We start from the raw sequence: 230,686 nt of genomic DNA, 5'->3' as shown, positions 1-230,686 counted from the left end.
ATAAAAGCCGGCATAGTCTTTTTGGCGTTGTTCCTGCAAATTGGTTGAATAGAAAGAACCAAACAGCAGTTGAAGTGCATTTCGTTGCACGCGTTCCAGGGACGAGTCAATTGTATGAGAAGCCGTGGACAAGTTTCGAATGTTCGACTTATTCGCCTGTTCTTGGATGGCAGATGAAGAGAACAGATAACTTCCTAAGCCGACTGCAATAATCGGGATGACGGAGGCGAATAATGATATTTTCATCATCCGGATCAGCATCTTTTTTTCCTTTAGAAAAGGGAAGCTAAAACTCGGTTTCATCGGTAATCGATCCTTTGTGTATGTATTGGTTTCGCTTACATTTCTTTGTATTATCCGTATATTTGATGCTTTTGTAAGATGATAGTTAATTATAAAGCAGTTGATAGGAGAGAGATACATGAATATGTTAAGTCGATGTAAAAGAATATTTATCATCGGATGGGATGGCGCTGGAAATTACCCCCTTATCCGTCCATATTTAAAGTCGTGCGCGAATCGATGCCCGATGCCAAACTGGCAGCATTCAGCTCATGGAATCCGATTAACAGCGGAATTATTGAATCCGATATCGATATGCATAAGGAAACCGCAAATATGCCGGAGACCGCAAGCGATGGGGCAGATCAGGAGGATTTGCATGGTGATGGAAGAGAACCGTACGCCAGGGGCTGATTAAACTGGATACGGTTCTTTTTGCTCAATGGCTGCATAATAAGTTATTCGGTGGGAGAGCCTACGATTCATTCTGGAATTGGATAATATTACGGTTGACGCCGCTTACATTAAGGATGTATTATAAACTTAAATTAAGAGTTATATTAGTTTTTGTAATTAAATTTAATGTATTTTCTTTTTTTTATCTCTTTTAAGTTTATAATATAAACTTAAATATTCTTTTAATATTGTAAGAAGAAAGTAAGGTGACCAACCCTTATGAATGTCAATTTACCAAGCACAATACGGAAAATGAACAAAGAAATTGTGCTGAACATCATCAAAGACCTTGGACCTTTATCGCGGTCTGAAATCGCGAAGCATTCCGGCATTACCAAGGCAACGATATCGGAAATCGTCAAAGAATTGATCGATGAGAATCTCATCTACGACGAAAAGGATGATGCCGATGCAAGCAAACGCGGAACCAATTTGCATTTTTCAAAAAATGCGACTTATGGCATTGCCATCGATTTAGGCGGAACGTCGATTCATCTTGGCATGTTTAACTTAGCGGGCGAATGTTTCTTCGAACAGACGGTTCCGACTTATGATCTGGAGACAAGCCATGAATTCCTGGATCAAATGGCGGCCGATTTGAAACATTTCATCCAACAATCCGGACATCCGATCGAACGGCTTTCGTTTATTAGCATCGCGACTCCCGGCATCGTGGATCAGGCTGCGGGCGTAGTCCTGGAAGGCTCCCCTAACTTGCCCGAATGGAAGGACATTCATTTGGGACAATATTTTAGAGACGTTTTTCAAGTATCGGTCACTATCGAGAATGACGTGCGTGCCGCGCTGGTCGGCGAAATGTATTCCGGTGCTTTCAAAGATCTGAATTCAGCCGTGTTGATCGGAATCGGTACCGGACTCGGATCGGCCATGTTCATTGACGGCAAGGTCATTCGCGGATCGCATAATGCCGCAGGCGAAATCGGCTATATGGTAGTCCATCGCGATCAGATGTATGCGCCTTCAGCAAAAGGGCATTTGGAAATGTCATGCTCCGGCTCGGGGATCGAAGACGCTGCCTTTTCGCTGTATAAGAGAAGGATGTCTGCAAAAGAGGTCTTCCAGCAAGCCAAGCAAGGCGATCTTCAGGCAAAATATCTTGTCGACAAATTCGAAGATCATCTCTCGATGGGGATTCTTAATATGATAGCCCTCATTAACCCGGAAAAAATTTTACTTATGGGTGGCGTCACCAAGTCCATATCACTTGATCAAATCATACGGAAAGTAAAACTACACACGACAGAGGTCACGGATGTATCGATTGAAATTTCCAAACTTCAGCATCACTCGGCCTTACAAGGCATTGCGATTTTAGGACTTAATCAAGCATATCCAACCCTGCAATTCTTGAAAGACAAGCAATTATACTAACCAAACCAGTAAATCATGAAACAACAACTAGAGGAGCGTGGAGCTTATGTCAGGCATTCAACTTCACCCACATGACATTATTGATGAAGGCATGCCACAGATTATTTCTTACATTAAGAAACTGAAAGACGTTCAATACATCTTCCCTGAGGTAAATACCATCTTCGAGCGCAATCCGGTTCCCGTTGGGAACTTACCGCGCAACCCCGTCCATGAAGTCGTTTACGGAACAGGCACCATGCATGCCATTTTGCCTTCTTACGTGGAATCAGGCCTGGATCAACGCCGGGAACCTACGCTCTCTCTGGAGCAGGATCCTCTTATGATTATTAAGGACGCGATGCAAGGGGAAGACTTCGAAGTCATTCCATGGCTGAATATTCTGAACGGCCATTTTGAAGGAAGCAAGCTGCGAAACAATCTGGTCACGGATTATACGGGACAAGTCGTTCCTCATTGGCTCTGTCCGAATGCGCCAGATGTGATCGATTTCTGGGAAAAAGCCTTCGTGGATCTCAATAAACGTTATGGATTCACTTCCTATATGATTGACCGTATTCGCTTTCCGGATTGGGCCGGAGAGGAGATCAATCCGAAGCAACTACTGACCTGCTTCTGTCCGCATTGCCAAGCCAAGATGCAGGAGCGGCACCTAGACGTCCATGCGATCATCGAAGCGATCAACACATGGAGTATGATGTTCAAGGCGAAACAATTCGATGAGGCCGTCGCGTATGCGAACGTCAATGAGCTTATTCAAGCCTGGCTCCAGTTCCGCCAAGACAGCGTCTCTGAATTCGTGGAGCGCCTTATCGCCCGGGTACGTAAGATCAATGAAGACTTTACGATCTGGCTGGACCTGTGGCCGCCAGCCTACGGCTGGTTGCTTGGACAAGATTATGCAAGCCTGACGAAACTTTCTCCCGCGGTGAAGCACTTCCCTTACCACAAGCTTGGAGGAGGCGCTGACGTGCAAGGCTTGATCCATAAACTCGCGGATACGCCTAAGGAGCAGGAAGCAGCTTTCCATGCATTTAAGAAATTTTTCGATCTTCCATATGACCTATCCTATGAGACATTCAAAGCCGAAGGATTCCCGATTGAGTTCGTTGCGGACCAGAACAATATCGTTCGAGCAAAATCCGCGCCGGATACACGCATATTCAGCGGTATCCAAATGTGGAACCTCACGCCGGAAAATTTACTTGAAGCGATTCATGCCGGCGAACGAAGCGCAGCCGATGACTTGCTATATTACTGCTATGGCTGGGCAACCGACGATCTGTTCGAAGCGATTCAAAATCTCCGTGAAAAAGGAGCTCACTGATCATGCAAAAACTACAGCGACCGATTATCTTCTTCTTGATTTTTGCCACGATGTTCGTGCTCGGCGGGATCCAGAATACAAAAGGGATCATTTTGGAGAAGGTCCAGAATGATATCCAGCTTGATATAAGCCAGGTCGGTCTCATGGTATCCATCTTCCAGATCGGATTCCTTCTGGCTAGCTTGGTGGCGGGTATTCTCGCTGACCGTAAAGGTATTAAAATCGTCATGATGTCCGGGACCATACTTATGATGATCGGCTTATTCGGTACCAGTGCCGCATTTTCCGTGACATTTTTCCTGGGATTCTATCTTATCGTCGGCCTTGGAATCGGTACCATGACCGTATCCGTCGCCACGTTGATCCCAACCTTCTTCAAGGAACGCGCAGGTGTAATCTTTAACTTGTCGAATGCACTGTTCGGGGTCGGCATGATCGTGACCCCGCTGATTATCAATATGATTTTTGCGCACAACATCAGCTGGAGAGCATTCTATATCGGCGTCGCCGTCATTATTGCCATCATCTTATTTGCATTAATCTCTTTCAAACAGTCCAAGGATTCTTCGACAAAAGGAGAAAACGAAGTTACGGTCAAATCCGTACTACAGCTCTTCCAGAATCGCCAGATTATACTGGTCATACTATTCATCTTGTTCTATGTCGCCGCGGAAGCCGGGTTCTTGAATTTCTTCCCGATTCTGTACACGTCGCTTGATATTGCAGGAATGGATGCGGCACACAAGGCCGCGACAGCAAGTTATATCATTGCCAGCTTTGCTTTCTTATTCACGATTGGACGGTTTGCCGGAGGCTTCATCATTTACAAGCTTGGTGATCGCCGAACATTAGTAATATTCTCGCTCTTCGCACTCATTTCCCTGATCGCTGGACGCATCTTCATGAAAGACTTCAGCTATCTCATCATGGTGTTCGGATTGGCGATGTCCGTCTTGTTTCCAACTGCCCAAGGTATTGCTTCCAAGTTGACGGAAAAAGCGGGCTCCTTACAAGGCTTGATTTACGTTGCTTCGGGTCTTGGCGGTGCCGTTGTCGGTATCGTGATCGGTCAGGTCTCCAATTCCTTTGGAATTCAGGTCGGATTCAACATACTGATCCTTTTCACGGCAATCATCAGCATTTTAGCCTTCATGATCAAGAAACCGAAAATCGAGGAATAATCATTCTAATTCAACATGACATTGGCGCTCCCAATGTCATAAACAAGAAAAAAGCATCGAATCCTTGGATTCGATGCTTTTTTTTTATAATTGGGTATACGTTGCATCATCGACAGGTTCTAACCATTCCGTTGCTCCCGGCGTCATGGCTAAATGCACGAACCAACTGTCTTTTGTGGCACCGTGCCAATGCTTTACATGCGGCGGTATATTGACCACATCTCCGGCTTTGAGCAATTGGGCCGGTTTTCCTTCTTCCTGATACCAACCTTCACCACCTGTTACTAACAAAACCTGTCCGATTTGATGAGAGTGCCAGTTATTGCGAGCTCCCGGAGCGAAGGTTACATTTCCAATCGCTGCATTAAGCGGCGCGGCATCGGTAAATACCATTTGTAAATAGGCATCTCCGATAAAGTTGGCCTCGACCTTTTTCCCCAATGGAAAGATAGTGCTGTTGCTTAATTCTTCATGTGCCATATCGTTATTCCTGCTTTCTATTCGTTTTTATAGATTTCTTTTGCGATGTTAAATGCTGACCACGCTTTGGGCCATCCTGCATAGAACGAAAGATGAGTAATGATTTCCGCGATTTCATCCTTGGTTATTCCGTTGGCTTTTGCTTTCTGAAGATGCGGAGTGAGCTGCTCGAAGCTTCCGCCTGCGATTAATGCCGATACGGTTATCATGCTGCGATCGCGAGGAGATAGTTCTTTTTCTCTGGACCATACTTCACCGAACAAAACATCATCGTTCAGTTCTGCGAATTTTGGAGCGAATGCTCCGAGTAAATCCCGTCCTGCGGTTTGTTTTTCTGCCATATTGGTCATACCTCCATCCGGTGGTTTATTTGTTCGCGATTCAGTATAGACCTTAAAGTCGACTTTAATGCAAGAGGTAAAATACCAAGAAATGAAGCTGCATCCGAGTATCTTTCCTTGACTTAAAGTTAACTTTAAGTGCTAGAGTCTATACATGAAGGCTAGCGAGGTGAGGAAAATGAATATTACGCACGCGGCAAACCAATTGGGTCTAACCGCTGCCACGCTCCGATATTACGAAAGCGTGGGTTTAATTCCGCCGGTTAAGCGAAATGCAAGTGGTATCCGTAATTACTATGAGGAAGACCTGAAATGGATTGAGTTCATAAAATGCATGCGCAACGCCGGTTTGTCGATTGAGTCGTTGATTGAATATACATCATTGTTTATCGAAGGGGAACGTACCCTAGAGGCACGTAAAAAAATCCTGGCTGACGAAAGAGATCGGCTGATCGAGAGAAGGAAAGAGATCGAAGAGACCATACAAAGATTAGATGGGAAAATCGGGGACTACGATGGAAAATTGCTTGAACGAGAAGCTGAACTCAATAGTAGTCCAATAAGCACTGGTCATATCGAATGAAGCTTCAGTAAAAAGAGGAAAACGATGCGAATATCAAGTCATTTTGTTCAAATACATGTTATAGCATTTGACTTCAAGTGAACTTTAAGTTGTACAGTGTTGCTATATCAATCATCAAGGAGGAAATCAAAATGGCAAATATCGAAGGAAAAGTAGTTATTATAATGGGTGCATCCAGCGGAATTGGTGAGGCAACGACCCGGAAGCTGGCTTATGAAGGAGCCAAAATCGTGATAGCCGCCCGTCGTGAAGATCGCCTGCAAGATCTGGTGGAATCATTGCCGAATGCCAATATTTCGTATGCGGTCGCAGATGTAACCAATACAGAAGAAGTTCAGGCAGTGATTGACTTGGCGGTTCAAAAATATGGCCGCGTAGACGTTCTCTACAATAATGCAGGCGTTATGCCAACAGCTTCACTTTCTGAAACACGGTTTGAAGAGTGGCGTCAAATGCTGGACATCAATATCATGGGGGTATTGAATGGAATCGCAGCGGTTCTGCCGATCATGAAAAGACAGCAATCCGGTCATATTATAGCAACGGACTCCATTGCAGGACATGTGGTGTATCCGGGTTCTGCCGTATATTGCGGGACAAAATTTGCCGTCCGTGCCATCATGGAAGGACTGCGTCAAGAAGAACGCGAAAGTAATATCCGAAGCACGATTATCTCTCCCGGGGCGGTAGATACGGAATTATATCTCACCTCTAAAGACCCTGAAACGCAAGAATGGTTAAAAAGCAATCAAAGCACGGAAGGCTTCGGGTTGAAATCCAGCGATATTGCTGATGCCGTAGCGTATGCCATCAGCACGCCTGAAACGGTTGCGGTAAGCGAAATCATGATTCGTCCAACGAAGCAAGTCGTCTAATCCGAAATCCAAGCACTTCTTGGACTTAAAATGCAAAGGGCCAAATAGATTTCTTCATCCATGCCATGTGATAAGGAACTCTATTTGGCTTTTTCATAACTGAGATCATTCGCTTCAGTCCTCGTTTACGTGTATCCTATGGATAAATGCAAATACTTACATTGAGGTGAGGATAACATGGCTTATACGATTGGTGAATTTGCGGACATCGTTGGTGTAAAACAGAGTACGCTCCGGTACTATGAATCGGAAGGGCTGCTTACGCCTCATCGAAATGAGCATAATTCACGTGAGTATAACGAACAGGATATAGGCTGGTTTCAATTCTTGCTCCATTTGAAAAATACAGGCATGTCACTGACGGAGCTAAAGCAATATACCGACTGGCGGGCCATGGGTGATACGACGATCCCTGATAGGCTTGAATTGCTAGATCAACGCAAGCATTTCGTTGAAATGGAGATTCAAGCTTTACAGCAAAACTTGGATATTTTGAATCGCAAGATTTTATTCTACCACGATCAATTAACGGGGAATAAATACGATTTCATCCTTTATCCTGACAAAGAAGAAAATAAAGACGAATCCAAAAAAGTGATGCCCAAAACCAAATGACATTCATGCTTGAAGACGACACCCTATTCTGAGGAAAGGAAGATAAGAGATGAACGTACTGATCATTGGAGCAAATGGCCAAATTGGCCAACACGTTGTGAGGAAGCTGCAAGAATCAAAGGGGCATACCGCGGTCGCGATGGTTCGAAAGGAAGAGCAGAAGGCTGAATTCGAAAAACAGGGAGTCCAAGCTGTACTTGCTGATCTGGAAGGAAGCATCGATGACATCGCTAATGCGGCAAAGGAAGCGGATGCGATTGTATTTACGGCTGGTTCAGGTGGTCATACGGGTGCCGATAAAACGATGATGATAGATTTGGACGGAGCCATCAAATCCATCGAAGCAGCCAAACAAGCCGGGGTGAAACGTTTCATTATCATCAGCGCAATTGGTGTTCATCACCGGGACCAATGGATGGAGAGTGCGCCTTACTATAGCGCCGCCAAGTATTACGCGGATGTTTGGTTAGAGAAGAGCGGTCTTGATTATACGATTATCCGTCCAGGGCGACTGAGCAACGACGCTGGAACCGGTAAGATTAAAGCCGCTGTTGATCTCGAACGTGGAGAAATACCGCGTGAAGATGTGGCATCCACCGTCGTCGCTTCATTGGAGAATAACCATTCGATTGGTAAAGCTTTTGATCTGATTGGTGGGGAAACGCCCATTCATGAGGCACTCAACACGTTATAAGAAGAAAATACTGAACGACGCTGGATACCTTTTTTTATTATTTGAAAATGAATCGAAAGCGGGGAATCGAAATGGATTACGTAAAACTCGGAAATACAGGTTTGGATGTATCTCGCCTATGTCTGGGCTGCATGGGTTTTGGTGTGGCAGACCGGTGGATTCACCCTTGGGTTCTCGATGAGGAGCGCAGTCGTCCCATTATAAAAAATGCGCTGGAATTAGGCATCAATTTTTTTGATACGGCCAATGTGTATTCTGACGGAACCAGCGAAGAAATTGTGGGAAAAGCACTTAAGGATTACGCCAACCGGGATGAAATTGTCCTTGCGACTAAGGTTCATTTTCGCATGCATCAAGGTCCTAATGGTGCTGGTCTCTCCCGGAAAGCCATTATGAGTGAAATCGATAAAAGCCTGAAGAGACTCGGAACCGATTATGTGGATCTGTATCAGATTCACCGGTGGGATTACAATACGCCCATCGAAGAGACGATGGAAGCCTTGCATGACGTGGTGAAGGCAGGGAAGGCGAGATACATAGGCGCTTCCGCCATGTACGCATGGCAATTCCTGAAGGCGCTCCATGTAGCTGAGAGAAATGGATGGACTCGTTTTGTATCCATGCAAAATCATTTAAACCTCATCTATCGCGAAGAGGAAAGGGAAATGCTGCCTCTGTGCAAAGAAGAAAAGATCGGCGTGATACCCTATAGCCCGCTAGCATCCGGAAGATTGACGCGGGATTGGGTAGAAACGACGCATCGTTCCGAAACCGATCATGTTCAGAAATCCAAATATGATGCGACTGCGAATGCAGACCGGTTGATCGTGGAGCAGGTTGCGGCCATCGCAGAGAAGCGGGGCGTTCCCCGCGTCCAAATTGCGCTAGCCTGGCTGCTTCAGAAAGAACCGGTAACGGCCCCTATTATCGGCGCGACTAAAATATCCCATCTGGAAGATGCGGCAGCTGCACTTTCGATTCAATTGACGCCGGAAGAAGTTGAATCTTTGGAAGCGTCGTATATTCCCCATCGGATCGTCGGGGCCGAGTAAGCAGGAGTGAAATAGGCTCAAAAAGGTAGAGCTGGCATCATTCGATTTATCACTTCGAACAGCAAAATATCACCAGAAGGGCCCTTTCGTGGGGGCTCTTTTTTTGATCCGTAAATCTTCATTTTTCCCGTCATTACAGGCTTCAACAGCCACGTGAACAGAAAAGCCGATCGAGAAAAATCTGCCGATGGACACGTTGTGAACGGTTCCTCTAGAATGAAATTGTGTCCAGGCCGTTCACAAAGTAAAACGCTTACATTATATTTATTAATGACATGAATGATTATGCGGTACCATCAGTAACGTTCATCAAGGGGGCTTACAATGTCACTCAAATGGTTTCGATCGAATTGGGAGCTCTATGCTCTGATTTTGCCCGTCATCGTTTATTTTATCGTTTTTCATTATATCCCGATGTATGGCGTACAAATTGCTTTCAAAGATTTTGTCGCGACCAAAGGGATTCTTGGATCGCCCTGGGTAGGGCTCAAGCATTTTGAGCGTTTTTATCACAGTTATTATTTTTGGCGCCTCATTAAGAATACGCTGGGCATTGGTTTGTTTCAGCTGATCGTCGGATTTCCGGTACCTATTATACTGGCGCTGATGATTAACGAGGTGCGTATCAAGAAGTTCAAAAAGGTCGTCCAGACCGTTACCTATGCTCCACACTTTCTTTCTACGGTTGTCCTTGTAGGTATTCTTGTTATTTTCCTGACGCCCGAAACGGGGATGATTAACCAGATCGTCAAAGCATTTGGGGGTCAGTCGATATCGTTCATGACAGAACCGTCATGGTTCAAATCACTTTATGTTTTTTCAGGTGTGTGGCAGCAGATGGGCTGGAGCTCCATTATCTATTTAGCTGCACTCTCCGGCGTCGATCCGCAGCTGCATGAGGCTGCACGAGTGGATGGCGCGACCCGGTTGCAGCGGATTTGGCATATAAATCTCCCCTGTATATTGCCGACCATCATTATTCTGCTCATTCTCAATACGGGCTCGATTCTGAGTGTAGGATTTGAGAAGGTGTTTCTGATGCAGAACGATATGAACCTGGAAAGCTCGGATGTATTCGCTACCTATGTATACCGCAGCGGGCTTCTGGGTGCCCAGTACAGCTTCTCGGCCGCTGTTGGATTGTTCTCTAACATTGTCAATTTTATCATTATCGTAGCCGTGAATCTCGTTGCAAAACGGGTCGGCTCCACCAGTCTTTGGTAGAAAGGAGGACTCATTCCTATGGGTGAAACACGCGGTGATAAAATCTTCGGGATTGTGAATAATACTCTTCTTTTGGTTATATTGGCGATTGTCTTGTATCCGCTCATTTTCGTAATATCCGCTTCGGTCTCCAACCAATTGGTCGTCTCTAGTGGAGAAATGTGGTTGTTCCCCAAACAATTGACCTTTGTGGGTTACCAGAAGGTATTTCAGAACCACGATATTCTGGTGGGTTACGGCAACACGATTCTGTATGCGGTGGTTGGAACATCCATCAATCTCGTGATGACCATACTGGCAGCCTATCCGCTGTCACGCAGCAAGTTCGCAGGCAAAAACGTCATCATGTTCATTATGGTCTTCACGATGTTCTTTTCCGGCGGCATGATTCCCACCTACCTTATTATCAAGAAGATGGGGATGCTGAATACGATGTGGTCGCTCGTCATTCCGAATGCGGTAGCCGTATACAATATCATCATTATGAGGACGTTCTTCAAGGAAAGCGTGCCGATCGAGGTTCAGGAAGCGGCGATGATCGACGGATGTTCCCATACGGGAATTTTACTTAGGGTGATGATGCCCTTATCGATGCCGATCCTTGCCGTCATGACGCTGTTCTATTGCGTGGATCATTGGAATTCATATTTTTCTGCCCTGATCTACTTAACCGACCGGGCTAAATTTCCACTTCAACTTTTCTTGCGGGAGATTCTGATTCAGAATCAGATGGATAAAATGGCCGGTGGCGCAACGTCGCTCTCTGAACAGATCATGTACGGGCAAGCCGTCAAATATGCAGTAGTTGTTGTAGCAAACTTACCGGTCTTCCTGTTATATCCGTTCCTTCAGCGCTATTTTGTGCAGGGGATGACCATCGGAGCGATCAAAGGTTGAGAATATATGATTTGAAGGAGGAGACTTAATGATAAAGCGTCGCAAAAAATCTATAATAATGCTCAGTTCTCTTGTACTGGCTGCTAGCTCACTATTTGCTGCATGCGGCAGCAATGGTACTTCAGCTCCGCAAGGCGACAATCAAGCTTCCGTCTCAAACGAGGTCAGCACTGAAGGGATGCCAATCGTGCAGAGCCCGATCAACCTGGAGTTTTTCGCTCCTAAACGATTTGCGGCTTCCGATTGGAACAATATCCTGATCTGGCAGGAATATGAGAAGCTGACGAATGTCCATGTGAAATGGAATACGATTGATAGAGACAATCTGGTAGAGAAGAGGAACATTCTTCTCGCGGGCGGCGATTATCCGGATGCATTATACGGAAATGGACTTTCGGCTTCCGATCTGATGATGTACGGTGAACAGGGCGTTTTCCTCAATCTCAACGATTATATCGACAAATATGCTCCAAACTTCAAGAAGCTGCTTGAGGAATACCCCGAGGTCAAAAAAGCGATTACGATGCCAGACGGTAATATCTACTCATTCCCGACGGTCACCGACCCCAATTTCACATCGATGCTGACAGGCGCGTTTATGTGGTATAACCCGGACTGGTTTACGAAAACGGGACTTTCCGAACCGAAAACGACGGATGAATTCTATGATTTCTTGAAAGCCATTAAAGCGAAAGATCCGAAAACGATCCCGCTTGGTGGAGGTCCGGGCTGGGCGTATCTGGGCAATTTCCTTCAGGGTGCTTGGGGACTTGGTAACCACGGGGTCACGCACCCGTATGTGGATACCAATCCAACAACGAATGAACTCCGGTTCATCCCAACCGATCCAAACTATAAAGAGCTGCTTCAGTACACGAACAAGCTGTACAGCGAAGGCTTAATTGACAGAGACTTCTTCACCGCGAACGCAGATCAAATTATTGCTAAAGGCTCCCAGGGTGTGTATGCTGTTATTGCCGACTATAACCCGGAGTCAGTCTATTCCAATCTAAAAGGATATATTGGAGCATCTGCATTAAAAGGGCCGCATGGGGATCAAATGTATTCCTATATCGGATCTTCCGTGGGCAACCCGGGGCAATTTGTCATTACGAACAAAAACAAGAACCCTGAAGCTACGGTACGTTGGGTTGATTATCTTTACAGCGATGAAGGCAGCAAACTATTTTTCATGGGTGTGAAAGACAAAACGTTCGTTGAAAAATCGGACGGAGTGGTTGATTATTCCGATGAGATTAAGCATAACCAGAATGGCTTGACTCAAGACCAAGCGGTATCGCAGTATTTGGTCTGGCCAGGCGTCGGATATCCGGGAATTTTGAAACAGAAATACTTTAAAGGATCCGAAGGGATGCCGGCTTCGGTTGATGCCGCGAAGAAAGTGGAACCTTATCTAATCAAAGAAATTTGGCCTCCGTTTACATACACCAAGGATGAAACGGAACGAATGACGGTTCTGAGAGCAGATATCGAAACTTATGTTAAAGAAATGACCACGAAGTTCATTACGGGAGGCGCTTCTTTTAGCGACTGGGATTCCTATGTGAGCACCCTCAATAAAATGGGCCTGGACGAGTATATGAAGATATACAAAGCCGGCTATGATCGTTATACGAAATAAACTTACACCCATATCAATTCGTAACAACCTGCCAAAGCAGAAACGCTAAAAATGCGTTTTCTCTTTGGCTTTGGCAGTCTTTCGGGGATAGGCGGTTACTTTCTATTGCAAAGGAGGGAAGATGATGCGTGCAAAATGGCTGGGCGGGGCCATGCGGTACCGGTTCTACAAATATTTTCTATCCTATGTTGCAGTGATCGTCGTCCTTCTACTTATTGTTGGCGGTATTGTATACAAAGGCTTTTTCACCACATTAAGTGAAGAAGTTCAGGATCACACTATTGCAAACCTGACGGGAATTAAAGATGCGATGGATACCAAAATCAGCGAAATGAACCGCATGGCGCTGCAAATTTCATCGGATCCCGTACTGACGCCGTTTATGGTCGAAGAGAACGGATATGCGCTGAATCGAACCGTGAAAGAACTGAAAACATTTAAGTCCACGAATATGTTCATTCGTGACTTGTTGATCTATTATCCCTCCCAGCATCCGGACCGTCTGTATGGATCTAGCGGTACCTATAATGCAGACGATTTTTTTGAATACGTTTACAAATTTACGGATTGGGGCAAATCGAACCTGGACGGCATTGTCACCGAAATGAAAGCTCCCATGATGAAACCTATCGAAACGGTTATGGTTAACAAGGTCAATCCAATGCAGCTCTCCGTTTATATCCATCCCCTGTCCATGAATAGAGAGAACCGTTACGGGACGCTACTGTTTCTGATTGAGGAGTCGAGCGTACGTTCAATCGTACAGGCTGCGCTTCAGCATTATGACGGATTTATGTATATCCTGGATGAGCGGAACAATCAGGTATTTCGACTTGCTAATGGCGAACGAGATGAAGCAGAGGCGGCAATTAACCAGCGGATCATGAGCGGACAGTCTGCCAAAACGGTGGATACACTCTCGGTACATGGACGCAATTATTCCATCATAAGGCTGCAATCCAATTATAACCATTGGTCATACATCACGGTCATGCCTACAGATCAATTTATGGGAAAAGTGGAGCGCAGCCGCATGCTCTTTTTGTATACGATATCGGCTGTTTTTGTGATCGGACTTCTCATGGCCTTTGCATTATCTCTGAACAATTACCGGCCGTTGCAACGATTGATAACGAAATTAAAAATCCAATATCCGATTCATGATTCTCCCAGGCAAACGGATGAATACGACCTGATATACCATGCCGTCGGGGAAATCAGCCGTGAAAAAGAAGGTTTGCTGCACAGGCTGAATTCGCAGGGAGCCGCTTTGAAGGAACAGCATTTGCTCTCGCTGCTTTACGGACGCATGAAGCCCGAAGATGTGGAAGACACCTTTGCCCACTCCAATGTTATTCTCGATAAACCGTTTTTCACGGTGCTGATGTTCCTCATCGACGATTGCAGTAAGTTCAAGCGATCCCAGACGGAATCCATGCAGCTGATCGTGAAGTACAGCCTGCTGAAAATGATTGAAGACCTGTCCTTCGAATCCGGCGCGGGCTACGGCATAGAGCTGCCTGATAACCGCGGCTTTGTCCTGCTGCTCAACTTGAATGAGGGCTTCGATGATATGCGGCATCCGGCCGAACTGGCCGCCAAGGCCAAGGACCTGTTCCGGCAGTACGCAAGTCTATCCGTAACAGCTGGCATTGGCGGCATATATGACGATATCGGCAAAACCTATCAATCATTCCTTGAAGCAGGTCAGGCTGCGAGATATCGCTTTATTCAAGGAGGCGATCGGATTATTCTCTATGAAGACATCAGGCATCATGATCAAAAAAGCGTCTTTTGGCATCCCCTTGAACAGGAGTCGGAGATTGTGCGTGCGATCAAGGGTGGCCGCAGTAACGAAGCAGAGGCCGTTATCTGCGATATTATCGGCAATATCGTTCGCCGGGAAATCCCATTACGTGCCGCAGAATTGATATGCTTTGATATTGTTAATACCATCATTAAAACGTTCATTGAGCTGGAGATCCATTCGTCCGAACAGGGAGACGGGCGTCTTGAAGATCTGCTTGCCGCCGAATTTGAAACAATGGAAGAGCTGGAAAACATGCTGATCGGCCTTTGCAGACACCTTTGTTCCTATATCGGCAAAGCTACCGAAGGCAAGCAAACCGGTCTGACCGAGAAAATACTCGCCTATATTACAGATCATTATTGCGACCATTCTCTATCCCTGGACAGCATATCAGGACAGTTCGGACTATCTCCATCGTATGTAACCCGTTTATTCAAAGAGACGGAAGGGCAGTCACTGATGCGGTACATCGATGCCATGCGCATGAATAGGGCTAAGGAGCTGCTCAGATGCTCCGATGCGCCGCTCAAAGATATAATCGCTGAAGTCGGTTATATGGATGCCACGAATTTTATCCGCAAATTCAAGAAAAACGAGGGACTGACCCCCATCCAGTACAGGACCGTCGTTCGAGCGGATCATAACCTGGAAAAGATGAGTCTATAGTCAAAAAAAACCAGTACGGAAAGGTATCAAACAAAATTTGTGATACAAGATTCGATCAATCCATTTTGTGGTAATGAATTGGCGTATTTAATCTTTTAAGGCTATTTCAGGTGCAGTTTTCGGCAATGCAACGGTGTTACCATTTTTAATGGAGGTGTGCATATGTTTCAAGGTCAGGCGCATGGCATTCGTAAAAGGCGGTTCAAATTATTCTCGTCAGCCGTTCTTGCGATTCTTATTTTTGGCATGTCCGTCATACCCGCATTTGCGGCTACTCCCGGGAAAACAGTAAACGCTTCGGCCACACTCGCTTACAATCTCAAAGGACTTCAACACAACCTGGCTGTTCAGAAGGCATATATCGCATCAAAATATCTATACGTAACCCAGCGATCCGGGGGAACAGTCTATCTTTCAAGATTGCTCATGGACGGAAAAGATGCTAACTATGTTGACGAAATGACCATAACCAATTCCGGCCATGGTCAAACGCTGGATATGTACACATACAAGGATATTAATTACTTTTATTTCAGCTCTAAAGCGGATGCTTCAACAACGTATAACTGGTCACTGCAAGTAGCCAGACTTGAGTACTCAGCCGGCAAGACTGTGGATTATACGGATCTTCATCGTTTTACTTATATGAATTACGCCAATAAGACCGGGGCAAGATTAGGTGAGACATACCGTGTTGATGGCGGCGGCAATAGTACCTATACCTTTTTTCGCGTCCAAACCACAGAAGGCACCGTTACTTGGTCCATATATGACACGGTAGCATTGAATAAGCTTCTGGACGGAAATGAACAGGTGCGTATGGATAGTGCGGCGGCAACCAATGCTTGCGTTGCAAGCTTCACACAGACCGGTAGCGGTATCGTCAGACCTAACGGATCTTTCCAAGGGGCTGATATGCTGGGTAAGACGGAGATATATACGTCTGGCGGTGCTGAAGGGGATACTCCGCAGATTGCCATGATGTCTAACACTGGGGCGTATAAGTCCCTCGTGAAAATTACGAATGTCGGAACACATGAAATTGAAGGCGTGCAAACCAAGAACGATAACGTATATTTCACGATTGTTACAGACCCGGTTAATAAGAAAAATACGCAGAAGGTTTATTACGTTCCTGATAGCGTCTTTAAATAATTTGCAGATCATCGAAAACCGACCTGGCATGTCCAGGTTGGTTTTTTTGTTTTTGTAGAAAAACCGGAAACACTTTCAGTTATAATGTAGATAAATAAGCCCGATTAGCGAAGGAGAAGGTACGATTTGAAAGATTCTATTATTAAATACTGTGTAGAAAAGAAGGGAGCGACCGAGGATTATCCCTTTGGACCCGATCCATTGGTGTTCAAAATTGCGGGTAAAATGTTTGCGCTATTGTCTGAGGAAAAAGGAGATTATTCATCCCTGACCCTTAAATGTGACCCTGTGATTGCGGAAAGCTTAAGAGAACAACACGAGGCTGTACTGCCAGGTTACCATATGAACAAAGAACACTGGAACACCATTTTGATGAATGGGTCCTTGCCAGTGTCGGATGTCTTTGACATGATTGATCATTCTTACGATATGGTCGTCAAGAATCTCCCCAAAAGACTCCGTGAATCTATACTCGGAACGAACTAGCAACATTCGGTAATATCAATTCTTGTCTAGAGTGATGAGCTATTTAAGCACGGCTATTTTTCTTGGAATTCAAAAAAAGCCTCGAATATCGAGGCTTTTCTATTATTATTGGAAGCCATACTGCAGATTGGACAATGACAAGGCAGGTCCGCCGATAATGATACGATATGTGCCGTAGGGTAAGTTCGGTATTGTAGCGTTGACTGTTCCTGTCCCGCCATAGGAGCTAAAAATTCTGTCATACACTTCCTGCCCATTTTGATTGGTCACGTAGACTTCAGCGTAAGAACCTAAAAAATTGCCAGTAACGACAAGCTGTCCTTGACCTGTGACTTGAACGGTAGAAGCTGCAGACGCTGAGAGAGGAATAAAAGCAAATAATGTTAAACAGAGAATCATAAATACCGCTACCCTTTTCTTCATAGACACGCTCCCTAACCAAAATGTGGTACACATCAACAAATTAACACAAAAATCATATACTGTAAATATATGTTTTTAAGTGAAAATCTATTATTTTCTGTTGTCAAAGTCCCATTTTTGTCCTATTGTTTGAAAATAATACGTAGATGTCTACGAGTACGATGAAAAGGAGAATCAGTATGAAGACATTGCCGACGATTCAATTAGAAAGACTCACATTACGACCTTTCAGCTTAGATGATGCGCAAGCCGTTCAAGCAATGGCGGGCGATCCATATGTTGCTGAAATGACTATGAACATCCCGCATCCTTATGAGGATGGAATGGCGGAAGGATGGATACAAACACATCTGGATCATTTTAATGAAGAACGGTCGCTGCAATTAGCCATTGTACTTTCTGAGGAACAGCAATTGATCGGTGCGATCGGGATTGCGATCAATAAGAAGTTTGCTCACGGGGAACTTGGGTACTGGATAGGAAAATCATACATAAATCATGGATATTGTACAGAAGCAGCCAGAGGAATCGTAAAATATGCATTCACAGAACTGAATTTGCACCGGGTTTATGCCTGTCATCTGGGAAAGAATCCAGCTTCAGGTAAAGTCATGGAGAAGTTAGGCATGAAATATGAAGGGTTATTAAGACAGCATATTCGAAAATGGGACCAATTTGAGGACCTCGTTCATTATGGTCTGTTAAAGGATGAATTTCTTTTATCCTCCCATGATTGAGAGAATGACAAGTTCATTTGATGAAATGGGCAACCACATGACAGAAGAGATTCGAGGGGGTCCATATGTATGAGAAAATGAGATGTGTTATGATCATATATGGTGATTATGATGAGTAAAAATACGGATAAAACCAATGTCATGAGAATTCTCGACCAAAAGAAGATTGAATACCGTATTCATACCTACGACAATAGCATGCTAAATGCCGTTGAAGTAGCCAATTCTCTTGGACATGAACTTGCGATGGTGTACAAGACTCTGGTTACCGAGGGTCGAACCAAAGAACACTATGTCTTCATGGTTCCAAGTGACAAAGAGCTTGATTTAAAAAAGGCGGCTAAGGCTGCTGGCGAAAAATCATTGGACATGATCGCGCAAAAGGAACTGCTTCCCTTAACAGGTTATATTCACGGAGGTTGTTCGCCTATTGGTATGAAAAAGCAGTTTAGAACCTTCATAGACCGCACCGCAGACAACGTTGAAACGATTTGTTTTTCCGGCGGTCGAGTAGGGTATCAGGTACAACTGCCCCTTAGGGATTTACAGAAGGTAATTCGGGTAACGGTTGCAGATCTGGCAAAAGACATGTGAGCCTGCTGGTTCGATCGAATCTGGGTATGGATTCTTAATGGTCATCACAATCGATTTTGTTAGAGTGGAGAGAACCCGAGTACAAGAAAGCTGGCCATTAGGCCAGCTTTTTTAATATTGTCAGCTAACTGCAATCCCACTGATTTTCAAACCTAGCCAGTCTAAAGTATTAGGTTACAAATCATACCAATGTAACAAGGAAATGTGATGTTGGTTGGATACAAATGGAAGGATTGCGAATGGATAATGAATGGAGCCTGAGAATTTCGTCATATTCTCACGTTTAAAATTATCCGGTTTTCGAAAGGAGTGGGCTAGTGGGTAAATTTTTATCGAAACTGCTGAGTGGTTGCTTGGCCGCTTCCCTGTTGATGTATTTAGGTGTCGGTTTGGGCTCAGCTGCAGCTAATGGGACGCAATCTGTTGTCGAATGGTCCAGGGATTATGGAAGCGATTCCACTGGGAAGAGCGTGATTTCAACTTCTGATGGAGGCTATTTGGCAACAGGGACTGTGAACGAAGCTGACAACATCGGGGACTATCCATTTCAAAAGGCCTATGTTATGAAGGTGAATGCTAAAGGCCGGGTCGAATGGGAGCAAAAGCTCTCTCATAACTATACGAGTAATACGGCATATCTGGCCAAGGAAACGAAAGACGGTGGTTATCTCGTCTTAGGATCATCGAGGTCTGAATTCGAACGGAAAGACGAGCTTTACTTGATTAGATTAGATTCGTCAGGCAAGGTACTATGGGAACAGGTCAAGGAGGACCCTGCAATCGACAGCACCCCGGTATCCGCACTGGAGACAGATGACGGCAGCTTTTTAATTGCCGGGAGAGGGATTGTGAGCTGGGTTGCTTATGAGCAAGCATACATCTTGAAAATCGATGCGGACGGAAACGAGGTATGGTATAACAAATACCCATTCACGGGAAGCGACTTTTTCACTGATCTGATACCCGCAAGCGATGGCGGATTTATCGCTGTTGGCCATACGGGTATGGCCGAGTATGAATCCAAGGATTTCGATGCGATGCTGATTCTGAAGCTCGACGAGCAGGGCAAAGAAGTATGGTCGAAAGAGCGTGTTGATCCGCGCAGCCAGTGGACTGCGTATTCGATTGTATCATCGGATGATGGAGGGTATGCAGTCTTAAGCCGAAAAAACATCAACGATAAAAGATCGGTATTACTCACCAAAATTGACCTTGAAGGACAGGTGCAGTGGGAAAAGACTTACAGGGACGGCGATAATTCCGAAATGTATACCCGTCTGGTCCGCACAAAGGATGGATATGCGATGCTCGGGGAACACATCATCACCAACAGTTTAAATGAGCGAAAATCGCAGTACGGCGTATTACGAGTGAATACGAACGGTGGGCTGATCAGCCGGGAGCTGTTTAAAGGTCCTCCGATCAAGAACGTCGGTAGAGCGGAGGGGACAGCGGATGGCGGATTTATTTTTCCGGGTACGGTCTTGCGGGGAGACAAGTATAAATTCCAGCTTATGAAACTATCTCCTCCCGGGGATCAAACACCTGGCGAACGTGCTCTGTCAGGCATCTCGTTTACGGATATAGCAAAGAAAATAAAAGCTGGCACTAGCGCTTCTACCGTGCTTCAAGCCGTATATGACGACGGAAGTAAAGAAGATTTGTCCAGTGCTGCGATGTATGCCTCGGGTGACGAGGTCATCGCAAGTGTCGACGCATTGGGCCGGATTACGGGGAATCAGCCGGGACAAACGTATGTCGAAGCAATCTATGAAGGGTTCGAAGCAAGAATCAATGTTACAGTTTTACCTGAAAATACGGACGAATTCGAACCAGTGAATGGCTATATTATGCTTGATTCGTCTGAATATTCAGTTTCGGAAGGTTCAATGCTCGATTTGAAGGTCACATTGTATGACTATAAAACGCAAGAGTCAACGGATATTACCAAGCTGACGACATTTACCAGCAATCATCCGGACATCGCCATCGTGGACCAGGAAGGAAACCTGATTGGTCATAAGCTGGGAGTCACGCGAATTTATGCACAATACAAAGGTAGCCGTACTTCTGCTGATGTACAGGTCGTCCGTGCAACTGCTCCACAAGAGAATGCACTGCTGAATATGGAACATTCAGAGTATCAATGACCTGCAGAATAGCGGACTGCCCATTTCGCATTGTCGATGAGAACAAAGAAGCATATGAAAAGCCTGATGATTCAGGCTTTTTTCTTTATTTTGTGGCGAACATCACGGGCATATCAGATCTTACTGGGAAAGGGAATGGGAAGAAGCTACATTCACTAGCACCGCAGACAACTTTGAAATCATTTGTTTTTCCGGCGGGCGAGTGGGGTGAATCATTTGAAATCAAATCGTTGATGTACCGCTAGCGATACGTTTTCACTTATAATGTGCAAAAAACTCTTTTACAAAATGGAGAAAATGAACGGCTGCTTGCGACAAATAGTGCTTCCGGTTCCAAGCGATTCCGAAAGTTCTTATGCAAATCGATTCGATGATTTTGATCTGGACGGTATCCTTATTTAAGGCTCTGGTTCCTAACGATAGGGGAAGCGTCAGCGTGACGCCGAGCCCCATTTCAACCAAGGTTTGAATGGCACTCGTTTCTTCCAGTTCAAAAGCAATGTTCGGCTCGAAGCCTGCCTGGCGGCAATATTCATCCGTAATTTCACGGAAAGTTGAGCTTACAGGTACGGAAATAAAGGGCTCGCCAGCCACTTCGCTCAAATGAACGCTATCCCTTGCGGCCAAAGGATGATTCTTGGGCACGGTTAAGCGCATTTCCTCTTCCACTAAGGTCAACCATTCAATGTCGGGACCGGTGATGGGGTAGGTGGACAAGCAAAAGTCCGTATTCGATTTTTCCAGTTCTTTTTTCATTTCCAGCGTGGTGCTGGGTTGGCGCTGCGATATTCGGACTTGGGGATGTCGAGCCAAAAATTCTTTCAGGAGCGTCGGCAAAATATGAGGCAGCATCATGCAAATCCTTAAATGTCCCCGGTTTAAACCAGCCATTTCTTTGATTTCCGTTTCGCCTTCTTCCAATGCCCTAAAAGCCTCTTTAACTTTATCCAGATATACTGTCCCGAAAGCATTTAATTTAAGGTGTCTACCATGCCGATCAAACAGAGGGACGCCTAATTTTTTTTCCAGCCTTTGTATCGAGTTACTAAGCGAAGGTTGAGAGACATTTAACAGGTTGGATGCTTTCGTCATGTTCTCCTGCTCCGCAACAGCTTGAAAATATTTCAGTTGCAAAAACTCCATCTCCGCCTCCTATATCACGTGAATATTATATATAAATCATATAATTAGTATTATACATGATATACAGTTATTTTGTATAATATTTCACATGCTGTTGATTCGGAAAGGACGGAGTAGAGAGAATGTTAGAAGGAAAGATATGGACCAAAAATTTTGTGATTGTCTGTTTGAGCAGTTTTTTCATGTTCCTGACCTTTTATGTGACGGCCACGGCCTTCCCATTATATGTGGGAGATCAATTAAGCGGTAATGCACAGCAGATGGGGCTGGTGATCACGATTTATGTGATTGGAGGCGTTCTGATCAGGCCGTTATCGGGATTATGGGTAGACCGTTTCGGCATGAAGAAAATGGCGCTGATCGGGCTTGTGATATTCCTGCTTGCTTGCATGAGTTACTTCGGGGCAAATGGAATAACGATATTCCTTATGATTAGGTTTCTTCACGGCATGAGTTATGCCATTGCCTCGACGGCAACGAGTACGATTGCATCTTCCATGATTCCGGGCGCTCGAAAAGGTGAGGGGATGGGTTATTATAGCATGTTTATGAGCATTGCCATGGTTATTGGTCCGGCGTTCGGACTGTTATTGTGGCAGGATAAAAACAGAACGCTGCTATTATCGGCCATTGCTCTGATTGCGTTTCTTTCATTGTTGTTTGCATTACCGATCAATGATCGCGAACCATCCGTTAAACCAACACAAGCTGCCGCGAAAAGTAGATTTAGTCTGCGAGAAATCTTTGAACTGAAAGCTTTGCCCATTTCAATCGTGGGATTCGTGCTGGCTTTTTCTTATAGCCCGATTGCCGGATTCATTGCGCCATTTGCCAATGAGATTCATCAGTCCAAAGTCGCCGGCACATTCTTTATCGTATTTGCCATTATGATTGTCGTGTTCAGGCCGCTGGTCGGGAAAATATTTGACAGATATAACGAGCATGTTTTGTTCTATCCTGGCTTCATACTGTTTGGACTTGGCCTGCTTTTATTGAGTCAGTCCCATTCGGGAGCCATGGTGCTGTTGTCAGGCGCTTTCATGGGAATTGGTTATGGAGCTCTTTTTCCTTGTATCCAAGCTCTGGCTATGAAACTGTCTCCCATCCATCGTACGGGTGCGGCCAACGGTACGTTCTTTTTGTTGTTCGATCTAGGATATGGAGTAGGCTCGTATGTTATGGGATTCATTAGCTCCCATTCCAATTATCGTACGATGTTTGCTGCCGCTGGCATCGTCGCATTGGCATCCATCATCGTTTACTATTTTATTCATCATAAACGGCATACTGTTGTAAAGACATTGAATAATACATCAACCGAGGTCGTGAAGCATTAAAGGTAAACATAAGGTTGAAGCATCGAACCTGTCATCATTATTGATTTTGATATGAGTTAGAGGATCGTGATACAACAAAAGCTGGCCGTATGGCCAGCTTTTATACCATTTATCTGTATTTGCCTCATGTAAAGTTACAACATTAGGGTGACTACTCGATTTTCCCCTCAAAAACAAGTTCATTCAGCGGACGGCGGGTATTCGGCACTTCACGCTGCTGGATTGCTTCCGGCAGGACGGATTTATCTCCTTGGTACCCGAGAGCGATAACGGCATGCAGCTCAAAGTTTTCTGGAATGTTTAGCATTTGCCGGGCTTTATTGCGATCAAACCCTCCAATGGCATGCGTGAACAATCCCAACATCGTTGCTTGAATTGCCATTGAAGCCCAAGCTGCCCCGGCGTCGAAAGCATGGGCACCGTTCGGGTCGCCGTTTGCTCTCAGTTTGTCGGAAGCGACAACGATCAGAACAGGGGCGCTGGATACCCAGGTCAAATTGAATTCGTTGATGAATTGATGGAATACGCTCAGCTGCTCTTCGGTTTTGGCAACAATAAAGCGCCAAGGTTGATCATTGAAAGATGACGGTGCCCAGTGTGCGGCTTCCAGCACGGTATATAGATCCTGATCGCTAATTTTACGGTCCGAAAAGGCGCGCGTTGACCAGCGATTCAAAAAAAGAGGGCTTACCGAATATTCAGAATTGCGTTGGCCTTCCACTTCGGCCGCAATTTTATTGATTGCTTGCAGATTGCTCATATAGGAATATCCCCTTCCACAGATGAATTCATTTTTTATAAGACTTACTTACTTTAAAATAACAACTTACCATTTAAACATAATTAAATATATGTCCAAACTCGGATTTCGTCAAATAGAATAATTTTCGAACGCCAAGCGAACGAACTTAAGCTTGTCCGATTTGTTGAGGTGCCATAACGATAAGTCCAAGAGTGGATTTTTTAGAAACATTACGGCCACGTATATCGTGGCCTGTTACTTTTCATAGACATATTACATGAGTTTTTTAGTTCTACATCAAGATACAAAAGGGTATAATCATTTTTTCTAATTCCTTTAGGAAGAATTACTTAAAACCTTGATCATTTCAAGGAATTGATATGAGTAGAAATCAGTAGAAAAGTGCTTTTTAATATGAGCCTCAGCGTTTTGGGTAAGCCAATTTCGATGATTAATATCAATCATGAGAGACAGCGCTTTTTGAACCGCTTCTTCGATATTTCCCAGCGTATAAAATTTCCCTGTGAGATCGTTATAAATTAACCTCTGAACACCGCCAGAGTTTGTGCTAAGAACCGGACAGCGACAGAGCATACTCTCGGCTACGATATATCCGAATCCCTCATGAATGGAAGTTGAGATCAGGAGTCCTCCGGAATCTCCAATCATGCTCAAATATGCAGCCATATGTTTATGCGGGACACTAGAGTTACGTATAAGCCTTGCAGACAAAAGTGGGGAAGCGGAAAGAAATTGATGAAATGATTGGAGTTCATTGGGGTGGGCTAATGTGTCATCGTCAAAAAACCAAAGGCGCATTTCGGGATTAAGTTGGACTAGCCTCTCTCCAATCTGAAGAAATTCGCGCCAATTTTTATTTTGTTGGATGCGACCTACCCAACCGATAATCGGGGAAGAAGTAGGAGGACATTTTATATAGCCGAAATGCCCGCTATCGAGTGGATCATCAAAACTAAATTGAGGAATATTCGGAAAATATGAGCCAAGTAATTTGGTTAGATAAGGGTTTCTGGGGTAAAGAAGTGCGTCGGCAAGCCTTTCGATATTCAATTTGTAATTCTGAAGTATGAAATCCGTTTCTTCCGGTGTCCCTAGACCTTGCACTTCGTAAATTAGAACCCCCGAGTAACCTATATTTCTCATTCGTTCCAACATTTTAATATCTGTGCAAACAACAATAGCGGTATATTTCTCGCGTTCAATCAGATGACGGATTTTTGACTCATCACTCAGTATGAATGTCGGTATATTCTCAATATTCTTCCGGCCCTGCCCATCAAGGTTATACAGCAGATGACATTCGATCCCTTTTTCCATCAATGCCTTGCTTCGGACTCGGTTTAGTGTCTCCATACCGCCGCTTGGATTAAAAAAAGTAAACAACACTTTCATAACGCATCACCGAGTTTCTCTAAAATATGCATGAACATATCGATCATTGTGGGGGTACGAAATAATTCATTGCTGTGCAAAGGCTCTAACGTCAATTCCGTTCGGAAACCTACTTCCGAATGATCTTCTGTATAATAACTTGACCATAAGCTGGGTACCGCTTGATGCAGTTGATCATATAAGAATTGCAGATCCATGACGTACGTGAATTCAACAGAATCAACCAGCATGGCATAAGGGGTCGAGAGTTCTTGAGCTGCATACAATACTGCCTTTTCTGCTTGGAGACCGGGATACCAATGAAAGCAAGTTGTAGGATGAGGAATTTGCGACAATATGGTTTGAACGTGCATATCATAGGACAGATCAAGGATATGGCAAACATAATTACTGAATGCTTGTTCGTAAAGATTTTCGATCCGGTGGATGACATCATCCGTCACGTTGGAGACCGGGAAGAGAATACTGATTTGTGGTGAAATTCCTCTCCGAGATCTTGCCGAATGTCTGGCCAAATGATAATTATAGCGCCAACTTCTATGGGCATCGGTTGTTTTCAATTGAGCAGATACACTGAAAGTGGAGTCGACACGATAATCCATTAATTCAATGGGAATATATTTAATTTCGCAGTTTTCCGTTATTTTCAACCAATAATCATAATCCTCAACCGGCGGAAGACAGTATCCACCCTGTACCATCTTTGCAAACTGTGCTTTATACATAAACGATACACCAATGATTGACGAATTGAGCAATTGTTCTTTGGGCCGATCTTGATATTTTTTTAGTTCACTCAAAAAAGTCTCATTATACTGAGGGACGTTATGGTTATCTATCGTCTGAAAAGAGCTGTATACGAGTCCCAATTCATTAGGCCCGCTTAGCAGGGAAGAGCGGAGAACTTCAAGAAATTGAGGGTAATATATATTGTCGCTGGAAACCCAGGTCAAAAATTGGATAGCGTTATCTTGGAACAATTCATCGAAACCTGTGTTAAGGGCATGGGAAACGCCTCGGTTTGTTGGATATGAAATGATCATCACCCGCGGATCATCTTTCACGATGGATCGAACCAAGAGTTCCATCTCAGGAGCGCCATCAATCACGATAACGAATCTAAAATGTTCATACGTTTGTTTCAATACGGAATGAAGCGCATATGTCAGAAATTCCGGATTTTGTTTGTATAAAGGCATGACAACTCCCAAATCAGTCAAAATATTCACCACTTTCGATGGGGTTTGTTTTCAGTTTATTGTTTCGATTAGGCTTTGCTTGTGCTAAGGACCATACTTAACAACAAAATAAGAAACCCATAGAAATGCCCCATGTTCACGAACAATGTATATACATACTTTTAACAGAGGGAGCGGTCTAGGCATCTTACGGCTATCAGCTAACGCCCCTCATATTAAACTTCTTCAACTAAATAAAATGAACTAAAGTTTAATCTTGCATCTTCTTGATTCTATCCGGAATACAGGCGAAATACGTTCTCTTCTTTTGTTCAATTTATAGAGCGGAAGAAGTTTTTTTTGTACGTTAAAAAGAGGTTGTAAGCCTTGTTCTTACTGGAAAAATCGAAGGTAACCCAGTTTTTTACATCATTTTTATGCAAATTGGGGATTGAAACCGTTTTATTGATGTAATATAATTTTATCAAGATAATAAATTATTATTCTGATAATACAGATTTGAAACGAGTACAGCATGCCAGGAAGGAGAGAGAGAATATCCATGAATGACAACCGTCAGTTCCTTGAGAAATTTTTCCCGATTGCTTCATTTATCGCAGCCATCATCGGACCCAAATGCGAAGTGGTTGTACATGATATCAGCGACCCGGAACGATCGATTATATTTATTGAAAACGGTCACATCAGTGGGCGAAAGGTTGGAGACGCTTCCACGGATCTGGTCCTTAAATTGTTGAAAGCGGAAGCATACCGGGAAGAACAGTTTATTGCCAACTATAAGGCTTCGGGTAAATTGGGGCAAAGCTTCAGATCGTCTACTTTTTTTATTAAAAATGACGAGCATGAACTGGTGGGACTGATGTGCCTGAACATTGATATTAGCCATATGGAGGTCGCCGCAGAATGGATTCAGCATGTTTTGCAGGGAGGCTCGCTGCTTCCTCCATCTTCGATAGAGCCGCCGCAAGAGGACAAGCAGACGAAGGAATATTTGCAGGGGAACGCGGATGATCTGCTCCAGCATATGATCACGTCCGTACTCAGCAAAATTAAAATTCCGGCTGACCGGTTATCCTCTCAAGAAAAAATCGAACTTGTGCGGGAATTGAACGAGCAGGGCGTATTTTTGCTGAAAGGCGGCGTATCCCAGGTGGCAATCTCCTTATCGATATCGGAGCCCACGGTATACCGTTATTTGCAAAAGCTGAAATAATCTAGAACTTGTATTCGTGCGATCAAAGGAAGGTGACATCATGAAATATCATTTTGACCAGATCATCAGTAGATTCGGAACGAATAGCGCGAAATGGGACGGCATGGCCCAGTCTTTTGGGAGAGATATGATCGCGCTTTCGGTAGCCGACATGGATTTGCCGGCGCCGCCGGCTGTGGTGGAGCGGATAACGGAGATGGCAGGACATGGAATATACGGTTACACAGATCCGTTCCCTCCATATTATGAAGCTGTACAAGATTGGCTCTCCAGAGCCTACCAGTGGCAGGTGCCGCAGGAATGGATCGTATTTTGCCCGCGGATCGTACAGGCCGTATCGGTAATTATTCAGAACCTGACGGAGAGAGGGGACCGGATATTAATCCACACTCCGGCTTATCAACCTGTGGCCAAAGCAGTTACCATCAATGAGAGACAGCTGGTTGAGAGTCCGCTTCAGCTCGTAAACGGGCGGTATGAAATCGATTTTGAGGACATGGAACAGCAGATGAGTAAGGGTGTGAAAATTGTCTTGCTTGTCTCCCCGCATAATCCGACGGGTCGAGTATGGACGATCCATGAACTGGAGCGGATTAGCGAGTTATGCATCAAATATGATGCACTTATCGTATCCGACGATATTCATGCAGATTTCATCCATGCAGGTCATGAACATACTGTGATTGCCAAGCTGTCGGAACAGGTAGCAGATCGTTCGATCATCTGTACTTCTCCAGGAAAAACCTTCAATCTCGCAAGTTTGGAAATTGCCAACATTATCATTCCAAACGGACAGCTGCGGGAACGCTTTAAGGAAGGATTGCAGCAGGCAGGCATTCACAACCCGACTTTTTTCTCCGTGCCTGCCTTGGAAGTGGCCTATACGGCTTGCGATGAGTGGCTGGACGAGCTTCGAGCTTATGTTACGGACAATATCGCCTATACGATGGAATTTATCAAGGCTCAGATGCCTGAACTCAAAGTCATACATCCTGAAGGAACCTATTTATTATGGGTGGATTGCACTGCCTGCAGCATTCATGAAAGCGATTTAGTAGAATGGATACAAGAAAAAAGCAGGGTAAGTGTGAGCTTCGGAACCTCCTTCGGAGCGGATGGTGAAGGCTATATCCGATTGAACGTAGGTACTCCAAGGCCTTTGCTTCGGGAGGCACTGCAACGCTTGGCGGATCACTATCCTATACACCAGAAGTAGTTAACAATTTCATTTTATCCCAGGGGGAATACAACGATGACTGAGCCAAACAAGGGAAAACACATCAAGGAACCGACACTGTTTTTGGCTTTACTTCCAATTATTACGATGGTCGTTCTTCTGTGCTTAGGATACGTGATGTTCGAGCTGCCGCCCGAACCTCTTATTATCGCTTCAACGGTTGTTGCCGCGCTCATTGCGGTCAAACTCGGACACAGCTACGACGATATACTGAATTCTATCGCCCAAAAAATCGCCAAAACGATGCCTGCGATTCTGATATTGATTACTGTGGGATTCATGATCGGTGCATGGATGGTAGGCGGTACGATCCCGATGATGATTTATTACGGGCTCAAAATTATTAATCCTCAGTTTTTGTTAATTACCGCATTTTTGGTGACCTCCGTCGTATCCGTATGTACGGGTACGTCCTGGGGATCAGCGGGCACGATCGGGGTCGCTTTCATGGGCGTCGGTGCCGGACTGGATGCGAACTTGGCGGCCGTTGCGGGCGCAGTCGTAGCAGGCGCGTATTTCGGCGACAAACTCTCGCCACTGTCGGATACGACGAACATCGCGGCGCTGTCCACGGGAGTGAATCTATACGAGCATATCGGACATCTGCTATATACGACTATACCTTCTTTTATTGTAGCTGGGATCGTCTATGTGATTACTGGTCTGAATACGCATACATCCGGGGTTGGAGTTCCGGAAAAAGTGGGAACCATCATGGATACACTGGGTACGATCTACCATTGGAATTTGCTGCTCATTGTTCCGATACTCATCGTGTTATACGGCTCAATCCGTAAAAAGCCAACTTTGCCGGTCATGTTGTTATCTTCAGTTTTTGCGATGGCTAACGCCATGATATTCCAAGGCTTCTCTTTGCATGATGTTGTAACTTCTGTATTAAATGGATTCGACATTGCGATGGTTCACGTAAAAGGATTTGATCCTGCTGCCGTCATTCCGGATGTACCGAAGCTTCTGAACCGCGGCGGAATGAACTCCATGATGGGTACGCTCTTGATCTGTTTCAGCGCCATCACCTTTGCGGGCACGATTTCGCTTACGAAGTCGCTTGAGTTGATCGTGAATAAAATCCTCAAACACGTACATTCAACAGGCTCCATGATCGTGGCCACGATTGTAACCGGTTTAACGATGATTGGGGTCACCAGCAATGGACAAGTATCGATTCTGATGCCGGGTGAAATGCTTCGAGAGGCATATATCCGCCGGGGACTGCATCCGAAGAATCTCGGACGTACGGTCGAAGACTCCGCTGCGATAACCGAGCCGATTCTGCCATGGACAGCAGCAGGGGCATATATGGCAGGTACACTAGGCGTCGCTACGCTCGCATATTTGCCATGGGCGATGCTGTGCTGGACGGGAATTATTTTCGCCACGATCTGGGGCTTCACTGGATTCGGGATTGCCAAGCTCTCACCGGAGCAGCAGAAGGAAATGCTCAAGAGTATGACGGGCCAGGCGAAGACGAAATGAGCCAGAAGCCGGCCGCAGGTACAAAAGCAGCGCAAGCTAATTAAAGCTAACGATTATTGGTCAAGCAGGTTTTTGCAAATATTCGGGTAGCTGACCGGATATTTGCAATGACAATAAATAACTAGAAGCGTTAATCCTAACGCGAAACAAGGAGAGAGACACCATGACACCACAAGAGAGACAAACAATAGCAACAACCGAAGCTCCTGGAGCGATCGGACCTTATTCCCAAGCGGTACAGATCGGAAATATGCTGATCACTTCCGGACAGTTGGGAATGGACCCTGCTGGTGTGTTTCCGGATTCGGTGGAAGAACAGACACAGCGCTCACTGCTCAATGTGAAAGCGATTCTGGAGTCTGCGGGTTTCAGCATGAATCAAATTATTAAAACGACGGTTTTTTTGCAGGATATGAACGATTTCCAGAAGGTGAATGAAGTATACGCAAGCTTTTTTGCGGAGCCTTATCCGGCTCGCAGCGCGGTACAGGTAGCCAAGCTGCCCAAGGGCGGACTTGTGGAGATCGAAGTGATCGCCGTTAAAGCGTAAGAATAAAAGATGACAGACAACCCCTTGGATAGCCAAGGGGTTGTTTGTGGATTAAATAGGAATGAATTCATCAGTCAGTAATCTGAAACGACACCATAGTTCTTCACCGACTTGAGAGAAATGGACGCGGTCAGTCCGCCATAAGATAATCATTCAAAAAGGGGTTCCTAAACTTGCCCTCCGGATCGTAGCGAAGGAGAAGTTTACGGAAATCGGGCAGCCGCTCGTAAAGCGATTGCAGACGGGGGGGCTGCATCGTAAACAGCTTGGCCCAATGCGGGATGGCAGCAAAGGGCGAAAGGCGCTCTTCGATCATCGGCAGCACCTGCTGTACGTCGTGCCAGTAGGGCTTCCACGTGAAATGTATCGCAACCGAATCCTGTTTGTAGCAAGGACTCATCCATAGTTCATCCTCCGCAATCGTTCGAACCTCGGAGACAAAGAGAAGCGGGGAAATATGCTCCCGGAGATGGTCGATTGCGCATAAGGCTTGGTAGGCGAACTGCCGAGGCACGAAATACTCGCTTTGCAGTTCCTCTCCGGCACTTGGGGTGAACTCCATCCTGAAGTGTGGAAGCCGCTCGAACCAAGGACCCGGAATGCCCATCTGTTCACTGCAGTTCTCCGCAGTATAACCAGGTACGGGGTGAACATTCCCCGTTGCTCTCACCGCGCCGAAAAATTCCGGTCCCATCCAGTGGGGGGCGCCGTCCGCCGTACGATGCTTCAGCCAGACTTGGTTAAAGCGGGATTCCTTCCAGTCCGTAAATAAGCTGACGCTGTATGCGGCGGAGGTGATTTCATCGAAATGATCTTCCAGCTTCTTCAAAGGAAGATTTTCATACACGTACTGACTCACCTCAAATGCTGGAATGATATCGAGCGTAATCTTCGTGACAACGCCCAGACCTCCCAGCCCGACAGCCGTCCCGTTGACACCGTCTCCATGATCTCTTGAGAATTGCATAACGTCTCCGTCGGCCCCCACGATCTCTAGGGAATGGACCGCTGTAGCCAAATTACCGTTCCGAACGCCAGAGCCATGCGTTGCGGTTGCGCATGCGCCTGCGACGGTTATATGCGGCAGCGAAGCCAGATTATGAAGCGCATAGCCTTGCTTGTCCAAATAGCGGCACAGATCCCCGTAGCGAATTCCGCCTTCAACCGTTACTCTATGGTTCTCACGATCCAGATTGATCACTCGGTTCAACTTTTCCAATGAGAGCTGAATTTCCGAACAGTCTGCGATCCCATTGAATGAATGCCGGGTGCCTAACACTTTGATCTGACGGCTCCGGGTCACGATCTCACTCACTTGCTCCGTGGTCTCTGGAATATGAAGCTCTGAGGCGCTGTATTTGTAGTTGCCTGCCCAGTTGCGATTCTGTTCCATCTGCTTCGCTCCCCTTCCATTTCAATATCCATATATATACATGCTAGCAGGGACAGAACTAGAGTTGCAACCCTAGTATCGTTAAATATGATTCATTTTCCCGGTAGACTAAGGGACAGGTATTCTTCCCTGTTAGCTTACTCGTTTAAGCATTTATGTCCAATATAAGGGAAGCCGCACGTTTGAATCGAATATCATTACGTTTTTTAAGAAACGATATTTTAAAAATAAGCAATATAGAAGAAGTCAACTAGGTTGTCTTATGGTAAAATAAACTAGCTGATGCCAAATATCTATAGAAATAACGTAAATTAGGAGGGAGAATTACATATGAATACTTCAGGTGCCGCAGCTGCTGCCACATCGATAGACATCAATAACGTGAAAAAGCTGCCCATCTTGATCTCATTGATATTGGGGGCATTTTTCTCGATATTAAATGAGACGCTTCTGAATATCGCTTTTCCTGAGTTAATGATTGAATTGAAAGTGTCTGCTTCAACACTGCAGTGGCTGGCAACAGGCTATATGCTCGTCGTTGGCGTACTGGTTCCCGCATCGGCGCTTCTTGTACAATGGTTTACGACGAGGCAAATGTTCCTGGGTGCCATGATCATCTTCACGCTTGGAACGATCGTATGCGCATTCGCGCCTCAATTCTCCATTTTACTGGTAGGACGTCTGCTCCAGGCCGCGGGAAGCGGGCTAATGCTGCCGGTCATGATGAACACAATCCTCGTTCTCTATCCGCCGGAAAAGCGGGGAGCAGCAATGGGCACCATTGGTCTTGTCATCATGTTCGCCCCGGCGATCGGACCCACACTGTCCGGACTGATTCTGGACTCTTTGGAGTGGAGATGGCTGTTCTATCTCGTATTGCCTTTCGCGATTATTTCCATCGTTGTGGCCTTCATTTATTTGAAAAATGTTTCCCAGCCTACCAAACCCAAAGTGGATGTCCTGTCGATTATTCTGTCAACGATCGGATTCGGCGGCATCGTATACGGCTTCAGCAGCTCGGGTGAGGGAAAATGGTCACATCCTGAAGTATACGGTACGATCCTTGTCGGAGCATTGGCGCTGCTGCTGTTTACAATCCGTCAGCTGAGACTCCGTGATCCGCTCATGGATCTGAAATCGTTTAAATTTCCGATGTTTACATTGACAGCGTTCATGTTGATCATCATGATGATGACGCTGTTCTCCACCATGTCATTGCTTCCGTTCCTCTTCCAAGGGGCTCTGGGGATGACAGTATTTGCATCAGGTCTGCTCATGCTGCCGGGAAGCGTCTTGAACGGGCTGATCTCACCTATTACGGGGAAACTGTTTGACAAGTTTGGACCGCGGGCGCTGATTATACCCGGGACTGCTTTTCTGGTGATCATCATGTGGTTCTTCACACGGATTACCGTCGAGACAACCAAAGTCGAACTGCTGATTTTGCATATTTGCATGATGGTTTCCATTTCGATGATCATGATGCCGGCTCAAACGAACGGGATGAATCAGCTGCCAGCACGTTATTATCCGCATGGTACGGCAATCTTGAATACACTCCAGCAGGTGGCGGGGGCGATCGGTGTAGCCTTCTTCATTAGCGTGATGTCTTCGGGCCAAAGCAGCTTCCTGAAAGGTTCATCCGATCCGGGTTCACCGGGACAGATGGCCCAGGCCATGGTGGCAGGGGTCCACAATGCCTTTACGATTGGATTCTTCTTCTCGATCGCTGCTCTGATTCTCGCTTTATTCTTCAAGCGGATCAAAGGTCCGGCTGCGGAGTAATCGATTTAATAAATTGCATAAATCATAGTTATTAAAATAGTTAATAGAAATGCATTCATAAAAGCAGTAAGTGAAAGCGTGATTGTCGGGGAGCCCGCCAACCACGCTTTTCTTTTTGAATGAATAAGTTATATCGTTATTGAAACGCCGATGCCCATGAAAGAGCAGTTTCGGACAGTAAATTCTGCGGATGCTTTTTTACCAGAACTTCTTCAGAATATTTGATCTTGATAGGCGGCTTTATGGAATGGACATTTTGTAGATTATTTTTGGCAGATTAGATAGATGTCCACTTTTCAGAGTGACTTTCAGCATATGATGACATCATGTGAAATTTGCTCTAAAGGAGGAGGACCGCTTGAAGATACGTAAAGCGATCATTCCGGCTGCAGGTTACGGAACGCGGTTTCTTCCAGCGACCAAAGCAATGCCGAAGGAAATGCTTCCGATTATCGACAAACCCACCATTCAATTTATTATCGAAGAAGCCGCAGGTTCCGGAATCGAGGAAATTTTGATCGTCACCGGCAAAGGGAAGAAGGTCATTGAGGATCATTTTGATTCAGCCTTGGAACTCGAATATTACCTAGAGCAAAAGGGGAAATTCGAGGAGCTTCGCAAGGTTAGAGAATTTACCGGTATGGCAAACATTCATTATATCCGCCAATCCGAGCGCAAAGGACTGGGGCATGCCATTAGCGTCGGCCGGAAATTTATCGGTGAAGAGCCCTTTGCTGTACTGCTGGGAGACACATTTTTCGAAGCAGAGCCTCCAGCATTAAAACAGCTGATCAATGGATATGAGAGGCTTCAAACATCGATTTTGGGGGTGCAAACTGTCGCAGCAGATGCGGTGTCCAGCTATGGAATCGTTGATGCTAAACCATTAATTGATTCGTTCTCATACGTAAATAGGCTCGTCGAGAAACCCTCGGTTGAGTCGTCCCCTTCCCAGCTAGCCATGGTAGGCCGTTATATTTTAACTCCATCCATTTTTGATATTCTGGAGCATCAAACGCCGGGCGTCGGGGGAGAAATCCAGCTTACAGACGCTATAAACCAATTGTTGGCCAAGGAAGCGGTATATACCTGTGAAATTAATGGACGTTGGCATGACGTGGGTGATCCGCTGGGTTATGTAAAGGCGATTCTGGCCATGACGGGACAACGCGAGAATCTAAAACACAACCTTCAAAACGAAGTCGCGGAGATCCTGGAAAATAATAAAGATCGCCCAATTTCAGATTCATAGCCATCCCTGATCCAGCACGGAGCATGACGCATTGCGATCGGTACGGCCGAGTATGGTTTTTGGGATCTGCATCATCCAAACAATTGTAGAGAGGTGATTGACCGAATGATTGAATTGGCATTAGCTTTTAATGATAAGGATGGAAGCTACGCAGAGCACGCCGCCGTAGTTCTGACAACGGCTTTCCGAAACACGAGTTCCCCGATAAACGTCCATATTCTGCATGACGAAACCCTCACCGAAGAAAACAAGAACAGGCTTGCACAGTTGGCAGCAGTCTTTAACCATACGATTAATTTTTATCCGGTTGCCTTGCCTGCTGAAATGGCTGTAGCTTTAACGGGTGTAGCCTCAATCGACAAATGGACGTCGGGGAGTATGTACCGCTTACTGCTTCCTGCCTTAATTCCGTCAAATAAAGTGATCTATCTGGATTGCGATATCCTGGTGAATATGGATTTGACTGAACTTTGGGAGACCGAGCTGAACGGCTGCTATTTGGCAGCGATTCATGATCAAGGCGTTATGGGCGTGGCTGACATCGTCAGGATGCATGGGCTAAATCCGGATACGTATTTTAATTCCGGGGTTATTGTATTCGAGTTGAATAATATCCGCCAACATATAAACTGGATTGAAGAGATGGTGAACTTTCTACGGAGTTTTCCAAGTACAACCATGCCGGATCAGGATATATTAAATCATGTATATGGGGGGAATTGCCTCCTGCTGGATGGGCGCTATAATTCGTTCTACATCAATGGCGCGGATCAAGAATTGAATCAAAAAATAGTCCATTTTGCCGGGGATATCAAATGCTGGGATCCGCTTTCTCCAGGCTTTGCGCTGTACCAGGAAAACCTCAACCTCACCCCTTGGAGGACTCCTCAGGTGAATCCCTTGAAGAACAGGAATGGTAAGAGAAAAATGAGTCGCAAAGGGCGGCTTCTTCTTCTGAAGAGAAGAACCCGGCGTCTTACTCGCAGAGATCCAAGCCTGATAAGAAAAATTAGAAGGTCAAAAATGAAGAAAAGTACGAAAAGACCCCGCTCGCCATGGACGACTAGCACTCACAAAACGCGAAGTAACCCCCTAAAAAATAGTGCTCCGCCCGCCAAGAAGAAGAGATCATCCGTCCAAACAACATTCCGGTTCAAGAGTCAGCGGAATGCTGCTCCATCCATTTTCATAAAATAAAATTCTACCTGCTCAAATGCGGAGCGCTTCATTATATATCCATACCTTTCGATAAGGAAGAGGTGCTTGTCCGGGCTGGATTCTTAATAGAGACGTTCTTCTCCGGTTACCGGGTTTTTGAATGCTGAACGGAAATCACCGCTGCTGAGTTCTTCGGCTAATTCGGTATCTTTTTCTTCCGAACTTTTGACGGTATTGGTTTTTGCAGTCTGATTCCGATCTTTTTCTGGTTGGAATGCGTTCTTTTCCTTCTCCATTTGGCTTAAGCACCTCCTGTTATTTGATCTATTCATGTTTAGAATGCAACTTTCGCCCAGTGTCTATACACAAGGGACCGAGTGATAAGGAAGCAGAATTAGCGCATCAGCGTCGAAACGTTGAACGGGGATTCATGAATGAACAGAGCCCGTGAATGACAACCTAAAGAAGTGGTATACATCTCATTTTCCAGAGGAGGATATCTGTTATGACTCACCAGAAAAGAAGGAAAGAAGCTGCCTGGAAGTCACGAAAGCAGGAACAGCATCCCCATGGTAAAATCAAGTCGCTTAAGGAATTGTCCAGCGAATAGGAAGAGGAGCATACTACTACAGAGAAAGGCTGCCCGGAGAAATGTGCCGGCAGTCTTCTTTCTTTGCAATAATCTTTTACGTTACCTCAAAGGAGGTATCATTAAGTAAAGAAACATCATTTGAAAAGACGTGCAGAATCAATTAATCTATATAAGAAAGATGACGAAGTAATGATGCATGAAGTCATCTCTTCATAACGAGTTCAAGGAACTGCAAGATTAAAATTCGACAAGAAGCAAAACAAGGAGGGGCCATGAAAAACAAGATAGAGACCTTCATATCCTCCAGCAGTACATGTACAGTTCATTGCCGCACGGTGGTTTGTTTTATTGCCGGTATACTGACGTATCGGAATAATTTTGAAGCCGCTGCTTATGAGATTTCCAAAAGATACCGAAATGCCAAAATCTTGATGATCTTTCCCTATGGGATGGCAGACGGGACTCATCGTTCCTCCTTAATCCGTTTTGTGGCGAGGCAGTTTTCCCAAGTAGGCTATGACCTGACACATGAACGATCCCGGCGGGTAACTAACGTGGCGCAATTGATCCGAGAGCAGAGGGCAGATGCGGATCAACTCATCCTTATCGGTCACAGCGCCGGTGGCGTGATTGCCTATCGGGTCGGGCTTAAGATGGAGAAGGAATACGATTTTCGGACAGTTCAGGTATTTGCCGTAGGATGTCCAAAGTTTCATCTGAAAGATATTCCATACAATGATAGATTTACATATATTACCGGCCAAAATCCGGACAGGGTCACGCAAATGGGCAGCTGGCGCAGGCCTGGCTCCAGAGTATACCGTGGAAGGCCGGGACGTGAAATTACAGTGCATTTTAATCCGGCTCATGAGGGTTGGCGATTTCATGCTTCGTATTTTTTGAAATCCGCTTGGACGGATTCGAACCAGGTTTTTCATACTAATGCAGAAGACCTTGTCGCCAAAATCCATGAACTATACCCGGGAAACGGATGAATAGATTCCAGATAACCTGTCATTCTTAATGGAGAGGGATGGTATTCGCCGGGTATAGGCTTTTGTAGAGCATATAAATACAATTTCACTATCAGACTTCTTTCAACGAACGAAAGAAGTCTTTTTGCGCGCAAAATGGAGCAGCGCACAAACTTTTGCAATTCATAATCTCTTAAGTTTGTATAAAAATTATGCCGAATATGTGTATTGCGGATTTGAGTGAATGAAATATACAATAGGAATGAACAAAATGATATTGATAATCATTATCATGATTTAGATTGGATTTCGATTATTCACGCATAGGGGAGAGAAGTACTTTATGGAAATTTCACGAAGATTGACCACTGCATGGAAACGCAAGCAAAGCCGCATCATCCGAAACGACTCGAATCGTTGTCGATGAGTTCGGAGAAGTAGCCATTCCTGTCCATCCGGAGCGCAGCCCCGACCTGATTATCGTGGACGGAGCCGTCGATGCGGCCCAATACGAAATGTATTCCAAAATCGCCCCAACCTATCGGCTGCCGAAGAAAATCCTGTAAGATCCGCCGGAAATCTGAAAACTGTCGCGGCACCGTGATTTGGGTTTAACGCCGCCTTCTCTAGTTCAGCAATTAAAGAGGGGGGAGAGAAAGATAATCCTGACGATGGAAGCACTGGAACAATTGGATGCAGACCATTTGTTCATCGAATTCGACAGACGACACTCCGTCTACGCAGGAGACGAAAGGGCAATTCTTAGCTCCCCGTTATGGCACTCGCTTCGGGCGGTGAAGAGAGGCTGCGTATATGAAGTGGACTTCTATACATGGATGAATTACGGAATCATCTCCCACAGCAAAAAAAATCGAAGATGTGATAAATGTGTTGGCATAGGCAATAGTTAACTTATTTCATAAATTTGTTGATTGCATGCTCATCCCATGCTATATTGATAACGATTCTCATTCTCATTAAAAAAGCATAGGAGTTGATGTTCATGCATAAACGATTCAGGTTTTATGTACTCATGGTTTTAACTCTGGGATTAGCGATGCTAATGGGCGCTTGCGGGCAGAGTGCCAGCCATGCGGGTTATTCCGGAGACGAGCAACTTTCCGAAACTTCGGCAGCTGCCTTCTCGTCCGATACTTCCTCGTCTGCGGAGACCGTCATATTCCATGCAGGAAACGGGGATATCAAGGTTCCTAAACAACCGAAGCGCATCGTCGACTTGACGGATTTCTATACTGGCTATTTCTTGGCCCTTGGTGTACAACCTGTAGGAGTATCAACAGGAGCCATTGAGAATCCGTATCTCAAGGGGAAATTGGATGGCGTGGAAGATATCGGGACAGACCCTTCACCGGAGAAGATCCTGGAGCTGAATCCGGATTTGATTATTACATATAGCGGGACGGAAGGGATCGATAAGCTGGAGCAGATCGCTCCGGTTGTCGCCATCGACTTCGGCAAGAAAAACTACAAAGACCAGATGATCGATTTCGGCAAACTCACCGGAAAAGAAGAAGAGGCAAAAGCTTGGGTAGACCAGTGGAATCAAAAAATCAACGATTTGAAGCCGAAGGTACAAGCAGCTCTTGGAGATAAAACCGTATCGATCCTCAACCCGTATGCCAAAGGATTATTCGTATTTGGCCATAACTATGGACGCGGCGGAGAAATCATCTACGACGAATTCGGCCTGAAAGCGCCGCCTGAAGCACAAAAAGCTGCCATTGACAGCGGTACGGGCTGGGCATCCATTTCTATCGAAAAGCTGCCGGAGTTTTCCGGGGACATCATATTCACTTGTCCGTGGTCGGGCGATACGACTGATCCGAAAATCGTATATGATAGCGCAATATGGAAAGGGCTCCCTGCCGTAAAAAATGGGCATGTATTCCAATTGAATCCCAAAGGTGACACGTATAACGACCCGGTGACGTTAGAAGCCCAACTGAACTTCATTACGGATTCCCTGTTGTCGGTTACATCTTAGGAGGAGAAGTTTCATGTTCAATACCGAACAGTCAGGTCACAAATCATTAACGAATGAGTGGCTCTTTCGAACCCGGTTCAAATTGACAGATGCAGAGGCAATCGAGGAGTGCTCCAATGGTCATCGCTTGTTATTCAGCGCATGCCCTGCATATATGCTGATCGTTTCGGCCAGGCGCCATGGCTATATCGTGATCGACGGCATATTGTACGCTTTATCTCCCGAGAAGATCTTTGCCGTCGAACCTGGGCAAAGGGTCGAAATGGAATGTCCCTCGGCTGAAGAGCAGATGCTGTATCTGCTGCGTTACGACATCTCGATGCCTGAACAAACGAATATCCCAAGTTTCCGCATTGAGATGAAAGGTTGCAGAACTGTGACCTCATCCGAACAATTGTTGACACTTTGCCGGAAGATAATCGATCACTGGACCTCTGACGATCCGGCAGATCGATTCGCGAGCGAGGCCGGATTTCAGGATGTGCTTCATTTGCTCTTCAAACGACGAGATCAGCATGAGAACATTCTTGAACATGTTCGCCAATATATGGAGCTGAATTATCCGGAATCCTTCTCGGTAGACAGCTTAGCAAAAATGGCGGGTATGAGCAGGTATCACTTCATGAGGACGTTTAAGGAAAGATACGGTCAAAGCGCGATGGACTATCTGATGCAAATTCGAATGAACCAAGCCAAGCAACTCATGGAAGACGGTCACGCACTGCGTCAGATCGCGGAAAAGGTTGGTTACAAAGATGCTCAATACTTTAGCAGCCAATTCAGCAAACAATTCGGTATCTCACCCAGCATGTATGTCGCGAACCGTAAAATTAAAATTGCTGCCTACAGCTGGCCGAACATTGGTCATCTGCTGACGCTGCAAATCGTCCCTTATGCGGCTCCTATCGACCAATCATGGACAGATGAATATCGTAAGAAATACCGTTTCGACATCAAGGTACCTTTGAGTCATGACTATGATTTTAACCTGGAAGCTTTATGGCGTGCCAAGCCGGATAAGATCATCGCGTTGGAAGAAATGATTCCGGATGCGGAGAAAGAGAAGCTGCGTCAGATCGCGCCCGTTTTGTTCCTGCCTTGGTACAAGGAAAACTGGAGGGTTCATTTGCAGTTGACGGCACGATTCCTGGATCGGGAAGAGGAAGCGGATCGATGGTTAGCACGTTACGATAAAAAAGCTGCAGCCGAACGAAAGCATGTCCCCTCCGTGTTTAAGCAAGGTTCCCTGCTTATCCTTAATTTTTGCCCGAAAGGAATTATTGTGTGGGGGAAAAGGGCGGGGACGGTTCTTTACGATGACCTGCATATTGCTTGTGCGAAGGGAGTAGAAGAGATTGAGTTCACCGAGATTGTGGAAGCCGAGCGGCTGGAAACATTCGATGCGGACGTCATGCTGATACATGTCATGAAGGACCCACATTCACAGACGTTCTGGCAGCAGCTGCTTGAATCCCAGACGTGGACGAACCTCAAAGCTGTACGCAACCGGCATATTTTCTATACTTCTGGTCCGGATTGGATCGCCGAACCGATATTGGAATACACGGCTAATCGTCATGATCTGTTACTTGAGGAGTTGAAACAGTTATTTAGTGCTCTATAATCCGCAATATTCGGCATTTTTTCGTATTCCTATCCATGTCCAGCGTGATATATAATGACACTGTCGATAATGATAATCAGTATCAATGGTGGAGGGGAAACGATGCATTTCATAAAAAGGCCCGTATACAAAAGTATGAAGGCGAAAAAAGGGCATAGAACATTGAATAGATTCTCTTTGCTGTTGGTATTCATGTTGATTGCCGCATTGGTCAGCGCTTGTGGGAATAAAGCAATTTCGGAAGATACCACGAAGGCGGCAGCCGCTCAAACGAACCAACAGGCTACCGATCCTGAATCGGAAACGGACCCGAAAGCAGCGCAAGCCATCAAGATCAAGCATGGCTTCGGTGAAACGGAAGTTCCTCTTCATCCCAAGCGAGTCGCTGTATTTGGACTTGAAGATATCATGCTATCACTCGAAGCTCCGATGGTGTACGCCTATGATTTCATAGGTTACTATCTGGATGACGAAATACAGAAATTGAACATTCCGGTTTCGGGCAGCGCGGATTTCAAGCCCAATCTGGAAGCTATACTTCAGACGAACCCGGACCTGATTATCGTTCAGCAGTATTCGATCGATCAGAAAGGATACGACGAGTTAAGCAAAATCGCTCCTACAATTGCTTTTGCACCTGACGACTGGAAGTCCTCGATCATAGAAATCGGTAAAGCCTTAGGGCTGGAGGATAAAGCACATTCAGTCATTCAGGCGAATGAAGAAGAACTGAAGAAGGCGAAAGAACAAATCGTTCAGGCGGTGGGAGCAGACAAAACGGTGGCCTACATCCGACCATCAGATAAAGATTTGCAAGTGTTCTTTCCAAGCTTCAATTTGGTATATAAGGAACTCGGATTGCTGCCATATCAAGGAATTGCTGAACTCCAACAGAAGACCAAGGATGACTGGGGAATCAACTTGTCTCTAGAGGATCTGCCTTCGATCACGGCCGATTACATTTTCGCGATTTATGGCGGTTCGATTGATACGGAGGATGCATTCCAAAAAGAGGTGTCGGCTTCCAAAGCGATTGAGGAACTGAAGCTGTGGAAATCCATCCCTGCCGTGAAAGAGGACCACGTATTTAAAGTATCGTCCAGGCATTGGATGTCCTCAGGTCCAATCGCGGAGAGCAGAGAAGTTGACGATGTCGTGAATGCAGTGACAGGAAAGCATTAATCATTGCCTTGAGCGACATAAGCATATCCAGGGCCGCTTCCTTAGAAGCGGCCCTTTATGGCTGAGATAAATTCTGAAATGTAAGGGTGGCATATATGAGTCTAAGCAAGATAGAAGTTAATTTGACTAAGCGCGATAGCGAGGTTAAAACGATCGCGCTCAGTTCTCGTCCATGGGCAGCGACGTTAATCCTCGTCGGCGGCATGATTGCACTGATCTTCGGCATTGCATTATCCGTGTCCTTCGGAGCTGCGGATATCAAGTTCATGACTGTATGGTCGGCCGTATTTCATTACAATCCGGATCTGACGCAGCATCAAATTATCCAAGAGCTGCGCCTGCCGCGTGTTCTTGGAGGGGCGATGGTAGGCGTCTGCTTCGCCGTCGCAGGTGCGATCATGCAAGGAATGACTCGCAATCCGCTTGCGGATTCCGGTCTGCTCGGCCTGAACGCAGGAGCTGGGTTTGCCTTGGCGCTTTGTTTTGCATTCTTTCCGGGTCTGCCGTTTATGTTTTTGATATTGTTTTCTTTTTTGGGAGCAGGTCTTGGCGCCAGTCTTGTTTTTGGAATTGGTTCCATGGCCAGAGGCGGACTGACGCCATTGAGACTGGTTCTGGCTGGCGCAGCCTTATCCGCATTGCTGTCTGCACTTAGCGAAGGCATAGCCCTATACTTCCGTATCGGCCAGGACCTTGCATTCTGGTATGCAGGAGGAGTCGCCGGCACGAGCTGGCTGCAGCTCAAAATCATGTTTCCATGGGTGGCTGCGGCTGTGGCTGGGGCGATTATGCTATCGAGGTCTATTACCATGCTCAGTTTGGGCGATGAAGTGGCGAAAGGACTCGGTCTTCGCAGCGGACCCGTCAAGCTGGCTGGAACTTTAATCGTGCTAATTCTGGCGGGAGCAGCCGTATCGGTTGTTGGAGCCGTGGGCTTCGTAGGGCTGATTATTCCGCATCTGACACGTAAATTGGTAGGCGTTGATTATCGGTGGATCATTCCGTGTTCTGCAATTCTGGGCGCGTTGCTTGTCGTATTCGCGGATCTGGCCGCCAGAATGGTAAATCCCCCTTATGAGACGCCGCTCGGTGCTTTGATCGCGCTCATTGGCGTACCTTTCTTCCTATACATCTCGCGTAAGGAAGGGAGAGAACTGTAATGATGCAATTAAACAAAATGTCACCGGAAGAAAAACAAAAGCAAAAGCAAAATATGATGGTCATGATTACGCTCGGACTTCTTATCGCCATCGCATTTGTAACAAGCATGAATACAGGATTTATTCGCTTGTCGCCGCTAGACACGCTTCGAACCTTGTTCGGTGGCGGAACCGCAAAGGAAGAATTAATCTTATTCGATTTCAGATTACCCCGTATCGTGATTTCGATTCTAATCGGTGCCGGACTAGCGGTTTCCGGCTGCGTGATGCAAGGCATGTCCCGCAACGCGCTCGCTGATCCGGGTATTCTCGGCATCAATGCAGGGGCAGGACTTGTCGTGCTGATGTTCGTGGCATTCTACCCGTCCACCGGTGCAGCACCGGTATTCATGCTTCCCGTTCTTGCGTGGATTGGAGCGGGGTTGACAGCAGCTCTCATTTTTTCATTATCTTACAAGCGTCATAGAGGGTTGATGCCTACGCGTTTGCTGCTGACCGGCGTAGCTGTTGCAGCTGGGATTAGTGCCGCGACGATCGTACTTACGCTTCGGATAAGCCCTGACAAATACCAATTCGTGGCCACCTGGATGGCAGGCAGCATCTGGGGAACCAACTGGAAATTTGTTCTCGCTTTACTGCCCTTCATTGCCATTCTCCTTCCGTTCGTATTCTACAAAGCGAGAACGATGAACGTGCTCAATCTGGGGGAAACAACGGCAACTGGTCTCGGAGCGAGAGTATCGAGAGAACAGATTATCCTGCTTGCGGCCGCGGTTGGGCTTGCGGGCTCCTGCGTCGCGGTAAGCGGAGGCATCGGATTCGTCGGTCTGATCGGACCGCATGTGGCCAGACGGCTCGTTGGTCCGAAGCATCAAGCGCTGCTTCCAGCATCCGCATTGGTCGGTTCGCTTATGGTCATCGTTGCCGATATGCTCGGCCGTTTGATTTTGCAGCCGTCCGAAATCCCTGCAGGAATCATCGTCGCCATTATTGGTGCGCCGTATTTCCTGTATTTGCTCGCCCGCTCGCGGGCTTGAAGCCGATCATGTCCATGGAGAAGGAGTGTGTATGGTGCTGCAAAAGTTTTTTGCTTATTATAAACCCTATAAAACGTTGTTCTTGGTTGATTTTTGCTGTGCCGTTTTCGCAGGGCTATTGGAACTGTGCTTCCCGCTTGTCGTCAACAAGTTTGTCGATAACCTGCTGCCAAGCGGAAATTGGTCACTGATTTTCTGGGCCTGCGTCGGTCTCCTTGCGATATATGGACTGAATAGTTTGCTCCAATATATCGTAACGTATTGGGGGCATCAGCTTGGCATCAACATTGAGACCGATATGCGCGGCAAGCTGTTCACCCATGTACAGAAGCTTTCTTTCCGTTTCTTCGACAATAACAAAACGGGCCATCTGATGGCCCGCATGACAAGCAATTTGATGGAAATCGGAGAAATGGCCCATCACGGACCGGAAGATTTATTCATTGCCGCCATGACGCTGATTGGCGCATTCGTGCTTATGTTGCTGATCAACTGGAAGCTGGCACTGCTGGCAGTCATCATCATTCCTGGGTTGGTTTATCTCTCATTATATTTCAATCGCAAAATGATCTATGCATTTCAGCGCATGTTCAAGGATATCGGGGAATTTAATACTAGGGTGGAGGACAGCATTGGCGGCGTTCGGGTTGTCCAGGCCTTTACGAACGAAAAATACGAATCGGAACGTTTTGCAGAGAATAATGAGCAATACCGTCAGACCAAGTTCATATCCTATAAAATTCAAGCTCAAAATTCGTCCATCAGTTACTTCCTCATGCGTCTCGTCATTCTATTCGTGTTGGTATGCGGAACATGGTTTGTCATTCAGGGAGAAATGACGAGCGGGGAATTCGTCGGATTTTTACTCTTATCCAACGTATTTTTGGGTCCGATCAACAAGATTAATTCCGTCATCGAGAGTTATCCCAAAGGCATGGCCGGATTTAAAAGTTATCTGGAACTGCTGGAAACCGATCCTGACATCGCCGATAGTCCGGATGCCATCGATGCAGGTCATTTGCGCGGTGACATTCAATTCAGCAATGTAACGTTTGGTTATGAAAATGAAGCCAAGGTGCTGCGAAATATCGATCTGCGGATAAGGGCTGGCGAAACCGTCGCTTTCGTCGGCCCCTCCGGTGCAGGCAAGACGACGCTGTGCAGTTTGCTGCCGCGCTTTTACGATGCCGAATCGGGAACGATTACCGTAGATGGCATCGACATCACCAGGATGAAACTGGCTTCTTTGCGGGGACAGATCGGTATCGTACAGCAGGACGTTTTCTTATTTTCAGGCACGATTCGTGAAAATATTGCCTATGGCGATCTGCACGCAGCCGATAAGGACATCTGGGAAGCGGTTAGAAGGGCGCGATTGGATGAGTTTATCCGTGCACAGCCCGAAGGTCTGGCGACGGTCATCGGAGAACGCGGCGTAAAACTGTCCGGCGGACAGAAACAGCGGCTTGCGATCGCGAGAATGTTTCTCAAAAATCCGCCGATCCTTATTCTGGATGAGGCGACTTCCGCCCTGGATACTGAGACGGAAAAAGCGATCCAGCAATCGCTGTCCGAGCTGTCGGCCGGCCGGACTACGCTCGTCATTGCTCACCGGCTGGCCACGATTAAAAATGCCGACCGGATCGTGGTCGTCACGGAACAGGGAATTACCGAGCAAGGCAAGCATCTGGAATTGGTGGCTGCAGGAGGGGTATACAGCAAGCTGCACGAGGCTCAGTTCGGTTCATAAGGAATAACGCAAGTACTCCAAATTTTCTCGAATGTCACTTATTGTTCTGGACGGGGAGCATTCCTACTTTTTCAAAAAAATAGTTTCCACGTTTTTCTGGCAAGTTTCACTTTATAAACGATCAGTTACCGGAGCTTTGTTTGAGGAGGCACATCAATGAATCAACGTTTTCGTATCACACGATCGATGCAAGAAACGAATCCGGAGCCATCGATTTCTTTGGAAGAGTGCAAACATTATTTTTCATCCAAACCCGATTTTACGTATTCACAGGTACTTAACGTGAAAGGACTCGAGAGCACGATGTCTATCGACGGTGAATTTTTCATATGGAAGCACGGGGGCAAAGAATTCCCTTTCCGGCTTTACATGGGAGATTTGTACGTTGCCATTTCGAATGAAGCTATCGTACCCCGAATGATTGAAATTGCAACTGATTTGCGGGCTGATGTCGTTGAAGGATAAATAGGAACGATACTTTCGACGATGAGCATGATTGATCTGGAAGATGTAGGGGATAATAAAAAAACCTCTCCAGATAGGTGGTTGTTATGAAAAAATTGCTGATTTCCTTATTAGCTGTGTTTATTATTTCCACTGTATCCGCGGAAGCTGAGCCTGAATACGCAAAATGGGGTGAGGTTGCGGTAAAAGAAACCCAGAAAAGATACAATGCCGACATCGTTGATTATAAGCACATGGGGCGTGTTGAACTAACACCTAGAAAATCAGAAGAACATTTCAAATTATGGCTTAGAAGCAAAAATGGCAAAGAATTCGGAGTGTATGTGAATATCCAATTTGATCCGACGAACGATTTAATCTATTCGATTCGTTTTTCTGAATCTAATCGTTAAATAGGATTGAATGACCTAATAAAGACATTTGAAGGCAGCCGATCCATATTTGAACCTTCCATCCTATGATATAATGATCTACACATATTGGTTAGTGGGGATGGTGCAGATGTTAGCGCAGCGAGTATACGTCCGGTTCCTGGAGGAGGCGGACGCCAAAGAATTGACAGCAATGTACAATCGCAATCGGGAGTTTTTTGACAAGTTCTCACCAAGCAATTCGGAGGAGTTCTATACGGAGGAGCAACAGCTCCAAAAGATTATGAAGAGCAAGGTCGACAGATCAGAAGACCGGAAATATGACTTCGTGATTTGCCACATGGAGGACGACCGTATTATTGGTACTATCGGGTTGTTCTTTGTGATGCGTGACCCGCTTCAGAGCTGTATGATCGGATATAGCCTAGACCAGGATCATAATGGCAAGGGTTATATGACGGAGGCGGTGAAACAGGTAGTACGCTTTGCCTTCGAGGAGCTGAAGTTTCACCGGATCGTAGGTGAAGTCTCGCCCCGGAATCCCGGATCTATCCGCGTGCTTGAGAATGCAGGGTTCCACAAAGAAGGCATTTCCCGAAGCAATGTGAAGATTAACGGGGTATGGGAGGATCATCAGGTTCTGGCACTTATCAATCCTAACGAGTGAATTTAGATCGATTATATGGAAGAAGAGAACTCCAATAAACATGAAGAAACGACAGCCAGAACAGGCTGTCGTTTTCTGTTTTCTGATCAAACTTGTCTTGATTTTTTCCACCGAATAGCTATAATATGTTTAAACGGTTAAACGAATAAACAGAACGAGGGGATTGTAATGAACAAACAAACCGCACAAATTCTGCAACAATTTAAAGATTGCATCCCTCTGATGGACGTATTGACCGATGAGAACCGTCAAGCCATCATTATGCTGCTGGCTCAGCACAAATCGGGACTGAACGTCAATACAATATCCGACCACATCAATTTGTCCAGGCCAGCCGTCTCCCACCATTTAAAGGTGTTGAAGCAGTCCGGTTACATTCATTCCGAGAAAAAGGGCGTAGAAAATTACTATGTACTGACGATCCGCAAACCGCTTGAACAACTTAAATCATTGATTGCGGCCGTTGAAGCAGAGTGCAGCAGGTCTTAGCGAACGATAGATAGCCATATGGCAGGAATGAAAAACGAAATTTTTTTCGCGTAATTGGTTTAAATGTTTAAACGAATAATCGTATTGGAGTGAATTAGATGAAAGCTATGATAATTGAGAAATACGGGAAGAAAACACCATTATTAATATCGGAGCAGCCCACGCCCGAGATAGGAGCACACGATGTGCTGGTGGAAATTCACGCAGCCAGCTTAAATCCGATCGATTTTAAAATAAAGGAAGGGAAAGTCAAACTCCTGTTAAAATACAACTTTCCTTTGATCTTGGGCAATGATTTCTCAGGCGTTATTGTTAAAGTCGGCAACCGGGTCCAAGCCTTTAAGCCCGGAGACGAGGTCTATGGCAGACCCCGCAAAACCCGGATCGGCACATTGGCCGAGTATATTGCTATCCATGAGGAAGACATTTCGCTGAAGCCGAACAATCTAAGCCTTGAAGAAGCAGCATCCTTACCGCTCGTCGGCCTTACGACGTACCAAGCTTTTACCGACATTTTAAATCTGCAACCAGGTCAGAAGATCCTCATCCATGCCGGATCCGGAGGCGTAGGCACCTTTGCCATCCAATTGGCCAAACTCATGGGAGCTTATGTCGCCACAACGGCAAGCGAAAAGGGATACGAATTGGTCCAATCGCTGGGAGCAGACCAGATTATCAATTACCGAAAAGAGAACTTTGAAGAAATCCTGACGGGATATGACGCGGTGTATGATACCTTGGGCGGAGCGGCCTTGGAAAAATCATTCCAGATCCTGAAACCCCATGGACAAATCGTATCCATTTCCGGCGTTCCCAACGCAGCATTCGGAAGAGAACAACAATTGGGGTGGCTGAAAACGGCAGTCTTGTCCATCGCGAGCCATAAGATCACAACACTTGAGAAGCAGTATCATGCGAGATACCATTACCTATTCATGAAACCGAGTGGAACGCAACTGAATATTTTAAAAGAATATATTGAAGAAGGTCATATTAAGCCGGTGATCGATAAGGTTTTTCCTTTTACGGATGCCGCGCAAGCACTGCATTATCTGGAAGGCGGAAGCGCCAAAGGAAAGGTTGTCGTTCGAATAAAGTAATTCATGTGATAATGGACTTTCTCATAGAGCAGCAGCATCATAAGTGAACTTCTTAGGCCGGTAAAATTAACTTTTACCAGTTTCTACATGCATGAAGAGGGAGAATATTTCGACTTTATGATATACTGTTTATATTATAAACACTTTTTTTTGCGCAGGCTGCGTTCGAACGAATAGGAGGAATACAGATGAGCCATGACGATTTAACGCCAGAGGAAGTTGCTAAAATCTTGCCCCCCGGCGCAGCGCTCGGCTGGGGATTGGCGAAACCGCCGCAGCGCGGACCCAAGCGCGAGATGAGCATCGATCTAATCGTGAAAAAGGCGGTCGAAATCGCGGACAAAGACGGTCTTCCCTCCGTCTCGATGAACCGGATTGCGTCGGCGCTTGGTTTTACGGCCATGTCGCTCTACCGTTACATTCCCAGCAAGGATGACCTGCTGATCCTGATGCAGGATGCGATAAGTGATGTCCCGATACCCGCGGAAAGACCTCCGCAGGAATGGCGGGAAAGCATGCGCGAGTATGTCATGGGCACGGTCGGCATTTTTCGCGAGCATCCGTGGTACGGAGATATTCCGATTCTCGGCATTCCGATAACGCCAAACAATCTGCGCATCGTGGATTGGGCGCTGCAATCGCTGCGAGACATGCCCCTGAACGATTACGAGAAAATGTCCATCGTTCTTCTCTTGAGCGGATATGCCCGTACGTACGGGATGCTTCAGCGGGACATTGATCGAGCCGTTCAAGCGGGTTCAAGCGAGGAAGAGTTCAGCGGGCTCAATTATTCGGCGGCGCTTCGGAATTTAATCAAGCCGGAGCAATATCCGAATTTACATCCAATCGTGATGTCCGGCGCGTATACCGGCGAGAACGAAGATGAGAATACTGTCGGCAATGATTTGGACTTCGGTCTGGAGCGCATTTTGGACGGGATTGAGCAATTTTTGATTCGGAAAACGACATCTGACGCCACTGAGCATCATAAGTAACGGTTATCGAGTACGATAAAAAGGCTACTTCAAGGCAAATGCCAAGAAGTAGCCTTTTTTATGTTTAAGCTTTTGATGACGTGGCGACACCGATGTCCGTTTTCTTATCGCGGAGCATTACGACCGTGATGATCGCAGCCAAAACCAGGATCGCGCTGGCAACGAGACAGGTGGTATGCATGGAGGTCACAAAAGCCTCTCGGGATGCATTCATAACGCGAGAAGCCGCTTCCGCCGGCAAATGACTTGCGGCGCTCGAAGCGCCGGCAATGGTCTGCTCGGCCGCATGAGCCGCTTCCGGCGTTAGCTCCTTGGGCAGAAGAGGGGAGACCGTGTTCCGGTAAACCGCTGCCAGAACGCAGCCCAGAAGAGCGATACCGAACGCGCCACCAAGTTCGCTGGAAGTCTCGATAAGGCCACCGACAGCTCCGGCACGGTCTACGGGAGCGACACCCACGACATAATCCGTAACTAGAGTCATGACGGACACGATACCTGCAGCAATCAATCCGGCTCCGACAAGCACGATGATTAGCGGTGAAAAACCCTCCAAGCGAACCTGGGTCAGCACGACGAATCCAATTGCTGCGAGCAAGATGCCCGCCGTAATAATACGCGGTCTTCCATAAGTTTGCGACATCTTTGCCGCAATCGGTGCCGCGGCACCTACGGCGACAGAAGGCAGTACGCTCCAAAGGGACGCGACGAACGGAGAATATCCAAGCACCGACTGAAGGAACTGGGTATTGACCAGTGAGCTTGCCATGAGCGCAAACATAGCGATGAAATTAACGAGAATCGAACCGCCGATTCGCCGCTCCATCAGCGCGCGAATATCGAGCAGAGGGTTGGAAATGCGGAGCTGCCGACGCACAAACACGACACCCGACAGCATGCCTGCAACAAGCATGACAAGAGGAAGCGCTGCCCATCCATCCTCCGCTAGCGTCTTGACGCCATACGTAAGAGGTAGGACAGAGGTAAGAACGAGGATGGAGCTAAGCACATCGATCGGGCTTTGCGTTTTGCTGCGAGACTCGGGCAGAAGGAACGGAGCGATAATCAGAAGAAGGGCCATCGCCGGGATATTGATGAGGAACACCGATCCCCAGGAAAAAGAATTGAGAAGCAGTCCACCGATGATCGGACCAAGGGTAACACCGCTGGCCATCACCGCGCTCCAAATCGACATAGCTTTCGTTCGCTGCGCGGGATCCTGAAACATGACGCGAATGAGGGCAAGAGATGACGGCATCAAGGTTGAACCCGCAATTCCCAGTATTCCTCGAGCGATGATCAGAGCCTCGGCCGATTGGGCGTATGCGGCGAACAGAGAACTTAAAGCGAACCCGACCGAACCGATGATCAGCAGGCGCTTGCGTCCAATTCGATCGCCAATCGCGCCCATCGTCAACAGCATGCCGGCAAGGATGAAGCCGTAAACGTCGAAAATCCACAATTGTTGTGTGGCATTCGGCTTCAAGTCCGCCGCGATGGCGGGGGCGGCGAAAAACAGGACAGCGACATCCATTGATGCAAACATTAACGGCAGACATAAAATGCTAAGCGCGATCCATTCTTTGCGGCCTGCACGTGTGGCCGTTTGAGGGTTAAGAGTGGTCATTGAATCATCTCCTTACTGTTTATTATGTAAACAGTTATTTTTATAAACAGTATATGACGTATACAGTAATTGGTCAACACTAAATTATTCTTTTTTCAATTGTCCGTTTTTTATCGTATATCCGCTGAATTACGCCTTGTACTGGAACATATTCAACCAAGTCAGTTATAGGATTGTTTTTCGGGCTTGAAATGGTGTGTGGAACATTCCGAAGAATTAGGAATAGATTTTGGGATATGCAATTGAGTAGGGTATATCCGCCCATTCCCTCCACGAATACCCTACATACGATATACCGTATCTTGAATTTTGAATTGCAGGGTAATCATTTGCTCAAAGGGAGTTGTAGTCATTGACATCAAAAACGAAGCTTACCGGTCGTGTCATTTTTAGAGGAGATCCCGGTTATGAAGCGGCACGGAAAAATTGGGACCCTCATACGGACAAATTTCCCAAAGTATTTGTTTTTGCGAAACGGACGCAAGATGTGGCGAATGCAATCAAATGGGCACGCGAAAATAACGTCCCCATTCGTCCAAGAAGCGGAAGACATGCTCTGGAAGTCAATCTGTCGCAAGTCAATGGCGGTATCGTCATCGATGTAAGCGAGATGAAGAAAATCAAGCTGAACAAAAAGAATGGAACGGTTGTCGTTGAAACAGGCAATCAAGTGGGGAGAATTGCTCACAAGCTGGCGCGGCAAGGGTTTATTGCTCCATTCGGCGACAGTCCTACGGTCGGGATCGGTGGTATTACGCTTGGCGGGGGAATCGGTCCGCTCCAACGGACGATTGGACTCATCAGCGATAACCTGCTTGAACTCGAAATGGTTGACGCGAAGGGAAAAGTGATTCGTGCCAACAAAAAATGTAACGCCGATCTCCTGTGGGCTTCCCGTGGTGGCGGTGGCGGCAACTTTGGGGTATGCACCCGATACAAATTCAAAGTGCTGCGCTCTCCAGCTAAGGCAACCGTATTTCGTATCACTTGGCCATGGAATCAGTTCGAAAAGGTATTGAAAGTATGGCAAACATGGGCTCCTTCTGTCGATACCAAACTGGGCAGTGAATTATCGATCGGTCCGAAAAAGGGCGGCAATGTCGTCATGCTGGGGCTGTTCCTCGGATCAAAAACGGAGGCTCTCCGTTTACTCGAACCCATGACGAGTGTCGGTACACCTACGGAGAAAATCATCCGGTTGTTACCTTATCCGAAAGCCGTGAACTTCTTGTTAGCTCCCGATCCAATACTTACCCAAAGATTCAGTAACCAATTCTCCAGCGGTTTCGGTAGAAAACCGTTCCCAGATAAAGCAATTAAGTCGATGCGTGAGTTTTTGGAGAAGGCGGAGCCGAATTCTACCGCGGGATTCTTTTTCCTCAATTGGGGAGGAGCCATAAGTCGCGTAGCGCCGAAAGCAACGGCATTCTATTGGCGTAAAGCGAAATTCTATGTGGAGTGGAACAGTTCATGGATCAAGAAATCCGAAGCCGCCAAAAATATCGCCCTCGTTCGCAATACGCGCCGGAAGCTGCAGCCCTTTATCGTAGGTTCCTATATCAATGTTCCAGACCAAGGGATTCAAAATTCCGGGCCGGTTTACTACGGAAAAAACTTCCCGAGATTGCGGAGAGTCAAAGCTAAATACGACCCGGAAAATGTGTTTAACAATCCACAAAGCATTCCTCCGGCTCGCTGAGCTAAGATAATGTAACGAAAACCCAGTAGCCCGCCTATTCCTGGAGTCACTTCTGCGATCAGTCCGAATTGAGCAGGGGGACATCACTCTAAGAGGAAGGAGCACGGCGGACTATTGGGGGTTTCTTACGGACTTGCGGATATATTTGGGCGTTATTTCTCTGTACTATTATCATTCTCTTTTAAAATGCCGATATGGTTTCAGTACACACATAGATTATTTTCAAAGGATGGGGAAAGAGATGTTGAGAAAGAAGTGGCTTATCATGCCATTGGTTGCGGCGACCGTGTTTTTCGGTCAATCTGCCTATGCGGCAAAAACGTTTTCTGATGTGGAAGGAACAAAATATGAATGGGCTTCCGCATCCATTCATTCGATGGTGGATAAGGGTGTTGTCACCGGCTATACGGATGGGACCTTCAAGCCAGGCAAAACGATAACGAAAGCAGAATTTGTACATATGTTTCACAAGCTTTTTCCGGAAATCAACTATTCATCAGGTAAATCCTCAGAATTTGTGGATGCACGTAAACATTGGGCGAACATGGATTTTGCAGCCATATTCAACGGGGACTACGTTTGGCAATTTACGGAAGGTGTAGGGGGCACATATCCAAACTATCAATTTTATGTCAAGCCTGACAAACCATTGACTCGCTGGGATGTCATGATGATTGCCTCCGTTCGAACTGAGTATACCAATCAGAATCTTCATCCTGAGATAACGGAAGTCATCTCTGCAGCTTCGCAGTATAAAGATGTGAAAGTGCGTCCGGCAAATTACTATGACGATTTCTCGGTCAATTATCCGGTACTGTATATTGACAAGAGTGAAGAAGAGTATTTCTATGATGGGGATTTCCAAGAACAGAAGGCGGAAGCATTCTACACTCTGACCAATATGGGCATCCTTACAGCGAATAAAGGATACCTTCTTCCAAAAGCGCTAGTCACACGTGCCGAGGCTGTGACCATATTACAGCGTTTGTACGAAGCCACGACTCATTGATTATTAAGTCAAGCAATGAATTTGAGCTCAATAGGAACATATATGCACATGAAGTCGCCGAATTGGCGGCTTTTTTTTCAATGATATAAGCTATCCCAGACCCTCTCCGTTAATTTTGACACCATGGTATTTCCCCAAACAGGGAGCCCTTGCAATCTACAATTCATCCATGTATATTTTAGTTAAGTAAACTAAAACATATTCAAGGGGAGTTTGAATTGCACAAAGAGATGGTTTCAAACGAAAAAAAGCAAAAAAGATCCGTTTTTTACAAACTTGGCATAGGGCTATTAATTCTTTCTCTTTTGCTGTGGCTGGTACCGGTGATCACGCCATTCACCCCACTTTCAACAAAAATTAAAGCAAGCATCATAACGGGAAGTATCATCATAGCAGAAATCATGTTTTGGATAGGTGCATTACTTGTTGGAAAAGAAGTGGCTGCAAAATTCAAAAGTGTTTTAAATCCTAAAAATTGGAGGAAACATGAAGTGGAGCAGAAGCATGAAAAATAAAAATCTAGCAGAGCAAATTAACCAAACCATTGAAGACATCTGGATTATACTTGAAAAAAAAGAAAGAGCTTATACGAATTTTAAATTAAATAACCAACAATATGTATTATTAACATTAGTTATTCGGCATCCATTCTCTTCTCCTACAGAATTAGCTGAACAAATGGAGATCACGAAAAGTGCTGTGAGTCAACAGTTAGCAAAACTTGAAAAGGAAGGCTATATCATAAGAAAGCAACATGTAGAAGATAAGCGTGCATATTCCATTGAATTAGGCGAAAAAGGGTTGCTATATAAACATGAAATGAATGCATTTAATCAACAAGTTTCTGAAAAATATCATGCGAATCTATCACCTGAAGAATTGACAAATATGTTGTCAGCCCTTCAAAAGCTACGAGAATTACTTGAATAGCTTGCTTCATTGAAGTGTATGCGCTATAGCGATCCTATCGGCCCCTCGGGACGGTAGGATTTTTTGTGCAAGGGGGGGATAGTTAACGATATGATGAAGGTGCGAGAAATCTGAGTATAGCTACATGAGTCACTTGATATGGGATACAATAAATGAGAACATTATTGCACAAATTAGAGAACAGTATTTCTAAGGAGAGGTAAAAATGGCTCGAGTATTATTTATAAATGGTGGATCAGAGGGACATATCAATCCAACGATTGGCGTTGTGCAGGAACTGATTTCGCGTGGAGAAGAGGTTGTGTACTTTTGTATAGAAGCTTTTCGGGAGCGTATGGAGAAAACGGGAGCAACCGTTCGAACGTTTGACGACCAAAAATTCATTCAAGCCTTTATCTCCGGCGGAAGAAATTATGTACTCGAAAGAATCAACGGTCTTTTACTTACGGCAGATATCATCATACCAAGCGTTCTTGAACAGATCCAAGGAGAACATTTTGATTACATCATCCATGATTCCATGTTCGGTTGTGGACGTTTGCTTGCTCAAATTCTTAAGCTTCCTGCAATCAACTCTTGTACTACTTTTGCGCAATCAAAAGATTCATTCGATGACATGTTGGAACAATCTTTTCTAAACGTACGGACAGAGATCGCTAAACCGATTAACGATAGATTTCAAAGCTTGACGGAAAAGGTGAAAGAACAATATGATGTGACGATCCATTCTCCTTATGAAGTGTTTTGTAATCCTGCACCGCTTACCATCGTGTATACAACAAGAGAGTTTCAACCTTATGGAGAAGCATTCGACGAAACGTATAAATTTGTCGGGCCATCGATTAGTGCACGATTCACTCCAGAAAACTTCGACTTTCCTGCGATCCAGGGGGAAAACTTCATTTACATTTCACTGGGTACAGTCTTTAACCAAGCAACGGATTTCTATAAGCTTTGTTTTGAGGCATTTGGGAACACGGATTATTCGATCATCATGTCTATTGGGGATAAAACACATATTTCTGATTTAGGGGAAATTCCTGCAAACTTCATCGTCAAAAATGTGGTTCCGCAAACGGATGTACTGCAACGCACCCAGTTATTTATTACACACGGTGGAATGAACAGTACCCATGAAGGGCTCTATTACGGAGTTCCGCTAGTTGTAATCCCGCTAAGCGCGGATCAGCCGGTCATTGCGGGGCAAGTCGCCCATATCGGGGCAGGGGTTACATTACCAATGCAAAGCTTGACTGCAAATCAACTACGTGAGGCAGCAGATCATGTGTTAATCCTCCCGTCATTCAAGCAGGCCGTTGCAGAGATTAGGGAATCTTTTCGCAGTTCGGGCGGGTATCATCAAGCTGTCGATGAGATTTTCGCGCATGTACGCTAGACATCAGTTGAATAAAAACAGCAGTTAAACATATTCCAGATAGACAGCATTCAGGCCGCTGTTTCACCTGTATAACTTAACACTGCAATATCTTGCGAAAAGGAACTTCTGCGGTAGAAGTTCCTTTGTTATGTTCATATGGTTATGGCATGAGTGCGTGCGATGAGTACATAAGAGATGGATTCGTCTATTTCAAAACAAAATTTCAATTTTTAGAAGATTTTTTTATACAAAATGAACTTTTATAGCCTCTGCGATCTCTTATCTATGAAAGGGGGAAGAACATGAATGTAAGTCGTCTTGTCAAACAAGCTCAAAAAGGCAACAAAGAAGCTTTATTACAACTAATCCTTGCCGATCAGGACGCTTATTATCGTCTTGCCTACAAATATATGGGGAATGAGCAAGATGCGATGGATGCAATGGAAGACATGATCGTTACGCTTTATGAAAAGTTGGATCAATTGCAAAAGGGTGAGTCTTTCTACAGCTGGAGCAAAACCATTCTCGTCAATCGCTGCAAAACCTTGCTTCGCCATAAGGAGCGGTATCTCCCATGGGAGGATGAGCGGGAAACGTCATTTGTAGCCTTAAACGACGATAATCCATATCGCGATATGGAGTCTGAAATGGACATGCAGGTACTTCTGTCTCATCTGAATGATCGGCAGCGGGAAGCCATTGAACTTCGTTTTGTGCATGATCTTCCTTACCAGACGATCGCGGACATGGCAGGAGTACCGGTAGGCACCATCAAATCAAGAATTTCGCAAGGCCTTCAAAAACTCAAAGCCAAGATTGGAGGTGATCGTTATGAAAACGATCGAGGAGAGATTAAAGGAACACAAGCAAGTCTTGAACATGGAACAGGCTCCGTCCGAACTTGAGGGCAGACTTCGAAATGCGCTTGCTTCGGTTCCTGATAAGAAAAAGAAAAAAAACAGAGCTTTGATATGGGTTGTCTCATCCGCCGCGGCTCTATTGTTAATCGCCGGATCGTATCAGTATCCTGCGTTTGCATATATTGGAAGCAAGCTGCTGAATACAGTCGAGTTGAATTCACTTAGCTTTGCCGAGGTCGCGGATCATGGATACGGTCAGACGATTAACAAAAGCATAACGCTTCCGGATGGTACAGTCATTACGCTTGATGGGGTTATCGCGGACGATAATGCATTGTCAGTGTATTATTCGATTGATCGACAATCAGGCTCTGTGTATGGCGACAATTATTCTACCCGTTATTCCGTGGATAGAATTCAGGGATTCTTAACGGATTCAACGCTAAGAAGCGGAGGCGGTAATCATAACAGTGATCAGACCCACTTCGATGGAGTGGGTAAATTCGAACCGGTGAGTCCTTTCACCAGAACATTAACCGTTACATTCTCTGCGATTCTCGATAACGGAAAACGAGCTATATACCCAATCCGCTTCAAGTATGAAGCCAATAAAGCGATGAAAAGTATCATTAAGCAAGATATCTCAAACTCCGTTCCCGTTGATCAGGGAAGGGTCTATTACGACTCGATCACAGCTTCGCCGACCGCCACCATTGTAAAGGGACATTATGAAATGGATGACGGGGAATACCCGAGATTCCCTGCTGAAACCAAGCTTTACGTAAATGAAACAGAAGTCAAATATTCGGTCATGCGCGGCAGTAACCCCGCGGGTTTTGAGATTGAATACGATGTGCTGCCAACGGACAAGATTGATTCCATAGAACTTGTACTTAAGAGTTTTCCGGGATACCAGAAATTAGATACGCCGATTTCCCTTGCTGCGCCATCAGACAAATCCATCAAGGCGGGAAATGAAAAGTTATGGATACGGAGCGTCAATAAAACCGAAACAGGCTATGACATTGTCATCGCCGGAAAACAATTTACGTTCCTGAAAACGGATAATTTAGCGGTTCAGGCTGGCGGTCAAAAAGTTCCTGTTGCGAAGATTTCCTCATCGAGCCCTTGGGATCTGAAAAATGGTAACATCCTTTGGGAGCAGACGTATTCGTTTAACACTTCAGATAAACCAGAATACCTCCTGCTGGACGGATTCGACTATATTAAAACTTACAACAAGACCATACCGATTCCCGTAGACACCAAAAAATAATACCGAGGGGCCCGGTACCAAGGGAGAATAACAGCGATCGGTATATGGCTGATCCCTAAGCACTCCATGAGCGAGCCATTCGAAAAAAATCCACCGTTAGGTCCAATACCTTCAGGTGGATTTTTTTTACTCAGAGTCACCAGAAAAACGCGGTACCCTCTTGGAGGGGGAGACGCCCGTAACCGCTTTATATTGCTTCGAGAATGTGAAAGGATCCGTATAACCTAGCTGAAAGGAAATCTCCTTAATGGATTGTCCCGAATTCTCCAGCAAATAACGGGCATAATCGATGCGGGCTTTAATCTGATAGGTTTTGATTGGAATTCCATATATTTGTTGAAACAGCTTCGAGCAATATTTAGAGGTCAGACCGGTGAATCCTGCCAACTCTTGAACCGAAAGTCTTTCCGCAGGATGCGTGTCAATATACGCTTTGATATTCTGGATGTCCGGATGACTGAGCGTATCTTGTCGCATGAAATCCAAATCCAGCGAAATTTCGGCCAGGGTCTGGCATATGGCAGCATGACAAAGTACATCCCGTCTGGCAGATGAAGGTAGGGTATGATACCGGTGAATTGTTTCAAATAGAGCGCTGAATTTCGAAGGGTCCCGGGGACGGAAAGCGAAGTGACAAGGGAGCTCCGTCTTAGCAACTTGTTCTTCATCATTTTTATAGCTTGCAATCGTAAATCGAATGGGAATGATGCTTAGCGGTTCTTTAAGATCCCGGTACGCCGAATGAATCGTGCCATCGGTCAGGAACAGCAGACTTCCTGCCGTTAGTTCCAGAGGAGTTTCATGAATTACGTAAGTGAGGCACCCGCTTCGGACGTAAAGTAGATGAATCTCTTCAAGCACGCGTTCTTCGATGCGCCAGGAAGAGGGGACCGTTACATTGAAACAGCTGAAAATACGAAACATGTGCTCGCCAAGCACGGAAGCCAACAATGCATCCAAGAAGTTGGATGCTTCGTGATGCAGTAGACTTTTTGACATGCCGTTCCTCCTTTGTGCTATGTCAATTCCGGCTTTTTACGAATAAAATTATAGCCATCACGACATGTAAATTCAAGGAGGGCTTTATGACCGTGCAACCGAATGTGCTTTTTATTATAGCAGACGATCATCGGTATGATGCCATCGGAGCAGCAGGAGACCGAGTGGTGAAAACGCCGATACTGGACGCTATAGCCAGGACCGGTACCATGATGAACTCAACTCATATTATTGGCGGTGTGGATGGCGCCGTTTGCGTTCCATGCAGAGCTTGCATCCATACGGGAACACATATTTTTCAAGCAACGGAAAGCCAGACGATCGATGATCACGATCGAACATGCGTCATTCGCGCAGGTGCGAATACGATGCCGTCCTGGTTTCGCTCCCATGGCTATTACACCCATGCGGTTGGCAAGTGGCATAATGACCGGACCAGTTTTTCGGATGGTTTTTGCAGCGGCAACGCACTGTTCTTCGGCGGCATGAGCGATCATCGTGAGGTACCTGTGTTCGATTATGGCTCAAACGGATTTTCTCCTCCAAATGAACCACGGGTCGAAAAGCAGTTTTCAACAGAATTATTTACGGATGCGGCTATCAACTTTTTGGAGCAATATTCGGAAGAAGACCCTTTTTTCCTTTACCTGGCATATACTTCACCGCATGATCCGAGGACGGCGCCGGAGCCTTACGCGAGTATGTACAATCCTAAGGATATCCCGCTGCCGCCAAGCTTTATGGAAGAGCATCCGTTCGATAACGGCGAACTGGATGTCCGTGACGAGCATTTGGCTGACTATCCGCGCCGGCAAGAAGAGATAAAGAGCCATATAGCCGATTATTATGCCATGATTACTCATATGGATTACCATATTGGCCGAGTTCTGCAGTCACTTGCCGACTCTGGAAAACTGGAGAATACCATCGTTGTGTATACAGCGGATCACGGTCTTGCCGTAGGCCGGCACGGGCTGCTAGGCAAACAAAATGTGTACGATCACAGCATACGGGTGCCATGGTTGATTCAGGGACCGGGAATTCCTGCAGGTAGACGCATCGATCAGCTGGCCTATCAATTCGATATTTTCCCTACGCTTTGCGAAATGGCCGGAGTTTCCGCACCTGATGGAATAGCCGGACAAAGCGTGGCGGACTTGATTCGGGGTGAAACGAAACAGGGCAGAGAGACGGTATATGCGCTGTACAAGGATATTCAACGGATGGTGAAGGACGAGCGCTGGAAAATGATTCTTTATCGACGTTCGGAACTAACGGGTCAGGGAAGCGATAGGATGCAATTATTTGATCTTAAGAATGATCCCTGGGAGATCCGCAACCTGGCGTCTTCCACGGAATTAAACCCACAGATTGAAAGACTGCAAGGGGAACTTAGGACCTGGATGAATCGCACTGGCGATCCTTATGCCGATTGCTTCTTGTAATGTTGAAACGATCATACAACGCTGCAAAAGATCCATTTTCTCAACAAAAATGAAAGGTTGACGAATCGGGTAATCCTTGCGTTTCATTGACCATTATTGGAAGAACAGATACGATGAGGTCAATATGGTGATAGAGGAGGAATTGGCATGACTAATCCCGATTTGAAGAATATAGCCGAAACTAGCGGACTTCAGGAACGCTTGGTGGAAATCCGCCGCAATCTGCACCAGGAACCTGAACTATCCAACGAAGAGTTCGAAACGACGGGCAAAATCAAAGCATGGCTGAAACAAGCCAACATTGAAATTCTGGACTTACCTACGCTGAAGACGGGAGTCATTGCACAAATCGGGACTGGCAAGGGACCAATCGTGGCCCTTCGCGCGGATATCGACGCGCTGCCAATCGATGAGGAGGCGGACGTTCCGTTTCGTTCCAAAGTGTCAGGAAAAATGCATGCTTGCGGGCATGATTTTCATACGACAGTGGCGCTGGGAGCCGCGTATCTGCTGAAGGAAAAGGAAAACGAGCTTCCAGGCACGGTCAGGGTCGTATTCCAGCCAGCCGAAGAGACCGGTCACGGGGCTAAGGATGTAGTCGATTCCGGAGGTCTGGAAGGCGTCTTAGCTATCTTTGGTCTCCACAATTTGCCGGAGCTTGCAGTAGGAGAACTTGGCACGTGCGAAGGCGCCATTACCGCGGGCGTAGACCGGTTCGAAATCGTCATTAACGGAATTGGTGCGCATGCCGCCACCCCTGAAAAAGGCACCGATGCCATCGTCGCCGCTTCGCAAATCATTCTCGCTCTACAAACCATCAGCAGCCGCCGGGTCAGTGCTCTTGATGCCGTTGTTGTCAGCCTGACCCGTATCTCCGGCGGGAACACTTGGAACGTTCTTCCCGGAACGGTTGATCTCGAAGGGACGGTGAGAACGCTTGATGTGGAGGTGCAGCAGCGCATTCCGGAGATGATTCGCCAGATCATTGACGGGATCGGAGCCTCGGCAGGTGTCTCGGCCGAACTGAAGTGGTATCCAGGACCACTCGCCACGATCAACGATGCTTATTGGGCTCAATTTGCCAGTGATGCGGCCGAAGAATCCGGATATGCCACCAAGGTGCTTGGACCACGCATGGGCGGTGAGGATTTTTCTTACTATCTCCAGCAAATTCCCGGAGCATTTGTATATGTGGGGTCCAGTTCGCCCTATGCGCTGCATCATCCGAAGTTTAATCCCGATGAGACCGCGCTGCAGCAAGCAGCGGAATATTACAGCCATTTGGCCACAAGGTGCTTGAACGAATTAATTACTCGATAAGCCGCGATTTTCGCGGCTTTTTTTATTGGGAAAATACAATTACATATTAAAAACTGCTATAACCGTAACCTGCTATGAGTCTTTGAAACTTCGTGGTTATTGAATTGTTTGAGCCGTAAGAACTTGATAAAGGATGGGTTTCTTGTGATGTTTGATAACAGCTTTGACAGGACACCAAATGGTGGCGTATAATCATATCGACACCAAATGGGGGCCTATAAAAGAATAGGTTAAGCATTTGGAAGGTTTGGAACCTGAATAAGTTTTTACTTAAATGAACTGCTGCATTCACAGGCATTAGCCCATGGGAGACTTAGAGAAGGTTTTGAAATGAATGGCTGTCCATTGGTAATCATACTTAGGAGAGGATGTTGTGAGCGAGAACAACCAGTTCCGGGATGTGTTTGACGCCATTGCAGATCCAACAAGGCGCCGACTGATTCAATTGTTAGCAGAGGCAGACGAGATACCGCTTCATGAATTGACGGCGCAGTTTCAAATGGGGCGCACAGCGGTATCAAAGCATTTGACGATCCTTAAAGATGCCGGGCTGGTAATTGACCGAAAAGTCGGCAGAGAAACGCGTTTTAGGCTAAACGCCTTTCCACTTCGAGAAGTCCAAGACTGGGTGGCTTTCTACAGCAAGTTTTGGAGTGCGAATATGATGCGCTTGAACCAATTACTAGAGGAAGAAGAAGAGTGAGTTCAACATTATCATTGGAGCAAGTCAATACGATCACCTGGACGCTGCAAGAAATAGGGACGGAAAGGTTAATCACCATTTTGAACAGAGCGGAATCACGAATCCTCAAGCACTCGAAGGTGCGAAGTATGATGGACTCATATGTGCGGCGAGCTTGAAAAGTTGCTGCAATAATCGCACAGGTCTAGAATTAACGTTCGTTCCTCGTACAAATCTACCGGACACGACTATAAATTACCACAATCGAAAGGGTGTTAGTTTTGAGCGAATCGAATCAGGAATATATCGTCATCTCGGCCGCGCGGGAAAACAATCTCAAGAACGTCTCCTTGCGCATTCCCAAGCGGAAAATCACAATATTCACCGGTGTATCCGGGTCGGGCAAGTCATCGATCGTCTTCGATACGATTGCCGCTGAATCCACACGTTTGCTGAACGAGAACTTCAGCATGTTCGTGCGTACGTTTTTGCCTAAATATCCGCAGCCGGATGCGGATGCGATCGAGAACCTGAGCATGGCAGTTATCGTCGATCAGAAGCCGCTGGGCGGCGGCTCCCATTCCACGATGGGTACGATAACCGATATTTCTCCCATTCTCAGGATGCTCTTTTCCCGAGTGGGGAAGCCCTATGTCGGGGGAGCAAACATGTTCTCGTTCAACGATCCGCAAGGCATGTGTCCCGAATGCAACGGGATCGGGCGCAGCCTTGGCGTAGACATGAGCAAAGCGGTGGACATGTCCAAATCGCTCCAAGAAGGGGCAGTTATGCTTCCGGGTTATACGGTGGACGGATGGGAATGGAACATGCTCATGCAGTCGGGTTCCTATGATCCCGATAAGAAGCTTAGCGATTACTCGGATGAAGATTTGGATCAGCTGCTGTACGGCAAAGCAAGAAAAGTGAAAATGGATTTTGCCGGGAAGGCAACGAATATTACCGTGGAAGGCGTCATCGAAAAGTTCACGAACAAATACATCAAGCAGGACGTGAAGACAAAGTCCGAACGTACGCAGCAAACCGTTGCACCGTACATTATCGAGGGTCCCTGCCTCAGTTGCCACGGTGCGAGACTCAGTCAAGCCGCACTAGGCTGCAGGATTCATGGTCATAACATAGCGGAGCTGTCTTCCATGGAAGTTGGGCATCTCATCCGTGTCATCCAGGAGATTGACGATGCTGCTGCCGCGCCTATGGTCAAGTCGCTGACAGAGCGTCTTCAGCATCTAGTGGACATCGGACTTGACTACTTGACGCTGGACCGCGAGACGGATACCTTGTCCGGCGGCGAGTCGCAGAGAGTCAAGATGGTGAAGCATCTGAGCGGGAGCCTGGTGGATGTCACTTACATCTTCGATGAACCCAGCGTTGGCCTCCACCCCCGCGATGTACACCGGTTAAATGAACTGCTTCAGAAACTGCGCGACAAAGGCAACACCGTGCTTGTCGTTGAACATGATCCCGATGTCATCATGGTGGCGGATCATATTGTTGACGTGGGGCCTTACGCGGGCAGCCGCGGAGGTAACATCGTGTATGAAGGAAGCTACCCAGGTCTGCTGGAGTCTGGTACATTGACGGGTAACCATCTGAAACGCCATCTTCAGTTAAAGCAGGATTCCAGGCAGCCATCTGGCAAGCTCTCCATTCAGAATGCCAAGCTGCACAACTTGCAGAACGTGAGCATAGATATTCCAACCGGCGTGTTGACCGTTGTTACCGGCGTCGCCGGCTCGGGCAAGAGCACTCTGATTAATGACATATTCTTGAGTCAGCATTCGGATGCGATCGTCATCGACCAATCGGCGGTAGGCGTATCGACACGCTCGAATCCCGCGACTTACACGGGGATACTGGATGATGTTCGCAAGGCGTTTGCTTCCGCGAATAAGGTGAGCCCAAGCTTGTTCAGCTTCAATTCCAAGGGAGCTTGCGAGCATTGCCAAGGACTTGGTGTTGTGTACTTGGACCTTTCATTCTTCGAAAGCGTGAAACTGCCATGCGAAGTATGCGGCGGGAAACGATTCAAGGAAGAGGTACTCGAGTACAAGCTGAACGGCAAGTCTATCGCAGATGTACTGGAGATGACGATAGAGCAGGCACTGGAATTTTTCCAGCTCAAAGAGGTTGTACGCAAACTCCATGCGATGAGCGACGTAGGTTTGAACTATATTACGCTCGGCCAGCCGCTTAGCACGCTTTCGGGCGGCGAATGCCAGCGCATCAAGCTGGCAAGTGAGCTGCACAAGAAGGGCAGCATCTACGTAATGGACGAGCCGACGACGGGCCTGCATATGTCGGATATCGGCCACTTGCTGGAGATCATGAACCGCCTCGTGAATACCGGCAATACAGTGATCGTCATCGAGCATAACCTTGAAGTGATCAGCCAAGCGGACTGGATCATCGATATGGGACCGGACGGAGGCAGCAAAGGCGGCCTGGTGGTGTTCGAGGGTACACCTACTCAGATTATCCATGCGGAACAGTCGATCACGGGCAAATATTTGATGGCTTGATATCAAGAACATATTAAAGTTGAGGGCTGTCGGAAGAATCGGCAGCCTTTCTTTTACTGAAGGGCAGTGACCAGCGATGAACATGGCCCGATAACTCTGAAGGAACTACACTTACAGGGGTCTAACCTATATAGGAAATGGAATACCCGATGGATGTTCGAAGATGATGCCCACGCGGTTATCTGAGGGGAGTCTTTCGATCGATCTTCTTCATTCGAATTTATTCGTGTGGTACTATAGTTTTTAATATTCCGCTTCATTTCCGATGTTCGGGATGTTGCTAAATTCGATTAGGCATTATCCTTTTCAGCGCTGCCGAAGATGAATAAGATTATTTACAACAAACCGACCTCCAACTGTTCCAGCACGCAGCTCCACCACATGTTGTCATCGGCCAAACTATTCGGATCCCGTTGAATGAAAGTCTCCCGCAGCATTTTCAGGTCGGCCTCTCGATTACCGCGGCGTTGAGGCCGGCTCTGAGGAACGATTTCCCCGCGGTGGAAAGCGGCCAGGCGTTCCGCGGCTTCACTCTGCGTCATAAGGGTCATGGTTTCGGGTTCACCGCCGGTGTTGCTGGAAATAAATGAGCGGGTAGAGGACAGAAAGGATAGAAACAGTTGAATATTCGAGTTCATGAAGCCGATCGTCTTCGTATTGGGCTGATAGGAGTATACATGTCCCGAATTTTTGGCTATACCCAAAATTGCTGAACACGGGTCCCATTCGTATCCGATCGGCAGCAGTTCGTAAGCTCCTTCCTGAATAAACCCGATATGCTCAAATGATGTAAAACAGATACCAAGAACAGCCTCCCCGGCGTCTATGCTAGGAAGCCCGTTTTGCAGCAGGTAAATCTCGGTTTCCGCCGGAAAGGACGCTTGCATAACGAGCTCTGGGTCATATTGAACGGTTGAAAGGTTTCTTTTCACGAGGGCACCCCCAAAAAGTTATATATTATGGGACAGTAACATAGACGAGATGGACTCAAGTACTATCGAACATTGTAAGAAAATGTAATCGTGGAGTCAATGAGACGAAAGAGGCGATTTTCAAGCAGAAGCCGGAAAGAGAGATCTCTTTATGAGTCATAACCGGAGTAATTGCGCAAATCCACATTCTTTGGTCTAAAAACGAAATAGGAGCAGAATGCCTAAGCGCATCTCTGCTCCTTAACTGGATCTCTAATGGATGAATCAACGAGATATTACCTGGTTTTATCACGACTACAGAATCTACCCATTATCTTATAAAATTGCGATGGTTAGATATCAAGCTTACGATTCCCGATCCATTTCACCATTTCAGGATCACGATGTGAAAAGAACAGGCTCTGCTTCGTATCTAACGCAGCAATCTTCTCCATATCCTCTTGGCTCAATTCAAAATCAAAGATATCGATGTTTTCGATCATTCTTTCTTTTCGAACAGACTTTGGAATCACAACGACTTCTCGTTGCGTCAACCAACGTAAAACCACCTGAGCAACGGATTTATGAACCTTTTCAGCGATGGATACCAATATCTCATTTTGGAACAAGTTATTTTTCCCTTCCGCAAAAGGTGCCCAAGATTCGATCTGAACATGATTCTCTTTCATGAATTTCGCATGATCGATTTGCTGGTTAAAAGGATGTGTTTCAACCTGGTTTACGGCAGGAACGATTTCATTATGAAGAATCAGATCGATGAGACGATCCTCATGGAAGTTGCTAACGCCAATGGCACGAATCTTTCCTTCCCGGTGCAATTCCTCCATGGCACGCCAAGAGCCATACACATCTCCATATGGCTGATGAATCAAATACAAATCCAGATAATCCAATTGCAATCGTTCCAGTGATTTTTCAAATGCTCGTTTTGTGCGGTCATAACCGGTATCCTGAACCCAAAGTTTTGTCGTGATAAATAAATCCTCTCTCGCCACGCCACTCCGTTTGATCGCTCTGCCAACAGCTTCTTCATTAAGATAAGAGGCAGCTGTGTCAATCAAACGATACCCTGCCATCAAAGCGTCATAGACGCTTCGTTCACACTCATTTTGATCTGCAATCTGATATACGCCAAAACCGAGAATAGGCATCTCAATACCATTGTTCAGAATTACTTTTTGCATGAATAACCCTCCATTTTTTATGATTATTTGTTGATCCCGCGTTGGTCCGCTTTTTCACATCCTTATTATGCACCAGATGACAAGACAACCGTTATTACATTCGTATCAAATGTTTGCCTAATTCTCTCACGGACACTGCTCTAACTGACGAAGAGGGAACATGGTGTGGAAAAAAGCGAAAAATGATCGTGCAACCATACTTGAAAACAAAAACATCCTTAATCTGGAGCAAATGGTATAGTTATTATAGTTATTGCCAGCATACTTTTAGACATCAATGAAATGCCAAAAATGTCTATCTATTATTCCATACATAATCACTATTTGAAGAAAAAAATCATTTCATAACGTTACAAAGGAGGTATCGAAGGCCAATGAGTTTGGCAAATATCCGATACGAACAATACAGTCAAAAAGATTACCCAATCGCCAGAGAATTATTAAGCTATGATGCCGATGGAGGCGAAGAGATTCTTCGAGTGCTTACCAAAGAACCGGATTTGTTTAGGGCGGCGTATATTGAGGACAAGCTTGTTGCACTGGCCCAAGTGAATGAGCCTGGATCTCAGTCCTATTTGAATGTGTTTGTAGCCCCAGAGTACCGCAGGCAAGGGTTCGGTTCGGCAATGGCTAAATATTTTGAAACCGAATTGTTGGAGGGTGGAACCGAGAAAATAAGGAGTTCCTTTCGTGTGGGAAATCAAGCTTCTCTTTCGTTTGCAATCAAGCTTGGTTACGATCCATACTTTTCATCGTCTTTCATGCAGCGAACCAGCGATCCCTTTCCCCTGGAAGACCTTCCGGTACGGCAGTATAAGGACGAAGACTATCTTGTAAGTCAGTCTCTGTATGCCAAAGCTTTTCATGAAATGCGGGTCCGTGTCGGTTGCTTTCCTGATTCTGTGATTGCCCAGCCCAGTGAAAAAGAGAGAACATCCTGGATAAAGGATGCAGAAAACCGTTTTGTCTACGAATTCAATGGGGAAGTCGTCGCGTATAGCCACATTTCCGGCAATGTACTCAGCAGCATATCAGTGCGTCCAGACCTTCAGGGGCTAGGGATCGGTAGAAAGTTTGCTATGTATGTATGCAATGAGATTTATCAGCGTGGCTGCACGAACGTCGGCCTTTGGTGCGTTGTCGGCAATTATGCCAGAAATCTGTATGACAGCCTTGGCTTTAAAGAAAAATATGTTACGCAATACTTGCGGAAAACGCTATGAATTCTACCGTTTGAAATACAGTAAACAGGAAACAAGTTCAAGGGAGAATGTATCGTGTATAGGAGGTCTTTTACATGGAACTTAGGGTCATAAATTATTATTTAACTGTTGCCAGAGAGGGGAGCATCACCAAGGCAGCAGAAGTGCTACATGTGACACAGCCCAATTTAAGCCGCCAACTCAAGCAGTTGGAAGAAGAACTTGGCACCATTTTATTCAAGCGTGGAAACAAAAAAATCACATTAACAAACGATGGAATCCTGTTTCAACAAAGAGCAAACGAAATTGTCTCCTTAATCAGCAAAACAACACATGAATTTGCCCATCAGAAGGACTCGATCGGTGGAACCGTGTCCATTGGCTGCGTAGAATCCATCGCCTCGCGCATGCTTTCAGAGGTGCTTCGGGAGTTCTCCGAACGTTATCCGCTAGTTCGATATGACCTATACAGTGCGGACGGGGATGATATTCGCGAGAAACTTGATAAGGGTATCATTGACATCGGGATTCTGCTAGAACCCATTGAAACCTCAAAGTATAATTACATTCATTTGCCATACACCGAAACATGGGGACTTGTGATGCGCAAGGATGATCCACTAGCGCAAAGAGAGTCCATCGGGCTGCAGGAAGTCAGCACGCTGCCTTTGATTCCTCCCAGAAGAATGATTGTTAAGAACGAAATTTCGAGTTGGTTTGGCGTCACAGAAGACGAACTTCACATATTTGCTACTCATAATCTGCTGACCAATGCATCGTTCTTGGTAGAGCAAAAGTTGGGATATGCGATCTGTGTCGAAGGTGCCCATGAAATTCGCGGCAGTAAAAATACTTGCTTCATTCCATTTTCTCCAACACGCACGACGGGACATGTATTTGCTTGGAGAAAATCACAAATGTTCAATTCCGCAACGGAGATGCTGATTCAATATATAAGAGATAACAAAAAAGCATGACAAAGGATCAATTATAAGTATTAGATATAGTCAAATGATTACTTTACAATAAGGCGTGGGTACAGATCGTTCTGTTAGCTCATGCTGCTTATTGCAACCGAGAAGAACGTATCTGGCCAAACGTCTTCGAATTAAGGGAGTAATGGTTGTGGAGAAATCAATTGCAAACCCCAAGTTTTTTTCAAATAGGGATTTATCCAGATTGTTTATACCTCTTATGGTTGAGCAATGTTTAGAATTATCCGTAGGCCTCATAAGCTCCATGATGGTCGCTTCCGTTAGCGAATCTGCAGTATCCGGCGTATCTTTGGTTGAGTTTGTCATGGCCTTGCTGATCAGTATTTTTGCAGCCCTTGCCACTGGGGGATCGGTGATTGCCGGACAGTACCTTGGAAACCGGAAAGAGAACGAAGCGAGAAAAGTTTCCAATCAATTAGTATGGTTTATCGGCTGTGTGGGACTCGTGGTCATGGCACTGACTTACCTGATGAAAGATGTCATTTTGCACGGGCTGTTTGGTCAGATTACGGAAGACGTATACGCACACGCCAATAGCTATCTTATGATTGTAGCGTTATCCATTCCTTCTCTGGCATTGTATAACGCAGGTGCAGCCATATTTCGAACTATGGGAAACTCAAAGTTACCTATGAAAATTATGCTTTATATGAACATTTTGAATGTGATCGGCAGCGTAGTTTTTATTTTTATTTTTGACATGGGTACTTCAGGTATTGCAATTTCCACGCTAATCTCTAGACTCGGGGCCGCTGGAATGATTATTTTTCTTGCATTCCATCCTAAAAATCTATTATTTCTTGAAAAGACGATGCGACCCCAATTGGATGTTGGGATGATCAAGCAGATTTTAGCGATTGGCGTACCTTACGGTATAGAAAATGGGATGTTTTATTTTGGAAGGCTCCTTGTACTGAGTCTGGTGTCTACCTTCGGAACTGCGGCCATAGCCGCTAATTCGGTCGGTGGCACGATAGTAACGTTCCAAGCGCTTCCGGGCATGGCCATCGGTTTGGGATTAACGGTCATCATTTCCAGATGCGTAGGCGCTGAGGATTACGAGCAAGCCAGATATTACACGAAGAAAATCACACGCATCATCTATATCGCGCAAATCATCAGCTCTCTTATCATATTGTTACTCTTAACAACGATATTGAAGGTCTATAACCTATCCGAGGAAGCAACGATGATGACGACTAAAATCGTCTGGAGTCATGCCATTGCAATGATGCTGATTTGGCCTCTTGGAAATACCTTGCCTGTTGTTTTCCGCGCTGCCGGAGATGCCAAATTCCCGATGATAATCAGCATGTGTACGATGTTTTTCTGCCGTATTGCACTGGCTTATGCATTTGTTTATTTCTTACACATGGATTTACTTGCAACATGGATTGCCATATATTGCGATTGGCTAATAAAAGGAGTCATATTCGTATGGCGATATGTAAACGGTAAATGGACTACATTCCATGCTATAAAATAATGCAGCGCAGTCAAAATTCCGCATAGATAGCGGAATTTTTTCATTTAGAGATCTCTTTCCTTGACCTTACAGCCTCATTTTTGTTTTGTTATAACGGCCCTCACATATTTACGTTTTTTTTCGGCGGAACCCGGAACGGTAGCTTCGCGGCGACATTCGGGAAAACGACTTGAACACCTTCTCAAAATGCGAAAAGTTCTCGAAGCCGGAGAGCTCCGAAATCACGGTGATGCGTTCATCAGTCTCACGGAGCAGCCGCTGGGCTTCTTTGGTTCTCGTGATGCCGATATATTCGATCAAGCCCAATCCGGTATATTTTTTGAAGGTCCGGCTGAGGTGGCTGGGACTGAGATAAAATTGTTCACTCAGGCTTCCCAGGGTAAGCGGTTCCTGATAATGCTCCGAGATGAAGCGAGCAATTTCCGTTATTCTTGCCGCTGCGGGGGAGACGGCCTCCTCTGAAGGCAGGTATTTGGGATTCATGACCTCTCGGGCAGCGAACAACAGCGTCAAAGCAGCCGCATGGCGGACGGCAAGCTCATATCCAGGAGATTGATCCTGAATTTCACGAAGCATATCGTATAACAACTGCTCGATCCGCAACTTGTCGGGCTCGGCCAGATGCAGCACGCGATTGTCGTTGTGAAACGGAGTCAGAAGGAGCTCAGCTTCTTCATCGGCCATCTGATCAAAGTATTCCGTGTTGAAATAGAGCACGATGCGCTCATGATTGGGCACGCCGGTATCCGATGTTTTATGCACCTCATTGCTGGGCACCAAAACCAGGTCGCCCGCACGTACCGGGTAAATGCGATTTTTAATGAAATAATTCCGTTCGCCTCCGAATAAATAGTACAGCTCGTAGTGTCTGTGCATATGATCGGTTGCCATCGAGAAATGCCCCTTGCGTCGGTTGTATTCCAGATGAAAAGGGTGCTGTGCATTGCCATATCGAAGCTCGTGGTTCAGATCCATTCGTTGTTTCTTCCCTCCATAGGCACAATATTTGCGGGATTTAATCCATATTAGCATAAATTGCGGAGATATTATGCCAATATTGCGTTACTCTTTTACTGGAAATCATTGAATGAGGAGAGTTGAAACCATGAACAAGAAAACATATGTACAAGTTGGAGCTGGTGGAAGAGCTGAATTTTTCTATGGTGCCATTGCGAAAAGGTTTCGGGATACCTCTGAGCTGCTGGCGTTTTGCGACGTCAATCAGACAAGGATGGATTATGCCAACAAGCTGCTTACGGACAAATACGATTATCCTGCGGTCCGCACCTATAAAAGCGATGCGTTTGATGAAATGATTCAGGTAGAGAAGCCGGACTTTGTCATCGTCACCAGCGTGGACCGGACACATCACCGTTACATTATACGTGCGCTGGAAATGGGTTGCGATGTCATTACTGAAAAACCGATGACCGTCGACGCGGCCAAATGCCAGGATATTATCGATGCGGTAGAGCGGACCGGAAGAAATGTCCGCGTGACCTTTAATTATCGCTATGCACCGCATCATACCAAGGCGCGCGAATTGATCGCGGACGGCACGATTGGCGACGTTACTTCGGTTCATTTTGAATGGCTGCTGAATACGCAGCATGGCGCCGACTATTTTCGGAGATGGCACCGGGACAAACGAAACAGCGGGGGACTTCTCGTGCATAAGTCGACGCATCATTTCGATCTCGTGAATTTCTGGATCGGTTCCCAGCCGGAAACGGTATTTGCCATGGGCGACCTGCTCTTTTACGGACGGGAGAATGCCGAACAGCGGGGCGTTACCAGATTTTATGATCGCGCGACGGGCAATCCGAATGCCAAGGATGATCCCTTTGCACTGTTTTTGGATAGCAGCGAACATCTGAAGGCGATGTATCTCGATGCAGAAGCGGAGGACGGATACCGCCGCGATCAAAGTGTATTTGGAGACGGTATTTCGATCGAGGATACGATGAGTGTCCTTGTACGATACAAGAATAAGGCGTTTCTGACCTATTCGTTGAATGCATATATGCCATGGGAGGGCTATCGAATCGCATTCAATGGTACTAAAGGTCGGATTGAAATGACGGTCATCGAGAGATCGTATGTCAATTCCGGAGGGGACAAGGCTCTGGAGGGGGCGGTCAAGGGAGTCAACATCCTGGTGTTTCCGATGTTTGGCGATCCATACAAAGCAAACTTCGAAGAGGGCGCTGGAGGTCACGGCGGCGGCGATCCGGTGTTGCTGAACGATATTTTTGGCGTACCCGTCCCGGATCGTTTTCAGCGGGCAGCCAATCACATCGATGGCGCGCGCTCCATATTGACAGGTATCGCAGCGAACCAATCGATAAGTACGGGGCGTGCCGTTAAAGTCGATGAACTGGTACGGTTGTATACCAAGTCATAGTGTTACGGGCTCAACCTTGTGCCTTAATGTAGTTTCTGAAGTCGCAGAGTACCGGCAGCCATGCCGGTGCCCTGCGACTGTTTGGCGCGAGATGGATCGATAAATTTAGTTCATGGACGGATTATATTGAATCAAACGCGCTTCATTGGAGTTGTATGAAGCAGATGCCGCCTTCTGAATGGCTTGGATTGAAGTAGGGTAACCTAATTGCTGGAAATAGAGTGACGGAGGGAAGCGTGCGTGGATTTTTTCAGAGGTCAGGACTCATTGACGGTAATAGAATGGATTATGCGAAGCATAGTTGGATTTGTATTTCTGATCATTGCTGCCAAAATGATGGGTCAGCGTTCCATCTCTGGACTGAGGTTCCTTGATTTCATTATCGCGCTTACGCTCGGCAATATTATTGCCCATCCGCTCTCAGACGAGCATCTTGGGTTAAAAGGCTCGATCATTTCGACCTTTTCGATTGTTTTCCTGTACATAACCGCAATATGGCTCAGTCTAAAGATCCCGCTGCTTAAGCAATTTTTTGACCCACCGGCGATTACCCTTGTACTGGACGGGAAAATTGATTATCGGAACCTATCGAAGGCGAAGTTATCGATTCAATTCTTGTACGCTGAGCTGCGAAAATCGAACGTAGAGGACATTGCGAAAGTCGCCTTTGCAGCATGGGAACCAGGCGGTACACTATCTGTCTTCCTAAATACAGCTTATCAGCCCATCACTCCGACTGACTTAAAGCTCTCCACTCAACCCTTCAATCTAACCAAACCGATCATTACGGACGGTCACATGGAGCATGCGCTATTGAACGAGATCGGAAAGGACGGCGTATGGCTGGAAACAGAAATACAACCCCATGAATTAAACAACGTACTCTTGGCGACGGTAGACAGCAAGCTAACTGTACAAGTGCATATCGTTCGGAAAACTAAATTAGAGGAAAACCATTTGTGATATAATAATGACCAACAAAAATACCAAATGGGAAATTAGGCGGGCATATATATGAAATTGGAAAGATTGATCTCTATGATCTACAAGCTGTTGAACCACGAAGTTGTATCTGCTTCTACCCTGGCCGAAGAGTTTCAAGTTTCCCCAAGAACAATCTATAGGGATATCGATGTGATCTGTGCCGCTGGCTTCCCGGTCATATCGTATCAGGGAAATAAAGGTGGATTTGGCATGATGGACGGATATAAAATGGATAAAAGTTTGCTCGGTTCGTATGATGTCGCTACTTTGATTACTGTGCTGAGCAGCCTTTCTTCCGTTTTTGAAGACGAGCGTGCGCAAGGAACCATTGAACGACTGCAAACGGTCGGAACGGAGCATCAAGCTTCTAGTCTAGCGGTGGATTTGGAGACCCGCCGTACGGATCCCGACGTGCTTCCTCATTTGCGCACAGCCATTATGGAGCGAAATATCGTCCGTTTTGATTACGTTAATGCAAAGAATGAGCGCACAACCCGTGCCATGGAACCGGTAAAGCTTCATTTTAAATATGGCAATTGGTACATATATGGTTATTGTCGAACACGGCGGGACTATCGAGAATTCCGACTAACCCGGATGATGAATGTGTTGCTGACACCGGATACTTTCCAGCCGCATCATGAGTTCACAAGAGAGGTTGGTTTTTCAAACAGTACATGGCAAGATGAGGTAGAGGAAGTAGTGATCCGAGTAGGACCTCAGGCTTTGGCAGAAGCACTGGATCAGTTTCACCAGGTTGATAAACAATTTCATGCCGATGGAAGTATGACCATGCGAATTCCTGTTGATAGGCCATTGCAAGCAAGTTGGCTTCGGTCCATTCTGCTGAGCTTTGGAAGCGGCGCCGAAGTCCTCGAACCTCCTGCATTAAGAGACATCTTAAAAGAACAGCTTCAAAATACACTCAAACTTTATGAAGTAGTATGACAGACTGTTGTCATATTACTTTTTTTAATATTACAACAGTAACAAAAATCAAATTCCTGACAAGTCAAAAGGAGAAGATACGAATGACAAATCATCCAGTACAAATGTTTAACTACAACACATGGGCCAACCAAACGATCCTGCAGAGAATCAAGGAACTTCCGTCCACGGTACTGCAACAAGAAGTTAACACAACGTTCCCCACCATCGGCGAAGCGCTTGCACATATCTATGCGCTCGACAAGTGTTGGTTTCAGGTTCTGAGTGGCACCAGTATGTCCAAGGCGCTGGAAGCGTGTCTTCCACTTCAACAAGAAACCTTTCGTTACTCAGTCGATGAATTCGCGATTGCCTTTAGTGAGTTAGCAGAACAATACAGAGCATGGTTCCGAAGCCAAGAAGATTTGGAGCAAGCCCTTGTCGTTGAGAATCCTTACGCCGGAACGCGCAGCATTCGATTATCGGAGATTGTGCTGCAAGTGGTCAACCATGGCACCTACCATCGGGGGAATATTTCAACCATGCTGCGTCAGTTGGGCCATGCATCCATCATGACCGACTATTCACTATTTTGGTATCAGCAGCCTGTGGAATCCATTTAATTTCTGACGACGCCCAGTTGATGTCGATGATATCCGGTGCCGCTTCCTGGTAAGGGCACCGGGTATCGTTCTTCATAAGGAGATTGTATTTTATCTATGGAAATTAAAAATCTAATTACAGCAAAATCAAGAGAAAATTTAAGGGTTTGGCTGCAGGAATATTGTAAGATTGAAAAATCGTGTTGGGTCGTAGTTTCTATGACGCCAACCCCCGGTACACTGTTATATTTGGACGCCGTCGAAGAAGCATTGTGCTTTGGATGGATCGATGGGGTCAAAAAGAAAATATCTGAAACAGAGCTTGCGCAGAGACTGTCTCCCAGAAGCAAAAAAAGTTCATGGACTGAATTGAATAAAGAACGTGTCCGCCGCCTCGAAAAGTTGGGGTTCATGAGAGAAGAAGGAAGAAAGGTACTTCCTGATATGAATCGCGATTCTTTTAAAATAGATAAGGATATAGAGCAAAAGCTAAAAGGGGAATGGCAAGTATATGAGAATTTCATGGCATTTCCAGATCTTTATCAAAGAGTTCGGATCGATACCATCCAAAGCAATAAAAAGCAGCCAGAATTATTCAAGAGCAGATTAGACAAATTTATAACAAAGACTAGAGAAAATAAAATGTATGGTCAATGGAATGACAATGGACGCCTACAAGATGATTAGGATGCGCTAGACGGGTTGAAATACGGAGAGAGATTCATCCGAAACTCATGCAATATGAATGTAACATCATGGTTTAACCCGCAACATATTGCCTTATAAATGCCAGCATGCTACAATACTGACTGGACGTTCGGTATAGATTATGTATTGGAGTGACGTTATGAACCAGAAACAGCTTCAAAGCGAGCAAACCAAGAAGAAAATTGCGGTAGCGGCACGTGCGCTTTTTGTTCAGAAGGGCTATAAAGCGACTTCGATCGAGGATATTGTGGGAGCCACCGGGAGCAGCAAAGGCAATATCTATTACCACTTCAAAAGCAAGGAGGGCCTGTTTCTTTATCTCATTGAAGAATGGGACCACGAATGGGAATTGAATTGGGAACAAAGTGTGCATTTGTATAGAACAACTACCGAGAAGCTATACGCTGTGGCCGAACAGCTGGCCGCCGATGATTTGAACCATCCGCTCACGAAGGCAGCCGATGAATTTTTCCATAATGAGGAGAAGACGTCTGAGGTCGAATCCAGAATGGCCGAGATGAACGTCAAGCATTTGGCGTTTAATCAAAAGCTTCTGCAAGAAGGAATTGAGAGCGGCGAATTCAAACCGGGTGATGCTGAGCGCCTTGCTGTCGTATTGGAAGCCATCTTCTTCGGTGCAAATCATTTATCGCGAAGCTTGGGGCCCGACATGACAACCATGCTTTATCGCGATGCTGTCACTGTATTTTTAAATGGTATAGCGGAAGAATAAAGAAGCCGGTGATTAATTGAAAAAAATCCGTCTACGCAATTTCCGGGACAAAATATATAACGAATGTTCAGTATAAATGCTGATTTTTATGGAGGCTTTCTTGTATGTCACTGCTGCTTAGAAACCGGGGAGCAATACTGCTTCTCATGCTTAACAACTTCATTATATTTACGGGGATCGGGTTGATCATCCCGATTATGCCAAGTTATATGAACTTGCTTCATATAAATGGGAGCATACTCGGACTGCTGGTTGCGGCCTTTTCGATCACGCAACTTATTTTCTCGCCGATCGCCGGACGGCTTTCCGATTCGATTGGACGCAAAAAGGTCATTCTGACCGGATTGCTGCTCTTTGCCATTTCGGAATGGATGTTTGGCGCCTCCAGCACGCTGCCTTTTTTGTTTTTGGCTAGAATGCTCGGCGGAGTGAGTGCCGCCTTGGTCATGCCTGCCGTTATGGCTTACACGGCCGATGTCACAAGCGAAGAAGAACGGGGCAAAGGGATGGGGTTCATCAATGCAGCCATCACCACGGGCTTTATCATCGGGCCGGGAATCGGTGGCTATCTTGCCGAATATGGCATACGGGTTCCTTTCTACGCTGCCGCTGTCGGAGGTTTGCTTGCGATGGCGGTTTCCGCACTGTTTTTGCGCGAAGTGAAGAAGGAGGGTCAGGCCAAGGAAACTGGTGTAGTACAGCCTGTACAAGCCGGACTGCTGCGTCAGCTTGCTGCCTCTTACCGGGCGCCTTACTTTATCAGCTTAATTGTTGTATTCGTCGCATCCTTTGGACTAGCGAATTTTGAGACGGTGTTTGGGTTGTTTGTCGATCATAAATTCGGTTTTACCCCGAAGGATATCGCATTTATCATAACGTTCGGTTCGATCTGCGGGGCTGTTGTGCAGGTAACGATCTTCGGCTGGATCATTAACCGTTTCGGAGAGAAAAAAATCATTACAATCAGCATTTTAGTGTCTGTTCTTTTTATTATTTTTACGCTGCTGGTGCATACATTTTGGCTCATGGTTGGAGTTACTTTTGTTTTGTTCCTCGCGATGGACATTCTGCGACCGGCCATTGGAACCCAAATGTCCAAGTTCGCCAACGAGCAGCAGGGCTATGTTGCAGGTCTTAATTCCGCCTTTACCAGTCTCGGTAACATTGTGGGGCCAATTATTGCGGGAGCACTGTTTGACTTGAATGTGAACTATCCTTACGTGATGGCAAGTGTCGTATTAATGTTAGGATTCTTCATCTCCTTCAAGTCCAAAGAAACACAGTATGAACTTGAGTCAAGGTCACTTCGATGATCGTGAACATTGCATATGGAACAAGCATGTATAACGAGAGGGTAAACCAATGAATATTATCATTAGGCAAGAAAAAAGGGAAGACGCGAACGAAGTATACCAAATCGTACAAAAAGCATTTGATAAAGCTGATTACTCGGACCATGATGAGCATAATCTGGTAAAAAGGCTTAGAAATTCGACAAAATATATCCCGGAGTTGTCTCTTGTAGCTGAAACCGTGGACAGCATCGTGGGTCATATTCTCTTTACAGAAATAAAAGTCGGTGATCACACGCTGCTTGCCCTTGCACCTGTAGCTGTATTACCGGAAATGCAAAACAAGGGCATCGGGAAGATGCTGATTATGGAAGGTCACAAAATTGCGGCACAGCTTGGTTATAAGGGCTCCGTTGTTTTGGGTCATGATACGTATTATCCGAAGTTTGGTTACAAAAAAGCCAGTCAATATGGTATAAAAGCACCGTTCGAAGTTTCTGACGATAGTTTTATGGCCATTGAGCTTATTGATGATGGTCTTTCAGATGCCAACGGCGTTGTAGAATATGCTAAAGAATTTTTTGAAAAGTAAACGATGAAGAAAATAAGGGGAGTAACTGCTGCGGCAGTTGCTTCCTTTTTTCGTATGGGGGTGGCCCGTAAGCATAAACTCTTCTGTCGGCGGAGGATGTTCCGGGAGACCCGTCGCCATGATTTCAGTCTTAAGAAGGAGGTGAATGATGATACGCTGCGTATAATTAAGTATAGAAAGGAGAGGCGTATCTTTACTAAGAATGGCATCTTTATTAAACAAAATGGAGGTTGAAAGTTTGGGTAGGCACGAAAAAAGCATGAATGCACCAGGCCTGCTTCGCAATCGATTCCTGCAGACGATTTTATTATCAAGCGTGCTTCTGCAGATCGGTATCTGGGTACGTAATTTCGCTATTCTTCTGTATGTTGCGGACAGAACAAACAATGATCCGTACGCCATTTCTCTAATCAGCGTGGCAGAATTCGCACCTATTTTTGTGTTTTCGTTCATCGGAGGTACCTTTGCCGACCGCTGGCGGCCAAAGCGAACGATGATTTGGTGCGATTCATTATCCGCGGTTTCGGTATTCGTAGTGCTTCTGACCATACATTACGGTTCTTGGCAATCCGTCTACCTTGTCGCATTCATCTCGGCTATACTTTCGCAGTTCTCGCAGCCTTCAAGCATGCGATTGTTTAAATATCATGTGCCTGAAGAACAGCTGCAGCAAGGGATGGCTTTATTCCAATCGTTGATGGCCATCTTCATGGTGCTTGGCCCCATGCTTGGCACCTTTGTTTACAGTACGTTTGGCCTTGAAACATCGATCGCTGTAATGGGCGTGGTTTTCCTGCTTTCCGCTCTGGTTCTTATTCGCTTGCCTGAGGATCATATGGAGTCTCAAACGGTCGTTGTAAAAGGGCAGTTCCGCAAAGACTTCATCGAAGGCTTCCGCTATGTTTGGAAAAGCCAAGTGCTGCGCATGCTCGGACTCGCATTTATACTCGCGGGACTCGCGGTTGGCGTGGCCCAAGCTCTTAACCTGTTCATCGTAACGGAGAGGCTGGGCAGAAGCGAGGAGTTCCTGCAATATCTGCTGATGGTGAATGGCGCAGCCATGCTGATCGGCGGTGGGATTGTGGCCGTCTTCGCGAAGCGGGTTCCGCCGCAGCTTCTTCTTGCCATAGGAATGCTGGCAGGCGCGGTCTGCACAGCCATCGTCGGGTATTCGACGAGCGTTCCGGTCACGCTGACTGTACAATTTCTGAATGGGCTTGTTTTCCCTTGCATTCATATCGGGATCAGTACGATGATACTGAAATGGTCGCATGCTTCCATTGTCGGCCGGGTAAATGGGGTTTTGAATCCGATGTTCGTTGGCATGATGGTTATTTCCATGTCTTTTGCTGGCGCATTAAAGGACGCCTTTTCGCTGAGCACGATCTATGGCGGAGCGGGATTATTATTTCTCCTTGGCGCACTGGTCATGGTGCCGATCATGAACCAAAAAGCACCGGAACATGCACATACTGCACAAGAAATATAATAAGTTATCCATAGAATTTTGAAATCTGTGATAATACAGATTGAAGATTGACATGAGAAAAGTCGCCGTTGCATGGCATCGTAAATTCGTGAAACAACACCAAAAAAGCATGAAATTAGTATAGTATTAAACCGGCTTTCATCTGTGAAAGCCGGTTTTTTTATATGGAATAAATCATACATCGATCGCTTGCCAGGATTGTGCCGGATGTTGTTGTGTCCGCTAGATGCCCGGGCGCTCACACTCATGTTTGTTCTATTTTCACCCAGGTTGAGACAGTACAACGAAAAAAAGTCAGGGAGGAAACGACAATTTTCCATCCCTTTTTCACATAAAAATGGTTATGATTAAAAAGCGACTTACAAACATGGTAGAAAATACGGGGGTGGATCATGCAAAAATCCTGGTTTAAACGTCTATTGCTCTCCTATATGCCCATTTTTGTCATAGTGATTACGTTTATATTTTTTGTTTTCTTTCAGCTATTCAGCGAGCAGAGTCGACAGGAGGCACTCAATGCCAATAAAACGCTCTCCTTGCAAGCGATGCGCATGGTAGACACCTCCCTGAAGGTGATCGACAATATGATCGTCCTCGAAAGCATCAACAGCAAGCCTTTGAACGATTTTTTCGTATCATCGCTGACAAGTGATCCCTACATCAATATTCAAGCCGTTCAGAAGCTCAAGGAAATCATTAATTATTATCCCTTGATCGATTCGATTTATCTGGTGAGAAATTCAGACGGCTATGTGCTCAGCGACGCTACGAATGGATACATAAGCTCATACCCGGACCAGAATTTCATCGAGGAATATCAGATATCGAAAACGCCGAAATGGACAGGCGTAAGGACTTTTGAACAATTTAAAATGAAAGGCAGCAAACAGGTCGTCAGCCTGGTTAGAGGGTCGCCTTATATGAAGAATGACCTTGGCATGATTGTAGTCAATGTGGCTGCGGATTCCTTGAACAAACTTACCCGAGATATGTTGGATTCCAAAGTCAGCTTCATCCAGGTCAAGGATGCTTCGGGAGGGCATTTGTTCGGCACCTCCATGGATGTTCAGCCGTCCCAAGTATATTCCCAATATGTCTCAGGCTACACCAATTGGAAATATGACAGCGGTTTGTTGAACAGCAGTTTTGTAAGCGCTGTCTCTTATCTTTATAACCTGTGGTTTATCGTCGGTCTGGTCATGATTGCCATCGGATTCATCTGGATGATTTATGTTTCCAGACGTAATTCCAAGCCGATTGAGGCGATTGCCGCCAGGTTCAGCAGCTACTCGCTTCCGGTGGTCGGCGGAGGTTGGTGGAAGGGGAAACCGGATGAATTTGCTTTCATTGAATCCGCCTTTGACCAGATTTTAGAACAATCCAAGCAGTATCAAGAGAAGTACCGGGAGGATCTCCATGTTCGAACCCGGTATATGTTCCGCCAGTTGATCGAGGGGGACTCGTCTCTGACCGTTTCGGAATGGAAATCGGAAGCCGATCGATTGAACTTGCCGCAACCGCTGGATCAGTTTCGCATCCTCATCATTGAAATCGATAAGTATGGCGACTTCTGTAAAAATTATTCCAAGGTCGATCAGGATTTGTTGAAGTTTACCCTGCGGACCGTCGTGGATGAGATTGCTTCGAAATGGGATTGCCGGCTATGGTCGGAATGGACATCTTCCCCCAACCTGTCGCTCATGCTGTTCGAAGAACGAGATCATGATCGTTTCGAAAACACGATGCTGCTCCGTTTTGCCGAACACATCATCACATGGACCCATCAAAATTTGAAGTTTACGATTACGGTTGGCGCGGGCGGGTCCACGGATCAGCTTGGCGATATTCCGAAGTCGTATAAAGGAGCGATGGAAGCTCTAAAATATAAAATTGTGCTAGGCGAGAACCGATTGATCCAAAGCGAGGATATTTCGAGCCAGGGTATCGCCGAAGTATATACGCATCTGGGAGAAATCCGTTCGATCATACAATCTTTCCGGATGCTTAAGGAGCATTGGAGCGATGATTACGAAAAATGGTTTGAACAGCTAAAGAGTAGCTTTCTGACCAATGACGAAATATTTAGCCTGATGAATTACTTGATCTATTATATAGGCCGCGAAATGTCAGGTATAGGCAAGGAAATTTACAACAGATGGGTGCAGGAAGGTTTGCCGAAGCTGACAGTAAAGGTGGACAATTCTTATTCCTTGGAACAATTGAGACATGAAACCAAGCAGGTGCTTACGGATCAATATGAAATGATGAAGCAGCTTCAGGATGAAAAGCAGTACTCAAGTATCATCAGAGACATATGCAGGCTGATTGAGAGGGATTACGCCAATCCGGATTTGTCGCTCGAGATGCTGGGGGACCGGTTCCATCTCAACGCCAAGTATGTAAGCAAATTATTTAAAGAAAACACCGGCCAAAGGTTTGTTGATTTCTTAATCGATATCCGAATGAAGGAAGCGAAGCGTCTGCTGACAGAAACGAATTATTCCGTGCAGGAGGTTGCAGAACGGGTCGGATACGCTCATGCTATTTCGTTTACGCGCGTATTCAAGAGAACGACAGGGGCTGCCCCGGGCGAATACCGCACGGAACAGAAGGCAAATTAACCGGGTGAAAATGATTCAGCAGTAGAAAATGGTTAAGGCAGCGATCGCGTATCGCTGCTTTTTTAATTGGATCTGACCCTGCGTTCAATACGGTCCCGGCCTACCCGGGCGAGCGCTGATACGTTGATTCTATGGCGCCAAGGCGAAAATGGTTTACCTTATTATTTTTGTTTCTTGTTGTTGGAGGAAGGTGTCGTTTACAATCGGCTTACATTACAAGCACCCGAAAGTTATGAATGAACGGAAGGAGTTAACCAACATGCCAAGACTGATCTCCAAGCTTCAAACCGAGCCAAGCCTGACTCCAAGAAATCCCGTGTCCTCGAAAGCGCCGCCGGACCGGAGTACGGGAAGAACGACAGGAAAAAAAATAAAGCGGCATTGGCAGTTGTATCTTGTTCTGCTGCTGCCCGTCCTTTATTTGATTATTTTCAAATATATACCGATGGCCGGAATTGTAATCGCATTCAAAAATTATAAGGTCATTAAAGGTATCTGGGGCAGCGACTGGGCAGGGCTGAAGTATTTTCACCAGTTCTTCGAGTCGCCGAATTTCTGGCTCTACATCAAAAACACGCTCGGCATCAGTTTTTACGGTTTGATCATAGGCTTTCCTGCCCCTATTTTATTGGCACTGGCGTTGAACGAGATTCGCAATGGTCTTTTCAAAAAGAGCGTGCAGATGGTATCGTATGCCCCTTATTTTATTTCTACGGTCATTATGGTATCGATCATTATCGTCAACCTGACACCAAATGTAGGGATGGTCAGTAAATTTTTCGAGATGATCGGTGTGAGCAATACGAATTTCATGGGCATTCCAGGCCTGTTTAAATCCATCTATGTATGGTCCGACGTTTGGCAGTTTACGGGATATGGTGCGATTATCTACATTGCGGCGCTTTCCGGCGTCAACCCGGAGCTGTATGAATCGGCTAAGGTGGACGGAGCATCCCGCATCCAAAAGATTCTGAATATCGATATTCCAAGCCTCATCCCCGTGTCGGTCATCATGCTGATTCTCAACCTGGGCAACATCATGAAATTAGGCTTCGAAAAAATATATCTGATGCAAAATCCGCTTAATCTAAGCACTTCGGAAGTCATATCCACTTACGTCTATAAGGTTGGTTTGCTCGGGTCCAGCTTCAGCTTCTCGGCGGCGATCGGGCTCTTCAACTCGGTCATCAACCTGATCCTGCTGGTGTCCGTCAATTACATTGCCAGAAAGCTGTCCAGCAATAGCTTGTGGTAGCCATGTCCCGCTTCGCGAACAAATATAAACAAACGAACCTGGAAAGAGAGGAGATCTTATGTCCAAAGGAACCGCTATACGTGAATCGAAAGGCGATCGCCTGTTTGTTTTCTTCATCTATCTGTTTTTGTCACTGGTCCTGGTTATTGTGGCGGTGCCGCTGATTTACATCTTAAGCTCATCCGTCAGTTCGCCCCAAGCCGTCGTATCCGGCAAAGTTTGGCTTTTTCCTGTGGATTTCACGTTGGATGGCTATAAGGCGGTGTTTCATAATCCGCAAATCGGCGTCGGTTATTTGAATTCCCTCTTCTACACCGTCGTCGGCACAGCCGTTAATGTAGCTTTAACGATCATGCTTGCATACCCGCTGTCCAAGAAGACACTTTACGGCCGCCATTTTTTTATGGTTATGCTCGTGATCACCATGATGTTTGACGGGGGGCTGATTCCTTATTATCTCGTCGTTAAAGATCTCCATCTGCTGGATACGCGCTGGGCCATGATTCTGCCGGGAGCGATGGGAGTATTTCAAGTGATCGTTGCAAGAACTTTTTTCCAAACCACGATTCCCGACGAATTGGCGGAAGCCGCGGAGCTGGATGGATGCAGCGATATCCGGTTCATCTTCAGCATCGTCCTGCCGCTTTCCAAACCGATCATTGCGGTCATGACGTTGATGTACGCCGTCGGCCACTGGAACGCTTACTTTGATGCACTGATCTTTTTGCGAAAACCGGACTTGTTCCCGCTTCAAATCATTCTCCGCAATATACTCATTCTGAACACGGTCGATGCATCCATGATGGCGAATGTGAGCCAGGTGCAGGCGCAGCAGGGGCTTAAGGATTTGCTGAAATATTCGCTGATTGTCGTCGCCAGCGCGCCGGTGCTCATCATTTATCCTTTTGTGCAGAAACATTTCGTCAAAGGTGTCATGATCGGTTCGCTGAAAGGCTGACATGAAAAAGCAATAACAGCTTGAAGGAGGTGATGCCGCCCGTTATTCAGATACAATTGAAGTTCGTGGTGGCAAAGGAAAGGGGCTCATCGCCCGGAATTCTGATGATGAATGGGGGAAATGTTCGATGGAAAAAAGCTTTAAGAAAAAAACTTGGCTAGGCACGATCAGCTGTGTGATGATTTGCATGCTGCTTCTGAGCGCCTGCGGAGGAGGCAAATCAGCCGATCCAAATTCTTCCGGTGATCAGGCAAGCAACCAGACTGCTGAAAAGACAGACAACAAGGCTGCAGATGATGATCTGTTTACGCCCGTAGGATCGTATCCGATCGTGTCGAAGCCGATGACCATCAAAATGTTTGCGCCTCAGTTCGCGACGATTGAAAACATGGATACGAACTTATTTACCAAATATCTTGAAGACAAGACGAATATCAAGATCGCTTGGGACCTGGTACCGGATAACGCTTTGAATGACCGGAAGCAATTGATGCTGGCCAGCGGCGATTATCCTGAAGTCATTCTCCACGGAGGCTTGACCAAGGAAGAGCAGATGAAGTATGGGCAGCAGGGCGTTTTTATCCCGCTGAATGATTTGATAGAACAATATGCTCCCAATATTAAGAAAGCCATGCAGGATATCTCTTATATGAAAGCATCGATTACAGCTCCAGACGGTAACATCTACGCTTTGCCGCAGGTCAATGAATGCTATCATTGCGACAATGCGCTCAAAATGTGGATCAATAAAAAATGGCTCGATAAATTAGGTCTGCAAGTTCCAACGACAACCGACGAATTTTATAATGTTCTGAAGGCGTTCAAAGAGAATGATCCGAATGGAAACGGCAAAAAGGATGAAATCCCGCTTACGGGTTCGGACGAAATGTGGGCTGGCAACGTGTCCGCCTTCCTGATGAACTCATTCATCCTTGATGACTACGTGGATAAAGATTCGGGGACGTTCCTCCGCGATGTTGATGGCAAAGTCGACTTTACGGCCAATAAGGAAGAATGGAAACAAGGCCTCATTTATTTGAACAAATTGTACAAAGAGGGATTAATTGATCCGGCAGCCTTCACACAAAATGCCGATGCTGTTCAGCAAATGGCCAACCGTGAACCGGACAACATCATGGGCACGCTTTCGACTGCATTGATCAGTTATGCTTACAGCATGGATGATAAGGCTCCGCGCCATAAGGACTACGTTGCCGTGCCGCCGCTGAAAGGGCCGAATGGCGTGCAGCAAACGCTGAATTTTGCGGGAATCGGAAACTCGCAGTTTGCGATCACGAACAAAGCCACGAAAGAACAGCAGATTGCAGCCATCCGTTTGGCGGATTATCTATATACGGAAGAAGCAATCCTGTTGGAGGAAAACGGTCCCGAAGGCCCAGCGTGGCGGAAGGCCAATCCTGGAGAAATGGATATGAATGGAGAGCAGGCCAAATATACGGCCATTCCCGCAACGGAGAAGAAGCCGACGCATAACGATGGATGGGAGCAGATCGGACCATCACTCAGAACCTATGCTTACCGCGCATCCTGGACATCTCCTCAGGATCCGCTCGCTCCCGATGGATACGGTACCCGCCTGAATCAGGTTTCCAAAGAGTACGAACCGTATCACTCCAAGGAGCAATATCCAAACGGGCTGTTCATTGCGCTTGAAGACGCTGAGATCGCAGCACAAATCAAGACGACGCTTGTTGGCTACGTAAAATCCAATATGGCCCAGTTTATTACGGGCTCCAAAGACATCAATAAAGAATGGGACTCCTATGTGAAAGGGCTGGACGGAATGCAGCTGAGCCAGTACCTGGAAATCTATCAAAAGGCATTGGATGCCAAAAAATAACGAAAATTCCATTCCCCTGCGCAAGAACATTACTTGTGCAGGGGATGATCATTTAACCCCGTGGAAAGCAGGTGTATTTTTCAATGAATGAACTTGCAAAACCATCGCCGCAACAGCTGGCATGGCAGGAAATGGAATTGGGCATGTTTTGCCATTTTGGCATGAACACATATTGCGATCAGGAATGGGGAGAGGGAACGGATTCCCCGGAGCTCTTTCATCCGGAACAGTTTGATGCCCGGCAATGGGCTAGGACGGCGAAACGCGCCGGATTTAAGTATCTGGTATTGACCGCAAAGCATCATGACGGCTTCTGTCTGTGGCCGACGCGAACGACCGATTACTCCGTGATGTCCAGTCCATGGAAAGACGGCAAAGGGGACGTCGTCCGGGAAGTTGCCGATGCCTGCAGGGAGGAAGGGCTTAAGTTCGGATTGTATCTGTCCCCATGGGATCGGCATGAACCTTGCTATCCGAATAAAGAGGCTTACGACGATTTTTACGCCGAGCAGTTAACCGAGCTTCTGACCGGGTATGGACCGCTTGTTGAGATATGGTTCGATGGGGCTGGTTCCCAAGGCAGAGCATATGATTGGCCCCGAATCATCGGCCTGGTGGACAAATATCAGCCGGACGCAATGGTCTTCAATATGGGACGTCCGACGATCCGCTGGGTAGGGAATGAAGACGGCGTTGCTCCTTATCCTTGCTGGAATACGGCAACCACGGCGAGGGAGAGCATGTTCACCAGTGATATGCTGACTTGGATGGAAGGAACTCCAGCCTGGGTACCTGCCGAATGCGATGTTCCGATACGCAAACGTCACTGGTTCTGGCATCCTGACGATGAGGCGAGCTTAAGAAGCCTGGAGGAAGTGGTGGAGCTCTATTACCGTTCGGTTGGACATGGCGCTACGTTGCTCTTGAATGTATCCCCGGACAACCGCGGGCTGCTGCCTGATGTGGATGTGACACGCGTCATCGAACTTGGTGATGAGATCCGCCGCAGATTCGGACATTCTATGGGACAAACGAATGGAGAAGGAAACGAACTGCAGCTGACCTTGGAGCGCATTCAGCCAGTGAATCACGTGGTTATGATGGAGGATATCGCCCAAGGGGAGCGTATTCGCGAGTATGTTCTTGAAGCTTACAGCGAAGGTGATTGGAAAGAGCTTGTACGGGGAAGTGCGATCGGGCATAAAAAAATTGATCGGTTTGAGACTATCGAAACCGATCAATTGCGCGTAACTTTCCTTTCCTCCGTGGAGAAGCCCTTGATCCGCAGTTTGGCTGCATATCTCGTGGAATGAGCATGCCGCCAATAAATGGTATAGCCTATTTTCCTACTAAGGAGAATCTGGGCCGTTCTTCTTTTTTCATGTGTTACAACAAGGGATATCCCAAAGTCATTAAATATCATCGGCAAAGAAACCATTTGGTTTGTCCGAGTTCCTAACGACAGAAAATAAGATGATTTACGAAGACCAAGGATCTAAGCAGCCGATTATTGCTTAGCTCCTTGGTTTTTACGTCCAACGGTGAGTTTCTTGAGACAGATTGACCAATGCAGGGAGCGGGGGAGGGTGATCTGACAACAGAGCTACGATAGCTATGCGAGCTATAGATCGTTATGTTGAACTGGAATAGATGATTGGTTAATAAGAGCTATGATAATGTGAAAATAAGGGTTCCTTCATGTCTGAAGGAGCCCTTATTGTATCTTTCTTGCACACCGAGCGTTCTATATGACCTGTCCGGTTTTATTCCGCCTTCCCTTGAGTTACTCCATGAACGTATGTCTGCCAAGGGGTATCCAGTGCCCCTTGCCCAGGGTTATAGGTGAAGAAATACTCGATGGTATCCCCTTGTTTCACGTTATGGACAGGGTAGGTATAATTACCGTTCGCCGCAGGGGTCATGGCTACGTTCAATTGCACACCGTTATTGACTTTATAATGCAAATCGGCAAAGGTTGCGCCATTGACGTAGAACAACAGATCATCCCCGGTTTTCTTCAATCCCTTTACCTCATCGCCAATGACGATCACGGTGGAAGGAGGAGGTACGACGGTGATCGTGGCGCTGGATGTTTTGTTGCCGTCGGCGGTCGTTGCCGTGACGGTGGTTGTGCCCGGCGTAAGCCCGGTCACGAGGCCACTCTGGCTTACCGAAGCGACTCCGCTATTGGCAGCGGACCATGTTACCTGAGTATTCGTTGCATTGGATGGCGCGACGCTGGCATTCAATTGCGTGGTTTGGCCGACCTCCAGCTGTGCGGCGGCTGGATTCACCGTAACGCCGGTAACCGGTATGTTGCCGGGATTCTGGCCGTTTCCTTCTTTATAGACACGAACATAATCCACTTGCATGGTTGCAGGGATATCGGCCGCATCCGGAGTCCGGCCGCCGTCGAAGTTCCCGCCGACCGCCAGATTCATGATGAGGTAGAACGCCTGGTCGAAAGGCGCGTTCGGATTGTTCGGTGCTGTCGCGGAATACCATTGATCCCGGGTCACTTTAAAGAAGAACTTGCCGTCCACATACCATTTGATGTTGTCCTCTTCCCAGACGACCGAGTATACATGATAGTCGTTTGCGATCGTTTGTCCTTGAGGGAAGTGATACTCGCCCGAAAGATAATGGTTCGCTGGCCAGGTTCCGCCGAAATGAACGGTACCGCTGACCGAGCCAGGCAAACGTCCTCTGGCCTCCATGACGTCGATTTCGCCGGAAGAGGCCCAGACGCCGTATACATTATCTTTCGGCAGCATCCAGAGCGCCGGCCAGATTCCATTGCCTGTAGGCAGCTTGGCACGGAAGTCCACCCGTCCGTATTTGAGCGAAAAATGATCTTTGGTATTGATTTTGCCGGAGGAGTACTGGGCATATCGATTCGGATCTTGCGGGAACGATTTGGGCTCGTTCAAGGCTTTGATATTTAGCTTTCCATCCTGCACAAACACATTTTGCGCATGATCGGTGTAGTACTCGAGTTCCGCATTGCCCCAACCCCATGTATTGGGATCGTCATTAAGATAATATCCTTGTTCATAGCTCCATTTGTTTTGGTCGAGCTGCGTTCCGTTAAATTCATCCTGCCATATGAGATTCATGCCGTTAATGGAAGGATCGCTCGGCGTTCCAAGCGGAATATCCTCCTGGTCGCCGACATCCGGACGGGGAGCATTCGGGTTGCCGATGAAGGTATAAGTGACGAAATTGCTGCCGACATTACCGCCGGCTTGCCCATTCAGCGGATAACCGATGCGGATCTGCATATCCTCTTGAATCGGCTGGAACCACAGCCCATAGATATAATCGGACCAATATCCCCATTGATTGGCGTCGGACATGTTATTGTAGCCGTTCGCCGAATACATGAATCCACTCAGGCCGGAGTTGTCCAAATCCACCCAATTGCCGTTGATCTTAATCTGGTATATGAAATTTCCAAGCTCTGATCCAATCGGCGCACCGCCGTCAATCTTCGGAAGCGGGATGCCGATGGCGCCGCTCTCATTGGCTGTATAAGTCGTTCCATCATAAGGCGTCAGAACATATGAATTTCTTGCGGGCGTATCAAAGTTAATGGTATACACGATGTTGGCCGGAGATGTCTTCGATTGTAGTTTGACGTTGATCGATTCGGTTACGTTAAACCAATAGCCACCGCCGCCATCGGTGAATTGGCCGAAATTTTGATCATAGATCCAGCCGCTTGCCGCATTGTTGTCGATATCGATCCAATTGTTTGTATTAACAGGTTTCACATACACCTTCAAATCATCAGCAACAGCTGCATAGGGGATGGCCGGGTTATTGTTGAAAGTAGGATAGGTGAAGCCGGCACCTCCTGTAAAACTTGCTGTAATTTGTGGACCTTGCGTTGGCGTCATCGCCGTGATGGTTGTTTTGTTGATGTTTTGAAAAACAAGCTGGTATTCCAGTTTGACCCCATTCGTCTTGGAGTACAGCTGAATCTCGGTTGTTGCAGAGAGCGTGAACCAATAGCCTGTAAAACCGCCGTCATTCCAGTGACCCCAGTTCTGGTTATAGACAAAGCTGCCGACGCTGTCGATATCGACCCAGTTGCCGTTTACTTTTACATTGACGCCCAAATCTTGGGCAACATCATTCCAGGTGGCAGAGCCCCCGTTGAAAATAGGCATCACAAACCCGTAACTGGCTTGGCCTACCCCTGATTTCGTGATGACAGGTCCGTCTGCAGCCGAAAAATATGACATCGAGGAGATGGTGGTTCCAGCTGCCGCCTGTACCTTCACAGTTGGCCAGAGGCAGGTACCCGTCAGCATCAAGAGCACCAGCAACAAACTCCATGTCTTTTTCCTAACCAACCTTTTCGTCGTAAAGAATGGCTTCATTTTTTCCCTCCCTGAAAAATATTGGTTCTCCCCAGCTTTAGCAGCATAATAAGAAAGCGCTTACGAAAGGAAGTATCTTCATTCTATCGAATACCTTATTCGGATGAATAGGCGCTATTTTTTGGGTTTTGTCTCATTTTTTCGGATTTATATCAAATGAACTTATGAAAGTAACATTTCTCGGACAACCGTCACAACAATCGGTAGAAGACCAGCGCATGATGGGAATGACTATGATCACATGCCTCGTCAGTCCCCATTTCCGAATGAAATATGGTAAAATTTCGGGGAGAGGTGAAACGCGATGAGCAGAAGATTTATGAAGCCACTAACTTCACCGATTCATTTTCATACCGCAATGCTTGAGGGAACACCGGTAGCTGTTTTTATGGGCCAGGAGATGATCGGAAGTGGAAAGATTGTACAAATTACAAGTTATGTCGTGAAAATCGGCGATGAGTTCTATGTGCGTGAAGCATGCACTTTTAAATATGCGAGCTAAACAGTAGATCAATCGAGTGAACCTGGTGGATTACGCAGAAGACCTGACAAGGTTCAGTTTCAGAGGAATGTACATAGCATGAAGAGAGGAATCTCGGTTCCTAACCAAGGGATCAGCTGGAGAACTTGGAAGGTGCATTTCCTTGGAGCCGGATTATCTGTTCTTTAAGATCGATTTTTTGTGGGAATCCGAGTCTCGTCTAGCGACCGGTTAGAATGAACTTATAGTCATGAATATATTTAACTCAAACAGAGGCAGCCATATAGGACACTTGATGTCCAGGACTGTCTCTGTTTGATGATTCGCTGTCATGGTTTACATTTTTGGCTGATAATTCATCTTAAATCTGTATAGCATTCTTAAGTTCACGTTTCATAAACGGATATCTACAGGTAAAGGTTCATCTTTAAGCGTGATGTATTCTAGGCATGGGCAGCGGTTCTTTGCCAAGTTCGGCCCATACGTATTTGAGCAGCAGCTCCGTCTTTAGCTTTTCATACTCCGGTTCGCTCCAAAGATTGCGGAGTTCGTCAGGGTCGTTGTAAAGATCGAAAATCTCACCATAGGTTTGATTGTAATAGACGGTGATTTTGTAGCGCTTATCCACGTATGTTTTCTGGTGAATGGTCGTCGGTTCATGCCGGAATTCGCATATGACGTGCTGTCTTGCCGCATCTTTGGTACCGAGCCACACCTCCTTTTGATCGACGCCTGTCATGGCGGGCGGAACCGGAATGCCACAGAAGGACAAGAAGGTGGGCGCAAGATCGACCAATGACTGGATGGCATCCGATTGTCTGCCTGCCGGCACCCGCCCCGGATAACGGACAATGAAAGGAAGTTTGATCAGATCCTCGTAGTGAAATCCTCCCTTGGCTTGCAGGCCATGCTGACCGAAGAAGTGACCGTGATCCGTCGTGAAGACGATGATGGTGTCCTCGGCCAGTCCGAGTTCATCGAGTTTGTCGAGGATTCGGCCGATATATTTGTCCATTAGGCTGATCATGCCGTAATAGACGGCGACCAGCTTCTTTTTGTCATGATCCGATAAACGGAATTTGTCGCCATATTCGTAGTAGTGATGGGAACGGTAGCCGTGTATGCCAAACCCAGTCTCCATCAGGTGCGAGAAATCCGGGTTCTCTTCCTGTGTCAGCCCAAAATGAGGGGGATTACGATCATGCTCTCCGGGTACGAGGGATGGAATCGTCAGTTGGTCCGGATCATACATCGTGTCCCATGGCTCCGGAACCAAATACTCTGGATGGGGATCGAAAAAGCTGGCCCATAAAAAGAAATTGTCGCCGGAATTTTTATATTCTTCCAAGCGGGAGTTCGTTCGGTCCGCGATCCAAGCGTTGTAATGATATTTTTCCGGAATGGGCCACTTGTACGTAATCGAAGGGTCCATCGTTCCCGTCGGCGGCAGAAAATAATCCCGCCAATTGTCACAGCCTTGTTTTTCAAGCCATAATGCGTAATGCTGCCCTACATGGGCTTCGTTTGTATGGTTACGCGCAAGTTCGACGTCGTCGAATCCGTAAAAGGGACCTTGGAAATTCCGCCAATATTCCAAATCCTGAAGAATCGGATAGGCTTCGACTGACGGGTACTCCTCGGTGGACTTCAAGGGCTGAAAATGGGCTTTTCCCACCAGCGCAGTCTTATATCCGGCATTCTTAAAGTCCTGGCCCACGGTATGGCGGTCTTCCAAGAGCTGCGTACCCAATGTCCAAGCGCCATGTTGACTTGGATACATGCCCGTAATGATGGAAGCCCGACTCGGCGTACAGGTCGGATTTGGGCAATAAGCCCGGTTGAAAGTTGTCCCCTGATGAACCAGGCGGTCCAGATTCGGGGTAGAAATTTCAGATTGAAAGGCTCCGATCGTATTCCAATGCTGTTGATCGCTCGTAATTAGCAAAATGTTAGGTTTACTCGACAATGTTAATCCCCTCCTTTTATAATACTATTGAATATATAACTATTTTAAAATAGCTTCCTGTTATATATGAGTTGTCATTTTGTTGTGTGTGAATAGAAATAATCGAATAAGCGGAGGGTGAGGAATGCTGCAGGAATATGATTACGAGTTTGCGGATTTTATTTACTATACGCCCGGGGAGCTGGATAAAGAGGGACGCATATGGCCGGTTCGGGGAGGTAGAAGCTTGGCCAAGCCCAACTATAAAGTAGGGCCCAAAAGGATTGAATGTTACAGTCTCCACTTTGTATACGAAGGGATGATCCGGTTTGAATTCGATGGCAAATGGATGGACTTGAAGCAAGGTGATTTATTTTGTCTGTTTCCGGGTCGAACCTATTACTATTACATACTCCCATCGGTTTCACCGCTCCGGATGAGCTGGCTTGCGCTGGATGGCGAAAGGGTCAAGCCCTTATTGGAATTGGCTGGGCTGACTTCGGGCAGTCCGTTTCGGCAAAAAGCAGTTTCCTCCCGTGTCGAGGAATCGGTCGAACATGTGATTGATGCGCTGGCGGGGGAGGAACGATGGAAGCCGGCTGCCACGCTGGAGCTGCAAGGACTTATCTTCAAGCTATTGTCCGGCCTTATCCCCGATACGGCTGTTTCCCCATCGGCAGAACCTTCCGGGTGGATTCATGATTGCTTGGATTTTATGGAGCTTCATGCCACGGAAGGGATATCCGTGCAGCAAGTAGCTGCTTTTGCGGGCGTGCATCGCTCTTATTTCTCCAACATGTTTGCCCATGAGGTAGGAATGCCTCCGCTCAAGTACATTCAGAAAATCCGCATGGACAAGGCCAAAAAACTGCTGCAGGAGACGGACGCAACGGTAACCGAGATCGCACTTTCTCTCGGATATCCCAACTTATATTCGTTCACCAGAGCCTTTAAAATCTATTATCATGTATCTCCGCTGGCCATCCGGAAAGCAAAAAGGGAATAGTTTGTCTAAATCCCATTCTGGGAAGCGTTTGCAAAATCCTATTACGGATGATCGATCAGTAGATTCAAGAAATTCTTATATGAGGAGAACACTCTATGAAACTTATGTTCCTTCGACGCTGGTTCTCACTTCAATGGAGCTTCCAGGGAAAGATTTTTGCCGCATTCGGTCTGATAACGCTTCTATCCATCGTCTCTGTTACCGGCATCGTCTATGTGAATATGCGTGAGACAATCAAGCATAATGCGGTCACTTCAGTATCCGACAGTATAAGGCAGGCGGATGAGTCTTTTAATATTATGCTGGAGGAGATTGACCGATTAAACACGGTGGTCGTGACCAATAAAAATACGGTGATCGATACGATCATGAGCCCGAATGAAGAAATCAGCTATGAGTGGTTCCAGGAACAAAAACGGATTTCGGAATTTCTATCGGGTCTAGTCAACTATAAGCCTTATATTTCACGGATTGCCGTTGTCGGCTTGAACGGGAAAGTATTCTTCACTGGAGGTCCATGGCTGGACCGTACTGTTCTGGGAACACCCATGCTCAATTATATGCTGCTCAATGGATCGCGCCATGCCTATTTCAAACCGGAGGGAACAGCGGATGCCATTACCGTCGGGCGTGAAATTCGTTACAACCGCGAGACTGTTGGCATCGTCATGGTCGATTTGGACTACGATTTCATTAAAAAAACTTACGGGGTAAAACCGACAGCGGATAGCATGTTATATGTTCTTGACGAACAGAACGGGTATGTCTATCAACCCGAATCGACACCCACCTCTTTTACACCCTCCATGGAAACGGTAGTCCAATTGAAACAAAAACTGGCAGGACAAGGCAATGCGGTGGAACAAAAAATCAACGGAAAATCCTACATCGTAGTCAGCCGCCTATCCGACTATACAGGCTGGACCACACTGGCGTTGATTCCGCTTGATTCGCTGCTCAGCGAATCCACCCGAATCCGCAATTTGATGGCTGAGGTGTCGATCATCGTCTTTATCGTCGTTCTGATTGGTTCCCATCAGGTTTCGTCCCGTACCACGCTCAATATTCGGAGGCTCAGATCCATGATGATGCAGGTCAAGGACGGAAATTTATCTTTTCCGAAGCTGGAGATTACGGCCAAGGACGAGATTGGTCAGTTGTATCGCGTCTTTATCAGCATGGTGGAAGAATTGAAGCGGCTGCTCGAAGGGATACGGATTAGCGAGAAGAAGAAAAGGGAGGCGGAGCTAACCGCGCTGCAGGCTCAAATCCGTCCGCATTTTCTATACAATTCGCTCAACACCATCAAATATATGGCTAAGCTGAACGGGGTGCCCAATATCGAAGAGGTGTCGGGCTCATTAATCGAGCTCATGCGGGGCTTACTGGGGAATTCCAACGAATTTATTACGGTGCGGGAAGAACTGGACTACGTGTTCAGCTATATTTCCATCGTGAAATACAAGTATATGGAACCCATTCAAGTACATACGGAAATCGAAGACGACGCCTTGCTGGAATGCAGGGTGTTGAAGCTGATGCTGCAACCCCTCGTCGAGAATGCGATCATGCACGGAATCGGTCCTTCCGGGCATGGGGGCTATGTGCTGATTCGTGTCTATGAGGAGGCTCATGATCTCAGAATCGAAGTAACGGACAACGGCAAGGGCATGACGCGGGAACAAATGGATGCACTGTTGGGGACGGCGGGCACAGAAGAAACTCCTTCACGTTTCTCCAGCATGGGTGTACGCAATACGCATGAACGGATTGTTCGAATGTTTGGCGATCCTAATGGCTTGAAGCTTTACAGTGAGCAGGGACTGTACACGAAGGTAGAGATCCGCTTCCCGAAATTACAAAGGGCGGAAGAATCTGATCAGGAGGTGATCTAATCATGTTTCAGGTATTGCTGGTAGACGACGAACCTTTGATAAGTAATGTGATAAGGACATTATCCAATTGGAAAGAGAATGGCTTCGAGTTATGCGGTGAAGCGTACAACGGCGCGATGGCCTTGGCGATGATTGAACAATCCCCACCCCACATCGCCATTATCGATGTGAATATGCCGGAAATGAACGGCGTGGAGCTCCAGCGAAAGATTCGGGAACGTTTTCCTTCCATGAAGACGATCATGCTTAGCAGCTATGACGATTACGACTATGTGCGCGAGTGCTTGAAGAACGGGGCCGTCGACTATTTGCTGAAGCATCGTTTGGATGAGCCTTCCCTCCTGAACGTCCTGAACAAAGCGGTTCAGGATATGCAGCAGGAGGATCGGATACAGGAAGGTCAGCTCGAGAACAAGCAGATGGCAGAGAAGATGAGGCCCGTACTCATCCGTGAATATATAGCGAACCTGGTGAGGGGGAAGCAGGATACTTCATTTGAGTTTGAAGCGTATGCAAAAGACCACGACTTGTATCCCCATGCGATCAGCTACGCGGCAGCAGCTGTGCAGATCATTCCTTTCCTGTTATTAACGGATTCTTACAGCGATGTACAAACGAACCGGCTGGTACAGCAGGCTGTTGATTTGATGCAGCAGGGTTTGGGAGATATTCAGGAGCGGACAGCCGCTTATGTGGGGAATGGGAGGCTGGTTGTCGTGTTTGCGTTCAAGGAGCGCAGCGAACATGCCGTCGCGAGCGAGGCAAGACGATGGATGAGCAAGCTGCAGCATTCGCTTGAGCTGCTCCTAAACCTGAAATCCAGCTATGCGCTTGGACATCCTTGCGGCAGCTTGTCGCAGCTTGGAGCCAGCTACAGCTCAGCTGAGCAGGCTCTTGATACTTCTCCCTCCGCGGAGCTGTCCGCCCTTAATTCCTACTCCGAACCATCGATCCAAGCCGAAGGGACGCTTCAATCACATGCGCATAATCTACGCGTTTCTCTGACGATCGAGGAGCAGAAGCAGCTGCTCCTCTCTATTGAAAGTTGGGACAAGGAAGGGATACACCATCTGATCGCTTCCGTGTTTATTTCTCTTCGCAATGTTCCGATTCATTCCCATACGGTGAAAATGATCGTCAGCGAGCTCCTGCATACCGGTGATAAGGCCCTGAAGAAATTGATGCCGATGTCTTCGACGGAAACTGCGATGGACGAACTGCCTTCACGCAGCGATTTGGGAAGGATTGGCAACATGCCCGAGCTGGAGCAATGGCTGCAATCCTACTATGCAAGCTTGCTGAAGCTGCTAAAGCAGCAGCATGCTGCCGGCCCTTATTCCCGGCATGTGTCGCAGGCGATTCATTTCATCCTGGAGAAATATCAGGGATATATCACATTGGAGCTGACGGCAGGCGCCATCGGTCTGAATCCCTCATATTTAAGCCGAATCTTCAAAGAAGAAACCGGTTCGACCTTCTCCGAATATGTCAATCGGGTCCGGATCGATGCGGGCAGGAAGCTGCTGGAGAGCGGTCAGTATTCCGTCAAACAAATCAGCAGTCAAGTGGGCTTCGCCACGTACAACTATTTTTTCAAGGTATTCAAGGAAATGAACGGGATGACGCCGCATGCATATATGAGCAGCTTGGGACGAAACACCGGGAATGAAACCGTAAAATAAGTAGAGTAAATAGTCATATTATTAGAATTTACCGTCATGGCAGGTGAATTATAATACTCATTAGCACCTTGGGAAACGCTTACACCGTTGATTCGGTAAATAAAAAAATGGAGGTCATAGATTCATGTTTAAACACTGGGGAAGATATGCGATTAGTACCATGCTCGTTTCCACGATGGTGCTGTCGGGGTGCAGTTCCAATTCGGGTACGGGGAAAGAGGGTACATCAGCCGCAAAGTCCGAAAGCGTCGTCAATGAAAGTGGATTTCCGCTAACCAATGAACCGATCAAGCTTTCGATGTTCACCCGAATTGCCCCCTTAAACGGGCCATTCAAGGATATGCCGGTTTTCCAGGATTACGAGAAGATGAGCAATGTGCAGGTGAAATTCACCGAAGCACCGACCGATGGTTTCCAGGAGAAGAAAAACCTGTTATTCGCGTCCAATGAGCTGCCTGATGCGTTTTACCGTTCGGCAATTACGCCGCTTGAGGCGACCCAATTCGGATCGGTGGGCCAACTGATCCCACTGGAGGAGTTAATCGATAAATACGCTCCTAATTTAAAAAAACTGATGGATGAATATCCGGAAATACGCTCGGCTATCACGACGCCGGAAGGCCATATTTACGCGATTCCGGGAATCGTTACATTGGCTGCGGCGCGCACGGATAAGAAGTGGATCAATCAGGCGTGGCTAAAGAAGCTGAACCTGAAGGAACCGGAGACGACAGACGATTTGTATCAGGTCCTCGTTGCTTTCCGGGATCAGGATCCGAACGGCAACGGGAAAAAGGACGAAATTCCAATGACCGCCCGCACCGTGCTATCGGTTGTCAACATGATGAGCGGATCGTTTGGCCTGGATCAGCAGCTCGGCTATAATATCAATCTTGAAAACGACAAAGTAAAGATTTGGATGGGCAGTGAGCAGAATAAAGAATTGCTGATGTATCTGAACAAGCTCTATAAGGAAAAGCTGCTGGATCCCGAGTTGTTCTCACAGAAGGAAGCGCAATATTTGGCCAAGCAGGGGTCGGGAAATGCAGGGTTCTTCTTCGACCAGACGAACAATAGTTTCTTGACTATTGCGGACCAGTACGAAGGAATTGCACCTCCGGCAGGTCCGAACGGAGATCGATTGCAGGCACAGGCGTCACCGGTACCGCGTGATTTCGGAGCCTTTGCTATTACTTCCGTCAACAAATATCCGGAAATCACCATGCGCTGGATCGATTATTTCTACAGTGACGAAGGTTCAACCTTACTGCGGTTTGGCAGAGAAGGCGAACATTATGAGATCAAGGACGGAATTCCGGTTTATAAGGAAGACTTCCTAAAAACAGATAACCAACCGAAAATCACGCCATATGCCGGAGGCGGCGCACCTCACCTCATTAGCGAAAAGGTTGCCTCTTATATCAACCCGCCTCAAGTACAAGAAGCACAGAAGAAGCTGGATCCATACATGCCTAAGGTCCGCTATGCTTCTCCAATGTTCGACGAAAAGACCGCACAAGAAGTTAACATCTTGCGCAACGATATTGACAAGTATTACGAGGAACAGAGCACGAAATTTATTGCCGGCGCGCTCAGCTTTGATAAATGGGGCGAATTTCAAGACACGCTGAAGAAGATGAACCTCGACAAGCTGGAGCAGTTGTACCAAGAAGCCTATGACAAAATGAAGAAATAACGATCCGTCTTTATTGAAGGAGTAGATTGTGATGAAGAGCGCGCTTATCCAGGCGGCTCCCTCTCCCAAAAGTCATTTGGGGCGGGGGGGCCGCTTATGGAGACAAATGGCCAAACGGTACGACCTGTATCTCATGCTGCTTGTGCCGATTGTCTGGTATTTGATCTTTCACTATGGTCCGCTTTACGGGCTGCAAATTGCATTCAAAAATTTCAATCCGGCAAAGGGAATTGTCGGCAGCAGTTGGGTAGGATTTGACCATTTCGAACGTTTCTTTGATTCGTATTATTTTGGAAGGCTCCTGTGGAATACGTTATCGATCAATCTGTTCTCCCTGTTGATCGCCTTCCCGATACCCATCATACTGTCGCTGATCAGCAATGAAATCGGCAGCAAAAAATTCAGCAAATCGCTGCAAAATATTACGTTCATTCCCCACTTTATTTCTGTAGTCGTCATTGTGGGTATTTTGAACGTATTCCTTTCTCCCACAACAGGACCAATCAATACGCTGATCGAGGCCTTCGGAGGAACGCCGATTCGTTTCCTGGAGGAAGCCGGCTGGTTTAAGACGATATTTATCGGGTCGAATATATGGCAAAACATGGGGTGGCAATCCATCATCTATATTGCGGCGCTCAGCGGGATCAATCCGCAGCTGTATGAGGCAGCCAAGATGGACGGAGCTTCCAGGCTGCGGCGCATTTGGCATATTTCCGTGCCGGGTATCGTTCCCGTCATTGTCATTATGCTGATCCTGGACATCGGACATTTCATGGATATCGGCTTTGAGAAGATTCTGTTGATGCAAAATAATTTGAATCTTGAGTCAAGCGATGTGATTTCCACCTTTGTCTATACGACCGGTATTCTCAAGGGAGAGTATAGCTACACCGCCGCGATCGGCTTGTTCAACTCGGTCATCAATCTGATATTGCTGCTGCTTGTCAACCGGTTTGCGCGCAAAACATCGGAGACGAGCTTATGGTAAAGGGGGAAAACGCGCTATGTTCAAACAAGCTTCCATAAGCAGAACATCGGATGATCGGGTATTTGATGCGATCGTGTACGCGGTAGCTGCGGTAATCATTGTCGTTGTGCTTTACCCGCTGATTTTCGTGGTCAGCGCTTCGTTCAGCGATCCGGCGAAGGTATTGAACGGGGAGGTATGGCTGCTGCCGAAAAACGTATCTTTGGATGCTTATGCAAATATTTTGCACAACGGAAAGATCTGGACGGGATACGGAAATACGATCATCTACACGGTGGTCGGGACGGTCGTGAATATGATTTTGACCATATTGGCGGCATATCCACTATCAAGACCAGATCTTCCGGGGCGAAAAGTGTTGATGGTGATCATCACGCTTACCATGTTTTTCGGCGGGGGGCTCATCCCTACTTATTTGCTCGTCAAAAATTTGGGGATGCTCAATACCATGTGGTCTTTGATTGTTCCGGGAGCGATCTCCACATACAACTTGATCGTCATGAGAACCTATTTCCAATCCAGCATTCCCTGGGAGCTCCAGGAAGCTGCCCATATTGATGGTTGTTCGAATTGGCGGCTGCTTCTCAACATTATACTGCCATTGTCCAAGCCCATCCTGGCGGTTATGGTTCTGTTCTATGCGGTTGGACATTGGAATTCGTTTTTTAATGCACTCATCTATATTCGCGACGAAGGCAAGTATCCACTTCAGCTCGTTCTACGGGAAATTCTGATGATCAGTCAAACCGACGCCGTGGACGGCAATGTTGGACTGGAAAATAAAGTCCTGCTTGCCGAGAGCATCAAGTACGCGGTCATCATCATTTCCAGTTTACCAATATTGATCATGTATCCTTTTGTGCAGCGCCATTTTGTTAAAGGCGTCATGATCGGATCTATCAAAGGTTAGCACTTATTCATAGACATCTTGTATGAAATAACGACTCTTAATTTTTTACCAACGGAGGTTTACTGTGCAGACAAACGCGAAGATTACAATCGACTGCAGCCGGAAAGACGGGCATACCATTAACCCTTACCTATTCGGGCATTTTGTAGAGGACATCCGGGACCATATGGAAGCGATGCTTGCCTATCCTTTGAAGGACATGGATTTCGAGAGCGAAAGGACCGGAATAGAAGAGATATCCGGGAGCTGGGTTTCCTTTACGAACGGTAGAAATACGAAATATGCGCTGGAAGCACCGGCACCAAGGCACTCAGGCCGCGCAGAGCGCATCCGTATTCTGAGCGATGATGAGGCCTATGCGGGTATTGCGCAGAAGGTAGCGCTAAAGGGACCGATAGATTACACGGTCCAAATTGTCGCACGGGCCTCCGTCGAGCTCCGTTATCTGATCGTGGATGCGGTTGATCGGCGTACAGAGGAGCTTCTCGGCCGTGCGCGCATTGATCTGAGCAGCCATAATTGGCAGGAATGCGAAGCGAGCTTGTCTATCTCCCGGGCTTGTTCCGACGCTGAGCTTAGGGTCTATATTCCGGCAGACCATCCTAGGTGGATCGATCATGTATCGACTGGCATGCTTTGGCTTGATCATGTATCCCTGCTCCCAGCAGACAGCATCGGCATGGTGAAGCGTGAGGTCATCGACATGACCCGGAACCTTAATGCGGGAATGATGAGACTCGCGGGTAATTACATCAGCGCCTATCATTGGGAGCATGTTGTTGGTCCGGTTCTTGAAAGACCGGTTATGTACAACGAAGCTTGGGGAGGATGGACCAGCAAGTATTTCGGCACGGACGAATTTATCCGGTTTTGCCGGGAGCTGCAAGTCGAACCACTCATCTGCGTCAACGACGGATCCGGTACACCGGAAGAAGCCGCACGGTGGGTAGAATATTGCAATGGCAGCATCGATACCCCGATGGGAGCACTCCGTGCGGCGAATGGTTATCCTGAGCCGTACAATGTCCGGTACTGGGAGATCGGCAATGAAGTGTGGGGCCAGTGGCAGGTTGGCACCTGCTCCGCAGACCAGTTCGCCGAGCGCTGTAAGTTATTCGCACAGGCGATGAAGGAAGTTGATTCCGCGATCGTGCTTTTGGCCTGCGGACATACCGATCCGGAATGGAACAAGCCGGTACTCGAACGGGCTGGTGAACATATCGATTATTTGACGATGCATTTATATCACGGCTTCAATCGTTTTGGAATGAACCGGGATACGCCCGCAGATGAACGCTATAAAGCAATCGTCTCTTTTCCCGAATGGACCCGCGACGATATTGGGCAAACGGCGGAACTTATTCGCGCGAATCCGAAGCACAGCCATGTGAAATTGGCCGTCACCGAATACAACACCATGTACTACCCGAATACGATCCGAAAGGGACTTCCGGACGAACACACCCTGGGTGCGGCTGTCGCCAATGCCGCCAACCTGAACGAAATGCTTCGCGCAAGCGATATGGTGCACATTGGCAGCTTTTCCGATCTTGTGAACGGCTGGCTCGGAGGATGCATACGGGTAGGCGATTATTATGCCGATCAATATTGCGGCAAAGAGAACGGCTGGAGCGGACTCCCACTCACCGTGTACGGAACTCCGACCTATGAAGTGTTAAAGCTCTACGCCAATCGGGACATCCGGCGAATCCTTCCGGTCGATACGGTGTGCAGCACCTACTCCATACAGTCGCCGAAGCAGACGAGAATCGAACTTGAAGCTCTTCCCGATCTGGACGTTACGGCATGCGCGAACGAGGATGGGAGTATCCTCACCCTATTTATCGTGAACCGCAGCCTGCAGGAGGTGACGGCCGAGCTTGACTTGCATTCGTTAGAGTATACCGGGGACACCCGCTTATACGAGATTACGGGGGATTCCTACGAAGATATCAATTCCGTCTTCGAACCGGATCTGATCACCTGCACGTCACGTACGGTTCCCGTATCGGCATGGCAGCAAGGGTACCCATTACGGGCAACATCCGTATATGCAGTCGAAATCAAAGCACAGCATGGATCAGGAGGCAAAGTATGACAACCAAAGCATATACCAAGGACTATCCCAGACCGCAATTCGTTCGCGAGAATTGGCAGAATTTGAACGGAGAGTGGAGCTTTCGCTTCGATGACCAAAATCGGGGGGAGAGCGAGAATTGGCAGGAGAATTTTGATGGAACACATACGATTACCGTACCTTTTTCTTACGAGACGCAAGCCAGCGGGATCGGAATTGAAGAGTTTCATCCGCATGTCTGGTACCGTAATTCGATTCATATCCCGAAAGAGGCCGAGGGCAAGCGGACGATCTTGCATTTCCAAGCAGTCGATTATGTGGCCAAGGTATGGGTGAATGGAGCAATGGTCGGCTCTCACCAAGGTGGTTACGCGGCTTTTTCTTTCGATATTACCCCTTATCTGGTTTTCGGAGCCGACAATCATATCACGGTAAAAGCGGAAGACAGCAGCAGCTGCACTCAGCCCCGAGGCAAACAGCGCTGGACCAAGGACAATTTCGAATGCTTTTATGTTCAAACAACCGGAATATGGCAAACCGTTTGGCTTGAATACGTGGAGGAGCAGAGCCTTGACTCGGTGAAAATAACACCGGATGTGGACCGCTCCATCGTCCGCTTCGATTATCAGGTGAACGGTGTGGAGGCGGCTGACGATTTGAGGCTTGAAGCCATCGTTACATTGAAGGGAAAGCCGGTAAAGCGGGTCAGCCTGATGATCGACCGCCCGTGTCTGACGGTCGAGGTCGACTTGATCCATGAAGCGAACGGACCGTGGAAGAAATCCCTCTGGTCGCCGCAGAATCCGAATCTATATGACGTGGAATTCGTGCTGTACGCGGATGGGCAGGTGAAGGACAGGGTTTTTTCCTATTTCGGAATGAGAAAAATTTCGATTGAAAAAGGAAAGGTGCTCCTGAATAACGTACCGATTTATCAGAGGCTGATCTTGGATCAGGGATACTGGACGGAAAGTCATTTAACGCCACCGAATGAGGAAGCTCTCATTGAGGATATCGACAAAATTCTGGAGATGGGTTACAACGGCGTACGCAAGCATATGAAAATCGAAGATGCTCGTTTCCTGTATTGGTGCGACGTAAAAGGCCTGCTGGTATGGTCCGAAATGGCTGCAACTTTCGAATTTCATGACCGTGCAGTCGAGGCGTTTACGAAGGAATGGCTGGAAATCGTCCTTCAGCAGTATAACCATCCCAGTATTATCACTTGGGTTCCATTCAATGAGTCATGGGGCATCGCGTCTATCCTTCATGATCAAAGACAGCAGAAGTTTACCGAAGGCATCTATCATTTGACCAAATCGATCGATCCGTATCGGCCGGTGATCACGAATGACGGTTGGGAACATACCGTTTCGGATATTCTGACTTTGCATGATTACGTTGAGACCGGGGAGGGATTTTTGAGGCGCTATGCGAACAAAGAGGCCATCTTAAGTAATGAAACGACTTGCAATCACTGGAAGTACGCTTTTGCCGATGGGTATGGATACCGGGGGCAGCCGATCATGGTGACGGAATTCGGCGGAATCGCATATCAATCGGACACAGGCTGGGGTTACGGCCATCAAGTGGCTTCGGATGAGGATTTCGTGAAGCGGTTCGAAGGTCTTACTCGGGCGATCAAAAGCGTGGATGATATTTGCGGCTACTGCTATACGCAGGTGACCGACGTTCAGCAGGAAATCAACGGCCTTCTGACGGAAGACCGCAAACCGAAAATCCCATTGGACAAAATTAAAGCGATTAATCTAGCATAAGATCACTTCAAACAACAAGAGCCAAGCAGCTTAGTCAGCTATTGGCTCTTGTTGTTTGATCCTCTAATTTTTTGGCATGGCAATACATCATACATGTGTCCTAAGGCATTGATCAAACATTGAAATGAATCAGGAGGGAATGAAAAATGAGAAAACTTCGATGGCTGTTCCTGTTGACGTTTACGTTTTCCCTGATGACATCCGTACCCACGACATCTTCGGCATATCAAAACCCGAGATCCTTGCCTGACGAGTGGGAACAGTATGGACTCGGAGATCCTTACGTGCTGAAATTTAACGGTTATTATTATTTGTACGTGAGTACGAGAGACACGGACGACGGCGTCAAAGTGTGGAGTTCGCGGGACATGGTCAATTGGTCTTACCGCGGACTTGCTGCCAGCGACCCGATTACGCACGGGGCATACGCCCCTGAGGTTATCTATTGGAACGGCATGTTCTATATGTACACATCCCCTGCCGGGAAAGGTCATTATATACTGAGCAGCACAAGTCCTACCGGACCGTTCAATGTCGTGACCGGCAATCTGGGAAAAACCATCGATGGCCATGTGTTTATTGACGATGACGGTTCCCTCAGTTTCTATCATGCCGGACAAGGGCGCATCGATGCAGCCCCTATGAGCAGCCCTACTTCGATCGGAGCCAGCTCGACGACAGGAGTTGGCATGGGAGGATGGACCGAGGGAGCGACCGTCTTCAAACGCAATGGAAAATACTACATGACCTATACCGGCAATCACGTGTTCAGCAAAGGTTACCGGGTAGATTATGCGGTCAGCACGACAGGGCCGCGATCCGGATATGTGGCCGATAGCCTGAACCCTGCATTAATCAGCACGGAGGGTCAGACGGTAGGTCTCGGTCACAATACGGTGGTCCTCGGTCCCAATTTGGATACGCATTATATGATTTATCACAATTTGGAAGGCCCCGGTGTTATCGGACCGCTGCGTCATTTGAACATGGACCGGATCGTATGGAACAACGATAAGATGATCGTACAGGGTCCCACCACGACGCCGCAGCCTGATCCGGAAATGCCCGCTTTTTACGATTATTTCGACCGTACGACCATTGGAAGCCGTTGGGCCAATGTGAACGGTGGCAATTGGGGCATCTACAATCAACAGTTAATGTGGCAGAATACGCTTGGCAGCACGACATGGTATAAACAAGTCACTTCCTTGGCCAGCCAATCCGACTATACGGCTGAATTCAATATGAAAGAGATGCAACGCGGCACTTCCGCAAGTCCGAGATACGGCGCTACCTTCTCGTATACGGATGAGAACAATTACGGTGTAGCGATGCTGAGTTCGAAAAACAACCGCCTAGCGACGTTCTTCCGGATCAATGGAGTGGATCAAGCCTGTCAGACGTTCGACTTGCCCGCAGGTTTTGATTATTCGAAGTGGCATACGATCCGAATTGAAAAAGCTGGATCTACGTTTAAATATTATGTGGATGGGATGCACAAGGGGACGCGAACCGCCAATTTAGGAGCGGGCAAAATCGGTGAGTTGACGGAAGATACGCATGCGGATTTCGGCTTCGTCGCCTTTAGCAATGATGTGAACGGAAGCAGTGCGTGGGAAGCGTATAAACCGATACCTGGCACGATTGAAGCGGTGCATTATATGAAAGGGGGCGAAGGAACCGCCTATCATGACACAACCGCGAACAATATCGGCGGTGCTTACCGTACCGATGCCGCCGATATCCGCCTGAACAGCGAAGGACTGTTTAATTTAGGCTGGAATCAAACCGGCGAATGGTATAAATACAAAGTGAATGTGGAATCAAGCGGCTACTACGACATCGATTTCCGGATGGCGACCACGATGAGCGGAGTCCAAATCCGGGTCTGGGACGGAACGACGGATTTAACGGGAATCATTGACGTTCCGAGCACTGGAGACTGGGATAACTGGCGGATCGTATCGAAGAAAGGAGTCTATCTGAAGGCCGGTCAGCGGGAGCTCAGGGTTGAATTCGTAAATGGAGAAGCCGATTTCTCCAGAATGACGTTCCAGAAGAATGCGGCCGTCACGCCTATGAGCGAACATTTCAACGACGGCAACGATGACGGGTGGACGCGTTTCGAGGGAACTTGGGCGGTGGAGAACGGTGAGTACAGTTCAGGCAGCTCAGGCCCGGCCAAGTCCACGATCGGAGACGCGCGGTGGGCGGATTATACGGTGGAGTCCGACATCAAGATGATCGATTCCGGGGGCGACGGGGGAATGCTTGTTAGAGTATCCAATCCTTCCCACGGCACCGAACGCGGCCAGAACAACTATGATGCTTTTCAGGGATACTACGCCTACTTAACGACAAGCGGGGTAAACCTTGGCAAAATGAGTTATAGCTGGACCTTGCTCAAAGGATCGGCGCAGTCCTATTCTACGAATACGTGGTACCATATGAAAGTCGTGGTTAGTGGCAACAACATTAAAGTATATGTCGATGATATGGCTGCACCAAAAATCGACTACACGGACAACAGCCTGAATCCCTTCACGCATGGCAAAGTGGGCGTCAGGACGGCAAACAAGCACACGCATTTCGATAACTTCTCGGTATCCCCGTAACGAGGGAGAGGGAAAAGAGATTTCCAACATTAAAACACTCAAAGCCCGTAATTTCGAGCTTTGAGTGTTTTTTGTGCAATAAGAAGCATGCTTCGAAAACAGAACCTATGGAACGGAGGATCATGGGTCCCGTTGCATTCGGCGCGGACTTCATTCATTAAGCTGTACGGAAGCGGTTCGATGATGTCGCAAGGAGGCGACCCGGGCGTTCGCATTTTGGAGGAAGATGAGATCAGGGAAGCGGGTCATTCATTCGATAAAGGATTCGCCGGATCGTGAGATCAAGACGCCCCAAGTGTTGATACTTTAAAATTCCCCTGGGAAGTGCGATGCCAGCGCAAGGCACTCGACATGGGCCGGATAAGTTCGTCGTTCTATGAATAAAACACTGCGATCTCCATTGGAGAAGCGTAGTGTTTTATATATAGAAGGTATATTCGCTGATAATCCGGTTTCGCAATGGACCTTTATGATGAAGGAAAAGCTATTCATGTAGAGCTCCGGTTTAGGAAATATCAACAAAAGTATATCGATGTCATGAAAAGCCTCTTCTGGATTATGGGAAATGGCTCTTATGATAGACAGTAATAATTGCCATTTCACTTAACGAAATGAGGTTGAGAACATGAATACTGGGCAACGCTTGAAACCGGGAATCTCTATTTTTGCAGCACTGGTGCTAGTATTCTCGATTGTTTTTTCATCGTATCCGCCAGCAGCTCACGCTTACGCCGAAGAAAGCGTCAATGAATCCTCTCCGCCTTCTATAGAGGAACCGGCAGCCGATGAACAAACGGATTTGCAGCAAACAGTCGTTGACGCCACTTATTCTGAAACCGCTTTATCCGAAGCGGGAAAGGAAAACTATGCTTTGAAAAAGCCTGTCAAGGTCTCCGGCAACGAAGTAGACTACGGATTGTTTCCCGAATATGCCGTAGACGGGAACATGGGCACGCGCTGGTCATCGGCTAAGACGGACGACCAGTGGTTCGTCGTAGATATGGGCGAAACGAAGAATATCGGCCAGGTAGCCATTCACTGGCAAACACCAGCCAAAACGTATAAAATCTACACTTCGGTCGACGGCGAGCATTGGGATAACATCAGGAACGACGATGGTTTGATCGACTGCAGCGGAGGAAAGGACGTGCTTGATTTTCCGAGCAGACCGGCGAGATTCGTAAAATTCCAAGGGGTGGAACGAGCTCCGGTCGAAGGCATTTATTATGGTTATTCCTTTTATGAGTTTCAAGTGTTTGAAGAGGACCCTATCGCGAAAATCATCCAGGGCATCACCGGTCTTGAACCGATTGCCAAAGGACAAACCGAGCTTACGCTGCCCGATGTTTCCTCCGGGTACCGCGTATCCGTCTATGGTAGCGATGCGATGCCTGTGATCGATAAAGATGGCGTCATTCATGCGCCGTTAGTGGATCGCAAGGTCCATGTCATACTGCAGGTGCAGAATGAGACGAAACCGGAAGATAAAGGCATAACGGCCTCTTTCGAAGTGACGGTACCCGGTATCTATTTGCCCGCGGCAGACCGGAATCCGGAGCCAAGGGTCATCCCATCCCTCAGGGAATGGGTAGGGGATACCGGACAGTTCAAGCTAACGCCAACTTCAAACATTGTATTTCGGGATGCTACTTTGCAAACGACCGCAGACATGCTTAAGGAGGATTTGAAGGATGTCAGCGGTTTGGATTTGGAGACCTATCAAGGCTCGCCATCGAACGGGGATATCTATCTAACCCTTGATTCTTCATTGAACTATCTGGGAACCGAAGGATACGTGCTTGATATCAATGATTACGTGTCCATTGCGTCGCCAGCCGAAAAGGGGGTCCTATGGGGAACGCGCTCCGTTCTTCAAATTCTGAAGCAGGATGCCGGGCATGATCAGCTACCGAAAGGGTTATCGCATGATTACCCCAAATACGAGACCCGGGGGCTCATGATCGACGTGGCACGAAAGTTCTATACGATTGATTTTTTGCGCGAATACGTCAAAATGCTGTCCTGGTATAAAATGACGGACTTGCAAATTCATTTGAATGACGATGTGGGAGCGCCTTTATCGGACGGCAAACGTTCCGCCTTCCGTTTGGAGAGTGACCGGTATCCAGGTTTAGCAAGCCAGGATGGTTATTATACGAAGGAGGAGTTCCGCGATTTGCTGCGGCTGGGCCGCAAATACGGTGTCAACATTATTCCCGAGATCGATACGCCGGGTCATTCGCGTGCTTTCACCACCTACGACCCGGCGCTTGGCAAAGACAGCTTCCTCGACATTACGAAGCCGGCCGCAACCGAATTCATCACGAATTTGTTCGACGAATACATCGAAGGATACGGCAGCGACAAGGAGCCTACGTTCCTGGGTCCGGACGTGCATATCGGAACGGATGAATATGCAGGCGGGTCGAACGAGGATTTTCGCAAGTACATGGATACGCTGATTCAGCATATCAACGACAAAGGGAAGCATCCCTACGTTTGGGGAGGGCTCAAGCAGTTTGCCGGCACGACGCCGGTAAGCAACCAAGCGACCATGGCGATTTGGTATGAACCCTATGAAGGCCCGCAGCAGGCGATAGACGAAGGATACGATATCATCAACACGGATACCAACTATATGTATCTTGTGCCGAGGCTCTATCGGGATTACCTGGATACGCCGCTGCTGTATCGGGAATGGGAGCCCGTCAAATGGCTCGGCGTCACCTTGCCGTACGGTCTTCCGCAGCTGAAAGGTGGCATGTTCGCGTTATGGAACGATATTTCTTATGCCTCCGGCATATCGATGGACGATTCCCATGCGAGGATGCTCCCGGCCATGCAGGTACTTTCCGAAAAAATGTGGCAGGGGTCTCGGGATGGAGCCGAATATGAGGCATTCATGAAAGCGGCCTCGACCATCGGGGATGCACCCAATACCGATCTTTCGCACCGAATCGACGTCGATAATCCAGATGGAAACGTCATCAGCTACCCGTTCGAGAACGGACTTCAGGATGCTTCGGGCAATCATATGGATGGAGCAGCGACGAATGTAACGCTGGAAGTAGGCAAATACGGAAAAGGCGCCGCGTTTCACGGCGGCCAGAGCTATATTCAAACGCCGCTGAACCCGCTGTGGTTCGGCTGGACGGTATCGATGTGGATCAAACCGGATGCGGATAACCCGGATGATGCCGTGTTGATGGAATCCCCTAACGGTACGATTAAGCTAAAGCAGGGGAAAACCGGGAAGCTGGGTTTCTCGAAAGAGGGATACGACAGCGTATTTCAATATGAGGTCCCGGAGAACCGCTGGACACATATTCTGTTGACCGGCAATCAAATCGGCGTGTCGCTCTATGTGAACGGTAACGAGTACGCGGAAAAGCTTGGACAGCCGGTACCGCTGATCCAAACGCTGGTGCTGCCCGCCGGAAAAATCGGAAGCGACACGAATGCATTCAAGGGCGTGATCGACAATTTCCAGATTTATAATCGCTACACGCCGCTGCTGGATGTCAATAATTTCGCGCTTCAAGCCACGGCGGAATCATCCCCGCTGGAAGCGGACGTATTGACGCCGGATAAAGCGATCGACGGCAATCTTTCGACCCGCTGGTCCAGTGCGTACGATGACGCTTCCTGGATGATCATCGATCTCGGTCATTCCCGGAAAATCAATAAAATCAATATTGCCTGGGAGACGCAGGCGGAAAAGTTCAAGCTCCTGGTTTCTCAGGATAAGCAAACTTGGACCAACGTGAAACCATACGACGAGATTCTCCGGTCCAATGGGAAACTGGATACGATTGACTTCGATCCGATCGAAGCCAGATACGTGAAATTTCAAGGCGTGGAGCGTCGTCCCGTAGGCGATACCAAATATGGCTATTCGATTTATGAGCTGGAAGTGTACGGCGATGATTTGATGGTGTCGTATAATGAAACGATGCATCTGGCGGAACAATTGCTCGCATCGGGAAAGGGTGATCCTGCCCTCCGGAGTCAGCTGCTTACCATGCTGGACAGATATCCTTATCAATTCGAGGCTGTCACCGAAACGCTGAAAGACCTGGTATCCCGGTTAAAAGCTTCAATCGAGGAAAAACCGACCGATCCTGAAGCACCGAACGGTGGCACGGCCGGTAGCGGCGGAGGAGGAACTTCCGCAAACGTAGACGAAGCCGAAATCTCACTGAACGCCGGTAAGCCCGGCATATTAACGTTAGGCGACCGGGTCACCATCCAGATTCCGGCGGATGCAGTGAAGACACCGGCGCGCTTGCGCATTCGAAAGCTGGAGGATACCGATCCCATTATGAATGACAAAGCCGGAGCCATCAGTCCTGAATACGAACTGACGTTAAATCCAGGCGGCAGTTTTGAAAAAGCAGTCCGCATGTCGATGTCCTTCGACATCCGTAACCTTGGAGCGAATCAGAAGGCATCCATCTTATTCTATGACCCTTCATTCAAGAAGTGGGTCGAAGTCGGTGGGACGGTATCCGCAAGCATTATCCAAGCGGACGTTATGAAGACCGGCATCTATGCGGTTTTTGCGGTAGCGGCTGAGACTGTCCAGCCGAAATCAAGTACGTTCACCGACACGGCCCGCCACTGGGCTGCAGCCGATATTGTAAAAGCCGTTCAGCTTGGGATCGTAACCGGTTATCCGGATGGTACGTTCCGGCCCGGCGGAAAGGTGACGCGGGCGGAATTTGCAGCCATGTTGGCCAGAGTCCTTAAGCTGCAAGGAAGCGGCAGCTCTGTTACCTTTAAGGATGCTGGCGCAATCGGAGATTGGGCACGAGAAGCCATCGCGCAAGCGGTAAAGGCCGAAATCGTTAACGGCTACGAAGACGGAACGTTCAGGCCGAACGCCTTCATACGGCGCGATGAGATGGTTGCGATGGTAGCGCGCGCATTAGATCTGGAATCAGACGAGGGAAGCCAAGCCAAAACGGCATTTGCAGATGACGCATCCATTCCCTCCTGGACAAAAAACGCGATCCAGGCTGTAGCCATGCAAGGGTTGATCCAAGGCCGGAGCGGCAACCTGTCCGTCGCACACGAAACGGCTACCCGAGCGGAAGCGGTGACGATCATGCTAAAAGCCGCTGACTACCATTCACGTTAAAAAACGTCATAAAATGAGAAGGCTGCCGATCTTTCGGCAGTCTTGTTTTGATGGGAATAGGGGCTAAGCATTGCACCGACGCCCAAAGAGGCATCATTGCGTTTGCATTGTTTGAATTATAGCAATGAAAATAAAAAATATCCAAAATATAGATTGATTAGTTGATAGTATCCAGTTTATAATGAAGTTGCAAAATAATGTAAGCGTAATCATTTCACTGAAAACGATTTAGTCAACCATGAATGGCTACATAGATTCGTAAAATGAAACCCGTTCGAAAGAGAGGTGAATTAAGTTCAAGAGACCCGTACTAGTATAGAAAAGCATATTTTTGCCTTATGCAGCCGTGATTTTCTAATCCAAATTTAGGAGGGAACAGGATGCGAAGAAAAGGAAAGATGCTTTGCCTGATAGTGCTGTTCAGTCTTTTGATTGCCATGATGCCTGCTAACATCACAAATGCGGCTCCGACATGGAATTTGGTATGGAGCGATGAATTTAACGGAAACTCTTTGGACAAGTCCAATTGGAAAACGGAAATCGGCACTGGCACCGGCGGATGGGGCAACAACGAGCTGCAGTATTACACGGACCGGCAGGAGAATGTGCAGGTAACGGGTGGAAATCTGGTCATTACCGCTCGCAAAGAAGCCTACGGTGGGATGAATTATACGTCAGCCCGTATTAAAACACAGGGTCTGCATAGCTTTACGTATGGAAAGATCGAAGCACGGATCAAGTTGCCGTCGGGGCAGGGATTATGGCCGGCATTTTGGTTGCTGGGATCGAATATCGATTCCGTGGGATGGCCCAAGAGCGGAGAAACGGACATTATGGAACGGGTCAACAACAATCCTTACGTAAATGGTACTGTACACTGGGATGCCAACGGACAAGCCGATTATGGACAGGTATCCGGAAACATTGATTTTTCCCAATATCATGTGTACAGCGTTGAATGGGATTCCAAGTACATCAAATGGTTCGTTGATGGCCAGCAGTTTAACGCTTTCTACATCGAAAACGGTACAGGTAACACCGAGGAATTCCAGCGGCCGTTTTTCCTGCTGCTGAATCTGGCAGTCGGCGGCAATTGGCCGGGCAGTCCCAATAATTCTACGCAGTTCCCGGCCCAAATGCTCGTCGATTACGTGCGGGTATATCAGAGCTCGGACGCGCCCAATATTGTCAGCGGCGGCATTTACATGATCGCGAACAAGGCAAGTGGCAAAGTCCTGGACGTGGTAGACGCATCGTCCGCCAGCGGAGCGAAGGTCCAGCAGTGGACCAACTTCAGCGCCAATAACCAAAAGTTCAAGGTCGAAAGCACGGGTGACGGCTTTTATAAACTCACGGCCGTACACAGCGGGAAAGTGCTGGACGTGCCGAATTCTTCGACGGCAACCGGCGTGCAGCTGCAGCAATGGAACGACAACGGAACCAATGCGCAGCGGTGGAGCATCGTGGATGTCGGAGGCGGATTTTACAAGCTGGTATCCAAGGTGAGCGGACTGGTCGCAGACGTATCGGGATCTTCCACCGCCGATGGGGCCGTAGTCCAGCAGTGGAGCGACAATGGTACCGATGCCCAGAAATGGTCGTTTACTAAAGTAAATTAAATCCGAAGAGACTCCGGTTGTTCAAAGCCCATCGGGTGATGGGATAAAAGATTCTTATAACAAAAGGCGGCTGCTTCTGTGCAGTCGCCTTTAGCGTTTCTAGCTGGTATGTGTCACTAGTGAGAAATAGAACATATATGATAAACCGTTTTTGAAATGTATTATCCATTATGCAACTCCGAAGATAAGCCGTTTGCGATGTCTACTTACGTTCACTTGTATCTCTCAGGGCAGTCTACAACGATCTACTACTACCTGTTTTGGGCAAATCGCCCCTATTTGTAGCTCGTATTGTTAATTCGAACATGAAATTGGACCTTTCCGGTCCACCGGTAGAACGGGAGGATTTAGCGAATGTATGGTAAACTTCTAATCAGAAGATAAGGCAAGGAGTGAAGCAGTTGTTTGCAGAGCAGCGGCATCAAATCATTATTCAAAAATTGAATCAACACAAATCGATCCGAGCGTCGGAGCTCATGGAGCAGTTCGGAGTTTCGTTCGAGACGATCCGAAGAGACCTCGAATACTTAGAAAGCGAAGGCTACCTGCGGCGGGTGCACGGCGGAGCGATTCTGAAGGAACCGGACTATAGCCAGGAAATTCCGCTGCCGATCCGCGAAGCTATATATTTGGAAGAGAAGAAGGAGTTGGCTCAAATAGCGGTTCGTTATGTGACCGAAGGGATGTCCATCGCGCTTGATCCAAGTACGACCAACACCCAGATTGCCAAGGCGCTGAAGGCCAAGTTCGATCAATTAACGATTATTACGAACTCGCTTCCGATCGTGAACGAATTAATCTCCATGCCAAGGTACACGCTGATTATGACCGGCGGCGTTATTCGTCAAGACGAGCAAAGCATCATCGGCGATTTGGCGGAAGAGTTTACTTCGCGTTTTCATGCGGATATATTTTTTATGAGTATGAGCGGGGTTACATTAGAAGCAGGGATTACGGATACCGGGGTCGGCGAAGTTCAAGTCAAAAAAATAATGCATGCAAACGCTAAGCGTTCCATCGCACTTGCAGATAGCAGCAAGTTCGGACAAAATTCGTTCATCAAAGTATGCAGCGCATCGGAAGTTGAACGGTTTGTAACGGATTCCAACATCGACCGGGATATTGTAGATAAATTTAGCAAGAGCGGGATCGAAATTGTGTACCAATAATATGATCTATCAAAATAACGATTCTTGGTTTCCACGAACCCGGAATCGTTATTTTTATGGAAATTTTCAAGTGCAATATTCAATGATCGAACTTCATCGGTAAGCTGCTTTCCTGGTTTGCAAATTATAGAAATACTTGTGTATTTGATTGTGAATGTGTGTTATTATTTGTGTTAATCGAGGGATCGAGGAAAAATGATTGCTTCTCAAAGGGAGGAGAGACCAATGAAGATCCATTTTCTTGGAACGGCTGCAGCGGAAGGATTTCCAAACCCATTTTGCCGCTGCGAAGCCTGTCGCAAAGCGAGGTCGCTCGGAGAAAAAAACATTCGAACGAGAAGCTCTATTTTGATCGATGACGTAATTAAGGTTGATTATTCCGCTGATTCCCACATGCAGGCGCTTCGTGATCGGATCGACTTGGGAGCGGTTGAGCATCTCTTGTTCACGCATACGCATTACGATCATTTTCAACCATCTGATTTGTATAACCGGATTGAAGGATTTGCGCACGGTATCGATCATCCCTTACATATTTACGGCAACGATGCGGCAATTTGTCAGAGCGGGATGGCGCTGGGCCAAGTTGCTGGTAGCAATAGGTTTGCATTCCACTTACTGCGTCCGTTCGAGACGATCTCATTAGGCAATACAAAAATAACCCCATTACTCGCAAATCATGACCAACTGGAAACCTGTTTGCTGTTTTATATTGAAAAAGGGGGTAAAACGCTATTTTACGGCAATGACACCGGATGGCTGCATGACGATACTTGGGCATGGCTTAAAGGCAAAGTTATTGATATGGCGATTCTTGATTGCACGCATAGCTTTACGAACAATGTTCGAAATCCAAATCATATGGGAATTGAAACCGTACTGGAGGTTCAGCGCATATGGAAGGAAGAAGGTATCTTGGACGGGAACGGTCTAATTTATGTAACTCACTTTACTCATAACTCCGGGTTTTTGCATGATGATTTTGAAAGTGCTTTCAGGCCCTTCGGCATTCAGGTAGCCTATGATGGCCTGATCGTTGACTTATGACAAGCGGCGGAAGTACAAAAGATCAGAGACAGATTGCGATGATCGGCATCGTTACCGCACTTACCCTCTTCGGCGATTCGATGCTGTATATTGTTCTCCCGGTGTATTGGAAGGAAGTTGGATTGGACGCGCTTTGGCAGGTGGGAGTCCTGCTGTCCGTCAACCGTTTCGTAAGGCTTCCCCTTAATCCTGCCATTGGTTGGCTGTACCATCGCATGTCACTTCGAACGGGTCTGTTTCTCTCCGTTGGATTAGCGGCACTTACAACCGTGGGATACGGCGTCTTCAAGGGATTCATTCTGTGGGTAGCGCTTCGGGCGGTATGGGGGATTGCATGGTCCTTAATGCGGATGGGCGGTTATTTGACCGTTATTCGTTATTCCGACAATACGAACCGCGGGCGCTTCATGGGGACGTATAACGGGTTATGGCGTCTTGGCAGTTTGGTAGGCGTGTTGTTCGGAGGAGTGCTCGTACCCATTCTCGGATTGCAATCCGTGTCGATATTGTTTGGTACAATGGCGTTGGCCGGTCTTCCTTTGATTGCGGCATCCATTAAAGCGGGGAAAGCATCCGGAACAGCTCAACCAGACTCACCTCGCGGTAGCGGAAATACGGTGTGGTCATTGCAAGTGAAGAAAATCGTCATAAGCGGATTAACTGTTTCATTGCTGCTCGCCGTATTCGGCGCGACGCTCACTTATCTCATCGATACGAGTTATCCTAAGGGGGTACCGTGGTTCGGGTTGGTCATCGGCAGCACGGCGTTAGGCGGAACATTAACGGCGCTCCGCTGTGCTTGGGAACCGTTCTTGGCAAGGTGGTTCGGACAACGTACGGATGGTCGAAGAGGACGACTTCCTTTGTTTATGCTGTCGTTGGCGAGTGCGGCGGCCGGTTACGCTTTGCTTCCTTGGAAGCTGCCGATCGGTCTCTGGATCTGTATTGTCATTTTCGTTATGGTTACAAGCACCGCGCTTGGCACAATCATGGACGCCATGGCCTCGGATGCCGCGAAGAGCACTTCCGTTATTACGGTCATGACCGCTTATTCCGTATCTACTGATTTGGGGGCGGCGATTGGTCCGACGTTGATTTATTGGGTGGTCGGTTTACGGTATGGCGTGACATCGATGTATTTGGCGTGTGCTGCTGTATTCATTTTGATCGGGCTGTGGTATTGGAAGGAATATGTGACAAAGGAGCGGGTATACCTTGGAAAAGAAGCTGAAGTTTCGTGAAGACGGAACGTTCGTTATCGTACAGTTCTCCGATACAGAGTTTATTGACACGCAGGATCTGGATCCTGAAACGCCGTTGCTCGATTCAATGACGAAGGCGACGATGGAAAGAATTATCGAGCTTGAGCAGCCTGATCTTATTGTTTTTGCGGGCGACCTGATTGCCAGCGCAAGAAGCAAAGATCCGCTTCAATCGTTTCGCAGCGCGATCGCTGTCGCTGAGGAAAACCGCGTTGCATGGGCAGCTGTGTTAGGCAATCATGATTCGGAAGGGAGCTTGCCGCGAAAGAGAATGCATGAGGAGCAGCTCCTTCATGAATATTGCGTAGCCAAACCGGATCCTCCGGGCGTGAGCGGATCGGGAAATTATGTGCTGACGGTTGATGATTCTAAGGGAAATCCGGCAGCTTCATTGTTTTTCCTCGACAGCGGCGATTACTCACAATTGGATGCGGTGGGAGGTTATGACTGGATACGCCGCGATCAAATCGAATGGTACGTATCCGAATCCCGGCAATTGGCCGAGCACAATAGCGGAACGCCTTTGCCTGCACTGGCATTTTTCCATATTCCGTTGCCGGAATACGAAGAGGTGTGGAAGACCCAAGTGTGCGAGGGCCATTGCATCGAATGGATCAGTACGCCACAAGTGAACTCCGGCTTATTCACCGCTATGGTGGAGATGGGGAATGTTATGGGCACGTTCGTAGGCCATGACCACTCCAACGATTACTGCGGGACATTGTATGGTATCCGTCTATGCTACGGGAGATCTACTCGTTACGTTAGCTATGTAGACGGTGTGCGCAACGATATGTTTCCAACGGGAGCTAGAGTCATTCGATTAAAAGCGGGCGAGCGCCAATTCGAGACATGGATCCGCCAAAGCGACGGACTTGTCGCAGAATTGCCTATGCATGAGCCGGACAATCGGTAAGACTGGTATGTTCCTGGAGCCGCAATAACCCGTTTATGTTCAGAAGTTAGTCGGTAAGTCCAAGAACAAGCAAATATTTGAGGCGAAGAACCGGAATATGTCCGGTTCTTTGTCAACGCGATCCCCCGGGCTTGTCCGTCATAAATTTCCTATCGGTTTACCTTTCAACGTTACTTCCCAACCATATTACATCAATAGACCTACCCATAGGGTAGAGGCCTTATTCAATACCCTGTTAAACACCATTTCTCTCTTCACCTGAAAACAGAGTTCCTAAAGCGTGATGATATCCTGCGAATCTACTTCCTAACAAATTGAGCCGTATTCAATCTGCCTCGTTCTTTTACAATGTTGTTTTGGCGCCACATTGCAGCATGAGGGATTGAACGCGGCTTTTTTCTCGCTCTTGTGTATGACGGAATGGAATTTCTCAACAAGACGAGGGTTGCACGTGTAGACCTTTTTTGGATGACTCCGATGGCGTTAACTCCGCCTGGAAGGGGGTGATGAGACAAATTTCTTTTGGCGAGTCAACCATTCGAAGGAAGAAAGGAGACCGATAAATTGCAAACAAAAGCGGCAAGAAAATGGGTATCAAGCATGTTGACAGTCTTTTTCTTATGGGGGGTGATTGGAAGCAATTATTCTCCGACAGCATCGGCTGCTGACGAATATGACGGCTTGCGCACCAAGTGGAAGGAGATGCTGGCGGGGGATTCCGCCTACAATCCCTCCGACCCAGATATCGCGCCACGTATACAAGAAATTACGAATACAGCTAACGAACGTTGGAATACGATGGACACATCTTCCTCACGCACGTTTCTGTGGAGCGACCTGGCCAGCACGACGAACTCCGCGCATGTGTCGGACAATTTCGGTCGGCTGAAGGCAATGGCCGTGGCGTATGCAACAAGAGGCTCATCCTTATACAACAATTCAGCACTTGGAGACGATATCGTGAACGGTCTGGATTGGATATATGCCAATCGGTACAACGAGAACAAGTCGGCATATGGAAACTGGTGGGATTGGGAAATCGGCGCGCCCCAATATCTGACCGACATTCTGATCCTGATGTATGACGACATGGCTCCATCGCAGCTTGCCCAGCAGATCAAGGCTCTGGACAAATTCAACCCGGACCCAACGGTTGGATCGACACTGGGTGTTAAAGGCGTTGCAATGACCGGAGCTAACCGGAGCGATAAAGCACAGGTCGTGGCGCTTCGGGGCATAATTGGCAAATCGTCTGCCAAGATTGCACAGGCACGCGATGCGCTCACACAAATTTTTGGCTATGTAACGAGTGGAGATGGCTTCTATGCCGACGGATCTTTCGTCCAGCATACCGATATTGCCTATACCGGCAGTTACGGAAACGTACTGCTCGGCGGTGTTTCCAAGCTACTCTATCTACTTGGCGGCTCGACCTGGGCTGTTACCAACCCAAACGTTGCCAACGTATACCGATGGGTGAAGGATGCTTATGAACCGCTTGTATATAATGCAACCATGATGGATATGGTCTACGGCAGAGCGATATCCAGAGCCCAGACCGGACCTTTCCGTCCGCCGCTCGCTTCGATTGCGCTGCTGGCGCAGAGTGCATCCCCGGCCGATTCGCAGCATTTCATGAGCATGATCAAATATTGGGTTGAATCCGATCCGTCGTGGAACGAATTGGACGGTCTCTCGATACGGGTTATCGGAATGACCAAATCGATCATGAATGATTCCACCGTACCGTCCAGAGGACCTCTTGCCATGAACCGCATGTTCGCGTCCATGGCACGAGCCGTCCACAATCGTCCCGATTTCGGATTCGGGATCAGCATGTTCTCCAATCGTATTTCGGCGTTTGAATACGGGAACGGAGAAAATTCAAAGGGTTGGTGGACCGGGGTCGGCATGACGTATCTGTATAATGCCGATGTGAACCAGTACGCCGACAACTACTGGGCCACTATAGATATGAAACGGCTGCCGGGAACGACAACTGACGGTTCGGGGAGTGGCACACCGGGGAATTGGGGCTCGTACAGGAATCCGCGCAATTGGGTGGGAGGCTCGAGCGTAGATGGTGCATTGGGTTCGGCAGGCATGGATTTCTCCATGGCCCAGAACACCGGAACATCTCTCCAAGGTAAGAAATCATGGTTCATGTTCGATGATGAAATCGTTGCACTGGGCTCGGGGATCGCAAGCTCGGACAATCGCAAGGCCGAGACGATTATCGATAATCGGAAGTTGAACGAATCCGGCACTAATGCCTTGCAGGTGAATGGCTCTTCCATGCCGACGAATATCGGATGGTCGCAATCGATCAATGGTGTTGATTGGATCCAACTCGCCGGCAATGTACCAGGCGCCGGAATGGGTTATTATTTCCCTGATTCAACGTCAGTTGCCGGATTGCGCGAAACGCGTACAGGTTCTTGGCACGATGTGAATTCCGGAGAAAGTTCGACGAGCTATTCCCGGAATTATTTGAGTCTCGCGATTAATCACGGTAACAATCCATCCGGCGCAAGCTATGCCTACGTAACGTTACCCAACCGGGATGCATCGGCCGTATCGGCTTATGCTTCCCAGCCGGACATTCAAATTCTCGAGAATTCAGCTTCCGCGCATGCAGTCAAAGAGAAAACACTGAACGCGGTCGGCGTCAATTTCTGGAACGACGGCACCAAGACAGTAAGCGTAGACGGACAAAACTTCATCACGAGCAACAAGAAGGCTTCGATGACTACGATCGAGACACCTTCTGACATTAGCATAGGCGTGTCCGACCCTACACAGTCGAATACCGGGACAATCGAAGTAGAAATTAATCGTCAGGCCAGCCAGCCACTCATGCTTGATCCTGGCATTACGGTCAACCAGTTGTCGCCGACGATCAAGCTGACGATCAACGTCAATGGCGCACAGGGCAAAACATTTGCCGCCAAGTTCGCCTTATCAGGCACGACCGGGAATCAGCAAACGTTAAACCCTGAAGCAGATGCCTCGGTTCGTGACGGCATCTATGCAGCCGTTAATTATGGAAGCTCAGCCGTGTTGGATGTTAAGACGGAAACAACCGATTATACCCGGTACGCCTATTTGAAATTCAATTTGTCATCCTTATCAGGGGCGGTTTCCAGTGCTATGCTGCGATTGGTTCCGGTATCGGCAGGTAGTTCCGGCCTTGTCAATCAACTTGAATCCGTCGCGACCAATAGTTGGATCGAATCCGGTCTTACCTGGAACAATAAGCCGGCAGTAGGCTCAATGATCAATTCATGGTCTGTACCGGCTACGAGTACACCAGTCCTGATCGACATCACCGCAGAAGTGAATGCCGCGATATCAGGGAACAAAATATTGTCATTACGAATTTCATCTCCTTCCAATCAAGGATCTCTCGGTTGGGTTCAATATGGTTCCAGGGAACATGGTACGGCTGCGTATCAACCGGGTATCCTCATAAGCCAGAATCAGAGCTCGCAATGATATCCGTAAAACCGATGCTCTTTTAAATCTAAGGATATATGTTCTTGTCTGTTGCTTAGGACAAGAACATATATCCTTTCCCGTATACAGACAAGAATATGTATTCAGTGACGACCAGCAGGGTGTGTTTAAATCGGGTTCGTTGGACACAGAAAGTATGACGGTGGAATATAAACAGAGAGTGGTGGGGCTTCCGGACGAAGCTTAATAGAGTGGCAATCAAGGATTATTGATAGAGAAAAATCAAAAAAACCTAGACAGTTTTGTCAGGTTCTTCGATATTGCATATAAAAAGCCACAATGATATAATCAAACCACTTCTGACTCGATGGTTAAAGGCAAAGTAAACTCATCTTATATTTTAAATATATCACGCCGGTGAAATCCTGTCAAATGGTTATTTTCTCAATTTAATGGTAGGAGAGATGTCGAATGAATTCTTTGGTTCTCGGTTTTCACGAAATAGAAAGAACGCAGCTCTTGCTCGTTGGCGGAAAAGGGTTGAATTTAGGAGAATGTTCCAAAATCCAAGGAATCCAAGTACCGGAAGGATTTTGTGTCACAACGGTGGGATTTCAACAAGCCATCGAACAAAATGAAACGTATCAGGCTTTGCTCCATCGACTAACCATGCTAAAAGCAGAAGATCGTGATCAAATCGGTGAAATCAGCAGGAAGATCCGGCAAATTATCATGGAAGCAGAAATTCCTTCCGATGTTGTGAGAGCAGTAGTTCACTATCTCTCCCGGTTTGGCGAGAACCATGCTTACGCAGTGCGCTCAAGTGCGACTGCTGAAGATCTGCCGCATGCCTCTTTTGCGGGTCAGCAAGACACCTATTTAAATATCATCGGCGTCGATGCCATCTTGCAGCATATCAGCAAATGTTGGGCTTCACTCTTTACGGATCGCGCGGTCATCTACCGTATGCAAAACGGATTCGACCACCGTCAAGTGCACTTATCCGTTATCGTTCAATGGATGGTTTTCCCACAGGCCTCGGGGATTTTGTTTACCGCTGATCCCATGACTTCAAGCCGAAAGTCGCTCTCGATCGATGCCAGTTTTGGACTTGGAGAAGCGCTGGTTTCTGGTTTGGTATCTGCCGATGGCTATAAAGTACGGGAGGGGGAAATCGTCGATAAAAGAATCGCAACCAAAACATTAGCGATTTATGGACGAGAAGAAGGCGGAACAGAGACCCGGCAGATCGACCCTGACCAGCAAAAGAATCAGACGCTTACGGATCAACAAATATTGCAACTGGCGAGCATCGGCAAACGGATTGAAGCTCATTTTGGCTGTCCCCAAGACATCGAATGGTGTTTGGCCCATGATACATTTTATATCGTTCAGAGTCGTCCGATCACGACTTTATACCCGATCCCTGAAGCGAATGATCAAGAGAATCATGTCTATCTATCAGTTGGTCACCAGCAAATGATGACAGATCCCATAAAACCATTGGGATTGTCTTTTTACCTGTTAATTACTGCTGCACCTATGCGTAGAGCCGGCGGGAGGTTGTTTGTTGATGTTGCATCTAGGCTGGCTACACCCGCCGGCCGGGAAGCTTTATTAAATACCATGGCATCCGATCCGCTCATCAAAGGCGCACTCATGACCATCATAGAGCGAGATTTTATCAAATTGTTACCCAATGATCAAACAGCACCGATTCCGAACAGAAGCAATACAGTTATGCCGGCACATTTCGAGAATGACCCGACAATCGTTTCCGATTTGATGAAACTTAGTCAAACATCGATCGAAGAGTTAACACAAAATATCCAAACGAAATCGGGATCGGATTTGCTTGATTTTATTCTGGAAGATATTCAGGAATTAAAGAAGATCTTATTTAATCCCCAAAGTACAAGCGTGTTTATGGCTGCTATGAATGCCTCAGCATGGATCAATGAAAAGATGAAAGAGTGGTTAGGCGAAAACAACGCAGCCGATACGCTTTCTCAATCTGTGCCCAATAATATTACTTCGGAAATGGGCTTGGCCCTATTGGATGTTGCGGACGTGATCCGTCCTTATCCGGAGGTCGTTGATTATTTGCAGCATGCAAAAGAAGAAAACTTTCTGGATGAACTCCCTAAATTTGAGGGCGGGCAGGAAACCCAAGACGCGATCTTGGCTTACCTGGGCAAATACGGCATGCGGTGTGCCGGAGAAATCGACATCACCAGAACGCGTTGGAGCGAAAAACCCATTACGCTTGTCCCATTGATTCTGGGTAATATTAAAAACTTTCAGCCTCAAGAAAGCCATCGGAAATTCGAGCAAGGACGCAAGGAAGCTATGGAAAAAGAACAAGAGTTAATCGATCGATTGAAGCAATTATCGGATGGAGAACAAAAGGCTACAGAAACCAAACGAATGATCGACATCATTCGGAATTTCATCGGGTATAGAGAGTATCCCAAATACGGTTATGTTAGCCGCTACTTCGTTTATAAGCAGGCTTTACTGAAGGAAGCCGAACGACTTGTACAAGCGGGCGTTTTTCATGATAAAGAAGATATTTACTATCTCGCTTTCGAAGAACTTCACGAAGTCGTTCGAACTCATAAACTGGATGACCAAATCATCAGTAATCGAAAAGACGAGTACAAAATCTATGACAGACTGACTCCACCGCGCGTGATCACGTCGGATGGCGAAATCATTGTAGGCGAGTACAAACGGGAAAATCTCCCGGACGAAGCCATAGCTGGTCTGCCGGTTTCTTCCGGAGTTATAGAGGGCCGGGCACGTGTCATTTTAAACATGGAAAATGCCGATCTGGAAGATGGAGATATATTAGTCACGTCCTTTACCGACCCTGGCTGGACACCATTATTCGTATCCATCAAAGGTCTAGTCACCGAAGTTGGCGGACTGATGACCCATGGAGCCGTAATTGCGCGTGAATATGGTTTACCAGCCGTTGTCGGCGTGGAGAATGCTACCAAACGGATCAAAGACGGGCAACGAATTCGCGTGAATGGAACAGAAGGGTACATTGAAATACTGTAATTTTCCATTGCTGCAGCCACTGCTTAAAAGGCACGTTTTCGGTGCCTTTTCAGTGGCTTTTTTCATGTTCGTTCGGAGTTTTACTTACTCAATAAAAAATAACCAAAATTAGGGTATAAACCAATTGACTTCAAAATCACCTCGTGATATATTGTGCATACACAACATACACAATTTGATGAGGAGGTACGGTATGCTGGCATTAGACATTCAAAACTTAAATAAGAAATACCCGAATTTTCAGTTGAAAGATGTATCGTTTCAATTGGAAAAGGGCTATATTATGGGGTTTATCGGTGCTAACGGCGCGGGAAAGACGACCACCATAAAATCGATCTTGAAAATGATTCATATCGATAGCGGCGAAGTACGTATTTTGGGCAAGAACGCCGCCGAACACGAGATCGAATTAAAGCAGGACATCGGATGCGCATTTGGCGGCATCGATTTCTATACTCGCAGCAAGATCAGAACGTTGACCGATGTCATTAAGAAGTTCTACAAGAATTGGGATGATGAAACCTATTACAACTATCTAAAAAGATTTAAATTGGATGAAAACAAAAAAATCGCCGAATTGTCGACAGGGATGAAAGTTAAGTATAATTTGGCCCTTGCTTTATCCCATGGCGCGAAACTGCTCATCCTCGATGAACCGACAAGCGGTCTCGATCCGGTCGCAAGAGACGATCTGTTGGATATTTTTCAAGAACTCGTGGTCGATGGTGAAATCAGCATTCTTTTCTCTACTCACATTACATCCGACTTGGAAAAATGCGCTGATTTTATTACCTATATCGAAAATGGGCAGATCATCGCTAGTTCTGAGAAATTCGAATTTATGGAGTCCTACCGCTTACTGAGTGGTAACGAAAACCAGCTAAACCTGGTGAAAGAACAGCTGATTTCCTATAAAATCAATTCATTCGGATTTACGGGATTGATCCATTCCCAAGACTTTGATTCCTCTATCGATATTAAAGCGATCACGCCGAGCCTCGAGGAAATCATGATTTATTTCGCAAAAAAGGAGGATATGTATGTATAACTTGGTCTTGAAGGATTTGAAGTTAGGAGTAAATCCTATGTTTTTCGTCCTTCCTCTTATCATGGGCGCTTTAATGCTTGTTCCCGGCTGGCTCTATTTTCTCGTACCTCTGTATTTTTGTTGGATCACGATACCGAATATGTTTGGCCAGTATAGAGCACAGAACGATTTATTATTTACATCGATGATGCCCGTAACCAAAAAAGACATGGTAAAAGCAAGGTTGTCCGTTATAGTTATTCTGGAAATCTTGCATCTTGTCATTGCCATGATCTATGGCCTGATTACGATTCGCTTATATCCACATTTGACCTACTATTTCTTCGCACCGCATATGGGTTTTTGGGGACTTTGTTTTGTCATGCTCGGGATCTTCAACTTGTTCTTTATTCCCATGTATTACAAGACAGCTTATAAATTCGGCGGGGCTGCGACCGCATCCATTACAGCCGCTATGCTTTTTGGCGGAGTCGCGCAATGGATTGGAATTCAGAGTTCTTTTGTGTCGAACATTTTCAATGGTACCGGCGCCCACAATACGGCGCTTCAGATATCCATTCTAACGGCAGGAATGGTGATATTTGTTGCATTCACTATGATTTCTTATCGATTGGCGGTCAAACGATTCCTAAAAGTGGAAATCTTATGAACATTTCGATTTCGAGCACATCTGAAAAACCGATTTATCAGCAGCTTTTCGAACAAATCAGTGCCCAAATTCTGAAAGGGGAGCTCGAAAGCGGGTATTGTCTACCGCCCATCCGACAAGCGGCCCTGGAGCTTCGCGTTAGCGTCATCACCGTAAAGAAAGCATGGGAAGAGCTTGAACGAAGCGGTTTGATCAATACCGTAACAGGTAAGGGATGTTTTGTCGCTGAATTCTCGCCCGATGAAATGCTGCGCATACGCAATGAAATGATCCTGAATCAAATGGAAAGCGACGCATCCTACTATAAGTCCTTTGGCCTCACCCTAGACGAAGTTATTGAACTGCTGAAAGAGATTTATTAACAGCGTCTCTGCAGCCATAAAAGGGAGAAAAATTTATGTCACCGTACACATGATAAGGTATCGGACGACAAGAACATATAGACTGTTAAAAGCCGCATGATATGCGGCTTTTTTGTGTGAAGTATACAGGCTTTGGGGCTATAACCCGCGAACGGCACCTTTTAGGGAAATTAGTTTATGTAGAGAAAATAGTTTGTTGTAAGCATTTACATCTGCATATTATACTTGCCGCACATCATATGGGCCTAGTACAGACAAGCTGCTTTAAACGATGCAAGATCACGAAAGGAGGGACATCGTGAATAGTCAGAGTCTTTGGGCAGGTACTCCGCCTGAATTCTAAGAAGGTTTGAAAGATCGTCACCTTAACCATTGATATGAGGAGGGCTTGACTTGAAAAAGTTGATCGTATTCCCGTTAACCCTGGCATTCATGTTGTCGCCAACGATGGCATTAGCTGAGGGCATACCTACGGATGGAAAATCGTATGCACAGATTGCGGATTCACTCGGTAATCTGGCTTATAACAAGACCGTCGTTGTAAGTAATGTAAGTAAGGTGGTTCCAAGGAATAACCTTGCACTCCATAAACCAGTAGTAGCAAGCAATATACAAGGTGAAAAGTATAGCGGTGAGATGGCCGTGGATGGTGATCCCGGTACACGCTGGGCAACGACAGATGCTGAGATGACTCATACATTAGATATTGATTTGGGAAGCGAGACTACTTTTGACAGAGTAGAACTGATGCAATTTCACGACAGGGTTGAGAGTTATAAAATACAGTACTGGAAGGACAGTGCTTGGCATGATGCATATTCAGGCGGAAAAGTGAAAGCAGGCTATACAAATGTAACCGATAAGGATCAATTTCAACCGGAACTTGCAGAATTTTCTCCGGTGACAGGTAGTAAAGTAAGGGTAATCATAAATGCGTTTAAAGCAGAACCGAGTTTCTGGGATATCGGTGTGTATAACACAGCAGACATCCCGGCTGAACCTGAAACAGATCCGTTATATGAAGGCACCAAAGCCGTAGATGCGGACCTGGGATCCTATTGGAAAACGGAGGATACCATCAAGTCTGCGACGCTTGATGTGGATTTTGGTAATCGCATTACGTTGAACAGGGTAGATTTCTCGCAGCCCACCGAAAAGATCGGCAAGTATACCATTCAATATTGGAATGGTTCGAAGTGGAAAGCAGTGTTTCAAGGCACATCATCTTCGACTAAAGAAAAAGTTGAGTTCAAGGCCGTCACCAGCAGTAAATTAAGATTACAATTCGATGTAAGATCCGGCGTTTCCGGAATCGGCCTCTCAGAGCTTGAAGTCTATAACACGAACACAAATCCGGGGTTGTCCCGAGGACAACGGGTGTTGATCGATAAAGGACTGCAGCAGCAAGCATGGATCTCTACGGATCAGACGGGACGTTATTTCCCTACGGTAGAGGAATGGAAGAATATTCACTTTACGGCGCCAACGTACTATGAAGCCCCGATGTACAACCAAACATTTCATGATACGCTCCCCGGGTCCCAATGGTCTTTGGCGAAAGCCCCATTCGCAGAGCATTTAGTTGCAGCACCGACATCGCAAGAGCATTTTCTAAATGAACAGCAAAGGGCAAATCTGTCCAATCTCGTTAGCATGCAATTTGGTGACGAAGAAGATTTTAGCGCATCTGTCGTTAAATCCTTGAAGGGTTGGTTTGATTTAAGCCGTAAATTGTATCCGAATGTAATCGTGCTTTCCAATCAATGGGCAGGTCAATGGAACGCCGAACAATTGAGGGCCTATACCCGAGCTGCAAAACCCGATTTATTGGCCTATGATTATTATTACTTTGATTCCAACGCTCAATATCCGGGCGGAAGCGTCAAGGCGCTGTACGATCATATAAATAGCTACCGTACCATTGCTTTGGAGGGTTATGACGGAACGGGACGTTCCCCGATTGCTTTTGGACAATACACACAAGGCTTTAAGTCCGGAAAAGATTACATTCCTTCCGAGTCTGAGCTCAATATCGTTTCTTTTGCTACCTGGACCATGGGAGGGAAATGGCTTAACTTGTTCCGTTGGGAGAAGGACAATGGTAATACATTTATTTTCCACGACAAAGACGGGAGCTTGTCAAAGACTTACGATCAATTCGCTGAACTCGCGAAACAGGGAAACCAATTCGGGGATTATCTTGTCCGTTTGAACAGTAAGGATGTTCGCATCATTCCGGGGGAACATGCCGAGGGCAATAGTATGGTATTGAATCAAAAACCGGAATCCATTGCACTTTGGGAACCGTCAGCGGACCCGTACATTCAAAATATTGATGTTCGGAATACCGGAGGAGCGAATCTCGGTCACAAAGGAGATGTATTAATTGGTTATTTTGATCCTCTGGAAGGGTTAACGAAGAAAGATTTGAAGGCGTTGCCAGCAAATGCCACAAAATACTTTATGATCATGAATGGATTAACGGCTGGTGGAGATGACGGATCATCGAACCATACCAAGCAAGAGATAACGCTGAGCTTTGATATGAAGGGCAAGAAGGAGTCCCTGTATCGAGTGAACAGCTTGACGGGTCAGGTTGAGAAGGTGAAGATGACTCATGTTAAAGGCCAACAGTATAAGGTTGATATCGCACTGGGCGGAGGTAAAGCAGATTTGTTTTTCTGGAAAAATTGATGCAAGACGGCAAGAACATATATTTAAACGGACAACGATAGCTCAATAAATTCATGAGGGCAGCCTGCCATTCTGATCGGCTGCCCCGATATGTAAATGACAAGAACATTTTATTGTAAGCATGCTATGTAAATCACGGATTAATAAAGGGTAGGCTAGCAATAGGCTAAGCTCAAAATGAACTGGGTTTAACCGGCACTGCTTATGGGAAATATAAGCTTAATCTGTCTTGTAAGCCTTGCAAGACTTCTTCCGGAATCTCCCTGACCTTGATATCCCCGCCCAGGAAGAGCAGCCAATTCGTGAATTCGGATACTTCTTCGGACTTATCGACATGAATAAATGTCCTAAGAATGGCTGTAGTTTGGTAAGGATTCGTATAGGAAATGGAAACTTTTAAAGGATGGTATTTTCTGAACTGGGCAATCGCTTTGGGGCCAAGCTCAAGGACAAGGTTGGTGACTTCTTCCTGCGTACGGAGTTGTTCTAAAATCTTCTTCTTGCTAGCTCTTTTTTTCTCAGGGTAAGGCACTACTTGGGTGAGATCATCGACTGGAAAAATCCTTCTTTTCTCTTCCTTCAAATCAAAGCCTTCGATCAGCCAGACGCTTTTCTCGCGATAAAGATGCAGGAGATACAGGGGATAAGACTTTATTTCCTCCTCTTCTGCGATGGAAACCCATACATAGCTGTCCAACAGAATGATTTGGATGAGTTTCTCCAACATTGGATGGGGGAGGTCCGACAGGTCGAGCAGATCGGGATTATTCGGATTGGTCCCTTCAAAAAGCAACATTTGATTCAACAGAACAAGGTCATCTTGCTGGTTTTCCGAGATGAGCCCCAGTAATTTCTCAGCTAACGACTGACGACTCTTCAGATATGGGAGCTGTTGATTTCTGGTGGCCATAAAGGCAATGAACAGGGCTTTAATTTCGGTATCGGTAAAACGGACCGTGGGCAGAAGTGAGTTGTTCATGACAAAATATCCTCCATCCCTGCCAACTTCGGCAACGAGCGGCATTCCCATGGATTCAATTTCCCGGATGTCTCGAATTGCCGTCGAACGAGAGATGTTAAATTCCCGCATAATTTCAGAAATGGTAAAGTGGGCGCGGTTGTTGATATAACGCATGATGGTGTTAATCCGTTCAACTTTTTTCATAGAGGCCCCCAAACAGTATCATCTTTTGACATGATTTAAGGTTATTATAAACCTATCAAGTGAAAAGACAAATCATTTGATCAAATTTTAAAAAAAGGTAGGTTTTGAATATGGCACAATATACGTTGGAAGAAAAGGACAGCTTTATCGTTTTAGGAATTGGAACGGAGCTTAAGAGCCATTACACAGATTTCGCTGGCATTAACAAGGAAAAGGCAGACTTTTGGTCGGCCGTCGAACAAGATGGAACGCTGGACACGTTAAAATCCGTCGCCAAGAATGACTATATTTTTGCCGTGAACGAAGCGGTCAATAACAAGATGATGTATTATGCTGGTGTCATGACAGAGGCGTCGTTGCCAGAAGCAACGAGAATGATCCAATTCCCTAAGGGGGAATACATCGTTGTTAAAGGAGAAGCGGCATCGTCTGATGAGCTCAGCAATCAGCTTGCCGGCATCGCCTTTGGTCAAGTTTTGCCGGAAGTAAATGAAGTTGCCTATGTCGGCGGGCCGAATACATCGGTTGAGATGGGGCACAGAGACGGCGTCGTGTTCGGTGAAATGTGGATTCCTGTTGTTAGGAAATAATTAAGTGAGTGCTTCAGCTGTCAGTTTTGCTCGAAGATGGCTCTAAAGTTGTAACTCTCCCAAAACTTTTAGGAGGAATAGGAATGTCCTATATCGTTGATTTTAAAAATGTGTCTACGGTTGGTTTGGAATCTTCACCTGTAGCCGAAGCGCTTGCCGGGTTGCGTGCGAATGAAGCCCGATACTTCATGAACAAATACAAGCACGAATTTACGGTCGTACCCGCCAGTGAAAGCCAGGATACCCTTGATTATGTGAACCGAATTTTGAAAGAAGAACGTGACATCGAGTTTGCGGCCAAGCCTTTGGAAACGTCCCGTTTTCAAGTGGAAAATATTCAGTTCACCTATGTTTTTTATGAAGATGGTCTTGGACTCAATGTCATGTATACGGTGGATGACCCGAAGAAGCGGGCTGTTGGTTTAAAGCTTTCGGAGGGAATGGAGGTACCGGCGGAGTTAGAAGGGAAGTTTAAGTTTGCGAGGCAGAAGTCTAAACTGGCCGGAACCATTCGGGGATCATTTTTTGTGGTCAAAGGTGAATATTAATACAAACATAAACGGTTGGTTCCATGTATCCAATACGTAAAAAGAGCAGCGAAGCACGCTGCTCTTTTTCGTCGTTCATCGGACGGGGGTCGAAGTGCCGACAGGAGTTACATTGTCCGTTGAACCAGTAAATAAAGCGCCAAAAATAGCCGAAGAGATTCGTGCCTTCTTCCGGCCCTTGAGGGGGAGTGTTTAACCTATACTTTACACATATTCACTTTTATGCTAGATTACTCAATAATAAATTTGACAAGGGGAGGTGAAAGCAATGTTAACTGTTTTTAGAATTCTGTATGGTAAAAATGTGAAAATCGGTACTGATTTTGCGGTCAAAGGGAGAAGTCTGTCCTTTTTTACGCTAAACATTCCATACATATACAGTTATCGGCGCTTTGCCTCTACGGCGAATAAATGACGAAGCATTGACTCATTTATGATGGAAAGCTCAGCCTCGATAATTCTATCGGTGCTTTTTTTGCGTTTCAACTTAAGGATAGACAACTCCTTCTATTTACTCCTATAAAACTAGAGAGTCTTTTGGAAGGATGAGAAAAATGCAATTAAAACAAATGAATAAGTATACAAGAATAAAAGCATTCTTAAAGGAACATCATTACCCGGATTATAGAATGAAACAAATCTTGAATGCCATTTTTAAAGAAAGAATCGAACAATTCAACGAAATGAATGTACTTCCAAAATCGTTAAGAGAAATGTTAGTTAAGGAATTTGGAGAGTCTATTTTAGATATTGTGCCTTTAAAGGAACAACATTCTGAGCAAGTCACGAAAGTCTTATTTGAAATTTCAGGTAATGAAAAAATAGAAACGGTAAATATGAAGTATAGAGCGGGGTGGGAATCATTTTGTATATCTTCTCAGTGCGGATGCCATTTTGGATGTAAATTTTGTGCAACAGGTGACATTGGATTAAAAAGAAATTTGACTTCAGATGAGATCACGGACCAAATCCTTTATTTTTACTTGCAAGGTCATTCCATGGATAGTATTTCTTTTATGGGAATGGGTGAAGCTCTAGCCAATGTACATGTTTTTGATGCCTTAGATGTACTCACGGATCTTACGCTGTTTGCTTTAAGCCCTCGCAGGATATCGATTTCAACCATCGGTATTATTCCAAGTATCAAAAAAATGACGCTGAGTTATCCGCAAGTCCATTTGACGTTTTCGCTACATTCACCTTTTCACGAACAACGAAGTACGTTGATGCCGATTAACGATCGGTATTCTTTATTAGATGTAATGGACACATTAGATGAGCATATACGAATAACTTCAAGAAAGGTGTATATTGCTTATATCATGTTACCTGGTGTGAATGATTCTATAGAACATGCTAAAGAAGTCGTAAGTCTGTTAAAAGGTCGTTACCTTGAAGGACGTTTATATCATGTGAATTTGATCAAATATAACCCTACTGTCAGTTCTCCATTAAGGTTCGATGAAGTTCATGAGGGTGATACCATGCGTTTTTATAGAATATTAAAATCTTCAGGTATTCATGTGACCATTAGAAGTCAATTTGGAATTGATATCGATGCTGCTTGCGGTCAATTGTATGGAAATTATCAAAAAAGCAACAACCCGGATTTTGAGAGCAGATGATGCCGTTATTGTATTTCATTTAAAAACTTGTTAATATAAAAATACATTTATGAGAGGACTGATGGATGAACAATGATTAACTAATCTATATTTTATTTGAAATGAATAACTTCAAACTACAAAATATAGGGTTAGTCTATCATTTTTTATAAATCAGTTTACATTTCTAATGACCATGATTCTAATGGTGAAATAGAACTTATTTGATCGAAGTGAAAGACTAATCCTTCCAATTACGAATTGGGAGGATTTTTTATTCTCTCATAACTTGATTTGTTAAAAATGTGCCAAAAGGAGAGAGGGAAATGAGCGATTCAGACACGATTGTTACGCATGTAATACTCCGTATAAGTCGCTAATATCCATCAAACTTATACGGAGAATATAGAAACGATGGATGTGCCGACTTTGTATAAAAAGAAACAACCATGAGATATACAAAGGAGGAATCATCATGTCAATGATCCAAGTTCAAGATTTAACTTTTTCTTATCCAGCCAGCTTTGACAATATTTTTGAAAATGTGAACTTTCAAATCGATACGGATTGGAAACTTGGTTTTATCGGTAGAAATGGACGAGGTAAAACCACATTCTTTAATCTATTATTAGGGAATTATGAGTATAGCGGGAAAATCATTTCTTCGGTAGAATTCAATTACTTTCCTTATCCGGTTTCAGATAAAAACAAGTACACATATGAAGTCCTTGAAGAAATTTGCCCCCAGGCGGAAGATTGGGAATTTCTTCGTGAAATATCCTATCTAAATGTTGATGCCGAAGTGATGTACCGACCATTTAAGACACTATCCAATGGAGAACAAACCAAGGTACTGCTTGCAGCGTTATTTTTGAATGAAGGCCAATTTCTATTAATTGACGAGCCAACCAACCATTTAGACACCGGTGCACGCAAGATTGTCTCTAATTATTTAAAGAAGAAAAAGGGATTTATCTTAATTTCACATGACAGAATCTTTTTGGATGGATGCGTTGACCATATCTTATCGATCAATAGATCGGATATTGAAGTTCAAAGTGGGAATTATTCTTCTTGGAAGTTAAATTTTGATAGACAGCAGGAGCACGAAGAGGCAACCAATGAGCGTCTACAAAAAGATATCGGGAGATTAAAACAGTCCTCCAAGCGTTCAGCAGGTTGGTCTAATCAAGTGGAAGCTTCAAAAAATGGGACAACGAATTCAGGTTCTAAGTTGGACAAGGGATTTGTAGGACATAAAGCGGCCAAAATGATGAAGAGAGCAAAGAACATTGAATCAAGGCAGCAAAAAGCGATTGAGGAAAAGTCCAAACTGCTCAAAAATGTAGAAAAAACCGAGTCATTAAAATTAGAACCATTGGAACTTCAGTCAAAAGATTTGGTTGTTATGGCTGATGTGTCTGTTCAGTACGATGGCCAAATCGTGAATAAGCCAGTTAGCTTTACCGTTGAACAAGGTGACCGAATAGTACTGGATGGACAAAATGGAAGCGGAAAAAGCAGTATTCTAAAACTGATCTTAGGAAATCAAATACAACATACAGGCTCAATCCATTTAGGTTCTGGACTTGTCATTTCCTATGTTGAACAGGACACTTCTCATTTGAAGGGAATGTTATCGGACTTTATTGAAGAACATGAAATTGATGAACCATTATTTAAATCGATCCTACGCAAGATGGATTTTGACCGAATTCAGTTTGAGAAAGACATATCTCATTATTCAGGCGGACAAAAGAAAAAGCTGCTTATCGCCAAAAGTTTATGTGAAAGAGCACATTTATATATTTGGGATGAACCGTTAAATTTTATTGATCTTTATTCGCGCATGCAGATTGAAGAGCTCATTCTAACATTTAATCCCACGATGGTTATTGTGGAGCATGATCAGGCATTTCAAGAAACTGTTGCAACCAAAATGATATCGATGTAGATGAATGTGAGTGAATGCACCTCGAGAGAGGTGCATTTTTCTTGCCTTCGGATTCTGGCTGCTTTTATATGCACTCAAGGCAGTAAAGCAAGGAATGATCGGGTGGCAGAAGATAGAGGAACGCCGCGAAGCGTCGCAATTCCTATCTTTCGTTCAGGCAGCGGTGGCTTCAAAGGTATCTCAACGAGTCCACCTGATTCGATCTCGTCTTGTATATAATCCCGAATGACAAATGCAAGGCCAAATCCGCTGCGGGCGAACTGCACCAAAAGATCCACACTCCCCAGCTCGAATTCAGGCTCTAGCAGAATCCCATGCGAAGAGACAAAATCATCAAGATAACGTCTTGTGCTGCTGCCAGGTTCGAGCATCAGGAGAGGATAACGCTTAAGGTTTTCAATGGAAAGCGGGCTGCCTGCCGCAAGATCCCGGTAAGCTCTTCCCCCGACAAGACAATCCCGGATCGGTGTGCTTTCACGATACAATACCTGTTTATCGGATACAGGTAGGCTAACGATGCCGAAGTCGATTTTGCCTTCTTTCAGTAGTGCAATCGTTTCTGGAGTCGTCCGATTGGTGACTTGGATTCGAATTGCGGGATGCAGAACATGAAACTCCTCCAGATAAGGCAATAAGAAGTGCTTGCATAACGTGTCACTGGCTCCGATCGCAATTTCTCCGCTGTTCAAATTGTTCATCTCTGCAATGGCCTGTTCGGCACTGTCAATCATATGGAAAACCTGATCAGTGTATTGGAAAAGCACCTTTCCTTCCTTCGTTAATGTCACTCCTTTTGAAGTCCGGAAGAACAAGGGTCCGCCAAGTGCGCTCTCAAGCTGCTTCACGGTATGGCTGACGGCCGGCTGCGTAATATGAAGGCGTTCAGCGGCCTTGGATAAGCTGCCTGTTCTTGCAATCCAATAAAAAACGCGGTACCACTCCAGATTAACCTGCATATCCATTACCTCTCTTTATATCTATTATTACTAATATCAATTATTATAATATGCTTTATTTCTATTATCATTATTTCTGTAAGCAAATCAAGCGAGGGGGCAAATGGAATGACGGTAACCGCCGTAGTAGGAGCAAATTGGGGAGATGAAGGCAAGGGTAAAATAACTGACGTCATGGCAGCCGAAGCCAAATATGTCGTGAGATATCAGGGAGGAAGTAATGCCGGGCATACGATTATTAATTCACTCGGAAAATTCGCGTTACGAATGCTGCCTTCGGGAGTATTCCACCCGGACGTTGTGAACGTTATCGGGCCTGGTGCAGCCATAGATATGGATGTCGTATTGCAAGAATTAAATTCCTTATCGGAACGGGGGGTTCCGCGTCCACAATTACGAATCTCTGAGCGGGCTCAAGTCGTATTGCCGGTGCATCGGCTGTTCGACGCCCTTAACGAAGAGAGACTGGGGGCTCGCAGCTTCGGTTCAACCAAACGCGGTATTGCTCCTTTTTATGCCGATAAGTATGCGAAGCTCGGAATTCAAATCGCCGATCTATTTGACAAAACGCGTCTTCAGGATCGGCTGGAACAATTGTTGGAGAACAAAAATATCCTGCTTCGGCACCTGTATGGACAGTCTCCAATCAATGCGGAGGAATGGTTATCCGCACTTCAAGAACAGGCGGAGGTCTTGATGCCTTACCTTGACGATACGACGGTGTTGTTGAATAAGGCGTATCGCAGCGGGGAAGGGATCTTGCTCGAAGGACAGCTTGGAGCGCTCCGGGACCCGGATCATGGAATTTATCCGTTCACCACCTCTTCTTCGACTCTCGCCGGCTTTGCTTCTGTAGGAGCTGGTCTTCCGCCGTATGCCATCGAAAAGGTTGTAGCTGTTACGAAGGCGTATTCCAGTTGTGTCGGCGCAGGTCCATTCGTCGTTGAGCTGGGCGACGAAGAGGGCGATGAGCTCAGAAGACGCGGGGGAGATGCGGGTGAATTCGGAGTCGTGACGGGACGGCCAAGAAGGGTCGGATGGTTCGATACCGTAGCGACGAGATACGGCTGCAAAATTCAAGGGGCAACATCTGTAGCTCTCACGAACTTAGATGTTCTGGGATACTTGGATGAGATCCCCGTATGCGTTGGTTACGAGACGGACCAGGGAGTGATCGACGACTTTCCCATCACATCAAAGTTATCCTCAGCCAAGCCGATCTATAAGCTGCTTCCTGGCTGGAAGTGCGATATTTCACAAGCTTCTACAATGGAAGAGCTGCCTGGAGCGGCAAGGAATTATGTCGAATTTATCGAATCGGAGATCGGCGTAGTGATTACGACACTATCCATCGGCCCAGGTCGAGAACAGGTCATTGAGCGATGAGTGCGGGTCACGCCGGACTATGATAATCGATTGTATGGCGCAGATAGTGATTGATAATATTTGACTGGAATAATGCCGGCATATAAACTTAGAACCAAGTTTTTCCTATGAAGAAGAAAGGGTGTATGCATGTATCAAGGGAAATTTCGAAAGATCATCATAACGGTGTTGGGGCTTTATACTTTATTAACCCTTTATTTTATATTCATAGGTTTTCAGAGAGGCTCACTTAGTCAAGATCCGAGCCTGCGATTTAACGTCATACCTGGGGGGATTCCTTTACACCTTCCCATAGGAAGAGATTACCGAATTTGGGTATTTGAATGGAGTAATTTTCTTGCGTTCATCCCTTTCGGTATATTGATCCCACTTCTGTTTCGCTGCACGTTTTTCCGCTTTATCGGCTTCTTTATTCTGTCTATTACGATCCTCGAGACATTGCAAATGATTTCCCGGCTGGGAGCTTTTGATATAGACGATATCATCATTAACACTATAGGGGCTGCGGTGGGATACGCGTCACAGCGGCTCGTCGTTCATCATCGATTTTCAATGAAAGCGATGTGCAGAATCATTCTGACAGCGGTTGTCATCTCGGCGGGCACGATTATCGTCGTTGGCGGCATCAATCAATATGTGGAGCACGGAGAAGGAAAGACGGTCGCGCTGAATGATCTTGCCCTCGCAAAAGGGACTGTGCTGTGGGATGAAAGCCTTACAGGTTTTACAGCAGATCAAACCAAGGTCGAACCTCGAATCAATCTTTACAGTCGAAAAAACGTAAAAAACAACGCGTTTTCTTATCAATTAAAAGGTCAATACGCAAGAATGTCAGGTTATGCTGCGATACCGGATGATGTTAACAACGCAAGCACCGGGAGGACCCAAATCACTTTTACCGCAGATGGAACGGAGATTTACGAATTGGTTTTAGGAGAACATCACCCGGACTCCTTTCATATCCCGTTACACGGAGTAGACAAACTAACCATATCGTTCTATACCGACAATCCGAATCCGGATGTCAATGTCGTCATGTGGGATACGACATTGACAGAGGCAAACACGGGACAAAGGATCATAAAAGGCATCAAATCGCTGTTTTAACAAGTGCTTCATTTAGTTAGTGTTTCCGAATAAGTTATTCCCGCTTTGACTTGGTTTAGCCGGGTGAATGGAATGAGTAATACGTTAAAAGCCGCATCGTTGCGGCTTTTTGTGTTATATGGTGAACCGTAATTGTTGTTATTTCAATGATTTCCAGCCGTATATTTCTCAGAAAATTCACCAAGGTATTTTATTCAACAAACTACCTTGACTGTCATAGTAATGTATTGTAAAGTGTAGCCATGGAGGTAATTGTAATGAGCGATAACAAAATCACATCCGACCTGCTTCGTGGCCATACCGACACGATGATATTGCGACTCTTAACCGAGGCTGACCGCTACGGCTATGAAATTGTCAAGCTGATTGCCGAGCGTTCGGACGGCGAGTATGAATTAAAGGAAGCCACGATGTACTCCAGCGTCCGGCGGCTTGAGGCTGACGGTGATATCGAGTGGTATTGGGGGGATGAATCTCAGGGCGGACGGCGTAAATATTTTAGGATTACCGAGAAAGGCAAGAACACTTACGAACGCAACAAAAGCAACTGGGAGTATGCACAGCGCGTGCTTGAAAACTTATTATAGGGAGGCTTCATGTGATGAATGAGAAACTAACAAGTTATTTGAACGGTCTTTTTGCATCCTACGATGGAGTAAAGAGCGTCGCCGAATTAAAGGCCGACTTGCTCTCCGATTTGCAGGAGCGTTACAGAGAAATCAAAGCCGAGGGCAAGGACGATGAAACAGCCTTTAAGATGACCGTTGAGAGCATCGGCGACATCGAGCAAACGATCCAGGAGGTCGCGAGCCTTTCCCGCGTTCTTGAGCGGCAGGTGGTGACGAACTTTAGCTCAAGCAACTTGACGCAGAGCGATTTTGCGGGCGTTACCGCGCATAAGGGGAAATTCACTTCCAGCGCGCTGCGAGGCTCCGACTTCACGAACGCGGACCTCACCGGCAGCTCGTTTAAGAGCAGCGATGTGCGAGATGCCCGTTTCGACGGGGCAAACCTGACCGAATGCAACCTGTCTACTCTTGACCTTTCGAATGCAAGCTTCAATAAGACGACTCTTGTGCGAACCAATTTCAGCAAGTCGTGGCTGGTCGGAGCAAAGTTCATAAACGCTAAATTGACCGACGTTAACCTGACGATGACCGCTCTCAGTAAAACCGTCTTTGAAAACTGTATTTTCGACGGAGTCGACTTCACCAATTCCAATCTGTCAGGGCTGCGTTTTGAGGGCCAAACCTTCATCGGCGTCAAATTTGACAAAGCGGGTTTGAATAAAGTTTCGTTCAAGGGAGCGACACTCAAGAATGCGTCATTCCAAGGATCATTACTTTCCAAGAAGTATTACCGGGCCATCAAGACCATCTCCTTTGACGGCGCGACGATGGATAAACTGACCTTCGCATCGCTCAAAGGCATGGAGGCAAACTTGTCAAATGTAACGGTTATCTAAGAGGGGGAGAGGCTATGGAAAACAAGTCGATTCACGTCAAAGGGCTGCAAAAATCCTACAAGCAGCAGCAAGTCCTGAAAGGTGTAGATTTTGAGGTGGAAAAGGGCAGTGTTTTTGCCCTTCTCGGCTCCAACGGAGCGGGTAAAACGACGACGGTAAAAATCCTTACCACGCTGCTGAAACCCGACAGCGGAACTGCCACTGTTAATGGATTCGACGTCGCTACAAAGCCGGACCATGTGCGGCAGTCGATCAGTTTGACCGGCCAATTTGCCGCCGTGGACGAAAATTTGACCGGGCAGGAAAATCTCGTCATGATCGCGAAGCTGAGACATCTCGATGCCCCGCGTCAGATCGCACGCGATTTGCTGATGCGCTTCGGATTGACGGATGCCGCAGACCGTAGAGTATCGACTTATTCCGGAGGTATGCGTCGCAGACTCGACCTCGCCATGAGCCTAATAGGAAAACCGCAGATCATTTTTCTTGACGAGCCGACGACCGGCCTTGACCCCGAGGCGCGCATTGAGGTCTGGAAGATCGTCAAGGAACTTGCAGGCAACGGCACGACGGTATTCCTGACCACGCAGTATTTGGAGGAGGCTGAACAGCTTGCCGATCGAATTGCCATTCTGCATGAGGGCAAAATTATCGCGGGCGGCACGCTCGCGGAGCTGAAAAAGCTGTTTCCGCCCGCCAAGGTGGAATATGTTGAAAAACAACCGTCATTAGAGGATATCTTCCTCACGATCGTCGGCAAAAAGGAGGAAAACTAAATGGAAGTGGTCAAGAAACACTACTTCAGCGATATGGGCGTCATGCTCGGACGTTCCATGCGCCATATTTTCCGCAGCTGGGATACCATCATTACGGTCACGATCATGCCGGTCGCATTTATGCTGCTGTTCGTCTATGTGTTTGGAGGCGCCATTCAAACCGGCACGGATAACTATGTTAATTACTTGTTGCCTGGCATTCTGCTTATTGCTATTGCAAGCGGTATTTCTTATACGGCTTACCGTCTATTTATCGATGTGCAGAGGGGTATATTAGAGCGATTCCACTCCATGCCGATTGCACGTTCGACCGTGCTGTGGGGACATGTGATAAGCTCGCTGGTATCCAATGCCATATCGGTTGTCGTCATCATACTCGTCGCGCTCGTTATGGGCTTCCGCTCGTCGGCAGGGCTTCTGCCCTGGCTTGCCGTAGCCGGCATACTCATGCTGTTTACGTTGGCGTTGACTTGGGTCGCGGCGATTGCCGGACTGTCTGCCAAATCCGTGGATGGTGCAAGCGCTTTTTCCTATCCGATTATCTTCCTGCCGTTCATCAGCTCGGCGTTTGTGCCAACCGAGTCGATGCCGTCGGCCGTTCGCGCCTTTGCCGAAAACCAGCCGGTGACCTCGATCGTAGAGGCTATCCGAGCGCTACTCTCAGGTCAGCCGGTGGGTAATGATATATGGGTCGCTCTAGCGTGGTGTGTTGGGATTATGCTCGTAGCGTATTATTTTGCGATGAGGGTGTATAAAAAGCGGGTGTAAAATAATGAATTATTTAAGGAAGCCAATCAATATAGGGAAATAACTCTAAATTGGGAAATAGATTGAAACGGAGCCGTGAGACAAAACCGCGCAGCACCGAGTGAATTGCCGCGCGGTTTCATAATAATTTACCAGCCTACACGGATAATCAGGCCTTTCGGGTCGCCTGCTTCAAGGTAAGAAGATTGGCCGTTGACATCGTCATAGGGGAACCCGTAGGCCAAGCGGTTAATGCTATGATCATGCCAAAATTTTGCATAATAATTGGCCGGAGCAGCTTGATAGTAATTCGACACGTTATTCCAGTCACTTGTCGTATATACATGACGATTAATGGCTGCACAAGTTGACGCATTGGTTAAGGCGCCGTCACACCGAAAAATATCCTGCGTACTGTACGGAGCGTATCCGCCGAAATAGTTGGCATTAGCGCCGCCCTGGGCGAAAGAACCGTGAATCGGAGCGACGATACGGTAAGGTGCTTGAATGGTGCCCAGCGATTTGAATACGGCAGGAACTTCAGCCTGGAATTTGGTAAAGATTCCGCTTCGGGTCTCGGATTCTAGCTCGCCAGTGGTCTGATCGAAGGAACCGGATTTATTGACCAGTCGATGCTGGATAGGGAAACCGAATCCATCAACGCGTGTTGTATTGCCATGATAGCCGGCTGCATCCATCGTGAATTCGACGAAATCGAAATAGATATCTCGGTTCGGATCGGTTGGATTATTCAGATCGGGGCCGGCGAATCCATCGTTATAGGTCTTGATGTAAAGTGGAGTACCGACACTAAGAAACATTCGGCCCGCCGTAATCTTGGGCAAGGTAACCCAAGGAGCATCGCTGATCTTGTGGTATATGTTAGCGTAGTTGATGCCGTTCTTGGTTAGATGGCCCGGTGCATCATTCAAAGCGTTGGAGATGGCAATCAGATTGCCGTTCAAGTCCAGATAGCTCCACTGATTGTTCGCGGGGTTGATGCCGAGAACGCCCCAATATATTTGCTGGTCGTTGTAAGTGCCCTTGGTACCATTCATGATCTTCACCGAAACGGCGCCATTTGGCGGCATGGGGATGGAGGACGGTATGATGTCATAAATAGAGCCAGCAGATGAAGGAGGTATCGTATTGCCCGCCGTGTATGTAAAGTCTCCGGTGTCGTAGGCCGGGTTTCCATTGTTGTAAGTGAAAGAATACGTTATCACGGAACCGCTAGACATGTTCGAGACGGCCTGTTCATAACGGGATTGAACAGCATTGTAAGCCATTCTGAAATTTTGCTGTACGCCGCCGTTCACTTTATAATGGACATCGACCCAACTTGTGTTGACAGCGGATTTGAACCATATGGTGGCTGAGTTTCCGGTTAATTCAATGCCCCGCGTATAGTCCGCAGCTGCGGCTTTCGTAGCGAAGATGGAGCAACAGGCCAACAGTAATGACAGGATTAGCAGGTAAGGCATTCCCTTTCGCATGATCAGAGTTCCTCCTTTTAAATGGGGATAAAAACCAGCTTCGCCATTGGGATTGAAACGGCATCCCCCCTTTATTCTGGATGTATTTGGTTGACTGGATCAAATGTATGCGATTGCAAAATGATTATAAACCTACGCACCATAATATGGTAAGTATTGGAATTTCGGTATAGAGAACAAAATTTCGGTTGAGAAACAATAAAGGGGAGAAAAAGGATATGGCTATGGGAAGTACAACCGTAATGTCATACAATATCCAACATGGCGTAGGTATTGATGACCTTCTAAGCTTGCAGAGGATCGCGAATGTCATCCGTGAATCCGGTGCCGAAATTGTCGGACTTCAGGAGGTCGACCGATTTTACGGGATACGAAGTGATCATAAGGACCAAGCAGCAGAATTGGCAGGCATGCTCGGTTACCACTACATATATGGCGCCAATCTTGATTTGCCGCCTGACGAAGGACGGGCCGACAACCGTCAATATGGGAATGCTATTTTAAGCAAGCATCCTTTTATACGGTATGAGAACATTTTCCTCAGCAGCTCCGAAGACGAACAACGGGGTGTTCTGCATGCGGTTGTAAATATGCGGGGCATTCAAGTCAATGTGTATAATGCGCATCTTGGACTGGATGTCGCGAGCAGAACGGTACAGGCGCAGGAATTGAACGATCTTGCCTCCACCATTCACGGACCGAAGATTTTAATGGGCGATTTCAATACGGAACCGGACAGTTCAGAGCTTCAGATGTTGTTAGATAGCGGTTTATTCGTCAACAGCTTTCAGGGCATCGAAAATGCCTTTACCTTTCCGGCAGACGATCCGTCTGAAAAGATCGATTACATATTAACGTCACCAGGAGTTCAGTATTCGAATCAGCGTGTGATCGCTTCGGAAGCTTCGGACCATCTGCCAATCGCAGTCGATTTGGCATTCGAACGAAAGGAAACGATTGCTGGAGGGGAAATATGATCGAATGAAAAAATGGATCGAGGAGTACAGTCGGGACTACGCGCTGCTATGAGAAGTCGTCGAAGGATTGTCCGATTAGGAGCTGCGTACCTGAGATGGCCAACGGCAGCTGGAGCACACGTTAATGGCTTACTTCCTACAGAGGAAATAGGTCATTTTCTATTTAACGCAACAAAATGATATCCGAAGCGTCTATTCATCGTACATAGAACAGCAACAGAGGTGGAACAGATGAATGTAAAAATGATGACGATATTCGGTGCCGTAATCGGTTCTGTACTCGTATGGACAGGAAGCGCAACTGCTGCGGAAACACGTTTTGTCGATCTGCAGCATTCAAAATGGGCAGAAGACGGAATCACCTATATGGCGAAAAGGGGAACCGTAGCCGGATACGGCAATGGAAAGTTTATGCCAGAGAGAAACGTAACAAGGGCAGAAGCCGTCACTTTTATGGTGCGGGAACTTTATTCGCAGGAGCTGCAACAAGATGCGAAAGGCATGACCTATTCAGATGTGCCATCAAACCATCCTTTTTATCGGGAAATATCCATAGCGGCAAAACATGGGCTGGCCGGCGGATTTCCTGACGGCACTTTTCATCCGGATGCACCGATGAGCCGCGCAGAGACTGCGGCATTCCTAACACGTGCCTATTCACTCGTGGAAGGCAAGCAGCACGTCATTTTCAAGGATACAGAAATGCATTGGGCGGCAGCGCCTATTCTCATCATGAGCTCCAATGGATTGATCGGAGGATATTCGGATAGCAGCTATCGTCCGGATCGATCTGTCACGCGTGCGGAGTTTGCCGTATTTATGACGCGAGTGATTCGATTTGAACGCGAAACAGCCATTCGATCAGAGGACTGGGATAAACTGATGTCATATATGACCGTTAGTGAGCAAGTCGGCCAAATGCTCATGCCTGACATTAGGCAATGGAACGGTCAAGTGACTACGACTGTCAATGAAGGGCTGAAACGAAGCATCCATGATCAAGATTTGGGCGGACTTATTCTTTTCGACAAAAATATAGTCGATGTGCGACAGGTCACGACGCTCACGCATGATCTGCAAATGGAAGCAGGAGACATCCCGTTGTTTCTTGGCATCGATCAAGAAGGGGGCGTTGTGAAGCGGATCCCGGGCGGAACGAATCTGCCGGGTCAAATGGCGCTTGGCGCAACCGGTGACACATCGCTGGCCGAAGCGGCCGGAAAGCTGACAGGGGAAGAGCTGAAGGCACTTGGGCTGCAGGTCAATTTTGCGCCGGTGCTCGACATTAACAGCAATCCAGACAACCCGATCATCGGGATGCGTTCGTTTGGCTCGAAAGCGGATTTGGTATCACGGCTTGGCCTCGGAACAATAAAAGGGCTGCGTCAATCAGGGGTCATCGCGGCCGTCAAGCATTTTCCGGGGCATGGTGACACGACGGTAGACTCCCATCTGGGAATGCCGGTGCTGACACATAACCGCGAACGGCTTGATGCTGTAGAACTGAAGCCGTTTCGGGCAGCAATCGATAACGGGGTGGAAATGATCATGACCGCGCATATTGCTTTCCCGGCAGTAGATAACGAACACGTGATTTCGCTCAAGGACGGAAGCAGCGTGCCGATCCCTGCCACGTTATCCAAGAAGGTGTTGACCGGACTGCTACGAGAAGAGCTGGGTTATAAAGGAATCATCATTTCCGATGCCTTCACCATGAATGCGATTGCGGAGCATTTTGGGGAAAATAAAGCAGTTGAACGTGCAGTTTCCGCAGGTGTTGATATCATTCTTATGCCGCAAGATCCGGCAGCCGCGCATCAGACGCTGGTTAACGCGGTGAACAGCGGAAGGATCCCGATCGAAACCATTCATACGTCGGTAAAACGCATATTGGAGCTTAAATCAAAATATGGTTTGTTTGACCGCAGTGAAAGCCTTACGCATAAGTTGACCGCGCTTAACCATGTCATTGGGTCCGAGGAGCATCGCACAGTGGAGCGGGAAATCGCAGAGCGAGCGGTCACATTATTGGCCGGCCGCGACGGTAAGCATCCGGATCAAATTCATCAAGGCGACCGGGTTGTTATTGCTGCAGCTGAGGTGGAACAGGCGAAACAGCTCGAGAGGCAGCTGAAGCAAGCCGCAAATAACCTATCGCTAAAGACGGAAATTTCCGTTATCGGTCAAGGAAAAACGAATGAGGCGCTGCAGGCGATGGATAAGGCGGATTACGTCATCCTGGCTTCTTACCAGTTCCGTAACGTAGCCAGTCAGTTCGTATGGTCCGATGTTCAATCCTGGATCGATGAGTTGAATAAGCGCAATAAGCGATACGCGCTGTTATCGCTTGGCAATCCGTATGAGACGATCTATTTGAAGAACGTACGCTCAGGCCTTGCACTTTACGGAAAACAGGAGCCTAATACAACCGCCGGGATCAAAGTGCTGCTCGGCCGATTGGAAGCCGGCGGCGTGTTGCCGGTGACAACAGATCAACGAATGGTTAGTGATAATTAACCACGCAGGTATCAGAAAACAAGAATATCTATCTCATCATAAGCCGCGGTAGCGCGGTTTTATTTTTTTGAAACATCACCATGAAAAATGAGTTTGTTGTAGTAAGTACGTTGATCGCCTTCGGGTAATCTTTTTCGGTTCAAAACAGAAGTATATGGTACGCGGATGAAGATAACAAAATGGGTCTTGTTCTCAAGGAGGGAAGACATGGATTACATTACACCAAAAGAAGCGGCGTTAAGGGTAAAACGGCGGCCTAAAGATACCATAGCGGCGGGTCGTCGTCATACTGTTGGCCTTAAATCGGACGGCACGGTGGCGGCTGTGGGCGATAATAAATATGGGCAATGTGATGTAAGCGGCTGGCGCGATATTGTGGCGGTCGCGGCGGGTAATGTTCATATGGCGACGAACACGGGGAATGCTCATACCATCGGCCTTAAATCAGAAGGTACTGTAGTGGCTGTGGGTTGGAATAAGCATGACCAATGCAATGTCGACGACTGGCGCGATATTGTAGCGGTTGCGGCAGGTTGGCGTCATACCGTTGGGCTTAAATCGGACGGCACGGTGGTAGCAGTGGGCCGAAATAATGAAGGTGAATGCAATGTAAGCGGCTGGCATGATATTGTGGCGGTTGCGGCTGGTGACTGGCATACCGTCGGTCTTAAATTGGACAGCACGGTGACGGTCGTGGGTAATAATCAGTATGGTCAATGCAATGTAAGCAGCTGGCATGACATCGTTGCGGCAGATGCGGGTTACCTTCATACCGTCGGTCTTAAATCGGACGGCACGGTGGCAGCTGTAGGTCTGAATAAGCATGACCAATGCAATGTAAGCGAATGGCGTGGTATTGTGGCGATTGCGGCGGGCAGTAAGCATACCGTCGGCCTTAAATCAGACGGTACTGTCGCGGCTGCGGGTTGGAATGAGTATGGCCAATGCAATATAAGTGATTGGCGCGATATTGTGGCGATTGCAGCAGGCTGTACCCATACCGTCGGCCTTAAATCGGACGGCACGGTGGCGGCTGTGGGCGATAATAAATATGGGCAATGTGATGTAAGCGGCTGGCGCGTCATTCAACTGCCCGGCTAAAGTTTCTACACTACTTCCCCTTAAAGAAACGAATGCCAACCTCTCCGGCATGGCCTGTCACTCTAGTCGCACTAATAAATATGAATTCCTTAATTGGAAAATTGATAAAATTAATTATTTGATTAAAATAATTAATTTATTTTCATTTACAAATTGAATACGTTTATTTATAATTCAAATAAAAAAGGAGTGGAGTATGAAATATCCCATCATCACACAGTGTCCTGTATGCGACCATCCACTGTACGCCGTCAAGTTGGAATGTGGACATTGCCGTACGACCATTGAGAACACGTTCGAATTATCAAAGCTGGCTCTGCTCTCGCCCGAACAGCTTCATTTTGTGATTACTTTTCTTGTGAACAGAGGGAACATCAAGGAAGTGGAAAAAGAGCTCGGCATATCTTATCCGACAGTACGCGGCAAGCTGAATGATATCATTATGGCCCTCGGATATGATACGCGCAAGAAACCGGAAGTCGATGAGAAGAAGGTCATTTCCATGCTGGAGAATGGCGAAATCACCGCGGATGAAGCGGTCAGAATGTTGAAGGATGAATGAGGAGGAAGATAGGATGAAAGAAGAAATCAGTAAAGTGCTGTCCATGATGCAGGAAGGAAAAATTGATTCGGATAAAGCTTCAGAGTTGATTAACGCACTGAAGGAGAAGCAAACGGCTCACACATTGCAAACCGTGCAGACGATGGGTAAATCCGACTACTCGAAGAAACTGTCATCGACTTCCGGTGGTTATTTGGACAAAACGCTGAAAATACGGGTTACATCTCAAGAAAAAGATAATATCAACATCAATTTGCCAATTAAACTGGTGAAGGCTGTTCTCGGAGCAGGGCACAGCATCGCGTCCAATATTCCGCAGGCTGCGAAATATGTGAAGGATCTCGATATCGATATGCTGATTGATGCAATCGAAAACGAGCTTGCCGGGCAAATCATTGACATCCGATCCGGTGAAGAGGATACCGTCACCGTCGTGATTGAGTGATGGGCCATGATGATTGTGAAGGTGAAGAGTAAGGAGCACGCTTTTACGATTCCGGTCCCATATACTGTGTTGCGCATGGGGAGTGGTATCCTAACTTCCAATATAGTCCAGCGCACTTTGAAGGATTGGCTGAACAAGCAAGGCGGGCATGCGGCTGGGCACTCAAGCCGGAAGCAAGATTTCGATTCGGACAGCAGCCGGTTCGGAATTGAACTGGTGCTGTCGATTCTCGAAAATCGAAGCACAAAGCAAGCGATCAGGCAGCTCATCAAGGAGTTGCAACATTGCAAGGGTACGGTTCTGGTCGATGTCCAGGCTCAGGACGGCACGGAAGTGTTGATTAAATTGTAAGCAGCTGTCATTCGATCATGTCCCTCTTCCTCGTTTGGGAAGGGGTCATCCCCATGTATTTTTTATAAATCCTCGTGAAATAATTCGGATTCTCACAACCCACACGGGCCGCAATTTCAGTAATCGAATCATTGCTTTCCTTAAGGAGCCGTTTGGCCTCTTTCATCCGTAAGATATTGACATACTCAACAAAAGTTCGCCCGGTTAGGCGTTTGAAGAGCTTACAGAAGTAATAAGGATTCAGACTGACCTCCTTAGCTGCTTGTTCAACAGTCACTTTATCCGCATATCTCGATTCAATCTGCCGGATTAATTGCTTAAAGCGCTCCCGGTTGGGAAAATAAGCTCGTTCACCTTGTTCCGCAAACTGCTGCGGCATAAAGCTGCGCGACATCAAGGTGAAGAAGAGGTGAAGCTTGGATTTGACCACGAGCTGATAAGCAGGAGCTTTTGCAGAGAACTCCTGAATAATCTCATCCAATAGAGAGTAATAAGGTATGCAGGTTTCGTCCTGGTCCGCCGGTTTGACGGGGAATTGAAATCTGCCCTCCAAATAAGGGGCGACATACTGTGCGTGGACCGGATCCGACAGCCAATCGTTAAACAGCGAAGCATTTAGCACAATGCAATCATAATTTACATCCCCGTCACCGAGTGAATATCCGACATGAAGGCTGCCAGCAGGTATGAGGATGATATCACCGGGCTGAACGACATATGGCCGGCTGTCAACGTGGATTACAGCACTTCCTGTCTGCATAACCAGAAATTCAAAATGCTCGTGCCAATGCAGGTACAAGATACAATCCCCGGTTTTGGCGGAAGCACAACGATTCTGAAAGAGTTGAAACGGATATTCCGCATGCTCAAGAACCGTATCCTCCCATAGTTCCTTTGGATAGGTCATCATGTACTCCCCCCTACAAAATCAGACTAGTATTGCACAAGATTGAGTAGAGAAAACGTGAAAAATCCCCATTATAATGGTGGTGTTACGAATACTATAAGCCAATATAGGAGTGATATACAAGATTGGATAACACATTGCGCATTGGGACGCTGGTGGGTGGAAATGATGCCGTAAAGGTCATTCCGCAGATCGTAAAGCATGGATTTGAATCATTTAATCTCACGTTCTGGCAATCTTCAGGCGATACAGACTTGGGGGAATTGGCCCGAAAAGTGCGTGAGCTTGCAGACGAGCATGATTTTGTCATATCCGCAATCAGTGTGTTCGGCAACCCGCTGACTGGCGAAGGGGACAATGCCGATACTCTTTCAACGTGGGAGCGCCTTATCGATCATGCCCACCTGTTCGGGACGAATCTTGTATCCGGTTTCACAGGAAGAATTCCAGACCGCCCGATCGACGAGTCGATCCCCAGATTTAAAGAGGTTTTTGGTGAATTGACGAAGCGTGCGGCAGATAAGGGAGTCCGGATTGCTTTTGAAAACTGTGATATGGGTGGAACTTGGGAGTCCGGTGATTGGAATATTGCACATAATCCGGCGGCCTGGGAGCTGATGTTTAATGCTGTTCCTGAGGATAACATCGGTCTCGAATGGGAGCCCTGTCACCAGATGGTAAGCTTAATCAATCCGATTCCGCAGCTGCGCAAGTGGGTGTCTAAGGTGTTTCATGTACATGGTAAGGACGCCACGATTGCCTGGGATATTGTAAAAGAACATGGTATTCACGGAAACCAGCCATTTGTGTGGCACCGTACACCTGGCTTTGGCGACTCCAATTGGACTGATATTATTACCATCCTAAGGCAGCATGGATATCAGGGAACGATTGATATTGAAGGATGGCATGATCCGGTTTACAGGGGTGAGCTTGAGATGATGGGACAGGTTCATGCCTTGAATTATTTAAAACGCTGCCGGGGCGGTGATTTTGTCCCGAATCCGATCTGAATGACAATGTGGTAGAGGGAGCTGAAGATAATGGCAGTAGAACACCGGATCGTTGTGGCTGGCTGTGGCGGCATGGCGAATACATGGATTGATTATGCCATAGCCAGGGAAGATACGGAAATTGTTGGATTGGTTGATATTAAGGAAGAGATTGCGGCCGCTATGGCGGAACGAAAGGGTCTTTCCTGTCCGGTATTCACAGATATCGAGCAGGCAGTCACGGCAACCAAAGCTAACTTGGTTTTTGATGTGACGATACCGTCGAGCCATCACAAGGTTGGCATAACCGCGCTTGAACTGGGGTGTCATGTTTTTTCCGAAAAACCACTGGCAGAATCGATTCAGGACTGTCTTGATATTGTTCGTCATTCGGAGAAAAACCTTAGGACACATGCTGTGATGCAGAATCGTCGCTATGATCCGCGCATTCGTGCTTACCGCAATCTGATTGCTGAGGGGACGATCGGGCAACCTGGATTCATAAGTGCAGACTTTTTTATAGGTGCCCATTTTGGAGGTTTTCGGGATGCCATGCAAAGCCCGCTGCTGCTGGATATGGCTATCCACACTTTCGATCAGGCGCGGTTCATTATGGATGCGAATCCCGTCTCGGTATACTGCCACGAGTTTAATCCTCCCGGATCGTGGTACTCCGGAAATGCCATGGCGATTTGCATATTTGAAATGTCGGACGGTTCTGTGTTTAATTACCGGGGTTCTTGGTGCGCCGAAGGTGCCCCCACATCCTGGGAGGCATCCTGGCGTGTGACCGGGGAACACGGGACAGCAATTTGGGATGGGCAGGGAGAGCCTTATGCGGAAGTTGTCGCGGCTGGTGATCAGGAGGGCCAGTTTATCCGTCATGTTGATCGTATTCCGGGCAAGCCTGTAGAAATGCTTCATACCTTTCATCAAGGCTGCCTGGACGAAATGTTTGCATCACTGGCTGAGAACCGCAAACCCGAAACCGACTGCAGCGACAATATGTACAGTATGGCAATGGTCCTTGCTTCGCTGGAAAGCGCAAAGTCGGGCAGTAAAGTGCTTATTGCTGATTGGATGAATGCGGCATTACCGATTTAAAAATCCCTGTAATTTACATATATCCCACTTAAAAGTCGCTAAGTTAGCGGCTTTTTTGTTTTTTAAGAGTGAATTCGTGAAAAGGCATTTTCGACAACAAGTGATGTTAAATTTCCAAGTGTATTATCTAAACGAGACTATGAAGCATCTTTGAACAGATTGGTGTATCTCTTGCAAAGAAACAAGAGATAGTGAATTTGGAAAGTTGATTTGGATTGGAGATGCTGAAGGCCGACTGGTCTAGCTTTGAGAGCAAAATTGTTTAATAAATTACTCTCCCTTGAAATCAAGAACCGTGATTTATTATTATAGAAATAATTGAACTTAAGCTTGGAGTGAGAGCTATGAACGTACAATTCACAATTTCGAATATGGTTGACAGCTTAAAACATATCACTGGAATAAGTGCTCTCGTTCTCGGCGGTTCAAGAGCCAAAGGAACTGAAAATCACAACTCTGATATTGATATTGGGATCTACTACGACTCCGAAAAAGGGCTGGACATTACCGAGCTTCGTCGGGTCGCAGCTGCAATGGATGACGATCATAGAGAAAACTTAGTGACAGAAATAGGTGACTGGGGACCCTGGATTAATGGCGGAGGTTGGTTGAAAGTCAATCAAACTCCAGTTGATTTTTTGTATCGTGATCAAAATAAAGTGTCATATGTAATTGAAGAATGCATCAGGGGAGGGATCACCATTGATTACCAACCAGGACATCCCCACGGATTTGTCAACTCGATTTATTTGGCTGAAATCGCATTGTGTAAAGTGTTGTGGGACCCTTCGGGAGTTGTAGGAAAACTGAAAAGCAGAACAACCCCATACCCACCCGTTTTTCATGAAGCTACCATTCAAAAATTTTGTTGGGAGGCAACCTTCGCTCTCGATAATGGATATAAAGGTATTCACAAAAAAGATCTATCTTATATAGCTGGATGTTTTTTCAGGTCAGTATCCTGCTTGAATCAGGTATTGTTTGCGATGAACGAAACGTTTTTGATGAATGAAAAGGGGGCTACAGCCATTGCCGATTCATTTAGCATAGTGCCAGGCAAATACTCCCAGAGAATAAATGAGATTTTTACTCTGCTCATGGAAGATCAAGAGAATGTAAAGAAAGCCTTTAATATGATGCGTGAGCTTATTCAGGAAACTGAAAATCTGATAAAATCCAAATAGTTTTTTGAACAAACGGGAAACGATACTTCATCTTACGAAACAAATGTGAACCCAATGTAATACTTTTACACAAGATAGGGCACATTGTGGAGGACCTTTGTCAATGAGGTGTTCCAACGAAGAACGAGATTGGTTGAAGAAGGATTTTGTTTTTATTCCTTGAATTTCTAATTTAATCGAAAATGAAAGACATTAGAGAATGGAGCGAGTTCATAATGATAAAAGGCGTCGGGGGAATATTTTGGAGGACTAAAAATCTAGAAGCTATAAAAAAATGGTACAGTGAAGTGCTGAAGATCGAAATAGATCATTGGAATGGGACTATGATTAAACCCGATTCAGAAAATGGAACTATCTTTTCTTTCTTTACTGAAGATGACCCTTACTTCCCAACAGAACAACAAGTGATGCTCAATTTCCAAGTACATGATCTAAACGAGATGATGTTGCATCTTGAACAAATGGGTGTACCTCTTGCAAAGGAAAAGGAGAGCAGTGAATTTGGTAAGTTTATTTGGATTCAAGATCCTGATGGTAGACTGATTGAGCTATGGGAGAATTAACGGATGCACGGGCAAAAGAGGGAGTTGAAGTTGCGGCTCCTTTTTCTTATTCACTAACGGGACGCAACACCACAACCCATCAAAAAAAATTGATGGTTGACATCATGCTTTTTATCTCATACAATAAACACATCAAAAATATTTGATCTGAACAAAGAAGGTGAAAACATGATTCAAGCAACCATCGATGAAGCTTTTTTAACTACTTATGAACAGAAGTTTAAAGCATTGTCCGATAAAAATCGGTTGAAAATTATATATGAATTAAATCAAAAGGGGAAGGTCTGCGTATGCGATCTTACAGATTTGCTGGACTTGCCTCAATCGAAATTGTCTTATCATTTAAAGACCCTTCTGGATGCCAATCTGATTCTCATGGAACGCATCGGAAAATGGAACTACTATGAATTGAATGACGAAGAAATAAAAGGGTTATTATCAGAGAAACTGTGCTGCATTTTTTATCCGAATTGTAATTGATATTTTTTTAAATAACGCATCAAAAATATTTGATGGATAATAATCACTGGAGGAAAAAGCGATGAATAATATCGAATTTAAAGTAGTTTCAAACGATTGCTGTACCCCTTCTACTACATGCGGTTCTGAATCTGCAACTCAGGATGGTCAACTCCTAGAAATGAAGAATGATATCAGCGAGCTTCCGGTGGCTATTATCGGGGCTGGACCGGTTGGGCTAGCGGCTGCCGCCGAACTTGCGATTCGTAAACAAAGCTTTATTGTATTCGAGTCAGGCTCCCGTGTTGGCCACAACATTCGCGAATGGGGACACGTTCGCTTGTTCTCGCCATGGCAATATAACATGGATAAAGCAGCACAAAGCCTTTTACATGAGCAGGGTTGGGTTTCTCCATCTCCTGATGAGCTTCCATTGGGTAAGGATATCGTTGATAAATATCTTGAACCGCTTGCCGCTCACCCCAGCATGAACCCTAATATCATGTATAATTCAAAAATCTTGGCAGTAAGCCGGAAAGACACTGACAAAATGAAATCAGCGAATCGGGAGAAGCAGCCTTTTGTCCTTTACGTTGAAACAGAAGGCAAAACGACACGATATGAAGCAAGAGCTGTGATCGACGCCTCCGGAACCTGGGGTCACTCCAATCCTTTGGTTGCCAGCGGCATATGGACCGAAGAAGAACGATCTGTAGAGGAGCAAATTTATTACGGAATCCCGGAGTTAAATTCGGAACACCAGACCCGGTATAAGGGCAAACGTATTGCCGTGGTGGGGAGCGGGCACTCGGCTTTGAACACTTTGCTTGATTTGGTCCAGTTGAAAGAAGCTGATCCGAGTACAGAGCTATATTGGATCATGAGAAAAAGGAAAGTGGAGGAAGCCTACGGCGGAGAGGGGAACGATCAGCTTGAAGCTAGAGGAGAGCTTGGAAGCCGCATTCACCAGTTAGTAAGCACTGGACAAATTCATGTGGTGACTCCTTTTAAAATTGAACAACTGATAAAGGACGGTCATCAGATTCAAATCATGGGAACGATGAATGGAGAAGAGTCAAAGATCAGCCATATCGATGAAATCATAGTCAATACCGGAAGCCGTCCAGACTTTTCCTTCCTGGAAGAGATTAGACTCAGCATTGACCCGGCTACGGAAAGTACGTTGATGCTCGCTCCTCTGATTGATCCGAATGTTCACAGCTGCGGAACCGTACGCCCTCATGGGCAAAAAGAACTTCAGCATCAGGAAAAAGACTTTTATATTGTCGGTATGAAGAGCTACGGACGTGCTCCAACTTTCTTGATGGCCACGGGATATGAACAGGTTAGATCCATTGCTGCATTTCTCGCTGGTGATCTGGAAGGGGCAGCTAATGTTGAGTTAGATTTACCGGAAACGGGAGTGTGCAGCATAAATAACGCTTCAGCAAGCAGTGGGGAAAGCTGTTGCAGTGTGCCGGCGACACAATCGACATCATGCTGCAATTAATTAACCTCTATAATTGAGGGGGTACGGCGCTCGTTGCGCCGCCCCTTTATATATGAAATATAAAGGAGTGGAGTTTATGCATAAAGTGATTATTGTCGGCACTGGTCCTGCCGGGTTAACGGCAGCTATTTATTTGGCTAGAGCTAATTTGAACCCTCTAGTGATCGAAGGTCCGCAACCTGGAGGTCAATTGACTTTAACTACAGAGGTCGAGAATTTTCCGGGTTTTGTTGAAGGAATAACTGGACCGGGGCTCATGGAGAATATGAGAAAACAAGCCGAACGATTTGGTGCCCAGTTCATGAGAGGTTGGGTTTCCGAAATCGATATGTCCAAACGTCCTTTCGTTTTAAAAGTGGAGGGCATAGAAGACTTGGTTGCAGAGTCTCTAATTTTATCCACCGGAGCATCCGCGAATTTACTTGGAGGCATTCCTGGTGAAAAAGACTATATTGGGCGTGGTGTAAGCACCTGTGCGACATGCGATGGATTTTTCTTCCGGAATAAAGAAGTACTTGTCGTAGGCGGTGGAGACTCAGCAATGGAAGAAGCTCATTTTCTCACTAAGTTTGCGTCTAAGGTTACCATCGTGCATCGGCGGGGGGAACTTCGCGCATCCAAAATAATGCAAGACCGAGCTCGCCAAAATGATAAGATCAGCTGGGCGCTCAGCAAAGAACCTACAGAAATTCTAGCGAATGACAGAGGGGTTACTGGACTTCAAGTGAAGAATGTAACTACCGGTGAGTCTGAAATTTTGAGTACCGATGGCATTTTTATTGCCACAGGACACACACCGAATACTAATTTTATGAATGGACAAATCGAAACCGATACAGCAGGATACATCAAGGTAATTCCAGGTACGACCCATACGACAATTCCAGGTGTTTTTGCTTGTGGAGATGTACAGGATCCAAAATATCGTCAAGCTATTACTGCTGCGGCTTCCGGATGTATGGCTGCGCTGGATTGTGAGAAATTTCTGGAAAACAGCATGGTTCATGATTGGAGTATGTCATCTTAATGTGTTTGATATATAATCATATAGTTATATAATGATCTAATGATATGAAGATAACGATGGAGAGACATACAATGCCGAATATCGTATTGGATGAAGCAAACGAAGTGGCTCAAATCCTACGTTCTGAGTACCAAGGGCATAAAAATTTCCTGGGGTTCTTATTCTAAAACAGGCTATTTTGACGGTTCCAACGTTGATGATCACCCTGGCAGGTCTCTACTTATGGTTAGTCATCTTATGATTTTATAATAAAGGGAGCAGATACTTATGGAAAAGAAGTCGATTTATTTTTTGTGTACAGGAAATTCTTGTCGGAGCCAAATGGCTGAAGGATGGGCTAAAAAGGTTTTGGGTGATAAATGGTTGGTAAACAGTGCCGGCATTGAAGCCCACGGTCTTAACCCAAATGCTGTGAAGGCGATGCAGGAGGTAGGAATCAATATCTCCAATCAAACCTCGGATATGATAGATCCAGAGCTGCTGAATCAGGCTGATCTCGTGATCACATTGTGCGGAGATGCTGCGGATCGCTGCCCGATGACACCACCACATGTCCGACGTGAACATTGGGGATTTGATGACCCTGCTAAGGCTCAAGGAACGGAAGATGAGAAGTGGGCCGTATTTCAACGGGTACGAGACCAGATCGGTGAACGTATTGAGCAATTCGCTGCGACGGGTGAGCGTACGTTGTAACCCAAAGCGAATTACACCGCTCAAGCGTATAACCTATTAACAAATATGTTAAACACAAAAAAACTCCCGTGGTTGTACGATTTTGCGGGAGTTTATCTTCAATCTAAACTGCCGGGAACTGAGTCGGGAAGTTTAGTTATTAAAGTAGATTCATAACTTTTTGGTTATTTATAACGTCCATAATGCTTCCCATAAGACAGAATCTTATTATATAAGCTCTTATCTTTTAATGCTTTGAGCGGGTATATTTGCGGCCGCGTGTTCACTTCAAGGATCCAAGTTTTCCCCTTCGAATCGACAGCCACATCCAAACCGAGTTCCTGGAATCCTTTGTAATGGCGGTCAAAGTTTTTGCCAACGGCAACGCCAAGTCTTTTGAGTTCCGACTCCAGCTGTGAGGTGAAGGTAGAACTGAAATCGGCATCTTTCATCGTCTTGCTGAATGTCCCAATGGAGCCGCCTTGATTATAATTGGTGGCTATTTTGTTAGGGTTGCCGACTTTGGTGAATAGGGCGGTGGTGATCCAATCTCCCTTTCTGGTTCTCTGGACCATAACCCGGATATCGAATGGCTTTCCATTGCTTTTGGCTAATCGAATTCCTTTTTGCAGCAGATAAGATCTGCTCCCTGCAAAGCGATTCAGATCACGATACAACTGAGTTGTACTCGAGTACGACGTTTTAGTAGTATTCAGCTGGCTTTGGTAGCCCCTGTCTATTTTGCGGATACGGATAATGTTACTTCCGCCTGATCCATCGGTTGGCTTAAAGAAGACGCTGGGATAGTCGTCCAGCATAGCGGACAGATTCTTTTGGTTAAACGGTAATGTGTGCGGAACGTATTTTCGGAAATAGGAATCCTTAAGCAACCATTCGGTTTTCTTCCATTTACTTTTGATGGTGCTACTTTTATATTTCATTGTGAAGAGACTCACCTCTTGTTTTTGTTTAGCATATGCCGAAAAATAGAGGGAGTCTCCATGATTGCCTTGAACCAAGATATAAGCCCCGAATCATTTTTTATCGAAAAACAATAAGAAGATGATTAGTAATGGAAATCTGCCATATTCAGAAGAGAGGGTTGTACAATACCAGTATGAAAATGATGCAACTTCGGAGGCAGCATTTTGTATTTCAAGCAGATGACGGAGGCGGAGCAGGAGAAGAAAAGCTACACGATTCTTCGTCAATTAGGATTCGTTGAACGCGAAATCATGATTGGTATCCTCCGCAGGCAGCTGCTGGTGTTGAAATGCCTAAGGAATAACAAAATGCAAAAGACCTTGGCACCCGCATAAACAAACGGAGAGCTAAGATCTGTACAGGTATTTCATCGGCACTTGGACGATAATGTTGCTCATCGATGTACTAAATTCTGCTTGTCATGATTAAGCGATCGGATATTATAGTTTTCTTGCCTTGATTACAAACGTTACAGGAAGCATCTTGGCTTTTTTTGCAAAATCGTTGTTATCGTCCCGTCTTTGCATAATTTCTTCATCAGATTGCTCAATCATTTCCTCAATGACAAATCCCGCTTTTGAGAGCGCATTCACATAGGTGGATAGTTTGCGATCCGATAGTGTTAACGTACCTTCATCAAATGATACCGAATACCAGGATTCATCGAAATAACATTTTTTAAAAGCAAGCACGTTATTTTCTTCGACAACACATTTATGTATAGGGTGAGACCAACTGAAAATAAATATACCATCTTTTTTGAGGTAAGAAGCGATCCGGTCAAAAGTACCATCAAGATCGGTGGTCCAGCCTATGGCATAAATCGAATAAACAAAGTCAAAATAATCCTCTGGTATGCCGCATTTTTCTTCCATAGGAGAACAGATCAATGTTGCTGAAAGACCGCACGCCGTCAAATATTGCCTCGTCTTTTCGATTTGGTTCTCTGATATATCCATACCCCATAGTTCAGATGCTTTGCGTTCCCCCTGATATTGCAAAGATTGACCGCTACCACAGCCGATCTCGAGCATCTTTTTTCCTGAAACATCGCCAAAAAGTTGGCATTTTTCTTCTGAGACAAATGCTCCATAATAAGGAAGCGAGGTTGCTCCTAAGATGTCATTTCCTTTGGTGTCCCAAAAGATGCTGTTTGTTTTATGTATAACAGTCTTATCCGTGTCGACCGAGATGACGCTGTCAACCTCGCCACCACCTATAATGCTTGTTCTAAGAGCAGAATTCTTGTCCATGCCGACGACCTCCCAAACATAAATAATATGAGCCTAAACGTGTATCCAGACTTGCACAATATTCCAATAATTCATATGTAGCACAAACACTCTGCGCAAGTGATGCCAAAATAATGTACCATTTTCCTACGAACTAATCTACCTAAAATCTTCCATTAAGTGTTCATCCAAACTTGCCACGTGGATAAATATGACATTGACAATCTTATGTTTTTCTAAAATAATAGAATGTAATTGAATACTGGTACCTTTAATTCAGTCCAGAGAGGCTGGCAAGGGCAGCGGATTTTCGTAATCACGCGTGAAGCAGGGCATATTCCATCAAGGGATGCTCAGCGTCTTCGCGCGGGTTATGATGAACAAAATAGGCTACTTGTCAGTTTGAAACTGACAAGTAGCCTATTTTTCTGCATTTTTGGTATCAGGAACACTTTAAGCTGGAGGTATTCAGATGAGCAAACAAGATCAAGAGTTTTCGTGGCAAGAGGTACCGAAAGCGAAGAGAAACCATTTTGGAAAGACGTTTTCAGTCATGCTGGCGTTCACTTTCTTTTCGGCAAGCATGTTGGCTGGGGGGACGCTCGGAGTCAGCTTGACGTTCATGGAGTTCATGGGAATCGTGCTTGCGGGTAATTTGGTACTCGGTATCTATACGGGGGCACTTGCACATATCGCTGCTAAAACAGGCCTTTCCACGCATTTGCTGGCAAAATATTCGTTCGGTAAGAAAGGCTCATATCTGCCTTCATTCCTGCTCGGCTTCACGCAGGTCGGATGGTTCGGCGTTGGCGTAGCTATGTTCGCGATTCCGGTCGCCAAAGCGATGCATTGGAACGTGTACCTATTGATTTTCTTGTTTGGTCTCGCCATGACAGCATCGGCAATATACGGCATGAAGTCGCTCGTTATTCTGGGCTATATTGCGGTTCCGGCCATCGCTATTCTAGGCAGTTACTCGATGTTTGAAGGAGCAAGCTCGCTCGGCGGTCTGCAAGGGTTGCTGGATTACACACCAACACAGTCGCTCACCACGGCAGCGGCATTGACCATTTGTATTGGGTCATTCATTAGCGGCGGCACACTGACGCCCGATTTTGCCCGGTTTTCCAAGACGTCACGGCAGGCGGTTATCGCAACGGTCATTTCATTCTTCCTTGGAAACTCACTTATGTTCCTGTTCGGTGCCGTCGGCGCAATGGCTTATAACCTGGCAGATATCTCTGAGGTTATGTTCCTGCAAGGTTTGACCATTCCCGCGATCATCGTTCTGGGGTTGAATATCTGGACGACCAACGATAACGCCCTTTACGCTTCCGGGTTGGGCTTTGCCAATATAACTAAAATTTCGAAAAAGTTTTTCGTCATCGTAAACGGCATCGTGGGTACGATATTTGCCATGTGGATGTATAACAATTTCGTCAGTTTCCTGAATGTGCTGGGTGCTGCGATACCGTCCATAGGCGCCATCATCATCGCGGACTATTTCTTTGTGAAGCGAAGAAACTACAAACCGTTTGCCGAGATGACATTCAATAATGTAAACTGGATAGCGATGTTGGCTTGGGCTATCGGCGTTGCCTTTGCCCAGCTGGCTCCAGGAATAACGCCATTGAACGCTCTAATCGGTACGGCGGTAGTCTACATCGTGTTGATGCTGATCATTCCAGCGAAAGAATCGACAGAAAAGGGGAAGACAAATGATTATACAGAACGCAAAATTGCGGGGTAAAGATGGTTTATGGAATATCGTCGTTAAAGACGGGAAGTTTGAGCAAATCACACAGACTCTTAAAGTAACTGCAAATGAAGAAATCGTTGACGTGGGCGGCTCGCTTGTGCTGCCACCGTTCATTGAACCTCATATTCATCTGGATACAACATTAACAGCGGGCGAGCCGGAATGGAATTTGAGCGGTACGCTTTTCGAAGGCATCCAGCGTTGGTCAGAACGCAAGGCATTCCTGACACATGAAGATGTCAAAACGCGCTCCAAAACGGCACTAAAGTGGCAGATCGCACAGGGCATCCAGCATGTACGGACGCATGTGGACGTCACCGATCCAAGCTTGACTGCAGTGAAAGCGATGCTTGAAGTGAAAGAAGAAATGGCACCTTACATTGATATCCAGCTTGTCGCATTTCCGCAGGAAGGCATTCACTCCTACCCGAACGGCGTGGAATTGCTGGAAGAGTCCTTGAAAATGGGTGTCGATGTGGTTGGCGGCATTCCGCACTTCGAATTTACGAGAGAATATGGCGTCGATTCCATGAAGGTTGCGTTTGATCTCGCCGAAAAATACGACCGTCTCATCGACATTCATTGCGACGAAATCGATGATGAGCAATCCCGTTTCCTGGAAGTCGTCGCCAAAGAAGCTTACGAACGCGGGCTGGGCTCTCGGACGACGGCAAGCCACACGACGGCGATGGGATCCTACAATGATGCATATACTTATAAATTGTTTAGATTGCTGAAAATGGCTGACCTGAATTTCGTCTCCAATCCTTTGGTCAACATTCACCTGCAGGGACGATTCGATACGTATCCGAAAAGAAGAGGACTGACTCGCGTCAAAGAGCTTTTGGAAGCTGGTCTTAATGTGTGCTTCGGCCACGATGACATCTTTGATCCATGGTATCCGCTAGGCACAGGCAACATGCTTCAGGTGCTGCATATGGGCATCCATGCTTCGCAATTGCTCGGTTACGATCAAATCGTGAATTCAATCGATCTCATTACGACAAATAGCGCAAGAACGCTACATATCGAGGATGTGTACGGCATTGAAGAAGGTAAGCCAGCCAACTTCATCGTTCTTGAAGCTGAGAATGAATATGAGACCATTCGTAAACAGGCCGGAGTGCTTTATTCCTTCAGAGGCGGCCGCAAAATCGCAGAAACAAAACCGCGGAACACGTCGATCATTCTTGACGGTGGTTCTGAGAAAGTCACTTTCAATAAATAATCGAATAATGCGTGCACTGCATCAAGCAGAGCTTACGCATTAGCCATTATCCCCTCATGGTGGACAGGGAAACAAGAGACCGCGTTATCGTGAACTCTTCCTGTATAAATGAGGGGATTTTTTGTGTGGAAAGGCAGAAAGAATCAGATTGGCGTGAAAGCGGCAGCCAAACGTTAAATTTGAGTAACTTCTACCGAACTCGCCATCTGAAAATTAAAACACCCGAGAAGTAATTACGAAAAATTATACCCACATTCGAGAGCGGTAAATAAAATGGCTGTCAACGTGCTGTTTCACTTCTTTAAAGGGAATTGACGTCATCAGAGATCTTCAAAGACTCTTGTTGCTCTTGTTACCAATTATTACATACCTTATAATTTCATTGTGCGATTATGCGTGCACAGTAAGGAAACTAAATTAAAAAGATGAGGAAAGACCCATGAGAAAATGGCTAGTATGCACGTTAGCTATCATGCTAAGTTTAGCTGCGTTTACCCCCAATATCTACGCTTCAGGAGTCAAAGTATCCGTGGATGGGCGTGAAGTACAATTCCCGGATGAGCACCCATTCGTCGATCAGAGATCCAACCTTACGATGGTTCCCCTTGCTTTTGTATCCGACAAACTTGGAGCTACAACGAAATGGAACGGAAATTTAAAACAAATCACGATCTTGCTTAACCGTGACATCATTATTTTGGGGATTGGCCAAAATCATGCACTGGTGAACGGAACAAGAGTGGACTTTGAAGGATCGGCGGTGCTCAAAAACGGTCGCACGATGGTACCGCTGCGCTTTATTAGTGAAGCTCTGCATGCCGTTGTGGATTGGCAGCCTACGCGAAATCAAGTGAGCATCATGACTTCAGTGGCCCGTGTTCCGAAAGGGACATGGATATGGGACAGTCAATCCCTGAAACAGGATCAGGATAAAATGATAAACTTCGCAAGAATAAACGGTGTAACCTCTATTTATCTTCAAGTGGATAAAGATTTAGATCCAGCAATATATGAGGGTTTCATTCGAAAAGCGAAGAACGAAGGCATTCAAGTGGAGGCACTTGATGGGCGTCCCGAATGGGCATATAAGTCCAAGCAGGCGGACATTCAAAAATTTATAGCATGGGTTAAAGCTTATAATTCCACTGTTGGACCGGAAGCAAGCTTTACAGGATTACATTTCGATATTGAGCCTTATGCGCTAAGCGAATGGACGACCGACAATAGGAAGATTCTCGAAAGCTGGATGGATAATATGAGACTGATCGAGAAAGAAACCAAAGGAAGCGGCTTGAAAATTGCGATTGACGTTCCGTTTTGGCTGAATATGATTCATGTACCCGGGAAGGATTACAGTATGAGCGCATGGATGCTGGAGAAGTTCGATTGCCTGGTCATCATGAATTATCGGAATCAAGCTTTAGGAAGCGATGGAATTGTGGAAAATGCACAAGCCATGCTGAGAGAAGCAGTCACGCTGAAGAAAAAAGTCGTTGTTGCTGTAGAAACGGTCAAAAGCAAAGAGGGTCCGCGCGTCTCATTCTATTCCATGAGCAGCGAAGCGATGGAAAAAGAACTGCAGTCCGCCCATAATCAATTGGCACATTACGAAAGCTATGCCGGCTTCGCCATTCACGATTTTAGAAGCTGGGAGTACATGAAAGAAGAGTAGGCTTGGTACAAGAATCACATAAACAATGGCAGCCGATCGGCTGCCTTTTTTAAGCGAACTGTCAGGCGTGTCTATCATACGATGATTCAACTAGAGTTGTATATACATAATAAATCCTTGAATCGATATTGGAATTTGAAAGTAAGTTGCTCGATAGAATTGTGAACGTAAAGATGTGAAGAAGTTCCAAAAATGATGAGTATCGTCAAAAAAGTTTAAACTCTTACTGAACCTTTTTCCCTACAGGAGCGAATTAAGAGTTGTAACACGTTCAGGAGGGGCCCCCATGAATGATAAAGAGTTACTTCCATGGCTTGAAAAAGCGACGCTCGGAGACGAGTCGGCCTTTCAGCTTGTCTATCAGGCGACTCATCAAGACGTCTATCGGACGGTTGCTTTTCTCGTCTACAACAAACAGGACATTGAGGATATCGTGAATGAAGTTTATATGCGTATGTGGCGTTCGTTTCACAAGTACGACCCGAACCGGCCATTCCGCTTTTGGTTGCACGGGATCACAATACATCTTATCCAGGATTGGAAAAGAAAGGCCTGGCGGCGTATTCGCCTCTTTGAACGAAACCGCCAGATGACTTGTGAACAGTTCGACTGGACGGACAGAACTGTCCTTCAGTTCGAAATGCAGCATGAGCTGTTTCGCCTTATCCGCCAGTTGTCGTATAAACTACGTGTGGTCATCATCCTGCGCTATTTTCACGACTATGCTCTGGAAGAAATTGCAGACATGCTGCAGATTCCCGTTGGCACTGTGAAATCCAGACATCATCTGGCACTGAAAGAACTCCGGAAACGATTCGAAATAAAGGGAGGGGACGAGTATGTCTATTGACAAGGAATTGCGTGAAGAGCTTCGCCATATGGCAGATTCGATGCACTGCCCACCCGATTTGTATGGGCGTGTCCGGCGTTCCTATCAACACTATGTGAATGAAAAGAGAGGTAGATCTCCTATGAAAAAACGCATGCTCGCAGGCATTGTCGCTGCAGTAATCCTGATTCCGTCTGCTGCATTTGCTTCTCCCTATCTAGCTGATGCTATATTCGGTTCATCTGCAGCCATTGAACAGCGCGGTGGTACAAAGGAAGATTATCAAGTGATCGAGGGAATGCTTCAAACAGCAAAAGGCAAGCTCACGGAAGATGAATTCAAGGAGTATATGAAGCTAACCAAGCAGTTGATGCAATTAAAGCTGAAGATCACTGATCAAAATGGGAACAAACATATGGATAAGCTGACCAACGAAGAACAAAAACAGTTTGAACAGCTCGGATCGAAGCTGGCACCGTACTTCGAGAAGATTAACGGAACCGCCAAGCCGTAAGAAATGTTAAAGATTTATTAGAGGAAACTTTATCACAATGAGGGCGAAATTATAAAAACAAGGAATTCACCTGCATCATACAGAATCAACTATAACAGGGCAATTGTTATAGAAAGAGAGGAAGTCGTAATGATAAGATCTCAAAACCTAATGCGTATGAGAATATTCTCGATGCAAAGTTTTAGTATTCGCTCCATGCAAAGTCTACTTGACAAACGAAAGCGGTTATTTGCATGGAGCCGTATTTCCTAACCGAACAAGTTCCGTGAAGTTAGTCGGTTTGTCATATGGGCTTTGCAACCTGACCATCTCTATACAGATGAAGGGGCGAAGCCAAATGAAATATGTATCAGCGAGTGAGATTTTACCCGACTATTTACTCCATGAAATTCAAAAATATGTACACGGCAGTGTGCTCTATGTTCCTTCTCCCGAAGGGCGCAGAAGAAAGTGGGGGCAGATTTCGGGGCAGAGAGAGTATCTGCAGAAGCGAAATCTAGAGATTAAGCAATTATTCCGAATGGGCCATAGTATTGACCAGCTCACGGACTCGTATTGCCTATCTGAAGATAGCATCAGGAAGATCGTGTATAAAAAAGAAAAATAGCGATAGGCTCGTGTTGGGATTAAATCCGATGCGAGCCTTTTGATTTGTAGCGTAAACGGTTATAAGCATTGTTTGCCTATTTTTGAATATCGAGGGTCTGTATACTTTTGGTTATATAATTGCATTAACCAAGCGAAGGAAGTGGCCAGCTATGAAGGTAGAGTTGCAGCTGTGTGATACCGAAGACAAATTTATTATCAACAATATTTATCCACTATATTTGCATGATCTATCCGAAATTTGGGAGCGTCAAACGAATCGTTACGGCGTGTTTGAAGAGGATGATACCCGGACATTAGCCGAACAAAATCGGGTTTTTGATGTATGGTGGGAACACCCGGGCGTTCTGTTCCCCTATCTGATCAAGGTGGATGATCTCCCTGCGGGACTTGCCTTTGTAGCAACTCCGCCCTATACGCCATGTCCGTCCTACATTAATTATTATTTGAACGAGTTCTTTCTTTTGCGTCAGTATCGAGGGAAGGGGGTTGGAGAACAAGCAATGCGGCAGTTAATTGACAAGATGCCAGGTCATTGGGAGTTGCAGACTAATCCCACCAATCGGAATGCGCGTGCGCAAAAGTTTTGGCGTAAGACGCTGGGTGTATGCACGAACGGCGAATATAGCGAAGAATTAGGTCACCACCTCGAAGAGGGGGAGATGCTTGTATTTCGTTTTTTCAGATAATCCCGTTCGGGCCTGGAGAGGTGCATTGCTCCGAGTAGAATGGATAGAGGTTGGCACATAGGAACGGAGGGAAAGCTTGTTTAAGTGGAATAGCGATGTATGGGGTAAGCTGACAGGACCCTACAGTTCTACAGACAACGTACCTGTGTTATTGGAGCAGCTGATGCAGGAATATAGCCAGGAGGTTTTTGACGAACTCTTTCAGGAGTATTTGTTTCAAATATGTAGAGGCAATTGGCAAGCTCAGGACGCTTACAAAGGAAGTTTTCGCCTATGCTGCCCAACATTCCATAGATGAGATAGAGAAGCGTTACATTCTTGTTGCGGATGCTGCTTATCGTGGCTCATATTTAACTGCCAACATGTTGATGACATTTAGTAGCGGTGATGAGTATGTGGCCGTGTGTCCGTCCTGTGAGGAAGAGGTGTTCATATGGCCTAAATGTAGAGGCGCAAGTTTAAGGAGACGGCGAAAAATGAATATGGTTTACGGTGACCAATTGGATTTCAAGGAGCTGTCACGCCGTGACAAGCTCCTTCATATTAGCATGAAAAATTAAACATAAGTCTATTAATCTTTTGGTGAAAACTGCATGTTATTTATGCGACTATAGTGATTCGTTGCGTCCGCGAAGCGAATGGAAGGGTAACGATGATGAAACAATAAGAAATGCTGTTCAGTGTGCAATCACAACTTGCTATTGACCTGAATTGCTCGATCGATGACCTGGACGGCGAAAAGAATAGTCTTATTTTTGTTGAAGCTAAAGAAAATCCCGGATGCAGACCCTTTCCGAGGAAGGCACGTTATTTCGAAATTCTGTCTATGGGGAAATCAATCGTAGTATCAGCTACACCCGAACGGTTGTTAATCGCCAAAACACAGATGTAGGGCATAAATCGGGATAGAAGTATTACCCAAATTTCGTGATTGGCGATGCAATTTCGATGTAAAGCAAACGTCCCTTTAGCACAAAAACCTCTACCACTCCATCGCAATACGAATAACATCCTCTTTTGCCAGATCCGGACCCAACAAAACTTCCATTAGCTCAAGATTAGTAACTGCCTTTATTCCATGCTTGGTGCCAGCCGGAATTTGCAGAACGTCGCCCGCCTGCAGCTTATATTTTTTACCTTCCATTAGAATTTCAGCGCTGCCCGTCACAATCGTCACGCTTTCTTGCCGCTTGAGATGCTGGTGATAGCTCGTATATTTTCCGTGGATGAGCTTCACCTGCTTGAATATAACTTCATTTCCGGTTTCATCTTTCCAGTAATTCAGGACCCGATAGGAGCCCCATCTTTTCTCTTCATACATCGGAATCTGCGGCACATGTTCGAGCCGTTCCTTGATTTGATTGGCTTTTTCCGTGTTAGCGATTAGGATGCCATCGGAACTTGCCGCTACGATGAGATCAGAAACGCCGATCATTTCGATCGGATAGGGAAGTTCGTTAACGAGATGGCTATTAGAGGATTCGTCCGATATTCGCCCTGACCCGATCACTTGATTCTCGAAATGATCACTTAACGCCATCCAACTCCCCAGATCATTCCAATAGCCGTCAAATCCCATGACAACAGCAGACAGTGTGTGTTCCACGACTTCCCGATCGAAACTGACATTTGCAAGATGTTCGTAATTTTCCATCCAATTCTCAACTTGGGTCGGATGCCCCTTGTCCTTCATAAATGTCAGCATGAACTTCAAAGGGAATGCAAATACGCCGCAGTTCCACATCGCATGATGTTCGATTAAGTGACAGGCCGTTTGCTCATCTGGCTTTTCTACGAATTGGCGAATAAAAGAAAAGTTGTCATTTCCTTTGGGAGGAACGGGAACGATATAGCCGAACTGATTGGAAGGATGGGTAGGTTTTGTTCCGAGGAGAGCAAGATCTGCCTTAGAATGCAAAAGAACATCGGGGAATTGAAGGAGCAGGCGAAAAAACGCGGTATCAGCGTAAGTGTCCGCTGGAAGAACACAAATCGTTTCATTCGGATCTGCTTGCAGCTTCTCATGCAGAAAACTTACGGCATAAGCAATGGCTGCGAAGGTTCCTCTTTTATAGGGTTCGGTCAGGATAGGGATCTGTTCGCCAACATAGTTACGGGTAATTTCCACTTGACTGTGATGCGTGACGATACAAGTGGATTGAAGCAGCCCCACCTCATCCAATTGTCGGCATATCCGTTCAATCATCGATTCTCTGGCCCCAGCTTCGGACTTCAAAAGCCTAAGAAACACCTTGGAGCGAATCTCGTTGGATAAAGGCCACAGCCTTTTTCCGGATCCCCCACATAACAGTATAATACGCAAGCTGATTCCTCCTTCCTTGGGGAACATCACCCTCCATTCTTATTTCTTGGATCGAATGACTTCTTCAATCGCATGCTTCATTATTACCCCGGCCCGGTCCCAGGATAAATGGAGCATATCCTTTCTGCCTTGGCGTCCTTTGTGCTTGCAAAGTCCGGGATTTTGGTATGCTTTCCTCATCAGCTTTTTTAAGCTGCCTAGATCCGGTTCTGCCCATCGTTGCCCCTTTTGCGCAAACAGGTTGCTGAACTTTTTCGAGATGGCTCTATTCATGCTGCTTGACGGGCTCCGTAGTTGGTACGGAATCAAGAAGGAGTTGCTATGCGTAAGAAAATCCATTTGCCCGCCCCAACTTGTAGTGATGACCGGTACGCCGCTCGCAAGCGCTTCTAGAAAAGGCAGTCCAACCCCCTCGCCACGAGTCGGGAGGACGAAAACATCACCGAGCGTATATAAACCTTTTAGCCGGCTTTCACTAAGCTGACGGCCGATAATGACAACGGGAGCCGTATCTTTCTGAATTCCCAGTCTTTTTTTGTATTGCGATATTTTTGTCTGGATCCATCTTTCGTTCTCATGTGCCGCATATCCGTTAGTTTTGATCACAAGCACGACGTTATCTTTAGAAGAAAACTCTTCCCAATATGCCCTTAGCAGGCCCTCCGGATTTTTGCGGTGCTGGAAGCCAAATACAGACACGAACGTAAACCTACCTGCCACACCCGGCAAAGACATCCTCTTATTGTTCGGATGAAACTCCTTTGAATTTACGCCATGAGGAACGACAAAAATCGGGACTTTCACGCCGCTGTTTCTTAGCGTTCTTTTATTCTGCTGGGAGGGTACACAAACGGCATCAAATTTGTTCATATGGGGAAGCCAGCCATTGGGGATCTTACTTGTTTCCCAAACGGTATTCAAAATTATAAGATCATATATGCTGCGCTCTTTTTTCCATTGAATGCTATTGGGGATGCGGTGATAAATCAGCACCTTTTTGCTTTTATGCTGATTTGACGCTCCGATACTAACGGCCACACCCTGTCGCTTTAGTGATTGGACATACGCTCTACTGGCACGGCCAAGTCCACTTGCTTTTTGTACAGGTCCCTTCCAGACGACATGATAAGGGATCATTTGGAAGCATCCCTCGATGATTTACCATATTCTTTGCGTTGGTGAAAAGAAATTGATCTGTATTTCTTGGTCAGGGAAGACATCTGGGAAGGCGATATTTGCGAAAAACTCGAATGTAAGCTTTTATTATTCGAAGGCTTCAAGATCATCTTTGAGGGATCAGACGAATACAGAAAATTCCCGTACGTTTCAAATTCCGAAAAAGCGAATTGTTTGGATTTATTCATACTTTTCATAATCGCCGAATACCAGCTGCTGTGATGTCTTGATTCAATGAATTGTTTTAGCTGTTTTACTTTTGATTTATTGAAGAGCATGTAATGTGTTACGAAGGACGATCGGGAGGAGCGGCTTTTGCCCATCAATTTTTTATACGTCTTGAAGTATTCGTTCTGACTCCAGTTTCTGCAGTAAAATACCGATTTGTTGCCCATCTTGAAGACATGCGGGCGAATAAATACTGTATCTGCGTCAATAACCAAATAGTGTTTGGAGGAGCACACTTTATCACCGCCCAGCTTAAGCAGTTGCTGATAAAGCCATCCGGACCGCTCCCATGTTTTGGATCGATAATGGATGTCTTTCTTCGTTATCGGCAGAACCGTATCTTCATGAACGAATCTGCACCCTTTCTTCGCACAAAGATCAAGAATTCTTTGCTTCCGCGGAGCTACAATAATGATTTCATGGATTGGGTGCTTTACATATTTTCTTACTGAATCAATGACATGGGGGAGTGTAGCCAGATCTTTCTCAATCGCTGGAATGAATACATCTATCGGGGTTGTCATTTGCTCATCTCCATATATCTAATATACGGAATATCATATGCCGGAGGGATGAAACGGGATGGGTGTTATGATCGTGAAAAACACACTATTTTTCGAAATTCAATCAAATGTCTATTTTCGTTCATAAAGTTGATGCATAGATTGTTCTTAATGTGAGTGAAGGGAGAACATCGCAATGGCAATGATACAAAATAAACCTCGCAAGTATGTCCTGAGCAAATGGATTAAAACAAAGGTGCTCCTTGGGAACGATCATGTTCGCTATCATATTCTGGATACCCGGAAGTTCTCAAAATCATCCCTTAAAACGATGCTTAAATTATATGGTATGGTTTACGTTAAACCGGAGATTGGAACTTATGGGAATGGAGTTATTCGCGTAGAACAACGGAGGAAAGATAAGTATGCTTATCAGCTCGATATCACAGAAAAGGGATTTGGGGATTACGAAACATTCTACCGTTCCCTTTTACGTACCACCCATAAGAAAAGCTACCTGATACAAAAAGGTATTCATTTAGTGAAATATAAAAAACTGCGTTTTGATATACGGGTTATGGTTCAGTTAAGTCCCAAAGGCGTTTGGGAGACAACAGGTCTAATAGGAAGAGTAGCCCATCCCAAAAAGATTGTGACTAATTATCATAGTGGTGGAAAGCTTATGGATGTAAACCAGCTGTTCGGTTCACATCTCCCATCAAATAAAATAGAAAGAGTTATGAATAAATTAGATAAACTGGGGGTGGCTACAGCAAAGCATCTTCATGCAAAATACCCCGGTATACGACAAATAGGGCTAGACATTGGATTTGATACTTCCTGGATTCCTTGGATTATTGAAGTTAACACCAATCCGGATCCTTATATTTTTAACAAGTTGGCAGATAAGTCTATGTACAGGAAAGTAATGAGATATAGGAGGGCTACATTGAAGTAAGAACATACACGTTCAAAGGTCGCTTAATTGCGACTTTTTTTGTTTTTCGGTACAAGTTCTTGTTCCAGGCAAATCTCCATTTCCAACGTGTCTTTTTGAATTTATCGAAAATATACGCCCGGAAACCGAGCGATCCTGTAGTATAATGAAAACACTTGGAGTTATTGGAGGGATTACATTCTATGTTTGGTGCTGAGATCAGCATAATGGACTATTTTACGGAGCAAAACATCGAACTCTTTTTGGAGCGTTTTCGCTCGTTGGGACCACTGCCCGGCATGCTGCTAACTTTTCTGAAATCTTTTGTTCCGCCACTGCCTACCATCGTGATTGTTGGCGCTAATGCTGCCATCTATGGGTTGTGGCTGGGGTTTTTATATTCGTGGATCGGCCTCGTAACGGGCAGTTTGCTTACGTTCTGGCTGATTCGCAAAGCGTCGGATACACCCTTTATTCGCCGCTGGGCGGCCAAGCCGAAAGTACAGAAGGCCATGGTATGGGCGCAGAGGAACGGGTTTAGCTTCGTTTTTCTCTTAAGCTTGCTCCCGTTAGGACCGTTCGTCGTTATTAACATGGCAGCCGGGTTAACGCGAATGCCGACGGTTTCTTTTGCGGCAGCCGTAGCTCTAGGAAAAGGAGTCATGGTTTTCTGCGTTTCCTATATCGGAACGCATCTGTCCGATTTTATCGATCAGCCTGTCGAACTTCTCGGAGTGGCGTTATTTATTGCGGCTTCCCTATGGTTGAACCGGAGGTTGCAGGCATATTTTACGGCCTCGGCGGCTGTGACACCCGAACCCGCGGACACGATGAAATAAGGCGTAGAGAGAAATTCAAGTTAGAATATTAGCAATAGAATGATGAAGATTGCGCTCCTTGGCTGAACGGCCAGGGCAGTGCTGTCGCTGTGGTGCGGTTAGGGTAAAGACAGGGGAGTTCTCGATGAGATTATTGGGATAATCCCGGGTGAAGACGACAAGAATATACAAGCTTAAGAGCCGCGTAGCTGAGGCTCTTTTTTTGTTTTACGACATTTGTGCTGCCAAAGTGGAATTGGAACTGCAGGGAATAGGGGATTGCCGTATTCATAATGCTTGAGCCATTTCGGTAAAAAGCTACTGTGAAACACAGAAACCAAGTCTTCTTGTTGTGATTAAAGAATGAATGCTCTCAAAAAATGGGGCAGCAGTGTCTTGTAATCCCCGAACTAAAAATCGAGAGCGTAGAGAGTGGTAGGATGTTAGGTGAGTGAAAATTCCGCGGAGGACTAGCTGCATGTGTTAAACGAACGGTAGATTTGTTCAAAAGAAACTAGAAAAGCGCGCCTAAGGCGCGCTAAAGCATTGTTAAGGATCGTTACAATTAAATTTTCACTTTATCTGCGATAGGGAACCATCCTGGAGTGTTGATGATTTTCAGCCATAATGTTTCCGCTATCCCCAAATGTTCTTTATCCTTTAAGGTTAGTTCAGTACGAATTTCGTTTTCCTTACCTAGCGTTATTTTCTCAACCCAATCGGGTTCGATAATCAGTTCTCGTCCAAGTGCAATAAATGGAACTCCCGATTGTAACGCTTTTAGAGCCTCGTCAGGCGTGTGGATCGAACCTACACCGATAACCGGAACTCTTTGATGGGCGAGCTCGTAAATGATTTCCATTCTAGAGCGATTGTCCTCAACACCGCGTCTAGGCTTAGACCAAAAGTCCATTAAAGAGACATGCAAATAATCCAAATTTTTGTTTGCGAGGACGTCCACCAGTTTAAGCGTATCGGCCATTGTAATACCGGGTGTCCATTCTTCTTCTGGCGATAACCGATATCCCACAAGAAACGGCTGTTTGGCACAGTCAGCCACCACTTTTTGCACTTCATCGACAACAGCGAGTGGAAATGCCATACGTTTGTCTATATTTCCTCCCCAACGATCATCGCGCCTATTTGTGTACGGTGAGAAAAATTGTTGAATAAGGAATCGGTTCGCCCCGTGAATCTCAATCCCGTCAAAACCAGCCTCGATTGCCCTCCGTGTGCTAGCGCCAAACGCACGAATGATCTCCACAATTTCCTTCTCTTCGAGTGCTCGAGGGATTACACCCGATCCTTCTTTTGCAACCGCACTCGCACTCACGATCTCATGGTTCGGTACCCGTTCGGTCGAACTTTCGCGACCGCCATGAAAGATTTGCAGAATGGCTTTTGCCCCACTTTTCTTAATTGTTGTTGCCAGGCGTTGCAGACTCGGGATCTTATCATCATGATCAGCCGCCAATTCACCGCCAAATACCCTGCCATTTGGTGTGACTATGGTACTCCCCGTGATAGCCATTCCAACACCATTCGAATGTCTCTCGTAATATGTGTTTAACTCATCCGATATCGTACCGTCTTGCTGAGAATAAGATATCGTCATTGGCGCATGAACAATGCGATTCTTTACTTCCATACCATTCTTGAAATGAAACGACTCCATTAGAGGTTGATATTTAGGGTTCATAGATGACTGCTCCTTTAGTTAGCTTTATTTGTTGGTGCACTGAATTCACTCGTCGAGCTCCATGTACATCTCCTCCTTCATATGGTCGGGATTCTCTCCCTCTCAGAACCTATAATAAAAGTTGGTGTCGAATCCAAGTCAAGGGACAAAAAATAAAAGAGTTGCTCTACGAGGGTTATGGAAGAGTAAGTTTGACTTGGAGTCGGCTCCAAGTTGTATAATACTCAAAAAGGCAGTATGGGGAGGGGACATCATGGAAGAGCAAATGTTTACGATTAAGCAAGCTGCTGAGCAAACCGGAATTTCAGAAGACACGATCCGTTTTTACGAAAAGATCATGCTGCTGCCCCGGGCAGAACGAAAGAAAAACGGACATCGCGTCTATCGAAAAGAGGATATCTATAGGATCAAGCTGATATCCTGCCTCAAAAAAACGGGAATGCCACTCGAGGCGATGCGGCCATTTTTGGCGGCTTCGGCCGACACCGCATCCACGGAATATCCCGAACTGGTGGATCAATTAAAAAGTCACCGTGAAAATATCATGAATCAAGTCTCCTCACTTCAGCAAATCGTTGATTTTATTGACATAAGACTAGCAGAAGGGAGACCCCAGAAAGAATACTCAGACCAAATTCAAGACGAAGTTTTAGAAGAACACAAGGAGAAAGAAATAATAAAGCCTATTTCCGTCGTTGAGCTGAGTTATTTTTCCGCGTATACGAAAATGGACAAGTAACCAACGGGTAAACTGACAGAAGATTAAGCTAAACGGGGAGCGATAGTCAAGAAACGGCAGCCAATCACGGCTGCCGTTTGCTCAGTTAACAGGAGGGAGTTTAAACAGTCAAGAAGTTGTTTCATTAGATATTTTAGGGGGGTTCCCACCTTTCATGACTCGCAGAGTTGTCACATTAAAGCGAGAGGCTCTCAGGCTGGTGATACTTTCTGTAATCGGTAGGCGAAATGCCCTCCAGATTTCTGAAGGTACGGATAAAGGTGTTGCGGTTATTGAAGCCGACCTGCTCCCATATCTTATGAATCGGATCTGAGGAGGCAATTAGCAGTTCCTTGGCTTTGGCAATGCGAAGTTCCTGCAAATATCTATAAAAGGTTGTTCCGAGCTCATTCTTCAACAGACGTGACATATACTTCGGAGATGTGTTATATTTGTCCGCCAGGATGTCCAGCGTAATCTCTTCGGCATAATGTGTGTCCAGATAAGCGCGAAAACGCTGAATGTTAAATGTATCGGGTGACGGGTTGCTTAGCGCAAGCACTCGATCAAAGAAGCCGAACAGAAAACCTGAAATTTCTTCGACAGAGCCGGAGTCCGCAGACAGTAAAAATTCACTTGTCTCAAACGGAGCAAGCTGCTCGAATGAGATGTTTTTTTGCTTCAGCACCTGGATACCAATCAAGTACAAATGAATCAAAAGCTGCTTCATGCTGGTTCCCGAGATGCTCTGATCAATGTTTGCTTTGATTAGCTGCTTGAGCTGCTCCATCAGTTCTTCCCGCTTCCCGGCAACAAGCAGGTTAGTCAATATGTTCTCTTCCGTCTTGTTCAGCATGAAGCGGGGCTCCTCATGATCGAATTCCGAATAATAGACGATCCGTTTGGAGTCGAATGGAGACACGCGCCATAAAGCCTTCATTGCTTCCATATAGGAGATCTGCATGCCCTTGTAGTTCTCATGAACAAGTCCCATTCCGATATGAATTCGCAGGGCAGCCTCGTCCTGACGGAACAAGGTATCGATTAACTCAAAATAGGAGGAGGAATCGATGTCTATAGCCGAAGCCGGATTAATCAGTACCCCGAACAAATTCGTGTCTAGCTCCAGAATATAGGTCGGATGCTTCTTGGGCAGAAGCGCCTGCAATATACGGTGAACCGTATCCGAGGCTTCAGTCTGAAATTTTTCAGAGTACAAATCATAAAACGGCTTACGGAAAGTGCACTGAATCAGGCCGATCTGAAAAAAACGGTTCGGAAAGCGGAAACCCAATTTCATTAAATAATCGTCGATGGTTTTATTATCGTACGGAAAGCTCGTCTTCAACATTTTGCCTAGAAAATGCTGGGTTGCAATGGGCAAAGAATAGGATAAGGTTTCATTTAGCTGGTCCACATCCATTAGAATGCGGCGGATTTCCGTATTCAGAAACTCCAATTCATTGAACGGAAGTTCCTCTTTCTTTTTATGCTCGCTGCGCTGTAAGGTTTGCACAAGAGATCGTATGGGCGCGTAGAACCGTTTGCTGAACAGGATAGAGAGCAGAAGCGAAATGACAAACAAAATTCCGGTCACAGTAAAATTCCAGTTTTTCATTTTGTTCAGGAAGGAAGTGATGTCAGAATGAGGAACGGCAACAATCATAGTTGCGTCTCGAAAGAAAAAGTTGGTTGAATATTTAATCACATGCATTTGCTGATTTTGATAGGTCATATCGAATTTTTCATGCGGATCCGTCAATGTTTCGCTCATAAAGGCATGCAAATCAGAGTCAATGATTTGACTCGCAGCCAGCAGATTGCCCGATGGATCAGAGACCATGATCAGACTATTGGGTGTCAATTTGTAGCTGCGCAGCAGATTACGAACAGCCTCTGCTTTCAAATTGATGATGTACAAATTATTGGAATAACGTCCACCTACCGTCGATTGAACAACAGAAATCGTAGATTCTTTCTGGTTCCGGTCGTTTCCCGATGTCTGTGAGGGTGGGAGGATCGTAAACAGATGATGATTGGCCTTAAAATCGTGCCAGAATGCTGGAGGGTACTGCTTAGTATCAAACAAGTTCTGATAAAACTGTTCTGGCAGATAGGTGCCGTTATCGCTGATGATGATATCTTCTTTCCGTTTATAAATGTAAGCGCTATCAATATAATTGCTGCTGGATTTCACACGGGATAACGAGCGAATCGCTTGTGTATAGTCGGCATATTTGGTCAAATCATCCTCGGCATATTCAGTAGTGAATATTTTCAAAAAATTTGGATCCAGTGCCAGCAAATAATTGGATTGGTAAATACCATCGAATAAATTATTGATGGTGGATGCCAGATTTGACAAGGAATACTCATAATTCGTTTTGATCTGAGACTCAATATGCTTCATTAAAACACTAGTGCTCAGAAACAGGGTGATTTGAATAAACGCGGATAATGAGACGAACAGAATAATGAGACGATAAAAGATGCTTCGGAAACCTAAATGGGTTAACTTATGACGAATATTAATCACAATGATCACCTCTCACTTTGCCGCATTCCTTGCTGATAAATCACCGGAAACATTTGTCACAGGTTGGTTCAAATTATAAAAAAACCATTGGGAAAAAGCAATGCATTCTGGAGCCAGCGGATCAACTAAGTAGAAATATGTGACATCGATCCTAAAAGGCACAGCCGCAGATATCGTCTGGGGCTTTTTTTGTGCGATAAATGGAACAAAGACGAAATCAGGACTGAGGAGAGGGAGACAGGGGTTGAGCAACAATAGGCGAAAAGGATGACAGCGAAAGCAAGGTGGCTATTACCTTCGATGTGCAGGATGTGTTTTGATAAAACCACGGAACATTACACCGTAATATTCACTTGGAAGGAGGATAGAAAATGAATCAAGCATTCGCTTCGTATTTGAAGCGGAACTACCATTATTATTTGTTGCTATTATTACCGATGCTTTACTTTGCGATCTTCCGATATGGGCCGATTTTTGGCAATATGCTTGCCTTTCGGAAGTATGTCCCTGGCGGTCCTGCCTATGGAACGGAATGGGTCGGGCTCCGTTATTTCCGAATGTTTCTGGAGGATCCCAATTTTTGGGTCGCTTTCAAGAACACGATTATTCTCAGCGTGTTTAATTTAAGTATCACGTTTCCGCTTCCTATTATTTTTGCGCTTTTGATTAATGAAATTCTCAGCAGCCGGGTTAAGCGCTTCATTCAAATCGTATCGTACTTTCCCAACTTTATTTCGATTGTTGTCGTCGTCGGACTGATTAAGGAGCTGCTTTCTCCGAGCAATGGGATTATCAATCATCTGCTCGGCATGATGGGCATTGATCCGATTTTCTTTACCAATCAACCGGAATGGTTTCGGACCATCTATATTGGCTCGGATATCTGGCAGTATATGGGGTGGAACGCTGTTATATTTGTCGCCGCACTTGCTTCTGTTGATTCGCAGCTCTATGAAGCCTCCGAACTGGACGGAGCCGGACGTTGGAAACAGACCTTGCATGTGACCATCCCGCAAATATTGCCTACTATTTCTGTCGTATTTATCATTTCGCTTGGCTCATTATTATCACTGGGCTTTGAGAAAGTATTGCTTCTTTATACGGCTAGCAACTCCAGCACAAGCGATATTATCGAAACCTTTGTTTTTCGCATGGGCCTGGAAAATAACAATTACAGCTACGCAACGGCAGCGGGCCTCTTTGGCGGCATCATCGGCTTCACTTTAGTTTCCGTAGCCAATACTATTTCTCGCAAGATCTCAGGCGTTTCGCTTTATTAAGGAGGGTACTGCATGCTTTATCGGAAAACAAGAGGTTTTCGGCTGTTTATGGTTTTCAATTTTTGCATTCTTACCCTGGTGATGCTTGCTATTGGATTCCCCTTTCTTCATTTGCTTGCCGTTTCATTCAGCGAATCGGCGGCCATTTTGGGAGGCAAAGTTACTGTATATCCGATCGGCTTTACTATAGACGCCTATTTACGTATTTTCGACCATCCGAGCATTATGCAGGGCTTTAAAAATTCCTTAATTCAAACCGTATTAGGCACTTCCATCAGTCTTTTCATGACAACCATATGCGCTTATCCGTTATCCAAGAAATTTCTGAAGGGCCGGAAGGCCTTCATACTGATCATCATGTTCACCATGTTTTTCAGCGGAGGACTCATCCCAACCTATCTGGTTGTGAAGAGCATAGGTCTCATTGATACCATATGGGCAGTTGTTCTTCCGTTCTGCATCACACCGTATTATTTGCTGCTGATGATGACTTTTTTTCAAGGAATTCCCGAAAGCCTGGAGGAAGCCGCGATGGTGGACGGATTGAATCCGCTGCAAATTTTATTCAAAATCGTGATTCCGCTATCCAAACCAGTCATGGCCGCTATCACGATGTTCCTTATGGTGTATTATTGGAATAATTGGTTCAACTCGATGATTTATTTGAATTCAAGCAAAATGCATCCGGTCATGATGATCGTGAGAAATATCGTGGCGGGAGCCGATCTGGCATCCATGGGTTCGGGAATCGGCCAGAATGATATCAACACGTTGTCATCGGCATCGCTCAAATCAGCTGTCATCATGGTGACTATGATACCGGTCTTAATCGTGTTCCCCTTTGCTCAAAAGCATTTCGCGAAAGGAGTGATGCTGGGAGCGGTTAAGGGCTGATCGCGTATTTCGCCAATCACGGTCTGTGCAGGACAATAAAAAAAGTGAGGTGTATCCTATGAAAATGCCTTTACGCAAAACCCTTTTGACGATGGCGACGGTGCTGCTTGGCGTATCGCTGCTGGGAGCCTGTTCCAATACATCAAATGATTCAAGCTCAAAGGGTACGGATCATTCGGGAGCGACCGGACCGCTAAAACTTTCGATGATGTACAGCGATTCCTCTGCATATCCATTCAACAAGGATTGGGCGCTCTTCAAAAAACTGCAAGCACAGGCGAATGTGGATCTCGATGTGCAGTCTGTTCCTTCACCTGATTATAACAACAAGCTCAGAATTGTACTCAGCTCAGGCTCGATTCCTGATCTGGTTACGGAGGTCAGACAGGATATCGTATCCGAATTTGCCCAGAATGGAGTGCTGCTTCCACTGAGCGATTATATGGATAAGCTTCCGAATTTGAAGAAGAAGATTGAAGAGTATCAGATTGAGGACGAACTCGAAAACTGGAGGACGAAGGATGGCAAGCTGTATGTCGCGCCGGTTATGAACGAAACAGCCTTGTATAACACGGCTCCTGTCATTCGGATGGATCTGATCAAGAAGTATGGACTGAAAATTCCCGAAACCATGGACGAATTATATGCTGTTCTCAAAACGCTTAAAGAAAAAGATCCTGCATCATTTCCGATGGCGAATCTGGAAAGCGCTGACACTCTGAGGAATTTATCCGGTGCCGCCTGGGGGATAGATCCTTCTTATAACGGCTTTGTCTATAACCAGGACACGAAGTCCTATGCGTATTCTTATACCGGGGATCATTATAAGCAGTATGTGAGCTTCCTGCATAAGTTGATCACCGAGAAGCTGGCAGATCCCGAACTGTTCACTACAAGTCTCGATTCATGGAAACAAAAAATGGTAACAGGAAAAAGCGTATTCACCTACACCTGGATCAGTGAATTAGCCCAACTCAATGCGGATGGCAAGAAGAACGTAAGCCCTGATTTCGAATTGGCGCCGATTGCGCCCATTGCCGGACCTGGTGGCAAGTTGGCTGCCAGTACGCTGCGTATTCCGCATGGAATCGTCATACCGGCGAGTGCTGCCAAAAAGCCTTATTTTGATCAATTGCTTGCATTCCTGGACTATTTGTACAGTGATGAAGGCAGTAACATTGTTACCTGGGGAATTGAGAATGATTCGTATGAAGTTGTGGATGGCAAAAAGCAATTTACAGATAAAATTACAGGCGCGGCAAGCATTCAGCGAGCATTATGGGATAGTGGGGCTTCCAACCAAAACTATACCATGCTGTATACGTACGACTGGTTTATCAAAGTCCTTGACAATCCTTTGGTCAGCACATTGACGGAAGAAGCGATTGCCAACCATTGGTTCCCGCCGATTACGAAGGTGCCGAAGCTGTCGCCGGACGAGAAAGAAGAAGAAAATATGCAGCTCACGACGATCAAGGATGCTTATGCCAAAGCACAAGATGCCTTCGTATTTGGAGGGATGAGCATAGAGACCGATTGGAACAACTATGTGAAAGATATGGAAAATCGTGGTGTGAAAAAGCTGATTGATCTTTATAACAATACGCTGAAGTAAACATGAGAACAGGTGAGACGATATGAAAAATGAAGGAGGGATCATCTCGTGAAACTGGGTATTGATATGCATCACGGATTTTTGCAGGAGGATTTACCTGTGGAAAAAGCTCTGGAAAAGGCAAAGGAATCAGGATACGACGGCGTTTATTACAAACTGCCGATATGTGTTTCCAGGAAGCTTGACCGGAACGAATTAAAGGCGGCGGTTGACTGTGCACGAGATCTCGAGCTTTATATGGATTTCGGAATTGGGCGCGTCAATCCTTTCAACACGAATGAAACTCCGGATGCGTGGGCAATTGGCGGCGGTGATTATAAGCGTGCTGTTGAAAAAATGTTGGAAGCGGCTGCGTTCATGGGAGCGAAGGAATTGATCGGAGTTACGGCCGGATGGAAAGGACATCATACCGGATATCATGTGTACGACCGCTTTCGTACAGATGTGACCTGGGAGGAGCAGCTGCGGGCTACTGCCAACTTTCTGAAGTCTCTGGCACCAGCTCTCCGGGATACAGGCACGCGCATCAATCTTGAAACGCATGAGGAGATTACGTCATTTGAAATTATACGCCTCATCGAAGAAGTTGGCGACGATGTGCTAGGCGTAGCATTCGATACAGCAAATGTAGTATCTCGTGCTGAAGATCCTGTAAGCGTTGCCAGACGCACTGCTCCTTATGTGCATCAGATGCATGCGAAGGACTGCATATTGTATTTCTCGGAAACGGGGCTGGTTCGACAAGTGAAGCCTGCAGGCGAAGGATTTGTGGATTTTCGCGAAATTTTCTCGATCATTGCGCCTTTTCAGCCGGATCTGCATGTTCAAATTGAAGATCACAAAGGTCTGATGAATTTGGACCTGTATGTCAAGGAGTGGAGAGATAGTCATCCTGATCTGACTGTTGAAGAGACGGCCGAACTGATCAGATACGCTTGGCAATGCCAGCAGCGAATCGCGTCAGGGCAATTGCCTGATCCACAGGACTACGAGTTTCCTCCTTATGCAGTGCAGCGTGACCAGCGTCTTCAGCAGTCGACCACCCATTTGACAGCTGTGCTCAGGGAACTGGGATTGAAAGCATGAAATATTGTTTCTTCTGCATTTCGCATCGTCGACTAATTCATTGCAGAGTTGAAGGGGACGGTTGATTTGGATTGGTTTCTTCCATTTATAGCAGCATTATTATTCATGATTCAATCCCTCCTCCTTAAAAAAATCCGTAGCAGGGAACGTGAGGCTCTCGTTATACACGTTTCTTACATGCTGGTCGCAGCATTCGGCTGCGCAGCTGTCTGGATAAGCTCAGGCCATCTGCGCATAGATCCAGTGACGGTAGGAGCGGGCTTATGCTACGGAATCGATTTTGCTTTAACGATGATTGTATATGCCAGAGCGTTGGCTACGGGCCCTCTGACTTATTCTGCCTTCTGCTTCTCAGCAAGTATGTTGATCCCGGTTGCCGCCAGCCATTGGCTTTGGAATGAACGAATAAGTCATGTACAAGTCATCGGTATAACCATGTTTCTGATCTCCTTTTACTGCATTCTCGTTTTGGACGGTAAAAGAAAGACTGAGTTGACGCGACCCGATCGAGTGTGGTACTTGTATGCTTTAGCTGCATTCGTCTGTAATGGATTGCTGTCTGTATTTGCCAAATATCATCAAACGGAGGTCGGTGAAGAGTCTGCGGCATTCCTGGGCATCGGATTTTTGTCGGGGGCAGCTGTAACCATGATAGGGGTACTTATTTTGTCAACTATTGGCTTCAGAAGGGAAAGGTTGAATTCATATACGCTAAGGGGATTAGTGTACAGGCTGCGTACTGTCCTGGACAAAGAGAATCTGCTTATTATTGCAGGCATTGCCAGCGCAACCGGATTCGGAAATGGTCTTGTCGTATGGATGACTTCCAGGTATGCTGGAGCCAATCTGTTCCCGGCTATTAATGGGAGCGTTATTATTGGACTGCTTATGGCGTCCAGATTTCTGTATGGGGAACGGCTATCCTCTGCAGGATGGATCGGCGCTTTTATCGGAGTGGCCGCTAACATTCCGGTCAGCTTTTAATGGGAGGGAGATAACATATGATCCATATAGGAGCGATCGGAAGTTGGAACTTTTTTCATGTAAAAGAATATGCGGCGCTGCTGGCTCCAAGGAATGATGCTCGGCTTGTCTGTGTCAGTGATGATCAAGAAGAATTGGCCCGTGCGACGGCGGAACAATTGGATCTTTGCGCTCGATCGCATGAGGAATTGCTAGCTGATCCGAATATTGATGGAGTTATCGTAGTGGCAGCTCCTGAGCAGGCGGCCTCCCTAATTGAGAAAGCAGTAAAAGCAGGCAAAGCGGTTCTCGCTGACAAACTGATCGCTACCAACGGGAAGGATGCTGTGAATGTTGCGAATATCATCCGTTCCGGAAACGTTCCGTTTGCGCTGGATCTACCGTTTGCGATGAAGCCGATATGTCTTGCCGCCAGGCAAGCAATCGATTCGGGCCGTCTGGGAAGACTTACCGGACTGCGCATTCGCAACGCGCACGGAGGACTGGTGAATGGCGTGTTGCCTCCACATTTTATTCTTGATTCTTCGAGCTTGCTGACCGATATTGGACTGCATGGCATTTATATGACTTGCTTACTGCTCGGAGAGCCGGATAAAGTGATGGTCATCTCGTCGGGGGGCTCAAGCTCGCATACGCCGAGTTCCGCGGTCTGTGTGATGGAGTATGGCAGCCGTTTGCTCGCAACGGTCGAGATGGGGTATATCTCCCCGGTCTCACCGTTCACCATGGAAATTTACGGCTCAGAAGGATCGTTTTTGGGGGGCGGCTATGATGGTTCGGCACGCATCAAGCGGATAGATGATACGATTTGGACGGAAATGCCGCTAATCGTAGAAAACGAGCAGCCTATCACTATGCTTGAGCAGTGGCTTTCTGACATGAAAAATACTGACGTGGAACAGGAACGAATACGGAATTTGGATCATGGCGTCACGATAGGGCGTATGATTGAGGCTATTCATGAATCGCTTGCTTACCAATTACTTAAATAATGGAGGAGATTTCTTATGTCAAACTTGTTGAACGTACTAATCATTGCGGCTCACCCGGATGAGCCTGAGGAATATGCCGGCGGTACAGTGGCCTTGTTTGCCGAGTTGGGACACCGGGTTCAATTTTTGACGCTGACGAACGGCGATATCGGGCACTACGATTACAAAGGACCTGAACTTGCAAAACGCAGACATCAAGAAGCTCTATTAGCCGCAGAGCGGCTTGGCGTTCAGAAGTATACCATATGGAATATTTCTGATGGCTGGCTTGTACCTACCCCAGAAAATCGGGATCGAGTGATTGAGCATATCCGCGAGTGGGAGGCCGACATCGTCATTACCTTCCACGGACATGGCGGTGGTCATTTCGACAATCGCAATGCCGGAAGAATTGTACGTGAAGCCGCAGAATACGTAGCCGGCGGTGCTGCATCCTTCGAGAAGGAGCCGCTGTTTTTGCTGATGCCCGACTTCTCGGCCCGAAAAAACTACAAGGCGGATATTGTCGTCGACATTACTTCCGTGCTGGAAAAGAAGCTGTTGGGATGCGACGCCCATGCAACGCAGTTTTATGAACTAGCTCCATGGCAGCAAGGAATCGATCATCTTGTTCCGGAGGGCTGGGAGCTGCGAAGAGAGTTTATTCTTGAGTACTGGAGTCCATTTTTTCATGTATCTGAAGAGATGATTCCGGCACTGGAACAATGGTATGGCAAAGACAAGAGCGCCGGTATTCAATATGCGGAACCCTTCGAGATTGCAGAGTATAACCGCCGTCAATGGAGTGAGGATGAGATACGGACACTGCTTCCCATGCTTAAAAAGTGATACGAATTTGTCGGATCTTGTCGGCAATGGGGTTAATATTTAATGAGATGAATAATATTACCGGAGAGGTATTTCCTAAACAGGTCAGGACTCCGAGCTGAACTTGAGAGAAATGCTGCAACGAGAGCTTTGATCACAGCTAAACGCTGCCTCGTGACAGGAACATATCTGTTTAAAAGTCGCGTAACTGCGGCTTTTTTTGTTTTAACGATATATGTTCAAGCCAAAAATATATATGGTTTCACGTAAATGAGGACGGTTTTCAAGTAGATTTGATTTCATGCACTCTTGCTTGTTTCAACGTAAACTCATAGTTCAGGGTACGATCTAATTTAAACACTAAAAGCCTCAAACACCTTAATGATTTAGCACTAAATTTTTCTTAAATAAGAATTCATATTCAGCTCGTGCTTAAACCGATGTGTGCTTGTTGGACTTGACGGCTTCCCGCTTACGCAATTACACTGACGATGATTTAAGGCATATATTTTGTAACGATTGGAGTGAAGTGAATGGAGCAGTTAATAAGCATTGTAATGCCAACGTATAATCGGGCGCAGATCATTTCCGGCGCGATCGAGTCCGTCTTCCGCCAGTCTTACGTGAACTGGGAACTGATCGTCGTTGATGACCGAAGCACGGATCATACGGAAGAGGTAATCCGCGAGTGGACACGCAAAGATGCGCGAATCCGTTATGTGTGCAATGAACGGGAAAAAGGACCGGGCGGCGCGCGAAACACGGGAATGCTGGCGGCGCAGGGCGAATATTTGGCGTTTCTTGATTCTGATGACGAATGGTATCCTTGCCATTTGACCGACAGCATGAGGACGCATGCGGTGACGAAAGCGGATATCAGCTTCGCGCTATGGGTGGAACAGCACGGGGATATTACTTCCTACAATTTCGACAATGAGGTTGAGCGGTATTTGTTGCATTCTATGCGAACCAAGTTCGAAACATGGAATGACGGAGATTCGATTATATTCGAAAAAGGATTGTTCGAGGCGTTTTTGTCGCATACGCGCAATTTTTTTCAACTAAACACGATGGTATTCCGTCGGAAGCTGTTGGACGAAGTCGGCTTGATTAACGAACATTTTTATCTGGGGGAAGATACGACCTATCTGCTCCGCTTTTTCGACAATTACAGAATTGCGCTGCAAACCAAACCTCATTCCGTCTACCGGGAGTCGCCCGACAGCCTCTATTTCTTCTGCGACCGCTGGCAGCTTGATCCCGATACAATTCATCTCAACGAGGAAATATATATAAAAATCGAGGGACTTAGCTTCAAATCTATCAAGGTACGCGAGCATATCCGGGATTTGGTCGTCCAGTCCGATTCCGTCAGCAAAAAAGCCAAACAGATCTCTTACATCGACATCGGCATCGCAAGCAAATATTATACGCTCAGCTATTTGAACCGTTACGACCGCAAAAAAGCGCTCCGCTATTGCCGCCAATCCCTGCGTTACAAAGTTACGATTTTTAATCTGTTTTTGTTTGTCAAGCTGCTGTTTTCAAGCAAAAGCGGAAATGCTTTTCTGCATAGAGCTCTCAATTTTTGGTAGGGATGCTCAAAAATAGTAAAAGAATTTCCCCCTCTATTATAGGATTGTCTCCCTATCGCAAGTAAAAGTTTAGTACTACTATAAATGTAGGTTGTAAGAAATTTCCTGTACGAGAGAAAAATATTCATCACGCTTACACGCTTCATCACTTTAACTCATTACCGCCACACCTAATTAAACATCATGATTTTTCCCCCTGCGAAACACTGATCTGCTCGTATGATGAGCTGCTGCGATGCAAAAACCCATTTTTTTATTTCTAACTGACAGAATTCCCAATCAACTTGTACCCGCACAATAGGATTGAGCTGCCTAATTAGCATGACCTCGTCCTAAATCATGAACTTGCGAGTCAACATGAACCCCTCACAATCGAAAGAAATAACCCATTCAGCATGATCCCACACATAAGCATAAACTTGCTTATTCTGTATGAACAGCTACTTTGGCATGAATTTGCCGCAGAATTTCTTTTTTTTTGAACGGTTTAGTACTCTGGATGTTCCTTACAAAGGAATATTAGGTAAATAACGTTCGTTATTAAGGAGTTAGCTATGTTTTATTTTTCTTAACACCACCCCACAAGGAGAGTGTATTTATGTTTAGAGAGATGCATAAGTCCAAAATTCACCAAGCTGTCGTGACGGAAGCCAATTTGAATTATGTAGGAAGCATAACCATCGATCAGGATATTTTGGATGCATCAAACATTCTGGAGAACGAAAAAGTACAAGTTGTCAATATAAATAACGGAGCCAGATTGGAGACGTATGTCATAACCGGCCCAAGAGGCTCAGGGATGGTTTGCTTGAACGGCGCCGCAGCCAGACTGGTGCAGCCGGGAGACCGCGTCATTATTATTTCTTACGCGATGATGGAGGAGTCGGTAGCCCGCACGTATCGTCCGGATGTCGTCATTATGGACGAGCATAATCGCATCGTAACGGGGGATTATCAAGAACTGCATTCCACAACGGTGTGATAAAACACAGAACGGAGGGCTGCACACTATGAGAACCATCCGTAATTTGTCCGGCGTATTGCTGGCGCGCAAGGAAAACGATGCGGGCATTTTATTTTGCGAAAGCAGCCAGGAGCGCTACTTGTCGTACGGCCAATTACTTACATTGGCCGGAAGGGCGCTCCATCTGCTTCGCGAGCGGGGCCTTGGGCCAGGAGACTTTGCCGTCATGCAGACGGAAGATAACGAACGGTTTATCCTTCTGTTCTGGGCTTGCGTGCTCGGCGGCATTGTCCCCGTACCTGTAACTGCAGCGCGTACGGACGAAGGACGCAAGAAGCTGATCCAGGTATGCAAGCAGCTGGAAGCGCCAAGATTGCTCTGCGATGAAGATCTTTGGCCGGGAATTCAAGCCTACGCTTTAAAGCACGGGGAGGAGGAGGCGCTTGCCTGGCTCGAGTCCGGCAGCGTGCCGATTGCGGAAGTGCTTTCGGCGGCTGCGGATGCAGGCCGCCCCGAGGCTGAGCCGTATGATTCAGCCGAGACAGACATCGCATTCATCCAGTTTACATCAGGCTCTACCGGAGATCCGAAAGGTGTCGTGCTGACGCACGGCAATCTTCTGTCGAACATGCGCGCCATTATTCAAGGGGCGCAGTCAACGGAGCGGGATTCTTCGCTAAGCTGGCTGCCGCTGACACATGATATGGGGCTGATCGGCTTTCATCTTTCGCCGCTGTTTTGTGGCATGAATCAGTTGCACTTGCCAACTTCGACGTTTGTACTTCATCCGATGAAATGGCTGGAACTTACGCATAAGCATCAGGTGACATGCCTCTCTTCGCCGAATTTCGGTTATGTGCATTTTCTGCAGCATTGGAAGCCGGAAGGAGCGGCGGAATGGGATTTGTCTTGCGTCAGGCTGATTTTTAACGGGGCCGAACCGATATCGGCCGCACATTGCCGCGATTTTCTGGAGGCGATGAAGCCGTACGGGTTAAAGGGAAATTGCATTTTCCCGGTATACGGACTTGCGGAAGCGAGTCTGGCCGTGACGTTCCCGGGGACGGAAGATCACCTGAATACCGTTCTGCTTGATCGTCAATCGCTCGCTGTCGGACAGCCTGTACGAATGGCCGCGCACGGGGATCATGCCGCCATCGAGATCGTCGAGCTGGGTTTCCCCGTACAAGAGTGCGAGGTGCGCATTTGCGACGAAGCGGGAAAACCTTCGGCAGCAGGCAGCATTGGCTTGGTTCATATTAGAGGCCGCAACGTTACAAGCGGCTACTATAAGCGGCCCGATGTAAACAAGCAAACGATTTCCCAGGACGGCTGGCTGAATACGGGAGATTTGGGTTTCTTGCTGGAAGGGTGTTTATATGTGACAGGCCGCATGAAGGACGTCATTTTCGTCAACGGGCAAAATGTGTATCCGCATGACCTGGAAGCGTTGATCAGCGGATTAAAAGGAGCAGAAATCGGGAAAACGGCGATTGCCGCCGTTCAGGATGCGACGACCAAACGGGATGCGATCGCAGTTTTTATTCAGCATCGCGGCAAGATCGGCGGATTTGTACCGCTGATGGCCGAGGTGAAAAAACTGCTGAACGGATCGGCCGGTCTGGACGTTGCTTTTGTTGTCCCCGTTCGGCGAATTCCGAAAACAACCTCTGGCAAAATTCAACGCTACGTATTGGCGGAAGCGCTGCGCGAAGGCGAGTTTGCCAAAGTGCTTGCCGAGCTGACGGAACTGGAAGCGGCGGCCACGCTTAAGCGGGGTGATGTGGAAGGCGACGATGTCTTGCGCAGGGATGTTGACTTGAAGACGGAGACGGAAGAGCGGATCATGTCCATCTGGCGCGAGGTGTTGAAAAAGGATTATATAGGCAAGAAAGACGGCTTTCTTGAGCAAGGAGGCAATTCGCTCAAGGCGGCTTATGCCGCCGCCAGGCTGCAAGAGTCTTTTGGCGTGGAGCTTACGCTTACCGAACTGTTTTTGCACGATACGGTGAGTTCGCTGGCCGCTTTACTGGAGCAAAAGGTGCAAAAGGGCGAAGGAACTGCCGCCGCTCCTCCACCGGTGGCCAAAGCGGAGGAACGGACAGTTTATCCGGCGACCTCGGCGCAAAAGCGGCTGTTCATTTTGGAAGAGTTGAATCCGGGGCTGCTGAGCTACCATCTGCCGTTCGCGGTCCAGTTGAAGGGCCCGCTCGATATCGAACGATTCCGCGCAGCGTGGCAGGCTCTGATAGAGCGGCATCCGGCACTGCGGACATCCTTTTATATGGATGAAGGCAATGTGATGCAGCGCATCGATCAAGTGGTCGAACCGCCGCTAGTCGTCATTGACGGAAGTGACTGGACCGCGGCTTCACTTGAGCTTCGGAAGCGCAGCTTCCTGAAGCCGTTTCGTATGGATCAAGCGCCGCTGCTGCGCATGGAGCTTGTGCGTCTAGAGCGCGAGACAAGTGTGCTGTTGCTGGATATGCATCATATCATTACGGACGGAACGTCGATGGGCATTTTGATGTCTGATCTTACGAGTTTGTACGGGGGGAATGTACCGGAGCCTTTGTCCATTCATAGTGGGGATATGGCGCTTTGGGAGGAAACGTGTCAAAGCGACGGCTGGCTGGAGCGTCAGAAGCTTTATTGGCGAGAAATTTTTCGGGATGGCGTGCCGTCTCCGGCCCTACCATCACCCCGCCCAAGGCCACAGACGCCAAGCTATCGCGGGGCAATGGAGCGCTTCGAGCTGGAGCCGAAACTTTCCGGATCGCTTCGGGCTTTGGCTAGACGCGAGGGTGTAACTTTATACACCGTCCTGCTTTCGATTTATTATGCACTGCTTGCGAAATATACGGGCGAATCCGACATCGTTGTCGGCACGGCAGCTGCGAGACGGATACGTCCAGAGCTGCAAAACGTAGTCGGGATGTTCGTCAACATGGTTCCGATCCGCTTACGCGGGCAAAGTAGTTTGCGATTCGATCAATGGTTGAAGCAGGTCCATGGGGAGGCGCTCACGGCTATTGGCCACGGGGATGTGCCTTATGAAGAAATAGTCGAGCTATTGAATGTGAAAAGGGACTACGGGCGCAATCCGCTTTTCGATTCGGTATTTACGCTGCAAAATATGGAGCTGCCCGAATGGCGAAGCAATGATGTCGTTTATACTCCCCAATCGATAGACAGCGGCTCGGCCAAGTTTGACCTGACTTGGGAGTGCGCGGATAACGGCGATAGTATCGCATTTATGTTGGAGTATGCACTAGATTTGTACGATGAACAGGCCACCGCGCAGTTGGCAAGGCATTATGTAGCGCTTGCCAGGGCCGTCGCTGCGCAGCCGCATGCGACGCTTGGCGAGCTTGATCCCGTCGATGCAGGGGAGCTGGAACGACTGCTCCGGCTTAGCCGTTCATTTGCCGCGCCACCGCAGGAACTGTCTGTGCACAGGCTGTTTGAACGGCAAGCGGTGGAGACACCGCAGCAGATTGCCGTTGAAATGGGCGAGCAGGCATATACCTACAGCGAGCTGAACGAACGTGCCAATCGGTTCGCGCGCACGCTTGCTCGGCGCGGCGTCGCGCCGGGGTCGAAGGTAGCGCTGCTGCTGCGGCGCTCACCCGATATGATTACGGCGATATTGGCCGTGCTGAAAGCCGGAGCCGTCTATGTGCCGATCGATCCGAAATATCCCGAAGAACGGATTTTATTTATGCTGCAGGATACGGAAGCGCGGACGATTGTGGCTGCGGCTGCGACGGTGGATATTAGCGCCCGGCTTGCCGGTGACAGATTTGATGTCGTCGACATGGATGGACTCGATACGAGATGGGACGGCGAGTCCGACCATGATCTGGACATCGACGGCTCGGCGGACGATCTCGCGTATATCATGTACACGTCCGGCTCGACGGGCAAGCCGAAAGGGATTATGACCACGCATCGCAATGTGTCCCGGGTCGCTGTTCATACCGATTATGTAAGCATTTCGGAAAACGATGCACTTTTGCAGCTTTCCAACTACGCCTTTGACGGTTCAACGTTCGATGTATACGGAGCGCTATTGAACGGCGCGAAGCTGACGCTGGTTGGCGAGGAAGAGGTCGCCGATGTTATGCGGCTAACGGAGCTGATTGAGAGCAGAGGCATTACCGTATTCTTTGTCACGACGGCGCTGTTCAATACGCTGGTCGATCATGGGCTGGAGTCGCTGCACGGCCTGCGCCATATTTTATTTGGCGGAGAGCGGGCTTCCACGCCGCATATCCGCAAAGCGCTTCGCGTGCTTGGACCGGGCGTGCTGCTGCATGTCTACGGCCCTACCGAAACGACGGTGTTCGCTACCTGCTATAGGATCACGGAGACATGGGACGGACAAGAGACGGCCACCGTACCGATCGGGGCGCCGATCGCTCGTTCAGAAACGCTGGTTCTGAACGATGAGGGCCGATTGCAGCCGGACTGGGTGCCGGGCGAGCTGTGGATTGCGGGCGACGGTGTCGCATCCGGATATGTGAATTTGCCGGAGCAGACCGCATCGAAGTTCCGGCCGCATCCGTTCCGGGAAGGCGAAACCGTATACGGAACCGGCGACCTGGTGCGCCGCTTGCCTGACGGAAATTTGGAGTTTCTGGACCGGATCGACAGCCAGGTTAAGATGCGGGGTTACCGGATAGAATTGGGAGAAATCGAAAGCAGGCTGCTGGATTGCGAAGGCGTCAAGGAAGCGTTTGTGGCGCTGATCGAGAATGACGGCGCGCCGTATTTATGCGCTTATATCGTTGCAGAGCAAACCCAAGAACAGGAAAACGTTCGGAGCCAACTGACAGGCAAGCTGCCGGCATTTATGATTCCTTCCGCATTTGTGCTGTTGGAGAAGCTTCCGCTGAACACCAATGGCAAAGTGGACAAAAAAAGTCTGCCTGCGCCGGAGCGCACTGTCCCATATGAAGCGCCCGCAACCAATACGGAGATCATTGTCGCAGGATTGTGGCAAGAAGTGCTTCATGCAGAGCAGGTTGGCGCGCTTGACCACTTCTTTGAGCATGGCGGCCATTCCCTGAAGGCGGCCGCATTGACCTCAGCACTCTACAAGCATTGCCGGGTGCGCATGCCGCTTCATGAAATTTTCAAACTGCCGACAGTCAGAGAACAGGCGGCATGGATCGACAGGGCAGCCAAGGAAACTTACGAACCTGTAGTGGGTGCGCCAACAGCCGAATCCTATCCGCTCAGCCCGTCGCAGCGGCGCATGTTTTTGGCAGAAAGCATGGCTGATATCGGACTAACTTACCATATTCCGCTTGCGCTTAAACTAACGGGTGCGGTGGGTGAGACCAGAATCGAACTAGCACTTCGAAAGTTGATCGAACGACATGAGCCGCTGCGGACCTCCTATCATTGGATCGACGGCGTTCCGGCTCAGATCGTGCACGATTCGGCCGCCTTTGTTCTGCAAACAGCGGAGCTCGCGAAGACGCCGCTGCCGGAATGCTTGAGCGAGTTTTTCCGGCCGCTCGAGCTTGCCGCAGCGCCGCTACTCGCGGCATGTTTTTGCCGACCCGAATCGGAAGGAGCGGAGGCCTATTTACTGCTCAACATCCACCACATTGCCGCAGACGGCATATCCGTCAAGTTGCTGCTGGAGGAGTTGACCGCTTTGATCGACGGCGCGGAACTTGTGTCGCCTGCTCTGCATTACAAGGATTTTGCCATTTGGCAGGAGCGACAGTCCAGCTCGGAGCGGACCAGTGCAAGCAGGGCGTTTTGGACGGAGCAGCTTGCAGAGCCGCCGGCGCCGCTCGATATGCCGCTGGATCGGCCGCGAGGCGACCGTCAGACATTTGCAGGCGATACGTATACATTCCACATTCCGGTGGCGCTCGCCAAACGGCTGAAAGAGACGGCCGCAAGCGTCGGAGCGAGCATGAACAGCCTGCTTTTTGCGGGTTACGCGTTATTGCTCAAGGGAATGACGCATCAGTCGGAATTTGCAATCGGTTCTTTGGCGGCAGGCCGGACGCATCCGGACACGGCCCAGATGATCGGCATGTTCAACCAGTTTCTGCCGATTCGGATGCGGGTGGTGGACGAGCAGTCAATACTGGCATTTGTTGGTGAGACTCATGAGCGTTTGCTTGCCGCATACGAACATGGCGATGTCAGCTTCGAGCACATGATCGAAGCGGCCCGGTATACGCATGATCCCTCGCGCAACCCGCTGTTCGATACGATGCTGATCGTTCACAATCAGTTTGAAGACGTGAAGCTGGCGGCACGCGGCGACGGCTGGAGCATGGAACCTTTGCCCGTCAGCCACGGAACGTCCAAGCTGGACTTTAAACTCGATCTGTACAGCGATGGTGAAGGCGGTCTGAGGGCGGAGCTGGAGTATAATACGGGATTATTCCATAAAAGCACGATGGAGCGATTGGCGGCGCGGCTGCTTTACATTTTGGAGCAAACGGTCGCCAGTCCCGGCCTGATCTGTGGTGACGTTGCAATGGTGACGCCTGCCGAAGAAGCCGCCTTTGCGGTGTGGAATGATACGGGACATCCATACCCGGTGGAGAAGACGATTCACGGATGGTTTGCAGAGTCGGCCCGGCGGTGGCCGGACTCCCCGGCTGTGCGATCGGCCGAAGGCTCGCTGACTTACGGGGAGCTGAATGAACGCGCCGAACGCATGGCTGCCGTGCTAAGAGGCAAGGGGGTTACGGTCGAAACAATCGTGCCGATTGCCGCTCAGCGCTCGTTGTCCATGCTGATTGCGATCATGGCGGTGCTTAAAGCGGGAGGGGCCTATTTGCCAATCGATCCGGAACACCCGCCCGTGAGAATCCGCAGCATTCTGGAGGATAGCGGAGCAAGGCTGCTTCTGGTAGGGGCCAAGTGGATCCATACGCTCCCGGCCTATCAGGGAGAAACGCTCGATCTGGATGCGCTTGCGTCTGCCGCCGCATCGGAACTTCCGAAGGAAGAAGAAACAGATCTATCGCCTCAATCAGGCCCAGAGAATTTAGCATATGTCATTTATACGTCAGGCTCCACCGGCAAACCCAAAGGCGTTATGGTGGAGCACCGCGCGGTGATCAACCGGCTGAACTGGATGCAGACGGCTTATCCGCTGAATGAGCGTGACGTTATTTTGCAAAAAACGCCGATTACGTTCGACGTTTCCGTCTGGGAGCTGTTCTGGTGGAGCTTTGCCGGCGCTTCGCTTTATTTGCTGGAGCCCGGCGGGGAAAAGGAGCTGCCCTCTATGCTGCGCGCGATTGAGGAGCAGGCGGTTACGGTTATGCATTTTGTTCCGTCCATGCTGGGCGTCTTTTTGCCCTATGCAGCGGACAGTGGCAGAGGCGTCGAGCTTGGTTCACTACGATACGTATTTACGAGCGGCGAAGCGCTCAAGCCCGCGCATGTCGCAGGTTTTTACAACCTGATGGAACGCGGCGGCAGCCAATGCCGACTCATAAATCTGTACGGCCCAACGGAAGCGACGGTCGATGTCAGCTATTACGATTGCCTGGACGCTGGGGCGAGTAAGATTCCGATTGGCAAACCAATCGATAACATCCGGCTCTACATTGTGGACGAGCGGATGAGACCACAGCCGATCGGCGTGTCCGGCGAGCTGTGCATCGCGGGTGCCGGTCTTGCGCGCGGATATCGCAACAGGCCGGATTTGACGGAGCAAAGCTTTGTTCCGAATCCGTTTGCCACAGGAGAGAAGCTGTACCTTACCGGCGATCGCGCTAGGTGGTTACCAGACGGCAATATTGAATATATGGGACGCTTTGACCATCAGGTCAAGCTGCGTGGTCTCCGTATTGAATGTGGCGAGATCGAGCACGCGCTGCTCTTGCAGGCGGAAGTTCGGGATGCCGTGGTGACATCGGTGGCGGACCATGCGGGAGAGCCAGCGCTTTGCGCATATCTCGTGACAGCGGATGGGCAGGTGCCGGAGGAATCGAACCTTCGGGCCGCACTTAAGGAACTGCTGCCAGAGTATATGATTCCATCGTATTTTGTTGCAATGGAAGCGTTTCCGCTGAGTCCGAGTGGCAAAGCCGACCGCAGCCGTCTGCCACAGCCCCGGTTCGTTGAACCGGCAGCTTGCGGCGAGGCGCCAGCTACGTCGACGGAGCAGCGGCTGGCCGAGCTCTGGAGGGAGGTACTTGGTCTGGCCGCAAGCCGGCAGGACGAATCGTCGGTGATCGGGAGAGAAGCCCATTTCTTCCAATTGGGCGGGCATTCCTTGCGCGCCGCGCAGCTTGCAGGCTTGATCGAACAGCATTATGGAGCTGCATTTGCAATGAAAGATGTGTTCGACGCTCCCCTGCTGCGGGAAATGGCGGCACGGATCGACAATGCGGCCCCCAAGAGGGCTGAAGTTATTCCCCGGGCGGAAAGCCAGCCATTCTATCCGATGTCGCTCGCGCAGAACAGACTGTTTGTACTGCAGCAGCTTTATCCAGGCAGCACGGCCTACAATCTTCCGTTCGTTCTGAACTTGACGGGCAAGCTTGATCAGGACAGGCTTTACGAGGCGATTCAAGGGCTGATTGACCGCCATGAACCGCTGCGCACCAGCTTTGACTGGGCAGACGGCAAGCCAGTACAGCGTATTCATGAGCGTGTTTCGTTTGGACTAGCCGTGCATCCCTTAATGGACGCAGCCGACTTGAATACATTTGCGCGCGCGGTCGTCCGACCGTTCGATTTGCGAAAGGCTCCGTTAATTCGGGCGTTTCTCGCGACGGACGGCGAAAGCCGACATACGCTGCTGCTGGATATTCATCACATCGTCGCCGACGGCGTTTCCATGAATGTGATGGCACATGATTTCGAGCAACTGTATCGCGGCGCCTCTTTGCAGCCGCTGCCCATTCACTATAAGGATGCCGCCGTTTGGCAGCAGAAGTGGATGACTTCGGATGCGAAAGAGGAGCAAGAACAATATTGGGCATTCCGGCTGGCGGGTACGCTTCCCGTGCTGCAATTGCCAACGGATTATCCGCGTCCTGTCGAACAAAGCTTCGAAGGCGCTAAGCTTGCACTGCCGATTTCGGCGGAGCTTATTGAAGGGATCGAAACGGCGGCGGAACAATGGGGCGTTACTCCATTTCATATCTGGCTTGCCGCATACCATACGTTGTTGCATCTAATGACGGGGCAGAACGATCTGATTGTCGGCACGCCGATCGCCGGCCGCTTCCATCCCGCAACCGAAACTCTGGTCGGCATGTTTGTCAATACGCTGCCGATCCGCAGCTTTCCATCCAGCGAACTATCGTTCAGAGCGTTCGCCGAGCAGATCAAAGAAAATGCGCTTGCGGCGCTGGACAATGGCTTGCTCCCATTTGAGCACATGGTGTCGATGCTGGATGTGCCGCGCGACCTAAGCCGCAATCCGCTGTTTGACACGATGTTTGTCATGCAGCATATGGAGGCTGTACAAGCGGTGGCGGACACCTTGCAATTCGAGGCGCAAATAACGGACAATCGCGTGTCGAAGCTGGACTTGACGTTTGAGATTGCGGATCAGGGTGCAAAAGGTGCAGCCTTGACGATCGAATATGCAACGGCGCTATTTAAAGAAGATAGCATACGTAGAATGGCGGAATGGTATTTCCGTATTGTCTGCCTTGCACTGGCCGAGCCCGAGCGGCCACTCGGAGAGATCGGGCTGCAAGGCGCCGAGGCTGCGTTAAAGCAGAGCGAAGCGTTCAATCGTACAGCTGCGTCGTATGCAAACGGTGATACGGTGGAGGTTTACCTCGAAAGACAAGCGGCGAAAACGCCGAAGGCCGTTGCGGTTGTGTCGGAGGACGGAGCATTGACGTATGCGGAATTGAACCGGAAGTCGAACCAGCTGGCGCAGGTGCTCAGAAAGCAAGGTGTCAAGCGCGATGAGCGCGTGGCCGTGGTGATGGATCGCAGCCTGGAGATGATGATTGCAATCTATGGCGTGCTGAAGGCGGGAGGAGCTTATGTGCCTATTACACCGGGCTTGCCGCCGGAGCGAATCCGCTACATGCTGGACAATTCCGGAGCTAAGCTTGTCTTGACGAAGGGCAAAGCCCCTGAAGGACTGGAGATGTTCCTACCATTTATAGACGTTCTTGAGGCGCTGGCACTGGAGCGAGACGACTTCCCTGTAGAGAAACTACATGATTCACATTCGCTTGCCTATGTGCTGTATACTTCGGGATCGACCGGACATCCGAAAGGCGTCATGATCGAGCATCATTCTGTCGTCAACCGGATCGGATGGATGCAGAAGCAATACGCACTGGACGCAAGCGGAGTCATTATGCAGAAAACCCCGATTACCTTCGACGTATCGGTCTGGGAGCTTTTCTGGTGGAGCTTTGCAGGAGCTAAGCTGGTCCTGCTGCCTCCAGGCGGCGAAAAGGACCCGGCGCTTATGATGGAAACGATAGCGCGGCATGGCGTAACGACGATGCATTTTGTACCGTCCATGCTGCACCTGTTCCTGGAGCATTCTGGATTGCTGCGCGGTGAGGCAAGGCTGGAGAGCCTAAAGTATGTATTCGCCAGCGGCGAAGCGCTGACTTTGGATCAGGTGCAGAGGTTCCGCGAGCGGATCGGAGTTCCATTCGATGCAAGGCTTGTGAATTTGTATGGTCCGACCGAGGCGACAGTTGACGTATCCTATTACGATTGCTCTGACGGCGATATTCCAATCCAGGTGCCGATAGGCAAGCCCATCGACAACATCTCGCTATATATCGTAAGCGAAGCGATGAAGCTCCAGCCTGTTGGTATTGCCGGGGAACTGTGCATATCCGGCGCGGGTCTGGCGCGGGGTTATATCGGCCGACCCGATTTGACGAAAGAAAAGTTCGTGAGTAATCCGTTTGTGGCGGATGGTCTGATGTATCGGACAGGTGACCTTGCCAGATGGCTGCCTGACGGAACGATCGAATATTTGGGCCGAATCGACCACCAGGTAAAAATAAGGGGCCAGCGCATCGAATGCGGGGAAATTGAGCATGTACTGCTCGGTCACCCGGTCGTTTCGGAAGCGGTGGTCATGAAGCGGGACGCCATAAGCGGAAGCGAATATTTATGCGCGTATATCGTTTGCTCCGAACCTGTGGACCATCAGGAACTCCGGGATTTCGCAGCGCTGCGCCTGCCCGATTATATGGTTCCGCAGGTCGTGATGGAACTGACAACCATGCCCCTGTCTTCAAACGGTAAAATCGACCGGAAGGCGCTGCCGGAACCGGATCAAGCGGCGGATAGCAGCACTCCGTTTGTCAAAGCGACAAGCGATATCGAACTGGCGATTACCTCCGTATGGCGCGAAATCCTGCAAAGGGACGACTTCGGCATCCATCATCGTTTCTTCGATGTTGGGGGAGAGTCGCTGCTGCTGGTGCGGGCGCATCAACGGCTGGAAGAGTTGTATCCCGGCGCTCTTGGCGTAACGGATTTGTTCACCTATCCGACGATCGCATCGCTTGCAACTTATCTGGAGTCGAGAAATCGCGAGCTTGCGATCTGGAACTGGAGCGGTTTGCTGGTCGCAGACGACTGCGTCAACACGGGTTATGCCGCAGAGCGTATTGGAAGCATTCAGTTTCAATTGGACCGGGCGGTTGCGGAAGGGCTCGCTGAACTTGCTGCATCCCGCTCGGTGACGGTTGAAGCTGCGGCGTATGCCGTATATCTGTACTTCTGGCGCGGCGAATCCGGCATGGACCGGCTTACTCTTCCGGCAATGACGGTCAGCGGGCTGATTGCTCCGAAGGAAATCGACTTTATGGAGGTGCGCGATTTCGATACGCTGCTGCGGCATGCCGCCAAGCGGGCGAGCGCGGGAGAATGTTATACCGCGCGGCAAATCAGAAAGCAGCCGCAAGCCGAATCCGGATTTGCCTTGTTCCCGTTATTTGCAGGAGCAGCTCAGCACGGGTTCAAGGAACGGGAGGCGTTATTGGAACGATTCGATATAGTGTTGTATATGAATGGCGCTGCCGTACCAAGCGGGGAGGAAGGGCCAGAGCTTAGCGGGGTATGGACGTACAACGCCCGGCACCTCGGCAAGGAGGCGGTGCTGGATTGGGCTTCCGCTTATCTGGAGCTGCTGTCGAGCGTGGTCGAGCAATATCGTGCCGCACAAGGCAGCGCTGTCCCGGGGGCGTAGTATGGACCAAGTAGGCTGCGACCCTACGAGTAACATCTGACAGAAGTAAGAAAGGAGCTTTCCTTTGAAAAAAGTGTTGTCCATGATAGTGAATATCGCGCTTTATCTCGGAGTCTTTTATGCGCTGCTCTATCTGCTTCGCTCTACTTACAACTACGAAGTGACGCTGTCCTTCGCCAAGTTTCTGGATCGCAACCCGGCCATGTTTATGGCCGTTCTATTCACGCTGATAACACTTGTGTACATGCTCATCTTTCGTATCAAAGGATGGATCTGGCCCCAAGCGGAAAAAAATCTGTTCCGCGCGTCGGGCTTCAACCGGCTGAGCGCATCTCGCGTTTTGTTGATGATTGGCCTGGGTCTTGCCGGAAGTTTATTCAGCATCGGTTTGATCGTCATTGACGATATTGCGAGGCAATTCCCGTCCATTCCCGCGCTGGTCGACGATACGATCAGGGGGGATTCGATCTGGTACGTCATTCTGGGCGCCGGTTTGATCGGCCCGGCATTTGAAGAAATATTGTTCAGGGGACTCATTTTCAGAGAGCTTCGCAGCGTTATGCCGGTATATGCAGCCTTGCTGCTGCAAGCCGCAGCTTACGCTTACTTCCAGCCGAGCGCGGCGCTTTCGGTCATCAGCATCGGTTCGGGATTGATTTACGGGTCGCTGTATTTGCGCACCGGGTCGCTGTGGGCGCCTATTCTGGTACAGAATACGGCCATGGGCACCATCTTTCTATTTAAATACATCGGGTTCTACGAATGGTTTGGCAAGCTGGGCGATGTTTCGCTGTATATCATTACAGCGCTCTGTCTGGCTGCGTTGATTGGAGGTTCCGTCTATGTCTGGCGGACCTCCGGCAACGGCGGTATCGGCGTACGCGCCGGTCAAGCGCTGACGGCTGACGCGCCGTCGGCAGCACAAAAGGGGGTCTGACCGCATGAAGGCATGGGGAATGATGCTGGCTCGCGTGGCCGTTGTAATCGGCCTGTATTTTGCATGGTTTCTTACCGCGCAGAAATTATTTTTCAATTATGTGTACCCCAGTAGCACATGGTTTGAACAGAACACGGTAACCGTCATTATTTTGAACGATATGGTGGGTTTGCCGCTCATGCTGCTGGTCTGGAGGTTAATATTCAAAGAAAATCTGTTTAAGGCTGCTAAGTTCCGCGTGATGGGCGGAAAATCGGTAGCGATCGCATTATGGATCGGTCTTGGAGCCGGCCTGTTTACGGTCGCTTTCTCCCGGCTTCCCGCCATTGCATCGGACAAGTACCAATTCCGTGAATTGTTTGATTACCTGAACCGCGCGGAATGGTATGTATTTCTGATTTTCCTGATTCTCGGAAATATTTACAAGGAAACGTTGTTCAGAGGCATTCTAATGAATGCGTTCAGACGCGTGTTCCCGGTTTGGATCGCAATTGTGATTCAGGGCGTGTTGTACGGGGCTTTGTTCTTTCTCGGAGACATTCCGCTGTCGCTGTACGGTTTTCTCGGCGCGGTTATTTTTGCACTATTATATGTCTGGTTTAAATCCATCTGGGCGCCGATTGCCGCGCAAGTCGCCTGTCAGGGGAGCCAGTACCTGCTTTGGCATTACGGGCCGGAGACGACAGACATCACCGTCATGTCCGTCGTGATGGTAGTGGCGGCTGCCATGATTGCGGTTGGCATATTCCTTGCGGTCAAGCATCGCTCTTCGATCTCCACGCCGCTGTCTTCCGAGGCGGTGACGCCTCTGTGAAGGGATTGCGAATAGCGGGAAATAGCGTCTTATACTTGGTCATTTATGCGGCAATTGTAATGCTTGTCAATCAAGCGCTCTACAATTGGGTCGGCGATCCCAAGCTGAAAGACTGGATCGCTGACAATTCCGGCATTGTGCTGATTGTATCCAATATCATCGTGCTTGCCGTCTATCTTCCGCTGCTGCGCTGGCAAAAAATTTCGCTGAAGGATTTGGGGTTTGTTCCTGCGCGCGGCGGATCATTGCTGCTGTCCGCAGGGACGGGTATCTGGCTCGGCTTGTTTATCGCCTCGTTTACCCGTCTTCCGTGGATAAAGGCGACCTTTCCGGCCATTTCTGATTTGGTCGCTTTTGTCGCCGGCGGTAGATTGATCATTTTTATGCTCAGCAGCTTGCTGCTGGGATCTTTGCTGGAGGAATGGCTGTTCAGAGGAATGCTGTTCCATACATTGCGTCAACGTCTCTCGGTTCTGTGGACGGTTCTGCTCCAGGCTGTATTGTTCGGCGCAGTATTTATGAATGTAACGGTTGGCGCATTTGCGGCGCTGGGCGCGATCGTATACGGCACCGTACGCGCCGGCTCGCATTCGCTTTGGGGATCGCTTGCAGCCCATGTGTGCAGCACAGGCACTTTGTATATTGTGCTGCAATGGGCGGGTAATTGGCAGTCAGGTACGCTTGGTTTATTAGCCCTGATCAGCGGACTCGGCATTGCTGCTCATATGTTATTGCTGCTGCGCGGGAGCGGCGGAAGGGCGGAAAAAGAACAGGCCGTCAGCGATTTCATTACTAGCTAGGAGGGAAGGGCGCCATGTTTCAACTGGATATGCTGGATACCAAAAAAAACACAGCCGGCCGGAAGGGGCGGAGCGGGGGTTCCGTCTCCAATGTTTCCCTCAAGGATATTGCGATTGTCGGGATATCCGCCAAGCTGCCGCGCGCGGAATCGCACGAAGCCTTCTGGGAGCTTCTGCGGGACGGCAAGGACCTGGTAGGCGGGTTTCCGGATTCTCGCAAGGTGGAATTGAAGCCGTATTTGCGCCGCATGGAAGCGCAATACGGCTCCGTTTCCTTTTTTGATGGGGCGTATATCGAAGATATTTCAGGTTTTGACTACTCATTTTTCCGGCTTTCGCCCAAGGAAGCCTCGCTGATGAGTCCAGCGCAGCGACTTTTCCTGCAGACGGCCTGGGGTGCGCTTGAGAATGCGGGGTACGGCGGGGATGCGCTGCATGGTTCGCGCACCGGCGTCTTTATCGGCTATAACGGGGACGCTCTGCATGATTACAAGCGAATCATCGAAGCACTGGACCCGGACGCCTTGTCCATGGCGGCGCCAGGCAATCTGAGCTCCATGATACCGAGCCGGATTTCATATTTGCTAAATTTGCGCGGTCCGGCGATCAGCGTGGACACCGCCTGCTCCTCCTCGCTGGTAGCGATCCATCTGGCATGCCAATCGATCCGCAGCGGCGAATGCGAGGCGGCGATTGCCGGCAGCGTCAAAATTAACGTGCTGCCGCTGGATACCGGCATACGGCTTGGCATCGAGTCAAGCGACAACCGGGCCAGAACGTTCGACGACTCGGCCGACGGAACGGGCATCGGCGATGGAGTGGTTGCGCTGCTGCTAAAACCGTTGTCCCGCGCGCAGGAGGACGGCGACCATATTTATGCCGTCATCAAAGGCAGCGCGGTGAATCAGGACGGCAGCTCGGTCGGCATTACCGCCCCGAACGCCCTCGCACAGGAGGATGTTATTGTACGCGCCTGGCAGGATGCGGACATTGATCCCGAAACGATAACGTATATGGAGGCGCACGGCACGGGAACCTCGCTGGGCGACCCGATCGAAATCGACGGGCTGACGCGCGCCTTCCGGAGATATACCGATAAACGGCAATTTTGCGCCATCAGTTCGCTGAAAACAAATATCGGTCATCTCGACCATGCCGCCGGCATTGCAGGGCTGCTTAAGGCGATCCTGTCGCTTGTCCACAAACAGCTTCCGCCAACGCTTCATTACCGCTCGCCGAACCGTAACATTCCGTTTGTGGATTCGCCCGTTTATGTCAATGACGAATTGACGCCGTGGGAGACGGACGGCGGAGCAAGAAGATGCGGAGTGAGCGCGTTCGGCATGAGCGGAACTAATTGCCATGTTGTGCTGGAGGAGGCTCCTGCCGGGATGCCTTCGGATCGTTCGAACAGAGCTGAACTGTTCTGCTTGTCCGCGCACAGCATGGCGGCGCTGGAGCGACTCGTGATACTGATGCGGGACTGGACTCTGCAGCATCGCGGCGATGAAAACCGCAGTCTGGCCGACCTTTGCTACACCTTGGTTGCCGGCCGGGGAGCCCATCAGTATCGCTTAGCGATTGCGGTAAGCGGCTGGGAAGAGCTTGCCCAGACCTTGCATGCCGTAGCCGAAAGTGGCTTTACCGGCCTAGCGCTGCCGAACGGCCGGTTCGGAACGGCCGATGCAGATACGACCGGTAATATGCGGCAGCAATCCATTCCAAATGAACGAGAAGTGGAAGTGCTGGAGCTCGGCCAACGTTACGTAAGCGGATACGAGATCGATTGGAAGGAGATCTATCGTGGACAACGCCGCTATCGGATGCCGCTTCCGACGTATCCGTTCGACTCTCACCGCTGCTGGGTGGAGGAGGCACGCGATGGAGCGGCGCTTCATACCCCATTTGTGGCCTGGGGCGGATATTCGTTCGGCGGAGATATTCCCGAGGAGCTTAGGCAAGAAATGAACGAAACGTTCGCCAGGTGGCAAGCCGCGCTGGAGCTGAGCGGCGGAATGACGAGCCAGCGCCGCCGCGGCGTTGCGTTAACCGGGGAGCGCTCTGGCCTGGAGTGGGAGCAGCATGTCGCAGATGTCTGGGGAGAACTGCTCGGTTATGACGAATTGCCTACGACTGCCGGGTATTATGAGTTGGGCGGAGATTCCATTATTGCGCTCAAAATTGCGAATCGGCTCAGCGAACTTGCGGGCGTACGCATTCAGGCGGCGGATTTGCTGGGGCATGCGGATCTGCCTTCGTTCACTGCACTGATCGAGCGGCGGATCAGGGAAAGCGGTGCGGCAACAGCGCAAATAACGAACGCCCGGCACGATGGACGAGGGGCCGACGTTGGGAGCGGCGGTTATGAGACGAACGGCGGTCATGACGCACAAGCTGCGGACGGCACTCGTGAAGGAGCAGAAACGTCCGGCGGGTATGTCGGGCCGTTGACTGGCCAAGCATCCGGCGCTTTGTCCGGCGATAAGCTGGAGCCGATTCCAAAGGCAGCCCCACAAGAGCATTATCCGGTTTCATCGCCGCAGAAACGCATGTACTTGCAACAGCAAGCGATGCCGGATGATCGCAGCTACAATTTGCCCGAATTGTTGCACTTGGACGGTGTTATCGATGCAGACCGGCTGGAGGCCGTCCTGCAAGCTATCGTGGAGCGTCACGAGACGCTTCGCACCACCTTCCACGTCATTGACGGAGAGATCAGGCAGCGCATTCACGCCGCCATTCCTTTAAGCCTGATTCGCCTCGAGGTCGATGAAGCCGAAGCGGACGGCGTGCTGCAAAGCTTGTTCCGGCCGTTCAGGCTCGATACGGCTCCGCTGCTCCGCGCAGCCTTGCTGACGCTGGGACCGGATCGCCATGTGCTGTTTCTTGATATGCATCATATTGCATCCGACGGCATGTCAGCGGGCATTCTTTTGTCCGACCTGATGACTTTATATCAGGGCGGTTCGTTGCCGTCGCTACCGCTGCAATACAAGGATTATGCGGTATGGCAGGAGAACAGGCCGCTTTCAGGGAACGCCGAACAGTATTGGCGCAAGCAATGCCAGGGAGACTGGCCTCTGCTTGCGCTTCCGACCGATGCCCCGCGCCCGCCCGTCAAAGGCAACCGCGGCGAAACGTTCGACGTGTACGTCGAGGCTGGTTTAACGGCAGCTGTACGAAGCCTCGCGGCAGAATCGGGTGCGACTCCGTTTATGGTGCTGTTATCGGCGTATTACACTTTCCTCGCCCACTATACGGGGGCCGAGGACATTGCCGTCGGCACGCCGATTGCAGGACGGAACAGGCGCGAGCTGGAAGCGATCGCGGGCATGTTCACCGGCACGCTGGCGCTGCGCGCTTATCCGCGCGCAGACAAGCCGTTCAGAGCCTTTTTGTCCGAAGTGAAAGAAATTACGACCGGGGCTTACGCCCACGCCGATTATCCATTCGAGGAAATCGCGCAATGGATGGACAGAAGGGACGCCAGCCGGAGTCCGCTGTTCGACACGATGTTCATCATGCAAAACCTGGGTATTCCAAACGCTTCGCATGCTGGATTGTCGTATCGCCACCAGCGCTTTGAGCATGGCACGGCCAAATACGATTTGATGATTCAGGCAGTGGAGACTGGTTCGGAATTGCGGCTTGTCGTGGAATATAATGCCGATTTGTTTCGCCGTGCGACAGCCGAGCGGTTCATGCGGCATTATGTGCAGCTGCTGCGCAGCGTGACGCTCTGTCCTGACGCCGTGCTCGGCGAAGCGGAGATGCTGACAGAGGAAGAGCGCCTGCAGATGCTGGCGCTGGGGAGACACGAAGCGGACTTTCCGCCGCCGCGCTGTCTGCATGATTGCTTCAAGGAACAGGCGGCAGCCGTTCCCGACTTGCCGGCCGTATCTTGCGGCGGGGAATCTATGACTTATCTGGAGCTGGACCGCCGAACTGATGCGTTGGCGCGAACCTTGCGTGCACAAGGTGTGGGAAGCGGCAGTGTAGTCGGCATCATGGCGGAGCGTTCCATCCCCATGCTGACCGCTATGCTCGCTGTTATGAAAGCCGGAGGCGCTTATATGCCTATAGATCCGCATTATCCTGAAGAGCGAATCCGCTATATGCTGGAGGACAGCGGCGCGGAGCTGGTATTCGCGGACGATGCATGTTCCGGAGCTGGGGCCGTCGTACCGACCTCCTTGCAAGTACTGAACATTTCGGATGAGACACTGTTCTCCAGCGAAGACCATGCCGCCGCATGGCCGCAGGATGCCAATGATCCAATGTATGTGATCTATACCTCCGGTTCTACGGGGCAGCCCAAGGGTGTCATTGTGCCGCACCGCAGCTTTTATAATTTCGGACATTCGCTCCGGACGTTTTTCGAGGGGAAATACGGCGAAAAAGACAGATGCCTTAGCCTGACCAATATTTCGTTTGACGTCAGCGTAGCAGAATTGTTTATGCCGCTGATGTTCGGGGCTTGCACGGTACTTTACCCGGAGCCGAAATTGCTTGATCCGCGGAGAATTGCTGAAGTGATTACGGAAGAACGAATTACATTCGCTTATTTGCCGCCGTCTTTGCTGAAAGAAGTTGCACGGCTGCTGGAGCAATCGGTTTCTGCAATTACGCTAGACAAAATGCTCGTTGGGGTAGAACCAATTAAAGACGAAACGCTGGAACTGTATACGAATCTTAATCCTGAGATTCAGATTATTAACGGCTACGGCCCGACGGAGACGACGGTTTGCTCCAATATGTACGCATACAAGCCGGGCGCTTATCGCGGCGGCTATGTGCCGATTGGAGGGCCGATGCACAATGTCGAAAATTATATATTCGGCTATGGTGGCCAGCTTGCCCCTATCGGTGCAGCCGGGGAGCTGTATATTGCCGGCAGCGGCCTTTCGGGCGGTTATGTGAACAAGCCGGAAATGACGGCCGAGCGCTTTTTACCGCATCCGTACCACGAGGGCCGCTTCATGTATCGCACCGGCGATATCGCAAAGTGGCTGCCGGACGGCAACGCGATGTATGTGGACCGCGCCGACCAACAGGTAAAAATCAGAGGCGTGCGGATTGAAATGAACGAGGTCCGCTCGCAATTGATTTCCCTTCCCGAGGTGGAGGATGCGGTTGTGGTCGTCCGCGAGGAGGCAAGCGGCGACAAGGAGCTGTGCGCGTATGTGATCGCTTCGGACAAGCTTCCTTCGCGGGAATGGCGAAGAAAGCTGAAAGACAAGCTGCCGGAGGCGATGATCCCGGCCTATATCGTGGCAATTGACGCGATACCGCTGACGCCAAACGGGAAAGTGGATCGGCGCGCCTTGCCAGAGCCGGAATCCGGAATTCAGGAGCAGGGAAAGCTGGAGCTGCCTCGAGACGGTATGGAAGAGCGCGTCGCCGCCATTTGGAAGGAAGTATTGGATGATACCGCCGGACCAATCGGCATTCACGACGACTTTTTCGAGCTTGGCGGCCACTCCTTGAAGGCTGCTGTGCTGGCGGGTAAGCTGCAGCAGGCGACGGGTGTTCTGGTTCCGCTCAGCCTGATATTCGAGCTTACCTCCATTGCAGAAATGGCCGCCTGGCTGAAGGAGCGGGACGGTGCCGCTGCGATGGCTGAGCCGATCCCGAAAGTAGAGCGCCGCGAGTGGTATCCAATGTCGCGGGCACAGCGCCGCCAATATATGATGCAGATGTTGGCCGGAGACGCCACCATGTATCATGTGCCGTTCGCACTCCGCTTGCAGGGCAAGTTGGATGAAGTGAAGCTGGAAAACGTGTTTACGGCACTGATCGGCCGCCACGAAAGCTTGCGGACGACCTTCCATATGACTAAGGATGAATTCAGGCAAACGGTTCATCCGCCGTATGCTTTCAAGCTGGAGGTAATGGATCGTGCAGCTTTCGCTGGAGTCGAAACACTTCCGGGAGAGCTGCTGGACGGTGCCGAGGTGACAAAGCTTATGGAAGTCTTCCAGCGCCCGTTCCAACTGGACAAGCTGCCGCTGCTTCGGGCCGGGCTGCTGCAATTGAATGAGGAAGATCATCTGCTGTTGCTGGATATTCATCACATTATTACGGACGGCGTATCCTCTGGTTTGCTGGTTAAAGAGCTGTCGCAGTTGTATTCCGGTCAAGCACTACCGGAGCTGCGCATTCAATACAGCGATTATGCGGTGTGGCAGGAAGCCGGATTTGCAAATGCCGCTTATGCGGAACATGAGCGGTATTGGATGGAAATCTTCGAAGGCAAGCTCTCTGTGCTGGAGCTGCCGACAGATCGGCCACGTCCGTCACGCCCGAGCTATAAGGGCCGCCGCCATTCGTTCCGGCTGGACGCGTGGACAACGGCGGAGGCGCGAAAGCTGGCGCGGGAAGCGAAGACGACACTGTATACGGTGCTGCTGGGCGCTTTTGCCGCGATGCTGGCCAAATACAGCGGGCAGGCCGAAGTGATTGTGGGCACCCCCACCGCAGGCAGGGAGCATGCCGATACGCATGGCTTGATCGGCATGTTCGTCAACACGCTCGCGCTGCGGACAAGGCCGGAGAGAGACAAGACGGTGCGGGCCTATATGGCGGAACTGCATAACCATGTCGTAGAGGCGCTTTCGCGTCAGACGTATCCTTTTGAGGAGCTGGTTGAAGGACTGATGGCAGATAGCGACAGAAGCCGCAATCCTATGTTTGACGCCATGTTTGTCTTGCAAAATATGGACCGGGCGGTGATGGAAGCTGGCGGTGTTGTTTTTGACGAAATGCCGTTCGAGGCGGGGACAAGCAAGTTCGACCTGACTCTGGAAGCGGTGGAGCGGGAAGCGGAAATTGAACTTCAACTGGAATACGCAACGGATTTGTTTCATGAGGAAACCGCGCGCCGTATGGCGGAAAGCTATACCGTACTCGTGCGGGAGATGTGCAGATCGCAGGAACGCACGGTCGGCGAGCTTGAGCTGATGAGTGAAAGCGAGAGGGAGCAATTGCTGGCTCTGTTGGCCGGAGGAGGCATGCCGGTACAGGCTGCATATAGAGAGAGGAGCACGGGTAGGATGGAATTTCGAGCTGAGAAAGGCATGACGGATCGGCAAGGAAACGCGGCGCCGTATTCCGTGCAAGCAACGTCGGAATGGACGGGGTTTGTGCAGGAAGTGGAACGCCAAGCGGCGCGCACGCCGGATGAAACGGCGATTCAATTCGGCGCGGAGACGGTGACGTACGCGGAGCTGAACGAACGCGCGAATCGGCTTGCCCATTCCTTGCGGGCGAAGGGCGTAGGGCCCGAGCGCATTGTCGCACTGATGGCGTCCCGCAGCCCCCTGCTGCTTGTCGGCATTTTGGGTGTTCTGAAAGCCGGAGGCGCATATGTCGCCATTGATCCCGCTTATCCGAAAGAGAGGATCGACTGGATGCTTGAGGACTGCGGCGAAGCGCTTTTACTGACGGAAAAAGCATATGCAGGTGTCGTAACGAGGGCTGTTGCTGAGTGGTACCTGGATGATTCGGAGCTGTATGCGGCGGACAGAGGCAACCCAGGGTTTGTTCATAAGCCGGACCATTTGGCGTATGTGCTGTATACGTCGGGCTCGACCGGGCGTCCCAAAGGAGTGATGATCGAACATCGCGGGTTGTCGCACTTCATCAGCGGCTTTCGAAGCCGGATACCGTTTGAGAAGGGCCAGAGTATCCTGGCGATGGCATCGGCCTCCTTTGATATATTTGTCGTTGAAAATCTGCTTCCGCTGACGCTCGGTATGCGGATTGTACTCGCGAGCGAAGAAGAAAGGGGCGATGCCGCCTTGTTGCAAGGCTTGATCGACGCGCACGGTGTCGATGTGCTGCAAATTACGCCATCACGATTCAAATGGTGGATGAATCAGCGAGGCGAAACGGACGGCTTGCAAAAGCTGCGCATATTGATGATCGGGGCGGAGCCGCTGACGGCCGATGTGCTTGGCAGGTTACGCGCCGCTACCGGAGCCAGATTGTTTAATCTGTACGGTCCGACGGAGACGACGGTGTGGACCTCCATCCGGGAAGTGACCGAAGGGGAGGACATTTCAATCGGCACGCCGATCGAAGGTTCCGTCATGATGGTGCTTGACGAAGGACTGAAGCTGCAGCCGACAGGCGTGACGGGTGAAATTTGCATCGGCGGGCCGGGCGTTGGGCGTGGGTATCTCAGTCATCCCGAATGGGATGTCGCTTTTGTGCCGAATCCGTATGCGCCGGGCGAACGCATGTATCGCACGGGCGACCTTGGGCGCAGGCTCGAAAATGGGGAGTTCGCCTATGCGGGACGCCGCGATTTCCAGGTGAAAATCAGGGGCCACCGGATTGAAATCGGTGAAATTGAGCAGTTGCTGCTTCGCCATGAGCAGGTGAAAGAAACGGTCGTCACCGCGTTTCAGGAAGAGGATGGGGAATATGCGCTTTGCGCGTATGTGGTCATGCAGGACACCGCGGTAGCGGATGCGGAGCCAGACGGCGCAGTGCCATCCGACCGGTTGACCGCGCAGTTGCGCGAATATCTCGTGAACAAGCTGCCTTCTTATATGGTTCCGGCCTTCATGGTCGTTCTGGATGCGATTCCGCTTACGCCAACAGGCAAAATCGACAGAAGGGTGCTGCCGACACCGGGATCTGCCGACGCGGGCACACGAGAGCTTGTTCCGCTGTCGACAGATACCGAGCGCAAACTGGCGGAGATTTGGAAGGAGCTGCTCGGTACGGATACAATCAGCGCCAAGGACAGCTTTTTCGAACTGGGTGGTCATTCCCTGAAGGCGGCGGGCATGGTCAGCCGCATTGCGGAACGCTTTGGCATCCAAATGCCTCTGCGCGATATTTTTATGAATCCAACGCTTGAAGGTTTAGCGGCCCATCTGGACACTAGCGGAACCGTGGCGGCCGCTCGCATTCCGAAGCAGCCGGAGCGCGAGCATTACCCGATGTCAAGGGCTCAGCGCCGCCAATTTATGATGGGGCTGATCTCGGGCGGGGCAACGATGTACCATGTGCCGTTCGCCGTGCATATGCAAGGCAAGCTCGATGTGGAGCGGCTGGAGGAAGCTTTCCTTACGATGATGCGCCGCCATGAATCGCTCAGAACGACGTTCCATCACGAGGAGGATGAGTTCCGACAGCGCGTGCATGAGGAGCCAGTATTTACACTGGAGCGGGGCGCCAGGCTAAGAATGGCGGCGGGCAAGCTGCTCACGGAAGGCGGAGACGAAGGATTGTTTGGCGGCATCAGCGCACTGATGGAGCGCTTTATCCGTCCGTTTGATCTCGGCAGTCTCCCGCTGTTCCGGGCCGGATTGATTCCGCTTGGCGAGGAGCGCCATCTGCTGCTGCTGGACTTTCATCATATTATTACCGACGGCGTTTCCGTCAGCGTCCTGTTGCAGGAACTGACCAATTTGTACGGGGGCGGCGAGCTACCGGAGCTGGATATCCAGTACCGGGATTATACGGTATGGCAAGAAGAACGAATCGGCAGCGAGACCTATATGGGGCATGAGCGCTACTGGTTGGAGGCATTCGAAGGGGAGCTGCCGACGCTTGCACTCAAGGCGGCCTTGCCAAGGCCGGAACTGCAAAACTTCGAGGGCGGACTGATCAACTTCAGACTGGATGAGGAGCTGACGCTCAAGATCAAGGCGTTTGCGCGCGAGCGCGGCACGACGTTGTATACGGTGCTGCTCGGGGCTTATTCGATGCTGCTCAGCAAATGGAGCGGTGAGGAGGATATCATTATCGGCACGCCGGTAGCCGGCCGCAATCATGCGCAACTGGAAGGACTCATCGGGATGTTTGTCAATACGGTCGCGATTCGCAGCTTTCCCGAATCGTACCGGACCGTTAGCGATTATTTGTCCGAACTGCATGAAGATGTGCTGCGGGCGCTGGAGCACCAGGATTATCCGTTCGAGGATTTGGTGCTGAAGCTGGGAATTGAACAGGACCGCAGCCGTAATCCGCTGTTCGATACGATGTTTATTTTGCAAAATATCGATCGCGTCGCTTACCGTTCGGGCGGCATTGAATTCGACCCCAAGGAGTTCGATCCGGGCGTCAGCAAATTCGATTTGACTCTTGAAGCGGCGGAGCGGGATGAAAAGATCGGCTTTACGTTGGAATATGCAACAAGTCTTTTCCAAGAAGAGACCGCCTGGGCGCTGGCGGATGATTATACGGAGATCATACGCGCGCTTGTCGAAGACGGAGCAAGCAAAAAAATCAGTGCTGTGCTTGCGGCAAGCAAGCTCGCTTGAACCAACATTATGAGCCTAAGGAGGCGGCGAACGATGAAGCTGTCGATGAAAAGGAAACCGTTTAACGAGTTTTGGATGAACTGCATGCTGAACCAGGCGTTTTCTATTGCGGTGTCGGAGGAGCCCAGCTACAGAGATGCGGCGTATTTGAACATTTACCGTTACTATCCTTGGGAGGCTGCAACGGACAAGGACTTCCGCTATCCGACAATTGACACACTGTATTATATGGACGATCCGGCCAGATTCCCTCTGTCGCAGGTGATCCGCTATATCGAGCCCGGTCATTTCCGAAGCAAGGAGACGGTGCTGGAGGAAATCAGGGCGATGCTTGAGGGCGGACGCAACCTAAGCGTAAACGTCGATTTGTATGACTGGCTGCCGGGCAGCATGGCCTGGAAAAAGTTCCATTGGTATCATTATTCGATGTTTAACGGATACAACAAGGAGCGCGGCGTCTTCTACGTCATTGACGATACGCTTGCGGGATACGAGGAGCACGAGGTGCCGGAGGAAAGGCTGCTCAAGGCGTACGGTAACTCGGAATACAACGTGAACCCGGACTATTTGGGGCCTGCCTTCTACGTATACAATCTGCAGGAAAATATTCAGCCCTACAAATTGAAGTTGGCTGAAGTGGTGGAAAATGCGGAGCGGTTGGCGAGGGAGCTTAGCGAGTTCTCAATTGAGGGAATGTGGAATGTAGATTCCGACCCAGATAAGAAGCAAGCTCATTTAACCTATGGCCTTGTCGGCGTCAACATCATTTGCAACCGGCATATTGCCAACACGTCGCTGCTCCGCTCAATGCAGGAAAAGAAACTGATCGGTGAAGCACTACATGAGTCGCTGTCCTGTCAGCTTGGCGCAGTGAAGGGCGGATGGGATCTATTGAAAGACCGCTTTGTGACTGGGGACTTCGAACGCGGTAGAGAGCTGACGCTCGCGAACGATTTGTTCGAGAAAGAAAAAGCGTTCTGGTCCACGCTTGTCGCCGGCGCATAAAGACAGCTTGGTCAACATGTTACCGGGAGGCGGGCGTTATGACGATATCATTAATTTGTTTACCATATGCGGGAGGTTCTGCACAAGTGTACAAGCGCTGGACGAACCGGCTTCATCCTGGCGTGCGTCTGGTACCGGCTGAACTGGCAGGCAGAGGAAGCCGCATGGGTGAGCCGTTCTATGCGGACACGGCGGAGGCCGTGCGGGACTTGCTGCCGCTGGTGCTGGAGACGGCGCTTGGCTCCGATTCATATGCTTTATTCGGCCACAGTATGGGCAGCCTGCTTGTGTATGAGGTGCTGCATGCGCTGAGAGAGAAAGGATTCCCGCTGCCTGCGGCAGTCTTTCTCTCCGGCAGGGGGGCGCCGCATTGCGAGCAGGAGGAGGTTCGCCGGACCCATACGCTTCCCGATGACGAGTTCCTCGAAGAACTGAAACGGCTCGGCGGTATGCCGGACGAGCTGTTCCAGCATCGAGAGCTGCTGGATATGTTTATGCCAATCCTAAGAGCCGACTTCAAGCTTATCGGCGAATACGAGCATCGGATGCGGCCGCCGCTGCCGCTCCGGCTCACCATCTTGAGCGGCAAGGATGACGACTGCGTCAAAGGCCCTCTCGGTGAATGGGAGCGTTATGCGACGGGGGGCTGCGAACTGATGCTGTTTGAAGGTGGACATTTTTTCCTGGATGAGCGGGAACGCGATGTTGTAGCGGTGATAAACAAAATGCTGACCGAGGCGCCTGCCCCGATCTGACCCGTAAGGAGCGTGATGGAATATGCTGAACAAACATGCGATATGGTTTCCCGGTCAGGGCTCGCAGCGCGTCGGAATGGGAAAAGCGCTGAGCGAGCGGTATGCGGTTGTTAAAGCGACAATGGAGGAAGCGAACGAAGCGCTGGGCATGCATCTTGATAGCCTGATGCATGAAGGACCAATGACGGAACTGACTCGGACGGACAATGCTCAGCCCGCCATTCTTGCGCTTAGCGTGGCGATGTACCGCGTCTATAGCCAGGAATGGGGATATCTACCTGCGATGGCCGCCGGTCACAGCCTGGGCGAGATTACCGCTTTAACCTGCGCGGGGTCCATAAATTTCCCGGATGCGCTCAGACTCGTACATCGCCGCGGCGAGTTGATGCAAGGGGCTGCCGCTGCGGGGATCGGCGCGATGGCCGCCGTGAATGGTCTGAGTCCCGATACTGTTGCCAAAGTATGCTTGGAAACGAGCGCAGGCTGCACGGACGGAAGCCGTATCGTTGTGGTATCGAATATGAATTCAGAACGGCAAACGGTGATTTCGGGTTACAAAGAAGCCGTCCATGAAGCGTCCGAAAGATTGTCCGTCCATGGGGCCGAAGTCATTCCGCTGCAAGTGAGCGCGCCGTTTCATAGCCCGTTGATGGCTCCGGTGGCGGCGCAATTTACCGAAGAGTTGAACCGCGTCTCGTTTGGAGAAATGGATTTTCCCGTTGTTTCATCCTTAACAGGTCTGCCTTACGAGAATACGGCGGAGATCTCGGGTGTGCTGGCAAGGGGATTGACGGACCCTGTCAATTGGCCGGCAGTCCTTGCATTTCAGAAGAGCATTGGCATTACCGCTGCCGTGGAACTGGGTCCGGGCAATGTACTGAAACGGCTGGCTCCATCCTACGGACTGGACGTATTCGCTTTTGACGACAAGGAGGATGAGGCGCATCTGGTTGACGCAAGCCGGCAGACGGACGTTTATTCAATTGATCTACTTAATCGTTGCCTGGCTATCGCCACTTGCGTCCGCAACCGCAACTGGAACGCGGCCGAATATGAACAAGGCGTCGCTTCTCCGTACCGCATCGTGAAGCAGTTGGTCGAGCGACTGCGGGAGACGGGAGAGCAAGTGGCAGAGTCGCATGTTCGGCAAGCGCTGGCGATGCTGGAATCGGTGTTTCGCACCAAAGGCACGTCAGCCGAAGAGCAGGAACGACGGCTTGCAAGACTGCAGGGTGAGTTCGGACTGCGCAGCTTGCCAGGCGTTTCTCCTGCCGAACGCCCATATGCGGGCAGTCTATTATAGGAAGGAGCGGGGACATGGGTATCCGGGTGGCCAATGACGAGTTGGAACAGGATCAAGCCTGGCGCCCAGCGGAGCTGCCGTCTCCCGTGGAGATTTTGCAGGCATTGATCCGCTTCAATACAACAAATCCGCCGGGCGAGGAAGCCGCATGCATCATGTATATCCGGCAACTGCTTGAGGATGCGGGCATTGAGACGCAGATCTATGCGCTTGATCCTGCCCGGCCTAATCTGCTGGCCAGAATGAAGGGCAGCGGGGAGGCACCTCCGCTGCTGCTGTATGGGCATGTAGACGTTGTTGGCACAGACAAGCAAGCCTGGAGCCGCGACCCTTTCGGAGGCGACACCCATGATGGCTTCGTCTGGGGGCGGGGCGCTCTTGATATGAAAGGCGGCGTGGCAATGCTCGTATCGGCTTTCCTCCGCGCTCATGTCCGCAAGCTGCCGCTGAAGGGCGATCTCATTCTGGCGATGGTATGCGACGAGGAAGCAGGGGGCGAATACGGGGCTTCCTTCCTGGTAGAGCGACATGCCGATTATTTTGCTGGCGTTAAGTATGCACTCGGCGAATTCGGCGGCTTCGCGTTTCATGCGTTGGGGAAAACCTTTTATCCGATTATGGTGGCGGAGAAGCAGCTATGTTGGCTCAAAGCGACAATTCGAGGAGACGGAGGCCACGGTTCCATGGGCAATCCTGGAGCCGACAGTATGTCACAATTGGGGAACATGCTTCAATCGCTTAGCAGAAATAAACTGCCGATACATGCGACACCAGCAGCCCGGTTGATGATTGGAGGCATGGCCGCCTCACTGCCGCTGCTGCCGGCGCTGTTGTTGAGAGGTCTGCTGCGACCCCGGCTGGGCGGCCTCATCCTGAAGCTGCTAAGGGAAAAGGGCGAAACGTTCGCCCCGCTTCTGCGTAATACGGTCAGCGCGACCGTTGTTCGCGGCGGCGAGAAAATCAATGTTCATCCAAGCGAAATTACGGTCGAGCTGGACGGCCGAACGCTACCGGGCGTCACTCCGCAGCAATTTATGGACGAGCTGCGCCGATTCGCGATTCATGATTCAATCGGGCTGGAAGTGCTGCGCCATGACCCATGCGCCGCAGCTCCCGACATGGCGATGTTCGGTTTGCTGTCCGATGTGCTGAAAGAAGCGGATCAGGAGGCCGTTCCGGTTCCGATGCTGTTGCCTGGAGGAACGGACGGAAGATTGTTTGCGAGGCTCGGCATCCAAACCTACGGTTTCCTTCCAATGCCGCTGCCCAAGGACATGCAGTTTACCAAACTGATTCATGCGGCGGATGAACGGATTCCTATAGAAGCGATCGGTTTCGGCACGGATGCGATTTACCGGGTGCTAGAGCGGTACGGAGTGCAGACGTTATCAACGGATGGTTAGGGCAGCTTGCCATGCACATGCACATGCCGTTAACGTTGACTGATGCAAGGAACGTGCAAGTCGCACATAGAAGAAAAGCCCAGGTTCAGAGCGAATATCGCTGGGGACTGACCCATAGCATGAGACAAATCAATTGTAATTTACAAGTCTCGTTAACGAGCTCTTGATATTACTATACGTTACACAACATATGTGGACATCCGTTTTAGAAGACGGAATGGTCCACATTTTTTTGTGAAATCAACGTTATAGCAAGGGAAGAAATGTCTTCGTTTTTTCATGTGTATTGTCCAGAGGAAGTGAATATAAATTATCGACTTTTTGTGTTTGACGATATAAATGAAGGGTTTATTCTTCTGACGGAATATGACCACGACCAGATTAAAAGGATCAGTGAACGCTTCGTAATCGCTTATTTAACACATAAGTGAGCTGTACTTTACCGAGATAAGTACATGTATTATCCTTGACGTACAGAAACATAATAGCTATTATAGATATGTAAAGTCCTTGTTTGAGGTGATGATGAATGAAGTACTCAAAGGCTACCGATTATGCTCTCCATACAATGCTCTTTCTTACTGCGGCAACTCCGCAAAAACCGATGGGTGTAAAGCTGTTGGCAGAGCGACAAAATGTGTCTCCAACCTATTTGTCCAAAATACTGACCAAGTTGGTGAAGGCGGGCATGATTGAATCGATCACGGGTGTGAATGGTGGATATCGACTCAGACGAAATTGGGAAGATATATCGTTCCTAGATATTATTCATGCGATTGAAGGCTCAGCATCGATGTTCGATTGTAGTTTCGATCATGGACCAGGGTGCCCGATTCAAAAGGTGGTGTTATCGGCTGAAGAGAAGATGGAAGAACAGTTGAGAAATCAGAAAATGTCGGATCTTGTGCGGGAAGTGAATATAGTGATATAACACTTCTTTTTTAAGCCTATTAAAGATATCTAGTATCTTTAATAGCTTTGATATTGGTTTATAGCTGGAGAGTATGCATTCTGCTGGAGTCGGAAATAAAGCTGTAACTGTAGTCAAAACGGATAACAAAAGGAGAGCGAGAGATGGTTGAATTCAAAAGTCAGTATGAATTGATCCAACACACAAGGGAATCATTATTTCGTTTTTGCGAAACTTTGTCCCGCTCAGATTATGTTAAAGAAGTTGAAACCTTTGGCGGAGTTTCTATCCGCAGTCTACATGCTCATGTAGCCGATTGTTATCGGGTATGGTTGGGGAATCGAGCCCTTGGTAAATCACTTTCCATCATAAATCCAGAATCCGTTGACAATGTACAGGAAATGCGTGAAGTATTTAAAAAAACGGATGCCCTAGTTTATGAATTTTTGAATGAATTTAAAAACAAATGGGATCCTACCATTCAAGCATCCTGGCAGAGTGGCAGCTCAGAGTTAACCGAATTATGGCTATTTACGCACACCATCACACACGAATTTCATCATAGAGGACAAATTGTAAAAATGGGCAGGCAGCTCGGGTATATCCCGCCGAAAATGAACCTCGCTAAACCTTAGAGATTTTATGGAGATGCTTTCGGTAAGTTTGAGGCAACCTCTGAGGGCCTGAATACTCGATTCAAAAGGTGGTGATATCGGCAGAAGAGAAGATGAAGAATAATTAAGAAATCAGAAAATGTCGGATCTTATGCGGAAATTGAATTGCGGTAACGGATTATCGTTACATAACACTGCTTTTTTTATAGTTTAATTAAAGACAATCAATGCCTATAATATCTATAATATAGAATTATCTTGTTTGTCCGCAAAGTCAGAACGACAGAGAATACAGAATATAGCTTGCAGTTGCCGAAGACAGTTAGGGAGTTGTTGATCATACAGAGGAGGGTTAAACAATCATGAACAAAGTAGATGTAGCCATTATCGGCGGAGGTCCCGCCGGATTGAGCGCCGGACTTATGCTGGGACGCGCGAGGAAGCAGACGATTGTCATTGATGAGGGACGTCCCCGCAATGCCGTAACCCGGCAGGCGCACGGGTTTTTGACGCGGGACGGAATCAGCCCGGGTGAATTCCGTCGTATTGCGAAGGAGCAGCTGCGCGTCTATCCATCGGTTTCCCACTTGGAAGATACCGTTGTATCGATCATGCGCGGGGACGGATACTTCCTGCTGGAGACGGCCACGGGGATGAAGATCGCTAGCAAAAAGGTACTCTTTGCCGTTGGCATGAAGGATCGTAAGCTTGGCATTCCAGGATTGGCCGAGGTCTACGGGAAGAGCGCGTTTGTTTGCCCGTATTGCGATGGCTGGGAATTAAGGGATGAGCCGCTGGTTGTCATTAGCAAAGGAGCGGCACTCATGCATTTCGCTCCACTGTTGTCAGGGTGGACAGAGCGGTTTGTCGTTTGCACGAATGGACCTGATGAATTGAGCGAAGCTGAACGCGATGAATTGCGGGATCATCATATTCCGCTATTTGATACACCGATTCGTGCCGTCTTATCCAGCGAGGGTATGGTGAATCATGTTGCGCTTGAAGATGGGACAGAAATTCCGTGCACGGGAATCTTCTTTAAATCGGAACTGGTTCCGGGAACGGATTTGCCGCAGTCCCTAGGCTGCCACATATCGGATACGGGAGTAATTGCAGTCGACGATTTTGGAAAATCAAGTATCCCTGGCGTTTATGCAGCGGGTGACGCGTCCTCGCTAATGCATCAATCCATTGCCGCTGCCGCATCGGGGGCTGTAGCTGCGGCAGCAATAAATGGAGAATTAAATCAGGAAGCGTGGCAGAAAACCCAATAAATGCTCCAATCATTGGCTAGCGGCTCTGGATTCTGTCCAGAGCCGCTGTTTTTAAGAGAGGAAAATCATTATCCGTATACTCAAGCTAATTGATATCTTATCCTTTTTTTGTTTCAATGATTGACTTGATTGTAGCGCTATCGTAAAATTTTGTTATGTTAATTTTAGGTAATGCACTTACTTAAAAGTAAAGGGATGATTCATTAATGATTCATCAGCGTGAATGTCCGGTTGAGACACTCATCCATGTTTTAGGTGGCAAATGGAAGCCCATGATTTTATGGCTTTTGATTGAATCCTCAAAGCGATTCAACGATCTGGAAAAGCTTATACCTGATGTTTCGCAAAAAATGCTTTCACAACATCTCCGGGATTTGGAACGAGAAGGCATCGTCGATCGAACGGTCTACCCTACGGTACCTCCAAAAGTAGAATATTCCCTTAGCGAATACGGCAAAACATTGATTCCTGTCGCAGAAGTCATGTGTGCTTGGGGAGAAAATCACAATAAGCGGAAATATGAAGAGCCTGCGTCATAAAGCGGGTTCAATGAACTTGAACACGAATTCAATCAACTCAAAACAAAAGCTGCCACGGGATTCCGGGCAGCTTTTGTTTACCTATAGTCGCACTCCTGATCTGTATGATCGGGTTTGATTGCTTACTTTTAAGTAAGTACCCTACTTTAAAGTGCGTTCTTAACATCCTTTTGTAGCGATGCTAAGCTTGAGCTAACCAAATACTGGGTTTTAAATCAAGAGGAGGAAAGAACAATGAAAATTATTGTTTTTGGGGCGACGGGGAATACAGGGAAAAGAGTTTTGGTACAAGGAATTAGCATGGGGCATGAAATGACCGCATTTGTGCGAAATGCTGAGAAGCTTAAGGAGCAACTAGGTGAGCATTCCGCAAAGCATGTGAAGGTGATCGTGGACGATATGATGGACCCGGTGAGCGTTGGTGAGGCACTCGCGCATCAAGACGCCGCTATTATTGCAGCCGGCCATGCGGGCCAGGGAGAAGAATTTGTTCGTATCAACGAAAACATCATACGCCAATGTGAACTGCAGTCCAGTTTCGCTGGGCGGGTATGGATGATGGGAGGAGCCGGCCTGTTAAATATTCCGTATACCGATCTTATCGGCAACAATTTACCGGGCTTCCCACCTGAGTATATAAATCACAACCGCAATTACGAAAGGCTGCAACAGACTGGGCTCGATTGGTCCATGATGTGTCCGGGAACCATGATGGATTCGAGAGAGCATCCGGATCCGGTTCACCTGCATGTAACAACGGAAATTTTGCCCGTTCCAATTTCGGAGACGATCAAGAAATATTCCGAGGCAGAAATAGCCGGTCACTTGTTCAGCCGACTTTCAGAGCTGAATATTACTTATGAGGATGTCGCCATGTGTATGCTTAACCATCTTGCGCTCGGAGGAGCATTTAAAAGAAAAAGGGTTGGTCTAGCCTATCAAAGCCATATTACGGTGCGCTGAGAAGGAGAGGGATCATGGGTTTATTCGGATTACTGCTTGTTTTGCATATCCTGGCTTCGATCGCCATCATTGGCCCCGCTTTCGTGATGCCCATCATTCGCAGATCAGCAAGAACCGTCGGCCAATTGAACTTTGCATTTGGAATGACGACCAAGCTTGCCATCATGCCTAAAATTGGCGGAGTTGTACTTATTTTAACCGGGGTTTGGCTGATGATCATAACCAAGATGGGGTTATCCCAAATGTGGCTCAATATATCCATCCTTTTATCGCTGCTTATGGTTGTCATGATCGACGGATGGATCGAGCCGCGTATGAAAAAGATCATCAAGATTATATCTGAGAGTCCAGACCAGGATAATGGAATACCCGCCGAGTTCAGACATCTGATAAAAAAGATCGTACCCATTGAGACGGCAACACAGCTGCTGATGATTGCCATATTGGTGCTTATGGTCGTTAAGCCATTTTAAAGAAATTAGATCTTAATTTCGTGCACTTTCGCTCGAGCCTTACCTGAACAGTAATAAGTTCAAGCAGCAGAGCAGCGCTTCATCAAGAAGCACCGAGCTGCTGCTTTTTCATTAAAGTTATTGCGAATGGGTATCGCCCTTAGGATCGATTTTCAGTGGAGTGGAACGTCCCTCTTTGATGTTAAGTGCCAGAATCACGCACAACACAAGCAGTCCCAGCATCAAATAGACCGAGTTGATCCACGAATCACTGTCCCCTTTTACTAGCTGCATAGCCAGTATGACTAGCACGCCTCCCAGGTTGCCGGTCAGCATAATCAATCCCGTCGCCTCTCCGGCATGCTGCTCACCGGCCAGACGTTCCGTATGCGACAGCAGCAAAGCGTAACCGGGAAGGAAGATAAATCCGAGTACAGCGCCCAAAATGAGCAGAAGCATATATTGATCCATAGTACATATCAAATAGACAAGCACAATGGAGATCAGGCAGCTAATCCAAAGGAAAGGCTTCATCGTACCAAGTTTATCGGATATACCTGGAATGATGCTCGCACCAACGATACCTCCTATGATCAGCACACCCCCGATCAAGCCTGCTCCTTCGGCATTAATGCCGTTAGGCCTTAGAATCGGCTCAAGCCATGAGGTCAGGCCGTTAAAGAAGCCGAGTGCGAGTAGCGCAATGATCGAGATCAAGAGGAGCTGCCGATTGCGCAGCAGCGGAATATAATCTCGCCAGCTGATACCGCCGGATTCACTCGTCATCTGTTCATTCAGCTTATTTTGCAGATTTGGATAAGCTACAAGCGCAAAGAACACTGCCGACACAATCGTGATCCCCGCAAAAATGACCATTGTCATTTGAAGTCTTATCGCATCTACAAGCATCGGTGTACCTGCAAGCGCTAATGCCATGCCTGCGAACATGCCAACGGTTCCCACTCCGGTCGCCATTGCCTGCTGCTTTTGACCGAACCAATCGACCACCAGCTTGGAAATCCCGTTTATCACATACGGCTGTCCAATAGCAATCCCAATCTGCCCAATCAGCAGCCACATAAAACTGTAATCCATAATCCGAACACAGGCGAATATAGCCATAAGTAAGCCGCCGATTCCGATCCCGAACCGATAGCCCTTGCGGTCAATGATAATTCCGGCATGGATGGAAAGAAGCACATAAATGAGCGGAAAAACAATCAGCAGCCAGTTGATATCCGATTCCGTCACATGATAAGTGGTTTCCAGCGTCGTAATTAAGGGAGCAAAATTAAGCCAGAGCATTTGGCTGATTCCTGCAAGTATGGTAAAGCTGATTAATACAGTGTAGCGATTGGTAAAACGATGTTGCTTGGCAATTGTGTTCAACTTCAGTCCCCCCCTCAGTCCCCCTATGAATTATTATTATGACAATATTTTGACCTTTATTTGAATATTCCTATTCGGATGTAAAACAGTCTCATCCTGTGGCTATCTTACGATGGTCAAAATATATACTGATATGGCGTAGAGAAAACATGCCGTTATATTTCTCAATAGAAACTGACAAAAAAGTATCCGAACATTATAATTGTTATATCTATCCAATAGCATCACAGACCAGGAGGACGGCATGCAATTTCAACCAATGTTTGATGATGGGGAATTATTTGTACCGAAAATCGAATTAAATATGACATCGAACCCATCAATTGGCATTATAACGGACTTGAAGCGAAAGCAGCTTTTAATGAATCAATTAGTGAATCAATCCCAATATTATATATTCCGAGCTGGGCAAAGCGAGTATATGCGTTTAACGGTGGAAGAGCTCATCACGTTTCTAATCCAAGTAACGGAAAGAAATGAGCGTGTCACTTTTTTAATGGATTATTTTGCTATAAAAGAAGAACGGAAGGTGAAAATCAAGGATCTAAGCTCCTCAAAAAGAATGTATGTGACCTTGCTTCGAGTCTTTTTTGCCCATCAGCCTATACTTGTATTGGAGGAGCCCTACTTCCACTCGGACGTATATTATCAACGATCAATACATCCAGAATATGCGCAGCTCATGGAACGCAGTGACCGTATTTGCTTTTTGGATTCGCAAGATTGCGAGGCCGATATTTAGGCTATCAAAATATTGATGCAGCGCAGCTATTTCGAGGATGATCGGGACGAATACGAGCGAACGCTTGATTCAAATGGGTATCAACACTTAGTTGTTGAAAGTGGAGAATATGTATCAGTCCGCTGATCTACGGTGACTTTGTGTGCTCTGATAATACGAAACGTCATTCCAGTTGAAGGCATTTTTAGCTCTCTTGGTGTGACACCTGTCTAATGACCCCAATATAATACCATTAAGAAAAGCACTAAAGCCTGATTCTCCGGGCTTTTTTTATTTTATATGGCGGTGTCAGTGGGGGACGACATGAATACGATACTGGTCATTCCTTCGGGTGATAAACCGAGATCTACTGGTGTCACCAATAGTCTCAATTATGGTCATGACAAGTAGAGGTGGAACTCTAAAGCCCTCCGGATCAAGTCCCACGGTCGGTTACGTTCACCCCGGCTGCCAGAAGCAGTCTGCGGGATTCTTTTTATTAGGTAGGCACATGTCATAGGAACACTAGTGGATCCAAATTCATAAATTATCTAGTCGAGAAGGGCGGATGGGCTTGTAAGCCGAACATATCCAGATCTAAACATTCTCGTATAACGATTGTCCCACAGGGAAACGAATGATACGGAGGGTATAAAATGAACGATTTCCAGAAGGATCTGCAAAACTTGAATGTCGGTCAGTTCAATTCGACGGGGATTACGCCTACGTCGGGGCAGAATCAGAACGGTCCGGGGGATCCCCGTTTATGTGTTGGTATTTGCTTTTTTTGCGCCGGCTTTTGCGGCGGGTTTTGTTCATGCAGCAGCTGCTTCCGCTGCAGTAGCTGCTTCAACTGCGCCCGCTGCAGTAGCTGCGCACGTTGTGGAAGCTGCGCTCGCTGCCGTTGAGTACCGAAAAGCACGCTTGGCGATCCGCAAAACGGTATGCCCCTGCAGATGTCTCATCTTGCAGGGGCTGTTCCTTTTTTGGTTTTAGGTATGACGGACAAAACACTCTACATAACTTAAAAATGAGGGAAACCGAAGGTCTGCGTACAATGCGGTTTTTTTCGAGAAAAAACGTAGTTTATACTTACGAATCGGTTTTGCCTCCGGCAAAACCTTAAGGAGGAATAAAAACTTGAACCCTACTATGCGTCTAAAAGTGAAAGGGGATACGTTCTTTCTCCCCGATTCAAATGGAGGCGTCTATTTTCGCAACAATACGGGTTCGTTCCGAATGGAAGGCGATATGGTCGATCTGTGGATCGAAAAATTGATGCCCATGTGGAATGGGGATTATTCCATGGCGGATCTGACGGACGGGCTGCCGGAACCGCACAGGGTGCGGGTTTATGAAATCGCGGAGGTACTGCTGAGCAACGGCTTTGCCCGAGATGCCAGCCAAGACCGCCCGCACAGCCTTCCGGAAGCGATTGAACGGAAATATGCCGCACAGATCGAATTTCTGGACAGCTTTGGCGGTTCGGGCGCGCACCGCTTTCAGACCTATCGCCAGGCTAATCCAATCGCGGTCGGTTCCGGTCCAATATTTGTCTCGCTCGTTGCGGCTTTGTTGGAATCTGGATTGCCCCGGTTTCGCATGCTGATTACTAATCGGACGACCACGGATCGCCAGCGGATCTCCGAGCTGACGGCGACCGCGCGTCTATCGGACCTCGAAATCGAGGTCGAGGAGGTCTTTCCGTCGAATGACGGCCTCCCCGATTGGCCAGAGGTCGTGCGGCTGGTGGATTCCGTTCTCTACGTCGCTCAGGATGACGATCCCGGAGAGCTGCGAGCGCTTCATGCGGCCTGCAGGGACGCGAAGAAGCTGCTGCTGCCAGCCATCTATTTACCGCAGATGGGCATAGCAGGGCCGTTGGTGCACCCGGATTCGGACGTCTGCTTCGAATCCGCTTGGCGCAGAATTCACCGAACCGCACTTGGCGATGCGGATCGGCCGACCGCCGTCTCCACTACGTCGGAAGCCATGCTCGCGAATGTCGTCGTATTCGAATGGCTTAAGAACGTTTCGGGGACGACGGCTTCGGAATTGAACGGAAAGCTGTTCCTGCTGAATCCGGAGACATTAGAAGGTGAGTGGCATTCGTTACTTCCCCATCCGCTGGTCAGGGGTCTTCGTCCGGCCGAGCCTACGGATCCATTCGCCCTTCCAATTGATCAGCATACGGAACGGCTAGAAGCAGATCGTCTCCTCTCCTATTTCAATCATTTGA

186 protein-coding genes and 2 pseudogenes (2 of these 188 cut by a window edge) are annotated in these 230,686 nt (G+C 47.6%); 157 read left to right on the top strand and 31 right to left on the bottom strand.

Features of this window, described 5'->3' with window-relative positions:
* On the bottom strand, positions 1–246 hold the beginning of the coding sequence (locus GRF59_RS03900; protein WP_237391622.1) for a helix-turn-helix domain-containing protein. 2,016 nt of this gene lie to the left of the window's left edge; only the first 246 of its 2,262 coding nucleotides appear in the window; it begins with the start codon at positions 244–246; its stop codon lies beyond the left edge, outside the window.
* Between the two features lie 216 nt (positions 247–462).
* On the opposite strand from GRF59_RS03900, the gene GRF59_RS29335 reads away from it, so the two are divergent.
* From GRF59_RS29335 to GRF59_RS03880, 4 genes are all read left to right on the top strand, one after another.
* Positions 463–696: a hypothetical protein gene (locus tag GRF59_RS29335; protein WP_237391621.1), complete on the top strand. Its 234-nt coding sequence runs from the start codon at positions 463–465 to the stop codon at positions 694–696.
* Positions 697–990: 294 nt separating this feature from the next.
* The gene (locus tag GRF59_RS03890; protein WP_237391620.1) at positions 991–2,130 is read left to right on the top strand and encodes an ROK family transcriptional regulator; all 1,140 of its coding nucleotides are present in this window, start codon (positions 991–993) and stop codon (positions 2,128–2,130) included.
* A gap of 46 nt (positions 2,131–2,176) precedes the next feature.
* Positions 2,177–3,457: a hypothetical protein gene (locus GRF59_RS03885; protein WP_160496332.1), complete on the top strand. Its 1,281-nt coding sequence runs from the start codon at positions 2,177–2,179 to the stop codon at positions 3,455–3,457.
* A 2-nt stretch (positions 3,458–3,459) separates the two neighbouring features.
* On the top strand, positions 3,460–4,638 hold the full coding sequence (locus GRF59_RS03880; RefSeq protein WP_160496331.1) for an MFS transporter: 1,179 nt from the start codon (positions 3,460–3,462) through the stop codon (positions 4,636–4,638).
* Between the two features lie 84 nt (positions 4,639–4,722).
* On the opposite strand, the gene GRF59_RS03875 is transcribed toward GRF59_RS03880, so the two are convergent.
* Together GRF59_RS03875 and GRF59_RS03870 are read right to left on the bottom strand one after the other, a co-directional pair.
* Positions 4,723–5,118: a cupin domain-containing protein gene (locus GRF59_RS03875; protein WP_160496330.1), complete on the bottom strand. Its 396-nt coding sequence runs from the start codon at positions 5,116–5,118 to the stop codon at positions 4,723–4,725.
* A 17-nt stretch (positions 5,119–5,135) separates the two neighbouring features.
* Positions 5,136–5,459, bottom strand: coding sequence for a carboxymuconolactone decarboxylase family protein (locus GRF59_RS03870; protein WP_160496329.1), 324 nt, complete (start codon positions 5,457–5,459; stop codon positions 5,136–5,138).
* 178 nt (positions 5,460–5,637) lie between these two features.
* Between GRF59_RS03870 and GRF59_RS03865 the strand changes: the two genes are divergently transcribed.
* From GRF59_RS03865 to GRF59_RS03815, 11 genes are all read left to right on the top strand, one after another.
* Positions 5,638–6,042 (top strand): MerR family transcriptional regulator, encoded by a 405-nt coding sequence (locus GRF59_RS03865; protein ID WP_160496328.1) that lies wholly within the window; start codon positions 5,638–5,640, stop codon positions 6,040–6,042.
* A gap of 131 nt (positions 6,043–6,173) precedes the next feature.
* Positions 6,174–6,917 carry an SDR family oxidoreductase gene (locus GRF59_RS03860; RefSeq protein WP_160496327.1) on the top strand — a complete coding sequence of 248 codons (744 nt, stop codon included), beginning with the start codon at positions 6,174–6,176 and terminating at the stop codon, positions 6,915–6,917.
* 177 nt (positions 6,918–7,094) lie between these two features.
* A complete protein-coding gene (locus GRF59_RS03855) occupies positions 7,095–7,532 on the top strand; it encodes a MerR family transcriptional regulator (protein ID WP_160496326.1) in 438 nt (145 codons plus the stop codon).
* A gap of 49 nt (positions 7,533–7,581) precedes the next feature.
* Complete coding sequence (locus tag GRF59_RS03850; RefSeq protein ID WP_160496325.1) at positions 7,582–8,226, top strand: SDR family oxidoreductase; 645 nt, start codon at positions 7,582–7,584, stop codon at positions 8,224–8,226.
* 71 nt (positions 8,227–8,297) lie between these two features.
* Positions 8,298–9,278, top strand: coding sequence for an aldo/keto reductase (locus tag GRF59_RS03845; protein WP_160496324.1), 981 nt, complete (start codon positions 8,298–8,300; stop codon positions 9,276–9,278).
* A 324-nt stretch (positions 9,279–9,602) separates the two neighbouring features.
* Positions 9,603–10,502 carry an ABC transporter permease gene (locus GRF59_RS03840; RefSeq protein ID WP_160496323.1) on the top strand — a complete coding sequence of 300 codons (900 nt, stop codon included), beginning with the start codon at positions 9,603–9,605 and terminating at the stop codon, positions 10,500–10,502.
* An 18-nt stretch (positions 10,503–10,520) separates the two neighbouring features.
* Positions 10,521–11,399, top strand: a complete 879-nt coding sequence (locus GRF59_RS03835) for a carbohydrate ABC transporter permease (protein ID WP_160496322.1) — start codon at positions 10,521–10,523, stop codon at positions 11,397–11,399.
* A gap of 28 nt (positions 11,400–11,427) precedes the next feature.
* Entirely contained in the window at positions 11,428–13,041 is a 1,614-nt protein-coding gene (locus GRF59_RS03830; RefSeq protein ID WP_202128484.1) for an extracellular solute-binding protein, read from the top strand.
* A gap of 124 nt (positions 13,042–13,165) precedes the next feature.
* Positions 13,166–15,517 carry a helix-turn-helix domain-containing protein gene (locus GRF59_RS03825; RefSeq protein WP_160496321.1) on the top strand — a complete coding sequence of 784 codons (2,352 nt, stop codon included), beginning with the start codon at positions 13,166–13,168 and terminating at the stop codon, positions 15,515–15,517.
* A gap of 162 nt (positions 15,518–15,679) precedes the next feature.
* Positions 15,680–16,672 carry a phage baseplate protein gene (locus GRF59_RS03820; RefSeq protein WP_160496320.1) on the top strand — a complete coding sequence of 331 codons (993 nt, stop codon included), beginning with the start codon at positions 15,680–15,682 and terminating at the stop codon, positions 16,670–16,672.
* A gap of 126 nt (positions 16,673–16,798) precedes the next feature.
* Positions 16,799–17,158, top strand: a complete 360-nt coding sequence (locus GRF59_RS03815) for an MmcQ/YjbR family DNA-binding protein (RefSeq protein ID WP_160496319.1) — start codon at positions 16,799–16,801, stop codon at positions 17,156–17,158.
* Between the two features lie 105 nt (positions 17,159–17,263).
* On the opposite strand, the gene GRF59_RS03810 is transcribed toward GRF59_RS03815, so the two are convergent.
* Positions 17,264–17,581, bottom strand: a complete 318-nt coding sequence (locus tag GRF59_RS03810; protein WP_160496318.1) for a hypothetical protein — start codon at positions 17,579–17,581, stop codon at positions 17,264–17,266.
* A 179-nt stretch (positions 17,582–17,760) separates the two neighbouring features.
* Between GRF59_RS03810 and GRF59_RS03805 the strand changes: the two genes are divergently transcribed.
* From GRF59_RS03805 to GRF59_RS03795, 3 genes are all read left to right on the top strand, one after another.
* Positions 17,761–18,318, top strand: coding sequence for a GNAT family N-acetyltransferase (locus GRF59_RS03805; protein WP_160496317.1), 558 nt, complete (start codon positions 17,761–17,763; stop codon positions 18,316–18,318).
* Positions 18,319–18,429: 111 nt separating this feature from the next.
* Positions 18,430–18,912, top strand: coding sequence for a Cys-tRNA(Pro) deacylase (ybaK, locus tag GRF59_RS03800; protein WP_160498105.1), 483 nt, complete (start codon positions 18,430–18,432; stop codon positions 18,910–18,912).
* A 317-nt stretch (positions 18,913–19,229) separates the two neighbouring features.
* Positions 19,230–21,062 carry a hypothetical protein gene (locus GRF59_RS03795; protein WP_160496316.1) on the top strand — a complete coding sequence of 611 codons (1,833 nt, stop codon included), beginning with the start codon at positions 19,230–19,232 and terminating at the stop codon, positions 21,060–21,062.
* A gap of 255 nt (positions 21,063–21,317) precedes the next feature.
* Here the strand turns inward: GRF59_RS03795 and GRF59_RS03790 are convergent, their stop codons facing one another.
* Positions 21,318–22,205: a LysR family transcriptional regulator gene (locus GRF59_RS03790; protein WP_160496315.1), complete on the bottom strand. Its 888-nt coding sequence runs from the start codon at positions 22,203–22,205 to the stop codon at positions 21,318–21,320.
* Between the two features lie 122 nt (positions 22,206–22,327).
* On the opposite strand from GRF59_RS03790, the gene GRF59_RS03785 reads away from it, so the two are divergent.
* The gene (locus GRF59_RS03785; protein WP_237391619.1) at positions 22,328–23,542 is read left to right on the top strand and encodes an MFS transporter; all 1,215 of its coding nucleotides are present in this window, start codon (positions 22,328–22,330) and stop codon (positions 23,540–23,542) included.
* 151 nt (positions 23,543–23,693) lie between these two features.
* Here GRF59_RS03785 and GRF59_RS03780 read toward each other — a convergent pair whose 3' ends face one another.
* The 3 genes from GRF59_RS03780 to GRF59_RS03770 form a co-directional block, all read right to left on the bottom strand.
* A complete protein-coding gene (locus tag GRF59_RS03780) occupies positions 23,694–24,302 on the bottom strand; it encodes a nitroreductase family protein (protein ID WP_160496313.1) in 609 nt (202 codons plus the stop codon).
* A gap of 318 nt (positions 24,303–24,620) precedes the next feature.
* Positions 24,621–25,697, bottom strand: a complete 1,077-nt coding sequence (locus GRF59_RS03775) for a glycosyltransferase family 4 protein (RefSeq protein WP_160496312.1) — start codon at positions 25,695–25,697, stop codon at positions 24,621–24,623.
* Positions 25,694–26,917 carry a glycosyltransferase family 2 protein gene (locus GRF59_RS03770; RefSeq protein WP_160496311.1) on the bottom strand — a complete coding sequence of 408 codons (1,224 nt, stop codon included), beginning with the start codon at positions 26,915–26,917 and terminating at the stop codon, positions 25,694–25,696. The genes GRF59_RS03775 and GRF59_RS03770 overlap by 4 nt, the downstream gene beginning before the upstream one ends.
* 520 nt (positions 26,918–27,437) lie before the next feature.
* On the opposite strand from GRF59_RS03770, the gene GRF59_RS03765 reads away from it, so the two are divergent.
* The 4 genes from GRF59_RS03765 (at position 27,438) to GRF59_RS03755 (ending at position 31,393) form a co-directional block, all read left to right on the top strand.
* Entirely contained in the window at positions 27,438–28,109 is a 672-nt protein-coding gene (locus GRF59_RS03765) for a helix-turn-helix transcriptional regulator (RefSeq protein ID WP_160496310.1), read from the top strand.
* A 40-nt stretch (positions 28,110–28,149) separates the two neighbouring features.
* Positions 28,150–29,325, top strand: a complete 1,176-nt coding sequence (locus GRF59_RS29330; protein ID WP_202128483.1) for a MalY/PatB family protein — start codon at positions 28,150–28,152, stop codon at positions 29,323–29,325.
* Between the two features lie 36 nt (positions 29,326–29,361).
* Positions 29,362–30,843, top strand: a complete 1,482-nt coding sequence (gene nhaC / locus GRF59_RS29325) for a Na+/H+ antiporter NhaC (protein ID WP_202128482.1) — start codon at positions 29,362–29,364, stop codon at positions 30,841–30,843.
* A gap of 163 nt (positions 30,844–31,006) precedes the next feature.
* Complete coding sequence (locus GRF59_RS03755; protein ID WP_160496309.1) at positions 31,007–31,393, top strand: RidA family protein; 387 nt, start codon at positions 31,007–31,009, stop codon at positions 31,391–31,393.
* Positions 31,394–31,523: 130 nt separating this feature from the next.
* On the opposite strand, the gene GRF59_RS03750 is transcribed toward GRF59_RS03755, so the two are convergent.
* The gene (locus GRF59_RS03750) at positions 31,524–32,786 is read right to left on the bottom strand and encodes an FAD-binding protein (RefSeq protein WP_160496308.1); all 1,263 of its coding nucleotides are present in this window, start codon (positions 32,784–32,786) and stop codon (positions 31,524–31,526) included.
* Positions 32,787–33,116: 330 nt separating this feature from the next.
* Between GRF59_RS03750 and GRF59_RS03745 the strand changes: the two genes are divergently transcribed.
* The 3 genes from GRF59_RS03745 (at position 33,117) to GRF59_RS03735 (ending at position 37,020) form a co-directional block, all read left to right on the top strand.
* On the top strand, positions 33,117–34,571 hold the full coding sequence (locus GRF59_RS03745) for an MDR family MFS transporter (protein ID WP_160496307.1): 1,455 nt from the start codon (positions 33,117–33,119) through the stop codon (positions 34,569–34,571).
* Positions 34,572–34,929: 358 nt separating this feature from the next.
* On the top strand, positions 34,930–35,823 hold the full coding sequence (gene galU, locus GRF59_RS03740; protein WP_160496306.1) for a UTP--glucose-1-phosphate uridylyltransferase GalU: 894 nt from the start codon (positions 34,930–34,932) through the stop codon (positions 35,821–35,823).
* A gap of 105 nt (positions 35,824–35,928) precedes the next feature.
* Positions 35,929–37,020 (top strand): glycosyltransferase family 8 protein, encoded by a 1,092-nt coding sequence (locus tag GRF59_RS03735; protein ID WP_160496305.1) that lies wholly within the window; start codon positions 35,929–35,931, stop codon positions 37,018–37,020.
* A gap of 83 nt (positions 37,021–37,103) precedes the next feature.
* On the opposite strand, the gene GRF59_RS03730 is transcribed toward GRF59_RS03735, so the two are convergent.
* On the bottom strand, positions 37,104–37,277 hold the full coding sequence (locus tag GRF59_RS03730) for a hypothetical protein (protein ID WP_160496304.1): 174 nt from the start codon (positions 37,275–37,277) through the stop codon (positions 37,104–37,106).
* Between the two features lie 209 nt (positions 37,278–37,486).
* Here GRF59_RS03730 and GRF59_RS29650 point away from each other — a divergent pair, with 209 nt between their 5' ends.
* Both GRF59_RS29650 and GRF59_RS03725 read left to right on the top strand, forming a co-directional pair.
* Positions 37,487–37,591 carry a DUF6254 family protein gene (locus GRF59_RS29650; protein ID WP_237391618.1) on the top strand — a complete coding sequence of 35 codons (105 nt, stop codon included), beginning with the start codon at positions 37,487–37,489 and terminating at the stop codon, positions 37,589–37,591.
* A 254-nt stretch (positions 37,592–37,845) separates the two neighbouring features.
* The gene (locus tag GRF59_RS03725) at positions 37,846–38,568 is read left to right on the top strand and encodes an alpha/beta hydrolase family protein (RefSeq protein WP_160496303.1); all 723 of its coding nucleotides are present in this window, start codon (positions 37,846–37,848) and stop codon (positions 38,566–38,568) included.
* Positions 38,569–38,942: 374 nt separating this feature from the next.
* On the opposite strand, the gene GRF59_RS03720 is transcribed toward GRF59_RS03725, so the two are convergent.
* A complete protein-coding gene (locus GRF59_RS03720) occupies positions 38,943–39,146 on the bottom strand; it encodes a hypothetical protein (protein WP_160496302.1) in 204 nt (67 codons plus the stop codon).
* Positions 39,147–39,580: 434 nt separating this feature from the next.
* On the opposite strand from GRF59_RS03720, the gene GRF59_RS03715 reads away from it, so the two are divergent.
* The 12 genes from GRF59_RS03715 to GRF59_RS03660 all read left to right on the top strand — a co-directional run bounded on the left by GRF59_RS03715 (position 39,581) and on the right by GRF59_RS03660 (position 51,392).
* Positions 39,581–40,552 carry an iron-hydroxamate ABC transporter substrate-binding protein gene (locus GRF59_RS03715; RefSeq protein WP_237391617.1) on the top strand — a complete coding sequence of 324 codons (972 nt, stop codon included), beginning with the start codon at positions 39,581–39,583 and terminating at the stop codon, positions 40,550–40,552.
* A 13-nt stretch (positions 40,553–40,565) separates the two neighbouring features.
* The gene (locus GRF59_RS03710) at positions 40,566–42,176 is read left to right on the top strand and encodes an ABC transporter substrate-binding protein (protein WP_160496300.1); all 1,611 of its coding nucleotides are present in this window, start codon (positions 40,566–40,568) and stop codon (positions 42,174–42,176) included.
* Between the two features lie 177 nt (positions 42,177–42,353).
* Positions 42,354–43,358, top strand: coding sequence for an ABC transporter substrate-binding protein (locus tag GRF59_RS03705; protein WP_237391616.1), 1,005 nt, complete (start codon positions 42,354–42,356; stop codon positions 43,356–43,358).
* 95 nt (positions 43,359–43,453) lie between these two features.
* Entirely contained in the window at positions 43,454–44,518 is a 1,065-nt protein-coding gene (locus GRF59_RS03700) for a FecCD family ABC transporter permease (protein WP_160496298.1), read from the top strand.
* A gap of 2 nt (positions 44,519–44,520) precedes the next feature.
* The gene (locus GRF59_RS03695) at positions 44,521–45,555 is read left to right on the top strand and encodes a FecCD family ABC transporter permease (protein WP_160498104.1); all 1,035 of its coding nucleotides are present in this window, start codon (positions 44,521–44,523) and stop codon (positions 45,553–45,555) included.
* A gap of 34 nt (positions 45,556–45,589) precedes the next feature.
* Positions 45,590–47,305, top strand: coding sequence for an ABC transporter transmembrane domain-containing protein (locus tag GRF59_RS03690; RefSeq protein WP_160496297.1), 1,716 nt, complete (start codon positions 45,590–45,592; stop codon positions 47,303–47,305).
* 156 nt (positions 47,306–47,461) lie between these two features.
* The gene (locus GRF59_RS03685) at positions 47,462–47,770 is read left to right on the top strand and encodes a hypothetical protein (RefSeq protein WP_160496296.1); all 309 of its coding nucleotides are present in this window, start codon (positions 47,462–47,464) and stop codon (positions 47,768–47,770) included.
* Between the two features lie 86 nt (positions 47,771–47,856).
* Entirely contained in the window at positions 47,857–48,162 is a 306-nt protein-coding gene (locus tag GRF59_RS03680; RefSeq protein WP_160496295.1) for a DUF3889 domain-containing protein, read from the top strand.
* Positions 48,163–48,271: 109 nt separating this feature from the next.
* Positions 48,272–48,808, top strand: a complete 537-nt coding sequence (locus tag GRF59_RS03675; RefSeq protein WP_160496294.1) for a GNAT family N-acetyltransferase — start codon at positions 48,272–48,274, stop codon at positions 48,806–48,808.
* A 168-nt stretch (positions 48,809–48,976) separates the two neighbouring features.
* On the top strand, positions 48,977–49,297 hold the full coding sequence (locus tag GRF59_RS03670; protein ID WP_160496293.1) for an ArsR/SmtB family transcription factor: 321 nt from the start codon (positions 48,977–48,979) through the stop codon (positions 49,295–49,297).
* A 98-nt stretch (positions 49,298–49,395) separates the two neighbouring features.
* A complete protein-coding gene (locus GRF59_RS03665; protein WP_160496292.1) occupies positions 49,396–50,397 on the top strand; it encodes an NADP-dependent oxidoreductase in 1,002 nt (333 codons plus the stop codon).
* A gap of 188 nt (positions 50,398–50,585) precedes the next feature.
* Entirely contained in the window at positions 50,586–51,392 is an 807-nt protein-coding gene (locus GRF59_RS03660) for a TetR/AcrR family transcriptional regulator (RefSeq protein ID WP_160496291.1), read from the top strand.
* Positions 51,393–51,456: 64 nt separating this feature from the next.
* Here the strand turns inward: GRF59_RS03660 and GRF59_RS03655 are convergent, their stop codons facing one another.
* Positions 51,457–53,016, bottom strand: a complete 1,560-nt coding sequence (locus tag GRF59_RS03655) for an MFS transporter (protein WP_160496290.1) — start codon at positions 53,014–53,016, stop codon at positions 51,457–51,459.
* 132 nt (positions 53,017–53,148) lie between these two features.
* On the opposite strand from GRF59_RS03655, the pseudogene GRF59_RS30245 reads away from it, so the two are divergent.
* From GRF59_RS30245 to GRF59_RS03620, 8 genes and pseudogenes are all read left to right on the top strand, one after another.
* A pseudogene (locus GRF59_RS30245) lies at positions 53,149–53,244 on the top strand (alpha/beta hydrolase); the annotation flags it as partial.
* A 124-nt stretch (positions 53,245–53,368) separates the two neighbouring features.
* Entirely contained in the window at positions 53,369–54,715 is a 1,347-nt protein-coding gene (locus tag GRF59_RS03650) for an FAD-binding oxidoreductase (protein ID WP_160496289.1), read from the top strand.
* A gap of 241 nt (positions 54,716–54,956) precedes the next feature.
* Complete coding sequence (locus GRF59_RS03645) at positions 54,957–55,724, top strand: S-layer homology domain-containing protein (protein ID WP_160496288.1); 768 nt, start codon at positions 54,957–54,959, stop codon at positions 55,722–55,724.
* A 218-nt stretch (positions 55,725–55,942) separates the two neighbouring features.
* Entirely contained in the window at positions 55,943–56,239 is a 297-nt protein-coding gene (locus tag GRF59_RS03640) for a transporter suffix domain-containing protein (protein WP_237391614.1), read from the top strand.
* Positions 56,229–56,654 (top strand): MarR family winged helix-turn-helix transcriptional regulator, encoded by a 426-nt coding sequence (locus tag GRF59_RS03635; protein ID WP_160496287.1) that lies wholly within the window; start codon positions 56,229–56,231, stop codon positions 56,652–56,654. Before GRF59_RS03640 ends, GRF59_RS03635 begins: the two co-directional genes overlap by 11 nt.
* Before the next feature lie 205 nt (positions 56,655–56,859).
* Positions 56,860–58,050: a macrolide family glycosyltransferase gene (locus tag GRF59_RS03630; protein WP_160496286.1), complete on the top strand. Its 1,191-nt coding sequence runs from the start codon at positions 56,860–56,862 to the stop codon at positions 58,048–58,050.
* 284 nt (positions 58,051–58,334) lie between these two features.
* A complete protein-coding gene (locus tag GRF59_RS03625) occupies positions 58,335–58,937 on the top strand; it encodes an RNA polymerase sigma factor (protein ID WP_160496285.1) in 603 nt (200 codons plus the stop codon).
* Positions 58,864–60,168: a DUF4179 domain-containing protein gene (locus GRF59_RS03620; RefSeq protein WP_160496284.1), complete on the top strand. Its 1,305-nt coding sequence runs from the start codon at positions 58,864–58,866 to the stop codon at positions 60,166–60,168. The genes GRF59_RS03625 and GRF59_RS03620 overlap by 74 nt, the downstream gene beginning before the upstream one ends.
* A gap of 126 nt (positions 60,169–60,294) precedes the next feature.
* On the opposite strand, the gene GRF59_RS03615 is transcribed toward GRF59_RS03620, so the two are convergent.
* Complete coding sequence (locus GRF59_RS03615; RefSeq protein WP_160496283.1) at positions 60,295–61,167, bottom strand: helix-turn-helix domain-containing protein; 873 nt, start codon at positions 61,165–61,167, stop codon at positions 60,295–60,297.
* An 86-nt stretch (positions 61,168–61,253) separates the two neighbouring features.
* Here GRF59_RS03615 and GRF59_RS03610 point away from each other — a divergent pair, with 86 nt between their 5' ends.
* The 4 genes from GRF59_RS03610 (at position 61,254) to GRF59_RS03595 (ending at position 67,154) form a co-directional block, all read left to right on the top strand.
* A complete protein-coding gene (locus tag GRF59_RS03610; RefSeq protein WP_160496282.1) occupies positions 61,254–62,612 on the top strand; it encodes a sulfatase family protein in 1,359 nt (452 codons plus the stop codon).
* Positions 62,613–62,759: 147 nt separating this feature from the next.
* The gene (locus tag GRF59_RS03605; RefSeq protein WP_160496281.1) at positions 62,760–63,932 is read left to right on the top strand and encodes an amidohydrolase; all 1,173 of its coding nucleotides are present in this window, start codon (positions 62,760–62,762) and stop codon (positions 63,930–63,932) included.
* Positions 63,933–64,305: 373 nt separating this feature from the next.
* Positions 64,306–64,635 (top strand): metalloregulator ArsR/SmtB family transcription factor, encoded by a 330-nt coding sequence (locus tag GRF59_RS03600; protein WP_160496280.1) that lies wholly within the window; start codon positions 64,306–64,308, stop codon positions 64,633–64,635.
* Positions 64,636–64,895: 260 nt separating this feature from the next.
* Positions 64,896–67,154: an ATP-binding cassette domain-containing protein gene (locus GRF59_RS03595; protein WP_160496279.1), complete on the top strand. Its 2,259-nt coding sequence runs from the start codon at positions 64,896–64,898 to the stop codon at positions 67,152–67,154.
* Positions 67,155–67,489: 335 nt separating this feature from the next.
* Here the strand turns inward: GRF59_RS03595 and GRF59_RS03590 are convergent, their stop codons facing one another.
* On the bottom strand, positions 67,490–68,086 hold the full coding sequence (locus GRF59_RS03590) for an SUKH-4 family immunity protein (protein ID WP_160496278.1): 597 nt from the start codon (positions 68,084–68,086) through the stop codon (positions 67,490–67,492).
* Between the two features lie 332 nt (positions 68,087–68,418).
* A complete protein-coding gene (locus tag GRF59_RS03585; protein WP_160496277.1) occupies positions 68,419–69,270 on the bottom strand; it encodes an aldo/keto reductase in 852 nt (283 codons plus the stop codon).
* Positions 69,271–69,644: 374 nt separating this feature from the next.
* On the opposite strand from GRF59_RS03585, the gene GRF59_RS03580 reads away from it, so the two are divergent.
* The 3 genes from GRF59_RS03580 to GRF59_RS03570 all read left to right on the top strand — a co-directional run bounded on the left by GRF59_RS03580 (position 69,645) and on the right by GRF59_RS03570 (position 72,953).
* On the top strand, positions 69,645–70,493 hold the full coding sequence (locus GRF59_RS03580; protein ID WP_160496276.1) for a GNAT family N-acetyltransferase: 849 nt from the start codon (positions 69,645–69,647) through the stop codon (positions 70,491–70,493).
* A gap of 74 nt (positions 70,494–70,567) precedes the next feature.
* Entirely contained in the window at positions 70,568–71,449 is an 882-nt protein-coding gene (locus GRF59_RS03575; RefSeq protein WP_160496275.1) for a LysR family transcriptional regulator, read from the top strand.
* Positions 71,450–71,591: 142 nt separating this feature from the next.
* On the top strand, positions 71,592–72,953 hold the full coding sequence (locus tag GRF59_RS03570; RefSeq protein ID WP_202128480.1) for an MATE family efflux transporter: 1,362 nt from the start codon (positions 71,592–71,594) through the stop codon (positions 72,951–72,953).
* A gap of 108 nt (positions 72,954–73,061) precedes the next feature.
* Here the strand turns inward: GRF59_RS03570 and GRF59_RS03565 are convergent, their stop codons facing one another.
* Positions 73,062–73,928 (bottom strand): AraC family transcriptional regulator, encoded by an 867-nt coding sequence (locus GRF59_RS03565; RefSeq protein WP_160496274.1) that lies wholly within the window; start codon positions 73,926–73,928, stop codon positions 73,062–73,064.
* Between the two features lie 130 nt (positions 73,929–74,058).
* Here GRF59_RS03565 and GRF59_RS03560 point away from each other — a divergent pair, with 130 nt between their 5' ends.
* The 14 genes from GRF59_RS03560 (at position 74,059) to GRF59_RS03495 (ending at position 90,692) form a co-directional block, all read left to right on the top strand.
* Positions 74,059–75,357 (top strand): Gfo/Idh/MocA family protein, encoded by a 1,299-nt coding sequence (locus tag GRF59_RS03560; protein WP_160496273.1) that lies wholly within the window; start codon positions 74,059–74,061, stop codon positions 75,355–75,357.
* A 240-nt stretch (positions 75,358–75,597) separates the two neighbouring features.
* Entirely contained in the window at positions 75,598–76,320 is a 723-nt protein-coding gene (locus tag GRF59_RS03555) for a YetF domain-containing protein (RefSeq protein WP_160496272.1), read from the top strand.
* 51 nt (positions 76,321–76,371) lie between these two features.
* Positions 76,372–77,289, top strand: coding sequence for a helix-turn-helix transcriptional regulator (locus tag GRF59_RS03550; protein ID WP_160496271.1), 918 nt, complete (start codon positions 76,372–76,374; stop codon positions 77,287–77,289).
* Positions 77,290–77,372: 83 nt separating this feature from the next.
* Positions 77,373–77,891: a DinB family protein gene (locus tag GRF59_RS03545; RefSeq protein WP_160496270.1), complete on the top strand. Its 519-nt coding sequence runs from the start codon at positions 77,373–77,375 to the stop codon at positions 77,889–77,891.
* A 96-nt stretch (positions 77,892–77,987) separates the two neighbouring features.
* A complete protein-coding gene (locus GRF59_RS03540) occupies positions 77,988–78,557 on the top strand; it encodes a YdeI/OmpD-associated family protein (protein WP_160496269.1) in 570 nt (189 codons plus the stop codon).
* Between the two features lie 160 nt (positions 78,558–78,717).
* Positions 78,718–79,311, top strand: a complete 594-nt coding sequence (locus GRF59_RS03535) for a TetR/AcrR family transcriptional regulator (RefSeq protein WP_160496268.1) — start codon at positions 78,718–78,720, stop codon at positions 79,309–79,311.
* Positions 79,312–79,415: 104 nt separating this feature from the next.
* Entirely contained in the window at positions 79,416–80,624 is a 1,209-nt protein-coding gene (locus GRF59_RS03530; RefSeq protein ID WP_160496267.1) for an MFS transporter, read from the top strand.
* A gap of 49 nt (positions 80,625–80,673) precedes the next feature.
* Positions 80,674–81,195: a GNAT family N-acetyltransferase gene (locus GRF59_RS03525; protein ID WP_160496266.1), complete on the top strand. Its 522-nt coding sequence runs from the start codon at positions 80,674–80,676 to the stop codon at positions 81,193–81,195.
* A gap of 259 nt (positions 81,196–81,454) precedes the next feature.
* Positions 81,455–82,684: an MFS transporter gene (locus tag GRF59_RS03520; protein ID WP_237391613.1), complete on the top strand. Its 1,230-nt coding sequence runs from the start codon at positions 81,455–81,457 to the stop codon at positions 82,682–82,684.
* A 392-nt stretch (positions 82,685–83,076) separates the two neighbouring features.
* A complete protein-coding gene (locus GRF59_RS03515; RefSeq protein WP_160496265.1) occupies positions 83,077–85,305 on the top strand; it encodes a helix-turn-helix domain-containing protein in 2,229 nt (742 codons plus the stop codon).
* A 259-nt stretch (positions 85,306–85,564) separates the two neighbouring features.
* The gene (locus GRF59_RS03510) at positions 85,565–86,560 is read left to right on the top strand and encodes an ABC transporter permease (protein ID WP_160496264.1); all 996 of its coding nucleotides are present in this window, start codon (positions 85,565–85,567) and stop codon (positions 86,558–86,560) included.
* A 58-nt stretch (positions 86,561–86,618) separates the two neighbouring features.
* A complete protein-coding gene (locus tag GRF59_RS03505; protein WP_160496263.1) occupies positions 86,619–87,518 on the top strand; it encodes a carbohydrate ABC transporter permease in 900 nt (299 codons plus the stop codon).
* Between the two features lie 127 nt (positions 87,519–87,645).
* Complete coding sequence (locus GRF59_RS03500; RefSeq protein ID WP_160496262.1) at positions 87,646–89,379, top strand: ABC transporter substrate-binding protein; 1,734 nt, start codon at positions 87,646–87,648, stop codon at positions 89,377–89,379.
* An 83-nt stretch (positions 89,380–89,462) separates the two neighbouring features.
* Entirely contained in the window at positions 89,463–90,692 is a 1,230-nt protein-coding gene (locus GRF59_RS03495; protein WP_160496261.1) for an alpha-L-fucosidase, read from the top strand.
* 450 nt (positions 90,693–91,142) lie between these two features.
* Here GRF59_RS03495 and GRF59_RS03490 read toward each other — a convergent pair whose 3' ends face one another.
* Entirely contained in the window at positions 91,143–93,764 is a 2,622-nt protein-coding gene (locus GRF59_RS03490) for a family 16 glycosylhydrolase (RefSeq protein ID WP_160496260.1), read from the bottom strand.
* 304 nt (positions 93,765–94,068) lie between these two features.
* Here GRF59_RS03490 and GRF59_RS03485 point away from each other — a divergent pair, with 304 nt between their 5' ends.
* The gene (locus GRF59_RS03485; RefSeq protein WP_237391612.1) at positions 94,069–94,266 is read left to right on the top strand and encodes a hypothetical protein; all 198 of its coding nucleotides are present in this window, start codon (positions 94,069–94,071) and stop codon (positions 94,264–94,266) included.
* Between the two features lie 406 nt (positions 94,267–94,672).
* On the opposite strand, the gene GRF59_RS03480 is transcribed toward GRF59_RS03485, so the two are convergent.
* The gene (locus GRF59_RS03480) at positions 94,673–96,211 is read right to left on the bottom strand and encodes a sulfatase family protein (RefSeq protein WP_160496259.1); all 1,539 of its coding nucleotides are present in this window, start codon (positions 96,209–96,211) and stop codon (positions 94,673–94,675) included.
* Positions 96,212–96,338: 127 nt separating this feature from the next.
* Here GRF59_RS03480 and GRF59_RS03475 point away from each other — a divergent pair, with 127 nt between their 5' ends.
* From GRF59_RS03475 to GRF59_RS03370, 22 genes are all read left to right on the top strand, one after another.
* A complete protein-coding gene (locus GRF59_RS03475) occupies positions 96,339–97,196 on the top strand; it encodes an AraC family transcriptional regulator (protein WP_160498099.1) in 858 nt (285 codons plus the stop codon).
* 95 nt (positions 97,197–97,291) lie between these two features.
* The gene (locus GRF59_RS03470) at positions 97,292–99,091 is read left to right on the top strand and encodes a cache domain-containing sensor histidine kinase (protein ID WP_160496258.1); all 1,800 of its coding nucleotides are present in this window, start codon (positions 97,292–97,294) and stop codon (positions 99,089–99,091) included.
* Between the two features lie 2 nt (positions 99,092–99,093).
* The gene (locus GRF59_RS03465) at positions 99,094–100,773 is read left to right on the top strand and encodes a response regulator (protein ID WP_160496257.1); all 1,680 of its coding nucleotides are present in this window, start codon (positions 99,094–99,096) and stop codon (positions 100,771–100,773) included.
* Positions 100,774–100,897: 124 nt separating this feature from the next.
* Entirely contained in the window at positions 100,898–102,469 is a 1,572-nt protein-coding gene (locus tag GRF59_RS03460) for an extracellular solute-binding protein (protein ID WP_160496256.1), read from the top strand.
* 31 nt (positions 102,470–102,500) lie between these two features.
* Entirely contained in the window at positions 102,501–103,460 is a 960-nt protein-coding gene (locus GRF59_RS03455; RefSeq protein ID WP_160496255.1) for an ABC transporter permease, read from the top strand.
* A 16-nt stretch (positions 103,461–103,476) separates the two neighbouring features.
* Positions 103,477–104,370, top strand: coding sequence for a carbohydrate ABC transporter permease (locus GRF59_RS03450; protein WP_160496254.1), 894 nt, complete (start codon positions 103,477–103,479; stop codon positions 104,368–104,370).
* 64 nt (positions 104,371–104,434) lie between these two features.
* Positions 104,435–106,468, top strand: a complete 2,034-nt coding sequence (locus GRF59_RS30105; RefSeq protein WP_160496253.1) for an alpha-L-arabinofuranosidase C-terminal domain-containing protein — start codon at positions 104,435–104,437, stop codon at positions 106,466–106,468.
* Entirely contained in the window at positions 106,465–108,225 is a 1,761-nt protein-coding gene (locus GRF59_RS03440) for a glycoside hydrolase family 2 protein (RefSeq protein ID WP_160496252.1), read from the top strand. The genes GRF59_RS30105 and GRF59_RS03440 overlap by 4 nt, the downstream gene beginning before the upstream one ends.
* A 146-nt stretch (positions 108,226–108,371) precedes the next feature.
* Positions 108,372–110,840: a family 43 glycosylhydrolase gene (locus tag GRF59_RS03435; protein WP_160496251.1), complete on the top strand. Its 2,469-nt coding sequence runs from the start codon at positions 108,372–108,374 to the stop codon at positions 110,838–110,840.
* Between the two features lie 87 nt (positions 110,841–110,927).
* A complete protein-coding gene (locus tag GRF59_RS03430) occupies positions 110,928–111,119 on the top strand; it encodes a hypothetical protein (RefSeq protein ID WP_160496250.1) in 192 nt (63 codons plus the stop codon).
* A 346-nt stretch (positions 111,120–111,465) separates the two neighbouring features.
* A complete protein-coding gene (locus tag GRF59_RS03425) occupies positions 111,466–115,980 on the top strand; it encodes a discoidin domain-containing protein (RefSeq protein WP_160496249.1) in 4,515 nt (1,504 codons plus the stop codon).
* 380 nt (positions 115,981–116,360) lie between these two features.
* Complete coding sequence (locus GRF59_RS03420) at positions 116,361–117,599, top strand: RICIN domain-containing protein (RefSeq protein WP_160496248.1); 1,239 nt, start codon at positions 116,361–116,363, stop codon at positions 117,597–117,599.
* 401 nt (positions 117,600–118,000) lie between these two features.
* Positions 118,001–118,768, top strand: a complete 768-nt coding sequence (locus GRF59_RS03415) for a DeoR/GlpR family DNA-binding transcription regulator (protein ID WP_160496247.1) — start codon at positions 118,001–118,003, stop codon at positions 118,766–118,768.
* A 225-nt stretch (positions 118,769–118,993) separates the two neighbouring features.
* A complete protein-coding gene (locus tag GRF59_RS03410) occupies positions 118,994–119,815 on the top strand; it encodes an MBL fold metallo-hydrolase (protein ID WP_160496246.1) in 822 nt (273 codons plus the stop codon).
* Positions 119,812–121,056, top strand: a complete 1,245-nt coding sequence (locus GRF59_RS03405; RefSeq protein ID WP_160496245.1) for an MFS transporter — start codon at positions 119,812–119,814, stop codon at positions 121,054–121,056. Before GRF59_RS03410 ends, GRF59_RS03405 begins: the two co-directional genes overlap by 4 nt.
* A complete protein-coding gene (locus tag GRF59_RS03400) occupies positions 121,031–121,993 on the top strand; it encodes a metallophosphoesterase family protein (protein WP_160496244.1) in 963 nt (320 codons plus the stop codon). The genes GRF59_RS03405 and GRF59_RS03400 overlap by 26 nt, the downstream gene beginning before the upstream one ends.
* Positions 121,994–122,557: 564 nt before the next feature.
* A complete protein-coding gene (locus GRF59_RS03395) occupies positions 122,558–125,488 on the top strand; it encodes a polysaccharide lyase family 8 super-sandwich domain-containing protein (protein ID WP_237391611.1) in 2,931 nt (976 codons plus the stop codon).
* A 432-nt stretch (positions 125,489–125,920) separates the two neighbouring features.
* Positions 125,921–128,515: a phosphoenolpyruvate synthase gene (gene ppsA / locus GRF59_RS03390; protein WP_160496243.1), complete on the top strand. Its 2,595-nt coding sequence runs from the start codon at positions 125,921–125,923 to the stop codon at positions 128,513–128,515.
* A gap of 193 nt (positions 128,516–128,708) precedes the next feature.
* Positions 128,709–129,563, top strand: a complete 855-nt coding sequence (locus tag GRF59_RS03385) for an ABC transporter ATP-binding protein (RefSeq protein WP_160496242.1) — start codon at positions 128,709–128,711, stop codon at positions 129,561–129,563.
* Positions 129,556–130,212, top strand: coding sequence for an ABC-2 transporter permease (locus GRF59_RS03380; RefSeq protein ID WP_160496241.1), 657 nt, complete (start codon positions 129,556–129,558; stop codon positions 130,210–130,212). The genes GRF59_RS03385 and GRF59_RS03380 overlap by 8 nt, the downstream gene beginning before the upstream one ends.
* The gene (locus GRF59_RS03375; protein WP_160496240.1) at positions 130,209–130,574 is read left to right on the top strand and encodes a GntR family transcriptional regulator; all 366 of its coding nucleotides are present in this window, start codon (positions 130,209–130,211) and stop codon (positions 130,572–130,574) included. Before GRF59_RS03380 ends, GRF59_RS03375 begins: the two co-directional genes overlap by 4 nt.
* Positions 130,575–130,967: 393 nt before the next feature.
* A complete protein-coding gene (locus tag GRF59_RS03370; RefSeq protein WP_160496239.1) occupies positions 130,968–133,268 on the top strand; it encodes a discoidin domain-containing protein in 2,301 nt (766 codons plus the stop codon).
* 202 nt (positions 133,269–133,470) lie between these two features.
* Here the strand turns inward: GRF59_RS03370 and GRF59_RS03365 are convergent, their stop codons facing one another.
* Positions 133,471–134,433: a helix-turn-helix transcriptional regulator gene (locus GRF59_RS03365; RefSeq protein ID WP_160496238.1), complete on the bottom strand. Its 963-nt coding sequence runs from the start codon at positions 134,431–134,433 to the stop codon at positions 133,471–133,473.
* Between the two features lie 110 nt (positions 134,434–134,543).
* Between GRF59_RS03365 and GRF59_RS03360 the strand changes: the two genes are divergently transcribed.
* From GRF59_RS03360 to GRF59_RS03345, 5 genes are all read left to right on the top strand, one after another.
* Positions 134,544–135,023 (top strand): GyrI-like domain-containing protein, encoded by a 480-nt coding sequence (locus tag GRF59_RS03360; protein WP_160496237.1) that lies wholly within the window; start codon positions 134,544–134,546, stop codon positions 135,021–135,023.
* Positions 135,024–135,106: 83 nt separating this feature from the next.
* Positions 135,107–135,571: a phage tail protein gene (locus GRF59_RS03355; RefSeq protein ID WP_160496236.1), complete on the top strand. Its 465-nt coding sequence runs from the start codon at positions 135,107–135,109 to the stop codon at positions 135,569–135,571.
* Positions 135,572–135,839: 268 nt separating this feature from the next.
* The gene (locus GRF59_RS29320) at positions 135,840–135,986 is read left to right on the top strand and encodes a hypothetical protein (protein WP_202128683.1); all 147 of its coding nucleotides are present in this window, start codon (positions 135,840–135,842) and stop codon (positions 135,984–135,986) included.
* Between the two features lie 139 nt (positions 135,987–136,125).
* Complete coding sequence (locus tag GRF59_RS03350) at positions 136,126–137,196, top strand: Cfr family 23S rRNA (adenine(2503)-C(8))-methyltransferase (RefSeq protein ID WP_160496235.1); 1,071 nt, start codon at positions 136,126–136,128, stop codon at positions 137,194–137,196.
* Between the two features lie 454 nt (positions 137,197–137,650).
* Positions 137,651–139,129, top strand: coding sequence for an Lsa family ABC-F type ribosomal protection protein (locus tag GRF59_RS03345; protein ID WP_160496234.1), 1,479 nt, complete (start codon positions 137,651–137,653; stop codon positions 139,127–139,129).
* 74 nt (positions 139,130–139,203) lie between these two features.
* Here the strand turns inward: GRF59_RS03345 and GRF59_RS03340 are convergent, their stop codons facing one another.
* Positions 139,204–140,085, bottom strand: a complete 882-nt coding sequence (locus GRF59_RS03340) for a LysR family transcriptional regulator (RefSeq protein WP_160496233.1) — start codon at positions 140,083–140,085, stop codon at positions 139,204–139,206.
* A gap of 108 nt (positions 140,086–140,193) precedes the next feature.
* On the opposite strand from GRF59_RS03340, the gene GRF59_RS03335 reads away from it, so the two are divergent.
* From GRF59_RS03335 to GRF59_RS03310, 6 genes are all read left to right on the top strand, one after another.
* Positions 140,194–141,471 carry an adenylosuccinate synthase gene (locus GRF59_RS03335; protein WP_160496232.1) on the top strand — a complete coding sequence of 426 codons (1,278 nt, stop codon included), beginning with the start codon at positions 140,194–140,196 and terminating at the stop codon, positions 141,469–141,471.
* A gap of 129 nt (positions 141,472–141,600) precedes the next feature.
* A complete protein-coding gene (locus GRF59_RS03330; protein WP_160496231.1) occupies positions 141,601–142,578 on the top strand; it encodes a VanZ family protein in 978 nt (325 codons plus the stop codon).
* Positions 142,579–142,835: 257 nt separating this feature from the next.
* Complete coding sequence (locus GRF59_RS03325) at positions 142,836–143,165, top strand: PadR family transcriptional regulator (protein WP_160496230.1); 330 nt, start codon at positions 142,836–142,838, stop codon at positions 143,163–143,165.
* 14 nt (positions 143,166–143,179) lie between these two features.
* Positions 143,180–144,043: a pentapeptide repeat-containing protein gene (locus GRF59_RS03320; protein ID WP_160496229.1), complete on the top strand. Its 864-nt coding sequence runs from the start codon at positions 143,180–143,182 to the stop codon at positions 144,041–144,043.
* A gap of 14 nt (positions 144,044–144,057) precedes the next feature.
* Positions 144,058–144,819, top strand: a complete 762-nt coding sequence (locus GRF59_RS03315) for an ABC transporter ATP-binding protein (protein ID WP_160496228.1) — start codon at positions 144,058–144,060, stop codon at positions 144,817–144,819.
* Entirely contained in the window at positions 144,820–145,587 is a 768-nt protein-coding gene (locus tag GRF59_RS03310) for an ABC transporter permease (protein ID WP_160496227.1), read from the top strand.
* A gap of 128 nt (positions 145,588–145,715) precedes the next feature.
* Here GRF59_RS03310 and GRF59_RS03305 read toward each other — a convergent pair whose 3' ends face one another.
* Positions 145,716–147,062: a glycoside hydrolase family 64 protein gene (locus GRF59_RS03305; protein WP_160496226.1), complete on the bottom strand. Its 1,347-nt coding sequence runs from the start codon at positions 147,060–147,062 to the stop codon at positions 145,716–145,718.
* A 218-nt stretch (positions 147,063–147,280) separates the two neighbouring features.
* On the opposite strand from GRF59_RS03305, the gene GRF59_RS03300 reads away from it, so the two are divergent.
* The 6 genes from GRF59_RS03300 (at position 147,281) to GRF59_RS03275 (ending at position 153,015) form a co-directional block, all read left to right on the top strand.
* Positions 147,281–148,039, top strand: coding sequence for an endonuclease/exonuclease/phosphatase family protein (locus GRF59_RS03300; protein ID WP_160496225.1), 759 nt, complete (start codon positions 147,281–147,283; stop codon positions 148,037–148,039).
* Positions 148,040–148,270: 231 nt separating this feature from the next.
* The gene (locus tag GRF59_RS03295; protein WP_160496224.1) at positions 148,271–150,556 is read left to right on the top strand and encodes a glycoside hydrolase family 3 N-terminal domain-containing protein; all 2,286 of its coding nucleotides are present in this window, start codon (positions 148,271–148,273) and stop codon (positions 150,554–150,556) included.
* Positions 150,557–150,763: 207 nt separating this feature from the next.
* On the top strand, positions 150,764–151,657 hold the full coding sequence (locus tag GRF59_RS03290) for an RCC1 domain-containing protein (RefSeq protein ID WP_160498097.1): 894 nt from the start codon (positions 150,764–150,766) through the stop codon (positions 151,655–151,657).
* 196 nt (positions 151,658–151,853) lie between these two features.
* The gene (locus GRF59_RS03285; RefSeq protein ID WP_160496223.1) at positions 151,854–152,219 is read left to right on the top strand and encodes a DUF2089 domain-containing protein; all 366 of its coding nucleotides are present in this window, start codon (positions 151,854–151,856) and stop codon (positions 152,217–152,219) included.
* Between the two features lie 13 nt (positions 152,220–152,232).
* Complete coding sequence (locus GRF59_RS03280) at positions 152,233–152,664, top strand: SHOCT-like domain-containing protein (protein ID WP_160496222.1); 432 nt, start codon at positions 152,233–152,235, stop codon at positions 152,662–152,664.
* 6 nt (positions 152,665–152,670) lie between these two features.
* Positions 152,671–153,015 carry a hypothetical protein gene (locus GRF59_RS03275; RefSeq protein ID WP_160496221.1) on the top strand — a complete coding sequence of 115 codons (345 nt, stop codon included), beginning with the start codon at positions 152,671–152,673 and terminating at the stop codon, positions 153,013–153,015.
* 7 nt (positions 153,016–153,022) lie between these two features.
* Here the strand turns inward: GRF59_RS03275 and GRF59_RS03270 are convergent, their stop codons facing one another.
* Positions 153,023–153,922, bottom strand: a complete 900-nt coding sequence (locus GRF59_RS03270) for an AraC family transcriptional regulator (RefSeq protein WP_160496220.1) — start codon at positions 153,920–153,922, stop codon at positions 153,023–153,025.
* A 125-nt stretch (positions 153,923–154,047) separates the two neighbouring features.
* Here GRF59_RS03270 and GRF59_RS03265 point away from each other — a divergent pair, with 125 nt between their 5' ends.
* The 10 genes and pseudogenes from GRF59_RS03265 (at position 154,048) to arsC (ending at position 161,457) form a co-directional block, all read left to right on the top strand.
* A complete protein-coding gene (locus tag GRF59_RS03265) occupies positions 154,048–154,935 on the top strand; it encodes a sugar phosphate isomerase/epimerase family protein (protein ID WP_160496219.1) in 888 nt (295 codons plus the stop codon).
* Positions 154,936–154,965: 30 nt separating this feature from the next.
* Positions 154,966–156,018 (top strand): Gfo/Idh/MocA family protein, encoded by a 1,053-nt coding sequence (locus GRF59_RS03260; protein ID WP_160496218.1) that lies wholly within the window; start codon positions 154,966–154,968, stop codon positions 156,016–156,018.
* Between the two features lie 344 nt (positions 156,019–156,362).
* The gene (locus GRF59_RS03255) at positions 156,363–157,202 is read left to right on the top strand and encodes a nucleotidyltransferase domain-containing protein (RefSeq protein WP_160496217.1); all 840 of its coding nucleotides are present in this window, start codon (positions 156,363–156,365) and stop codon (positions 157,200–157,202) included.
* A gap of 215 nt (positions 157,203–157,417) precedes the next feature.
* On the top strand, positions 157,418–157,765 hold the full coding sequence (locus GRF59_RS03250) for a VOC family protein (RefSeq protein WP_160496216.1): 348 nt from the start codon (positions 157,418–157,420) through the stop codon (positions 157,763–157,765).
* A complete protein-coding gene (locus GRF59_RS29640; protein WP_237391610.1) occupies positions 157,753–157,911 on the top strand; it encodes a hypothetical protein in 159 nt (52 codons plus the stop codon). Before GRF59_RS03250 ends, GRF59_RS29640 begins: the two co-directional genes overlap by 13 nt.
* Before the next feature lie 22 nt (positions 157,912–157,933).
* The gene (locus GRF59_RS03245) at positions 157,934–158,245 is read left to right on the top strand and encodes an ArsR/SmtB family transcription factor (RefSeq protein WP_160496215.1); all 312 of its coding nucleotides are present in this window, start codon (positions 157,934–157,936) and stop codon (positions 158,243–158,245) included.
* A 61-nt stretch (positions 158,246–158,306) separates the two neighbouring features.
* On the top strand, positions 158,307–159,734 hold the full coding sequence (locus GRF59_RS03240) for an NAD(P)-binding domain-containing protein (RefSeq protein ID WP_160496214.1): 1,428 nt from the start codon (positions 158,307–158,309) through the stop codon (positions 159,732–159,734).
* Between the two features lie 76 nt (positions 159,735–159,810).
* On the top strand, positions 159,811–160,761 hold the full coding sequence (trxB, locus tag GRF59_RS03235; RefSeq protein WP_160496213.1) for a thioredoxin-disulfide reductase: 951 nt from the start codon (positions 159,811–159,813) through the stop codon (positions 160,759–160,761).
* Positions 160,762–160,878: 117 nt separating this feature from the next.
* Positions 160,879–161,002: pseudogene (locus GRF59_RS30240) on the top strand (ArsB/NhaD family transporter); the annotation flags it as partial.
* Positions 161,003–161,028: 26 nt separating this feature from the next.
* The gene (gene arsC, locus GRF59_RS03230; protein ID WP_160496212.1) at positions 161,029–161,457 is read left to right on the top strand and encodes an arsenate reductase (thioredoxin); all 429 of its coding nucleotides are present in this window, start codon (positions 161,029–161,031) and stop codon (positions 161,455–161,457) included.
* A gap of 164 nt (positions 161,458–161,621) precedes the next feature.
* On the opposite strand, the gene GRF59_RS03225 is transcribed toward arsC, so the two are convergent.
* A complete protein-coding gene (locus GRF59_RS03225) occupies positions 161,622–162,377 on the bottom strand; it encodes a YheC/YheD family protein (RefSeq protein ID WP_160496211.1) in 756 nt (251 codons plus the stop codon).
* Positions 162,378–162,584: 207 nt separating this feature from the next.
* Here GRF59_RS03225 and GRF59_RS29315 point away from each other — a divergent pair, with 207 nt between their 5' ends.
* Positions 162,585–162,755: a hypothetical protein gene (locus tag GRF59_RS29315; RefSeq protein WP_202128479.1), complete on the top strand. Its 171-nt coding sequence runs from the start codon at positions 162,585–162,587 to the stop codon at positions 162,753–162,755.
* Positions 162,756–162,860: 105 nt separating this feature from the next.
* On the opposite strand, the gene GRF59_RS03220 is transcribed toward GRF59_RS29315, so the two are convergent.
* Entirely contained in the window at positions 162,861–163,673 is an 813-nt protein-coding gene (locus GRF59_RS03220) for a class I SAM-dependent methyltransferase (RefSeq protein WP_160496210.1), read from the bottom strand.
* A gap of 451 nt (positions 163,674–164,124) precedes the next feature.
* Here GRF59_RS03220 and codB point away from each other — a divergent pair, with 451 nt between their 5' ends.
* The 8 genes from codB to GRF59_RS29635 all read left to right on the top strand — a co-directional run bounded on the left by codB (position 164,125) and on the right by GRF59_RS29635 (position 171,841).
* Positions 164,125–165,402 carry a cytosine permease gene (codB, locus tag GRF59_RS03215; protein WP_160496209.1) on the top strand — a complete coding sequence of 426 codons (1,278 nt, stop codon included), beginning with the start codon at positions 164,125–164,127 and terminating at the stop codon, positions 165,400–165,402.
* The gene (locus GRF59_RS03210) at positions 165,371–166,639 is read left to right on the top strand and encodes a cytosine deaminase (RefSeq protein WP_160496208.1); all 1,269 of its coding nucleotides are present in this window, start codon (positions 165,371–165,373) and stop codon (positions 166,637–166,639) included. The genes codB and GRF59_RS03210 overlap by 32 nt, the downstream gene beginning before the upstream one ends.
* Positions 166,640–167,078: 439 nt before the next feature.
* On the top strand, positions 167,079–168,311 hold the full coding sequence (locus GRF59_RS03205; RefSeq protein WP_160496207.1) for a copper amine oxidase N-terminal domain-containing protein: 1,233 nt from the start codon (positions 167,079–167,081) through the stop codon (positions 168,309–168,311).
* 286 nt (positions 168,312–168,597) lie between these two features.
* Positions 168,598–169,161, top strand: coding sequence for a sigma-70 family RNA polymerase sigma factor (locus GRF59_RS03200; protein ID WP_160496206.1), 564 nt, complete (start codon positions 168,598–168,600; stop codon positions 169,159–169,161).
* Positions 169,151–169,654 (top strand): DUF3600 domain-containing protein, encoded by a 504-nt coding sequence (locus tag GRF59_RS03195; protein ID WP_160496205.1) that lies wholly within the window; start codon positions 169,151–169,153, stop codon positions 169,652–169,654. Before GRF59_RS03200 ends, GRF59_RS03195 begins: the two co-directional genes overlap by 11 nt.
* 337 nt (positions 169,655–169,991) lie before the next feature.
* Positions 169,992–170,261 carry a CD3324 family protein gene (locus GRF59_RS03190; protein WP_160496204.1) on the top strand — a complete coding sequence of 90 codons (270 nt, stop codon included), beginning with the start codon at positions 169,992–169,994 and terminating at the stop codon, positions 170,259–170,261.
* Positions 170,262–170,412: 151 nt separating this feature from the next.
* Positions 170,413–170,949 (top strand): GNAT family N-acetyltransferase, encoded by a 537-nt coding sequence (locus GRF59_RS03185; RefSeq protein ID WP_160496203.1) that lies wholly within the window; start codon positions 170,413–170,415, stop codon positions 170,947–170,949.
* Between the two features lie 670 nt (positions 170,950–171,619).
* Positions 171,620–171,841: a hypothetical protein gene (locus GRF59_RS29635; RefSeq protein ID WP_237391609.1), complete on the top strand. Its 222-nt coding sequence runs from the start codon at positions 171,620–171,622 to the stop codon at positions 171,839–171,841.
* A gap of 90 nt (positions 171,842–171,931) precedes the next feature.
* On the opposite strand, the gene GRF59_RS03175 is transcribed toward GRF59_RS29635, so the two are convergent.
* The 3 genes from GRF59_RS03175 to GRF59_RS03165 all read right to left on the bottom strand — a co-directional run bounded on the left by GRF59_RS03175 (position 171,932) and on the right by GRF59_RS03165 (position 175,200).
* The gene (locus GRF59_RS03175) at positions 171,932–173,272 is read right to left on the bottom strand and encodes a sugar phosphate nucleotidyltransferase (protein ID WP_160496202.1); all 1,341 of its coding nucleotides are present in this window, start codon (positions 173,270–173,272) and stop codon (positions 171,932–171,934) included.
* Between the two features lie 39 nt (positions 173,273–173,311).
* Positions 173,312–174,193, bottom strand: a complete 882-nt coding sequence (locus GRF59_RS03170) for a glycosyltransferase family 4 protein (RefSeq protein WP_237391608.1) — start codon at positions 174,191–174,193, stop codon at positions 173,312–173,314.
* A 212-nt stretch (positions 174,194–174,405) separates the two neighbouring features.
* A complete protein-coding gene (locus GRF59_RS03165; RefSeq protein ID WP_160496200.1) occupies positions 174,406–175,200 on the bottom strand; it encodes a DUF6492 family protein in 795 nt (264 codons plus the stop codon).
* 175 nt (positions 175,201–175,375) lie between these two features.
* Between GRF59_RS03165 and GRF59_RS03160 the strand changes: the two genes are divergently transcribed.
* Both GRF59_RS03160 and GRF59_RS03155 read left to right on the top strand, forming a co-directional pair.
* A complete protein-coding gene (locus tag GRF59_RS03160; protein WP_237391607.1) occupies positions 175,376–176,137 on the top strand; it encodes a YheC/YheD family protein in 762 nt (253 codons plus the stop codon).
* Between the two features lie 182 nt (positions 176,138–176,319).
* On the top strand, positions 176,320–176,955 hold the full coding sequence (locus GRF59_RS03155) for a TVP38/TMEM64 family protein (RefSeq protein ID WP_160496199.1): 636 nt from the start codon (positions 176,320–176,322) through the stop codon (positions 176,953–176,955).
* 544 nt (positions 176,956–177,499) lie between these two features.
* Here the strand turns inward: GRF59_RS03155 and GRF59_RS03150 are convergent.
* Entirely contained in the window at positions 177,500–178,633 is a 1,134-nt protein-coding gene (locus GRF59_RS03150; protein WP_160496198.1) for an NADH-dependent flavin oxidoreductase, read from the bottom strand.
* Positions 178,634–178,883: 250 nt separating this feature from the next.
* Between GRF59_RS03150 and GRF59_RS03145 the strand changes: the two genes are divergently transcribed.
* Complete coding sequence (locus GRF59_RS03145) at positions 178,884–179,372, top strand: MerR family transcriptional regulator (RefSeq protein ID WP_160498095.1); 489 nt, start codon at positions 178,884–178,886, stop codon at positions 179,370–179,372.
* A 175-nt stretch (positions 179,373–179,547) separates the two neighbouring features.
* Here GRF59_RS03145 and GRF59_RS03140 read toward each other — a convergent pair whose 3' ends face one another.
* The gene (locus GRF59_RS03140) at positions 179,548–181,761 is read right to left on the bottom strand and encodes a helix-turn-helix domain-containing protein (RefSeq protein ID WP_237391606.1); all 2,214 of its coding nucleotides are present in this window, start codon (positions 181,759–181,761) and stop codon (positions 179,548–179,550) included.
* 497 nt (positions 181,762–182,258) lie between these two features.
* Between GRF59_RS03140 and GRF59_RS03135 the strand changes: the two genes are divergently transcribed.
* The 24 genes from GRF59_RS03135 (at position 182,259) to GRF59_RS03020 (ending at position 226,358) form a co-directional block, all read left to right on the top strand.
* Positions 182,259–183,167, top strand: coding sequence for an ABC transporter permease (locus GRF59_RS03135; RefSeq protein ID WP_160496196.1), 909 nt, complete (start codon positions 182,259–182,261; stop codon positions 183,165–183,167).
* 12 nt (positions 183,168–183,179) lie between these two features.
* Positions 183,180–184,061, top strand: coding sequence for a carbohydrate ABC transporter permease (locus tag GRF59_RS03130; protein WP_160496195.1), 882 nt, complete (start codon positions 183,180–183,182; stop codon positions 184,059–184,061).
* Between the two features lie 58 nt (positions 184,062–184,119).
* On the top strand, positions 184,120–185,676 hold the full coding sequence (locus tag GRF59_RS03125) for an extracellular solute-binding protein (protein ID WP_160496194.1): 1,557 nt from the start codon (positions 184,120–184,122) through the stop codon (positions 185,674–185,676).
* Between the two features lie 48 nt (positions 185,677–185,724).
* Complete coding sequence (locus GRF59_RS03120; protein ID WP_160496193.1) at positions 185,725–186,762, top strand: TIM barrel protein; 1,038 nt, start codon at positions 185,725–185,727, stop codon at positions 186,760–186,762.
* A gap of 177 nt (positions 186,763–186,939) precedes the next feature.
* Positions 186,940–187,746, top strand: a complete 807-nt coding sequence (locus GRF59_RS03115) for a hypothetical protein (RefSeq protein WP_160496192.1) — start codon at positions 186,940–186,942, stop codon at positions 187,744–187,746.
* Between the two features lie 17 nt (positions 187,747–187,763).
* Positions 187,764–188,738 carry a Gfo/Idh/MocA family protein gene (locus tag GRF59_RS03110; protein ID WP_160496191.1) on the top strand — a complete coding sequence of 325 codons (975 nt, stop codon included), beginning with the start codon at positions 187,764–187,766 and terminating at the stop codon, positions 188,736–188,738.
* 15 nt (positions 188,739–188,753) lie between these two features.
* Complete coding sequence (locus GRF59_RS03105) at positions 188,754–189,566, top strand: PIG-L deacetylase family protein (protein ID WP_160496190.1); 813 nt, start codon at positions 188,754–188,756, stop codon at positions 189,564–189,566.
* Between the two features lie 512 nt (positions 189,567–190,078).
* A complete protein-coding gene (locus GRF59_RS03100) occupies positions 190,079–191,140 on the top strand; it encodes a glycosyltransferase family 2 protein (protein WP_160496189.1) in 1,062 nt (353 codons plus the stop codon).
* A 598-nt stretch (positions 191,141–191,738) separates the two neighbouring features.
* Positions 191,739–192,122 carry an aspartate 1-decarboxylase gene (gene panD / locus GRF59_RS03095; RefSeq protein WP_160496188.1) on the top strand — a complete coding sequence of 128 codons (384 nt, stop codon included), beginning with the start codon at positions 191,739–191,741 and terminating at the stop codon, positions 192,120–192,122.
* Positions 192,123–192,150: 28 nt separating this feature from the next.
* Positions 192,151–204,291 carry a non-ribosomal peptide synthetase gene (locus tag GRF59_RS03090; RefSeq protein ID WP_160496187.1) on the top strand — a complete coding sequence of 4,047 codons (12,141 nt, stop codon included), beginning with the start codon at positions 192,151–192,153 and terminating at the stop codon, positions 204,289–204,291.
* 73 nt (positions 204,292–204,364) lie between these two features.
* Complete coding sequence (locus GRF59_RS03085; RefSeq protein WP_341480055.1) at positions 204,365–205,228, top strand: CPBP family intramembrane glutamic endopeptidase; 864 nt, start codon at positions 204,365–204,367, stop codon at positions 205,226–205,228.
* 4 nt (positions 205,229–205,232) lie between these two features.
* Positions 205,233–206,042 carry a CPBP family intramembrane glutamic endopeptidase gene (locus GRF59_RS03080; RefSeq protein WP_160496185.1) on the top strand — a complete coding sequence of 270 codons (810 nt, stop codon included), beginning with the start codon at positions 205,233–205,235 and terminating at the stop codon, positions 206,040–206,042.
* Positions 206,039–206,842: a CPBP family glutamic-type intramembrane protease gene (locus GRF59_RS03075; protein ID WP_160496184.1), complete on the top strand. Its 804-nt coding sequence runs from the start codon at positions 206,039–206,041 to the stop codon at positions 206,840–206,842. The genes GRF59_RS03080 and GRF59_RS03075 overlap by 4 nt, the downstream gene beginning before the upstream one ends.
* A gap of 14 nt (positions 206,843–206,856) precedes the next feature.
* The gene (locus GRF59_RS03070) at positions 206,857–217,119 is read left to right on the top strand and encodes a non-ribosomal peptide synthetase (RefSeq protein ID WP_160496183.1); all 10,263 of its coding nucleotides are present in this window, start codon (positions 206,857–206,859) and stop codon (positions 217,117–217,119) included.
* A gap of 33 nt (positions 217,120–217,152) precedes the next feature.
* Positions 217,153–218,124: a hypothetical protein gene (locus tag GRF59_RS03065; RefSeq protein ID WP_160496182.1), complete on the top strand. Its 972-nt coding sequence runs from the start codon at positions 217,153–217,155 to the stop codon at positions 218,122–218,124.
* 38 nt (positions 218,125–218,162) lie between these two features.
* Complete coding sequence (locus GRF59_RS03060; RefSeq protein WP_160496181.1) at positions 218,163–218,879, top strand: thioesterase II family protein; 717 nt, start codon at positions 218,163–218,165, stop codon at positions 218,877–218,879.
* A gap of 22 nt (positions 218,880–218,901) precedes the next feature.
* Positions 218,902–220,182, top strand: coding sequence for an ACP S-malonyltransferase (gene fabD / locus GRF59_RS03055; RefSeq protein WP_160496180.1), 1,281 nt, complete (start codon positions 218,902–218,904; stop codon positions 220,180–220,182).
* Positions 220,183–220,196: 14 nt separating this feature from the next.
* Entirely contained in the window at positions 220,197–221,585 is a 1,389-nt protein-coding gene (locus tag GRF59_RS03050) for a M20/M25/M40 family metallo-hydrolase (protein WP_160496179.1), read from the top strand.
* Between the two features lie 529 nt (positions 221,586–222,114).
* On the top strand, positions 222,115–222,516 hold the full coding sequence (locus GRF59_RS03045) for an Rrf2 family transcriptional regulator (protein WP_160496178.1): 402 nt from the start codon (positions 222,115–222,117) through the stop codon (positions 222,514–222,516).
* 143 nt (positions 222,517–222,659) lie between these two features.
* Entirely contained in the window at positions 222,660–223,130 is a 471-nt protein-coding gene (locus GRF59_RS03040; RefSeq protein ID WP_160496177.1) for a DinB family protein, read from the top strand.
* Between the two features lie 341 nt (positions 223,131–223,471).
* Positions 223,472–224,383: an NAD(P)/FAD-dependent oxidoreductase gene (locus GRF59_RS03035; RefSeq protein ID WP_160496176.1), complete on the top strand. Its 912-nt coding sequence runs from the start codon at positions 223,472–223,474 to the stop codon at positions 224,381–224,383.
* 206 nt (positions 224,384–224,589) lie between these two features.
* Positions 224,590–224,922, top strand: a complete 333-nt coding sequence (locus GRF59_RS03030) for a winged helix-turn-helix transcriptional regulator (protein WP_160496175.1) — start codon at positions 224,590–224,592, stop codon at positions 224,920–224,922.
* Between the two features lie 234 nt (positions 224,923–225,156).
* On the top strand, positions 225,157–225,885 hold the full coding sequence (locus GRF59_RS03025; protein WP_160496174.1) for an NAD(P)-dependent oxidoreductase: 729 nt from the start codon (positions 225,157–225,159) through the stop codon (positions 225,883–225,885).
* Between the two features lie 14 nt (positions 225,886–225,899).
* Entirely contained in the window at positions 225,900–226,358 is a 459-nt protein-coding gene (locus GRF59_RS03020; RefSeq protein ID WP_160496173.1) for a DUF2269 family protein, read from the top strand.
* Positions 226,359–226,475: 117 nt separating this feature from the next.
* Here GRF59_RS03020 and GRF59_RS03015 read toward each other — a convergent pair whose 3' ends face one another.
* Positions 226,476–227,726: an MFS transporter gene (locus GRF59_RS03015; RefSeq protein WP_202128477.1), complete on the bottom strand. Its 1,251-nt coding sequence runs from the start codon at positions 227,724–227,726 to the stop codon at positions 226,476–226,478.
* Positions 227,727–227,970: 244 nt separating this feature from the next.
* On the opposite strand from GRF59_RS03015, the gene GRF59_RS03010 reads away from it, so the two are divergent.
* A complete protein-coding gene (locus GRF59_RS03010; protein WP_237391605.1) occupies positions 227,971–228,468 on the top strand; it encodes a hypothetical protein in 498 nt (165 codons plus the stop codon).
* Positions 228,469–229,262: 794 nt separating this feature from the next.
* Here GRF59_RS03010 and GRF59_RS03005 read toward each other — a convergent pair.
* Positions 229,263–229,412 (bottom strand): hypothetical protein, encoded by a 150-nt coding sequence (locus GRF59_RS03005; RefSeq protein WP_160496172.1) that lies wholly within the window; start codon positions 229,410–229,412, stop codon positions 229,263–229,265.
* Between the two features lie 175 nt (positions 229,413–229,587).
* On the opposite strand from GRF59_RS03005, the gene GRF59_RS03000 reads away from it, so the two are divergent.
* Positions 229,588–230,686, top strand: partial view of a putative thiazole-containing bacteriocin maturation protein gene (locus GRF59_RS03000; protein WP_160496171.1) — the 5' portion only. 863 nt of this gene lie beyond the right edge of the window; only the first 1,099 of its 1,962 coding nucleotides appear in the window; it begins with the start codon at positions 229,588–229,590; its stop codon lies beyond the right edge, outside the window.

This window comes from Paenibacillus dendrobii (assembly GCF_009807035.1).
Classification (GTDB): Bacteria; Bacillota; Bacilli; order Paenibacillales; family Paenibacillaceae; genus Paenibacillus_AQ; species Paenibacillus_AQ dendrobii.
This window is presented reverse-complemented; position numbering and strand designations above follow the sequence as displayed.

Coding starts and splice junctions, on each gene's coding strand:
- GRF59_RS29335 (WP_237391621.1), top strand. CDS start 463: ATGGGATGGCGCTGGAAATTACCCCCTTATCCGTCCATATTTAAAGTC.
- GRF59_RS03890 (WP_237391620.1), top strand. CDS start 991: ATGAACAAAGAAATTGTGCTGAACATCATCAAAGACCTTGGACCTTTA.
- GRF59_RS03885 (WP_160496332.1), top strand. CDS start 2,177: ATGTCAGGCATTCAACTTCACCCACATGACATTATTGATGAAGGCATG.
- GRF59_RS03880 (WP_160496331.1), top strand. CDS start 3,460: ATGCAAAAACTACAGCGACCGATTATCTTCTTCTTGATTTTTGCCACG.
- GRF59_RS03875 (WP_160496330.1), bottom strand. CDS start 5,118: ATGGCACATGAAGAATTAAGCAACAGCACTATCTTTCCATTGGGGAAA.
- GRF59_RS03870 (WP_160496329.1), bottom strand. CDS start 5,459: ATGGCAGAAAAACAAACCGCAGGACGGGATTTACTCGGAGCATTCGCT.
- GRF59_RS03865 (WP_160496328.1), top strand. CDS start 5,638: ATGAATATTACGCACGCGGCAAACCAATTGGGTCTAACCGCTGCCACG.
- GRF59_RS03860 (WP_160496327.1), top strand. CDS start 6,174: ATGGCAAATATCGAAGGAAAAGTAGTTATTATAATGGGTGCATCCAGC.
- GRF59_RS03855 (WP_160496326.1), top strand. CDS start 7,095: ATGGCTTATACGATTGGTGAATTTGCGGACATCGTTGGTGTAAAACAG.
- GRF59_RS03850 (WP_160496325.1), top strand. CDS start 7,582: ATGAACGTACTGATCATTGGAGCAAATGGCCAAATTGGCCAACACGTT.
- GRF59_RS03845 (WP_160496324.1), top strand. CDS start 8,298: ATGGATTACGTAAAACTCGGAAATACAGGTTTGGATGTATCTCGCCTA.
- GRF59_RS03840 (WP_160496323.1), top strand. CDS start 9,603: ATGTCACTCAAATGGTTTCGATCGAATTGGGAGCTCTATGCTCTGATT.
- GRF59_RS03835 (WP_160496322.1), top strand. CDS start 10,521: ATGGGTGAAACACGCGGTGATAAAATCTTCGGGATTGTGAATAATACT.
- GRF59_RS03830 (WP_202128484.1), top strand. CDS start 11,428: ATGATAAAGCGTCGCAAAAAATCTATAATAATGCTCAGTTCTCTTGTA.
- GRF59_RS03825 (WP_160496321.1), top strand. CDS start 13,166: ATGCGTGCAAAATGGCTGGGCGGGGCCATGCGGTACCGGTTCTACAAA.
- GRF59_RS03820 (WP_160496320.1), top strand. CDS start 15,680: ATGTTTCAAGGTCAGGCGCATGGCATTCGTAAAAGGCGGTTCAAATTA.
- GRF59_RS03810 (WP_160496318.1), bottom strand. CDS start 17,581: ATGAAGAAAAGGGTAGCGGTATTTATGATTCTCTGTTTAACATTATTT.
- GRF59_RS03805 (WP_160496317.1), top strand. CDS start 17,761: ATGAAGACATTGCCGACGATTCAATTAGAAAGACTCACATTACGACCT.
- ybaK (WP_160498105.1), top strand. CDS start 18,430: ATGAGTAAAAATACGGATAAAACCAATGTCATGAGAATTCTCGACCAA.
- GRF59_RS03790 (WP_160496315.1), bottom strand. CDS start 22,205: ATGGAGTTTTTGCAACTGAAATATTTTCAAGCTGTTGCGGAGCAGGAG.
- GRF59_RS03785 (WP_237391619.1), top strand. CDS start 22,328: ATGTTAGAAGGAAAGATATGGACCAAAAATTTTGTGATTGTCTGTTTG.
- GRF59_RS03780 (WP_160496313.1), bottom strand. CDS start 24,302: ATGAGCAATCTGCAAGCAATCAATAAAATTGCGGCCGAAGTGGAAGGC.
- GRF59_RS03775 (WP_160496312.1), bottom strand. CDS start 25,697: ATGAAAGTGTTGTTTACTTTTTTTAATCCAAGCGGCGGTATGGAGACA.
- GRF59_RS03765 (WP_160496310.1), top strand. CDS start 27,438: ATGAATGACAACCGTCAGTTCCTTGAGAAATTTTTCCCGATTGCTTCA.
- GRF59_RS29330 (WP_202128483.1), top strand. CDS start 28,150: ATGAAATATCATTTTGACCAGATCATCAGTAGATTCGGAACGAATAGC.
- nhaC (WP_202128482.1), top strand. CDS start 29,362: ATGACTGAGCCAAACAAGGGAAAACACATCAAGGAACCGACACTGTTT.
- GRF59_RS03755 (WP_160496309.1), top strand. CDS start 31,007: ATGACACCACAAGAGAGACAAACAATAGCAACAACCGAAGCTCCTGGA.
- GRF59_RS03750 (WP_160496308.1), bottom strand. CDS start 32,786: ATGGAACAGAATCGCAACTGGGCAGGCAACTACAAATACAGCGCCTCA.
- GRF59_RS03745 (WP_160496307.1), top strand. CDS start 33,117: ATGAATACTTCAGGTGCCGCAGCTGCTGCCACATCGATAGACATCAAT.
- GRF59_RS03735 (WP_160496305.1), top strand. CDS start 35,929: ATGATTGAATTGGCATTAGCTTTTAATGATAAGGATGGAAGCTACGCA.
- GRF59_RS03730 (WP_160496304.1), bottom strand. CDS start 37,277: ATGGAGAAGGAAAAGAACGCATTCCAACCAGAAAAAGATCGGAATCAG.
- GRF59_RS29650 (WP_237391618.1), top strand. CDS start 37,487: ATGACTCACCAGAAAAGAAGGAAAGAAGCTGCCTGGAAGTCACGAAAG.
- GRF59_RS03725 (WP_160496303.1), top strand. CDS start 37,846: ATGAAAAACAAGATAGAGACCTTCATATCCTCCAGCAGTACATGTACA.
- GRF59_RS03715 (WP_237391617.1), top strand. CDS start 39,581: ATGGTTTTAACTCTGGGATTAGCGATGCTAATGGGCGCTTGCGGGCAG.
- GRF59_RS03710 (WP_160496300.1), top strand. CDS start 40,566: ATGTTCAATACCGAACAGTCAGGTCACAAATCATTAACGAATGAGTGG.
- GRF59_RS03700 (WP_160496298.1), top strand. CDS start 43,454: ATGAGTCTAAGCAAGATAGAAGTTAATTTGACTAAGCGCGATAGCGAG.
- GRF59_RS03695 (WP_160498104.1), top strand. CDS start 44,521: ATGCAATTAAACAAAATGTCACCGGAAGAAAAACAAAAGCAAAAGCAA.
- GRF59_RS03685 (WP_160496296.1), top strand. CDS start 47,462: ATGAATCAACGTTTTCGTATCACACGATCGATGCAAGAAACGAATCCG.
- GRF59_RS03680 (WP_160496295.1), top strand. CDS start 47,857: ATGAAAAAATTGCTGATTTCCTTATTAGCTGTGTTTATTATTTCCACT.
- GRF59_RS03675 (WP_160496294.1), top strand. CDS start 48,272: ATGTTAGCGCAGCGAGTATACGTCCGGTTCCTGGAGGAGGCGGACGCC.
- GRF59_RS03670 (WP_160496293.1), top strand. CDS start 48,977: ATGAACAAACAAACCGCACAAATTCTGCAACAATTTAAAGATTGCATC.
- GRF59_RS03665 (WP_160496292.1), top strand. CDS start 49,396: ATGAAAGCTATGATAATTGAGAAATACGGGAAGAAAACACCATTATTA.
- GRF59_RS03660 (WP_160496291.1), top strand. CDS start 50,586: ATGAGCCATGACGATTTAACGCCAGAGGAAGTTGCTAAAATCTTGCCC.
- GRF59_RS03655 (WP_160496290.1), bottom strand. CDS start 53,016: ATGACCACTCTTAACCCTCAAACGGCCACACGTGCAGGCCGCAAAGAA.
- GRF59_RS03645 (WP_160496288.1), top strand. CDS start 54,957: ATGTTGAGAAAGAAGTGGCTTATCATGCCATTGGTTGCGGCGACCGTG.
- GRF59_RS03635 (WP_160496287.1), top strand. CDS start 56,229: ATGAAAAATAAAAATCTAGCAGAGCAAATTAACCAAACCATTGAAGAC.
- GRF59_RS03630 (WP_160496286.1), top strand. CDS start 56,860: ATGGCTCGAGTATTATTTATAAATGGTGGATCAGAGGGACATATCAAT.
- GRF59_RS03625 (WP_160496285.1), top strand. CDS start 58,335: ATGAATGTAAGTCGTCTTGTCAAACAAGCTCAAAAAGGCAACAAAGAA.
- GRF59_RS03620 (WP_160496284.1), top strand. CDS start 58,864: ATGAAAACGATCGAGGAGAGATTAAAGGAACACAAGCAAGTCTTGAAC.
- GRF59_RS03615 (WP_160496283.1), bottom strand. CDS start 61,167: ATGTCAAAAAGTCTACTGCATCACGAAGCATCCAACTTCTTGGATGCA.
- GRF59_RS03610 (WP_160496282.1), top strand. CDS start 61,254: ATGACCGTGCAACCGAATGTGCTTTTTATTATAGCAGACGATCATCGG.
- GRF59_RS03605 (WP_160496281.1), top strand. CDS start 62,760: ATGACTAATCCCGATTTGAAGAATATAGCCGAAACTAGCGGACTTCAG.
- GRF59_RS03585 (WP_160496277.1), bottom strand. CDS start 69,270: ATGCAAAAAGTAATTCTGAACAATGGTATTGAGATGCCTATTCTCGGT.
- GRF59_RS03580 (WP_160496276.1), top strand. CDS start 69,645: ATGAGTTTGGCAAATATCCGATACGAACAATACAGTCAAAAAGATTAC.
- GRF59_RS03575 (WP_160496275.1), top strand. CDS start 70,568: ATGGAACTTAGGGTCATAAATTATTATTTAACTGTTGCCAGAGAGGGG.
- GRF59_RS03570 (WP_202128480.1), top strand. CDS start 71,592: ATGGTTGTGGAGAAATCAATTGCAAACCCCAAGTTTTTTTCAAATAGG.
- GRF59_RS03565 (WP_160496274.1), bottom strand. CDS start 73,928: ATGGATCTGAACCACGAGCTTCGATATGGCAATGCACAGCACCCTTTT.
- GRF59_RS03560 (WP_160496273.1), top strand. CDS start 74,059: ATGAACAAGAAAACATATGTACAAGTTGGAGCTGGTGGAAGAGCTGAA.
- GRF59_RS03550 (WP_160496271.1), top strand. CDS start 76,372: ATGAAATTGGAAAGATTGATCTCTATGATCTACAAGCTGTTGAACCAC.
- GRF59_RS03545 (WP_160496270.1), top strand. CDS start 77,373: ATGACAAATCATCCAGTACAAATGTTTAACTACAACACATGGGCCAAC.
- GRF59_RS03540 (WP_160496269.1), top strand. CDS start 77,988: ATGGAAATTAAAAATCTAATTACAGCAAAATCAAGAGAAAATTTAAGG.
- GRF59_RS03535 (WP_160496268.1), top strand. CDS start 78,718: ATGAACCAGAAACAGCTTCAAAGCGAGCAAACCAAGAAGAAAATTGCG.
- GRF59_RS03530 (WP_160496267.1), top strand. CDS start 79,416: ATGTCACTGCTGCTTAGAAACCGGGGAGCAATACTGCTTCTCATGCTT.
- GRF59_RS03525 (WP_160496266.1), top strand. CDS start 80,674: ATGAATATTATCATTAGGCAAGAAAAAAGGGAAGACGCGAACGAAGTA.
- GRF59_RS03520 (WP_237391613.1), top strand. CDS start 81,455: ATGAATGCACCAGGCCTGCTTCGCAATCGATTCCTGCAGACGATTTTA.
- GRF59_RS03515 (WP_160496265.1), top strand. CDS start 83,077: ATGCAAAAATCCTGGTTTAAACGTCTATTGCTCTCCTATATGCCCATT.
- GRF59_RS03510 (WP_160496264.1), top strand. CDS start 85,565: ATGCCAAGACTGATCTCCAAGCTTCAAACCGAGCCAAGCCTGACTCCA.
- GRF59_RS03505 (WP_160496263.1), top strand. CDS start 86,619: ATGTCCAAAGGAACCGCTATACGTGAATCGAAAGGCGATCGCCTGTTT.
- GRF59_RS03500 (WP_160496262.1), top strand. CDS start 87,646: ATGGAAAAAAGCTTTAAGAAAAAAACTTGGCTAGGCACGATCAGCTGT.
- GRF59_RS03495 (WP_160496261.1), top strand. CDS start 89,463: ATGAATGAACTTGCAAAACCATCGCCGCAACAGCTGGCATGGCAGGAA.
- GRF59_RS03490 (WP_160496260.1), bottom strand. CDS start 93,764: ATGAAGCCATTCTTTACGACGAAAAGGTTGGTTAGGAAAAAGACATGG.
- GRF59_RS03485 (WP_237391612.1), top strand. CDS start 94,069: ATGAGCAGAAGATTTATGAAGCCACTAACTTCACCGATTCATTTTCAT.
- GRF59_RS03470 (WP_160496258.1), top strand. CDS start 97,292: ATGAAACTTATGTTCCTTCGACGCTGGTTCTCACTTCAATGGAGCTTC.
- GRF59_RS03465 (WP_160496257.1), top strand. CDS start 99,094: ATGTTTCAGGTATTGCTGGTAGACGACGAACCTTTGATAAGTAATGTG.
- GRF59_RS03460 (WP_160496256.1), top strand. CDS start 100,898: ATGTTTAAACACTGGGGAAGATATGCGATTAGTACCATGCTCGTTTCC.
- GRF59_RS03455 (WP_160496255.1), top strand. CDS start 102,501: ATGAAGAGCGCGCTTATCCAGGCGGCTCCCTCTCCCAAAAGTCATTTG.
- GRF59_RS03450 (WP_160496254.1), top strand. CDS start 103,477: ATGTTCAAACAAGCTTCCATAAGCAGAACATCGGATGATCGGGTATTT.
- GRF59_RS03440 (WP_160496252.1), top strand. CDS start 106,465: ATGACAACCAAAGCATATACCAAGGACTATCCCAGACCGCAATTCGTT.
- GRF59_RS03435 (WP_160496251.1), top strand. CDS start 108,372: ATGAGAAAACTTCGATGGCTGTTCCTGTTGACGTTTACGTTTTCCCTG.
- GRF59_RS03430 (WP_160496250.1), top strand. CDS start 110,928: ATGCTTCGAAAACAGAACCTATGGAACGGAGGATCATGGGTCCCGTTG.
- GRF59_RS03425 (WP_160496249.1), top strand. CDS start 111,466: ATGAATACTGGGCAACGCTTGAAACCGGGAATCTCTATTTTTGCAGCA.
- GRF59_RS03420 (WP_160496248.1), top strand. CDS start 116,361: ATGCGAAGAAAAGGAAAGATGCTTTGCCTGATAGTGCTGTTCAGTCTT.
- GRF59_RS03410 (WP_160496246.1), top strand. CDS start 118,994: ATGAAGATCCATTTTCTTGGAACGGCTGCAGCGGAAGGATTTCCAAAC.
- GRF59_RS03405 (WP_160496245.1), top strand. CDS start 119,812: ATGACAAGCGGCGGAAGTACAAAAGATCAGAGACAGATTGCGATGATC.
- ppsA (WP_160496243.1), top strand. CDS start 125,921: ATGAATTCTTTGGTTCTCGGTTTTCACGAAATAGAAAGAACGCAGCTC.
- GRF59_RS03385 (WP_160496242.1), top strand. CDS start 128,709: ATGCTGGCATTAGACATTCAAAACTTAAATAAGAAATACCCGAATTTT.
- GRF59_RS03380 (WP_160496241.1), top strand. CDS start 129,556: ATGTATAACTTGGTCTTGAAGGATTTGAAGTTAGGAGTAAATCCTATG.
- GRF59_RS03375 (WP_160496240.1), top strand. CDS start 130,209: ATGAACATTTCGATTTCGAGCACATCTGAAAAACCGATTTATCAGCAG.
- GRF59_RS03365 (WP_160496238.1), bottom strand. CDS start 134,433: ATGAAAAAAGTTGAACGGATTAACACCATCATGCGTTATATCAACAAC.
- GRF59_RS03360 (WP_160496237.1), top strand. CDS start 134,544: ATGGCACAATATACGTTGGAAGAAAAGGACAGCTTTATCGTTTTAGGA.
- GRF59_RS03355 (WP_160496236.1), top strand. CDS start 135,107: ATGTCCTATATCGTTGATTTTAAAAATGTGTCTACGGTTGGTTTGGAA.
- GRF59_RS29320 (WP_202128683.1), top strand. CDS start 135,840: ATGTTAACTGTTTTTAGAATTCTGTATGGTAAAAATGTGAAAATCGGT.
- GRF59_RS03350 (WP_160496235.1), top strand. CDS start 136,126: ATGCAATTAAAACAAATGAATAAGTATACAAGAATAAAAGCATTCTTA.
- GRF59_RS03345 (WP_160496234.1), top strand. CDS start 137,651: ATGTCAATGATCCAAGTTCAAGATTTAACTTTTTCTTATCCAGCCAGC.
- GRF59_RS03340 (WP_160496233.1), bottom strand. CDS start 140,085: ATGCAGGTTAATCTGGAGTGGTACCGCGTTTTTTATTGGATTGCAAGA.
- GRF59_RS03335 (WP_160496232.1), top strand. CDS start 140,194: ATGACGGTAACCGCCGTAGTAGGAGCAAATTGGGGAGATGAAGGCAAG.
- GRF59_RS03330 (WP_160496231.1), top strand. CDS start 141,601: ATGTATCAAGGGAAATTTCGAAAGATCATCATAACGGTGTTGGGGCTT.
- GRF59_RS03325 (WP_160496230.1), top strand. CDS start 142,836: ATGAGCGATAACAAAATCACATCCGACCTGCTTCGTGGCCATACCGAC.
- GRF59_RS03320 (WP_160496229.1), top strand. CDS start 143,180: ATGAATGAGAAACTAACAAGTTATTTGAACGGTCTTTTTGCATCCTAC.
- GRF59_RS03315 (WP_160496228.1), top strand. CDS start 144,058: ATGGAAAACAAGTCGATTCACGTCAAAGGGCTGCAAAAATCCTACAAG.
- GRF59_RS03310 (WP_160496227.1), top strand. CDS start 144,820: ATGGAAGTGGTCAAGAAACACTACTTCAGCGATATGGGCGTCATGCTC.
- GRF59_RS03305 (WP_160496226.1), bottom strand. CDS start 147,062: ATGCGAAAGGGAATGCCTTACCTGCTAATCCTGTCATTACTGTTGGCC.
- GRF59_RS03300 (WP_160496225.1), top strand. CDS start 147,281: ATGGCTATGGGAAGTACAACCGTAATGTCATACAATATCCAACATGGC.
- GRF59_RS03295 (WP_160496224.1), top strand. CDS start 148,271: ATGAATGTAAAAATGATGACGATATTCGGTGCCGTAATCGGTTCTGTA.
- GRF59_RS03290 (WP_160498097.1), top strand. CDS start 150,764: ATGGATTACATTACACCAAAAGAAGCGGCGTTAAGGGTAAAACGGCGG.
- GRF59_RS03285 (WP_160496223.1), top strand. CDS start 151,854: ATGAAATATCCCATCATCACACAGTGTCCTGTATGCGACCATCCACTG.
- GRF59_RS03280 (WP_160496222.1), top strand. CDS start 152,233: ATGAAAGAAGAAATCAGTAAAGTGCTGTCCATGATGCAGGAAGGAAAA.
- GRF59_RS03275 (WP_160496221.1), top strand. CDS start 152,671: ATGATGATTGTGAAGGTGAAGAGTAAGGAGCACGCTTTTACGATTCCG.
- GRF59_RS03270 (WP_160496220.1), bottom strand. CDS start 153,922: ATGACCTATCCAAAGGAACTATGGGAGGATACGGTTCTTGAGCATGCG.
- GRF59_RS03260 (WP_160496218.1), top strand. CDS start 154,966: ATGGCAGTAGAACACCGGATCGTTGTGGCTGGCTGTGGCGGCATGGCG.
- GRF59_RS03255 (WP_160496217.1), top strand. CDS start 156,363: ATGAACGTACAATTCACAATTTCGAATATGGTTGACAGCTTAAAACAT.
- GRF59_RS03250 (WP_160496216.1), top strand. CDS start 157,418: ATGATAAAAGGCGTCGGGGGAATATTTTGGAGGACTAAAAATCTAGAA.
- GRF59_RS29640 (WP_237391610.1), top strand. CDS start 157,753: ATGGGAGAATTAACGGATGCACGGGCAAAAGAGGGAGTTGAAGTTGCG.
- GRF59_RS03245 (WP_160496215.1), top strand. CDS start 157,934: ATGATTCAAGCAACCATCGATGAAGCTTTTTTAACTACTTATGAACAG.
- GRF59_RS03240 (WP_160496214.1), top strand. CDS start 158,307: ATGAATAATATCGAATTTAAAGTAGTTTCAAACGATTGCTGTACCCCT.
- trxB (WP_160496213.1), top strand. CDS start 159,811: ATGCATAAAGTGATTATTGTCGGCACTGGTCCTGCCGGGTTAACGGCA.
- arsC (WP_160496212.1), top strand. CDS start 161,029: ATGGAAAAGAAGTCGATTTATTTTTTGTGTACAGGAAATTCTTGTCGG.
- GRF59_RS03225 (WP_160496211.1), bottom strand. CDS start 162,377: ATGAAATATAAAAGTAGCACCATCAAAAGTAAATGGAAGAAAACCGAA.
- GRF59_RS03220 (WP_160496210.1), bottom strand. CDS start 163,673: ATGGACAAGAATTCTGCTCTTAGAACAAGCATTATAGGTGGTGGCGAG.
- codB (WP_160496209.1), top strand. CDS start 164,125: ATGAGCAAACAAGATCAAGAGTTTTCGTGGCAAGAGGTACCGAAAGCG.
- GRF59_RS03210 (WP_160496208.1), top strand. CDS start 165,371: ATGATTATACAGAACGCAAAATTGCGGGGTAAAGATGGTTTATGGAAT.
- GRF59_RS03205 (WP_160496207.1), top strand. CDS start 167,079: ATGAGAAAATGGCTAGTATGCACGTTAGCTATCATGCTAAGTTTAGCT.
- GRF59_RS03200 (WP_160496206.1), top strand. CDS start 168,598: ATGAATGATAAAGAGTTACTTCCATGGCTTGAAAAAGCGACGCTCGGA.
- GRF59_RS03195 (WP_160496205.1), top strand. CDS start 169,151: ATGTCTATTGACAAGGAATTGCGTGAAGAGCTTCGCCATATGGCAGAT.
- GRF59_RS03190 (WP_160496204.1), top strand. CDS start 169,992: ATGAAATATGTATCAGCGAGTGAGATTTTACCCGACTATTTACTCCAT.
- GRF59_RS03185 (WP_160496203.1), top strand. CDS start 170,413: ATGAAGGTAGAGTTGCAGCTGTGTGATACCGAAGACAAATTTATTATC.
- GRF59_RS29635 (WP_237391609.1), top strand. CDS start 171,620: ATGCTGTTCAGTGTGCAATCACAACTTGCTATTGACCTGAATTGCTCG.
- GRF59_RS03165 (WP_160496200.1), bottom strand. CDS start 175,200: ATGACAACCCCGATAGATGTATTCATTCCAGCGATTGAGAAAGATCTG.
- GRF59_RS03160 (WP_237391607.1), top strand. CDS start 175,376: ATGGCAATGATACAAAATAAACCTCGCAAGTATGTCCTGAGCAAATGG.
- GRF59_RS03155 (WP_160496199.1), top strand. CDS start 176,320: ATGTTTGGTGCTGAGATCAGCATAATGGACTATTTTACGGAGCAAAAC.
- GRF59_RS03150 (WP_160496198.1), bottom strand. CDS start 178,633: ATGAACCCTAAATATCAACCTCTAATGGAGTCGTTTCATTTCAAGAAT.
- GRF59_RS03140 (WP_237391606.1), bottom strand. CDS start 181,761: ATGAAGCATATTGAGTCTCAGATCAAAACGAATTATGAGTATTCCTTG.
- GRF59_RS03135 (WP_160496196.1), top strand. CDS start 182,259: ATGAATCAAGCATTCGCTTCGTATTTGAAGCGGAACTACCATTATTAT.
- GRF59_RS03130 (WP_160496195.1), top strand. CDS start 183,180: ATGCTTTATCGGAAAACAAGAGGTTTTCGGCTGTTTATGGTTTTCAAT.
- GRF59_RS03125 (WP_160496194.1), top strand. CDS start 184,120: ATGAAAATGCCTTTACGCAAAACCCTTTTGACGATGGCGACGGTGCTG.
- GRF59_RS03115 (WP_160496192.1), top strand. CDS start 186,940: ATGCTGGTCGCAGCATTCGGCTGCGCAGCTGTCTGGATAAGCTCAGGC.
- GRF59_RS03110 (WP_160496191.1), top strand. CDS start 187,764: ATGATCCATATAGGAGCGATCGGAAGTTGGAACTTTTTTCATGTAAAA.
- GRF59_RS03105 (WP_160496190.1), top strand. CDS start 188,754: ATGTCAAACTTGTTGAACGTACTAATCATTGCGGCTCACCCGGATGAG.
- GRF59_RS03100 (WP_160496189.1), top strand. CDS start 190,079: ATGGAGCAGTTAATAAGCATTGTAATGCCAACGTATAATCGGGCGCAG.
- panD (WP_160496188.1), top strand. CDS start 191,739: ATGTTTAGAGAGATGCATAAGTCCAAAATTCACCAAGCTGTCGTGACG.
- GRF59_RS03090 (WP_160496187.1), top strand. CDS start 192,151: ATGAGAACCATCCGTAATTTGTCCGGCGTATTGCTGGCGCGCAAGGAA.
- GRF59_RS03080 (WP_160496185.1), top strand. CDS start 205,233: ATGAAGGCATGGGGAATGATGCTGGCTCGCGTGGCCGTTGTAATCGGC.
- GRF59_RS03070 (WP_160496183.1), top strand. CDS start 206,857: ATGTTTCAACTGGATATGCTGGATACCAAAAAAAACACAGCCGGCCGG.
- GRF59_RS03065 (WP_160496182.1), top strand. CDS start 217,153: ATGAAGCTGTCGATGAAAAGGAAACCGTTTAACGAGTTTTGGATGAAC.
- GRF59_RS03060 (WP_160496181.1), top strand. CDS start 218,163: ATGACGATATCATTAATTTGTTTACCATATGCGGGAGGTTCTGCACAA.
- fabD (WP_160496180.1), top strand. CDS start 218,902: ATGCTGAACAAACATGCGATATGGTTTCCCGGTCAGGGCTCGCAGCGC.
- GRF59_RS03050 (WP_160496179.1), top strand. CDS start 220,197: ATGGGTATCCGGGTGGCCAATGACGAGTTGGAACAGGATCAAGCCTGG.
- GRF59_RS03045 (WP_160496178.1), top strand. CDS start 222,115: ATGAAGTACTCAAAGGCTACCGATTATGCTCTCCATACAATGCTCTTT.
- GRF59_RS03040 (WP_160496177.1), top strand. CDS start 222,660: ATGGTTGAATTCAAAAGTCAGTATGAATTGATCCAACACACAAGGGAA.
- GRF59_RS03035 (WP_160496176.1), top strand. CDS start 223,472: ATGAACAAAGTAGATGTAGCCATTATCGGCGGAGGTCCCGCCGGATTG.
- GRF59_RS03030 (WP_160496175.1), top strand. CDS start 224,590: ATGATTCATCAGCGTGAATGTCCGGTTGAGACACTCATCCATGTTTTA.
- GRF59_RS03025 (WP_160496174.1), top strand. CDS start 225,157: ATGAAAATTATTGTTTTTGGGGCGACGGGGAATACAGGGAAAAGAGTT.
- GRF59_RS03020 (WP_160496173.1), top strand. CDS start 225,900: ATGGGTTTATTCGGATTACTGCTTGTTTTGCATATCCTGGCTTCGATC.
- GRF59_RS03010 (WP_237391605.1), top strand. CDS start 227,971: ATGCAATTTCAACCAATGTTTGATGATGGGGAATTATTTGTACCGAAA.
- GRF59_RS03005 (WP_160496172.1), bottom strand. CDS start 229,412: ATGAGACATCTGCAGGGGCATACCGTTTTGCGGATCGCCAAGCGTGCT.